At 64.9% G+C, this 230,686-nt stretch carries 211 protein-coding genes, 2 tRNA genes and 1 pseudogene (2 of these 214 only partly in view); 113 read left to right on the top strand and 101 right to left on the bottom strand.

The window, feature by feature from the left end; all coding sequences use genetic code 11:
- A protein-coding gene (locus tag NO366_RS17355; protein WP_256532045.1) for a hypothetical protein crosses the window boundary here: on the top strand, positions 1-618 show its 3' portion. It extends 204 nt beyond the left edge of the window; only the last 618 of its 822 coding nucleotides appear in the window; its start codon lies off the left edge, out of view; it ends in the stop codon at positions 616-618.
- A gap of 229 nt (positions 619-847) precedes the next feature.
- Here NO366_RS17355 and NO366_RS17360 read toward each other — a convergent pair whose 3' ends face one another.
- Positions 848-1,453: a hypothetical protein gene (locus NO366_RS17360; RefSeq protein ID WP_256532046.1), complete on the bottom strand. Its 606-nt coding sequence runs from the start codon at positions 1,451-1,453 to the stop codon at positions 848-850.
- 293 nt (positions 1,454-1,746) lie between these two features.
- On the opposite strand from NO366_RS17360, the gene NO366_RS17365 reads away from it, so the two are divergent.
- The 3 genes from NO366_RS17365 (at position 1,747) to NO366_RS17375 (ending at position 4,347) form a co-directional block, all read left to right on the top strand.
- Positions 1,747-2,289, top strand: coding sequence for a RidA family protein (locus tag NO366_RS17365; RefSeq protein WP_256532047.1), 543 nt, complete (start codon positions 1,747-1,749; stop codon positions 2,287-2,289).
- A 15-nt stretch (positions 2,290-2,304) separates the two neighbouring features.
- The gene (locus NO366_RS17370) at positions 2,305-2,856 is read left to right on the top strand and encodes a hypothetical protein (protein ID WP_256532048.1); all 552 of its coding nucleotides are present in this window, start codon (positions 2,305-2,307) and stop codon (positions 2,854-2,856) included.
- A 141-nt stretch (positions 2,857-2,997) separates the two neighbouring features.
- Positions 2,998-4,347, top strand: a complete 1,350-nt coding sequence (locus tag NO366_RS17375) for a sulfatase family protein (RefSeq protein WP_256532049.1) — start codon at positions 2,998-3,000, stop codon at positions 4,345-4,347.
- A 74-nt stretch (positions 4,348-4,421) separates the two neighbouring features.
- Here NO366_RS17375 and NO366_RS17380 read toward each other — a convergent pair whose 3' ends face one another.
- Complete coding sequence (locus NO366_RS17380) at positions 4,422-5,390, bottom strand: succinylglutamate desuccinylase/aspartoacylase family protein (protein WP_256532050.1); 969 nt, start codon at positions 5,388-5,390, stop codon at positions 4,422-4,424.
- Between the two features lie 144 nt (positions 5,391-5,534).
- On the opposite strand from NO366_RS17380, the gene NO366_RS17385 reads away from it, so the two are divergent.
- From NO366_RS17385 to NO366_RS17395, 3 genes are all read left to right on the top strand, one after another.
- Positions 5,535-5,999 carry a nucleoside deaminase gene (locus NO366_RS17385; RefSeq protein ID WP_256532051.1) on the top strand — a complete coding sequence of 155 codons (465 nt, stop codon included), beginning with the start codon at positions 5,535-5,537 and terminating at the stop codon, positions 5,997-5,999.
- A gap of 81 nt (positions 6,000-6,080) precedes the next feature.
- Complete coding sequence (locus NO366_RS17390; RefSeq protein ID WP_256532052.1) at positions 6,081-6,626, top strand: peptidylprolyl isomerase; 546 nt, start codon at positions 6,081-6,083, stop codon at positions 6,624-6,626.
- 678 nt (positions 6,627-7,304) lie between these two features.
- A tRNA-Leu gene (locus NO366_RS17395) sits at positions 7,305-7,389 on the top strand.
- Positions 7,390-7,723: 334 nt separating this feature from the next.
- On the opposite strand, the gene NO366_RS17400 is transcribed toward NO366_RS17395, so the two are convergent.
- Entirely contained in the window at positions 7,724-8,371 is a 648-nt protein-coding gene (locus NO366_RS17400) for a helix-turn-helix domain-containing protein (RefSeq protein ID WP_256532053.1), read from the bottom strand.
- An 85-nt stretch (positions 8,372-8,456) separates the two neighbouring features.
- Here NO366_RS17400 and hutU point away from each other — a divergent pair, with 85 nt between their 5' ends.
- Genes hutU through NO366_RS17425 form a run of 5 tightly spaced genes read left to right on the top strand, consistent with a single transcriptional unit; the run spans position 8,457 to position 14,720 of the window.
- Complete coding sequence (hutU, locus tag NO366_RS17405; RefSeq protein ID WP_256532054.1) at positions 8,457-10,193, top strand: urocanate hydratase; 1,737 nt, start codon at positions 8,457-8,459, stop codon at positions 10,191-10,193.
- Positions 10,193-11,185 (top strand): formimidoylglutamase, encoded by a 993-nt coding sequence (gene hutG / locus NO366_RS17410; RefSeq protein WP_256532055.1) that lies wholly within the window; start codon positions 10,193-10,195, stop codon positions 11,183-11,185. Before hutU ends, hutG begins: the two co-directional genes overlap by 1 nt.
- Positions 11,178-12,458, top strand: a complete 1,281-nt coding sequence (gene hutI, locus NO366_RS17415) for an imidazolonepropionase (RefSeq protein ID WP_256532056.1) — start codon at positions 11,178-11,180, stop codon at positions 12,456-12,458. Before hutG ends, hutI begins: the two co-directional genes overlap by 8 nt.
- Positions 12,451-14,136 (top strand): HAL/PAL/TAL family ammonia-lyase, encoded by a 1,686-nt coding sequence (locus NO366_RS17420; RefSeq protein WP_256532057.1) that lies wholly within the window; start codon positions 12,451-12,453, stop codon positions 14,134-14,136. Before hutI ends, NO366_RS17420 begins: the two co-directional genes overlap by 8 nt.
- 59 nt (positions 14,137-14,195) lie before the next feature.
- Complete coding sequence (locus tag NO366_RS17425; protein WP_256532058.1) at positions 14,196-14,720, top strand: DUF5813 family protein; 525 nt, start codon at positions 14,196-14,198, stop codon at positions 14,718-14,720.
- A 78-nt stretch (positions 14,721-14,798) separates the two neighbouring features.
- Here NO366_RS17425 and NO366_RS17430 read toward each other — a convergent pair whose 3' ends face one another.
- Together NO366_RS17430 and NO366_RS17435 are read right to left on the bottom strand one after the other, a co-directional pair.
- Complete coding sequence (locus tag NO366_RS17430; RefSeq protein WP_256532059.1) at positions 14,799-15,029, bottom strand: Lrp/AsnC family transcriptional regulator; 231 nt, start codon at positions 15,027-15,029, stop codon at positions 14,799-14,801.
- Positions 15,029-15,724, bottom strand: coding sequence for a potassium channel family protein (locus NO366_RS17435; RefSeq protein WP_256532060.1), 696 nt, complete (start codon positions 15,722-15,724; stop codon positions 15,029-15,031). Before NO366_RS17435 ends, NO366_RS17430 begins: the two co-directional genes overlap by 1 nt.
- A gap of 140 nt (positions 15,725-15,864) precedes the next feature.
- On the opposite strand from NO366_RS17435, the gene NO366_RS17440 reads away from it, so the two are divergent.
- Positions 15,865-16,095, top strand: a complete 231-nt coding sequence (locus tag NO366_RS17440) for an Lrp/AsnC ligand binding domain-containing protein (protein WP_256532061.1) — start codon at positions 15,865-15,867, stop codon at positions 16,093-16,095.
- A 218-nt stretch (positions 16,096-16,313) separates the two neighbouring features.
- On the opposite strand, the gene tmk is transcribed toward NO366_RS17440, so the two are convergent.
- Positions 16,314-16,925, bottom strand: a complete 612-nt coding sequence (tmk, locus tag NO366_RS17445) for a dTMP kinase (RefSeq protein ID WP_256532062.1) — start codon at positions 16,923-16,925, stop codon at positions 16,314-16,316.
- Positions 16,926-17,048: 123 nt separating this feature from the next.
- Here tmk and NO366_RS17450 point away from each other — a divergent pair, with 123 nt between their 5' ends.
- The 4 genes from NO366_RS17450 to cofG all read left to right on the top strand — a co-directional run bounded on the left by NO366_RS17450 (position 17,049) and on the right by cofG (position 21,715).
- A complete protein-coding gene (locus tag NO366_RS17450; protein WP_256532063.1) occupies positions 17,049-17,933 on the top strand; it encodes a complex I NDUFA9 subunit family protein in 885 nt (294 codons plus the stop codon).
- Between the two features lie 341 nt (positions 17,934-18,274).
- The gene (locus tag NO366_RS17455; RefSeq protein WP_256534043.1) at positions 18,275-19,459 is read left to right on the top strand and encodes a tubulin/FtsZ family protein; all 1,185 of its coding nucleotides are present in this window, start codon (positions 18,275-18,277) and stop codon (positions 19,457-19,459) included.
- A 171-nt stretch (positions 19,460-19,630) separates the two neighbouring features.
- Positions 19,631-20,314, top strand: a complete 684-nt coding sequence (cofC, locus tag NO366_RS17460; RefSeq protein WP_256532064.1) for a 2-phospho-L-lactate guanylyltransferase — start codon at positions 19,631-19,633, stop codon at positions 20,312-20,314.
- A gap of 246 nt (positions 20,315-20,560) precedes the next feature.
- Complete coding sequence (gene cofG, locus NO366_RS17465; protein ID WP_256532065.1) at positions 20,561-21,715, top strand: 7,8-didemethyl-8-hydroxy-5-deazariboflavin synthase subunit CofG; 1,155 nt, start codon at positions 20,561-20,563, stop codon at positions 21,713-21,715.
- A gap of 81 nt (positions 21,716-21,796) precedes the next feature.
- Here the strand turns inward: cofG and NO366_RS17470 are convergent, their stop codons facing one another.
- A complete protein-coding gene (locus tag NO366_RS17470; protein ID WP_256532066.1) occupies positions 21,797-23,119 on the bottom strand; it encodes a M48 family metallopeptidase in 1,323 nt (440 codons plus the stop codon).
- Positions 23,120-23,502: 383 nt separating this feature from the next.
- On the opposite strand from NO366_RS17470, the gene katG reads away from it, so the two are divergent.
- Positions 23,503-25,644, top strand: a complete 2,142-nt coding sequence (gene katG, locus NO366_RS17475; RefSeq protein ID WP_256532067.1) for a catalase/peroxidase HPI — start codon at positions 23,503-23,505, stop codon at positions 25,642-25,644.
- Positions 25,645-25,767: 123 nt separating this feature from the next.
- Here katG and NO366_RS18695 read toward each other — a convergent pair whose 3' ends face one another.
- The 4 genes from NO366_RS18695 to NO366_RS17490 all read right to left on the bottom strand — a co-directional run bounded on the left by NO366_RS18695 (position 25,768) and on the right by NO366_RS17490 (position 27,785).
- Positions 25,768-26,109: a PemK-like protein gene (locus NO366_RS18695; RefSeq protein WP_382273749.1), complete on the bottom strand. Its 342-nt coding sequence runs from the start codon at positions 26,107-26,109 to the stop codon at positions 25,768-25,770.
- Positions 26,106-26,465: a MarR family transcriptional regulator gene (locus NO366_RS17480; protein WP_256532068.1), complete on the bottom strand. Its 360-nt coding sequence runs from the start codon at positions 26,463-26,465 to the stop codon at positions 26,106-26,108. Before NO366_RS17480 ends, NO366_RS18695 begins: the two co-directional genes overlap by 4 nt.
- A gap of 140 nt (positions 26,466-26,605) precedes the next feature.
- On the bottom strand, positions 26,606-26,821 hold the full coding sequence (locus tag NO366_RS17485) for a DUF8028 family protein (RefSeq protein ID WP_256532069.1): 216 nt from the start codon (positions 26,819-26,821) through the stop codon (positions 26,606-26,608).
- A gap of 28 nt (positions 26,822-26,849) precedes the next feature.
- On the bottom strand, positions 26,850-27,785 hold the full coding sequence (locus NO366_RS17490; RefSeq protein WP_256532070.1) for a hypothetical protein: 936 nt from the start codon (positions 27,783-27,785) through the stop codon (positions 26,850-26,852).
- A gap of 412 nt (positions 27,786-28,197) precedes the next feature.
- On the opposite strand from NO366_RS17490, the gene NO366_RS17495 reads away from it, so the two are divergent.
- Both NO366_RS17495 and NO366_RS17500 read left to right on the top strand, forming a co-directional pair.
- On the top strand, positions 28,198-28,422 hold the full coding sequence (locus tag NO366_RS17495; RefSeq protein ID WP_256532071.1) for a DUF433 domain-containing protein: 225 nt from the start codon (positions 28,198-28,200) through the stop codon (positions 28,420-28,422).
- On the top strand, positions 28,419-28,742 hold the full coding sequence (locus tag NO366_RS17500; protein ID WP_256532072.1) for a DUF5615 family PIN-like protein: 324 nt from the start codon (positions 28,419-28,421) through the stop codon (positions 28,740-28,742). The genes NO366_RS17495 and NO366_RS17500 overlap by 4 nt, the downstream gene beginning before the upstream one ends.
- Positions 28,743-28,810: 68 nt before the next feature.
- Here the strand turns inward: NO366_RS17500 and twy1 are convergent, their stop codons facing one another.
- The 3 genes from twy1 to NO366_RS17515 all read right to left on the bottom strand — a co-directional run bounded on the left by twy1 (position 28,811) and on the right by NO366_RS17515 (position 31,149).
- Entirely contained in the window at positions 28,811-29,842 is a 1,032-nt protein-coding gene (gene twy1, locus NO366_RS17505; RefSeq protein WP_256532073.1) for a 4-demethylwyosine synthase TYW1, read from the bottom strand.
- A gap of 87 nt (positions 29,843-29,929) precedes the next feature.
- A complete protein-coding gene (locus tag NO366_RS17510) occupies positions 29,930-30,310 on the bottom strand; it encodes a hypothetical protein (protein ID WP_256532074.1) in 381 nt (126 codons plus the stop codon).
- 170 nt (positions 30,311-30,480) lie between these two features.
- On the bottom strand, positions 30,481-31,149 hold the full coding sequence (locus tag NO366_RS17515) for an HAD-IIB family hydrolase (protein ID WP_256532075.1): 669 nt from the start codon (positions 31,147-31,149) through the stop codon (positions 30,481-30,483).
- A gap of 165 nt (positions 31,150-31,314) precedes the next feature.
- Between NO366_RS17515 and NO366_RS17520 the strand changes: the two genes are divergently transcribed.
- A complete protein-coding gene (locus tag NO366_RS17520) occupies positions 31,315-33,462 on the top strand; it encodes a hypothetical protein (RefSeq protein WP_256532076.1) in 2,148 nt (715 codons plus the stop codon).
- A 149-nt stretch (positions 33,463-33,611) separates the two neighbouring features.
- Here NO366_RS17520 and NO366_RS17525 read toward each other — a convergent pair whose 3' ends face one another.
- The 6 genes from NO366_RS17525 to NO366_RS17550 all read right to left on the bottom strand — a co-directional run bounded on the left by NO366_RS17525 (position 33,612) and on the right by NO366_RS17550 (position 43,128).
- Complete coding sequence (locus NO366_RS17525; RefSeq protein WP_256532077.1) at positions 33,612-33,749, bottom strand: DUF7503 family protein; 138 nt, start codon at positions 33,747-33,749, stop codon at positions 33,612-33,614.
- A 181-nt stretch (positions 33,750-33,930) separates the two neighbouring features.
- On the bottom strand, positions 33,931-34,875 hold the full coding sequence (locus NO366_RS17530; protein ID WP_256532078.1) for a DUF368 domain-containing protein: 945 nt from the start codon (positions 34,873-34,875) through the stop codon (positions 33,931-33,933).
- Positions 34,876-35,234: 359 nt separating this feature from the next.
- Positions 35,235-35,795 carry a hypothetical protein gene (locus NO366_RS17535; RefSeq protein WP_256532079.1) on the bottom strand — a complete coding sequence of 187 codons (561 nt, stop codon included), beginning with the start codon at positions 35,793-35,795 and terminating at the stop codon, positions 35,235-35,237.
- 212 nt (positions 35,796-36,007) lie between these two features.
- Complete coding sequence (locus tag NO366_RS17540; RefSeq protein ID WP_256532080.1) at positions 36,008-36,862, bottom strand: hypothetical protein; 855 nt, start codon at positions 36,860-36,862, stop codon at positions 36,008-36,010.
- Positions 36,863-37,351: 489 nt separating this feature from the next.
- Positions 37,352-40,012, bottom strand: a complete 2,661-nt coding sequence (locus tag NO366_RS17545; protein WP_256532081.1) for an oligosaccharyl transferase, archaeosortase A system-associated — start codon at positions 40,010-40,012, stop codon at positions 37,352-37,354.
- Positions 40,013-41,787: 1,775 nt separating this feature from the next.
- Complete coding sequence (locus tag NO366_RS17550) at positions 41,788-43,128, bottom strand: sulfatase-like hydrolase/transferase (RefSeq protein WP_256532082.1); 1,341 nt, start codon at positions 43,126-43,128, stop codon at positions 41,788-41,790.
- A gap of 92 nt (positions 43,129-43,220) precedes the next feature.
- Between NO366_RS17550 and NO366_RS17555 the strand changes: the two genes are divergently transcribed.
- The 5 genes from NO366_RS17555 to NO366_RS17575 all read left to right on the top strand — a co-directional run bounded on the left by NO366_RS17555 (position 43,221) and on the right by NO366_RS17575 (position 49,438).
- Positions 43,221-44,150: a glycosyltransferase gene (locus NO366_RS17555; protein ID WP_256532083.1), complete on the top strand. Its 930-nt coding sequence runs from the start codon at positions 43,221-43,223 to the stop codon at positions 44,148-44,150.
- 581 nt (positions 44,151-44,731) lie between these two features.
- The gene (locus NO366_RS17560; protein WP_256532084.1) at positions 44,732-45,472 is read left to right on the top strand and encodes a glycosyltransferase; all 741 of its coding nucleotides are present in this window, start codon (positions 44,732-44,734) and stop codon (positions 45,470-45,472) included.
- Positions 45,473-45,553: 81 nt separating this feature from the next.
- Positions 45,554-46,528 carry an alkaline phosphatase family protein gene (locus NO366_RS17565; protein ID WP_256532085.1) on the top strand — a complete coding sequence of 325 codons (975 nt, stop codon included), beginning with the start codon at positions 45,554-45,556 and terminating at the stop codon, positions 46,526-46,528.
- Positions 46,529-46,586: 58 nt separating this feature from the next.
- The gene (locus tag NO366_RS17570) at positions 46,587-47,981 is read left to right on the top strand and encodes a sulfatase (protein WP_256532086.1); all 1,395 of its coding nucleotides are present in this window, start codon (positions 46,587-46,589) and stop codon (positions 47,979-47,981) included.
- A gap of 605 nt (positions 47,982-48,586) precedes the next feature.
- Complete coding sequence (locus NO366_RS17575; protein ID WP_256532087.1) at positions 48,587-49,438, top strand: glycosyltransferase family 4 protein; 852 nt, start codon at positions 48,587-48,589, stop codon at positions 49,436-49,438.
- A gap of 276 nt (positions 49,439-49,714) precedes the next feature.
- Here the strand turns inward: NO366_RS17575 and NO366_RS17580 are convergent, their stop codons facing one another.
- Positions 49,715-50,851, bottom strand: a complete 1,137-nt coding sequence (locus NO366_RS17580) for a glycosyltransferase family 4 protein (RefSeq protein ID WP_256532088.1) — start codon at positions 50,849-50,851, stop codon at positions 49,715-49,717.
- A 156-nt stretch (positions 50,852-51,007) separates the two neighbouring features.
- On the opposite strand from NO366_RS17580, the gene NO366_RS17585 reads away from it, so the two are divergent.
- Positions 51,008-51,907 (top strand): alkaline phosphatase family protein, encoded by a 900-nt coding sequence (locus NO366_RS17585; protein ID WP_256532089.1) that lies wholly within the window; start codon positions 51,008-51,010, stop codon positions 51,905-51,907.
- A 24-nt stretch (positions 51,908-51,931) separates the two neighbouring features.
- Here NO366_RS17585 and NO366_RS17590 read toward each other — a convergent pair whose 3' ends face one another.
- Both NO366_RS17590 and NO366_RS17595 read right to left on the bottom strand, forming a co-directional pair.
- Positions 51,932-53,359, bottom strand: coding sequence for an oligosaccharide flippase family protein (locus NO366_RS17590; protein ID WP_256532090.1), 1,428 nt, complete (start codon positions 53,357-53,359; stop codon positions 51,932-51,934).
- Positions 53,360-53,500: 141 nt separating this feature from the next.
- Positions 53,501-54,877 (bottom strand): sulfatase family protein, encoded by a 1,377-nt coding sequence (locus NO366_RS17595; RefSeq protein ID WP_256532091.1) that lies wholly within the window; start codon positions 54,875-54,877, stop codon positions 53,501-53,503.
- Positions 54,878-55,207: 330 nt separating this feature from the next.
- Here NO366_RS17595 and NO366_RS17600 point away from each other — a divergent pair.
- Positions 55,208-56,067 (top strand): annotated as a pseudogene (locus NO366_RS17600) (IS5 family transposase).
- Positions 56,068-56,201: 134 nt separating this feature from the next.
- On the top strand, positions 56,202-57,185 hold the full coding sequence (locus NO366_RS17605; RefSeq protein WP_256532092.1) for an SDR family oxidoreductase: 984 nt from the start codon (positions 56,202-56,204) through the stop codon (positions 57,183-57,185).
- Positions 57,186-57,227: 42 nt separating this feature from the next.
- Here NO366_RS17605 and NO366_RS17610 read toward each other — a convergent pair whose 3' ends face one another.
- From NO366_RS17610 to NO366_RS17625, 4 genes are all read right to left on the bottom strand, one after another.
- Positions 57,228-57,668: a type II toxin-antitoxin system VapC family toxin gene (locus NO366_RS17610; RefSeq protein WP_256532093.1), complete on the bottom strand. Its 441-nt coding sequence runs from the start codon at positions 57,666-57,668 to the stop codon at positions 57,228-57,230.
- Positions 57,665-57,940, bottom strand: a complete 276-nt coding sequence (locus NO366_RS17615) for a hypothetical protein (RefSeq protein WP_256532094.1) — start codon at positions 57,938-57,940, stop codon at positions 57,665-57,667. Before NO366_RS17615 ends, NO366_RS17610 begins: the two co-directional genes overlap by 4 nt.
- Before the next feature lie 175 nt (positions 57,941-58,115).
- Entirely contained in the window at positions 58,116-59,975 is a 1,860-nt protein-coding gene (gene glmS, locus NO366_RS17620) for a glutamine--fructose-6-phosphate transaminase (isomerizing) (RefSeq protein ID WP_256532095.1), read from the bottom strand.
- 2 nt (positions 59,976-59,977) lie between these two features.
- A complete protein-coding gene (locus NO366_RS17625; RefSeq protein ID WP_256532096.1) occupies positions 59,978-61,150 on the bottom strand; it encodes a sugar phosphate nucleotidyltransferase in 1,173 nt (390 codons plus the stop codon).
- Between the two features lie 536 nt (positions 61,151-61,686).
- Between NO366_RS17625 and glmU the strand changes: the two genes are divergently transcribed.
- From glmU to aglF, 3 genes are all read left to right on the top strand, one after another.
- Positions 61,687-62,907, top strand: coding sequence for a bifunctional sugar-1-phosphate nucleotidylyltransferase/acetyltransferase (gene glmU, locus NO366_RS17630; RefSeq protein WP_256532097.1), 1,221 nt, complete (start codon positions 61,687-61,689; stop codon positions 62,905-62,907).
- 134 nt (positions 62,908-63,041) lie between these two features.
- Positions 63,042-64,502 (top strand): phosphopentomutase/phosphoglucosamine mutase, encoded by a 1,461-nt coding sequence (locus NO366_RS17635; RefSeq protein WP_256532098.1) that lies wholly within the window; start codon positions 63,042-63,044, stop codon positions 64,500-64,502.
- A gap of 87 nt (positions 64,503-64,589) precedes the next feature.
- Positions 64,590-65,324, top strand: a complete 735-nt coding sequence (gene aglF / locus NO366_RS17640; protein ID WP_256532099.1) for a UTP--glucose-1-phosphate uridylyltransferase AglF — start codon at positions 64,590-64,592, stop codon at positions 65,322-65,324.
- A 9-nt stretch (positions 65,325-65,333) separates the two neighbouring features.
- Here the strand turns inward: aglF and NO366_RS17645 are convergent, their stop codons facing one another.
- The gene (locus NO366_RS17645) at positions 65,334-65,567 is read right to left on the bottom strand and encodes a DUF8150 family protein (RefSeq protein ID WP_256532100.1); all 234 of its coding nucleotides are present in this window, start codon (positions 65,565-65,567) and stop codon (positions 65,334-65,336) included.
- A gap of 80 nt (positions 65,568-65,647) precedes the next feature.
- Between NO366_RS17645 and NO366_RS17650 the strand changes: the two genes are divergently transcribed.
- Positions 65,648-67,054, top strand: coding sequence for a UDP-glucose dehydrogenase family protein (locus NO366_RS17650; protein WP_256532101.1), 1,407 nt, complete (start codon positions 65,648-65,650; stop codon positions 67,052-67,054).
- 25 nt (positions 67,055-67,079) lie between these two features.
- Positions 67,080-67,508 carry a methylated-DNA--[protein]-cysteine S-methyltransferase gene (locus NO366_RS17655; protein ID WP_256534044.1) on the top strand — a complete coding sequence of 143 codons (429 nt, stop codon included), beginning with the start codon at positions 67,080-67,082 and terminating at the stop codon, positions 67,506-67,508.
- A gap of 54 nt (positions 67,509-67,562) precedes the next feature.
- On the opposite strand, the gene NO366_RS17660 is transcribed toward NO366_RS17655, so the two are convergent.
- From NO366_RS17660 to NO366_RS17670, 3 genes are all read right to left on the bottom strand, one after another.
- Positions 67,563-68,615 carry a hypothetical protein gene (locus tag NO366_RS17660; protein WP_256532102.1) on the bottom strand — a complete coding sequence of 351 codons (1,053 nt, stop codon included), beginning with the start codon at positions 68,613-68,615 and terminating at the stop codon, positions 67,563-67,565.
- A gap of 186 nt (positions 68,616-68,801) precedes the next feature.
- Complete coding sequence (locus NO366_RS17665) at positions 68,802-69,845, bottom strand: hypothetical protein (protein WP_256532103.1); 1,044 nt, start codon at positions 69,843-69,845, stop codon at positions 68,802-68,804.
- Between the two features lie 89 nt (positions 69,846-69,934).
- Positions 69,935-71,368 (bottom strand): hypothetical protein, encoded by a 1,434-nt coding sequence (locus NO366_RS17670; RefSeq protein ID WP_256532104.1) that lies wholly within the window; start codon positions 71,366-71,368, stop codon positions 69,935-69,937.
- Between the two features lie 364 nt (positions 71,369-71,732).
- Between NO366_RS17670 and aroC the strand changes: the two genes are divergently transcribed.
- Positions 71,733-72,887, top strand: coding sequence for a chorismate synthase (gene aroC, locus NO366_RS17675; protein ID WP_256532105.1), 1,155 nt, complete (start codon positions 71,733-71,735; stop codon positions 72,885-72,887).
- A gap of 190 nt (positions 72,888-73,077) precedes the next feature.
- Here the strand turns inward: aroC and NO366_RS17680 are convergent, their stop codons facing one another.
- A complete protein-coding gene (locus tag NO366_RS17680) occupies positions 73,078-74,772 on the bottom strand; it encodes a sensor histidine kinase (protein WP_256532106.1) in 1,695 nt (564 codons plus the stop codon).
- A 242-nt stretch (positions 74,773-75,014) separates the two neighbouring features.
- Between NO366_RS17680 and NO366_RS17685 the strand changes: the two genes are divergently transcribed.
- The 6 genes from NO366_RS17685 (at position 75,015) to NO366_RS17710 (ending at position 82,041) form a co-directional block, all read left to right on the top strand.
- On the top strand, positions 75,015-76,910 hold the full coding sequence (locus tag NO366_RS17685; protein WP_256532107.1) for a 2-oxoacid:acceptor oxidoreductase subunit alpha: 1,896 nt from the start codon (positions 75,015-75,017) through the stop codon (positions 76,908-76,910).
- A gap of 3 nt (positions 76,911-76,913) precedes the next feature.
- Positions 76,914-77,849 (top strand): thiamine pyrophosphate-dependent enzyme, encoded by a 936-nt coding sequence (locus NO366_RS17690; protein ID WP_256532108.1) that lies wholly within the window; start codon positions 76,914-76,916, stop codon positions 77,847-77,849.
- Positions 77,850-78,070: 221 nt separating this feature from the next.
- Entirely contained in the window at positions 78,071-78,499 is a 429-nt protein-coding gene (gene lrpA1, locus NO366_RS17695) for an HTH-type transcriptional regulator LrpA1 (RefSeq protein ID WP_256532109.1), read from the top strand.
- A complete protein-coding gene (locus NO366_RS17700; protein WP_256532110.1) occupies positions 78,496-79,152 on the top strand; it encodes a nitrous oxide reductase accessory protein NosL in 657 nt (218 codons plus the stop codon). The genes lrpA1 and NO366_RS17700 overlap by 4 nt, the downstream gene beginning before the upstream one ends.
- Before the next feature lie 39 nt (positions 79,153-79,191).
- A complete protein-coding gene (locus tag NO366_RS17705; RefSeq protein ID WP_256532111.1) occupies positions 79,192-81,291 on the top strand; it encodes a phospholipase D-like domain-containing protein in 2,100 nt (699 codons plus the stop codon).
- Positions 81,292-81,555: 264 nt separating this feature from the next.
- Positions 81,556-82,041, top strand: a complete 486-nt coding sequence (locus tag NO366_RS17710) for a hypothetical protein (RefSeq protein ID WP_256532112.1) — start codon at positions 81,556-81,558, stop codon at positions 82,039-82,041.
- 39 nt (positions 82,042-82,080) lie between these two features.
- Here NO366_RS17710 and NO366_RS17715 read toward each other — a convergent pair whose 3' ends face one another.
- The 4 genes from NO366_RS17715 to NO366_RS17730 form a co-directional block, all read right to left on the bottom strand.
- Positions 82,081-83,271, bottom strand: a complete 1,191-nt coding sequence (locus tag NO366_RS17715) for an NAD-binding protein (RefSeq protein ID WP_256532113.1) — start codon at positions 83,269-83,271, stop codon at positions 82,081-82,083.
- Between the two features lie 87 nt (positions 83,272-83,358).
- Positions 83,359-83,673, bottom strand: a complete 315-nt coding sequence (locus tag NO366_RS17720; protein ID WP_256532114.1) for a HalOD1 output domain-containing protein — start codon at positions 83,671-83,673, stop codon at positions 83,359-83,361.
- A 154-nt stretch (positions 83,674-83,827) separates the two neighbouring features.
- Complete coding sequence (locus NO366_RS17725; RefSeq protein ID WP_256532115.1) at positions 83,828-84,712, bottom strand: ATP-dependent ribose-1-phosphate kinase; 885 nt, start codon at positions 84,710-84,712, stop codon at positions 83,828-83,830.
- Positions 84,713-84,878: 166 nt separating this feature from the next.
- Entirely contained in the window at positions 84,879-85,709 is an 831-nt protein-coding gene (locus tag NO366_RS17730; protein WP_256532116.1) for a DUF63 family protein, read from the bottom strand.
- Between the two features lie 180 nt (positions 85,710-85,889).
- On the opposite strand from NO366_RS17730, the gene deoC reads away from it, so the two are divergent.
- Positions 85,890-86,531: a deoxyribose-phosphate aldolase gene (deoC, locus tag NO366_RS17735; RefSeq protein ID WP_256532117.1), complete on the top strand. Its 642-nt coding sequence runs from the start codon at positions 85,890-85,892 to the stop codon at positions 86,529-86,531.
- 65 nt (positions 86,532-86,596) lie between these two features.
- On the opposite strand, the gene ppc is transcribed toward deoC, so the two are convergent.
- The gene (ppc, locus tag NO366_RS17740; RefSeq protein ID WP_256532118.1) at positions 86,597-89,287 is read right to left on the bottom strand and encodes a phosphoenolpyruvate carboxylase; all 2,691 of its coding nucleotides are present in this window, start codon (positions 89,285-89,287) and stop codon (positions 86,597-86,599) included.
- Between the two features lie 167 nt (positions 89,288-89,454).
- Positions 89,455-91,353: a Hef-associated nuclease gene (gene han / locus NO366_RS17745; RefSeq protein ID WP_256532119.1), complete on the bottom strand. Its 1,899-nt coding sequence runs from the start codon at positions 91,351-91,353 to the stop codon at positions 89,455-89,457.
- Positions 91,354-91,607: 254 nt separating this feature from the next.
- Between han and NO366_RS17750 the strand changes: the two genes are divergently transcribed.
- The 3 genes from NO366_RS17750 (at position 91,608) to NO366_RS17760 (ending at position 94,354) form a co-directional block, all read left to right on the top strand.
- A complete protein-coding gene (locus tag NO366_RS17750) occupies positions 91,608-93,245 on the top strand; it encodes a sensor histidine kinase (RefSeq protein ID WP_256532120.1) in 1,638 nt (545 codons plus the stop codon).
- Positions 93,246-93,341: 96 nt separating this feature from the next.
- Positions 93,342-93,842 carry a Mov34/MPN/PAD-1 family protein gene (locus tag NO366_RS17755; protein WP_256532121.1) on the top strand — a complete coding sequence of 167 codons (501 nt, stop codon included), beginning with the start codon at positions 93,342-93,344 and terminating at the stop codon, positions 93,840-93,842.
- Positions 93,833-94,354, top strand: a complete 522-nt coding sequence (locus NO366_RS17760) for an FAD synthase family protein (protein WP_256532122.1) — start codon at positions 93,833-93,835, stop codon at positions 94,352-94,354. Before NO366_RS17755 ends, NO366_RS17760 begins: the two co-directional genes overlap by 10 nt.
- A gap of 33 nt (positions 94,355-94,387) precedes the next feature.
- Here NO366_RS17760 and NO366_RS17765 read toward each other — a convergent pair whose 3' ends face one another.
- The 8 genes from NO366_RS17765 to NO366_RS17800 all read right to left on the bottom strand — a co-directional run bounded on the left by NO366_RS17765 (position 94,388) and on the right by NO366_RS17800 (position 102,644).
- Entirely contained in the window at positions 94,388-94,534 is a 147-nt protein-coding gene (locus NO366_RS17765; RefSeq protein WP_256532123.1) for a hypothetical protein, read from the bottom strand.
- A gap of 125 nt (positions 94,535-94,659) precedes the next feature.
- Positions 94,660-95,802: a pyridoxal phosphate-dependent aminotransferase gene (locus NO366_RS17770; RefSeq protein WP_256532124.1), complete on the bottom strand. Its 1,143-nt coding sequence runs from the start codon at positions 95,800-95,802 to the stop codon at positions 94,660-94,662.
- A gap of 41 nt (positions 95,803-95,843) precedes the next feature.
- Positions 95,844-96,254, bottom strand: a complete 411-nt coding sequence (gene ribH / locus NO366_RS17775; RefSeq protein ID WP_256532125.1) for a 6,7-dimethyl-8-ribityllumazine synthase — start codon at positions 96,252-96,254, stop codon at positions 95,844-95,846.
- A 130-nt stretch (positions 96,255-96,384) separates the two neighbouring features.
- A complete protein-coding gene (locus NO366_RS17780; RefSeq protein ID WP_382273728.1) occupies positions 96,385-97,806 on the bottom strand; it encodes an ABC transporter ATP-binding protein in 1,422 nt (473 codons plus the stop codon).
- Positions 97,799-98,968, bottom strand: coding sequence for an ABC transporter ATP-binding protein (locus tag NO366_RS17785; RefSeq protein ID WP_382273727.1), 1,170 nt, complete (start codon positions 98,966-98,968; stop codon positions 97,799-97,801). The genes NO366_RS17780 and NO366_RS17785 overlap by 8 nt, the downstream gene beginning before the upstream one ends.
- Positions 98,968-99,987 carry an ABC transporter permease gene (locus NO366_RS17790; protein ID WP_256532126.1) on the bottom strand — a complete coding sequence of 340 codons (1,020 nt, stop codon included), beginning with the start codon at positions 99,985-99,987 and terminating at the stop codon, positions 98,968-98,970. Before NO366_RS17790 ends, NO366_RS17785 begins: the two co-directional genes overlap by 1 nt.
- Positions 99,987-101,021: an ABC transporter permease gene (locus NO366_RS17795; protein WP_256532127.1), complete on the bottom strand. Its 1,035-nt coding sequence runs from the start codon at positions 101,019-101,021 to the stop codon at positions 99,987-99,989. Before NO366_RS17795 ends, NO366_RS17790 begins: the two co-directional genes overlap by 1 nt.
- A 9-nt stretch (positions 101,022-101,030) precedes the next feature.
- A complete protein-coding gene (locus NO366_RS17800; protein WP_256532128.1) occupies positions 101,031-102,644 on the bottom strand; it encodes an ABC transporter substrate-binding protein in 1,614 nt (537 codons plus the stop codon).
- A 299-nt stretch (positions 102,645-102,943) separates the two neighbouring features.
- On the opposite strand from NO366_RS17800, the gene NO366_RS17805 reads away from it, so the two are divergent.
- The 17 genes from NO366_RS17805 (at position 102,944) to NO366_RS17885 (ending at position 118,770) form a co-directional block, all read left to right on the top strand.
- Positions 102,944-104,152: a 5-(carboxyamino)imidazole ribonucleotide synthase gene (locus NO366_RS17805; RefSeq protein ID WP_256532129.1), complete on the top strand. Its 1,209-nt coding sequence runs from the start codon at positions 102,944-102,946 to the stop codon at positions 104,150-104,152.
- 171 nt (positions 104,153-104,323) lie between these two features.
- Positions 104,324-104,557: a hypothetical protein gene (locus NO366_RS17810; protein WP_256532130.1), complete on the top strand. Its 234-nt coding sequence runs from the start codon at positions 104,324-104,326 to the stop codon at positions 104,555-104,557.
- Positions 104,558-104,689: 132 nt separating this feature from the next.
- Positions 104,690-105,334 carry an AIR carboxylase family protein gene (locus tag NO366_RS17815; RefSeq protein ID WP_256532131.1) on the top strand — a complete coding sequence of 215 codons (645 nt, stop codon included), beginning with the start codon at positions 104,690-104,692 and terminating at the stop codon, positions 105,332-105,334.
- A gap of 55 nt (positions 105,335-105,389) precedes the next feature.
- Entirely contained in the window at positions 105,390-105,527 is a 138-nt protein-coding gene (locus tag NO366_RS17820; protein WP_256532132.1) for a hypothetical protein, read from the top strand.
- A 46-nt stretch (positions 105,528-105,573) separates the two neighbouring features.
- Positions 105,574-105,987, top strand: a complete 414-nt coding sequence (locus NO366_RS17825; RefSeq protein ID WP_256532133.1) for an NADH-quinone oxidoreductase subunit A — start codon at positions 105,574-105,576, stop codon at positions 105,985-105,987.
- Positions 105,984-106,685 carry an NADH-quinone oxidoreductase subunit B gene (locus NO366_RS17830; RefSeq protein WP_256532134.1) on the top strand — a complete coding sequence of 234 codons (702 nt, stop codon included), beginning with the start codon at positions 105,984-105,986 and terminating at the stop codon, positions 106,683-106,685. Before NO366_RS17825 ends, NO366_RS17830 begins: the two co-directional genes overlap by 4 nt.
- Complete coding sequence (locus tag NO366_RS17835) at positions 106,682-108,346, top strand: NADH-quinone oxidoreductase subunit D (RefSeq protein ID WP_256532135.1); 1,665 nt, start codon at positions 106,682-106,684, stop codon at positions 108,344-108,346. The genes NO366_RS17830 and NO366_RS17835 overlap by 4 nt, the downstream gene beginning before the upstream one ends.
- The gene (locus NO366_RS17840; protein ID WP_256532136.1) at positions 108,346-109,425 is read left to right on the top strand and encodes a complex I subunit 1/NuoH family protein; all 1,080 of its coding nucleotides are present in this window, start codon (positions 108,346-108,348) and stop codon (positions 109,423-109,425) included. The genes NO366_RS17835 and NO366_RS17840 overlap by 1 nt, the downstream gene beginning before the upstream one ends.
- A complete protein-coding gene (locus tag NO366_RS17845) occupies positions 109,422-109,883 on the top strand; it encodes a NuoI/complex I 23 kDa subunit family protein (protein ID WP_256532137.1) in 462 nt (153 codons plus the stop codon). The genes NO366_RS17840 and NO366_RS17845 overlap by 4 nt, the downstream gene beginning before the upstream one ends.
- On the top strand, positions 109,883-110,167 hold the full coding sequence (locus tag NO366_RS17850) for an NADH-quinone oxidoreductase subunit J (RefSeq protein WP_256534046.1): 285 nt from the start codon (positions 109,883-109,885) through the stop codon (positions 110,165-110,167). Before NO366_RS17845 ends, NO366_RS17850 begins: the two co-directional genes overlap by 1 nt.
- Positions 110,164-110,691 carry a hypothetical protein gene (locus NO366_RS17855; protein ID WP_256532138.1) on the top strand — a complete coding sequence of 176 codons (528 nt, stop codon included), beginning with the start codon at positions 110,164-110,166 and terminating at the stop codon, positions 110,689-110,691. The genes NO366_RS17850 and NO366_RS17855 overlap by 4 nt, the downstream gene beginning before the upstream one ends.
- The gene (gene nuoK, locus NO366_RS17860; RefSeq protein ID WP_256532139.1) at positions 110,688-110,990 is read left to right on the top strand and encodes an NADH-quinone oxidoreductase subunit NuoK; all 303 of its coding nucleotides are present in this window, start codon (positions 110,688-110,690) and stop codon (positions 110,988-110,990) included. The genes NO366_RS17855 and nuoK overlap by 4 nt, the downstream gene beginning before the upstream one ends.
- A gap of 1 nt (position 110,991) precedes the next feature.
- Positions 110,992-113,004 (top strand): NADH-quinone oxidoreductase subunit L, encoded by a 2,013-nt coding sequence (gene nuoL / locus NO366_RS17865; RefSeq protein WP_256532140.1) that lies wholly within the window; start codon positions 110,992-110,994, stop codon positions 113,002-113,004.
- A complete protein-coding gene (locus NO366_RS17870) occupies positions 113,001-114,560 on the top strand; it encodes a complex I subunit 4 family protein (protein WP_256532141.1) in 1,560 nt (519 codons plus the stop codon). The genes nuoL and NO366_RS17870 overlap by 4 nt, the downstream gene beginning before the upstream one ends.
- Entirely contained in the window at positions 114,560-116,110 is a 1,551-nt protein-coding gene (locus NO366_RS17875) for an NADH-quinone oxidoreductase subunit N (protein ID WP_256534047.1), read from the top strand. The genes NO366_RS17870 and NO366_RS17875 overlap by 1 nt, the downstream gene beginning before the upstream one ends.
- Positions 116,111-116,170: 60 nt before the next feature.
- Positions 116,171-117,706 carry a DHH family phosphoesterase gene (locus NO366_RS17880; protein WP_256532142.1) on the top strand — a complete coding sequence of 512 codons (1,536 nt, stop codon included), beginning with the start codon at positions 116,171-116,173 and terminating at the stop codon, positions 117,704-117,706.
- 254 nt (positions 117,707-117,960) lie between these two features.
- Positions 117,961-118,770, top strand: a complete 810-nt coding sequence (locus tag NO366_RS17885; protein WP_256532143.1) for a CBS pair associated ParBc domain-containing protein — start codon at positions 117,961-117,963, stop codon at positions 118,768-118,770.
- Positions 118,771-118,807: 37 nt separating this feature from the next.
- On the opposite strand, the gene NO366_RS17890 is transcribed toward NO366_RS17885, so the two are convergent.
- A complete protein-coding gene (locus NO366_RS17890; protein WP_256532144.1) occupies positions 118,808-119,764 on the bottom strand; it encodes a DUF7351 domain-containing protein in 957 nt (318 codons plus the stop codon).
- Positions 119,765-119,880: 116 nt separating this feature from the next.
- Between NO366_RS17890 and NO366_RS17895 the strand changes: the two genes are divergently transcribed.
- From NO366_RS17895 to NO366_RS17905, 3 genes are all read left to right on the top strand, one after another.
- Positions 119,881-121,005 (top strand): ABC transporter ATP-binding protein, encoded by a 1,125-nt coding sequence (locus NO366_RS17895; protein ID WP_256532145.1) that lies wholly within the window; start codon positions 119,881-119,883, stop codon positions 121,003-121,005.
- A gap of 26 nt (positions 121,006-121,031) precedes the next feature.
- Positions 121,032-121,871, top strand: coding sequence for an ABC transporter permease (locus NO366_RS17900; protein WP_382273878.1), 840 nt, complete (start codon positions 121,032-121,034; stop codon positions 121,869-121,871).
- A gap of 78 nt (positions 121,872-121,949) precedes the next feature.
- Positions 121,950-123,653: an acyl-CoA mutase large subunit family protein gene (locus NO366_RS17905; RefSeq protein ID WP_256532147.1), complete on the top strand. Its 1,704-nt coding sequence runs from the start codon at positions 121,950-121,952 to the stop codon at positions 123,651-123,653.
- A 33-nt stretch (positions 123,654-123,686) separates the two neighbouring features.
- Here NO366_RS17905 and NO366_RS17910 read toward each other — a convergent pair whose 3' ends face one another.
- Together NO366_RS17910 and NO366_RS17915 are read right to left on the bottom strand one after the other, a co-directional pair.
- A complete protein-coding gene (locus NO366_RS17910; RefSeq protein WP_256532148.1) occupies positions 123,687-124,463 on the bottom strand; it encodes an MOSC domain-containing protein in 777 nt (258 codons plus the stop codon).
- A gap of 84 nt (positions 124,464-124,547) precedes the next feature.
- A complete protein-coding gene (locus NO366_RS17915; RefSeq protein ID WP_256532149.1) occupies positions 124,548-125,096 on the bottom strand; it encodes a class I SAM-dependent methyltransferase in 549 nt (182 codons plus the stop codon).
- Positions 125,097-125,417: 321 nt separating this feature from the next.
- Between NO366_RS17915 and acs the strand changes: the two genes are divergently transcribed.
- Positions 125,418-127,394, top strand: coding sequence for an acetate--CoA ligase (acs, locus tag NO366_RS17920; protein ID WP_256532150.1), 1,977 nt, complete (start codon positions 125,418-125,420; stop codon positions 127,392-127,394).
- A gap of 24 nt (positions 127,395-127,418) precedes the next feature.
- Here acs and NO366_RS17925 read toward each other — a convergent pair whose 3' ends face one another.
- The 4 genes from NO366_RS17925 to nth all read right to left on the bottom strand — a co-directional run bounded on the left by NO366_RS17925 (position 127,419) and on the right by nth (position 130,450).
- Entirely contained in the window at positions 127,419-127,712 is a 294-nt protein-coding gene (locus NO366_RS17925) for a hypothetical protein (RefSeq protein WP_256532151.1), read from the bottom strand.
- Positions 127,713-128,100: 388 nt separating this feature from the next.
- Positions 128,101-129,165, bottom strand: coding sequence for a polyprenyl synthetase family protein (locus NO366_RS17930; protein ID WP_256532152.1), 1,065 nt, complete (start codon positions 129,163-129,165; stop codon positions 128,101-128,103).
- 189 nt (positions 129,166-129,354) lie between these two features.
- A complete protein-coding gene (locus NO366_RS17935) occupies positions 129,355-129,591 on the bottom strand; it encodes a hypothetical protein (protein WP_256532153.1) in 237 nt (78 codons plus the stop codon).
- 172 nt (positions 129,592-129,763) lie between these two features.
- Positions 129,764-130,450 carry an endonuclease III gene (gene nth, locus NO366_RS17940; protein ID WP_256532154.1) on the bottom strand — a complete coding sequence of 229 codons (687 nt, stop codon included), beginning with the start codon at positions 130,448-130,450 and terminating at the stop codon, positions 129,764-129,766.
- 295 nt (positions 130,451-130,745) lie between these two features.
- Between nth and NO366_RS17945 the strand changes: the two genes are divergently transcribed.
- From NO366_RS17945 to NO366_RS17955, 3 genes are all read left to right on the top strand, one after another.
- On the top strand, positions 130,746-131,696 hold the full coding sequence (locus NO366_RS17945) for a coiled-coil domain-containing protein (RefSeq protein ID WP_256532155.1): 951 nt from the start codon (positions 130,746-130,748) through the stop codon (positions 131,694-131,696).
- Positions 131,697-131,833: 137 nt separating this feature from the next.
- Complete coding sequence (gene mvaD, locus NO366_RS17950) at positions 131,834-132,820, top strand: phosphomevalonate decarboxylase MvaD (RefSeq protein WP_256532156.1); 987 nt, start codon at positions 131,834-131,836, stop codon at positions 132,818-132,820.
- Positions 132,821-133,387: 567 nt separating this feature from the next.
- Positions 133,388-134,077, top strand: a complete 690-nt coding sequence (locus NO366_RS17955) for a ParB/RepB/Spo0J family partition protein (RefSeq protein WP_256532157.1) — start codon at positions 133,388-133,390, stop codon at positions 134,075-134,077.
- Positions 134,078-134,190: 113 nt separating this feature from the next.
- On the opposite strand, the gene NO366_RS17960 is transcribed toward NO366_RS17955, so the two are convergent.
- Positions 134,191-134,376 (bottom strand): hypothetical protein, encoded by a 186-nt coding sequence (locus NO366_RS17960; protein ID WP_256532158.1) that lies wholly within the window; start codon positions 134,374-134,376, stop codon positions 134,191-134,193.
- Between the two features lie 175 nt (positions 134,377-134,551).
- On the opposite strand from NO366_RS17960, the gene NO366_RS17965 reads away from it, so the two are divergent.
- Positions 134,552-135,751, top strand: coding sequence for an NAD(P)/FAD-dependent oxidoreductase (locus tag NO366_RS17965; RefSeq protein ID WP_256532159.1), 1,200 nt, complete (start codon positions 134,552-134,554; stop codon positions 135,749-135,751).
- 47 nt (positions 135,752-135,798) lie between these two features.
- Here the strand turns inward: NO366_RS17965 and NO366_RS17970 are convergent, their stop codons facing one another.
- Positions 135,799-136,437: an IucA/IucC family C-terminal-domain containing protein gene (locus NO366_RS17970; RefSeq protein WP_256532160.1), complete on the bottom strand. Its 639-nt coding sequence runs from the start codon at positions 136,435-136,437 to the stop codon at positions 135,799-135,801.
- Between the two features lie 204 nt (positions 136,438-136,641).
- Between NO366_RS17970 and NO366_RS17975 the strand changes: the two genes are divergently transcribed.
- The 3 genes from NO366_RS17975 to NO366_RS17985 are packed head-to-tail and all read left to right on the top strand — an operon-like array spanning position 136,642 to position 138,386.
- The gene (locus tag NO366_RS17975; RefSeq protein WP_256532161.1) at positions 136,642-136,785 is read left to right on the top strand and encodes a hypothetical protein; all 144 of its coding nucleotides are present in this window, start codon (positions 136,642-136,644) and stop codon (positions 136,783-136,785) included.
- Positions 136,786-136,797: 12 nt separating this feature from the next.
- The gene (locus NO366_RS17980) at positions 136,798-137,286 is read left to right on the top strand and encodes an MFS transporter (RefSeq protein WP_256534048.1); all 489 of its coding nucleotides are present in this window, start codon (positions 136,798-136,800) and stop codon (positions 137,284-137,286) included.
- A gap of 5 nt (positions 137,287-137,291) precedes the next feature.
- Positions 137,292-138,386 (top strand): ABC transporter substrate-binding protein, encoded by a 1,095-nt coding sequence (locus NO366_RS17985; RefSeq protein ID WP_256532162.1) that lies wholly within the window; start codon positions 137,292-137,294, stop codon positions 138,384-138,386.
- Positions 138,387-138,482: 96 nt separating this feature from the next.
- Here NO366_RS17985 and fen read toward each other — a convergent pair whose 3' ends face one another.
- Positions 138,483-139,466 carry a flap endonuclease-1 gene (fen, locus tag NO366_RS17990; RefSeq protein WP_256532163.1) on the bottom strand — a complete coding sequence of 328 codons (984 nt, stop codon included), beginning with the start codon at positions 139,464-139,466 and terminating at the stop codon, positions 138,483-138,485.
- A 139-nt stretch (positions 139,467-139,605) separates the two neighbouring features.
- Positions 139,606-140,139 carry a GNAT family N-acetyltransferase gene (locus tag NO366_RS17995; protein ID WP_256532164.1) on the bottom strand — a complete coding sequence of 178 codons (534 nt, stop codon included), beginning with the start codon at positions 140,137-140,139 and terminating at the stop codon, positions 139,606-139,608.
- A gap of 179 nt (positions 140,140-140,318) precedes the next feature.
- Here NO366_RS17995 and NO366_RS18000 point away from each other — a divergent pair, with 179 nt between their 5' ends.
- On the top strand, positions 140,319-140,519 hold the full coding sequence (locus NO366_RS18000; RefSeq protein WP_256532165.1) for a DUF7835 family putative zinc beta-ribbon protein: 201 nt from the start codon (positions 140,319-140,321) through the stop codon (positions 140,517-140,519).
- Between the two features lie 135 nt (positions 140,520-140,654).
- On the opposite strand, the gene NO366_RS18005 is transcribed toward NO366_RS18000, so the two are convergent.
- The 5 genes from NO366_RS18005 to NO366_RS18025 all read right to left on the bottom strand — a co-directional run bounded on the left by NO366_RS18005 (position 140,655) and on the right by NO366_RS18025 (position 147,897).
- A complete protein-coding gene (locus tag NO366_RS18005) occupies positions 140,655-142,169 on the bottom strand; it encodes an HTTM domain-containing protein (protein WP_256532166.1) in 1,515 nt (504 codons plus the stop codon).
- A 694-nt stretch (positions 142,170-142,863) separates the two neighbouring features.
- Positions 142,864-142,934: transfer RNA gene (locus NO366_RS18010), tRNA-Gly, on the bottom strand.
- Positions 142,935-143,116: 182 nt separating this feature from the next.
- A complete protein-coding gene (locus tag NO366_RS18015) occupies positions 143,117-143,785 on the bottom strand; it encodes a class I SAM-dependent methyltransferase (RefSeq protein ID WP_256532167.1) in 669 nt (222 codons plus the stop codon).
- A gap of 75 nt (positions 143,786-143,860) precedes the next feature.
- The gene (locus NO366_RS18020; RefSeq protein ID WP_256532168.1) at positions 143,861-145,990 is read right to left on the bottom strand and encodes a type II secretion system F family protein; all 2,130 of its coding nucleotides are present in this window, start codon (positions 145,988-145,990) and stop codon (positions 143,861-143,863) included.
- Positions 145,987-147,897 carry a type II/IV secretion system ATPase subunit gene (locus NO366_RS18025; protein ID WP_256532169.1) on the bottom strand — a complete coding sequence of 637 codons (1,911 nt, stop codon included), beginning with the start codon at positions 147,895-147,897 and terminating at the stop codon, positions 145,987-145,989. Before NO366_RS18025 ends, NO366_RS18020 begins: the two co-directional genes overlap by 4 nt.
- Positions 147,898-148,106: 209 nt before the next feature.
- Between NO366_RS18025 and NO366_RS18030 the strand changes: the two genes are divergently transcribed.
- From NO366_RS18030 to NO366_RS18050, 5 genes are all read left to right on the top strand, one after another.
- Positions 148,107-148,577 carry a DUF5793 family protein gene (locus tag NO366_RS18030; protein WP_256532170.1) on the top strand — a complete coding sequence of 157 codons (471 nt, stop codon included), beginning with the start codon at positions 148,107-148,109 and terminating at the stop codon, positions 148,575-148,577.
- Positions 148,578-148,660: 83 nt separating this feature from the next.
- Entirely contained in the window at positions 148,661-149,848 is a 1,188-nt protein-coding gene (locus NO366_RS18035) for an ABC transporter ATP-binding protein (protein WP_256532171.1), read from the top strand.
- A gap of 264 nt (positions 149,849-150,112) precedes the next feature.
- The gene (locus NO366_RS18040) at positions 150,113-150,751 is read left to right on the top strand and encodes a DUF998 domain-containing protein (RefSeq protein ID WP_256532172.1); all 639 of its coding nucleotides are present in this window, start codon (positions 150,113-150,115) and stop codon (positions 150,749-150,751) included.
- Positions 150,752-150,810: 59 nt separating this feature from the next.
- Positions 150,811-151,089, top strand: a complete 279-nt coding sequence (locus NO366_RS18045) for a UPF0058 family protein (RefSeq protein WP_256532173.1) — start codon at positions 150,811-150,813, stop codon at positions 151,087-151,089.
- A 202-nt stretch (positions 151,090-151,291) separates the two neighbouring features.
- Complete coding sequence (locus NO366_RS18050; RefSeq protein ID WP_256532174.1) at positions 151,292-153,697, top strand: DUF7527 domain-containing protein; 2,406 nt, start codon at positions 151,292-151,294, stop codon at positions 153,695-153,697.
- A 307-nt stretch (positions 153,698-154,004) separates the two neighbouring features.
- Here NO366_RS18050 and NO366_RS18055 read toward each other — a convergent pair whose 3' ends face one another.
- Positions 154,005-154,310, bottom strand: coding sequence for a hypothetical protein (locus tag NO366_RS18055; protein ID WP_256532175.1), 306 nt, complete (start codon positions 154,308-154,310; stop codon positions 154,005-154,007).
- Positions 154,311-154,679: 369 nt separating this feature from the next.
- Between NO366_RS18055 and NO366_RS18060 the strand changes: the two genes are divergently transcribed.
- Positions 154,680-156,056: an adenylosuccinate synthase gene (locus tag NO366_RS18060; RefSeq protein ID WP_256532176.1), complete on the top strand. Its 1,377-nt coding sequence runs from the start codon at positions 154,680-154,682 to the stop codon at positions 156,054-156,056.
- 24 nt (positions 156,057-156,080) lie between these two features.
- Here NO366_RS18060 and NO366_RS18065 read toward each other — a convergent pair whose 3' ends face one another.
- Both NO366_RS18065 and NO366_RS18070 read right to left on the bottom strand, forming a co-directional pair.
- Complete coding sequence (locus NO366_RS18065; RefSeq protein WP_256532177.1) at positions 156,081-158,156, bottom strand: hypothetical protein; 2,076 nt, start codon at positions 158,154-158,156, stop codon at positions 156,081-156,083.
- Positions 158,153-159,904, bottom strand: coding sequence for a GAF domain-containing sensor histidine kinase (locus tag NO366_RS18070; RefSeq protein WP_256532178.1), 1,752 nt, complete (start codon positions 159,902-159,904; stop codon positions 158,153-158,155). The genes NO366_RS18065 and NO366_RS18070 overlap by 4 nt, the downstream gene beginning before the upstream one ends.
- Before the next feature lie 157 nt (positions 159,905-160,061).
- Here NO366_RS18070 and NO366_RS18075 point away from each other — a divergent pair, with 157 nt between their 5' ends.
- The 4 genes from NO366_RS18075 to NO366_RS18090 all read left to right on the top strand — a co-directional run bounded on the left by NO366_RS18075 (position 160,062) and on the right by NO366_RS18090 (position 162,331).
- Positions 160,062-160,253, top strand: coding sequence for a methytransferase partner Trm112 (locus NO366_RS18075; RefSeq protein ID WP_256532179.1), 192 nt, complete (start codon positions 160,062-160,064; stop codon positions 160,251-160,253).
- Between the two features lie 12 nt (positions 160,254-160,265).
- A complete protein-coding gene (locus NO366_RS18080) occupies positions 160,266-160,871 on the top strand; it encodes a DUF7524 family protein (RefSeq protein ID WP_256532180.1) in 606 nt (201 codons plus the stop codon).
- A 178-nt stretch (positions 160,872-161,049) separates the two neighbouring features.
- Positions 161,050-161,175 carry a hypothetical protein gene (locus tag NO366_RS18085; protein WP_256532181.1) on the top strand — a complete coding sequence of 42 codons (126 nt, stop codon included), beginning with the start codon at positions 161,050-161,052 and terminating at the stop codon, positions 161,173-161,175.
- Positions 161,176-161,323: 148 nt separating this feature from the next.
- On the top strand, positions 161,324-162,331 hold the full coding sequence (locus NO366_RS18090) for a TIGR04024 family LLM class F420-dependent oxidoreductase (protein WP_256532182.1): 1,008 nt from the start codon (positions 161,324-161,326) through the stop codon (positions 162,329-162,331).
- Positions 162,332-162,544: 213 nt separating this feature from the next.
- Here NO366_RS18090 and NO366_RS18095 read toward each other — a convergent pair whose 3' ends face one another.
- Together NO366_RS18095 and NO366_RS18100 are read right to left on the bottom strand one after the other, a co-directional pair.
- Positions 162,545-163,168, bottom strand: coding sequence for a GNAT family N-acetyltransferase (locus NO366_RS18095; protein ID WP_256532183.1), 624 nt, complete (start codon positions 163,166-163,168; stop codon positions 162,545-162,547).
- A gap of 64 nt (positions 163,169-163,232) precedes the next feature.
- On the bottom strand, positions 163,233-163,841 hold the full coding sequence (locus NO366_RS18100) for a GNAT family N-acetyltransferase (protein ID WP_256532184.1): 609 nt from the start codon (positions 163,839-163,841) through the stop codon (positions 163,233-163,235).
- Between the two features lie 250 nt (positions 163,842-164,091).
- On the opposite strand from NO366_RS18100, the gene artA reads away from it, so the two are divergent.
- Together artA and NO366_RS18110 are read left to right on the top strand one after the other, a co-directional pair.
- Complete coding sequence (gene artA, locus NO366_RS18105) at positions 164,092-165,006, top strand: archaeosortase A (RefSeq protein ID WP_256534049.1); 915 nt, start codon at positions 164,092-164,094, stop codon at positions 165,004-165,006.
- Between the two features lie 9 nt (positions 165,007-165,015).
- A complete protein-coding gene (locus NO366_RS18110; protein WP_256532185.1) occupies positions 165,016-165,756 on the top strand; it encodes a metallophosphoesterase in 741 nt (246 codons plus the stop codon).
- A 34-nt stretch (positions 165,757-165,790) separates the two neighbouring features.
- Here the strand turns inward: NO366_RS18110 and NO366_RS18115 are convergent, their stop codons facing one another.
- Positions 165,791-166,231, bottom strand: coding sequence for a Zn-ribbon domain-containing OB-fold protein (locus tag NO366_RS18115; protein ID WP_256532186.1), 441 nt, complete (start codon positions 166,229-166,231; stop codon positions 165,791-165,793).
- A complete protein-coding gene (locus tag NO366_RS18120; protein WP_256532187.1) occupies positions 166,228-167,427 on the bottom strand; it encodes a thiolase family protein in 1,200 nt (399 codons plus the stop codon). The genes NO366_RS18115 and NO366_RS18120 overlap by 4 nt, the downstream gene beginning before the upstream one ends.
- A 174-nt stretch (positions 167,428-167,601) precedes the next feature.
- Between NO366_RS18120 and NO366_RS18125 the strand changes: the two genes are divergently transcribed.
- Positions 167,602-168,795: a threonine synthase gene (locus NO366_RS18125; RefSeq protein ID WP_256532188.1), complete on the top strand. Its 1,194-nt coding sequence runs from the start codon at positions 167,602-167,604 to the stop codon at positions 168,793-168,795.
- Positions 168,796-168,913: 118 nt separating this feature from the next.
- Here the strand turns inward: NO366_RS18125 and NO366_RS18130 are convergent, their stop codons facing one another.
- Positions 168,914-169,633: a hypothetical protein gene (locus tag NO366_RS18130; protein WP_256532189.1), complete on the bottom strand. Its 720-nt coding sequence runs from the start codon at positions 169,631-169,633 to the stop codon at positions 168,914-168,916.
- A gap of 311 nt (positions 169,634-169,944) precedes the next feature.
- On the opposite strand from NO366_RS18130, the gene NO366_RS18135 reads away from it, so the two are divergent.
- The 5 genes from NO366_RS18135 (at position 169,945) to NO366_RS18155 (ending at position 174,001) form a co-directional block, all read left to right on the top strand.
- Complete coding sequence (locus tag NO366_RS18135; RefSeq protein WP_256532190.1) at positions 169,945-170,340, top strand: DUF5802 family protein; 396 nt, start codon at positions 169,945-169,947, stop codon at positions 170,338-170,340.
- Positions 170,341-170,413: 73 nt separating this feature from the next.
- Entirely contained in the window at positions 170,414-171,334 is a 921-nt protein-coding gene (locus NO366_RS18140) for a Vms1/Ankzf1 family peptidyl-tRNA hydrolase (protein WP_256532191.1), read from the top strand.
- A gap of 132 nt (positions 171,335-171,466) precedes the next feature.
- Positions 171,467-172,483, top strand: a complete 1,017-nt coding sequence (locus tag NO366_RS18145; RefSeq protein WP_256532192.1) for an N-acetyltransferase DgcN family protein — start codon at positions 171,467-171,469, stop codon at positions 172,481-172,483.
- Entirely contained in the window at positions 172,480-173,520 is a 1,041-nt protein-coding gene (locus NO366_RS18150) for a dipeptide epimerase (protein WP_256532193.1), read from the top strand. Before NO366_RS18145 ends, NO366_RS18150 begins: the two co-directional genes overlap by 4 nt.
- Before the next feature lie 238 nt (positions 173,521-173,758).
- The gene (locus NO366_RS18155) at positions 173,759-174,001 is read left to right on the top strand and encodes a hypothetical protein (RefSeq protein ID WP_256532194.1); all 243 of its coding nucleotides are present in this window, start codon (positions 173,759-173,761) and stop codon (positions 173,999-174,001) included.
- A gap of 15 nt (positions 174,002-174,016) precedes the next feature.
- Here NO366_RS18155 and NO366_RS18160 read toward each other — a convergent pair whose 3' ends face one another.
- The 3 genes from NO366_RS18160 to NO366_RS18170 form a co-directional block, all read right to left on the bottom strand.
- A complete protein-coding gene (locus NO366_RS18160; protein WP_256532195.1) occupies positions 174,017-175,015 on the bottom strand; it encodes a DUF7972 family membrane protein in 999 nt (332 codons plus the stop codon).
- 143 nt (positions 175,016-175,158) lie between these two features.
- Positions 175,159-175,683, bottom strand: coding sequence for an HPP family protein (locus tag NO366_RS18165; protein WP_256532196.1), 525 nt, complete (start codon positions 175,681-175,683; stop codon positions 175,159-175,161).
- Between the two features lie 54 nt (positions 175,684-175,737).
- The gene (locus NO366_RS18170; protein ID WP_256532197.1) at positions 175,738-176,829 is read right to left on the bottom strand and encodes a DUF7972 family membrane protein; all 1,092 of its coding nucleotides are present in this window, start codon (positions 176,827-176,829) and stop codon (positions 175,738-175,740) included.
- Between the two features lie 134 nt (positions 176,830-176,963).
- Here NO366_RS18170 and NO366_RS18175 point away from each other — a divergent pair, with 134 nt between their 5' ends.
- A complete protein-coding gene (locus tag NO366_RS18175) occupies positions 176,964-177,503 on the top strand; it encodes an FxLYD domain-containing protein (protein WP_256532198.1) in 540 nt (179 codons plus the stop codon).
- A gap of 79 nt (positions 177,504-177,582) precedes the next feature.
- Here NO366_RS18175 and NO366_RS18180 read toward each other — a convergent pair whose 3' ends face one another.
- Together NO366_RS18180 and NO366_RS18185 are read right to left on the bottom strand one after the other, a co-directional pair.
- Positions 177,583-178,329 carry a PKD domain-containing protein gene (locus tag NO366_RS18180; RefSeq protein ID WP_256532199.1) on the bottom strand — a complete coding sequence of 249 codons (747 nt, stop codon included), beginning with the start codon at positions 178,327-178,329 and terminating at the stop codon, positions 177,583-177,585.
- A gap of 171 nt (positions 178,330-178,500) precedes the next feature.
- Positions 178,501-179,313 carry a PspA/IM30 family protein gene (locus tag NO366_RS18185; protein ID WP_256532200.1) on the bottom strand — a complete coding sequence of 271 codons (813 nt, stop codon included), beginning with the start codon at positions 179,311-179,313 and terminating at the stop codon, positions 178,501-178,503.
- A gap of 253 nt (positions 179,314-179,566) precedes the next feature.
- Between NO366_RS18185 and NO366_RS18190 the strand changes: the two genes are divergently transcribed.
- Positions 179,567-180,184 (top strand): alpha/beta hydrolase, encoded by a 618-nt coding sequence (locus tag NO366_RS18190; protein WP_256532201.1) that lies wholly within the window; start codon positions 179,567-179,569, stop codon positions 180,182-180,184.
- Positions 180,185-180,304: 120 nt separating this feature from the next.
- On the opposite strand, the gene NO366_RS18195 is transcribed toward NO366_RS18190, so the two are convergent.
- From NO366_RS18195 to NO366_RS18205, 3 genes are all read right to left on the bottom strand, one after another.
- A complete protein-coding gene (locus tag NO366_RS18195) occupies positions 180,305-181,342 on the bottom strand; it encodes a DUF5787 family protein (RefSeq protein WP_256532202.1) in 1,038 nt (345 codons plus the stop codon).
- Positions 181,343-181,443: 101 nt separating this feature from the next.
- Positions 181,444-182,229, bottom strand: a complete 786-nt coding sequence (locus NO366_RS18200; RefSeq protein ID WP_256532203.1) for a hypothetical protein — start codon at positions 182,227-182,229, stop codon at positions 181,444-181,446.
- A gap of 247 nt (positions 182,230-182,476) precedes the next feature.
- Positions 182,477-182,914: a bis(5'-nucleosyl)-tetraphosphatase gene (locus NO366_RS18205; RefSeq protein ID WP_256532204.1), complete on the bottom strand. Its 438-nt coding sequence runs from the start codon at positions 182,912-182,914 to the stop codon at positions 182,477-182,479.
- A gap of 240 nt (positions 182,915-183,154) precedes the next feature.
- On the opposite strand from NO366_RS18205, the gene NO366_RS18210 reads away from it, so the two are divergent.
- From NO366_RS18210 to NO366_RS18220, 3 genes are all read left to right on the top strand, one after another.
- The gene (locus tag NO366_RS18210) at positions 183,155-183,484 is read left to right on the top strand and encodes an uS10/mL48 family ribosomal protein (protein ID WP_256532205.1); all 330 of its coding nucleotides are present in this window, start codon (positions 183,155-183,157) and stop codon (positions 183,482-183,484) included.
- A 112-nt stretch (positions 183,485-183,596) separates the two neighbouring features.
- Positions 183,597-184,871, top strand: coding sequence for an amidohydrolase (locus NO366_RS18215; RefSeq protein WP_256532206.1), 1,275 nt, complete (start codon positions 183,597-183,599; stop codon positions 184,869-184,871).
- Between the two features lie 69 nt (positions 184,872-184,940).
- Entirely contained in the window at positions 184,941-185,645 is a 705-nt protein-coding gene (locus NO366_RS18220; RefSeq protein ID WP_256532207.1) for a class I SAM-dependent methyltransferase, read from the top strand.
- Between the two features lie 6 nt (positions 185,646-185,651).
- On the opposite strand, the gene NO366_RS18225 is transcribed toward NO366_RS18220, so the two are convergent.
- From NO366_RS18225 to NO366_RS18260, 8 genes are all read right to left on the bottom strand, one after another.
- On the bottom strand, positions 185,652-186,473 hold the full coding sequence (locus NO366_RS18225) for an AAC(3) family N-acetyltransferase (protein WP_256532209.1): 822 nt from the start codon (positions 186,471-186,473) through the stop codon (positions 185,652-185,654).
- A gap of 116 nt (positions 186,474-186,589) precedes the next feature.
- The gene (locus NO366_RS18230) at positions 186,590-186,760 is read right to left on the bottom strand and encodes a hypothetical protein (RefSeq protein WP_256532210.1); all 171 of its coding nucleotides are present in this window, start codon (positions 186,758-186,760) and stop codon (positions 186,590-186,592) included.
- Positions 186,757-187,311 carry an MFS transporter gene (locus NO366_RS18235; RefSeq protein WP_256532211.1) on the bottom strand — a complete coding sequence of 185 codons (555 nt, stop codon included), beginning with the start codon at positions 187,309-187,311 and terminating at the stop codon, positions 186,757-186,759. Before NO366_RS18235 ends, NO366_RS18230 begins: the two co-directional genes overlap by 4 nt.
- Positions 187,312-187,479: a hypothetical protein gene (locus tag NO366_RS18240; RefSeq protein WP_256532212.1), complete on the bottom strand. Its 168-nt coding sequence runs from the start codon at positions 187,477-187,479 to the stop codon at positions 187,312-187,314.
- Between the two features lie 106 nt (positions 187,480-187,585).
- Entirely contained in the window at positions 187,586-188,383 is a 798-nt protein-coding gene (locus NO366_RS18245) for a hypothetical protein (protein ID WP_256532213.1), read from the bottom strand.
- 6 nt (positions 188,384-188,389) lie between these two features.
- Complete coding sequence (locus tag NO366_RS18250) at positions 188,390-189,079, bottom strand: LemA family protein (protein WP_256532214.1); 690 nt, start codon at positions 189,077-189,079, stop codon at positions 188,390-188,392.
- A gap of 129 nt (positions 189,080-189,208) precedes the next feature.
- Positions 189,209-190,297 (bottom strand): hypothetical protein, encoded by a 1,089-nt coding sequence (locus tag NO366_RS18255; RefSeq protein WP_256532215.1) that lies wholly within the window; start codon positions 190,295-190,297, stop codon positions 189,209-189,211.
- Between the two features lie 11 nt (positions 190,298-190,308).
- The gene (locus NO366_RS18260; RefSeq protein WP_256532216.1) at positions 190,309-191,718 is read right to left on the bottom strand and encodes a geranylgeranyl reductase family protein; all 1,410 of its coding nucleotides are present in this window, start codon (positions 191,716-191,718) and stop codon (positions 190,309-190,311) included.
- 193 nt (positions 191,719-191,911) lie between these two features.
- Here NO366_RS18260 and NO366_RS18265 point away from each other — a divergent pair, with 193 nt between their 5' ends.
- The gene (locus tag NO366_RS18265; RefSeq protein ID WP_256532217.1) at positions 191,912-192,241 is read left to right on the top strand and encodes a 2Fe-2S iron-sulfur cluster-binding protein; all 330 of its coding nucleotides are present in this window, start codon (positions 191,912-191,914) and stop codon (positions 192,239-192,241) included.
- A gap of 221 nt (positions 192,242-192,462) precedes the next feature.
- Here NO366_RS18265 and NO366_RS18270 read toward each other — a convergent pair whose 3' ends face one another.
- Positions 192,463-202,422: an Ig-like domain-containing protein gene (locus NO366_RS18270; protein ID WP_256532218.1), complete on the bottom strand. Its 9,960-nt coding sequence runs from the start codon at positions 202,420-202,422 to the stop codon at positions 192,463-192,465.
- Between the two features lie 157 nt (positions 202,423-202,579).
- Between NO366_RS18270 and NO366_RS18275 the strand changes: the two genes are divergently transcribed.
- The gene (locus tag NO366_RS18275) at positions 202,580-203,356 is read left to right on the top strand and encodes a helix-turn-helix transcriptional regulator (protein ID WP_256532219.1); all 777 of its coding nucleotides are present in this window, start codon (positions 202,580-202,582) and stop codon (positions 203,354-203,356) included.
- A 117-nt stretch (positions 203,357-203,473) separates the two neighbouring features.
- Here the strand turns inward: NO366_RS18275 and NO366_RS18280 are convergent, their stop codons facing one another.
- The 3 genes from NO366_RS18280 to NO366_RS18290 all read right to left on the bottom strand — a co-directional run bounded on the left by NO366_RS18280 (position 203,474) and on the right by NO366_RS18290 (position 207,591).
- A complete protein-coding gene (locus NO366_RS18280) occupies positions 203,474-204,163 on the bottom strand; it encodes a hypothetical protein (RefSeq protein ID WP_256532220.1) in 690 nt (229 codons plus the stop codon).
- A gap of 562 nt (positions 204,164-204,725) precedes the next feature.
- On the bottom strand, positions 204,726-205,973 hold the full coding sequence (gene ftsZ, locus NO366_RS18285) for a cell division protein FtsZ (RefSeq protein WP_256532221.1): 1,248 nt from the start codon (positions 205,971-205,973) through the stop codon (positions 204,726-204,728).
- Positions 205,974-206,202: 229 nt separating this feature from the next.
- Complete coding sequence (locus NO366_RS18290; RefSeq protein ID WP_256532222.1) at positions 206,203-207,591, bottom strand: D-aminoacyl-tRNA deacylase; 1,389 nt, start codon at positions 207,589-207,591, stop codon at positions 206,203-206,205.
- Positions 207,592-207,734: 143 nt separating this feature from the next.
- Between NO366_RS18290 and NO366_RS18295 the strand changes: the two genes are divergently transcribed.
- The 5 genes from NO366_RS18295 to NO366_RS18315 all read left to right on the top strand — a co-directional run bounded on the left by NO366_RS18295 (position 207,735) and on the right by NO366_RS18315 (position 213,107).
- Positions 207,735-208,586: a shikimate dehydrogenase gene (locus tag NO366_RS18295; RefSeq protein WP_256532223.1), complete on the top strand. Its 852-nt coding sequence runs from the start codon at positions 207,735-207,737 to the stop codon at positions 208,584-208,586.
- 96 nt (positions 208,587-208,682) lie between these two features.
- Positions 208,683-209,540, top strand: a complete 858-nt coding sequence (locus NO366_RS18300) for a helix-hairpin-helix domain-containing protein (RefSeq protein WP_256532224.1) — start codon at positions 208,683-208,685, stop codon at positions 209,538-209,540.
- 269 nt (positions 209,541-209,809) lie between these two features.
- Positions 209,810-211,423: an anthranilate synthase component I family protein gene (locus NO366_RS18305; protein WP_256532225.1), complete on the top strand. Its 1,614-nt coding sequence runs from the start codon at positions 209,810-209,812 to the stop codon at positions 211,421-211,423.
- Positions 211,420-212,157: an anthranilate synthase component II gene (locus tag NO366_RS18310; RefSeq protein WP_256532226.1), complete on the top strand. Its 738-nt coding sequence runs from the start codon at positions 211,420-211,422 to the stop codon at positions 212,155-212,157. The genes NO366_RS18305 and NO366_RS18310 overlap by 4 nt, the downstream gene beginning before the upstream one ends.
- Positions 212,154-213,107 (top strand): aminotransferase class IV, encoded by a 954-nt coding sequence (locus NO366_RS18315; protein WP_256532227.1) that lies wholly within the window; start codon positions 212,154-212,156, stop codon positions 213,105-213,107. The genes NO366_RS18310 and NO366_RS18315 overlap by 4 nt, the downstream gene beginning before the upstream one ends.
- Before the next feature lie 43 nt (positions 213,108-213,150).
- Here the strand turns inward: NO366_RS18315 and NO366_RS18320 are convergent, their stop codons facing one another.
- Together NO366_RS18320 and NO366_RS18325 are read right to left on the bottom strand one after the other, a co-directional pair.
- Complete coding sequence (locus NO366_RS18320) at positions 213,151-213,525, bottom strand: DUF7344 domain-containing protein (protein ID WP_256532228.1); 375 nt, start codon at positions 213,523-213,525, stop codon at positions 213,151-213,153.
- Between the two features lie 201 nt (positions 213,526-213,726).
- Entirely contained in the window at positions 213,727-214,032 is a 306-nt protein-coding gene (locus tag NO366_RS18325) for a transcriptional regulator (protein ID WP_256532229.1), read from the bottom strand.
- A 189-nt stretch (positions 214,033-214,221) separates the two neighbouring features.
- Between NO366_RS18325 and NO366_RS18330 the strand changes: the two genes are divergently transcribed.
- Complete coding sequence (locus NO366_RS18330) at positions 214,222-214,890, top strand: ArsR/SmtB family transcription factor (RefSeq protein WP_256532230.1); 669 nt, start codon at positions 214,222-214,224, stop codon at positions 214,888-214,890.
- Between the two features lie 86 nt (positions 214,891-214,976).
- Here NO366_RS18330 and NO366_RS18335 read toward each other — a convergent pair whose 3' ends face one another.
- Positions 214,977-215,603, bottom strand: coding sequence for a hypothetical protein (locus tag NO366_RS18335; RefSeq protein WP_256532231.1), 627 nt, complete (start codon positions 215,601-215,603; stop codon positions 214,977-214,979).
- Between the two features lie 207 nt (positions 215,604-215,810).
- On the opposite strand from NO366_RS18335, the gene NO366_RS18340 reads away from it, so the two are divergent.
- The 3 genes from NO366_RS18340 to NO366_RS18350 all read left to right on the top strand — a co-directional run bounded on the left by NO366_RS18340 (position 215,811) and on the right by NO366_RS18350 (position 218,436).
- Positions 215,811-216,017 carry a hypothetical protein gene (locus NO366_RS18340; protein WP_256532232.1) on the top strand — a complete coding sequence of 69 codons (207 nt, stop codon included), beginning with the start codon at positions 215,811-215,813 and terminating at the stop codon, positions 216,015-216,017.
- A gap of 81 nt (positions 216,018-216,098) precedes the next feature.
- Positions 216,099-217,361, top strand: a complete 1,263-nt coding sequence (gene gatD, locus NO366_RS18345; protein WP_256532233.1) for a Glu-tRNA(Gln) amidotransferase subunit GatD — start codon at positions 216,099-216,101, stop codon at positions 217,359-217,361.
- Positions 217,362-217,515: 154 nt separating this feature from the next.
- A complete protein-coding gene (locus NO366_RS18350) occupies positions 217,516-218,436 on the top strand; it encodes a GNAT family N-acetyltransferase (RefSeq protein WP_256532234.1) in 921 nt (306 codons plus the stop codon).
- A 407-nt stretch (positions 218,437-218,843) separates the two neighbouring features.
- On the opposite strand, the gene NO366_RS18355 is transcribed toward NO366_RS18350, so the two are convergent.
- Positions 218,844-219,122 (bottom strand): ubiquitin-like small modifier protein 1, encoded by a 279-nt coding sequence (locus NO366_RS18355; RefSeq protein ID WP_256532235.1) that lies wholly within the window; start codon positions 219,120-219,122, stop codon positions 218,844-218,846.
- Between the two features lie 150 nt (positions 219,123-219,272).
- Between NO366_RS18355 and NO366_RS18360 the strand changes: the two genes are divergently transcribed.
- Entirely contained in the window at positions 219,273-219,998 is a 726-nt protein-coding gene (locus tag NO366_RS18360) for a nucleoside phosphorylase (protein WP_256532236.1), read from the top strand.
- Positions 219,999-220,106: 108 nt separating this feature from the next.
- On the opposite strand, the gene NO366_RS18365 is transcribed toward NO366_RS18360, so the two are convergent.
- The 3 genes from NO366_RS18365 to NO366_RS18375 form a co-directional block, all read right to left on the bottom strand.
- The gene (locus NO366_RS18365) at positions 220,107-220,490 is read right to left on the bottom strand and encodes a hypothetical protein (RefSeq protein WP_256532237.1); all 384 of its coding nucleotides are present in this window, start codon (positions 220,488-220,490) and stop codon (positions 220,107-220,109) included.
- A gap of 103 nt (positions 220,491-220,593) precedes the next feature.
- On the bottom strand, positions 220,594-220,941 hold the full coding sequence (locus NO366_RS18370; protein ID WP_256532238.1) for a DUF5658 family protein: 348 nt from the start codon (positions 220,939-220,941) through the stop codon (positions 220,594-220,596).
- 339 nt (positions 220,942-221,280) lie between these two features.
- Positions 221,281-223,035 carry an acyl-CoA carboxylase subunit beta gene (locus tag NO366_RS18375; RefSeq protein ID WP_256532239.1) on the bottom strand — a complete coding sequence of 585 codons (1,755 nt, stop codon included), beginning with the start codon at positions 223,033-223,035 and terminating at the stop codon, positions 221,281-221,283.
- 167 nt (positions 223,036-223,202) lie between these two features.
- Between NO366_RS18375 and NO366_RS18380 the strand changes: the two genes are divergently transcribed.
- Genes NO366_RS18380 through NO366_RS18390 form a run of 3 tightly spaced genes read left to right on the top strand, consistent with a single transcriptional unit; the run spans position 223,203 to position 225,197 of the window.
- Positions 223,203-224,471: a hypothetical protein gene (locus NO366_RS18380; protein ID WP_256532240.1), complete on the top strand. Its 1,269-nt coding sequence runs from the start codon at positions 223,203-223,205 to the stop codon at positions 224,469-224,471.
- Positions 224,472-224,475: 4 nt separating this feature from the next.
- Positions 224,476-224,694: a DUF4175 domain-containing protein gene (locus tag NO366_RS18385; protein ID WP_256532241.1), complete on the top strand. Its 219-nt coding sequence runs from the start codon at positions 224,476-224,478 to the stop codon at positions 224,692-224,694.
- 59 nt (positions 224,695-224,753) lie between these two features.
- Positions 224,754-225,197 carry a universal stress protein gene (locus NO366_RS18390; protein ID WP_256532242.1) on the top strand — a complete coding sequence of 148 codons (444 nt, stop codon included), beginning with the start codon at positions 224,754-224,756 and terminating at the stop codon, positions 225,195-225,197.
- 63 nt (positions 225,198-225,260) lie between these two features.
- Here the strand turns inward: NO366_RS18390 and NO366_RS18395 are convergent, their stop codons facing one another.
- Positions 225,261-226,649: an ADP-dependent glucokinase/phosphofructokinase gene (locus NO366_RS18395; RefSeq protein WP_256532243.1), complete on the bottom strand. Its 1,389-nt coding sequence runs from the start codon at positions 226,647-226,649 to the stop codon at positions 225,261-225,263.
- A 301-nt stretch (positions 226,650-226,950) separates the two neighbouring features.
- Between NO366_RS18395 and NO366_RS18400 the strand changes: the two genes are divergently transcribed.
- Positions 226,951-227,928, top strand: a complete 978-nt coding sequence (locus tag NO366_RS18400) for a nucleotidyltransferase family protein (protein ID WP_256534050.1) — start codon at positions 226,951-226,953, stop codon at positions 227,926-227,928.
- A 26-nt stretch (positions 227,929-227,954) separates the two neighbouring features.
- Here the strand turns inward: NO366_RS18400 and NO366_RS18405 are convergent, their stop codons facing one another.
- The 3 genes from NO366_RS18405 to NO366_RS18415 all read right to left on the bottom strand — a co-directional run.
- Positions 227,955-228,842, bottom strand: a complete 888-nt coding sequence (locus tag NO366_RS18405) for a universal stress protein (RefSeq protein WP_256532244.1) — start codon at positions 228,840-228,842, stop codon at positions 227,955-227,957.
- A gap of 97 nt (positions 228,843-228,939) precedes the next feature.
- Positions 228,940-230,184 (bottom strand): glycosyltransferase, encoded by a 1,245-nt coding sequence (locus NO366_RS18410; protein ID WP_256532245.1) that lies wholly within the window; start codon positions 230,182-230,184, stop codon positions 228,940-228,942.
- Positions 230,185-230,478: 294 nt separating this feature from the next.
- Positions 230,479-230,686: the 3' end of a class 1 fructose-bisphosphatase gene (locus tag NO366_RS18415; RefSeq protein ID WP_256532246.1), read on the bottom strand. The gene runs 764 nt beyond the window's last position; 208 of the gene's 972 nt are visible here — the last part of the coding sequence; the start codon falls outside the window, past its right edge; the stop codon is at positions 230,479-230,481.

A 230,686-nucleotide genomic window follows, 5' to 3' on the forward strand; every position in this document is an offset into this window, starting at 1 on the left:
GACCGGACCGCAGGGATACTCGACTTCCTCCGCGCCGTCACGAAGACGCAGGGCCGTGCCGTCGCCGACGTCGCGTCCCTCTCCACGGAGACGACGGGCGGAATCGACAGTGCGGGCGAACGGCGGACGTACCACGACCGTCGACAGGCGAGCGCCCTCCGTCTCGCAATCGTGGACCGACACCTCGTGGCGGCCGGCGTCGACGCTGCCGCGCTCGAACCGACGGACCCGTCGGCGCACGTAGCACCCGTCACAGTGGACACCCACGTGCTGTCGGACGAAACTGGCGTCGATGCGACCGTCGTGGCGACGTTCGAGACGGTCCTCTCGAAGGGGGTCGAGTTGCAGCGGCTCCTTCGGACGGCACTGGTACTCGCCGAGACGGCCGTGGCCGTCGATGGGGCCTGCCAGGTCTGCCTCGAACCCGTCACCAGCGAAGCGGCGTGTCCGGCCTGTGGAACGAGGATCCAAGCCGTCTCCGCCTGGCACGACGAGACGGGATCGCCCGACGTCGTGAGCCTGTACGGAACGATCACGGACCGACTGGAGACGGCGTCGGCGACGACGTCGCACCTGACCGAATCAGCGGGGTCGCTGGCCGACCTGCTCGTCGAGTGACCGTCACCCCGCGTGGCAGTCGAAGCACGCGACGAACGGTGCGCCCATCAAGTGATCACAGGTGAACTGACGCGTCCTCGAACGAAGGTCGAAGGAGCGCCAGCGTCGTATGGGTCGGGATTGCCGATCGGCGCAGCCGACCGAACTCACCGTCAATACCACCCGTGCAGTGTCGACTCGTCGTCACCGTCGCGTCGACGGGATCACGGCCCCGGCAGACGCCGTCGGTCTACCGTGGATCGTCCCGGCACAGGAATCGTCTGAGGAAGTCGAGTAGATCCCCGTCGAGTGGAATCGACGGGTAGACCCTGACGGGGTCGACCCCGGAGAGACCGTGATTGCCGGAATCGTCGCGCTCCCAGTAGAGCCAGACGGCTTCCTCACCGCCTTCGAGCCCGGTTCCGTCGACAGGGAACTCTAGCATGAGGGCGTCTCGCTCCTCGCCGTCGTCGGTCTCGACGGTGACCGATTCGCCGTCGTCGACCGGCCGTGTACCGCCGCCGTCTGCAAGCTCGAAGCGCGAGCCGAAGCGATAGCGGACGGGTTCGGCGGTCGGATCGAACTGGGTTCGCTCACCGTCTCCATCCAGGTACTCGACGGGGTAGACCGCGACAGGGACGGTTTCGTCCTCGTCGACGTCGATGACGTCGTCTTCGTTGTCCGGCTGGACGTCGAAATCGAGTTGTGTCGGGAAGTGGGCGGCCGCGACGCCGCTCAGTAGACCGACCCCTGTCAGTGCCGCGCTTGCGCCGACCGTTCCGGTCAGCAGTCGCCGTCGTGTCGTCGAGCTGTGCGTCGATTCGTCAGTCGTCGTATCGGACGGACTTGTAGGCATATGCCACCCGATGTGGCGACACCATCTCGAATAAATTTACCGTAACATAAAATAGAATTTTGTACGACGGCGAATGGCTTCGTCCCCTCCGTCCCGTTTGGTCTCACGCAGTCGACGGAAACAGTCGAAACCATTATAACCCCACGAACCAAATTGTTACATGAGAGTAAACCTCGGAAGCAAATCGGTGCGCTTTTTTATCACTTCACCGTAGCCGTTGCTCCGGCGTTCGTCTCGGCCGCGAAACGGTCTTCGACGGAGCGAACTCGGTTCGCGGGCGACCGCGAAGCGGTGTGAGAGACGACGCGGGATCCGTGATCCACATGCAAAAGACAGTCATCGCCCCCGCCCAGGGCCACGTCGAAGCTGGCGAACTTGACGGACCACAGTGTTCGCTGGCCGTCGCGACGCACCACCCGGATTGCACGCGCGTCGAGATCAACGGTCTCGTCTATCCCGACGGGACCGCCCGCGTACAGACACGCGAACTGCTCGGACTGATCGAGAAGATCCTCGGTGATCTCGACGGATCGATGGCCGATATCGTCAGACTCCGCTGGTACGTCGACGACACCGTCCTCGACTCGGCCACTCGCGGCGCGATCCACGAAGTCCGTGCTGAGTTCTTCGACTACCCGCAGTTCCCGGCGAGTTGCATGATCGCCGTCCCGTCCGGCGAGTCGGCCGCGACCGATAGCGAACCGACGGGTAGCGCGTCGACCGGTGGCAACGATCCGTCGGGCGGCGAGATCGAACTCGAGGCGACCGCGATCGTCCCGGCCGACGGCAGCTGGACCGTTCGAACGATCACGGGCGACGAAACGACCGATGCGTGAGAGACACCGTACACGATGAGTGATGAATACCCACGACACGACGAAGCGGAATCGAACGGAACCCGATCGATCGACCCCGACTCGCTTCGCGAACGGGCCGACGTCGAATTCGAGGAAACGACGACCGTCCACGAGGATCGCGACCACTTCGAATCCCACGGCCACGATGTCGCCGTCGTCGGCGTAACGAACGGCGCGGGAGACGTTTGCCTGTTCGTGAACGAAGACGCCGCGTTCGCGGGCCTCCCGTGGGCCGCCGTGGCGGACGGCGACTGGATCACCGGCGCCCACAGTTCGATAGAGGACTGGTGTACCGGCGAAGGCGTCGACATCGTCGTCGAGGAACCGATCCTCGTCCGCCGCGTCGAACACGAGGTGGCGGGCGAGGACGGCGTGAAAGCGACCACGCACACGATCCTGTTTCGCGCCGCACCCGTCGAGTCCGACCCGGACCTGTCGAACGTGACCGGCGCCGAGGACTGGACGGCAGGCTGGTTCGACGGCGTTCCGAACGACGCCGACCAGACGCCACCGGACGTCGCGGCGGACGTTCGACGGTTCGTGTAAGATAGTCCATCGGTGGCTGGGAGCGTGTCCGTCCGATGGGGTTCGTGATCGGTCCGTCTGTTCGTGACGGATCGAGGGTCGACTATCTCGCACGCCGAGAGCCCGGCCAAACGTTTTGTCGGCTGTCGGTGTCACGTCCCTATGTCCGCGTCGAAGCCGAACGTCCTCCTGATACACTGTCACGACCTCGGTCGGTACCTGGGCTGTTACGGCGCCGACGTCGAGACACCGAATATCGACGCGCTGGCCGACGACGGGATCTGCTTCGAGCGCCACTTCGGGACGGCTCCGCAGTGTTCGCCGAGCCGCGGGAGCCTGATGACCGGCCGGTACCCCCACGTGAACGGGTTGATGGGACTCGCGCACGGACACTGGGAGCTCCACGACGACGAACAGATCCTCCCGCAGTACCTGGCGGCGGACGGCTACGAGACGCACCTCTTCGGCTTGCAGCACATCACGCAGGATACGGACCGCCTCGGGTACGAGTACGTCCACTCCGAGGGGAACCTGTATCCGGGGGTCTCCCCCAGCGTCCACCAGGTCAACCGGGCGAAGAACGTCACCGACGTCGTCACCACGTTCCTCGAGAAGGGGGCGTTCGACGCGCCGTTTTTCGCCTCCGTTGGGTTCTTCGAGGTACACCGCGTCGAGGAGGCGAACGGGCGGTACGGGTTCCAACACGATCTGTACGAGGCTGACGAACCGGACGACGTCACGCCCCTCCCGTATCTCCCTGACCGCCGCGGCATCAGACAGGACCTCGCGGAGATGCACGGGATGGTGTACGCGATCGACGACGCGATCGGCCGCATTCGGGCCTGTCTCACCGAGACCGGCCTCGTCGACGAGACGCTCGTCGTCTTCACCACCGAACACGGAATCGCGTTCCCGCGCGCGAAAGGGACCTGTTACAACCCGGGCATCGAGGCCGCCCTGATCGTTTCACATCCCGACCGTGCCAGCGGGGGCCGGCGGGTCGAGGAACTCGTAAGCAACGTCGACGTGCTCCCGACGCTGCTCGACGTCCTCGACGTCCCGGTTCCGGCCGATCTGAACGGGCGAAGTTTCGCGCCGCTCCTCGCCGGCGATCCGTACGAGGCGCGCGAGGAGATCCACGCCGAGATGACCTGGCACGACATGTACAATCCGATCCGCGCCATCCGGACCGAGCGCTTCAAGTACATTCGAAATTTCTGGTACCTGCACCACGTCTACCTCCCGCGGGACGTCTTCGCGAGCGAAGCCGGCCGCGAAGTCCGTGAAGCGGAGGCCGTCCCGCTTCGTCCGTTCGAAGAACTCTACGACCTCCGGGAGGGACCGACGGAGATGGACAACGTGGCGGACGAACCGCGATACGACGACCGGCGTCGTGAACTCGCCGCCCGCCTACACGACTGGATGGTCGAGACCGACGATCCCCTGCTCGACGGGCCCATCCCGCCGGGCGGATTCTCGTCCATCATGGCCTGGCCGGACGAGGCCACGTGATCGGTTCCGGACCGTAGGGTCACTCCCTGCCCACGGACCCGGCCTCGGGTCACTCACCGCCCACGAACCAGGCCTCATTCGTCTCGCACGATAGCGACGCTCGCGAGTTTGTCCCCCGCGTTGACGGTCGCGTCCCGGGTGAGTGCGTACAGGATACCCGCCCGGTCGGTCGTGACGTTCTGGAGCGTCTCGTAGGTCGTGGGATCGTAAACCGTGCCAAGCGCCGTACCGGCGGGCATCACGCTCCCGAGTTCGAGAGCGGGCTTCGGTCGGAAGAGTCCCGACGCCGATGCAGTCACCTGCCCAAGATGGTTGCGCGCGACTGTCTGCTCACGATCGGTGACGGTGCCCTCCAGCATTCCCAGGGTGCGACAGACAGCGAAGAGTCCCTCGACACCCAGCTCGATCGGGTCCTCCTGGAGTTGCCGGCTGTGGGCGAGTTCGGGGGTGATGGCGGGGATCCCCTCGCGATCGGCAACGACACGAAGTTTCCCCGCGAATCCGCGGCGGTGCCACTCGTCGGGGGCGTCCTCGCCGGCCGTTTCGGCCAGCAACAGATCGGTGCCGAACGCCTCTGCGAGTGCACGCGATTCGTGGCTCCCCTCGAGATAGACCACGTGCGGGTACATGTCGGGACTGCCGGTGTGGAGGTCGACGATGGCGTCCGCCGTCTCGACGTGCTCCCAGAGCGTGGCCGCCATGCGCTGGTGAAGCGAGCCGTTCTCGTCCCCGGGCCACACCCGGTTCATGTTCGGGTTGACGCTGTCGATGACCTCGGGGGTCGTGTACGACACCCGATCGAACGTGAGCGGATCGGCCACGGGAACGGCGACGATTCGACCGGCGAGTTCACCGGAGAGCCTGTCGTGAAACCGTTTGAGGACGGCCGTGCCGTTCACCTCTCTACCGTGCTGGGCCGCCTGAACGTACAGGGTGGGCCCGGCCGTCCCGCCGTCGTACGTGTGGATCGTCGTCGCGACGTCGACCCCCGAGGGGAGCGTCGCCAGCGTCCGTCGGTCCGCAGCGTGAAACTCTGCGACCATGGGTGGAGTTCCACGGTCGGCCGTATGTACGTAGTGGAACGCGTCACTGCGAGAACACGCCTGCCCGCGCGCGTTCGACGTCAGCCGTCGGACAGCGACCTGGACGGTGCCTACTTCCGTGCGTCCCGCCAACGTCCGCTACACGTGAGTGGATCATCGTTCGAGTCGTTCGACCACGAATCGCACATGCGACGCACGTTCGATCTCGCCCGCGAGGCGGCGGCCCGGGGCGACGAGCCGTTCGGAAGCGTCCTCGTCCGCGACGACGAGGTCGTGCTGACCGATTCGAATCGTGTCGTTTCCGAGGACGACATCCGCCGCCACCCGGAACTGCACCTCGCCCACCTCGCAGCGCGCGAGATGACTCCCGAGGAACGCGCGGAGACGGTCATGTACACCAGCACGGAACCGTGTCCGATGTGTGCCGGCGGGATGGCCACTACAGGGTTCGCCCGCGTCGTCTACAGCGTCGGCGCCGACGACCTCGCCGGCCTCACCGGGGGGACGCCCTCCGTCCGTGCGGCGGACGTCCTGGGTGATCGAACCGACGTCGTCGGTCCCGTTCTGCTCGAGGAGGGGCTCGCCGTCCACGAGTCGTACGGCTGGTGACCACGTTCGACGCCGCGGGTGGGCGACTCGCGGATTCGTCGAATCACCACCGTTTTCACCGCCCGTCCCGTCGGCGCGGACATGGGAAACCCAACGGCAACCCTGCACACGAGTGAGGGCGACATCGAGATCGAGCTGTACGAAGAGCGGGCCCCACGAACCGTGGAGAACTTTCTGAACCTGGCCGAACACGATCCGGCGGCGGACGACGATCCCGCTCCGGATACCACGACCTGGGCCGATCCCGAATCCGGCGAAACCCGCGGCGACTCGCTGTACGCCGGTGTCCCCTTCCACCGTGTCATCGAGGGGTTCATGATCCAGGGTGGTGACCCGACTGGCACCGGCCGCGGCGGACCCGGCTACCAGTTCGACGACGAGTTCCACGACGACCTCCGCCACGACGGTCCCGGAAAACTCTCGATGGCCAACTCCGGGCCCAACACGAACGGTTCGCAGTTCTTCATCACGCTCGACGCCCAACCGCACCTGGACGACCGCCACGCCGTCTTCGGCGAGGTCACCGACGGCATGGACGTCGTTCGCGATATCGGTTCGGTCGACGTCGACGCCAACGACCAGCCGGTCGAGGACGTCGAGATCGAATCCGTCACCCTCGATCGGTAACTCGCCGTCCACTCCGACGATTCGTTCTCGACGGGCCACGCCCCAGCACGGACGCGAGCACCGCCGAAACTCCATCGTACCGATAGTACTCGCGAGGCGCCATCGGCCGTACTCACACCCATGGTCGGCCGGGACGGATTCCGCACACGTCTGAAGGCGTGGACTTCCTCCATGCAGTTCTGTGGAACCGGAACGCCACTTACCTGTAAGAGTTCTAATGGGAATGGAAATATTAATAACCTCGTAGTCCATAGACGGAGGTACCTGACGAGAGTCAGGGATGGGGGGTCGGTGAAGCTGATGGGGGTCCGCTTCACCGACGTTTTCTCTTTCACCGTTCGACAACGAGTCACATCGCTGGCACCGGTAACTGCGCTCCGCTCGCTCCGCTGGCAAATTCTCCACCAAAAGACCGCCCGCAGCAACGCACCCGCTCTGCCGAACACCGAAACGCACATCCACTCCCCCCAGCAATCATCAGTTGCATTCGTGCGAGGGTAGCCAAGCCAGGCCAACGGCGGTGGGCTTACCACGCCGGGACCTTTTGCTGCGCTTCACTCGCATCCGCTCGCTCCGCTCGCAAAATCTCCACCAAAAGACCGCCCGCAGCAACGCACCCGCTCTGTCGAACACCGAAACGCACATCCACTCCCCCCAGCAATCATCAGTTGCATTCGTGCGAGGGTAGCCAAGCCAGGCCAACGGCGGTGGGCTTAAGACCCGCTCCCGTAGGGGTCCTTGGGTTCGAATCCCAACCCTCGCATACCGCCTCGAACGTTAGTGAGAGGCGTGTCTGCGTGACGCGGGATTCGAATCATGCCAGTCGCAGCGCGAACGAAGTGAGCGAACGTCTGGAGGTGGTTCGAATCCCAACCCTCGCATGCGAGAGACGAACGGTAGTGAGTCTCTCGGTTTTGCGAACGGCGAGCGAGGCGAGCCGTGAGCGTCTCGAACGTTAGTGAGAGGCGTGTATGCGTGACGCGTGATTCGAGAGAGAGAGAGAGAGAGAGAAGTCGAAACCCTCCAGAGAACAGCAGGGACGTCCGTAGCGGTGCGTAGATACCCCGTGCGTCACGCGGTCCAGAACGACACTGTGACTACCAGGGTGTATCGTCGACGTACGCGTCGATCACCTTCGTTTCGGCGCGTCGGAGGTGTTCCGCGGCTGTGCGACGAGTGACGCCAAGTTCGTCCCCAACGACCTGGACAGTAACTTCCCGTGGACGCTCGTAGTAGCCGCGGTCGTGGGCGATCGTGATCGCCTCCCGCTGTCGCGGTGACAACGACGGCCTCGCTTCGAACGGCGACTGTCCCCGGTCTCCACCTGTATCCGGCTCGTCGAACGAGTGCTTCGATTCGACGGTAACCGAACTCTCGTCGACCAGATCGCGGTAGAGTGCCGTGAGGTCGTCCGGGTCGAGTGCGAGCACTTGGACGAGCTTGGTGCCGCGTTCGTATCGTAGCGGAGGAACGAGGAGACAGCCGTGACGTCGGAGGGAGCGATCCACGGTGCCGCCCTCCTCGCCGAGGCAGTCCGCGGTGACGGCCAGGGTTCGATCGCCACGGTCGATTCGGTCGCTGACGCCGACCCGCTCGTCCACCGCAGCGAGAACGGCCGCCGGGTCGCCCCGAATCGACACGAGGTCCGCGTGATCGTTACACCAGAGTGAGACGGTGGTGTCGGTCCCGGCGGTCGGTTCCCCGTACGGACCAGCAGGTTCGAGACGAAACGTGGCTTCGTGCATGTGGACGGCTCGTCCCGGGGGTACTTGAACCCACCTCCGTGTGGCGGGGTGAGACGTTTCGTGGTACGCGGAAACAGTGTCGCCTATGCAGCACTCTAGCGAGTCGTTCGATCGCGGCGAACCGAGTGACACCTGGCGGGCGTACCAGGGTGCGTCGACTGGCACCAAGATCGAGTGTGAGGGATGGCGTCAGGAGGCCGCCCTCCGAATGCTCAACAACAACCTCGACCCCGAGGTGGCCGAGAAACCCGAGGAACTCGTCGTCTACGGCGGGACCGGGAGCGCGGCCCGAAGCTGGGACGCGTACGACGCCATCGTCGAGGAGTTGCGGGAGCTACCGGACGACGAGACGTTGCTCGTTCAGAGCGGCAAGCCCGTCGGACGATTTCGGACCCACGAACGCGCGCCGCGGGTGCTGATCGCCAACTCGAACCTCGTGGGCAAGTGGGACGACTGGGAGCACTTCCACGAACTCGAGGCCGAGGGCAAGATCATGTACGGCCAGATGACCGCGGGCTCGTGGGCGTACATCGGCACCCAGGGGATCATCCAGGGAACGTACGAGACGCTCGCCGCGCTCGCACGCGCAGAGTACGACGAGACCGATCTCGAGGGCCGCATCGTCGTCACCGGTGGGCTCGGCGGGATGGGCGGCGCCCAGCCGCTGGCCGTCACGATGAACGGCGGCGTCTGCATCGCGGCGGAGGTCGACGAAGAGCGCATCGACCGCCGGATCGAGACGGGCTACTGTCAGGAGAAGACCGACGACCTCGACGAAGCGATCGAGCGCGCCGAGGAAGCCGCTGCAGCGGGCGAATCCTACAGCGTCGGCGTGCACGTGAACGCCGCGGACATGCTCGAAGCGATGCTCGAACGTGAGTTCGTGCCCGACATCGTCACGGATCAGACGAGCGCGCACGACGCCCTCGAGGGCTACTACCCGTCGGGGTACACCGTCGCCGAGGCCGATGCGCTCCGCGACGAGGACCCAGATCGCTACGTCGCGGAGAGCCTCGACACGATGGAACGCCACGTCCAGGCCATCCTCGACCTGCAGGATCGCGGCGCGGTCGCGTTCGAGTACGGGAACAACATCCGCGGCCAGGTCGAGGACGAGCGCGGGCTGGAAACGGCGTTCGACTTCCCCGGCTTCGTCCCGGCGTACATCCGCCCGCAGTTCTGCGAGGGTCGTGGCCCCTTCCGCTGGGCCGCACTCTCCGGCGATCCCGAGGACATCTACCGCACGGACGAGGCCGTCCTCGACCTGTTCCCTGAGAAGGACTCCCTGCGACGCTGGATCGACCTCGCCCAGGACCAGGTGCAGTTCCAGGGCCTGCCCTCGCGAGTATGCTGGCTGGGGTACTCCACCGACGACGATGGCCTGACCGAACGCGCCCGCTTCGCCCTGCGGATCAACGACCTCGTCCGCGAGGGCGAGATCACGGCCCCGATCGTCGTCACCCGTGACCACCTGGACGCCGGTTCGGTCGCGAGCCCCAACCGGGAGACCGAGGCCATGCGCGACGGCACCGACGCCGTGGCCGACTGGCCGATCTTGAACGCCCTGCTCAACTGCGCGGCGGGCGCGGACATCGTCTCGGTCCACGACGGCGGCGGCGTCGGCATCGGCAACGCCCTGCACACGAACAACCACGTCGTCCTCGACGGGACCGAGCAGGCCGCCGAGACCGCAAAGCGCGTGTTCACGACGGACCCTGGGATGGGCGTGATTCGCCACGCCGACGCGGGCTACGAGGAGGCCCTCGACACCGCTCGCGAGTCGAACGTCGCGATCCCCATGCGCGATCGAGGTGGAGACTGATGGCCGAAGCCACGATTTCGGCGCCACCGAGCTGGGAGTCGCCGGCGAGCGATCCGAACGACGAGACGTTCGGCGACGTGATCGAGTCCGCGACCCTGGATGCGAAGGGCACGCCGGCGGACGCGGCGGCCGCAGGCGAGTTCGACGCCGTCCTCCTCGGCGAACCCTACGACGGCGCCGTCATCGGCCGGCGCGGCGCTCGTGAGGGACCCGGTGCGATCCGCGAGGCGCTGGCCGGCGTCAAGACGCATCACGTCGACGCGGGTCCCGTCGGGCGCGTGGGGGACCTGGGCGACGTGGCGTGGCCGACGGACGCCGTGGATCTCGACGAACAGGCCGACGTCGGCGACGTCCAGGCGCTCGCCGAGTCGGTGACCGCCGACCTCCACGCGACTGACGCCCTGCCGGTCTTCCTCGGTGGCGACAACTCCCTCACCGTCCCGAACGTCGCGCCCCTCCTCGAGTCGGGGTCGGTCGGCGTGCTCAACTTCGACGCTCACCTCGACGTGCGCGAGCCCGCGGACGGGCCGTCTTCCGGGACGCCCTACCGGCAGTTGCACGACCGCGGCCTCGACGCCTACGCCGTCGTCGGTGCGCGCCACTTCGAGACGTCGACGACGTACGTCGAGTGGCTCCAGGGTGAAGGCGGCGCGGTGGTGACCGCAGAGGCGATCGGTTCGGATCGCGACGCGGCGCTCGACCGGGCGTTGCGGACGGTCTCCGGCGTCGACCACCTCTACGTCAGCGTCGACCTGGACGTCCTCGACGCGCCGGCGGCGCCGGGGGTCAGCGCGCCGACACCCGGTGGCCTCACCGCACGAGAACTCTTCGCGTGCGTGCGAGAAGCCTGTGCCGACGACCGTCTTGCCGGGTTCGAGGTCGTCGAGTGCGCGCCCGGCCTGGACGATGGTACTCGGACGGCGCGGGTGGCCGCTCGGACGGTCGCGCACGCCCTCGCCGGCTCCGGTTCCGGGGGTGAGGCCCGTGTCTGACCTCGACGCGGTCGTCCACGACGCCGCGGAGGTCGTCGTCGGTCCGGACTCGGACGCTACCGGCACGGACGTGACCATCGAACGCCACGAGGACGCAGCCGTCGCGATCGTCGACGGGTCGGTGGCCGCCGTCGGGCCCACGGACGAGGTGACGCGCGAGTATCCGCCGGCGACCGCCGAAACGACTATCGACGCCTCCGGGCAGAGCGTGATTCCCGGCTTTGTCGACTCCCACACCCACAGCGTCTTCGCGGGCGATCGCTCGGACGAGTTCGCCGCCCGACTTCGGGGGGCGGACTACCAGGTGATCCTCGCCGAGGGTGGCGGGATCCTCCGGACCGTTCGCGCCGTTCGCGAGGCGAGCGACGACGAACTCGTCGCGAACCTGACGGCCCAGCTCGATGCGGCTCTCGAACACGGGACGACGACGGTCGAGGTCAAATCAGGCTACGGCCTCGACCGCGAGACGGAGCTTCGCCTGCTCGCGGCCATCCACCGGGCGGGCGAGTCGCATCCGGTCGACGTGGTTCCGACGTTCATGGGGGCTCACGCGGTTCCCGAAGACGAGGACGCCGAATCGTACACTGACCGGGTGATCGACGAGCAACTCCCGGCCGTCGCCGATCAGGGCATCGCGACCTTCTGCGACGTCTTCTGCGAGGAGGACGTCTTTACACCCGAGCAGAGCCGCCGGATCCTGGAAGCGGGGATGGATCATGGACTCGCGCCGAAGATTCATGCGGAGGAGTTCGCCCAAACCGGCGGGGCGCAGGTCGCGGCCGACGTCGGGGCCGTCAGCGCCGATCACCTCCTGCGTGCGACGGACGAGGACGCCGCAGCGCTCGCCGAGGCCGACGTGGTGGCGACCCTGCTTCCCGCGGCCGCGTTCTCACTCGACACGGAGTACGCCGATCCGACGCAGTTCACCGAGGCGGGTTCGACCGTCGCGCTGGCCTCCGACTTCAATCCTAACTGCCACGCACAGTCGATGGGGTTTACCGTCGCGCTGGCCTGTGCGAAGATGAAGATGACCCCCGAAGCCGCGCTTACGGCGGCCACCCGCGGTGGTGCGCGAGCCCTCGACGCCGGCGATGTCGGGGCGGGCGGCGGTTCCGGAGCGGCCGTCCGGTCCGAAGACGCCGGAACGATCCGGCCCGGCGCTCCCGGCGATCTACTCGTCCTCGACGCGCCGAGCTACGTCCACGTTCCCTACAGCTTCGGCGTGAATCGCGTCGCCACCGTCCTCAAGGGAGGCGAGCGCGTCCATGGGTGAGCCAGACGGCAACGCCCCGCGGGAAGCGGCGGCGGGCGACGAGTTCGAACCGGTACGCGTCGACGGTGAGACACTCACGCCAGCCGACGTCGAACGCGTCGCACGACGCGGTGCGCCGGTCGAACTGACGGACGAGGCGATGGCGAACGTCGAGACCGCGCGGGAGCGAATCGAGGACGTCGTGGCCTCGGGCGAGCCAGTCTACGGCGTCAACACCGGGTTCGGCGAACTCGTCGACGAGCGGATCGAACCCGACGAACTCGAACGACTGCAGCACAACTTGCTGCGGAGTCACGCCTCTGGCGCCGGCGCCGAACTCGGTCGCGAGGCCGTGCGAGCGATGCTGGTCACCCGGTTGAACGCGCTCGCGAAGGGCCACTCCGGCGTCCGCCCAATCGTCGTCGACCACCTCGCGACGATGCTGAACGAGGGGATTCACCCGGTCGTCCGGTCCCGGGGAAGCCTCGGCGCCAGCGGCGATCTCGCGCCGCTTTCGCACATGGCGCTCGTGCTCATCGGCGAGGGCGAGGCGATCGTCGACCGGGGCGATGGGGCGACCGATGGCCGCGATTCGGGTGCGGCCACGGACCGAGCCGACGTACCGGCGACAGACAGTCGACGGCTCCCGGGTGAGGAGGCGCTCGCGACCGCGGGGCTCGACCCGTTATCGCTCGCCCCGAAGGAGGGGCTGGCGCTGATCAACGGCACGCAACTCACCGTCGGCCTGGCGGCGCTGCTCGTCGTCGACGCCGAACGCGTCGTCGAGGCGGCCGACGCGGCTGGCGCGCTCACGACCGAGGTGACGATGGGATCGACGGTTCCCTCCCACCCTGTACTGTCCGAGGTTCGCCCACACTCGGGCCACTGTGAGAGCGCCGAGCGAATCCGTTCGTTGACGACCGACTCGGAGATCGTCGAGTCCCACCGGAACTGCGATCGGGTACAGGACGCCTACTCACTGCGGTGTCTCCCGCAAGTCCACGGCGCGGTCCGCGAGGCCGTGGCCCACCTCCGCGAGGCCGTCGCGATCGAACTCAACAGCGCGACGGACAACCCGCTCGTCTTCGACGCGGACGACGCCGACCCGCGGGCGAGCGGGACGGATCGAGCGGCGGTCCTCTCCGGCGGTAACTTCCACGGCGAACCGCTCGCTCTCCGACTCGACTACGTCACGGCGGCGTTGACCGAACTCGCCGCCATCAGCGAGCGACGGGTCGATCGCCTCCTGAACCCGAACCTCCAGGAAGACCACCTCCCACCGTTCCTGGCGACCGAGAGCGGCGTCGAGTCGGGCTACATGATCGCCCAGTACACCGCCGCGTCGCTGGTCAACGAGAACCGATCACTGGGTCGCGCCGCGACGGATAACACACCCGTCTCCGGCGGGCAGGAGGACCACGTCAGCATGAGCGCACAGGCTGCCGATCACGCTCGGACCGCACTCGCGAACGCGCGACACGTCGTCGCGACGGAGCTCTGCGCGGCCGCCGAGGCCGCCGAGTACGTCGACGACGACCTGACCCACGGCGTCGGCACCGGCGTCGTCTACGACCTGGTGCGTGAGCGCGTCCCGCCGCTCGACGGCGACCGTCCACTCACCGACGACGTCGAGGCGGTGGCAGCGCTGGTGGCCGAGGGAACGTTCAGGCGTGAACTCGAATCGGTCGTGGAGTCGTAGTCGAGCGACTTCGGACCGACTGCGCAACGCACTTTTCCCGTCGTCCCGTCTCCCCACCAATGACAGACGAGACGCTTCCGAAACCGGTCGACGTCGCGCTCGCGGCCCACGACGCGTTCGAACCGACCGACGACGGCTACGTCCTGACGACGACGGTCTTCGACGCGCGAGTGACCGCGTCCGCGGCCGAGGGCGAACGTGACGGTGAGTTTCGCGTCGTCGCCACGGTCCCGACGCTCTCGGCGGCGACCGTCGACGAGGTCGCCCGCGTGGTCGAAGACGACTGGTTCGAGACGTTCGATCGCCGCCTCGCGGACGTCTTCGACATTGCGACCACCAGCACGCACGACGAGCCGATTGTCGAGCGTGACGTTCCGGCCGGCGAGGTGACCGTGACGCTCACGTACGTCGCGTGGGACGCCGCCGAGGGCGTCGCGGACGCGAAAGCGATGGTCGAGTTCGTCGAGGGGACCTACGCCCAGGGACTCATCCCCGGCTACGAGTATCGCGGCGAGGCGGCGACGCTCCGGGTGAACGCACAGCAACGCGGACAGAAGGCGGTCGACGACGGCGGGTCGCCGTAATACGGACGCGTCGGTAGATCGGGTCGAGCGTGACCGGCGAGTCCCTCACCGTCTGTGCGAGTTACGCGGCGGGTAGAATCAGTCCATCGCGATGTAGGTCTGCGTGCCTTCGACGCCGTCGATCCCCTGTATCTCTGACGCCGCGACGTCTTTGATGGCGGCCGGAGAGTCGACGGTCGCCTTCGCGATGAGGTCGACGTCGCCGGCGACGATGTGGACGTCTGTGACACCGGCGATCGCGTCGATTTCTCGGCGGAGACGATCGGCCTCGCCGGTGTTTGCCTTGATCATCACGTACGCGGTCACCATCACCGGGCACCTCCGGGTTCGACCGTTTGCTCGCCGTCCGCCTCGCCGACGACGATCTGGCGAACGTCGCTCAGCACGTCGAAGTCGGCGAGGACGACGAGGCGGTCGCCCGCCGCCAGCGAGCCGTCGACGTCCGGGACGTGAAACGGTTCGTCTCCCGTCGCGTGAGCGAGTACTCGCGCGTCAGCGGGCAGTTCGAGTTCGCTGACGAGGTAGCCCGCCACCGGCGACTCGGACGTGACCGTGAGTTCGACGATCTGGAGGTTCTGGGCGATATCGGCGATGGCGCGGATCGTCCCACCGAGGAGGGCGTTCTTCGCGCCGATCGCGCCGAGGCGTTCCGGGTAGACCACCTCGTCTACCTCGTCCGCGTACCGCCGGTAGATCTCCTCGCGATAGTCGTCGTCGATCCGCATCACGGTTCGACAGCCGGCGTGGGACGCGATCAGGCAGGCGGCGAAGTTTGCGTTTAAATCCCGGGTGAGTGCCCCGACGGCGTCGGCGTCCTCGATACCGGCCTCTTTCAGGATCTCCTCTCGAGCGCCGTCACCGATGACGACGTCGAGTCCGGCGTCTTTCGCGCGCCTGACTGCCGACTCGTCTCGTTCGATGACCGTGACGTCGTGGCCCTCGTCGCGAAGGACTCTGGCCGTTCGCGCGCCGACCCGCCCGGCACCAACGATAACAAACCGCATGGATACGGGGTACGCGAGCCCCCGTGAATAATGTTACCCCGATCACCAGCGACCAGGCCCGACCACCGATAGTAACACTGACGTTTCAGCGACTGAGCCGAGGTAAACGCTTTAGTCGTGCCATGAAGTACCACACCCCGATGGTCCACGCATACGTCCTGGTGAAGACGTCGGCGGGTAAGTCGTCGGGGGTGCTCGAGTCGATTGGCGCGGTCGAACCGGTGACGACTGCCCACGTCGTTGCCGGTAACTACGACGTCATCGCCGAGGTCGACGCGCCGGAGGTGTACGACGTGCTCCGGGCCGTCTCGTCCGACCTGCAATCCCTCGACGGCGTGCTCGATACGAAGACGTACCTCGCCATGGACTGAGGACCGTCCGACACCGATATCGATCGGACACGGCGGTGCGAGCGAGACGAGCCGCGTTCGCCAGAGTGGACGCTTCCGACCGGGACGACATCGGACGAGAGACGTCGCCAGCCGCAACCGACGGCGAGGTCGACCCTCATACGATCGCGTCAGTGGGACGAGCCACGACACTGGCCACCACGACGAAGGGGCGATCGGTATCGGGTTCTGTCGAGTCCTCAGTTCCCACCGGACTCGTCAGCGGCATCGGTCTCGATCCGATCTTTCAGCGCGTCGATCGCGCTCTCGATGACGTCCTCGGGCGGACGGGTCGCGTCGAGCCTGACGAACCGGTACGGCGCCATGTCGAGGAGGCGTTCGTAGTTCGACCGGACGTCTCCGAGCAGTCTGGCGCGCTCGAACTTGTTGGTCGCGCCGGCTCGACTGGCGCCGGTCTCCGGGTCGAGGTCGAAGTACAGGGTGAGATCTGGCTCGACGGTGAATGGCGCGTGGACGCCGCGAACGTACTCCATCGGCCGCTCGATCACGCCTTCGAGGGTCGCTCCCTGGTAGGCGTATCTCGAATCCGCGTAGCGATCCGAGATGACGAGGTCGCCGCGTTCGAGTGCGGGCTCGACGACGCGGGAGAGGTGATCGGCGTGGTCGGCAGTGTACAGAAAGAGTTCGGCGAGCGGATCCGCATCGTCGTCCCCGATCGAGCGGTAGACGGCGTCGCCGTACCAGGAGTCGGTCGGCTCGCGGGTGAACGTCGCGTCGGGGAACTCCGCCTGTAGCGCCTCCCAGACGGTGGTCTTCCCGCTTCCGTCGATACCCTCGAGCGTGACCAGCATACTGGCGAGTCGCGGCGGCGGCTACATGATTCTGTCGAGAGAGTCCGGAACTCGCACACGAAACGGACCGCGGCCCAGACGTCACGTGGCCAGGTATTTTACGGTGGCCGACAACCGCTCCGTATGAACATCCTCGTCGCGGGCGGTACGGGGTTCATCGGAAGCGCACTCTGTAAAGAACTGGCCGACCGCGGTCACGACGTGACGGCGATGGCACGCCACCCCGACGACGAGACCCTCCCCACCGGCGTCGAGGCGGTCGCGGGCGACGCGACGGATCCGGAATCGGCGCGCACCGCCGTCGACGATCACGACGTGGTCGTCAATCTCGTCGCGCTTTCACCACTCTTTCAGACGTCGAAGGGCGTATCGCAGGCATCGGTCCACGTCGGCGCGACGACCGCCCTCGTCGAGGCGGCCGAAAACGAGGCCGTCGATCGATTCGTCCAGTTGAGTGCGATCGAAGCCGATACCGACGCGCCGACGTCGCACCTGCGGGCGAAAGGCCGGGGCGAAGCGATCGTGCGGGAATCGGCGGTCGAATCGATCGTCGTTCGCCCCTCCGTCGTTTTCGGCGCGGGAGACGAGTTCACGTCGTTCATCGGGGCGACGACCGTCCCCTATCTGACGCCGCTGCCGGCCGGCGGACGGACGCGTTTCCAGCCACTCTGGATCGGGGACCTGGCACCGCTGCTCGCCGAGTGCGTTCTCGAGGCCCGAGGCGACGAAACCTACGAACTGGCCGGTCCGGAGGTACTCACCCTGGCCGACGTGACGCGCCAGTACTACGCGGCACGAAACAGGTGGGTCAGAATCGTCCCCGTGCCGATGGTGCTCTCGAAACTCGGGCTCTCTCTCGCGGGGCCGATTCCGTTCGTCCCGTTCGGTATCGAACAGGCCCGCGGCCTCACTGTCGACAACACCACGTCCCGCAACGCCGTCGACGAGTTCGGCGTGGAACCCGCCTCCCTTCGGACATTCCGGGAGTACCTCGACGCCGAATCGTAATTCGCGTATAACGAGCCTCGTGTCGGTCCAGCGAGATGGTAATTCGCGTACAACGGGCCTCGTGTCAATGCAGCGAGAACGAGGTGGTAGTGGTTTTTCTCTGTCATCTGCGACCGCTTGACTGCCCGACCCCGTTTTCAAGTCTGCACAGATCGCCCGGTACCTATTATAACGGGTATCGTACCACCCGATACATTCTCAATTATAGACGTAATTTTAATCTTTTACCCCCCTCACGTGCTGCGATTTTCCGGTACACGCCAGCGAACGTGAAAGTCATCCAGACACAAGGTTTATATCCTTCATCCTACTGTTCAATGGCAACGGAGCCCCCAGAATCAATGAAACTGGCGATGATCGGGTTCGGACAGGCCGGAGGGAAGGTCGTCGATCGATTCCTCGATTACGACGATCGGACGAACAGCGGCATCGTTCGTTCCGCGATCGCCGTGAACACGGCGAAAGCGGACCTCATGGGCCTGAACCGAATCCCACAGGAAAACCGCGTCCTGATCGGCCAGGCGCGGGTGAAAGGTCACGGCGTAGGTGCAGACAACGAACTCGGCGCGGAAGTCGCCGAAGAGGACATCGACGAGGTCCAGAACGCGATCGATTCGATCCCGACTCACGAGGTCGACGCATTCCTCGTGGTCGCCGGAATGGGCGGCGGAACCGGTTCGGGTGGTGCACCGGTGCTCGCGAAGCACTTGAAACGCATCTACACGATCCCCGTCTACGGACTCGGCATCCTGCCCGGGACCGACGAAGGCGGAATCTACACGCTCAACGCAGCCCGGTCGTTCCAAACGTTCGTCCGGGAGGTCGACAACCTGCTCGTCTTCGACAACGACTCCTGGCGATCCGCCGGCGAGTCGGTCGAAGGCGGGTATTCACAGATCAACGAGGAGATCGTCCGCCGATTCGGGGTGCTCTTCGGTGCCGGCGAGGTGCAACCGGGCAACGAGGTCGCAGAGAGCGTCGTCGACTCCTCCGAGATCATCAACACGCTCTCGGGCGGCGGCGTCTCGACCGTCGGGTTCGCCTCGGAGGAGGTCGACCTGAGTGCGACGTCCGGCGGGCTCCTCTCGAAGTTCACGGGTGGTGGCGGCAGTGTCGACGACGGCCTCGACGCCGCGAACACGACCAACCGCATAACCAGCCTCGTGCGCAAGGCGGCACTCGGTCGACTCACGCTCCCGTGTGAGATCGACGGGGCCGAGCGCGCACTGTTGGTCCTCTCCGGACCGTCCGAGCACCTGAATCGAAAGGGCATCGAGCGCGGTCGGAAGTGGCTCGAAGAAGAGACCGGCAGCATGGAAGTCCGCGGCGGCGACTACCCACGAGACATTCCAGAGGTGTCCGCGTCGATCCTCCTCTCCGGCGTCACGAACGTCCCGCGAATCAAGCGCCTCCAGCAGGTCGCAATCGAGGCCCAGGACAACATGGAGGACATCCAGCAAGAGAGTGAGGACAACTTAGAAGAACTCGTCGAAGACGACGCCGACGACCTCGAACCGCTGTTCTGATCCGCTCGTCTCGAATTGGTGGCCGGTTCTACACTCGGAGTAGCCGAGAGGCTCGTTTTTGCGTCAAGGGGTCGGTGAACCGAACGAACTGCAGTGCGTCTCGATCACCCGACGGGACCCGCGAGCGTGTGCCGACGTCCTTTTGACGGACGGTCGCCGACGACGTCGTGAATGGAGATACTCGTCCCGTTCGCGACCGACGCACCCAAGACGCGGCTGTCGCCGATCCTCTCTGCGGCCGAGCGACAGGTCTTCGCCCGGGCGATGCTGCGGGACGTCGTCGACGCTATACGCGCGGCAGGACACGAACCGCGAGTGCTCGCGACGGGATCACTCTCGATCGACGCGTCGGTGACCGTGGACGAGCGGCCACTCGACGCGGCCGTCAACGACGCACTGGAGGGACACTTCACCGAGGGCGAGACAGCTCCCGTCGACGAGGCCGTCGCGATCGTCATGGCCGATCTGGCGCTGGCGACGCCGCCAGCACTGGAGCGACTGTTCACCGCGGACGGCGACGTCGTCTTCGCACCGGGTCGGGGCGGCGGAACGAACGCGTTCGTCAGTCGCCATCCCGACTTCCGGGTCGATTACCACGGGACGTCGTACCTCGACCACCGCGATATCGCCGCGTCGATCGGCGCGAACGTCGACGTCGTCGACTCGTTCCGTCTCGCGACCGACGTGGACGAGCCGACAGACCTCGTCGAAGTGCTCTGTCACGGCGCTGGTCGATCACGGAGCGTCCTCGAAGAGGCCGGGTTCGAACTCGAGACCGCCGACGGTCGAGTGACGGTGACTCGACCGGATCGGGTGAGCGAGGCCGGTCCGGATGAGCGGGACCAGTCCGGGTGAGCGAGGCCGGTCCGGATGAGCGGGACCAGTCCGGATTCGAGTCGTGCGATCGGGGCCGCACGACGGCGACTACAACACGAACGTGTCGGTCGGCAGCCAGTGTCAGACCCCGCGGTCGTCGTCCAACACAGAGAGGACCGCATCTAGAGCGTCGGTCGGCGGGCGATAGTCGGGCGATCGCGAGACACACGCCACGATCGGCCGGAACGATACCACTTATCCCTCCGGCCTGCCACCCTTCGAGCGATGATCCCGGGGGCGGCCGAGTACGACGTCGACGTGGTGATCGACGAAGACGAGATCGAGCGACTGCTCGACGTGATGCCCGAAGACGTGACTGGACCCACGGAACTCACCTACGCCCGGAACGTGTTCGTACCGCTGACGACCGCCTGCCGGTACACGTGCACCTACTGCACCTACTTCGACCCGCCGGGGGAGGCGTCGCTGCTCTCGCTCTCCGAGGTCCGCGACATCTGCCGCCGCGGCGCCGATGCCGGCTGTACGGAAGCGCTGTTCACCTTCGGCGACGATCCGGACGACCGCTACACGGAGATCCACGCCCGGCTCGAGGAGTGGGGGTACGAGTCGATCCACTCGTACCTCCGGGCGGCCTGCGAGGTCGCGTTGGAGGAGGGACTACTCCCGCACGCGAACCCAGGGGACCAGACCCGCGACCAGATGGCGACCGTCGCGGACGTGAACGCGAGCATGGGCGTGATGCTGGAGACGACGGCCGACGTGGACGCACACGCGGGGCCGCGCCGGAAAGTTCCCGGCCAGCGCCTCGATACCATCCGCACGGCAGGCGAACTCGCCGTCCCGTTCACGACGGGGATCCTCGTCGGCATCGGCGAGGACTGGCGCACCCGCGCGGAGAGTCTGCTCGCCATCCGCGACCTCCACGAACGGTACGGCCACGTCCAGGAGGTGATCGTCCAGCCGGTGCGGGACAACGAGCGCTGGCGGGGCGGCACGCCCGACCTCGCGACGATGCGACGCGTGACGGCGATGGCGCGCGCTGCACTGCCCGAAGCGGTCTCCGTCCAGGTGCCGCCGAACCTGACCCCAGTCCGGGAGCTCGTCGACTGCGGCGTCGACGATCTGGGCGGCGTCTCGCCCGTGACGGACGACCACGTCAATCCCGACTACGCCTGGCCAGCGCTCCGCGAACTGGAGTCCATCGCCGACGACGTTGGCCTCCCCCTGGCCGAACGACTGGCGGTCTACGAACGGTTCCTGCCGGCGGACGGACGCGCCAGCGTGACGCAGTCGGAGGCGACGGGTGAGCGAGACTGGCTCTCACCGCGGATCCGCGAGGCGATCGAGGCGGACGACGAATCGGGCGAACGCTACCGGTCGGTGCTCGAATCCGGGACGAATCCGGTTCCAGGCCGCTAGCCGGCCGGCGCTGTCGGAAGCGGGTCGCTCGTGTTCACAGAGACGGTAGACCCGAATCGAAACGGGGACGTCCGAACCCGGTCACTCGCCAGTACCGGCGGTCGGGACGTCGTCGGTCGGGCCGTCGCGTTCGTCGCCACCGAGTCCCCGAATGTACCGGATGCGATCCGGAATCGGGGGATGGTCGTAGTGGAACGTGGCGTACAGCGGGTGCGGGAACGGGTTCTGTAAGTTCTCGCCGGTGAGTCGGGTGAGCGCCCCGACGAGTGGCGTTCCGTCGCCCATCACGTCGACCGCAAAGGCGTCGGCCTCGCGCTCGTGGGCCAGCGAGAGGCGGTTCTCGAGCGGGGTCGTGAGGTCCAGAAGTGGCGAGACCCAGAGCGCGCCGATGGCGAGGCCGGCGTAGGCCGTCTCGGGAACGTCGAACATCCCGTAGAGCCACGTCGTCTCCAATACGGCCCAGAGGACGCCGAGCGCGACGCCGATCCGGACGAGACTCGCGGCAAACTGTTTCCAGATGTGTGCGCGCTTCCAGTGGGCGAGTTCGTGTGCGAGCACGCTCTCGAGTTCGGGCAGATCCATCTGCGCTACGAGCGTGTCGAAGAGGACGACGCGCTTGGTCCGTCCGAAGCCGACGAAGTAGGCGTTCGAGTGTCCCGAGCGTCTGCTCGCGTCCATGACGTAGACGTCGTCACAGGTGAAGCCGGCGCGGTCGAAGACGCGTTCGACGCCGTCGCGGAGATCGCCCGCTTCGACGGGTTCGAAGTCGTTGAACAGCGGGGCGATCACGCGCGGATAGACGACCAGCATCGCCAGGGAGAACGTAGCGAAGATGGCGAGTGCGGCGACCGGCCACAGCGTCGGCAGCGTCTCGACGGTCCAGAGCACCGTCGCCGAAAGTGCCGCGACGATGACGACCGTGATCACCAGGCCGATCAGGAGATCCCGGACGAACAGTGCCGGCGTCTGGTTGTTGAAGCCGAAGCGCTCCTCGACGACGAAGGTGTCGTAGAGGTCGACGGGAATCGAGAGGGCCTGCATCCCCACAACCGTGACGACGAATACCGCTGTTCCGCTGACCACGGGACCGAAGCCGAGTCCCTCGACCCACTCGACGGCCGTCCCGACCGCCCCGCTGTAGAGTGCGATCAACACGACGACGAGCGTGATCCACGACTGGAACTGCCCGATCGTCGTCTTCGCCCGGTGGTACGCGCTCACCCGCTCGGGATCGTCGACGTCGAGGGTGTCCGCGACCCACTCGCGCTCACGCAAGAGAGTCTCACGGCCGTACCGGACGTTCACCAAGGCGAGCACGCCGAAGAACGCGGACGAGCCGACCACCAGCAGGAGAAAGATCGCGTGAGCGAGCGGATAGTCGCCGATCGGTACCGGATCGAACATGCCGGACCATCGTCGTCGACGGGAGTAACGGTTTCGCAATCGTTCGGTCGAACACGTGTCCGATGGGGGCACGAGTGCGAGTGCGAGATGGGTGGTACGCGTGTCCGAGAGAGGAGAGAAAAAAAACTAGAGCGGGAAGATTCGTCCTCGTGTCCGTCCGCGACGAGCGCCAGTCGATCACCCACCAGTCGATGAACGGTTGTGAATCGACGGGAGGATCGGACGACCGGCGACCGGGAGCGGTGAATGGGCGTGGACGTGGCCGTCGTCGGTCCGAATCGTCTACGGAGGATTCGCATTTGGGGAACAATTGTTTTCGTCAGACGAAAGCTACCTTTCCGAAGTAGACACTCTTATTATGCGAAAGTGGCAAGAGACGGGTGATGCCAAACGCAGACCGAGACTGGTGGCCAGACGCGCTCGATCTGACCATCCTCGATCAAAACGCCCAGCGGACCGATCCGATGGGCGAGAACTTCGACTACGCCGAGGCGTTCGAGTCGCTCGACTACGAGGCCGTCAAGGCCGACCTGGAGGAACTGATGACGGACTCGCAGGACTGGTGGCCCGCGGATTACGGCCACTACGGACCACTCTTCATCCGGATGGCCTGGCACAGTGCCGGCACGTACCGGACGCACGACGGTCGGGGCGGTGCCTCCGGCGGTCGCCAGCGCCTGGCTCCCCTCAACAGCTGGCCGGACAACGCGAACCTCGACAAAGCCCGGCGACTGCTCTGGCCGATCAAACAGAAGTACGGCCAGCAGCTCTCGTGGGCGGACCTCATCGTGCTCGCGGGGAACGTCGCGCTCGAATCGATGGGATTCGAGACGTACGGGTTCGCGGGTGGCCGCGAGGACGACTACGCGCCCGACGACGCCGTCGACTGGGGCCCGGAAGACGAGATGGAAGGTGCCTCCCCCGAGCGCTTCGACGAGGACGGCGCGCTTCGCGACCCGCTCGGCAACACCGTCATGGGTCTCATCTACGTCAACCCTGAGGGCCCGAACGGCGAGCCCGACCCCGAGGCGTCCGCGACGAACATCCGCCAGACGTTCAGCCACATGGCGATGGACGACGAGGAGACGGCCGCGCTCATCGCCGGCGGACACACCTTCGGGAAGGTCCACGGTGCCGACGAGGCAGATCCAAACGTCGGCCCCGAGCCCGAAGCAGCGCCGATCGAACAGCAGGGCCTCGGCTGGAAGAGCGAGCACGGTTCCGGAATGGGGGCGGACACGATCACGAGCGGCATCGAGGGTCCGTGGAACACCACGCCGACGCAGTGGGACATGGGCTACGTCGACTCGTTGCTCGATAACAAGTGGTGGCCCGAGAAGGGCCCCGGCGGCGCCTGGCAGTGGACCACGCAGAACGGGGAACTCGACGCGTCCGCTCCCGGTGTCGAAGATCCTGCGGAGAAAGAGGACGTGATGATGCTCACGACGGACATCGCGCTCAAGCGCGATCCGGACTTCCGTGCGGCCCTGGAGCGCTTCCAGGAGGATCCCGCGCACTTCCAGGAGACCTTCGCGAAGGCGTGGTACAAACTGATCCACCGCGACATGGGACCCTCTTCGCGCTTCCTCGGTCCCGAGGTCCCCGACGAGGAACTGCTCTGGCAGGATCCGCTCCCGGACGTCGATCACGACCTGATCGACGAAACTGATGCCGAGGACCTCAAAGAGCGCGTCCTCGCCTCCGATCTCACCGGGACGCAACTCGTCAAGACCGCCTGGGCGGCGGCCTCGACCTACCGCGACAGCGACAAACGCGGCGGCGCGAACGGCGCGCGCATCCGGCTCGAACCCCAGCGTAGCTGGGACGTCAACGAACCCGCGGAACTCGAGACGGTCCTCTCGACGCTCGAGGGAATCCAGGCCGAGTTCAACGAAACGCGTTCTGACGACGTGCGCGTCTCGCTGGCCGACCTGGTCGTCCTCGCCGGGAACGCGGCCGTCGAGCAGGCCGCGAGCGAGGCGGGCTACGACGTCGAGGTGCCGTTCGAGCCCGGCCGCACCGATGCCACCCAGGCCCAGACCGACGTGGAGTCCTTCGAGGCCCTGGAGCCGGCAGCAGACGGGTTCCGCAACTACTACAGCGACGAGGCACGCCTCTCCGCAGAGGACGAACTGGTCGACAAAGCGGACCTGCTCGGCCTGACACCCGACGAGATGACCGCGCTGGTCGGCGGCCTGCGCGCGCTGGGCGCCACCTACACCGACCACGGCGTCTTCACCGACGAGCCGGGGACGCTGACCAACGACTTCTTCGAGACCGTCTGCTCCATGGACTACGAGTGGGAACCGGTCTCGGATGACCGCGAGGAATTCGAACTGCGCGACCGCGAGACCGGCGAAGTCGCGTGGACGGGAACGCGCGTCGACCTCGTCTTCGGCTCGAACTCCCGCCTGCGCGCCATCGCGGAGGTCTACGGCGCCGAAGACGGCGAGCACAAGTTAGTCGAGGACTTCGTCGACGCCTGGCACAGCGTGATGGCGGCCGACCGGTTCGACCTCGAGTGAAGACCGGCTAACCGGCCGTCTGCCGATCGGCTTTTTTGATTCGTTCGATAGCTCACCGGCAGTATCGATGGGAGGTGTGCGACTGTGGGTGGTACTCGTGACCGACTATCAGGAAACCGACAGTTAGGGAGTAAGGTAGCCGATCAACTGTGATAGGACGTCCTCGGTGCGCGAATCGACTAGAGAAGTGAGGCGGTATTCTACTTCCACTGCGTTGTTGCGGGTCGCAAGTGACCACGGAAGGACGTAGCTTTGGGTTCCAAGTGGGTCGCCCTCGTAGTCACCATCTCGGAGTGTCAGTGATTCTTCGTGGTAGGTCTTCGTCGGTAGTAGGGCGGTGATAAGTTGGACACCGTGGGTGGGGAACTGTGGTGTCCCGAGTACGAGTAGCGGACGCCCTTTCTCTGAGAGCGGATCGGTCCCCCAGACGATGTCTCCGCGCGCTAGTTCCTCGAACGAGGTCACTGTACGTGCTCCATTTCGTCGGTTTGGAGTGCTTCGAGCCGTTCCTCCCCGTACTGCTCATCAGCGGTCTCGTAGTGTCGATGAAGCCGATAGGCTGATCTGAGCCGTTCCTGGTCGTCTGTGATCGCCCAGTAGGGGCGCTTGTGTCTCACGAGCCCTCGCTCTTTCAGTCGGGAGAGGATCGCACTCACTGCGTCCGTCTGTAGTTCGAGTTGTGCTGCAATCGCGGCTGCCTTCCACGCCCGGTCGTCGTTATCGTCGAGGAACCGAACGATCCGTTCGGTGTCGTTTCTTCCCTCGAATTCGCCGTCGTCGGCGTTTTCGAACTCGTCGATATCGATGGCGCCGCTCGACATACAGGGTTGTTGGTGCCGGTGAGCCTTAGCCATTTGGTGCGATTGGTTTGTTTTGGAGGGGTGGTACCATCGTGAGATGATCGGTCGAGATCCGGGGAGTGAAGTTTGCCGAGGGCGATTGTGTGTAGCTACGCATCCCGCTACGGCGTCGACGGTCGAGATCCATCAGTTCGGGATCGGGGGCGGTACTCGTGTCCGATCACCAGACAGCCGGCGTGGACGACGATCACACCGAGAAGGACCGTCGTCGGCGCTACACCCAGCAGTGGCGGTACGTAGGCGACCGGAAGGGCCACGGCGAACCAGAAGGCGACCGCGCGCAGCGTGGACGTGGCGTAGTGGAGGGGACGAGTCATGGATGGAGGGCAGCGACGGATATGGTCGTCAGGCGTCGTTCGGGTGGCAGGCCAGATCCGTCGAGATCGTCGACGTGTCGAGCACCCCGCCTTCGGTGAGTTCGAACGTCGTTCGTGCGGCGGTACAGCCGAGCCCGGCCTCCTCGAGGTCGACCGTCGCGCTCGCGTCGGTTTCGAGGACGCGTGCCTCGATCCGGTCAGAGCCGTTCCGATCGAAGTGGACGTCGGCCGTCGCATCCGGCTCCACCGAGAAGAGCCCGTCGAACAGTGTACGCTCGCCGTCGCCGAGCAGGAGGCGTGCGGTCAGAGGTCGAGCGGTTGGATTCTCGACGCTGACGGTATGGTGCCCGTCCAGTTCGTCGGACTGCTCGATCGTCCCGACGGTGTGTTCGACGCGCTCGCCCGACGCGACGCGGTCGGTGACGACGTTCCCACAGGCCATCAGCGTCGACAACGTCGACGACGAGAGGCTACTGTCAGCCTGAAGTTCAAGCTGTACGCTCGTGGCGTTACAGTCGAACTGGGCGCGCTCGACGGTCGCCGTCTCGGTCTCGCCCGATCCCTCCACGGTCGCCTCGACGGTGTACGCGGCGAGGCGTCGAATCTCGACCGCCACGGTCCCTTCCGGTTCGACGGCGAACGCCTCGTCGAGTAGTGTCTTCCCTCCCTGCACGATTACGAGCGCGACCGTTCGCCCGGTATTCGTGGGGTTCGTCAGGAAGACGGCGTGCGGAGAGCGTCGCCCGCCGATCCCGGACGTGTCGTCACCTGGGGCGCGTTCGACGGTCCCACCGGACGGAACCCGCGTCGAACGAGCAGCGTCCGACGGCGGAGTATCACCGTCCGGTGTGGATCCACGCGGCTGCGTGTCGGCGGGCGTCGTAGCGTCCAGTCGCTGGAGGCAGCCCGCGGTGGCCGCGGTCGCTCCCAGTCCAGCTGCGGCGAGTACGTGGCGGCGCTTCATACATCGACATTCGTCCCAGGTGATAAACCTCTCCCCCTGGGTCAAATCCGTCTTTCAGGTATGGCGAGGCCACCACCAGTCTGGGCACGCTGCTGTGTCGACCGCTTATTCCCCGACGACCGAATCACGCGCCCAGAACTCGCTTCCCTTCCGTACCTTCGGGACTCAGGTGGCGTCCTCGCGGGCGAGTAGTGCAGCAAATTCCTCGGTAATATGGCGCTTTTCGAACCCCCGGCTCCCGGTTCTTTGGGTGAAGAGGAGGCACAGTCTTGCCACCGACTGCCGGATTGGCGGGGTTCGATACCGCAAAGAGCGACGCTACTCTCGTAAAGGGAGCCGTCAACCGCCCACGCCCGTCGATCGATTCACACCGACCGCGACTTTAAATGTGATACCGTCCATATAATTGACCATGAGCATCGTTCAGGATCCCGCCCACAGTGATGGTTCTCCCACGGTAGAGGGGACGGGCATTCGCGTGAAGGATATCGCAAGCGCATACGAACATAGCGGATACGAACCGGACGAAATAACCCAGCTTTATCCAGACCTATCGCTGGGCGACGTTCATCGAGCGCTCGCATATTATTACGATCACATCGACGAGTTTCGATCTGCGGAGTCCGCCGCCGCATGAGGCCGCTGTACTGTGATGAGGGGATATGGATCCCCGTCGCAGATGGGCTCAGCAGGCGCGGGTGGACCGTCCACACCGTCCGTGGGGAAGGAAAGTTAGGTGAACCGGATCGTGACCACCTCTCCTACGCGAGACAAAACGATTGGATACTCGTTACGTTCGACGACGACTTCCTCTCCCTGGTAGAAACGAACGAACTCGCACACGCGGGTATCATCTACGTCCAGCAGGCTGGACGCGACATTGGGAGTGTCGTCAAATCAATTGACGGACGTCTCGAGACACTCTCGCCTGACGACCGTGGAATCCACTACTGCTGAGAGCCGCCGGTGGCGGGCCAGTTTCAACGACTCGGCGAACCGTCCGTGAGTCCGACCGCCCGTGACTGTCACTCCCCGACGACCGAATCACGCGCCCAGAACTCGCTTCCCTTCCGTAACTTCGGGACCCAGGTGTCCTGGTCACGAGCCAGGAGCGCCACACGAGAGGCTGGCACCTCCTTCAAAACCGGGTGCTCTGGCATGTGTTCGCCGACGGCTTCGGCGAACGCGACGACGTCTTCGTGGTCAGGCATGGTCGAACGGTCGAGTCGGTCCTGTGAGTGGCCGACGTGCATGTACGCTTTGAGCTCGACGAAGTCCGGATCTGCTCGCTGGAAGAGGCCGGCGTACCAGTCGGGGCTGTGCATGTTCTCGCCCTGGAGGAGCGTGGTTCGCAGAACGGTGCGAGTGTCGTCTTTCTCCGCCAGGACGTCCAGCGTCTCGACGAGGGTCTCCCAGGCGTCGTCTTCCATCGCACGGACGACCTGGTCGAACGTGTGGCGCTCCGGCGCGTCGACGCTGACGTAGAGTTGCGTCGGATCGCACTCGGCGAGTACCTTCGGGCGCGTCCCGTTCGAGACGAGAAACGTGGTGATGTCGCGGTCGTGGAAGGCGTCGATCAGTTCCGGCAGGTACGGGTAGAGGCTCGGCTCGCCGTCGAGCGAGATGGCGACGTGACGGGGCTCCATGGCCTCGTCGAAGGCTTCGCGAGGGACCTCGTCGTTGCCGCCGAAGCCCGAAAGGAGCTTTCGCTGGAGGGAGAGGGAGGCGTCGACGACTGCCTCGGGGTCGTCCCACTCCACGTCGTCGAGTTCGTAGGCGTGGCCCTGGTGATCGCGCCAGCAGAAGACACAGCGTTCGTTACACCGGACGACGGGCGTCATCTGAATGCAGCGGTGTGACTCGATCCCGTAGAAGATGTTCTTGTAACACTTTCCCTCGCCGCGGAGGGCGTTGGCCGTCCAGCCGCAGGTCTGGGCGGCCGTGTGGTTGACGCTGTGGTAGTCAGGACTCGACACCTGTTTGGGGCCGTCGTCCCTCGCCGCTGCGTCCCCATCGGTACCCGACCCGGCCCCGGTGGCGTCCGCGACGTCGCTCATGCCCCCGGGTTGGACGCCGCCGTCTAAAAGGTGTACGGTGTCGCTAGCGTCGGCGAAGACTCGACGACAACCGTCGACGGTCGTCACTCAGCGCTGGTCGCCCACGTCGTCCCGATCGCGCGTCGGGTGCCCGTCAGCGGAGGATCCGTGGTCGGAATCGGTCGGTGCTTCGGTCTGCGGTTCGAACGGGAGGCGACCGGGCCTGGCCGGCTGGTCGTCACGACGGGTGAGTTCGCGCTCGAATCCGTAGAGGACGGCTCCGGTGTTCGCGGTCATGATCACGCCCGGCAAGGGCGCCGACGTAAAGAGGTAGAGGAAGACGCCGACTGCGAGCGTTCCCGACGTCGCGAGTGCCCACAGGAGCGGACGGGAGACACCGACGCGCTCTGCGTCCCGACGAGTGACGGCGAACGCGCCGATCGAGGCGAGCCCGCCCGCGAGTCCGATCGCACCCGGTACCGATACCATGGAGTCCGTTCGGGGAGCCACGGATACGTATCTTGCGACCGGCCGAGCATCGCGCGCGACCGGACGAGGCGGGACGATCTCGGTTTCGACCACTCATCGCGTACGGCCTGACGGGGTGGTACGGTTTCGTGACCGGCCGATCATCGCGTGCGGTGGACCATCGGCGGTGGTCACGCGAACCGCGAGAGAACGGACAGCGTCCCGTCTGCGTGTGGCTCGTCTAGCACCTCGTCCGCTGCGGCTTTGGCCGCGTCGTCTGCGTTCGCCACGGCGAAGCTCCGGCCGACGCGCTCGAACGTCGAGACGTCGTTCTCAGAGTCGCCGATGGCCAGGCAGTCGTCGAGTTCTATATCGAGGTCCGGCGCCACGGACGCGAGTGCTCGCCCCTTCGATCGGTCGGTATCGGTGACGTGGTAGGCGTATCCGGTGTCGACGACCGTGAGATCGTGGTCGGCCGCGATCGCCGCCAGTGGATCGACCGGCCGATCGGTGGAGACCGCGAGTTCCGTTTCACGCCACCGATTGATGGTGTCGACGCCCTCCCAGCCGAGATCGAACCCGGCCGCCTCGTACTCTCGGGCCACGGCGTCGGCGCCCGCTCGATCGCCGACGACCACCAGTCGATCTTCGGTTACCGTGACGCCGCCGTTTTCGGCGACGACCAGTTCGGGGATGCCGATGAAGTGACAGAGTGCCACGGGATACGGAGCCGCTTTTCCCGTCGCCAGCACGACCGGTTCCTCCCACTCGCGGAGCGGGTCGAATACCCTTGGGTCTAGGCCTCGGCCGAACGGTCGGGTGAGCGTCCCATCGATGTCGACGACCAGTGGCGGACTCACAGGTGAGAGTTCGATGCCGAACGCAAAAGCGTACCGAGTCGGCTACAGACGACCGTTCGGTCACTCGGGTGACCGATGATACTCTGCTGATTTGTCACGGTAATTTTTGTCGGCGTGAATCGACTGGTTTTTTGCGTATCCGTCCCGATGTGGGCGTACCGACGAATGGCGATCGAGATCTCTACCCACACGGATCCCCACGGGCTGCGGCTGTTCGACTCGAACGAACAACGCCGCCTATCCCTGCGTACCGACCGCGAGGTCGAACCCCAGCAGGTGTCGTCCGACCTCTTCTGTTTCCCCGTCGATACTGCCTGTCGAATCGAGACGACGTCACTCGTGCTCGATCAACGGTATCTGGCGAACGTCCACGACCGGACGGGACAGGCGATCACGATGCTCGAAGACGACGGCAGCTACGATCTGACGGACGCCCTGCAGTTCGTGGGTCTCGACGGTCCGATGAAGGTGTACTGTCGCATCGACGCCCCCGGGACCGTCGAAATCGGGATCAACTCCATCCGATTTTCGTTCGACGAACCGACGTCGGTCGAGATCGGTGCTCGATCGCTGCACAAACGACCGACCGGTCGGATCACGACGCCGCCGGAACCGACCGAGCTGATGCGAGCCGTCTCGCAACTGACCTCGGCGCTGAAGACGGAGAGCCCGGAGCGGTCGTGGCCGACCCTCCGAGGACACCCACCGCTGATCGAACTCGGAACGGAGTTCGAGGTACAAACGGAGAACGAGCCGCTCGATACGGGCGTTCGAATCGAGGTTCCCGCCGACTTCGAACACCCGTTCGTCGTCGCACCCCTCTCGTTTTACCTCGGCGCCGTCGTCACGGAGGGATCGACGCCAGCAATACACACGGACAGTCGGACGATTCACCTCGGAACGGACCAGCCATTCGAAGACGACGTTGCCAGAACGTTGAAGCACGTATTCTTCCTCGATTGCCTGGTCAGGACGGAGGGCGTCTATCGATACGACCTTCACGAACGCGACCAGCTGGAGTCGACGCTGCCCTGGGATCTCGCCGACCTGTACGATCGGTCGCTGTCGGAGCGACTGGACGCGTACCTCTCGGTTCCGTACGAGACGATCGAGCCACAGGTTCCACGGTGGCCGCTCACCGCTCACGTTCCGTCGACGCCGGAGAGCGTCGAACTGCTTCCGTTCGTGGTCAACGAACTCGGAATCGTTCGACCGACGGGCGGGACCCGCGATTCGATCGAGACGTCGATACCGGACGCGACCGCAGCCCGGTCCGCTCCGACGGTCAGTCGGTCGGCGATCGAGGCGACTCCGGCGTCGGCCGGACCGGATCCACTCGTCCGATCTGCATCCCGTTCGCGACGGTCTCCCTCCGAAGCGCCGTCGACGTTCCCCGTCGTCGAACCGGACGTCACCGACGAGTCGATCGAACACGCCTGGTTCGGCGACCTCGCCCCCAAACACGGCTCGAAGGCCACGATAGAGGGCTATCAGAACCAACTCGAACGGAAGTCGCGAACGCAGCACATCGACATCCTGGTCGTCTGTAACGACGCCCGGATGCTGGACGAGCACGACATCTTAGACGAGACGTACGGGACTCGCGATCTGCTTCCGTTCGACGTGACGTCGAAGTTCGGCGTCTCGACCGACGAGCTGTCGGCGTTACTCGCCGACGGGGGCTACGACTTCTTACACTACATCGGTCACGCGACCGAGGCGGGTCTCGAATGTACGGATGGTCATCTCGACGTACGAACGCTCGAATCGGTCGATATCGGCGTGTTCTTTCTGAACGCGTGTCACTCATACGAGCAGGGACTGGCCCTCTCGCGTCGCGGTGCGTTCGGTGGCGTGGCGACGCTGGGCGACATCATCAACGAGCACGCCGTCGAATCGGGTGCGTCGCTGGCACGGCTCTTGAACCTGGGGTTCCCCCTCCGCGGCGCGCTCGAAATCGTCACCGAGTGGACCGTCCTCGGTGACCAGTACCTGATCGTCGGCGACGGATCGACCGACATCGCCCAGTCAGACGGCGGTCCGCCTGCGGTCGTCTCCATCGACCGATCTGGAACGGAAGCCGTTCTCCACTTTCGGAGCTATCCCGCGAAAGATTTTCAGATCGGCTCCGTCACGTCTCCAAGCCTCTCGTCGGTCGAACAACTCTATCTGCTCCCCAGACAGGACATCACCGCCCGCGTCGACGACGACTCCCTCGAGAACTACCTGACGTGGACGGAGACACCGGTGGTCATCGATGGAACGCTCCAGTGGAACGTCGACCTGGGCCTCCCGGCGTTTCTAACCGAGTGAGAGACACCTGTCGGGAGACCACGATACAGGTAGAAACGGCCACCAGACGGTACGGAACCGACTCCGCCAGTTACCACGTTCGATCGCGGAGTGCTTCGGTCGGCGACGGGATTCTTCCTTCGACGACGGATACGCGCCCAACTGCCGTGTTACGGACCGACGCCACCGACCATCGCCCCGGCAGCGACCGAACCGGTCTGGCTCAGCAGGACCATGGCGGCGAACAGGAATCCGAGTAGTCGCGGGTGTGCTTCGACGAGTTCTGCGAGGGTGTCGGTTGTGGACATTGCACTCGTCGAGACGTAACCATTGGTAATAATTCTTTCGTAATGTTTCAAATATTAATTGAAGGAATATTAGTTCCGGGCCGATCGACAGTCTCAGTTGTGAGCGAAACGGGATGTAGACGTAGCAACCGGTTCGGGGGTCGTTCGACGAGTGCGACGTGATTCGGCAACCGCCAACGTCTCACGTCGGGGTCGACGCGTCCGTGGACACTGCGGCGTACCGATCCGCGAACAGGACGAACGCAGCGCCGACGACGAGCGCGAGCAGCGCCGCACTCGGCCCAGCCGCGGGTGACGGTCCGAGGTCCGCGGCGATACGTTCGAGCGGTAATCGGAGCGCACCGACCATGAGACTGACCAGGAACGTCATCGTCGCCGCGCGATAGGAGGCGAGCGCCCGTTCGATCAGGTGGGCCATCGTGAAGAGCCCGATGACCGCCCCGGCCCCAAACGTCGCGACGACCGCGGCAGGGTCGGCCAGCGTCGCCGGAGACTGTCCGCCGAAGACGACCGCCCCGACACCATCAGTCGCCCGGCTCAACGTCCCAGTCAAGAACTCGTACTGGCCGAGCAGGAGCAAGAAGAACGATCCGGAGACCCCTGGTAAGACCATCGCACAGATGGAGATGGCACCGGTGACGAAGACGACCGGTAGCGCGTGTGAGACGCCCGCGGACGAGAGTCCCGACACCCCGGCCGCGACGATGATCCCGAGACTGGCGACGCCGATCCTGCGGACCGTCGTCACGTCGACTTCGCTGTAGAGGACGAGCGCGCTCGCGGCGATCAACCCGGTGAAGAAGCCGTACGTGGGCACCGGGTAGACGTCCGTGAGGTAGTGCATCGCGTTCGCGAGGAGGAGGACGGCGAGGATCGCACCCGACCCGAGCGTGAGGAGAAAGGGCAGATCCATCGCGAACAGTTCCACCCGCAATTTGTGGCGTGTCTTCGACGAGTGAATCGTCCGCAGTCGACGGAGGACGCACGGATCGACCGCCGTGATCGCCGCGATCAGTCGGTCGTAGACCCCCGCGATCAAAGCGATCGTCCCGCCGGAGACGCCGGGAACGGCGTCGGCCATCCCCATCGCGAATCCAGTGATGAACGTCCGCATACGCGCGCGCATTGGCTTGTTGCTACCGTCGGAACCCGGAAAAGAGTTCTGTGTGAATTCTGCCGTGATTTCGGTTAGAAATGAATACTGTGAGTCTGTGGATCAGGGTGTTATTTTGGATTGTGCTAGCCCCCTTCCATCTGGAACGTTCGCTTGGTTATATTCGTGAAATGCAGGGCGACACCGTTTGAGGCGGTGCGGTTCGGTCGCAGGTACACTTCAGATCGCCACTGACCCGAAAAACGGCAGCATCGTAGATAATTCTCCCGAGCTGGACAACACTGACGCTCTTTCCTCGATCGGACTGCCACAGTTCCAAAACGCATAGCATCGGTGAGAATATGTGTGAGAAACGATCCAGGATTTAGCTATCACCACCAGCCACAGTCTTCGACACACTCGCAATGCCAAGTGAGTTTCTTCCTATCGTCACCCCCACACCCAGGGCAGGTTCCCTTCGTACACATAATACATTGGTACTCACACTCTTCGTTATCGTCACACTCACGACCAGGACAAGTATTCTTTTTATATAAATCAACGATCTCCTCGCTTCCGTGGGTATCTATAACAGCAAATGCGCTGTCGAGTTCCGGTTTAACGCTGATGATAAACGTACCCTCGGGGACTTCCCATGATACCAGAAGGTCGGCCGTCACTCCATCCTCAATGGAGTGTGGATCAACGGTAACGGTAGCACCCCCGTCAGTTTCGGGTTCGCCGAGTGATTCGATTCCAAGCGCGTCAACCGTTGCCGACTCGATGTATCCTTCAGCGGCCACCGTTCGAAGGAGTTCGGTCTCAGCAGCTATTGTGTCCCGCAAAACCTCTACGTCTTCATATTTTCGTGTCGCCTGTTTCGCCTCCTCGGCCGTAAAGTCGGGTGTGCTGGTCGCAGTGGCGAATCCGCTCATACCGGCCGTCGCGCTCATAGCACTGACTGACTGAAGTACGCGACGACGCTTAATTGATGAATTCGCTGCGTCACTGGATTGGGTGTCATCCATAGTGATCGATTAGTATTATATTATCACCCCGTTAGTACTTTTCGATAAACATATTAAATTGTAGTTGTCCTTATTTCATTTGTTTGTATTTCAACCCAAGAATCTCTAACAATCCTAGGTAGCAGATGTCCACTACACTAGTGTAGCGATGCCTGGTACGTTTCAACGTCGGTTGCGACGAGGGGTTCTATAAGTGATCGACGTGCAGGAGGTATCTGCGCAATGCTGTTTTGGAAGGCTTTACGTTGCTCCGTAGCGAGTGTTTGTGCCTCATATTCCCCTAGAAGATTCCAAGCGTTCCAAGGACTTGGCTCATCTCGTTCGTACTGACGGTAGTCACGCAACAATTGCTCGTAGCAAAAATATGTACGGCCGATTTTCGACGCGCGCTGTACGGTTTCGTCCTCACGCCCGGTACTCACGGCACAGACACCGGTCATTGAACCGAATAGGGTGGATTGCCGTTCCAGCAGTTCACGGTAGGCCGATTCAGAGGGTTCGGATGATAGTTCCAGCACGAATGATCCGACTGTCTCGATCGTCCGGTCCGACCAATACGTGGCCGCACCTGGACCGAGTTTGCCGATATATTTGACGATCAGTGGAACGAGAAGTTCAATGGTTACTACGATTTCGAGTTCGCTACCCTGCTTGATATCTGAATCGATGAGATCATCGACTATATCATAATACTCGTGGACGAGAATGGAGGCTTTGAGCAGAGTATCTAATGTATCCTCTTTATCGTCGTAGCTTAGATAAAGTTGTTCGATAAGTAATTGGAATTTTCCAACCGGTCTTCGATATCGCCGCTTCGTGAGCGCATCGTTCGGTTCAAAAACGACGTACTGAATCTGATCCCGGAGCGTTTGATCTTCAATTTCGGATAGGATTTCAGCCACAAGCGTCTCCAACTTGTCTGCAAGAGTCTTTGTGTGAAGCCGGAAAGCGTCTTCCTGGTCCTGGGATACGTCAAGTGGTCGGTCAATCATCTGTTCCACAATTGGATTTTCGTCAGGTAAATTTTATTGATCGGATAGTGTATGGATTTTGGCTGATGCCAGCGGTCACATGTTGAGACCGTGTTAGCCCGACAGTGACCTGTACTCGGTTTCAGTCACTGACAGCACTCGGATCAACGGATCGGCCCTGTCGGAAGTGGCGATAGTACTACGCTGAAGGGTGAAGATGTGACATTTGACTCAGTGAGGCATCGTGTCGGGGTTTCATGGTTTACAATCAACGTCGCTCTCCCAGAATCTAACAACGCGCCGATCACCATCACACAACGTGACGGCCCGTGTACACGTGCATTGTCGTGGAGAGCTAATCGGTGCTCAGAACAGGAGTCGCCTCGGTTCCGATTACGATACGCGAATGGGCCGTACAAGACGTTCGACAACTGTATTTGGATACAGTGTACGCGTCCTGTATCCGACTTCGATCTGGCATCTGGGAGCCCACAGGCGACCGGTTTGTTCTTACGGCGTCGTGACTCGAGCGCCTCCGAGTCCGATCCGTTCCGTCGAATCGTCGCTACTCGTCGTGTTCCCGTCGTTCGACGATCCACCATCGGTCGCGGCGTCGGTTGTCGACTCGTTGGTCCCGTTGACGCCGAGGATATCCTCCAGAGTCGTCTCCTCGAACCCGTCGACCTGGATCGACTCACCGTCGTAGACGGCCGGTTCGTCGACGGTCGCGTTCGCCCGGTAGTACGTCTCGTTCGAGCCGACGATTACCTCGTACGAGCCGTTGGCCGTCACCGCGGTGTCGGTGTACCCCTCGTCCGGCCCGAGACTATTGTCGGTCGCGTACGGGACGGTGATCTCGAAGCTCCCGTCGCTCGCAACGTCGGCTCCCTGTGAGTAGGTAAACGTCCGGCCGGTGTTCGTCTCGACGGGGAGTCTGACGGTGGCCGTCGCGTTGCTGGCGTCGACCTCGTCGACGGTGCCCGAAAGCGTCGCCCCCTCGACCCGCTCGAAGCTCTTGACTTCCGAGAACGACTGGCCGGCCTGGGTGGAGACGGTGTCCTGCGATTCGTGGATGAGCCGGTAGTGTTCCATCCCCTGCGTGTCCTGGAGATATAGTTTGAACAGCTGGGTGTTCAGCATCTGTTCTTGCGAGGTGTATTCGGGGCCGGTCCACTGGGAGATAGCGCCGAACTTGGTGAACGCCATCTGGTAGTCGATCATCACGTACGGCATCCGGTTATCGACGTCCTCGGGCGCGTCGACCGTCACGTTGCCGTTCGCGTCGAGGCGCGGACTCATGCCCGCGTTGATGGCGTCCATGATCTCGTTCGCCGTCTCCTCGCTCGGCGCCTGGAAGTACGCCGAGGCGCTCCTGGCGTGTTGCTGGAACGGGTTCGCGTGCGGGATGCGTTCACCCTGGGTCGTTATCAGGTGACCGAAGTCCCACCACGACATCACGCCGTACGCGCCGTCCGGATAGTCGTAGTCGTGGTCGGCCGGATCGTACGTACCGTAGTAGTCGAGCTCGCTGGCGTTCCCCGCACCGTACAGGTTTCCGGGTTCCGGCGTGTTCGCTTGCATGTACGCGTTCGAACCCTCCCAGTTGTTTGCAATGGGGTTGACGTCGGCGCCTTCTCCGACACCGACCGCCGTCGCCGGGGCGATCTGGGGTGCGAACGGGACGAAGAGGACGAGGAGGACGAGGACGATCGTCAGGACCTGATAGGCTTCGACGTCGCGGACCGTCTCGGGGGGATGTACGTCGATCATCCCGATGACCTGGACGACCGTGTACCCGGAGAGGATCGCGACGGGGAGGATGAAGTAGTACCAGAACCGAACCTGGGTGGCGGCCATGCTCGTCAGGAACAGCCCCCAGACGATCATGAGGGTGTGTTCGGCGCGGTAGCGTTTCCCGACGAACGGTCTGAGCGCCAGGAGGACGAGCCCCCCGACGAAGAGGTACAGGCCCATGCCGAACTCCCGTCGTGCCTGCTCGACGAAGTCCCCCGGCGGTCGGGCCTCCTGAACGGTCCCGGCGGTCACGGAGGGATCGATCGGCGTGAGACGCGAGGTGACGTTCGAGACGATCGTCGAGTACAGATCGGGGAGGACGACTGCGAGGACGACGAGGCCTGCGACGGCGAGACCGACGATCGCGGCCGGATAGTAGGTACGTTCGATCCCTCTGGCGTCCCACTCGCGGGCGAGCCAGGCCATGAAGACACAGCCGACGGCGACGAGTGCGGCGAGGATCGGCTGGAGGAGACCGTAGTTGGCGACTTTCAACGTATACACGTCGGCGAAGACAAAACCGATAATGGCCGGAATACCGAGGCCGATGGCGCCGACGAACGCGACGTGGTCGGGGGAGACCCCGCGCACGAAGTCGATCGCGAGGTGAACGGCGAAGAAGACGCCGAGAATCCCCACGAAGACGACGCCCGGTGGCCACACCATGAGGTAGAGGCTGATCGCGAGGCCCGCGAGGGTGGCGTACAGGGCGGTCGCTCTGAGCGGTTCGAACTCCCTCGAACGGACGAGTTCCCAGACGGGTCTGTCGCGTTCGGCCGACCGCAGTGCGAGGGCCGTGGTGAAGACGGCGAGTGCCATGAACAGTACCTCCGCCGCGGTGTGGTCGAACGCGCCCGTCATCGTACGCGCCAGGAACGACCCCGGTGAGAGCGCGAGGATGAACACGGCGACGAGGCCGGCGAACCGGTTGCCGTCGCTCACTCGCGTCGCGATAGCGTAGACGGGGAGCGCGACGAGTACGGCCAGCACCGGCGGGACGATCAGGGCGGCGAGTTGCACGTCGGCCTGCGTCGGGTTCCCGAGGCCGATGAGCAGGGCGACGAACGCGGTTATCTGGTCGTAGACGGTGCCGAACTGGCCCGTGTAGTTCCCCACGGGGAACCCGGTGTAGACGTCGAACGGCATCGTCCACGGGAAGTTCTCGACGGTCCAGTCTGTCGTCCGCCAGTGATAGTACGAGTCGATGCCGGAGAACGCGGGCGCGTCGGCGTTTCTGAACCGATCGAGGTTGATCAGGCGCGTCCACAGCATGAAGCCCATCAGGACGCCGAGGACGGCCAGGTGACCGTATCGCTCCGCGAAGGCGACGACGTCCTCGGCCTGGAGGGCGCGGGCGTCTGCAGTCTCGCTACTCATTGCCCTACAGATTCGGTATCGGATCAATAAGCCTTCTCATCCGGAACCGTTGGTCCTTCTCTCGAAAGCCACGAAACTCACTCTATCTATATATTTCAATGCAAAATTAGTAAGTCGTACCACAATCTATTCGGTTTTAATATCGAATAACCAACGAGATTCCGGTTTTTGTCGTCCCCCAATCAGTCGATAGTCCCGACAAACATACCGTGCCGTATTCGCGAGGAGGCGTTCCAGTTCCCTCAGACGATGCTAGGAACGGCGACTCTCGTCGCCGCTGAATCGGGTGCTCGCGTTTGCGGTTCCGAATGCTTAAGCAGACCGGTTATCACGCTGCGGACGCCGTCATCGCCTACACGCACGGAATGGCGCGGGAACTAAGACATGAGCGATACCGCGACAAAGTGTACAAACTGTCCCCAAACCGTTGACACCTACCGGCTCCGTCCGACGACTCCAACCGACAAACGGGATAGGACCAACGGCGTCGTCGGCCGACTCGATAAGGAGAAGGGATTCACACGCCGATCGTGATTGCGAGGCGACTCCCCAACGACGTGGTGTTCCGATTCGTCGCGACGGAGCACTGCACAATCACGTCGAGACACCATTGGCCGACGAGATCGAACCCGGTTCGGTCCTCATCAGAGGCTATATTGACCACAACGATGTTTCCCGCTAACTAACCGCCCTCCACCTACTCGTGAAGCCGTCGAAACCAACTGAAGGTTTACAGACGACGATCCTGGAATCACTCGCGTACGGAACGCCGGTGTACGCTTTACCGATTCCGACGACAGAGACGACAAGACTGGACTTCGCATAACCGAGTACGGGAGTGACGTCGGTGTGGAGACGAACGCCAATGCTTTAGACGGCCACCGTATCCAACAGATTAACTAACAAGTTCGGTCATTGATCCGGCGAGTATACGATTCCAACACAGCAGACAATCAGTTATATATAGGTCCTCCGTTCCCTCGACGAGGGAACTGCGGAGAGGCCTTTCGAAGGAGACGAGTCGTTCCTCGTCGATCGGCACTGACGCTAGGACACACGAGCCACTCACGTAGGTGGGAATCGGCCCGGGAGCGGAACCAATGTGACTGCTTTCCGCCTGACCCCGGAGACAGCCCGACGAGGAGCGCGGCGTACGTGACGGCACCAACGACGAGTCCGACCGTGGCACGCAACTGGGCGAGTTTCTCTACATCGAGGCCGGGGCAGACGGCGGAACGCGCCACCGGCCGAAAATCCCGCTGGTATCGCTCGTACAGCGCCTGGTGGCTGAGACAACAAAGAAACACGGGGCGATCGAGGCCGCGATCCAGCGCGAATACGACCTTTTCTTCTGCTGCTGGAATTTCTGAATCCAATCGGCCACCTCGCCCCAACCGTCGACGAGAGCAGCTATTAGCACCGATGGTGTCGCCAGGCTGCCCGGTGGACGGGTGAAATTCGTGCACAGCTTGGTCGGACGACGTGCTAGTCTGCGTCTCCGATCACGGCCTCCGCGAGGGCGGACACACGCTCGACGCATTTCTAGGTGCGACCGATGAACGGGTGCTAGCGGGGACCGTATTTGTACTAGACGTTGCCGACACCATCGATCACATCACGCCGCGACAGGCGCCAGTGGAGTCACCACCGCTGGCTGTCGGTGGCGAGTCGAAGGTGATGGGGCGGGGAAATCCGCCGCGGCGATCCGGGATCACCTGGAGGACCTGGGTACCTCTGAACGCTCGAAACCGCGTTTCTAACCGATTCTTCTGACATCACTTGTATCCAAGCTTAGCGAGTCGATCCTCGACGACTCCGGAGACGTCAGTCGCGTCGTCGGACCCCCCAGGCCACGGCGGAAGTATCTCGCGCATCGACGCAAGTCGGTCGGAAGGTACCTCAGCCACGGCGTCGCCGGGGTTTGTGAGCGTGACATCGACATCATCCCCGTGGGACACGAGTAGCTTGTACTCGCCGTCGAAGACGGCCTTTTTCTCGTAGCCATTGAGACTGCTCTCGAAGAGCAGTTGCCGCTCCGGCGGCACTGATTTTCGAAGGGAGATGCCCGACGTCTCGATCGTGTCCAGATCCACGGCATCGAGGATGGTCGGCGCGACGTCGATCAGTGAGACCGGTCCGTCGAGCGGCCAAGATCGGTTGGTCACGAGCGGAACGCGTGCGAGTTCATCGTAGGCCGCGCCGCCGTGGTCGACGCAGCCGGTTCCGTCGAAGTGTTCGACGTCGAAGTCGACGTGCTCCCACATCGCCTCGCCGTGGTCGGCTGTGACGACGAGGAGCGGCCTTTCATCCAGGACTTCGTCAAGCTGGTCGACGTAGCGAGCGATCGCGTCGTCAACGTACTCGATCGATGCGCGATAGAGTCTGCGGCGGTGATCGCGGTAGCGTTCGCACGCTTCGTCACAGTCCGTCTCGCTGTTGTATCGCCAATTTTTGATCTCCTCAATCGTTTCGTCGACGTCGTGGCGGTCCCAGTACTCGGCCGGTGGATCGACCGGGATGTGGGGATCGGCGAGATGGAGCAGGGAGAACGTCCGTTCGCGACCGTTGATCCACCTAGCGTGATCACCGAGGACGTCGTCTGCGTTCGCGGTCACCGAGTGGTAGAGTTCATGAGTGGCAAACCTACCCGAGAGTGCGACGAACGGCGTATCGTGGCCGAATCCGCCGTAGGTCTCGTATCCCGCGCCTGCCAGAGCCTCCGTGACCGTCGTTCGGTCATCCGGGAGCGTCGGAGGTAGTGTCAAACCCTCTTCTGGTTCGTCAATTTGCTTCATCGCGCCGTGCTCGTTCGGGTACATGCCCGTTACGAACGAGGACATCGCCGGAAACGTCCAGGAGGCCGGTGTGATCGCGTCGGTCCGGTTGTAATCGGTGAGAAAGGGAGTCAGTTCGGGCGTGATGTGGTCGGCCCGGAGCGCATCGACGACGACGCAGACAATGTGGCGTGGCGCATCGGGAGACGTGTTGGTCCGTGGAAGCCGTTTGGTGGCGAAGATTTTGTTGGCTTCCCTGGTCTGATGCCAGTCGTACGGGACGGCGAGAAGCCGTTTCGCTCCCGGCGGGAGCCGGTCGATCAGCGTCCGCTTGACGTTCATTGGCGGTGAATAGGATGGGACCGACTTGGAAGTGTCGCACTGATCGGACACGAATACGAACGCTTTTCCACGCCCTACGGAATGTGTCCATAATGAAGGTCTCCGTCGTTATCTGCACCTATTCACCGGATCTGTACGACGATTTTTGCGAGGCCGTCGAGAGTGTCCTTGAACAGGACTACGACACGGTCGAAGTCGTCGCTGTGATCGACGGGTCCGATTCCGTGGGTGAACGTGTACGACGTGACTGGGACGACCACGACAGCGTGGCTATCGTCGAAAACGACGAGACTATCGGACTCTCGGCGAGTCGGAATCGTGGGAGCGAAGAGGCGACTGGTGACGTGATCGCGTTTATGGACGACGATGCGGTCGCCGCCGAAGGATGGGTTCAGGAATTAGTACGGACGTACACTGAGACTGACGTCGAAGCGGTCGGCGGGAAGATGCTCCCGCTGTGGGTCGCCGAAGAACCGTGGTTCCTGCCCGCAGAATTTTACTGGCTAGTCGGCGTGACGCACCGTGGTTTTCCCGCCGAAGGTCCGGTTCGTAACACGTTCGGCTCGAATATCTCGTTTCGCGCTACAGTCCTCGAGGAACTCGATGGGTTCGACGAAACGCTCGGCCGAAAAGGGAGCGGCCAAGTCCAGGGGGAAGAAACTGAACTTGCATCGCGTGTGAGACAGGAACTCGACGGCACGCTCTATTACACGCCGGACGCTGCCGTCTACCACAAGGTGTTTTCGTATCGGACACAGCCGCTGTGGTTAGGAAAACGGGCGTTTTGGCAAGGCTATTCGAAGAGCGTAATGGAACAGCGACTCTCGGAACCGTCTCCGACAGAATCTGCCTTTCTACGCCAACTGCTCTTCTCGTTCGTCCCGTCACGACTTCGTGGCCTCGTTTCGGACCCGTCTCGCTCGTCGCTAGCCCAATTACTGATGCTTTTCGTGCTGACTGGTCTCGTCGGGTTCGGGTATCTTTACGGAACTGCTCGTCGCTTTTTACAGAGTGAAGCGTAGTTTTGCGTTTAGGACGAAGGTTCTAGGCTGTTAGGGATGAATCGACACGATCTCGATACTAGCGGATACATCGCACTCTCTCCGACCAACTCGCAGGTGAGAGGACCAAATTAACACGCCGAGCCAGGCTAGTAGATTTCGACAGCGGCACGTATTTCACATCCACGGCACAATCTCGCGGCATGTCGACGCCTGACGACGTTTGTGTCGTCACTCATCCAATCGGGTCATCTGCAGACAGCCACGCCGAAACGTTAACTCGGATTATCGGTTCCATCACATCCGTCTCCCTCGTGGCCGTCTGGATTTCCGACGAAGCCTCGTTGATTGATGAGTACGACATCACCCGTGTTAGCGCGACTGCTATGAACGGCAACGTGGTTCAGAATGCGGTTCAGTTCATTTTAAACCAGTTCCGGATGGCGCTGATTCTCCGACGTCGAGACGAGTCGACGGTTCTCTTCTTTGGCACCACTGCGTATCTACTCCCAATTCTCGTAGCCAGAACGAGCGGAAAACGTGTCATTCTCGAGCCCCGTGGAGACGTCCCGTTGACCCTTCGCTTACAGTGGGAACGCCGAATGCCGGATCCATTGGCAGGCGTGCTCGCCGGACTGGTTCGATTACTCGAACGCGCCGGCTACCTGCTCGCCAATGACGTGATCACGTACACGCCATCGATGGCGCGCGAACTGGATCTGGATCCAACATCGGAATCGGTACACCCAAACGGGGCCAGGTACGTCGATCTGGATCGTTTCTACCCGCGAACGCCGTTCGAAGATCGGGATCGGGTCGTTGGGTATCTCGGTCGACTCGACGAGGAAAAAGGGATCCGAACGCTCGCCGCCGTCGCGAAGCACCTGCCCGAGGACATCAGGTTTCGGTTCATCGGCGATGGCGACCTCCGAAATTGGCTCGAGACCGAGCTCGAGTCGGAACGGGCTGCTGGCCAAGTGGAAGTGACCGGTTGGGTCGACCACGAAGACGTGCCGTCGGAACTGAGTTCCTTGCAGTTGTTGGTGATGGCGTCGGAACCAACCGAGGGCTTACCGACGACGATCCTTGAGGCGATGGCCTGCGGGACGCCGGCCTACGCGACGTCGGTCTCGGGCGTGCCGGACGTCGTGAAGGAAGGGGAGACGGGATATCTCATGGCAGAGATGGATCCAGAGTCTGTTGCGGCGGAGATCGCATCCCTCCTCGATAGTGATGAACTCTCGTCGACGAGCGCGAACGCCCGGGCGCTGATTACGTCATCGTACGACTTCGACGCGGCCAGGGACCGATACGAGGAGATCTTTTCCACCCTGGCGGCGTGATGCACGTCGAGAGACCGCCGTAGCAGGCTGTTTGATCTCGGTGACGAAACCTATAACCCTGGACCGTTAAAATGCGGTAGTATGACGCTGGTGGTACTGGGAATTGACGCACTGGATCCGGATCTCGTTGATCCCGAGCACCACCAAGCACTCACACTCGACCGGTACGAGTCCATCGAGACCATTCCGAGCATGACGGGGGAACCGAGTACGCACGAACTCTGGCCAACGATCATAACCGGCTGCAGTCCCGACGAACACGGTCTAAAACTCGAGGACGGCGTTGCGTGGGAGCATCCACTCCTCCGAATGGCACGTACCGTCGCGACGTATACGGTGCCGGATACGATCCAGACGAGAGTTGGCGCGTGGTTGCTCAACAACACGTCGGAAGATGCCTTCCGTGTCCCAGCGACGTACTACGTCGAACACGGTCTGTCGACGGTTTTCGATTCAGTCTCTGCGAAGGCGATCGGCATCCCGAACTACGTCACTAACCCAGACCGGGAGGATCGGGAACACCGTATTCGCCGGGAGATGGGGTCGCTGTTCGAACGCAATCCCGACACCCAAGGCGGTCACACCTCCTCCGACGTGACTGAATTCTACGAGCGGTGTATGGAGATGATTATGATTCGGACAGCTCGCATCCGACGGGCAGTTCGCAGTCGCCAATTCGAACTCGTCTTTGGATACACGAGTGGACTCGATCTTATCGGACACGTCTCTCACGATCGACCGGAGATGCAAGAACAGGCGTACGCTGAAGCGAACGACTTCGTCGTGGAACTCCTGGACGACCTCGATGAAACGGACGATCTGTTGCTCGTCAGCGATCATGGTCTGCAGGATGGATTGCACACAGACGAAGCGATGGTTGCCAGCACGGATCCCGAACTCATTGACGGAATCGGGAGTGTGACGGACGTTCGATCGGCCATCGAAGGAGAGCTCAACCGCGTTGATCACCAACCCGAGCCCCCCTGGACGGAGCAGGGATCGGTTGAACCGTCCGAACGAGTATCACAGCAACTCGAAGATCTCGGGTATATGTGACTTGCAGGATGAGGTACGACACGAAAGCGCATTCACCGTTTCATCTTCCCATCACCCAATGATAGCAAAACCCAACATCATCTGGCTTACGCTAGATAGCCTGCGTCAAGACCACACGACGATGGGCAGCTACGATCGAGAGACGACCCCCAATATCCAATCGATAGCGGATGGTTCAGATGGGATCGCCTTCTCGTCATGTTTCTCCCACTCTCGGGCATCCGCAACGTCGATCCCGTCGATACTCAGCGGCACGTACCCGTCGAGACACGGTACGTACTACGCGGATCGGTCGGGATTTCCGGACGAACTACCACTCGTCGCAGAACTACTACAGGATGTAGGCTATCATACCGCTGCCGTTTCCAATAACGCGTATGCGAGTGAATTAACCGGTCTCGAGCGTGGATTCGACGATTTCACGCTTCTCGGGACGACGCCTTTCGATCTCCTGAAAAGTGCCGGCGTTCGATCGGTGGCAAAATACATCGCAAATATCCGTCGTCATTCGGTGGGATTCGAGACAGATCTGCACGCTCACTCCGCCGCGTACTTGGTCAACGAAGTCACCGAACGGCGCATTCGTTCTGCGTCGGAGCCGGTTTTTCTGTACGTTCACTACAACGAAACCCACCGAGGATTCTATCCGCCGCTTCCGTACCTCGATCGGTTCACCGACGGGCTAGATATTTCACCCAGAGAGGCAGCCTCGATTGCGATGGACATCCACCACAACCTCGTAGAAATCGTCGCGAACGGATGCGAACTGAGTGAGACAGAGCTAGCTGCACTCGAAGCAATGTACGACGGTGAAATCGCGTATACGGACGATCGCGTCGGTGCCCTCTACGAAACGATTCAAACTTTGCTAGGCGAGACGATCATCGTCATCACCGCCGATCACGGTGAGCTATTTGGCGAGGAAAGTATGCTCGCGCATAAGTACAGTATGCACAACGCCGTACTGAACGTCCCGATGGTCGTCCAGGGTATCGAGGGCCTCACCGATGAGGGTCCGATTCAGCATTCGGACGTTATTCGAACATTGTTGGAAGTGGCTGGCGCCAGGACGGAAACCATTCAAGGGGTCGATCTCCGAGAGGAACAGCGTGAGTTCGCGATCAGTCAGTCGCCGCCGGGGACTCTGGACCCCTTACTCGAACACAACGCGTCATACGACAAAACGAAGTTCCCGACGGAGCCTTACTCGGTGTGTCAGAACGGGCAGTTCAAATACATCGATCGGTCGGACGGACCGCATCTGTATCGCCTTCCCGACGAAACGACGAACGTAGCAAGCGAACACCCAGATGCCGTCGAACAGATAGGTGATTTCTTATCATATTGGCTAGAAACTGAGGGCGAACGGATCGGGTCTGGTCAGGAGATCACCCTGGACGGTAAGACACAATCACGATTGGCTGATCTGGGATACTTAGACCATGAGATGTGATATGGTCATCATAATACTTTGTTTGGACGGCAGGGAAATTGACAAACAATCATAGACGGCTGATTGCACTAGTCTGTTTTACATTCAAGACACTGGATCTGTCTCTCAAAGATTGCTAACCACGTCTGACTCACCACGATGCCATCGTTGGTGCCACAACTACGATTATGGGCAATGTTTATACTCCGAAGATACATATCTATTTACTGCTAAAGCAATCCAATCCAAGCTGTAGCATCCGACATGAGTCTAAACGACACTATAGTAGAAAGGATAGACTGTCAGTTCCAGCTATGTGAAATAACCCCTGTTGGTTTAAAGTGAACATTCTAATTTCGACTCCATCAATGAGCGGGTTCGGTGTAGATTACACCTCTACAGTCGCAGCAACCCTGGATGATTGGGGACATAATGTGGAGGTTCTACAATTCGCAGCCCATGACCAGTTAGATAGGGTAACTGTCACTACTGCCTCCGTTTCCCGAACTATAGATCAAAAGTACGATACTAGTGTGACTCATTACGGTCGATGGGCACACAATTGGGTACTGTACAAACGATGGTACCAAATCGTTACAAGTCATTTGAAAGACAATTATTATGATGTGGTATTAACGGACAGAATATGTACCACCCCTACCGTACGTGCCGCAAGTACTGTTGGGGTATCATCAGTTATTCTTACCACGGGCCCTGCTGCAGTACGTTATGATTCTAGTGACGATAGTGTCGATAAAACTCCATCTTTTCCCTCCCTACCCGTATCGAAGAAAATTCAGTACCCGTTTATAAAATCAATACACAGACAGAATGAGGATGCGTTTACAACTGCAGACGAGGTAATCGCTCTCAGTGAATTCGACGCTAGCATTACAAATGAGACATTTGGGCGAACCCCTCGATGTATCTATCTTCCGGTTAAACTCGATGAATATACGGTGGATATTTGGGAACCAACGGCAGTTACGATGGCCAATCCAAGGAATGAACGGAAAGGACTAGATATCTTCCTTTCTGTCGCCAGGAACTTTCCAGACGTTGAATTCCAAGTAGTTGGAAAATTGCATGAAGGAGTTGATAGATCAGTGTTTGCCAAACAAGACAACGTCCGGTATCTAGGATGGGTCGATAACATGAAAGAAGTGTACAAAAATACGAAAGTGCTCATGATACCCTCAAAATATCAGGAAGGTGGACCTCGTTTGGTTCCAGAGGCGTTCGCAAATAGTATTCCAGTTATTGGCAGCGACCTTGGGGGGACGCCTGATTATATTGGTAATGGTGGTGAAATCGTATCAGATGTTCACTCAATTCAGGAGTGGGTGTCGACATTAGAAAAGTTATTGACAGACGATGAATATTACCAGATGAAGTCGAGCTTTGCTAGAGAGAGAAGTAGTTTGTTTGCCCTCAACTCCCAGGTAGGGAAACTGGAATCGATTTTACAAAGCGTATGAACTGCACCTTCGTTAAAAATGGATCTTGTTTAGACGTCGTATTTCGAGGCTTTCAGAGGTTCTACCGGGATCGGAAAGAGAATACTGCAATGGGCATCGGGGTATGCCACGCCAGATAGCTGGTTCACGCCCCGATGAGCCCGGCTCGTGAGTGATCTTCCATCGTTGCTCGCATCGTTTTGCTGCTCGACCGAGTCTGCGATCGGCAGAGACACCCTCAATCGACCGTTTTCGAGCGTCAAAACAGGGCCTAAAAATATAAACATGGGGTAGGGGCTATTCGATTATCCTTTCATAGATGGTTTTTAACTGTGATAGTGTATCGACTGCAAGGAACTTGCCCCTATATTTTTTAGCTTTTCTCTGATTATTCTCGGACAAGGATCTATCGATTGCTCGTGCAAGTGCATCAGGTGTTCTAGGGGAAAAATAGTCAGACACATCTTTCGGAGAAAATTCATTTATTCCTTCAGTGTCCGTAGCAACCACGGGGGTCCCGCTTGCAAGGGCCTCGATGATAGTGTTTGGTCCCATTTCATCTATTGATGGCATTACAAAAAGGTCGGCCTCCCAGTAGTAACGTGGGAGGTCTTTTCTCTCAATGAATCCAAGGTGGGTAATACACTTCTCAATACCAAGCGAATGGATTAATTTCCGTCGCGGAGTTCCTGTACCTGCGATAAAGGCGTGAAAGTCACTTTCAGACTTCGCAATTGCTCGTAGAAATAGATCATACCCCTTATGCTCCGATAAATCACCCACATATAATACAGTGGGAGAGTTCTTTTTTGATTCGTTTCCGAAATCCCAACTATTAGAAAATATTTCACTAACCCCTGGTTTCAAAACCCTTATTTTAGAGTTATCTACCCCATACTCAAGTAGTATTTTCCGATGATACTTGGTAAAACTTAATGCAATATCGTACGTTGCTATTTTAGTGAGTAATTGACGATATCGATATCCCACCTGTTGTTTAATACCAGATATATTACCATCATGATCCCATTGCCCTCCTTCCCGAATCGGTGACCACCCGCCTATGTTCGGGCCGATTACAACTGCTGTTTGGGCGTCTATTGCACTAAGTACTGTTGGGAAGATAAGACCATCTAGTCGCAATACATGGACGACGTCGTAATCACCTGTTCTCAATTCTCGGTGAATTCGAGGTAAGTTTAGAGCGATCTCGGCCTTATTCAGTTTTGATGCCCAGAGTTCGTTCGCCGATCCGAGGCAGGAATTACTTTGCGACGATAAAGTTGAATCCGGATTATCCACCATTAATGCAATGACCTCAAATTCGAAGGGTGGGTCATCCATATCACGGGCAGTATGTATCCAGTCATGGAACCGTCCAAACCTCCCCTCGCAATTTCCATTATAAAAAGGAGTTACATACGCTACCTTCATAGGGCCGATTTCCCGGAGATTGACCATGTAGGTTTCGATAATAAGAACACGCCCAGCGTCCAAATTCGATAGCCGTTAGATGAGACGTACAATCGGTTTGAGATGGAAGTCCAGGGTGCGGTATGAATAAATAGCCAGAATACCGTGTACACCATTATGACTGATCCAATTTGTGTCCTGGCCCTCGATGCCGCTGATTATGAACTCGTGAAACATTTTAATTGTGAAAATATACTCCAAACAAATCACAGATCGATTGAGGTTTTCTCTCATGAATACGATGTTCCGCAAACAACCGAAATCTGGCCAACAGTTGCTACCGGTGTCGGGCCAGCGGATCACGGACTGTCGACTGACGTTAGGGAGTGGGATAGCCAAACACTTCGGTACCTATCTATTTTCACATCATATCTCCCGATGGGTGTCCGAAAAGCGCTTGGACGCATTATTGAAGGAAGGGGTGCAAACCGAACGATCCAACGTGTTGCAGATGATGATCACATATTCGATGAGGCCTATGGGTGGCCAGGACTTACCGACGCAGACCACCTTCGCAAAGCTTGGAAGTGGTGTACTGAGGCAGAGGCTGGAAATCTGACTACAAAGACGCTTGATCGGCGACTTCGAGCTCACACTGGCCAAGAATTTGGGTGGTTAGTTTCGATGAGCAGGACCGATACAGCCATTATTGGTGTTCACTCTCATGTGCTTGATGTCGCTGGCCATTTATATGCAAACCAGCCGGACCTACTGCAAGAGGTTTATAGATGGGTGGACGATTTGGTTGGATTACTTCGGGCAAATCTTGACAAGCTCGTTATATTATCCGATCATGGTATCCAGAACGTGATCTGTGATGATAGTGATTTAGGGAATCACTCGTGGCGGGCAATGATTAGCGTTGATGGTGTTTCAGGGGCACTCCCGAAATCCGTGTATGATGTTCGCAAGTGGCTAGAGGCAGAATCAACACCGGTAGCATCACCCGATGAACAGCATATCGATGTAGGGCCAGCCCGTAAGCACCTCTCCGAGCTGGGATATCTTGACGAGTAACAGTCGAAGCCCGACCAAACTCCATCAAATATTGGTAGCGATTTCAAGCGTTTTTGATCTAATCTCATCCAACAGTATAAATAGGATACTAAAGTAAACTAACGCACCGAGTCCGATCAGTAGAAGCGTGTTGATGACGTTCGTAGATGGAAAAATTACCTCAAACAAGATAACAACGGCACCCATAATTATTGCTGCTGTGATCTGTTTGGCCACCCCGTATATTGGAAACGAACTGCTGACAAGTGAACTGGCCATTTGCCAACTAACCAATACACTAAGACATGTTGATAAAACGGTTGCCATCGCTGCTCCGAGGCTACCGTATGTTGGAATTAGAATGACATTCAATACAATATTAGTAATTAAGAAAATTATATTTATTCTGAATGTTAGGTCTGGCCTGTCAAATCCGTCAATTACAGCATGTACTTGCCCATCGTATGCTCGAAGAAGTGCAACAATAACTAATAGAACGAGTATAAATTGGCCTTCGGTGAACTTTGGCCCATAAATCGTCAATACTGAATCACCTAAAAGGAGTGCCCCGACAATTCCTGGAATAGGAAGCAAACCGGCGTAAAGCATGCTCTCGGAGAGTAGTTCCCTCACACGATCGGTTTCGTCACTGATAATTAAACTCGACACCTCTGGGAATAGATTTTTCTGAATTGAATTCGCTAACAGGACGAACGTCATAGCGAGAGTCCAAGACACATTATATATACCTATTACAGAATTTGAAACAAAAACACCCATAATTGCAATATCCATCCAGGTAAATGCCTGTGATTTCATCACCCCGAGGACGGAATATTTGGCGAACGAAACAATATCTACAAAGTTTTGCTTTCTCGGAATCGTAGGATTTAGGTCAGTACGACTGAGCAGATAGATGGCCCCGACTATTGTCATCAGGGCAAGGCTAGTAATCATCCCAATCATTAGTCCAGTTATGCGGAAGCCGACGAAGACGAGACCAACTTGGAAGGCAACGCGCATCGTTCGCTCTAATGCATACAGTCCGTTCGAAATGTCGACACGTTGATAGCCGCGAAGGATTTGACTAACCGTACCACTTGCAAGATAGTTCATTCCGAATAGGACCGCAATGTACACTACATACGGTCCACCAATGTAGGAGTTGACTGTCCCTCTAAAAAGGAAGAGCATTCCAATTGCGAATACAGTAATCGTGGTTTGAAGTACAAACGTTGCAGTAATTACTTCACCATCATTCTCACCTTCACTGATGCGCTTGATCGCAGCCTGTGTAATGCCGATATCACATATTAGCAACCATTTAATAACCGAAATAACGAGCGCAAATACGCCTAGCGGAGCTGGTCCAAGTGTACGGGCAAGATAAATCGTTCCAAGGAAGCCAGCAATAGTCGTAATAATATCAGCGGACCACGAGAAGAATATGCGTTGTGTGAGACTCTTATTCATCTGGGTTACACCATAGTCCAGACGGATCGAGTAGAAGAGGTAACTTCTTTTTACCCAGACTCCCAAATTTCAAATGTGTAGAAGGGGAAGCGTTTTTACTTTTTTGTGTTTTATTGTATTTCAAAACAATTATTGAGTTCATTACTTCAAGTACCCTAGTTCTTTCAATCTGGAATTTAACTCGTCACTGATCTGATTACTCCCGTGATCCGATTTGATATCTAGTCGTTGTTCGAACGCGTCCATTTTTTCCGCTAGTTCCGCTGGCCCGGTAGAAGTAGTGACCGTATCACTGTCGCCACGAAGGTCGTACCACGTGTCAGTCACCTCTGCGCCGATACCCCGACGCACAAGTTTCCACGGAAATGCTCGAACCCGAAGTCGTCTGCAACTTGGGTCTAGATCCGCCACGTGAGTCCCTCGATGAGCAGAACACGCACATACCGGTTCTGTAGACTGTTCCTTACCTAACACTTTCCCCCGGAATTTTTCCACTAGATCTTCTTCGTTGTCAGAAACAGCAAGTAACGAAGGTGCAAGGTTAATCAACGATACCTCTGTGGATATCTGGTCCGGTTCGACACCATTTCCTAAAAATAGCAATGGAACATGTAGTAGTTCTTCGAGCATCTCGGGTCCGTGCGTGAACGTATCGTTGTATTCCCCAAATAATTCACCGTGGTCCGAAATTATCGCGACAGTCGTCGAATCCAGATCGATTCCTTGAATCAGTTTCTGTAAATTAGTATCCAACCTATGTATCTCCTCGTCATACAGGTCAACTAGCGTTTGGACCTCCTGTTCTTTCAGCGACCCAGATTTTGTTACTAGTTTATCGTGAAGTGAGGCCATTTCCTCAGGTGCTATACGAGTGTCAGAAAATAGTCCATGATAATCGTCCGGGGGATAGTAGGGAGTGTGTGGTCCCATTAGGTGCACCCAGACGAAGGTTGATTTCTCTCGATTTATGGCGGTCTGAGCTTGCTGTACCGCGGTAGCATCGCGGTCTGGTGGACGGTTAAGTTGTGTCTTGCCAGACTCGCCACCGGATTCTGGTTTTAGTTTGTCATCTACCCATTTTAACGTTCGAAACGTGTGTGAGGAGTGCGGAAGTCGGTCGCTAATCAACCGGCGAATCCTGTCTGATATCGAAGAGGAGTGGTACAGGTCAATATATTCATCAAATCCCCTATCAAAATTGTACTCTGAAGTAAGCCAGCCATTTTCGTGAATTCCAATTGTTTGGCGGCCCGTTCGTTGATATGCTTCGGGGAGCGATGGTCTATCAGGGGACAATGGGCCATAGCCACCATATTCGAGCGGATAAGTAGATGTCAAAAAAGAAGTTACTGATCCGAGAGTGAATCCAGCGGTGGAAAATGCGCGTTCGAAGGTCATTCCTTGTTTAATAAGTCCGTCCAAAAATGGAGTTGTCTCACGCTCATATCCCATCGCAGAAATGTGATCTGCACGTAAAGAATCGATCGAGATTAAGAGTACATCGTTCTCTGGAGCCATCCGTATAGGAGAATTCGGGTTGGGACTATAATCATTTTCGGCTTCAATTCGTTCAGTTGCAGAGCACAGCGGTATTACGAGTTATCAGCTAACGAGATTGAGTCAGTATTTTGATAGTTTCAAAATGACGTTGTTCAAATGAGAATGAAATAACAGCATTTGATATTGTTTGGATGGTCATCATCGGTATGGAGTGCGCTTCAGGGGTACGTATTAGGCCTTGTTTAGATGCTAGACCTCGTTTAGATGGTCGTTATCAGCACAGAGCGTACTTCACTAGTAAGTTCTAGAGTGCTAGCAAACGCTGTTACTTGTCGAGCGTACTAGGAAATGAAGCGGGAAGCATCGGTTGTGCCCTCGAAGATTGCCTGCTTCACGCATTGTGTTGTGACGCTCTCTCATTAAGCCGTCACTGGAGCGCCAAGATCGGCGTTTCAACCGGGTGAGGGAGGCTACGCCGACTGGGTGATTGGGACAATTCACGGCCTCAAAACCTATCTCGATTTGCTGTATCGACGGCTGCTCGACGGGCTCTCAGAAATGCCTCGAATCGGTCGAATTCTCGATGTAGAACTGGCTGGATTACCCGATTTCACCACCGTCTGTACACACATGCAGCCGCTGAAAATGGGGATCTGGCGTGACTTCCTCCGACTATCGGCGCAGTTGCACGATACCGGCGACATTCAAGCAATCAACGCAACCGGAATGGATCGCATCGCGGCGATACAGCACAACGCGAAACGGACGAATTACACGTTTAGAGCGGTGAAAACGACGGCGTTGATCGACTGCGAAGCTGGTGTAATTCTCGACATTCATTGATCGATGAAACAACCACACGACTCTCAGATCCCGTGGCAACTGCTCACGCGGAACCTAAAGAAACTGACTATACCGACCTCGGACAAAGGCTACGGTTCGGAACTACTTCGTTATAAATTGCGATGTGAGGGCGTTACACCGATGATCAAGTACCGAGAATTCGTCTGGCACGGCGTCGCGAACAATATCTGCTCGATGATACGACGTGCCATCAACGATCGAATATCGAAGCGACGCTTTTCGCGCTCCGGCGAAAATACGGTGAGATCGTGCGAGCTCGAACCTGGTTCGGCCAGTCCCGCGAACTCGTCCTAAAATGTGCCGTGAGAAACGTCGAACTAGCGCTCGACGCTGCTATCGGCTGATTCCAACCGTCTAAACAAGGCCAAGTTTGGTGAATTCGGTATAGTCACAAACCGACGTCGTCTCACCCCTCTCCAGAACAGTGCCGTCTGCCGAACCACAAAACACAACCCCCGTCACAACACTATAGTATGTAATGAACGTCCTCGTCACAGGCGGTGCAGGCTTTATTGGTTCGCACATTACCAACGCACTTCTCGAAAACGGCCACGAGGTGATTGTTGTCGATCCTCTCGATCCCTACTACGATGTCGGGATCAAAGACCGAAATATCAAACTGTGTCGAAAGAGTTCCCCGGAGCGCTATACCTACGTAGACGGATCGATCACCGACGAGGACACCGTTGACCGGCTCTTCGACGAGTACAACGTCGAATTCGTCTTCCACGAAGCCGCCCAGGCGGGCGTCAGAACGAGCGTCGAGAACCCGCACAAGCCCCACGAGATCAACACTACGGGCCTCCTGAACCTCCTGGAGGCCGCCGTCGACCACGACGTCCGTCGGTTCGTCAACGCCTCCTCGTCGTCGGTGTACGGCCACGACGAGTACTTGCCCTACGACGAGGACCACCCCACCACGCCGCGAAGCCCCTACGGCGTCACCAAGCGCACCGCCGAGCACTACTGCCGAGTCTACACCGAAATCCACGATCTCCCCACGGTCTCCCTGCGCTACTTCACCGTCTACGGCCCACGCATGCGCCCCAACATGGCGATCACGAACTTCACCTCCAGATGCCTCGCCGGCGAGCCGCCGGTCATCTACGGCGACGGTCAACAGACGCGTGACTTCACGTACATCGACGACGTCGTCCGCGCGAACCTCGCGCTCCTCGAGACGGACGCGGCCGACGGCGAAGCCATGAACATCGGCTCGACCGGCAACATCACCATCGAAGCCCTCGCCGATCACGTCATCGCCGAGACGGGCGCCGACGTCGAACCCGTCTACGACGACGCGAAGGAAGCCGACGCCCGCCACACCCACGCGGACGTCTCGAAAGCCCGCGAGCTGATCGACTACGACCCGACCACGGACATCCGAGACGGCGTCTCCCGGTTCGTCGACTGGTACGAGGACAACCGTGAGTGGTACGCACCGCTCGTCCGGGCGTCGTGAACACTTCGTGTTCCATCCCGTGGCGAAGTTCTCCGACGTATCCTAGCGTGTAGCGACGGTTTTCGGGTCGAATCGCTCGACCAGTCCGTCGAAGTCGGTATCGAACGAGAGGACGCCGTCGAGACTCCGTCGCCTGACCTGCGCGACGATTGTCGCGTCCGTGAAACTGAGGCCCTGATCCGTATACTGTTCGAACGCAGTAACCGCATCGTCGAACTCTGCGTCGGTGACAGGGCACAGTTCGAACGCCGACGGGTACGACCCTGCCCCACGAAGTCGCTTTCCGAGCGCGATCGCAGCCGCCGGTCGGGAGGATAGAGCATCGGTGAGCGTCACCGCTTCGCCGTAGATATACGTCGAAACGACCGGCTGGCCGAGTGCACCGTCGTACACGCGGTCGAGTGCATCGCTGGCGACGTCGTGTCGAGTAGCGTCTCGATCGTGGTCAGCATAGATAACGCCGGTATCGACGATGATGCTCATCCGTACAGAATTTCGTCGATGTCTTCCTCGTCGGTTTCGACCCCAGAACTGAATCGTCCCTCGCGCATGGCCGCTTTCTCGTCATCGGTGAGGGGAACAGTCGTGGTTCGGAACGAATCGATGACGTCCTCACGAGACGAGTACGCGTCGTCGATAAGCCGTGAGAGCAGCTCCTGTTGCGTGACGTTGGTTCCGGTCTCCAGGCGTATCTCCGCTTGCAACTCTTCGAGCCGCGATTTCGAATCGTCGTCGACCTTCACGGCCGTGGTCATACGAATAGTAGCGGGTGGAACCTGGTAAACGTTTCCACCAATCTTCGGCTGCCGACGTGACTATCACGTTGCCGAGAACCTTTCACTGCACCGACGAGACAACCCCGACAATTCAGACGAGGAAATATGAGCCGTCCTGTTCACCCTGACGAAGCTGTTTCGTCCCTGAAAGCCCTCACTCCACGGTCACGCTCTTCGCTAAGTTCCGCGGCTTGTCGATCGACCGTCCTTTGGCGTTGGCGATGTGGTAGGCGAAGAGCTGGAAGTAGACGTTGGCCACGAGTGGTTCGAAGATACCGGCGTCCGGCACCTCGAACGCTTCGTCGAGCGTCCCGCCCTCCAGCGTACCGGACGTCACGCCGATCGCGGGCGCACCGCGTGCCTGCACCTCGGCGACGTTGTTCAGCGTCTCTTGCGGGTGAGCGCCGTCAGTCAGCACGGCCAAGACGGGCGTCTCCGGCGTCACGAGCGCGAGCGGACCGTGTTTCAGTTCGCCCGAGGCGAATCCCTCGGCGTGATCGTAGGAGATCTCCTTCAATTTGAGCGCGCCCTCGAGGGCGACCGGGTACCCGTACTCACGACCGACGAAGAAGAACGCGTCCGAGTCCGCGAGTTCGTGGGCCGTCTCCCGGATGCGATCTTCCTCGTCGAGTACCTGCTGAATCGCTCCAGGCAACCCGGTCAGGTCCTCCAGATGTTCGCGAGCCGCCGCGGCCGAGAGCGCACCGCGCTCGCGACCGACGGCGATGGCGAGGAGGGCGAGCGTACTCACCTGCGAGGCGAACGTCTTCGTCGCTGCGACACCGATCTCCGGGCCCGCCCTGATGAACAGCGCGTCGTCCGCCTCGCGTGTGACCGAACTGCCGAGTGTATTGGTGACCCCCATGGTCCGGGCCCCCGCAGCGCTCGCCTCCCGCAACGCACCGAGCGTATCGGCCGTCTCACCGCTCTGGGTCACCGCGATCGACAGCGTCCGCCACGGGTCGCGACCGCCGGTGTAGCTGTACTCGCTGGCCATGATCGGCGTCGCCCGAACGTCGGCGAGGGACTCGAACAGCGTGGCAGCGTAGCGGCCGGCGTAGTAGGACGTGCCCATGGCGAGCAGCTGGATCTCCTGGATCGACTCCAGGTACCCCTGCGGGAAGTCGACGTCGAGGCTCGCCGTCCCGGCGTTGACGTCGACGCGGCTGCCGAGTGCCTGCCTGAGCGCCGACGGCTGTTCGTGTATCTCCTTTCGCATGTAGTGGTCGTAGCCACCCTTCTGGGCCGCCTCGGCGTCCCAGTCGATGGTCGAGATCTCCGGCTCGATCACCGTGCCGTCGCGGTAGACGGTCACGGTCCCAGCCTGTAAGACGGCTACGTCCCCATCTTCGAGGTAGGTGACGTCACGTGTGTGTTCGACGAGTGCCGGGACGTCGCTCGCGAGGTAGGATGCGTCGTCGCCGTGGCCGACGACGAGCGGACTCTCCTGGCGCGTCGCGACGATACAGTCCGACCCAGCGTGGACTGCAGCGACCGCGTAACTTCCGTCGAGACGATCCGTTACCGACTCGACTCCCCGGCGGAGTGCCACAGGAACGTCGGTCGTGCCCGCGGCCTGAGACCCGCCATCGGATCGAAGGCCGTCCGATTCGAGCGTCTCTTCTAACAGGTGCGGAATCACCTCCGTGTCGGTCTCACTGGTGAACTCGTGGTCGGGGAGGTCGGCCGCCAGCTGCTCGTGGTTCTCGACGATGCCGTTGTGGACGACCGCGACGCTGTTCGCACAGTCCGTGTGCGGGTGGGCGTTCGCGTCCGTCGGCGGCCCGTGCGTCGACCAGCGCGTGTGGCCGATGGCGCAGGTAGACGACGGTCCCTCCGGAACGGACAGTTCGTCGACTTCGCCCGCGCGTTTCGCGATCGTGAGCGCCTCCGTCCCGTCTTCGCGAAGCGCCAGTCCCGCGGAGTCGTAGCCACGATATTCGAGCGTTTCGAGACCCCGGTAGACGATCGGACCGGCCGATTCGTCGCCGACGTAGCCGAAGATACCACACATAGTTATCCCCTCCTGACGACCGCGTTCGTTTCGAAGCGTCCGCTGACGCTGGTCCCGTCGGCGATGTCGACCCCGTCGCCGACGATGGTCCCCGGTTCGACGGTTACGCCGCCGCCGACGTGGGCCGTGTCACCGATCACGCCCCCGAACTCGACGTTCTCGTGAACCTCGTTCTCGACGACGACCGAGGCGGATCCGCCCGCTATCGTCACGTTGGCGCCGACGTGTGCGTTCTCTCCGACGATGGCGTCCCGGACGACGGCGCCGGGTTCGATCACCGCATCGGGGAAGACGACGGCGTTAGAAACGACGGCGTTCGATCCGACCGTCGCGTTGGCACCGAGCGCGGTCGCGCCGCCGACCGTCGCGTTGGGACCAACACGGACGTTCTCGCCGACGACCACGTCGTCGGCCATCGCCGCGGATTCGTGTGCACCCGCCGCGGACCCCCGCTGACCGCCGTCGATCGTCGCAGCCGTGACGTACAGCAGATCCCAGAGGTGCGAGACGTCGAGCCAGGTCCCGCGGTACCTGACCGCCGAGATCGACTCCGTCTCCGCCGCCGACGCGAGCGTCGTCGTGATGCCGAGTTCGCCCGCTTCCTGCGGCGTCTCCCTGATCGCGTCGAAGATGTCGGGATCGAACCCGTAGACGCCAGCGTTGATGAGCGACGACGGGTCAGCGGCGTGGGGTTTCTCCTGGATCGAAACGACGGTATCTCCGTCGAGTTCGACGACGCCGTACTCGCTCGGACGCTTCGAGGGGGTCACACTGACGACCGGACTCCCCGCTTCGAGCAACCGCTCTCGCGTCCGTCGAATCAGATCCGCGTCGACGATTCGGTCCCCGTTGAGGACGAGGAACGGCCCGTCAACGACTGATTCGACCTGTGCGACGGCGTGGGCGGTTCCGAGTCGGGTCGACTGCTCGACGTACTCGATCGAACAGTTCCAGTCGTCGCCGTCGCCGAAGTACGTTCGAATCCGCTCCTGTCTGTGGCCGACGACGAGGACGATCCGGTCGACGCCGGCCTCGGCGATGGCCGAGACGACGTACTCGAGGAGGGGTCGGTTCGCCACGGGAAGCATTGGTTTTGGACGCCTGTGGGTCAAGGGGGTCAGCCGTCGCCCTTCGCCGGCAGCGAGGACGACCGCAGGGACCGACGCTTCGTGCATGTCTCTCGTTTTACCGGTGAGACACTTGAATACATCGGGCGACGGAACGGGGGCCGACCGGTCGGCCGTCGGTCGGCTCCCGAGGTAGAGTCAATCAGTTGATGAGATCGTGGTGTCAGTCGGTGACCGGACTGTTCGCACCGGGGGCGACGTCGACCCCACGACAGGTACGAGCCTGAATTCAATACGTGCCCGAAATCTATACGTGCTCGATCAATAGTACGTGCTCAGTCAATACGTACCGTACTCGACTGTCGGTGCGTGGCTGCTCGTCCGTCTAACCGCGTCCACCTGCAGAACGGCAGACCCTGCGGCGACGGACGTATCGAGAGTGTGCAGTATCGATGGTCGGCATCGACTCCAGAACGGGTCCCGATCGTCACGCGGGTGGCCTGTGCGCAGTTCGTCTGGCGAACGACGGCGACCGCGACGCGTCGCCGCCAGTCGCGAGAATCTCGCGCCTACGAATCGGCCGCCACCCTCGTTTTTCGAAGTGGGTCGCAACGACTATTTGCATCCCGGCTTCAGGTCGCACTATGCAAACCGTCGTCCTCGCTGCCGGCAAGGGAACCCGGATGCGGCCGCTGACCGACCGGCGGCCGAAACCGATGGTGCCGGTGGCCGATCGCCCGCTCGTCGCACACACCGTGGACGCCGCAGTCGAGGCGGGAGCCTCTCGGATCGTCCTCGTGGTCGGCTACGAAGCCGAGCCGATACGCGAGTACTTCGGCGAGACGCACGCGGGCGTCCCCATCACCTACGTCCGGCAGGAGCGCCGACTCGGGACGGCCGACGCCGTCCGCGTCGCGGCCGCCGAGCTCGACGACGCGCCGTTCGTCGTGCTAAACGGGGACGCCCTGTTCGACCAGGCGAGCCTGGATTCGCTCTTTCAGGGCGGGCCGGCCGTCGCGAGCGTCCGCGTCGACGACCCGACGCAGTACGGTGTACTCGACGTCGCCGACGACGTGATCACCGGCATCGTCGAAAAACCCGCCGAGCCGCCGTCGGACCTGATCAACGCCGGGGCGTACCTCTTTCCCGCTGGCGCACGAGAGTGGCTCGACGTCCCCGAGAGTGAGCGCGGCGAACACGAGCTCACGGACGTCCTCGAACGCGCGATCGACCGGGTCGACGTCCGACCCGTTCCCCTGGAACGCTGGCTCGACGTCGGTCGGCCGTGGGAACTGCTCGAAGCGAACGAGTGGAAGGTAGCCGAACTCGTAGACGAAGCGGACGCTGACGGCGAGCCGGGGGCAGTATCGGCCAGGCGAGGAACCGTCAGCGACGATGCGACGCTCCGTGGCCCCGTGGTCGTCGAAGCAGGAGCGACCGTCCGCGAAGGTGTGACGATCGAGGGACCGGCGCTCGTCCGCTCCGGCGCGACCGTCGGACCGAACGCGTACGTCCGCGGGACGACGCTGATCGGTCCGGACGCGAGCGTCGGACACGCGGTTGAGATCAAAAACTCCGTCCTCATGGCCGACGCGGCGGTCAACCACCTCTCGTACGTCGGCGACTCGATCCTCGGCCGCGACGTCAACTTCGGCGCGGGAACCGTCGTCGCCAACCTCCGCCACGACGACCGACCGGTCGAACTCACCGTGAAGGGCGAGCGGGTTTCGACCGGTCGCCGGAAGTTCGGCGTCGTCCTCGGCGACGAGGCCAAGACCGGCATCGACACGAACATGAACGCCGGCGTGACGCTCTCGACGGGCGCGACGACGAAACCGGGCGAATCGGTCACCCGGGATCGGTAATCGGCGACGGAGTGGATACCTGCGGTCCGGTGACCCGCGACCTGGGTCCAGCGGGGCATACGACCTGTCTGGGGACCTCTCACAGACTGGCAGACATCCCAACGTTTTCGATGGGGCCTCGCGGAGACTCGGGCATGGCACTGTTCGGAACGAGTGGCGTCCGCGGCCCCGTCGGGGACGCCGTCACCGCTGAGCTTGCACTGTCCGTCGGGCGGGCTGTCGGCGTCGACGCCGACCGCGTCGTGGTCGGTCGAGACGTGCGCGAAACCGGCGACCTGCTCGTCGACGCTGTCGCCGCTGGCTTGCGCGAGTCGGGAACGGACGTCGTCGACGTGGGGGTCGCGACGACGCCGACGATCGCCCGGAGCGTCGGCTGGCGCCATGCCGACCGCGGGATCGCCGTCACGGCGTCGCACAACCCCCCGGCTGACAACGGACTCAAGCTCTGGGACGAGACGGGAAAGGCGCTCGATCGCGACTCCCTGGCGACGATCGAGCGCCGAATCGAGCACGACGAAACGGCCCTCGTGGCGTGGGACGACGTCGGCGACCGCGTGACGTGGTCCGAGGCGATCGACCAGCACGTCGAGGCCATCGTCGACGCTGTCGACCGGTCGGCCGAGGTGTCCGCTTCCGACGCGGCGTCGATTGCGGACCCCTTATCGGTCGTCGTCGACGTTGGCTCCGGGACGGGATCGATCACAGCCACCGCCCTCCGCGAACTGGGCTATCACGTCGACACACTGAACGCGCTCCCGGACGGTCGATTTCCGGCCCGCCCGAGCGAACCAACCGCGGAGACCTGCGCCACGCTGGCGCGGGTCGTCGAGACGACGGACGCCGACCTGGGGGTCGCCCACGACGGGGACGCCGACCGACTGCTCGCCGTCGCCGACGACGGGACGGTCGTAGACGGCGACGTCCTCCTCGCGCTCTTCGGGAGGGACGCCGTCGAACGCGCCGGGGAGGATGACCCCGACCTAGACGCGGGTCCGGCCGACGCGGGCGCTGTCGCAGCGTCTGGCGACGGCCACCCGCTCGTCGCCGCGCCGGTCAACACCAGCCTGGCCGTCGACGACGCGCTCTCCGAGGTCGGCGCCGGACTCACAAGAACCCGGGTCGGAGACGGGTACGTCGCCGAGCGGGCGGCCGACCCGGCGGTCGTCTTCGGCGGCGAACCGTCCGGCGCGTGGATCTGGCCGGACGAAACTCCCTGCCCCGACGGCCCGCTCGCCGCGTGTCGGCTGGCCGCGCTCGTCACCCGCGACGGACCGCTCTCCGAACTCGCAGCCGACGTTCCGTCGTATCCGATCCACCGGGCGTCGGTGGAGACCGAGGAGAAGGGAGGCGTCGTGGAGTCGCTCGCCGCGTCGATTGCGGACGGCGCCGGCCCCGAACCGATCGAATCGACGGACGACCGGGACGGCCTCCGGGTCGACCTCGGCGACGCCTGGTACCTCTTGCGCGCGAGCGGAACGCAACCGCTGGTCCGCATCACAGCCCAGGCCAGAGACGACGACAGGGCGAAGGACGTGTTCGAATCCGCACGAGAGCTGGTTACCGACGCCGTCGAGAACAATTTTGACGGCTCGTAAGCCGGTCGCGTTCTCGCGTCGGTGGCGGTTCCACTGTACCGCTCGACCCCCGAAAGAATATGGTAGTCGGCAGGCGAGTTTGTGCGTATGCAAGCAGTCGTACTCGCAGCCGGGAAGGGTATCCGGCTCGAGCCGCTCACCGAGGACACCCCCAAGGCGCTCGTGGAAGTCGACGGAACCCCGCTCGTCGAAGACGTCTTCGACAACCTGATCGAGATCGGCGCGACTGAACTCATCGTCGTCGTCGGACACCTGAAAGAACAGATCATCGAACGCTACGACGATGAGTACCGTGGCGTCCCAATCACCTACGCCCACCAGCGCGAACAGGCCGGGCTCGCCCACGCGATCTTGCAGGCCGAACCGCACATCGACGACGACTTCATGTTGATGCTCGGCGACAACATCTTCCGCGGTAATCTCGGCGACGTCGTCAATCGCCAGCAGGAAGACCGTGCCGACGCAGCCTTCCTCGTCGAGGAAGTGCCCTGGGAGGAAGCCTCCCGATACGGCGTGCTCGATACGAACGAGTACGGCGAAGTCGTCGAGGTCATGGAGAAGCCCGACGACCCGCCGTCGAACCTCGTGATGACCGGCTTCTACACGTTCACGCCAGCGATCTTCCACGCCTGCCACCTCGTTCAGCCCTCCGACCGCGGCGAGTTCGAACTTCCGGACGCGATCGACCTCCTCATACAATCCGGCCGCACTATCGACGCCATACGGATGGACGGCTGGCGCGTCGACGTCGGCTACCCCGAGGATCGCGACCGCGCCGAGGAGCTCGTCCAGGAGGCTCAGGCGCCGGAAGTGACGGAGTGAGGACGGCAATCACTGCGACCGATCACGACCAGCCTCCGCGACCCGTCGGCGGTGTTCGACGTCGATGTCGGATTCTCGTGCGGACTCGAGCTGTGAATCAATCAGCTTGCTTCGCTGCTCACCCCAAACGTCTGGATCGTGCGTTTCGATGTACTCGACCCAGCGTTTGATGGCGGTGAGGCGCTGCTGTCGATTCCGCTTGCGTTTTTCCTCTGGCGATTCACGTTCTCTCGCGTCGTCCATACTCGTCAGTCCCTTTCCATCTCCAAATTTCTTCGCCCAAACCCACAACTCACTAAGCCCCACGCGACATCCCCACGCGTATGCACGTCTCCATCGTCGGCAGCGGCTACGTCGGGACGACCGTCGCGGCCTGTCTCGCCGATATGGGTCACGAGGTCGTCAACGTCGATATCGACGAAGACATCGTCGACGCGATCAACGCCGGCGAGTCGCCGATCCACGAGCCCGGACTGGCGCCCTTGATCGACGAGCACGCCGGCGGTCGTCTGCGTGCGACGACGGACTACGACGAGATCGTCGACACCGACCTCACGATGCTCTGCCTACCGACACCCCAACACGAGGACGGCAGTCTCGACCTCGGACCAATGCGCGCGGCGAGTGAGTCCCTCGGCGAGGCCCTGGCCGACGCCGGTGAAGGGGCAACCGGGCCACTCGACGATGCGGGGTCCGACTCCCATCTCGTCGTCGTCAAGAGCACGGTCCTCCCCGGGACCACCGAGGACGTCGTCGGGCCGATCGTCGCCGAGGCTGTCGGGCTGACGGTCGGCGAAGACCTCGACCTCGCGATGAATCCGGAGTTCCTCCGGATGGGGACCGCCGTCTCGGACTTCCAGGAACCCGACAAGGTCGTCGTCGGCGCGACGAGCGAAGACGCGGCCGCGACCCTCCGTGACCTCTACGCCCCGATCCTCGAACGGGATGGGACCGACTCCGTCGAAACGGACGTCCGCTCGGCCGAGCTCATCAAGTACGCGAACAACGCCTTCCTCGCGTCGAAGGTGTCGCTGGTCAACGAACTCGGGAATATCGCGAAGGCCTACGGCGCGGACGCCTACGAGGTGCTCGACGCGGTCGGGCTCGACGACCGCATTTCGGAGCGGTTCATGCGCTCCGGGCTCGGCTGGGGCGGCTCGTGCTTCCCGAAGGACATCAACGCGCTACGAGCCGGAGCCCGCGACCAGGGCTACGAGCCGGGCCTGCTCGATGCGGTCGTCTCCGTCAACGACGGCCAGCCCGACCGCCTCGTCTCGCTGCTCGCCGACCACGTCGCCCTCGGCGGCGCGCGGATCGCCGTCCTCGGGCTCTCGTTCAAGCCCCACACCGACGACGTCCGCGAGTCACGGTCGCTCCCGGTGATCGACCGACTTCGCGAGCGCGGCGCCGACGTGGTCGCCCACGACCCGGTCGCGATCGAGAACGTCCGAGAGTACTACGGGGAGCGAGACGGCGATTTCGAGGCAGCCGATCGTCCCGTATCCAGCCACGGTCCCGAGTCCAGCGACGGTCCCGAGTACGGGTCGCTGGCGTTCGCCAACTCGCTCACGGATGCTCTCGACGGCGTCGACGGCGCGGTCCTCGCAACCGACTGGCCCGAGTACGACGAGCTCCCGGTCGAGGCTATGGACCAGCGAATTCTCGTCGACGGTCGCCGGATCGATACCGATCGAGATCGCCTGGACGCCTACGAAGGATTGACGTGGTGACCGGGTGAACACCGGTGCATCAGTCATGCGCGTCCCCCTCTTCGGCGAGTCCATCGAGATCGACGACGGCCTGGTCGACGCCTCGCCGGCGGAGATCCGCGCCCAGGTCGCGGCGTACGAGCGTGGAGACAGGACGCGTTTCGACCTGATGGTCAGGTACCCCGACGGCTTCCTCGGCGAGGTGATGCGGGCGATGGCCGAGATTCCGCCCGGAGAGACGCGGACGTACGGAGACCTGGCGGCCACGCTCGACACGGCGCCCGTCGCCGTCGGCCAGGCCTGCGGCCGGAATCCCGTCCCGCTGCTCGTTCCGTGTCATCGCGTCGTCGGCTCAGACGGCGGCCTGGGCGGGTACTCGGCATCAGGTGGCGTGGAAACGAAGCGACGCCTGCTGGATCACGAAGCTCGGGTCGAAACGGGGTCGCGGCAGAGTCGGCTGCCGCTCGACGAGTAAGCGCCAGACGGAGTCCGCATTTCCGACAGCCGGCGGTTCCGACGGGGCGACGGCCTACCCCTCCCGGGGCTCGGGGTCGACGAAGAGCGTGAATTCGTACCAGCGATTCCGATACTCGGCGAGGGCGTTCCGAAACACGACCAGCCGGTCGTACGAGTCGTACGGTTCGAGGGAGTCGGCGATCCCGAGGTGAGCGAGGACCGTGCCGAGGCCGTCCGACAGCGGCGGTTCCTCCTCGTGTGCCAGTCCCTCGTCGGTGCTGATAGCCGATTCGAGAACCTCCGTGGCCTCCTCGGAGAGATCGACGTCCGAGAAGTGCGCGTCGGGAAACGTCTCCTCGGCGTACTCCCGGTATCCATCACGTGATTTCGCGACGCGTTCGGCGGAGAAGGTCCGCTCCGGACGCGTGACCGGAACGTGGTGGGCTACGGCGCGGACGTACTCGCCGTCGCGGTCCAGGTAGTCGAACGGGGGTTGGGGCACGAGATCGCTGTCGTCGGGATCGAGTTCGTCGTGAAAGACGACGGATCGGCTGATCCGCGGCGGTTCGTACGTCACCTCCCGCTCGCCCTCCGGAGGAATCTGCGCACTGGCGGCCTCCACGATCCGCTGGTCCGTTGGAGAGAGCCCGGTATCCGACGGCGTGACGACCGTCGCGTCGGTCGGCGGGTCCCCATCGGTCCAGTCGAAGCCGAACACCCACCGCTCGCGTTCGACGTGATCGCTCGATTCGACGTGGACGCGGTAGTAGGCACCGTCGTGTTCGAAACAGGTCCGCGCGTCCCGTTCCGTCGGTCCCCAGTCCGTTCGATAGGAGAGGGCCCACCCGCGGGTGTCGAGGCTGCCGGTGTCGACGAGTTCCTCGATCGCGTTCTGTGTGTAGGTATCGGACAACGCGACGCTGTACGAGGCGTCGACGTCGAGCGGGTCGATCAGATAGGGACGGTACGTCGGCCCGAGCGCCACGTCGTCGATTCCGTACGACGTGAGCCGAAAGGCGTCTCGCTCCGTTTCGTTGATGTCGATATCGATGCACCCGGCGGCGACCGTTCCCGCAGTCGTCGCAGCGACGGAGAGGTATTTTCTTCGATCTACCTGTTGGTCCATATATCTCGTGAGTTCGTATATTATAAGTGTCTTCTAGATCATCGCTCTCCGGTTCGGTCCCGTCGAGTGCAAATCGGTCCACTGTCTTCGTTACCCTGTATAAATCGCGAGTCAGAACTCGTTCCACCGATCGCGGAACTCGGCGAGTGCGTTCCGATACCACATCATTCACTCGGGAACGAACCGCTAGTGTTCGTGATCCTCCGGATACAGAATGAGTTCGAACTCGTACCACTCGTCCCGGAACTCGGCGAGAGCGTCTCTGAACCATATCACTTCGTCGTATGAATTGAGCGGTTCGAGATGCTCAGTGATGGAGAGGGGTTCGAGAACTTCTTCGAGCGCGTCTGAGAGTGGCGGTTCTTCCTCGTAGGAGTACAGCGATCCTTCGAGCGTCGTCGCCGATTCGAGGATCTCGATGGCCTCCTCGGAGAGATCGACGTCCGAAAACCGTGCATCGGGGAACGTCTCTTTGGCGTACTCGCGATAGCCCTCGTAGGAATCGGCCACTCGTTCGACGGTGAACGTCTGTTCCGGATGCTCGATCGGCCCACGTTCGGTCACCGCGCGGAAGTACTCGTCGTCGGTTTCGAGGTAATCGAACGGCGGATCGGGAACGAGATCGCTCTCACCCGGGTCGAGTTCATCGTGAAAGATGACTGCATGGCTGAATCGGGGGCGCTCGTAACTCACGTCTCGGTCGTCTTTCTCAGGGATGAGTTCCCGGGCAGCTTCGACGATCCGCTGGTCGTCCCCCGCTAGTGAGTTATCCCCCAGTGTAATGATCGTCGAATCATCGGCAGGGTTCGTGTCGTTCCAGTCGAAGCGAAACACCCACCGTTCCCTCTCGACTTCCTCTCGCGATTCGACCCAGACCCGGTAGTAAGCGCCGTCGTGTTCGAGACAGGTTCGACGGTCACGTTTGCCTGTCCCCCAATCCGTTCGAAAAGATAGTTCCCAGGCTCGGGTGTCGACGGCACCCGTTTCGACGAGTTGGTCGACTTTGTCCTGCTTGTACGCATCGGAGAGTTCGATACTGTACTTCGATTCGATCTCGAGTGGGTCGACCAGATACGGTCGATATCCCGACCCGCGAATCGGATCGTCGACGTGCCTTGTTTTCAGTCGGTACTTGTTCTCGCTACCAGGTCCGATACTTACGCAGCCTGTTGTTACTACGGCAAATGATGTAAAAACCGCCGAGAGGTATTGTCTTCTGGAGGAGCCCATATACAGATTATGCTTTTAGTTGGATATAAGCTTGGTTATACAGAATATAAAATATAGGATATTTTTGTATATCTATATATTAGAATTGGTTACAACTCTCCATAACCATGGTCGACGAGAAGTTGCCGGTTGTACTTCCCACAAAGTTCTAAGCATGGTTTTATATCACCATCCAACATATCCTTTGTATCGTCATCCCAACTGTCTGGAGTGTCATCTCCTGGCGTCTCATAATCCATTATCTGGTGAAAGATGTCGTCAGCGTACCCGGAACTCTCGTCTGCCACACTCTTTATCGCGAATTGAGGAGTGATAATTGGGGCGCCATCGTCACCCCTGAAGGCGTCCGCGAATTCCGCCTCATAGTTGTTCTGCACATATTTCTCAACGCCTTTATGCAACCAGTGTTTGGGATCGATAGAGTGGTCAAAATCAACCAAAAATCGACTAGGATCCCAATTCCACTCGAAATCGATATCGATGCCGATCTGCTCGTATCCCATTCCGGTGTGGAGTGGGTTGGCGACATCGTGTAGATAATGGGACGCCCAAGCGGTGTACACTCGCCCGTGTGGGGCCATGCCCCGGTCGTAAAATTCCTTGAATGCTACCGGTGCCCCTCCGATATCTTTAATTCCGATGTCCTGTAGGTGGGGGACCGAAATGGAAGACACATCCGGATCGTAGTATTGCATATAATTGCTCATATATACATCGAGGACCGCAGACCACATATCAATGAGTTTATCTTCCAGCCAGCCAACCCCAGGCATGGCACTCGGATAATACACCATATCGAGTGCTGCGTCGGCTTTCTCTAAGAACCCGTTCGCCCAATCGTCGAAGAGATCGGGCTCGCCCGCCCAATCGGAAAAGTACGTCGACGAGCCGACGTCTGCTTTGGCGTCTTCGAGTAACTTGACGTGGTGATTAATCCTCCACTGCGGAGAGCTTCCCTCATCCGCATCGCCTGACGAGGGACCGGCGAAGACGCTCAATGTGGTCCGAAACGCGTCCTGATCGAGATCGCTCTGTTTCGCGGGAATTCCTCCCTCTGAAGGGGATGGACGAGTCTGGTTCTCGCTCGCTCCGGTGAGCAGCGGTTCGCCACTTCGGCGTTCGTTGGTCAAATTGGCCCGCGCTTCTTCGCCGAGCTGGAAACGCTTCTCCTCGTCCGTGACGACGGTTTCGACTGGGTACCGCGCGCGGAGGTTCTCGACGTACCGTCGCGCGGACTCGAACTCCCGTCCCTTGATCGAGGATACACCGAAGTGGCGGTCGATCGCGGCGTCGGACAGCGTGAGGATGTAGGGATGCGCGGTGATCTCGTACAGCGAATCGTCGTACTTGACGATCGGTCGATCCGGTCTGTCGAGGTCCATCCGTTCCGGCGTCGCGGTCGAATCAGATCGAGCGCTCACCTGACTGCTACTCAGACTCACACCAAGCGCCCCTGCGGAGAGGTATTTCAGCGTCGTTCGCCGGCCGATCGCCGATCTAGTTCCGGGGTGGTCGCCCGTCATTGTAACTCGACGTTCGTGGAGGAATAATATAGCTATTACTAATTTCTAGTGCTTAAATAACGGTTTAGATCCTGAGACGAAGGCCGGCACTCACGGAGAATTATGTGTACTAATAGCGCGGTAAATTGTGGCAAGGAAAGGACGAATTCAATCCAGTTTTATTATCATTTCCGATAGTTTCGGGACTATCCGACCACGTCGGTCACGAATCCAGCAACCCCGGCCCAACGGGCCTGGACCCATCGTCACCGACCCCAACGACTCCCGACCCAGTCCCCGATCACACCTGCGCCGATCGCATCGTCACCGACCACACTCGCCCGAAACCCCATCGCTAAGTGTCGCGGCCGCGGAGGCGACGCCAATGAACGGCAATCGCTTCGGCCGGCTCTTCCAGGTGACGACCTACGGGGAGAGTCACGGGCCGTCGATGGGCTGTACCGTCTCGGGCTGTCCCGCCGGCCTCGAACTCTCGGAAGACGACATCCAGCGCGAACTCGACCGGCGAAAGCCGGGCCAATCGCAGATCACGACGAGTCGCGGGGAGCCGGACGCGGTCTCCATCGAGTCGGGGATCCAGGACGGCTACACGACGGGGACGCCGATCGGGCTCACGATCGAGAACAAGGACGCCCGCTCGGGCAAGTACGAGCCGTTCATCACGGCGCCGCGGCCCTCCCACGGGGACTTCACCTACTCCGCGAAGTTCGGCACGCGCAACTGGGGCGGCGGCGGGCGTTCGTCGGCCCGCGAGACGGTCAACTGGGTCGCCGCGGGCGCCATCGCGAAGACGCTCCTTTCGCGCGAGGGCATCGAGATCGCGGCCCACGTCTGCCAGATCGGCGACGTCGAGGCGTCCGAGGTCTCGTTCGACGAGATCCGCGAGCGCGTCGACGAGACCGACGTCCGCTGTGCGGATCTCGACGCCGCCGAGCGGATGCAAGAGCTGGTCGAGGAGTACCAGCGCGAGGGCGACTCGATCGGCGGCGGCATCTACTTCGAGGCCCGTGGTGTTCCGGTGGGGCTCGGTGCGCCTCGATTCGACTCGCTGTCGGCCCGCCTCGGGCAGGCGATGATGGCCGTCCCGGCGGCGACGGCATTCGAGTTCGGTCTCGGTCGCGAAGCCAGGGAGTACGCGGGGACGGAGCGCAACGATGAGTGGGAATTCAGTGAAGACGGGGCGCCCGCTCCCACCGAGAACGACCACGGCGGGATCCAGGGGGGCATCTCCTCGGGCGAGCCGATCTACGGCGAGGTGACGCTCCACGCGCCGACGTCGATTCCCGCCGAACAGCAGACGGTCGATTGGGAGACGGGCGAGGTGATCGAGGATGCCCAGGTGATCGGCCGTCACGATCCTGTCTTGCCGCCACGGGGCGTCCCGGTCGTCGAAGCGATGCTCGCGCTCACACTGGCGGACTTCATGCTCCTCTCTGGACGCATCACGCCCGACCGTGTCGACGGTCGGCCCGGAGAGTACGACACCGACTACCATCCGGAAAATCCGCGAAACGAGTAGTCAGCGTCGGCCGATGGGTCGTAGACGGGCATCAAACGAGCGACCCTGAAACGTCCAACGGGGACTCACAGGGGTCGATTCGGCTACGATCTGACGGAGAAACCGATTCGGTTACGATCCGACGGGACGGACGGTGTGAACCTCGCTGCCTACCGACTCGACCGCCAGCCTGCCCTGCGGAGCGGGGTTGCTACGCCGATACGGATTCCTGTTCGGTCGATCGGTCTCGTGCTGTCACACCGGATACCTCGAACCGGGCACCGCCGGCCTCGCTCTCGGTCACCTCGATCGACCACCCGTGAGCGGCCACGATCTCCGAGACGATCGCCAACCCGAATCCGGTTCCGTCGGGATCCGTCGACACGCCCTCCTCGAAGACCTCGTCTCGGTCGGCCGGCGGGATCCCGGGGCCGTCGTCCGCGACGAAGAATCCCGACCCGTCGGCGAGGGCACCGACGCGGATCGACACGTCGTCACCCGCGTGATCGACTGCGTTCCGGAACAGGTTCTCGAAGAGGCGCTTGAGTCGGTCGGGATCCGCGGCGAACACGCCGTCGGACTCGACGGAGAGGTCGGCGTTCGGACCGTCGACCATGTCCCAGCACTCGAGTGCCATCGTAGACAGCGTCACCGTGGTTCGCGATTCGACCGGGGTTCCCTCTCTCGCGAGCGCGAGAACGTCGTCGATCAACGAATCCATTCGATCGAGCGCGGCCGCAACCTCTGAAAGCGTCTCATCGTCCGGATCTGTCTCACCCGCGTCCGATTTCGTCTCCAGGGCGATGTCCAGCCGCCCCTTCGCGACGTTCAGTGGGTTCCGAAGGTCGTGGCTCACCATACCGGCGAACCTGTCGAGTCGCTCGTTCTGGCGTTCCAGTTCGCGTCGGTACTCCTCGCGCTCGGTCACGTCGGTGAATACCAGTGTCCCGCCGAGGTCGGCCCTGTCGCTTCCGATGGGACTCTCGGTCACTCTGTAAAAGCGGCGGGAGGTAGCGGTCTGAACCGCCACGATCGGCTCGTCACTCTGGAGGCGGTCCGCCACTGTCGGGAGGACCTCTCCGATCGATCGCCCCCGAGCGCCCATCAGTTCGGGGAAGAGATCCCTGGCCGCGAGGTTCGTCTCGCGGATCGTCCCGTCGCTCCCCAGCGAGACGAGCGGCGTCTCGCGTTCGCCGGCGACCCTGATCGCCTCGAACCGATCGAGATAGACGAACGCGACGCCGACCGCGAACGCGGCCACGCCGAGCGGTTCGTAGGTCATGTCCACGAGGTGGGGAGTCGTGTATCCGGCGACGTCGGCGGCGACGGGGAGGCCGGTCAGCCCGACCAGGACCAGGAGGGGTCGCGAGTCGTGGTCGACCGCGGTAAAGAGTTCGAAGAGCATGAAGAAGCCGACGAAGGTAACCGCGTAGGCGAGACCCATCGCGGTCCAGTGGAGCGGCCCCGTCTGGATGGCGAGGTGCGGAAACGGGGTCGTCGCTTCGACGGTCGAGAAGTAGCCCTGGTGGATCGGATTCGTGACCTTCAGACCGACGACGGCCACGATGACGCCGGCTCCAAGGCGGCGATACGTCGGGTTGCGGTGGTAACTGCGTCCGGTGTAGGCCGAACAGAAGTACAACCAGGCGCCGACCGCGCTGAATCCGAGGACGAGTCCGCCGACGTAACTCACGAGTGTGAGGCGAGCGGTGGGTGCGACGAGATACCCGACCTGCGAGGCAGCCCAGCCACCGCTTGTCGCCAAGAGCGCAACGAGACCGCGTCGGGTGTCGGTATCGTCGATGGTCCTGAACTGACCCAGACTCACGAAGCAAGCGATCGCGGCGAGCGAAAACGCGGCCACGTACAGCCAGAAGACCGGGTCACCCGACAGAATACTGCTCACGGTAAACCTCTCGTGGGAGTCTGATCATATTACTCTTGTAGCCGATTCCCGACACGTACCCCGTTCCGATGCGCGCCGGGTAGAGGCGCGGTTCTTTCCCTCCCGTCGTCGCGAGGGTGAAAGTTCGTCGTAATCCTACATTCTTCACGATAAATGTATGGCAATCTATAGCAAAGGCTTTAGGCCGTCTGTGGCAAAATTCGCGTACGGACCAGCGGGGCACCGGTCCCAGTTTCATACACATGACTACCGACGAACTCATCTGGCGAATCGCGGGCGGTTCCGGCGACGGGATCGACTCGACGAGCCAGAACTTCGCGACGGCCCTGATGCGCTCGGGCCTCGACGTCTTCACCCACCGCCACTATCCCTCGCGGATTCGCGGCGGTCACACGTACGTCGAGATTCGGGCGGCGGGCCACGAGGTACAGTCACGGGGCGACGGGTACAACTTCCTGCTCGCGCTTGGCGACTCGTTCGCGCGAAACCCACAGGACGACGCCTACTACGGCAACGAGGAGTTGAAGCCGCTGTCGGAGAATCTCGACGAGCTCAACGAAGGCGGCGTCATCGTCTACGACGAGGGGCTGCTGGACGACGAGGACGTCGCCGAAATCGACCTGGAGGAGCGTGCCGAGGAGAACGGCTGGCACGTCTACCCCGTCGACCTTCGCGGCCTGGCGAAAGAGCACGGTCGAGAGGTCATGCGCAACACCGCCGGCGTCGGGATCACGGCCGGCCTCATCGACATGGACATCGAGCACATCGAGGACCTGATGGAGGATGCCATGTCGGGCGACGTACTGGAGGCCAACCTGGAGATCCTCCGCGAGGCCTACGGGATGGTCGACGAGTTCGACACCACACACGAACTCACCGTCCCCACAGGAGCGCACGACACCGGGCAGGCGCTGCTGTCGGGCTCGAACGCCATCGCGTACGGCGCCATCGACGCCGGCTGTCGCTTCATCTCCGGCTACCCGATGACGCCCTGGACGGACGTCTTCACCATCCTCAGCCAGAACTTCCCCGATATGGGCGGCGTCGCCGAACAGGTCGAAGACGAGATCGCCGCGGCAGCACTCGCCGTGGGCGCCAGTCACGCGGGCGCGAAAGCCATGTCCGGCTCCTCGGGGGGCGGCTTCGCCCTCATGAGCGAGCCGCTCGGCCTCGCCGAGATGACCGAGACGCCGATCGTCCTGCTCGAATCCATGCGCGCCGGCCCGTCGACAGGGATGCCGACGAAACCCGAACAGGGCGACCTAGAGCACGTCCTCTATACGAGCCAGGGCGACTCCTCGCGGGTCGTCTTCGCACCCGGCAACGTCGAGGAAGCGTACGAACAGACCCGCCTCGCCTTCGAGATCGCCTACGACTACCAGATCCCGACGATCCTGATCTACGACCAGAAGCTCTCGGGCGAGAACACCAACGTCGACGTCGAGTTCTTCGACCGCGAACCCGCGCCGGACCTCGGCTCGACGCTCACCGAAGACGAGCTCAAAGAAGCGGCACACGACGCCTCGGGCAAGTTCGAACGGTTCAGCTACGACGGCGAAGACGGCGTCAGTCCGCGATCGATCCCCGGCCAGAAGGGCGGGCGCTTCCTCGCGACGGGCAACGAGCACACCCCGAGCGGTCACATCAGCGAGGACGCGGACAATCGCGTCCTGCAGATGAACCGCCGACTCGAGAAACTAGACGTCATCCGCGAGGAGTTAGACGAGGGCGAAACCAACCAGACCTACGTCGGACCAGACGACGCCGACTACGGTCTCATCACCTGGGGCTCCAGTCAGGGTGCCGTCTTCGAGGCCGTCGATCGCATGAACGACGCTGGTCACTCGATCAAGGCGGTAAGCGTCTCCGACATGATGCCGCTGGCCGAGAGCGAACTCGTCGCGTTCATCGAGAGCGTCGACGAGGCGATGGTGATCGAGATGAACGCCACCGCACAGTTCCGCGGGTTGATCCAGAAGGAGCTCGGCCGCTACGGCGAGAAGCTCACCAGCCTGCTGAAGTACAACGGTAACCCGTTCGAACCCGCCGAGATCGTCGAGTCGTGCGAGATTCGGCTCGACGGTGGCGCGGGCGAACCCTCCGCACAGGTCCGGATCGAACCGGCCGCAGGTGATTGATCCATGAGCGCGTTCAACGCAATCGGCGACGACCGCGAGATCGACCGCGACGAGTACACCCCCGAAGTCGAACCACAGCCGACCTGGTGTCCGGGCTGTGGCGACTTCAGCGTCCTCAAAGCGCTGAAACAGGCGCTCCCCGAAGTCGGACGCACTCCCGACGAGACCCTGCTGGTGACGGGGATCGGCTGTTCGGGCAAGCTGAGTAGCTACCTCGACTCCTACGGCTTTCACTCCATCCACGGCCGCTCACTGCCGGTCGCCCGCGCCGCGAAGCTGGCCAACCCCGAGCTGCAGGTCATCGCCGCCGGCGGCGACGGTGACGGCTACGGCATCGGCGGCAACCACTTCATCCACTCGGCGCGCGAGAACCACGACATCACGTACATCGTGTTCAACAACGAGGTGTTCGGACTGACGAAGGGCCAGACATCGCCAACGAGCCCGAAGGGACACAAGTCGAAGACCCAGCCATCCGGAAGCGCGAAAGACCCGCTCCGACCGCTCTCGCTGGGGCTCAACGCCGGTGCGAGCTACGTCGCCCGCACGGCCGCCGTCAACCCGAACCAGGCCAAGGAGATCCTCGTCGAAGCCATGGAGCACGACGGGTTCTCCCACGTGGACTTCCTGACCCAGTGTCCCACCTGGAACAAAGACGCCCGTCAGTACGTCCCCTACGTCGACGTCCAGGAGTCCGACGACTACGACTTCGACGTCACCGACCGGCGCGAAGCCGCCGACATGATGTACGAGACCGAGAGCGCCCTCTACGAGGGGACCGTCCTCACCGGTCGGTACTACGTCGACGAGGAGCGTCCGTCCTACCAGGAGGAAAAACGCGCCGTCGGCGAACTGCCCGACGAACCCGTCGCGGAGCGCTACTTCGACGAGGACGCCGAGTGGGAGCGCAGCTACGACCTGCTCGAACGCCACACGTAGGCACGGAGTCGACGACCCCCGGCCGCCCCCAGTTCGTCGTGTTCCGGGTACGAAGGTTCACACCGGACCTGTATCTGACGAACCGGTTCTGTGTCGAACGATCGAGTGAGCCGGCCACGGCAGCGAGACGGAAGTCGATCTGATCGGTCGAACCCTGGCACTGGAGGAGTGACGCTTTACGATACAAAAGATATTTTTCCGCTGGCGCAAATTTTCCTCCTATGAGTACCCAGTCGACCCGGGACCGTATCCTCGCAGTCCTGGAGTCGGACGCGCAAGCATCCTACGCGGACATCGCCGAGCGGGCGGACGTCTCGAAGCCGACGGTTCGAAAGTACATCGACGAGCTCGAATCGGAGGGCGTCATCGTCGGCTACTCCGCCGATCTCGACCCGAAAAAACTCTCGAACCAGCTGATCTCGCTGGTCGGAATGGACGTCGCCAGCGAATCGTACATCGAGGCGACGCAGGCGCTAAAAGAACTGGAGGTCGTCGAAACGCTGTACAGCTGTACCGGCGACCACATGCTCCTGGCCGAAGTTCGCGCCCCCGACGGGGACGAGCTCGGGACGATCATCAACGAGACCATCCTCGAAGTGGACGGCATCACGGCGGCCCACCCGTGTTTTCTCCAGGAGCGGCTGAAATGACTCGACGGGCGAGCACACCGACACGGCGTCGTCGGCCCGGGGACCGAGTCGACGGACCGCCGACGCGGCGTCATGTCCTCGCGGCGGTTGGCGTCGCTGGCGGCAGTGCGCTCGCCGGCTGTCTGTCTGATCCGGAACCCGAGGCGTCGGCGACCGAGGATCGGATCCCCTACAGCGCGGCGGCGGTTGCCATCGACGACCACCCGCTCTCGGAACCGCTCAGGTTCTCCGGAGAGAATAGCTGTCCGGTCTGTACCATGACGCCGGCAGACTACCTCCCGTGGAGCTGTCAACTCGCCCACGCCGACGGCACCGGTCTGTTCTTCGAGTCGCCGGGGTGTCTGCTCGCCTACCGCGCCGTCACCCGGGCACACCCCACGGACGCGCCGATCGAACGTATCTGGTTCATCGATCAGGACACCCGTGAGATGTTCGACGCCGCGGACGGCTTCCTGGTGAAAGAAACCGCACTGGAGTCGCAGGCCTCACCGATGAGCGGGAGTCCGGTCCCGTTCGCGACCGAAGAACGCGCGATGGCCTACGTCGACGACGCCGACCATCTAGACGCCGACGACGTACTCACGATCGACGACGTCGACCGCGAGCTCGCGGCGTTCTATCGAGGAGGCCGGATGCCCGACTCGGACGATTGACCCGGTCGTTTAAGTGGGAAGGGGCGCCCAGCCAGGGCCGTGTCCCGGTTGACCGTCCACGAATGCACCACCCGATCGGACCCGCCAGCCCGCGCGTTCGTCAGACTGGGGCTCGTCCTGCTCGTCTGTCTCGCACCCTGTGCCACTGCGTCGCTCGCCATCGCGGATGTCTCCGAACCCGGGCCGGCGACGTTCGTCGATCGATCCGACGGGGATTCCATCGAACCCGAGCCGGAGCCGTCGATCGAACGATCCGACGCGGCAACCGGACACGAGTCGTCCGCCGACCGATCGATACCGGTTCGGTGGTCCGAATTCGAGGATCCGACTCGCGACAGTGCATCCACGTCTGACGAGAAACCCTGCGCGAACGACGGCAGCGGCCCTGCCGGCCACCCGTCGACGCCGCGGATCGTCGAACTCTATCCGAATCCGCCGACGCACGGCAACGTCGGCGAGTACCTGGTGGTCGAGAGTCCGCCGAACGGGACGTCGGAATTGACCGTCTCCGACGGCTACGCCACGGCGACGATCCCGGCCGATCGTCCCCCCGGTCGGGTCGCGGTCAGTCTGGATCCGAACGCGACCCGAGCGCTCACCGAACACCCCGTCGTGGCGTTCGACGGCCACCTCAGACTGGCCGCGGACGGCGAGAGACTCACCTTGTCGACGCCCACCGGACCGGTCGACACCGTCACCTACGAGCGTGCCCCCGAGGGCGAACGCTGGTATCGATCGATCGACGGGAACGTGACTGCCCGTTCGCCACCGGCCTCCGCCCGGGGGTCGTGGTGGCCGCACGGGCGGACCTGCCTGCCGGTCGCGACGTTCGACGGAGACGAGGCAACCGCGTTCGTCCTCCCGGACTCGCCCACCGCCGTAACCGACGTCCTCGCGAGCGCCGACGATCGAATTCGACTGGCCGGGTACACGATCACCGACGAATCCGTCGGGCGAACCCTCCTGTCCGCGCTGGACCGCGGCGTCGCGGTCGAGGTGCTCGTCGAGGCGAGTCCGGTCGGAGGGCTCCCCGCGGCGACGCGACCGCTCCTCGATGACCTCGACGCGGCGGGGGCCACCGTCCGGATCATCGGCGGGCCGGGCGATCGATACGCCTTCCACCACCCGAAGTACGCAGTGGTCGACGACCAGGTCCTCGTGACGACCGAAAACTGGAAGGCGGCTGGCGTCGGTGGCGAATCGAGTCGTGGCTGGGGCGTCGTCGTGACGGACGCCGAACTCGCCGCGAGGCTCGGTGACGTGTTCGACGCCGACGCGTCCGGTCGGGACGTGGAAACCTGGTCCACTCGTCTCCCGACGCTCGATTTCGTCACTGACGGAGACGCCGGTTTCGACGACTCCGGCGCAGGTCCCGGTCGCTTCCCGGAGACGCACGCACCGGCCACCGTCGACGTGAATTCGATCGAGCTCCTGCTCGCCCCCGACAACGCCGGCGATCGACTGATCGAACTCATCGAGACCGCCGACGAGTCCATCCGGATCGTACAGGTGCAGGTCGGCGGGCCGAACTTCGACTTGCTCCGGGCGGCCCTCGACGCCGCGCGCGACGGCGTCGCGGTCGACCTGCTGCTCGACGGGTCGTGGTACGTCGCCGAAGAGAACCGAGACCTGGCCGAGCGACTCGAAGCCGCCGACGCGAACGAGGGGGTATCACTCGACGTACGGATCACCGACGGCGGCGAGCGATTCGAAAAGATCCACGCGAAGGGCCTCATCATCGACGACGAGATCACCGTCCTCGGCAGTCTCAACTGGAACGACAACGCCCTGACGGAGAATCGCGAGGTCGTCCTCGTCCTCCATGGGCGAGACGCCGCACACTACTACGGAGCGGTCTTCGACGGCGACTGGCGCGAGTCCCGTGACTGGTCGGTGCCCGTCTCTATCGCGCTGATCGTGCTGGCGGGGCTGGCCGGGTCGATACTCCTCGGCAAGCGGTACCTCCGATTCGAGCGACGTCCGAGCGTGGCGCTGACGTCGAAGCGGGACGGTCGCCCGACGACGAGACCGGTGACGATCGACCGTGGTACACCGGCTTCGACTGAACGAAACGGCGCGGGGGATCGAAGCGGTGACGACGGTCGCACTCGCGGGCACGACGATGAACTGATCGGTTAACGCGGAGACGACACGAGTACAGAGCGGACCGGAGCGAGCGCGGATCGCGACGCCATCGACGGTACCGACGAGACCTGTGGGGGGCAACACCGATCCGAACCGGCCGCACGTGCAGACGTGCGTCGAGGACGACGAGGCAGAGTACACCGATGGTTCGGGGGCACCGGAGCGACGGCGCCAGGTTCCCGGCGGCGTCCGGACGAGTACGTAACTGCCGAACAACGACAGGGAGCAGCCTACGTTCGGTCCCCACGACGTGGACCCATGGGTACGGACCAATCGACAGGCGAGTGGGACGGTTCCGTTCCGCGTTCGGTCGACGTTCGCGTGCTCGGACTCGCGATCGGTCTCTCCGCGGTTGCGGCGTCGGTGAACGTCCCGTTTGGCGGCGGTGCTCTCGCGATCGTCGCCTTCGGGATCCTCTCGGGCGGAGCGATCCTCGCACACCTCCATGGACAGTGCCGTCTCCGTCGAATCACGGCCGGGCTCGCGACACGGTGGGACGACGGTGGCCGCGTCGCAACCGTCGAACACGCGTCTGGCTGGACGCGGACGACCTGGGTGGTCCACACGGCTGCGGGCCCCGTGACGATCTCCGGGCTCGCCCTCACACCGTTCTCGAAGGTCTCGATCGAGTGGGATGGGACGAGCGACGTGCTCGGCGCAACCACCGCGGAGCAGCGACTCGACGCGCTCGCGACCGAGTGGTTCCAGGAGGTCGCCGACGGGCCTGCGCGCCCGACGGCCTGACCAGGGCGCCACGACGGGCCTGCGCGCGACGGGGTCGCGCTACTCCTCGCGAAGGATGCGGTCCACGATCGCCGAGGAGTCGCCGTCGAGCGCCGAGCGGACGAGGAGGTGCCCCCCGAGCTGTGACGGGCTGATGACCGCGTCGGCGCCGGCGCGATGCAACTTCCGGGTACTCTCTCGGTCGGTCGCCGAGGCGACGATCCGGACGTCAGGACGAAGTTCGCGTGCGGTCAGGATCGCCAGTGCGTCGGTGGCGTCGTCGTTCGTCGCGACGACGACGGCACGCGCCCGGTCGATTCGTGCGCGGCGCAACGGCTCCTCGTCGCTCGGATCCGCTGCGACGACGGGAACGTCGGCGGCGACGAACGGCTCTGTCGCTTCCTCGTCTCGGGTGACGACGGCGAACGTGAGTCCCGCTTCGACGAGTTCTTCGATGATCGGTTCCGTCAGGTCCCCGTAGCCGAGGACGAGCACGTGGTCGTCTAGGGTCTGGAGCTGTGAGTCTGACATCTTTCCGAGTGTTTTCGAGATTCGCGCCTGAATCGCCGGCCCGACGAGGGCGCCGACGGCGATACCGAAGCTGGCGACACCGAGGACGAGCACCGACATGGTGAACAGGACCGCGGCCTCGGAGGACTGGTTCGGTGTGATGTCGCCGTAACCGACGGTACTCGACGTGATCAGGGTGAAGTAAAACGCGTCGAGGATCGTGTCGATACCGTCGAACTGCTCGCGGAGATGGTAGCCACCGATCGTCCCGTAGAGCTGGACGCCGGCGAGGGCCGCGCCGGCTGCGAGCTGTGTCGTCGTCAACGAGAGCTGGGCGTCGAACCGGTGGCGAGAGAGGATCAACACCGGAACAGAGACCAGCGAGAGGACGACCAGCGGCATCGAGTAGGGACTCGCCTGTAACAGCCCCTGCACAGCCGAAAGCGGCATGAGCAGGAGCGTCGCCCACCAGCCGGCGCGTAACCCGCGACGGAGTGCGAAGGCGCTCGCGACGGTCGCGAACCCGGTGAGAGCGCCCGTAAAGCCGGCTGCTTCCGTAACGACGGTCGGTACGGCGGACGCGAGCGGGCCGTACGGATCGCTGGGTCCGGTGAAGATCGCGACGACGGCCGTCGCTACCGACAGGAGCGCGACGGTCATTGCGAGTCCGACGGTCCCGCGGGTCGTCAGGAGGTATCGCCAGTCGGTCGCGCTGTCGGGCCGACCGGCAGCCTCGCTCATAGCACCCTGTCGAACTGGTACGGTGATAAATCCAGCCGATAACGGGTGGCGTTGGCGCGTGCAGTCACCCGTCTGATGGACGCCTCCTCAACGCGTCACCCGTTCGAAGACGCGGACCGTCTCGTTTCCGACGACTACCGTCGCGGTGTCCGTGACGAAACGAACCTCTCCCTGGGCGCGCGCGGTTTCGTCGGGTCTGGACGCGAACAGGGCGTCGAGTGCTTCAGGATCGATATACTCGTAGAGGGGCGTCTCCATCGCCGTCGGCGCCGTCCCTTCGAACTGGGCGAGCGCGTTCACCACGGCGACACTCGCCGGTTCGCCGGTCGATCGACTGTACTCCACCCACCCACGGCGCATCCCCAGATCTGGGCCGCAGTCAGTAGCGTTGGCCTCTGTCATGTCTCTCTGCCGTCTGGCTGACGGACTAGGTGCACCACCAACGGGTGCCCCCTTATCGGTTCCGTCAGACACCGGGCGGTGAGAACTGCGTGCGTGACAGTCACGGGCACGCTGTGAAACACGCACAGGACGCCCGAATGCGCCCGGTCAGGGGTTACGGCAGGTGTTCGGAGCACACAGACCGAACGCGCGACCAGGTGAGGGAGGGCTGGGCACCGAGCTGGCTCGCAGCGATCGCGCCACACGCGTTCCCGACGCGGAGCGCGCGATCACAGTCCTCGTCTCGATGCCACGCGGTGAGAAAGCCCGCCGCGAACGCGTCGCCGGCGCCCGTGGTGTCGGTCGTCGGGACGGTGTATCCGGCGTGATGGCGCGTCGCATCGGGTGCGTGGACGACGGCACCGTCGGAGCCAGCCGTAACGACGACCGTTCGTTCCCCGAACGACAGTTCACCCGACTCCGTCCCCCGGATCGTCTCGGCCTCGCGGCCGGACAGAAAGAGCACGTCGACGTGTGGGAGGGTCGCCTCGATCGACCGATCGGCGATTCGGCGGCCGGGATCGAAGCTGACCGGAACGTCCGCGGAGGTCGCCACCGACGCGGCATGCGCCGTCGTCTCCGACCGATTGCTCGTGAGGTGGACGTGGTCCGCCCGCCTGATCGGACTCGGATCGACAGCCGCCGGTTCGAGCGCTTCGTTGGCGCCGTCGGCACCGACCACTGCGACCGCACCCGCGTCGTCGACCAGGATGTACTTTCGCGTCGTCTCGCGACCGGGTATCCGCCGTACCCCCGAGCAGTCGACACCGGACTCCTCGAGGGACTGGACGACGCTGTCGCCGCAGTCGCCACTCCCGACGCTGCCGACGAGCGAAACGTCGACGTCTAGCGCCGCCAGCGCCGACGCGACGTTCGCGGCGCTCCCGCCACAGCCACAGCGGCGCTCTCTGATCGTCGCCTCACCGTCGACACTGGGGAGCGAATCGACGCGGAGAGTGACGTCCCAGTTGACGTGACCGGCGACCACGCAGCGATCCATTCGTCGACGGTGATGCTGGCTCCACCCTTAGGTGTCTCGGCGTTTCACATCGCGTGGGAGGCTCCGGCACGACGCGGCGGCGATCCGTACACGCCGTGCGAACGGGAATCGTCCACGGCGAACCGACGATGATCGTCGTTCCTCCCTTCGAGCAGGCCATATGGCGTCAGCCCGTGATCGTGAACAAAAGCAGGTTGTGAAAGCCAGGACCGAGACCGACGGCGGCGACCAGACCGAGGGCCACCCGACCCGCACGCGGGCGGTCACGAATCAGGTCGGCGAACAGGCCGACGACGGCCATCGCGAGCAGCAGTTTGACGAGGACGAACAGCCAACCCGCACCGATGTACTCGGCGGTCGGAAGCCCCGCCGCGACGTCGAGGATCGCGAGTGAGAGTGGGACGTCTTCGCCCGCACCGAGGACGTCGTACCCGATCGCCGTCGAGACACCGTCCAGGACCTGTGCGAAGCAGACGAACGCGCCCGTCAGGCCGGTGATAGCGGCGACGTCGGTAAACCACAGGCTCAGCGCGAGCCAGGCGATGGCCGTAACGATGCCGGTGACGACGACGGCGATCACCGGCCAGAACGGCGCGAACGACTCGGCGTTCAGGCCCACCATCAGCGCCGCCGTCGTGAAGACGGAGAGAAACGCTGTCCCAGTGATACCGACGAATCGCGGGATCGACCGGTAGAGGCCGCCGGCGTGTAAGAAGTTCGCGATAACCCAGACGAGCCCGGCCGCGATCGCGGTCGTCGCGTACACGCTCGGCATCTCGAACAGCGGTGCGATCGCGTCCGGAAACGCCGTAATCGGCTCGCGTCCGAGTACGTACAGCGTCGACCCGAACATCATCCACGGCGCGAAGGCGACGACCGTCCGGTCCGTCACCGGCGGGTCGATCGCCCAGAGTATCGCTCCGACGCCGGCCAGGCCCAGCACCAGCACCACGAGGAAGTACCAGGGCGGTATCGCAAATCCTTCCGGCAGTACCATGCACTATCACGCTCACAGCAGGGTCAAACAAGTTGCGATTGGAATCCCTCGATAGTCGTGACCGACACGGTACCCCGCCCGCCGGGGCAGGGGCCGCGCCAGAGTCCACCCGAACGCGTCGCCAACGGCTCGTTCGACCGAACCCAATCGGCTTTTGTCCTCGCCGCGAGAGCGACACGTATGAACCGAGACGCGCTCGCGTCGCGCATCGATCACACCGTCCTCGGCCCGGGGACGACGCCAGCCGACGTCCGCGAGTGCTGCACGGCTGCGGCCGATTACGGCATGAACGCCTGCGTTCCTCCGTGTTACGTCGACGACGTTCGCGAGGAGGTCCCCGAGCTCACGATCGCGACGGTCGTGGGCTTCCCGCACGGTCAGCACGAGCCGGACGTGAAGGTCGAAGAGGCCGTCACCGCCTGGCGTTCGGGCGCGGACGAACTCGACGTCGTCTGCAACGTCGGCCGACTGCGCGCCGGTGACGGGGACGCGGTCGCCGCGGAACTCGCCGAGCTCGTCGCCGCCGTTCCGATTCCCGTGAAGGTGATCGTCGAAGCCCCGCTGCTCACCCCGGATCAGCTCGACGCCGCCTGCGCGGCCGCCGTCGAAGCCGACGCCGCGATGGTGAAGACGGCGACCGGTTTCGGTGGGGGCGGCGCCATCGTCGAGGACGTCCGCCGGATGGCCGAGTTCTTGCCGGTGAAGGCCAGCGGCGGTATCGGCAGTTACGACGAAGCGATGGCCATGCTCGACGCCGGCGCGGACCGGATCGGTGCCTCTACCGGGGTGGGCATCCTGGAGGAGGCGCCGACGTCTCCCTGATCGAGCGGGCGAACGACGACGGACCACGACGTGATGAGACCCCTGCTACGGCGGACGACGACAGATCACCCCGTGTTCTTCATTCCGGCCGCGATTCCGGTGATGGTCAGCCGCAACGTGCGCTCTTCGACCGCGTTCCGATCCGACTGAGAGAGCAACGCGACCTGGAGGAGGTTGAGCGGATCGACGTACGGATTTCGTCGCCGCGTCGACTCGGCGAGCCACTCGCGAGTGTGGAGGTCGTCCCGCCGGGCGATCGTCGTGACGAGGTCGACCGCGCGGTCGTACTCGTCCGAGAGTCGGGGGAAGAACGCCTCGCGAAGCTCCTCGTCCGCGAGCGCGGCGTACTCGGCGGCGACCTCGAGGTCGGTTCTGGCGAGCGAGAGCGCGGCGTTGTCGAGCGTCGTCCGGAAGAACGGCCACTCGTCGTACATCGTCCGGAGGACAGAGACGTCCCCACCGGCCTCGAGGTACGCGTCGATCCCCGTCGCCAGGCCGTACCAGCCGGGCAAGATGCACCGCGACTGGGTCCACGAGAAGACCCAGGGAATCGCCCGCAGGTCCTCGACCGAACGCTCGTCGCTGCGGGAGGCCGGGCGCGAACCGAGGTGTAAGTCTTCGATGACCGAAATCGGCGTGACTTGCTCGAAGTACCGGACGAATCCCTCTCGTTCGAGCAGGTCGCGGTAGGCCGCCCGCGCCCCGTCCGCCATCACCTCCATCGCGTCGAGCCAGTCGTCGTCGATGGACTCGCGCGACGTCTCGATCGCCCGCTTTCGGGCGCGCAGTTGGGCGTTCACCATCTGTTCGACGTTGCGCGCCGCGATGTCCGGGTGACCGTACTTCTCCGCGATCGCCTCACCCTGTTCGGTGAACTTGACCTGGCCGGTGACGGTCGGATTGGGCAGCGCGAGCAACGCTTCGTTCATCGGTCCGCCCCCGCGGGAGATAGAGCCGCCACGACCGTGAAAGAGCCGCAGGGTCACGTCGTGGTCTTCGCAGATGCGTGCGAGGCGACGCTGGGTCCGGTACAAGGACCAGTTTGCGGCGAGAAAGCCGTTTTCCTTGTTCGAGTCGGAGTAGCCGAGCATGATCTCCTGCGTCCCGTCGCGGGCGGCGAGCGCCTGCGCGTACGCCTCGTTCTCGAACAGCGTCCCCATGATACGACGTGCCCCCGAGAGTGCGGATTCCGTCTCGAGAAGCGGCACGACGTCGAGCCCGCAGTGATCTGGCAGCGAGACGACGTCGGCCTGATCGGCGAGGAAGAGCACCTCCAGGACGTGACTCGGTTCCTCCGTCATCGAGATGCAGTAGGTGTCGATCGCGTCGACGCCGTACTCGCGCTGCCAGTCGGCGAGGCGGTCGAAGAGGTCGAGAACCCGCGCCGTCGACTCCGAGAGCCCGTCCGCGTCGCCGACGTCGATAACTGCCTCGTCCTGCGTGATCGCGTCGGTCAACAGGGAGACGCGTTCGTCCTCGCTCAGATCGCGGTAGGCGATTCCCTCCCGTTCGAGGACCTCGGCGATGGCGTCGGTGTGCTTCTCTCGGTGATCGCGGAGGTCGAGACTGGCCAGCGAAAAGCCGAACGTCTCGACCTGTCTGCGGAGCGGATCGACGTGGACCGACGCGACCGACGACGCGTCGTTGGCCCGTAGACTGTCGGCGATGACCGTCAGGTCGTCGTGTAGTTCGTCGGCGTCGGCGTATCCGCCCGGACGGACGTCCGTCACCCGATCGAGACGCTCGCGCACGAGCGCGACCTTCTGTCTGTACGGCTCGTCGGGGTAGCGCTCCTCGTACCGCCGCACGCACCGGGGCAAGCGGTCGCGATCGGCCGCGATCGACGCTTCGAACGCGCTCCCGACCGAGAGGCGCCGTCCCTCCTGACTCAGTGCGCTGAGAAGGCGGTCCAGAGACGAGCGGTAGCGCCCGAGGATCGCCTCGCGCTGGCGTTCGAGGGTGTTCGCGGTCACGTCGGGCGTGACGTACGGGTTGCCGTCGCGGTCGCTCCCCGCCCACGATCGAAACTCGAAGACCGTCGGGACGTCGACGGTGCCGTCGGTCGCCTCGTCGACGACTCGCTCCAGTTCGTCGTACACGTCGCCGACGACGTCGAACAGGGAGTTTTCGACGTACCACTGGACGTTCCGTGCCTCGTCCGCTACCTCCGGCTGTCGCCGTCTGACCTGGGGCGTCCCCCAGAGACTCGTCACTTCGGCGTCGATGGCCCGCCAGATGCGATCGGCCTCGGCGTCGGTCAGCAGGCGTTCGTCGAGCGTCTCGAGAGACGTCGCGATGGTCCGAAGTTTCGCCTTGACCGTCTTCCGGCGGGCCTCCGTCGGGTGTGCGGTGAACGTGGGTTCGATCGAGACGTCGTCGAGGATGCGCGCGACGGTTTCGTCATCGAGCGCCGCGAGGTCGTCACCCGCCGCGGCCAGACTGTCCGCGAGCTGGCCCTCCTGACCGCGCCGGCGAACCGACCGGATCCGCTCGCGTTCCTCGGCGAGGTTGACGAGTTCGAAGTACGTCGCGAACGCGCGGGCGACCGTTCGCTGACGCGACGGCGACAGTGCTTCCAGTTCGTCCTGGATCGGATCGCGGCTGTCGCGGTCGCCAGATCGATACTCGATCGCCGCCGTCCGCACGGATTCGACGCTCTCGAAGGCTTCATCGGACGTCTGGCGTTGCAAGACGTCGCCCAGGACCGTCCCGAGTTCGCGGACGTCCGCGGACAGGTCCCTGTTGAACAGTTGCATACTACGGTCCACTGCAGAGGGCGTCAAAAAACGACCCCGTCGCGCAGGTATTGCCTGATCGGTCACGCACGAGTGTGGCCCGGCTAGTCGGCACTCGCTGGAACCAGTCTGTCCTCGCTGGAACCGGTCAGTCGTCGCTGGAACCGGTCAGTCGTCGCTGGAACCGGTCAGTCGTCGAGTGGAGCGGTGCTCGACAGTTCCTCGTCGATCGGCGCGTCGGCCATCTTCTCGACGAGGGCGTCGATCACGTCTTCGCGCTTGCCGCGGACGAACTTGATCGAACCGACGACGAGGTGACCGCCGCCGGAGATCCCCGCACCGGGGACCTCGTCTTTGAGTTCCGCCACCATCTCGGGGATGTCGAGGCGGACGCCGTCGCTCCGGAGGACAGCGAAGTCTGGACCGTAGCCGACCGTGATGACTGGATCGCCGGTCTCCGTGACCTGCTCGTCGTGGATCTCGCCGGTGGTCTTGCCCGGCGCAGGGTAAGTAAATCGGTGCGTGTGGTTCTCGACGTCGATTCGGTAGAGATGGGCGCCGTTGTCGAGCGACTCGTGTTCTAAGTGTGGCGACGCGTCGTCGAGTTGCGTCTGGATCGCCTCGCTGGCGCTTGATTCGAACATCGAGACGACGGCCTCGTGGTGGGCGGGGTCGCACTCGACACCGAGGACGTCCGTGATAAGGGGCGTCCCGGCACTGTATCGCAGCCAGTGGGCCGCGTAATCGAGCGCCTCGCTGACGTCGCGAAGGTGGGCCTCGTCGTAGCCCGCGTCGGCGGCGAGGTCGATGTAGTCGGCCATGGCATCGGCCTTCGACCGGTCCGCAAGACCCGCGACTGCGGGCAGGTGACTGATCTCGTCGGCCAGGTCGGGGTAGATCATCCGGGCGAGTTCGACGCAGAGCATCCCGGTGGTGATGCGGTAGTCTTCGTCGTGGAGGTACGGGTTGACGTGGGCGTCCAGCAGGTCCCCGACTGCGTCGGGGTCGGGGTGGTGGTGGTCGATCGCGAGGATCGGAATGTCGTAGTGAGCGAGCGTCTCGTAGGACGGAACGTCCTCGGCGGTCGAGCCGTTGTCGAGCATCACCAGCATGGGGAGTTGCTGGCCGTGCTTCGCGCGATCCTCGAGCGCGAACGTGAGGTCGCGCGTCGAGTCCTCCAGTTCGTAGTACGGGGCCTTGCTCGGCAGACGCTTGAAGAGGTGACGCGGCGCCTCGGGTGATTCGTGCACGTCGGCGATGAATCGCTCCAGCGCCAGTTGCAGTGGGACCGCAGCGCACATCCCGTCACCGTCTGCGTGGTGACGGACCCGGATCGGGCGGCCCTCGAGGACGGTGCGCCGGAGGGTTCGGGCGACCTCGGCCAGTTCCTCGCGGAGCGGTTCGAGCGCCGGCCAGTCGATGAGCGAGGAGACGTCGTGCGGTTCGGCGCGCTCGTCGCGGGCGGTCGCAAGTCGCTCGCGCGCGGCCGTCGCGTCGTCGCCGTCCAGTGCGCTCAGCCCGTCGACTTCCAGCTGAATCGCGTCGTTGCGCCGTTCGACCGTCGCGTTGAGGCGGACGACGTCGCCGACGTCGATCGAGGGGAAGGCGCGCACGCCGGCTTCTTCGAACGCGGCGGCCGGGACGACCCCGTACTCGTCGGCGACGTGGAAGATGGTCGGGCCGCCGGTCTGTTTGATCTGGACGATCTCCCCTTCGACGTGAACTTGCTCGCCGAGGTTCGCCTCGAGTCGATCCGTTCCGGTCAGTGAAACCTCGTGTTCGACGGAGACGAGGTCGTACTCCTCGACGTCGGCCGGTGTGAACGAGAGGTCACCGTCCTCGCGAACGGCCTCCAGTTCGACGACGAGTTCGTCGCCGACGCGATAGGTGCCTTCGAGAACGGACTCGTGGACGAGTCCGGAAACGTTGTCGGAGAGATCGACGAAGATACCGTAATCGACAATACCGTTGATCTCCGCGAGATAGGGCGTCTCCGGCTCGACCTCGTCGGGAGGACACGACGGGTCGAGGTCGTAGACGACCGTCTCGCGTGTCTCACCGATGTCGCCGGCGGTCTCACGTGTCATCGTTGCCGGTGGTTTGCGACCGGCGCGTATAACCCTTATCAAGCCGACCGACACGTATAGCCCGTATCAAGCCGACCGGTGCGTGTACCCCGTATCGAACCGACCGGGGCTCGGTACCGTGATCGAAGTCACTTCGATACCCGTGTCGGGATCGCCCTCTCGGGGCTCGGCGTGGGACTTCGTCGCGCCGAACGGGGAGAGAGGGTTGCACAACCGCCACTACACTTTTACCTGGAAGCGACGAACCTCGGGTCATGCGCCGTCGTTCCGGGGAAGACCCAGTGTCGGACCGGGACGGGGGAGACCATCGGCCGATTCGGGTTTGCGTCTACGGCGTCGGATCGGTCGACGGCGAGGAGTTTGCCGCCGCGCTCGCCCGCAAGCGAGACCGATTTCTCGTCGACGTCGTCGACCGACCCGACAGGAAACGGACCGTCGAGTCGGCCGATTGCGGCCTTCTCGTGGCCGACGGAGCGGACGACGCGGTGGACGCTGAATCGCTCGAGATGGCCGCCGCAGCGTTCCGTACTGACCCACCTCGTGCGACGACGAGTGCGGCGGCATCCGAACGTACCCCACCGAACGACGAACTGACAGCTCGTTCGGAATCGACGGCTGTAGCGCCCGGCGACCCGTCGGCGGTTCCGGTCGTCCTCGTCGGGCACGGGATCCGGAGCGACCTCGCGGTGCGGGCGTACGAATCGGGAATCGACGACGTCCATCGTCTCGCGAACCGTGATGGGGTCGCAGACGGTCATCCGCCGACGGAATCTCCAGACGGGGGCCGGGAGACGCTCTCAACCGTAGCGACGGAACTCGCTCACGAAATCGAACGCCTCGTGAGCGAACGACGGCGCACAGCCGCACTGTGCGAAGAACGCGACCGGCTCGAGACGATCGTCGATCGGTTTCCCGGCGTCGTCTACCGGTGTCTGGCGGTCCCCGACTGGCCGATGGAGTACGTCACCGGAGCGGTCGAAGCGCTCACCGGCTACACGGCCGCCGACCTAGAGCGAAACCGATACAGTTGGGGGCGAGACGTCGTCCATCCAGCGGATCGCGAGCGCGTCGCGGACCTCGTGTTCGACGGGCTCGAATCGGCCGGTTCGTTCGAACTCACGTATCGAATCCAGCCCAGAGACGGGACGACGAAGTGGGTCTGGGAGCGAGGCACTCGGGTCGAACCGACACCCGACGGGACGCCGCGAATCGAGGGCTACGTCGCCGACGTAACTGACCGGCGCGAGCGGGCCGAGCAGTTGCAAGTTATCAGCCACCTGCTCCGGCACAACGTCCGCAACGATATGACGGTCGTCCGCGGGTACACGAGCCTGCTCGCCGAGGAAACGGATGAATTCGACGACGAGACGACCGTCATGCTCGATCGCATCGACGACCTGTTGACGACGGTCGACAAGACGCAGCCGATCGTCGACGTGTTGACCACCCCGCACGAACGCGGCACCGTCGCTGTCGACGAGGCGATCGAACGAGCCGTCGAGACCGTCGAGACGCGCCACGAGGTGGCGCCGAGTCGCGTGTCGGTCGTCTCGAAACGGGTCCGCGCGATCCCGGAACTCGAACGCGCGTTCGTCGAGGTCGTAGAAAACGCCGTCGTCCACAGCGATGGCGACGAGCCCGAGATCGAAATTCGGGCGGCGACCGACGACGAGACGGTCGCCGTCTCCGTCGTCGACGACGGCCCGGTGATCCCAGACATGGAGCGAGACATCCTGACTGGTGATCGAACGCCCGAGCCGCTGTTTCACGGCACCGGCCTCGGCCTCTGGCTCGTCGAGTGGATCGTCAGGCGCTCCGGCGGGTCGCTCTCGTTCGACGAGACCGACGAGGGTGGGAACGTCGTGACGCTTACCCTCCCACGCCTCGAGTGACGAGGCCGCGCGGACGATCGAACGGACCGAACACGGATGGTCGACCGCGACGCCGCTTCCGCAACGTTTAGCAACGGCAAGCACGGAGTTCCTGACATGGGCCTGCTCTCCGGGCTATTTCGCTCGAGCGAGATTCTCGGCATCGCCGAGGAGACGCTCGAGTTCGTCCTCGAGTCCGCCGAGGCGACGCACCCGAACGAGTACATGGGCTTTCTCAGGGGGACCGAGGCCAGCCGGCTCGGACTCGACCGCGAGGGACTCGTCATCACCGACGTACTGGTGATGCCCGGAACGACCCAGAACAGCGTCAGCGCGACCGTCAAGACCCACACGATCCCGAACGATACGAAGGCGCTCGGGAGCGTACACTCCCACCCCAACGGCGTCATCCGGCCCAGCCAGGCCGACCTCGAGACGTTCACCCGCGGGTCGGTCCACGTCATCATCGGCGCGCCGTACGGACGCCACGACTGGCAGGCGTTCGACTCCGGTGGCGAGCCGACGACCCTGCACGTTATCGACGTCGAACTGCCGGACGAGGAGGACTTCTTTCACTTCACGCAGCAGGACATCGACGAGGAGCTACAATGGAACTGAGCGACGGCGACGAGACGGACGACGGGACGTCGACGCACGACCGGGACGACTCCCGGACTACTGACAAGCACGACGACGGGCCAAACGGGACGCTCGTCGTCGCTCAGGGAACGTTCGACATCCTCCACCCCGGGCACGTCCACTACCTGCGGGAGGCGGCGTCGATGGGCGACGAACTCGTCGTCATCGTCGCGCGTCGATCGAACGTCGATCACAAGGCCCAGCCGATCTGTCCGGCCTCACAGCGACGGGACGTCGTCGACGCACTGAAGCCGGTCGATCGGGCCATCCTCGGCCACGAGTCCGACATCTTCGTGCCCATCGAGGAACTCGATCCCGACGTGATCGCACTCGGCCACGACCAGCACCACGACGAGGACGCCCTCGCCGACGAACTCGAACGTCGCGGCCTCGGGTGCGAGGTCCGCCGGGCGAGCGGGGTCGAGCCGGCCGACGACGAACGCTACTCCAGTCGGCGGATCGTCGAACGGATCGTAGAGCGTCGGGGCTGAGCGTCGTCGACCACCGTCGGGAGACCGGGACCGTCACGTTCGGCGTACGACCAGCACGACGACACCGACGAGGAGCAACCCGATACCCCACCACAGCGAGTCGCCTGGGAGGCCGATCAGTGCGAGGGTGACGAGTCCCGAGGAGACGAGGGACCAGCCGATAGTCGTTCGGTAGGTCATTGTGCGCTCTTCACCGTCGAGCAAGGTAGAAGGCAGGGGGAGTTCGCAGGTACTGAGTCGGCATCGACGGAAGACGGCGGTGAACGGAACCCGACTCGATTTTGCGTGTGAAAACGGCTGGGGCTTCAGAGGTAACCGGCGTCGACGAGTCGCTCGACGCCCTCGCGGAGGCGCTCCTCGCTGGCGGCGTAGGAGAGACGGGCGTAGCCGGGGGCGCCGAAGGCGCTGCCGGGGACGGTCGCGACGTGGGCGTCTTCGAGTGCGCCCTCACACCACTCGGTATCCGGTGACTCGACCGGTAGCATCATGTAGAACGCGCCGTCGGGCGTGGGCACGTCGACGCCCGCGTCGGCGAACAGGTCGAGCAGAAGATCGCGGCGATCTTCGAACGCGTCGACCATCTGGTCGACGGCGTCGTCGGTGTGTTCGAGCGCCTCGACGCCGGCGTGCTGGACGAAGTTGGTCGCACAGGAGACGGAGTGACTGTGGAGTTTTCCCGCCTGGTCGATCAGGTCCTCGGGCCCGGCGAAGTAGCCGAGCCGCCAGCCGGTCATCGAGTAGGCCTTCGAGAACCCGTTGACCGTGATCGTCCGATCGGCCATCCCGTCGAGTGAGCCGAGGCTGGTCGGGTCGGTGTCGTAGGTGATCTCGCCGTAGATCTCGTCGGCGACGACGGTGACGTCGTGATCGACGGCGAGGTCGCGAACGCCCTCCAGCGCGGCGTCGGAGTAGACCGCGCCCGTCGGGTTCGACGGCGAGTTGACGATCAGCAGGTCCGTCGAGTCCGAGATCACGTTCTCGAGATCGGTGAGGGCGGGTTCGAGCCGGAAGTCGTACGGCGAGAGGTCGACGCGGACGAGCGACCCGCCGGCGAGTTTCACCATCGCTTCGTAGGAGACCCACGCCGGGTCGAGCAGGACGACCTCGTCGCCCTCGTCGACGAGCGTCTGGGTGACCTCGTACAGCGACTGCTTTGCGCCGGGCGTGACGATCACGTTCTCCGGACCGTGGTCGAGACCGTCGGCCCGTAGCTTCGCGGCGATCGCCTCGCGGAGTTTCTGAATCCCGTTCGAGGTGGTGTAGCCGGTGTGACCGGCGTCCATGGCGGCCTTGCCGGCCTCGACGACGTTCTCCGGCGTCGGGAAGTCGGGTTCACCGACGCTCAGGTCGACGACGTCGGCGCCCTCGGCCTCGAGTTCGGAGGCGAGCGCCGAGATGGCGAGCGTGGCGGACGGTTCGACTCTCGTAACGCGGTCTGCGTAGTGCATGCTGAATGTATCTCGTGGTGTGATTGTGCGTGACGCTCCGCTCAGGCCGCCGGCAGCGCGTCGAGCAGGTCGAGCGCGCCGTCGACGGCCTTCTGGGCGTTCTCGACGCGCTCGCGCGCTTCGGCCGCGGACATCCCGGGCCCGGTCACGCCGAACGTGACCGGCGTGTCCCGGTCGAGGCTCACGTCGGACAGCCGCTGGGCGGTCGCGTCGCTGATCACCTGGTCGTGGTCCGTGTCGCCGGTGATGACGCTCCCGACGACCACCACGGCGTCGATTTCGTCGCGGCGGGCGAGGCGATCGGCCGCCAGCGGCGCGTCGTAGACGCCGGGGATCGGCACGACGGCGCCGATTTCGGCGCCCGCGTCGGCCGCCGCCTCGCGGGCCGCCACCTCCATCTCCTCGGTGATCGGCCGGTTGAACTGCGCGACCACCAGTCCGAGCGTGGGCATACGCGAGGCGTCGCGTGGACGCCTAAAAGAGGTACCGTTCCTGGCGAGATCGGGCGCGGTCGAAACGACGGCGGAAGCCGAGAAACGCACGCGTGAACCGGTTCGGACGCCGCCGACGCACGACCTCGACTCACTCGCCGGAATCGCCGGCGGACGGGTGCTCGTCCGCGGGCACCTGCTGGAGGTGGCAGGCCGCCCGCTCGCCGTCCGGGTGGCGGCGCTCGCAGACGCTCTCGTAGCGCTCCCGGAGCGTCGCCGCGGCGGCCTCCCACTCGCCGTCGACGAGCTCGGAGAGGGCCGCGTCGACGCGCTCGGCCTCGGCCGGCGGCAGGGCCTCCTCGAACAGTCGGTCGCGGAGACCGGCGACCGACACGCCCTCGTCTCCGTCGCCCTCGACCGGTTCGAGGCTCACCTCGTGATCCTCGATACGCGCCCGGACGTCCATCACTGCGCGGTACTGGTTCTGCGAGAGCGGGAGGTCGTCCGGCGGGATGACCTTCGGACACCGCGTCCGGAACCGACAGCCAGAGGGCGGGTTTCGCGGCGACGGCACGTCACCCGAAAGCGTCTCCAGTTCGCGGTCGGCCTCGGCAGTCGAAGCGCGCGGGACACTCTCTAGGAGCGCCTCGGTGTAGGGATGTTGCGGGTTCTCGAAGAGTTCGTCCGCGGGGGCGATCTCGACGATCTCGCCCAGGTACATGACCGCAATCCGGTCGCAGATGTGGCGGATGACCCCCAGGTCGTGGCTGATGAACAGGTACGTGAGGTCGAACTCGTCCTGGAGTTCCTCCAGCAGGTTCAGGACCTGGGCCTGCACCGAGACGTCGAGCGCGCTGGTCGGTTCGTCCAGCACTAGGAAGTCCGGGTCAAGCGCGAGCGCCCGTGCGATACCGACGCGCTGGCGCTGGCCGCCCGAGAACTCGTGTGGGTACCGATCGAACTGGTCGGCGGAGAGCCCGACCCGCTCTAACAGCTCCGCGACGCGCTCTCGGCGCTCGTCGGGCGTACCCACGCCGTGAACGTCGAGCGCCTGACGCACGCTCGCGCCGATCGTCATCCGCGGGTCCAGGCTCGAGAACGGGTCCTGGAAGATCACCTGGGCGCGACGACGGAACGGCGTGAGGTCGTCGAGGTTCTCGAGGTCCTGCCCGTCGAACTCGACGGTGCCGCCGGTCGGCTCCTGCAACCGCAGCAGCGTCTCGCCGGTGGTGGACTTCCCGCAACCGGACTCGCCGACCAGGCCGAGCGTTTCGCCCTCGCGGACGTCGAAGCTGACGCCGTCGACGGCTCGGATCGCCGTCGGCTCCTGCCCGAGCAGTCGATCGTACAGCGTGTCGTCCTCGTAGAAGTACTTCTGCAGGTTCCGAACGCGAACGAGCGGGCTCTCGCCAGGTTCGTCCGCCGTCGCGGGCGTCGGCCCCGTCGGCGCCGGTTCGTCGTCGGGTACCTCGCCGACGGGAACGCCACCATAGCGCTCGTCGCCCGGGTGCTCGGTACCCCCACGATCGTCACCCGTTCGTTCGTCCCCGCGGATCGGTCGTTCGCTACTCATCGAAGTATCCCTCCGGGAGCGCTCGGGTCGGATCGTAGTCGTGGTCGGCGAGGTAACACTTCGCGGCGTGGTCCTCGCTCCCCTCGGCGTCGAAGGATGGCGGCTTCTCGAGACACTCCTCCATGGCTTTCGGGCAGCGATCCGCGAAGTAACACCGGTCCTCCATCTCGTCGTCGAGCAGGCTCGGCACGTTGCCAGGGATGGGGTCGAGTTGCTTCCCGGGGTCGTCCACGTCGGGACTCGACCCGATGAGTCCGCGAGTGTACGGATGGACAGGGTCGTCGAACACGTCGGCGAGCGAGCCGCGCTCGACGAGTTCGCCGGCGTACATCACGAGGACGCGATCACTCATTCGGGCGATAACGCCGAGGTTGTGCGTGATCAGGACGATCGTCATTCCCGTCTCCGCCTGGAGTTCGTCCAGCAGTTCCAGAATTTGGGCCTGGATCGTGACGTCGAGGGCGGTCGTGGGCTCGTCGGCGATCAGCACGTCCGGCTCGCCGGCCAGCGCCTGGGCGACCATCGCCCGCTGGAGCATCCCGCCGGAGAACTGGTGAGGGTACTCCTCGGCTCGTTCGGCGGGATCCGGAATGCCCACGAGTTCCAGCAGTTCGATCGCCCGCGCCCGGCTCTCCTCGGTGAGGTACCCTTTCCCCGGCATCGCCCCGCCGATCAGGAACTTGCCGAGGCCGTAGCCCTGGGTCCGCGAGCGGGTCGAGCGCGGGTCCGCGGTCGCGCGACGCTGGACTTCGACCGCTTCTGCGATCTGCTCGCCGACCGGCAGCGACGGATTCAGACTGCTCGCGGGATCCTGGAAGATCGTCGCGAAGCTCTGGCCGCGAAGCGCCCGCCGGTGTCGTGCGGAGAGCCGGCGGACGTCGACGAAGTCGCCGTCGACGGCCGCCGGAACGTCGGACGCCGTCTCCTCGGCGAGGTCGGCGTTGCGGTACCAGATCTCCCCGTCGACGATCCGGCCGGGATCGTCGACCAGGTCGATCAGCGAGAGTGCGGTGACGCTCTTGCCCGACCCGGACTCCCCGACGATTCCGAGGACCTCACCCGCCTCGACGTCGAATGAGATGCCCTCGACGGCGTTTACCTGGCCCTCCTCGGTGAAGAAGCGCGTCGTCAGGTCGCGGACGCGAAGGAGATCGCGCGCCATCAGACACCACCCTCCCCCTGGTCGATACCGGGGTCGAGTGCGTCCCGGAGCCAGTCGCCGATGAGGTTGACACCGACGACCGCGACGACGATACCGACGCCGGGGACGGTCGCGACCCACCACGCCGACGAGAGGTAGTTCCGGCCCTGGGCGATGTCGATCCCCCAGGAGAGGTTGGCCCCCGAGAACCCGAGGAAGGAGAGGGCGCTCTCTAAGAGGATGATCGCGGCGACCTGAATCGTCGCGAGGACCAGGATCGGCGTCACGCTGTTGGGGAGCACGTGCTTGAGGAGGATCGTCCTGTCCGTGGCCCCCAGACTCCGGGCGGCTTTGACGTACTCCTCGTTGCGAACCGACAGTGCCTCGCCGCGGGCCACGCGGGCGAACCACACCCAGTTGACCAGCGCGACGACGACGATCACAGTCCCCGGTAACACGGTATCTGCCGGCATCTCGGGTGTGATTCCGAGCCAGTGGAACGGGTCGGGGATCGGGACGGCCTGCTGGCCCCAGAGCCCGATCAGCGCGATCGCCAGCACGAGCGACGGGAACGCCAGCATGACGTCCGCGGCCCGCATCAGGCCGTCGTCGAGGCGCCCGCCGTAGTAGCCAGCGACTAACCCAACGGTGACGCCGAACCCGACCGCCAGGGCCGTGCCGAACAGGCCCACCAGCAGGGAGGTCCGCGCCCCGAACAAGACCCTGCTGAGGACGTCCCGGCCGACGGGATCCGTCCCGAGTGGATGGGATACGGTGGCGTCGATCTGGACGCGCTCTTGGACGATCTCGATGTCGCCGTCGTCGGTCATCTGGTTCGTCGTCTGGTTCTCGGTGGTGCTGAACCCAAGCGGTGGCAAGTTCGCGTCACCGGGGTTCGTGTCCGTCGGATCGTGCGGTGCCAGGATCGGTGCGAAGGTGGCCGCGAGCAGGACGAACGCGACCAGAGCGATGCCGAGCTTCGCGAGGAAGCTCCGGCGTAATTCCGAGGAGAGACTCCGTCGTAATCGGTCAGAGATCATTATTCGTATCCCACCTGTGGATTGAGATAGGCGTACAGCGCGTCGACTGCCGTGTTCAGAACGACGAAACTCGTACCGATGACGATCAGCGACCCCTGGATGATCGGCCAGTCGCGGACGTTGATCGACTCGATCAACAGCGTTCCCAGGCCCGGCCAAGCGAACACCGCTTCAGTGATGACGGCCCCGCCGATGAGCGTCCCGAGCTGGAGGCCGAGCACCGTGATGATCGGAATGAGGGTGTTTCGCAGCGCGTGACGGTACCGGACCAACGTCTCCGGCAAACCCTTGGCCCGCGCGGCGTCGACGTACTCTTTACCGAGTTCGTCGAGCATGCCGCTACGGGTCAACCGGGTTATCAGCGCCGTGAAGTACGTTCCGAGCGTCGTCGCGGGCAATGCGATGTACCAGAGCCACGTCCGGAGGGTCTCGACGAACGCGCCGACGTCGAGCGGCGCACCGACCGAGAGGCCACCCTCGAACCGCACCCACACGAGCTGGCCGAACGCGTCGGCGAACCCGACCGGCCGGGTACTCGTCGGAAAGAGGTCGAACTGGACGGAAAGTACCAGGATGAGCATGATCCCCAGCCAGAAGTTCGGGGTCGAGATGCCCAGCAGGGAAAAGAGCGTGGCACCGTAGTCTGCGGGCTCGTGACGGCGCGTGGCGGCGACGACACCGAGCGGAATCGACAGTACCATCGCGACCAGGCTCGAGGCGACGGCGAGTTCCACGGTCGCCGGGACGCGTCCGAAGACGATCTCGCTGGCCGGGAGTCCGCGTCGATACGAGTAGCCCATGTCTCCCTGGACCAGGCCCGCGAGGTACTCCCCGTACTGGACGTACAGCGGCTGGTCGAGACCCAGATCAGACGCGATGCGCCGCTTGAGCTCCGGACTCGCGTCCAGTGGAGCGATGAACGTGACCGGGTCGCCGGGAGAGATGACGCGGAGTACGAACACGACGGTTATGACTCCCCAGACGACCAGGACGCCCTGTAGCGTTCGTTTGACGAGGAACCGTCCCAGGGACATTGAACGGCGTTACTGGGACCCCGGCAGGCTCTGTGCCTCCTCGAGCAACTGGTCGAACGCTTCGTTCTTGTAGGAGGTCAGTGCGCCGTCACTGGTCAACAGGGGGATAATCGTCTGGGTCGCGTCGAACACTTCGTTGCCCCACCCGATCAGGTACCAGTCCGGGGCGGTCGTGATGTCACCATCGGTGAGTTCACCGGCGAGCGAGCCGAAGTCCCGTTGCTGGACGGACGCGGAGACGTTGTCGAGGTCGTCGATGTACCCGGCGGTGGCCTGGGCGATCTCGAGATCCTTCAGGTACCGGCCGACCGGCGTGTGGAGGGTGAGCTCCGCTCCCGAGTAACCGGACTCCTCGATAAGCTCTTCCGCCCGGTCCGGATCGTAGGGATACGGATCGATGTCCTCGTTGTAGCCGACGAATCCCTCGAGGGTTGGCTGCCCCGTCTGGTCGGCGAAGCCCTGTAACGTGTCCTCGACGATCGTCTCGAGGTCGATCGCGTAGTTCATCGCGCGACGGAACTCGACGCTATCGAACGGTTCGACGTCGTAGCGCATCCCGTTGTAGATGATCCGCGTACTCGGGACGGCCGCCATCTCCGTCGCCCCTTCGTCCTGGACACGAGAGACTTCCTGCGGAGGAACGTTGACGATGACGTCGGTCTCGCCCTGGATGAGCTGGTTGACGCGCGTGCTGTCCTCTGACGCCGCGCGGAACGTCAACGTGTCGACGTCGGGAGCGCCGTTCCAGTGATCCTGGTACGGTTCGAAGACGACCTCGACGTCGGGTTCGTACGATGCGAGCTGGAATGGGCCGGTTCCGTTCATATCGCGGTTGAGCTCGCCACTCTCGCGAGACTCGATCCAGTCGCGCTGGACGATGTCACAGTACGACGCGAACAGCGAGAAGACGATCGGATTCAGCCCGTCCGAGAAGACGTCGACCGCGTTCTCGCCGTCGACGACTTCCGCGCCCGTGACCCCCGCCAGCTGGTCGTTCTGCGGACTCTCGAGACCGCCAACGTCGGGGTCGACGATCCGGTTGACGCTGAACGCGACGTCTTCGGGCTGGAGCTCGTCCCCGTTGTGGAAGGTGACGCCGTCGCGAAGGTGGAATCGGACCTGCCCGTCCTCGATTCGTTCCCAGTCCTCCGCGAGACCGGCTTGTACCTCACCGTCCGATGTGCGGTCTAGCAGTCGGTCGTACGCCTGGAGCGCGATGTTGGTCGTCGGCGTTTCACGGTGGTCGTGCGGGTCGAGGCCGCTGTCCATGTTCCCCTGGGTGACCACGACCTCGCTCAGACCCGACATCTCGGCGCCCTTGATCAGTTCGTCGTTGCGCGCCGCCCAGTCAAGATCCGCGGACTTTCCGTAGTTGCTGTACTGCCGGTTGAGGAATATCCAGGGCGCCTCTTGGTGGGCTGCGAGGTTCGCCCGCTGAAGATACTCCTCTCTGGTCTCTGGCTCCGGAAGGTCCTCCCACGGTTCCATGTCCGCGACGTAGTCGCCATCGCCACCGTCGCCGTTCTCGTCATCATCGCTATCGTCGCCGCCCAGGCAGCCGGCCAGAGCGAGTACAGCTGCGGCGGAACTCGTCTGGAGCAGTCGACGCCGGTCTATAGTCATATCCTCACAAAAGCAAGTACTCTTATTTATACTTCATGGTGGGATTCATCGGTCGCCGTAATACATCAACTTACCACCGGCAGCCACAAGCATAAATCACAAATTGTACGGTCGAAAATGGTTTCTTCCGGCCGAAGGTCCCAGACGGCTCACCGTCGGCCGCAAAAACGGCCCGCGGATCGACAGGGAGACGGTACGGTGAGCCACCAAGCCGACCAGCGGATCGATCGACGAGCGGACGAGCACCCGGACCGGGCGAGTGAGAATTCTTAAGCGCCGACCCTGGCAACCACGGGATGATGACGACGCTACGATCGCCAGGCCCGACACTCGGAGTCGTCGGCGGGGGACAGATCGGCCGAATGCTCGGCGAGGCGGCGGCTCCGCTCGGGGTCGAACTCGCCGTACTGGATCCGACGCCGGACTGTCCGGCCGCACCCGTCGCTCGTGAACAGCTCGTCGCCGACTTCGACGACGAGGATGCCATCCGTCGACTCGCGGAGCGCTCGGATTTCCTCACGTTCGAGATCGAACTGGCCGACCAGGACGCGATGGAACGCGTGAGCGAGGCGACCGGAGTTTCGATCCACCCGAAGCCGTCCACGTTGCGGACGATCCACGACAAGCTGGTTCAGAAGCGCGAACTGGAAGGCGCAGGGATCCCCGTCCCGCCGTTCCGCGCCGTCGAAGACGCCGCGGACATACGCGACGCCATCGACGACTACGGTGCCCCGGTCATGCTGAAGGCCCGCACCGGCGGCTACGACGGCCGCGGCAACGTCCCCGTCGAGTCGAAAGCCGACGCCGAGGACGCTCTGGACGCCGTCGCCGGTCCCGCGATGGTCGAGTCATTCGTCGACTATGCGCGCGAAGTGAGCGTCATCGCCGTGAAAGGCGCGACCGACGGGGCGGCCGGTGTAACCGACGAAGGCGCGAGCGGATCCGGGGAAACCGACGTCGCGACCTTCCCCGTCGGCGAGAACGTCCACCGCGACGAGATCCTTCGGGAAACGATCGTGCCGACGCGTTCGAGCGACGCTGCACGGGAACGCGCCAGAGAGGTCGCGCTGGACGTGCTCGACGTGATGGACGGCCGTGGCGTCTACGGGATCGAGTGCTTCGAAACGCACGACGAAGAGATACTCCTGAACGAGATCGCCCCGCGCCCGCACAACTCCGGCCACTGGACCATCGAGGGGGCCGAGACCTCGCAGTTCGAACAGCACGTTCGAGCCGTGCTGGGCTGGCCGCTCGGGTCGACAAGACTCCGATCCCCCACTGTCATGGCAAATCTCCTCGCCGATGTCGAGGAGGCGAAACCCGCCGCGCTCGCGAACGTCGACCGGATCCACGAGACCGCCGGCGCCCACCTCCACTGGTACGGCAAAGCCGAAGCCCGGCCGCTTCGAAAGATGGGCCACGTCACGATGACTGACACCGAAGGCGACGACGTCGAGACGCTGCTGTCGCGGGCGACCGGGCTCCGAGACGCCGTGACGTTCGAGTAGCGCTCTCCTGGAGAGAGGGTTGCTGAATGCCGTCGACTCGGCCCACGTCCTCACCAACCGTCCGGATTCGTACAGCGATCGTCGCTCTCAGTCGGGGGCGGCCGGTACGATCGAACCGATAGCAGGACGTGGCAGAGAAGATATTTATGACAGACTGACGAAGGAGTTATCATGTCCACCGCTACGAAACGCACGCGCTCACTGCCCCTCGTGACGGTACTCTACTTCGGGGCAGCCCTCCTCGTCGGCCTACCCGTCATGTACGTCGCGTACTCACTGCTGACGAGCCTGTTCTTCCCGGTCCCCTTCCCGGTCGACTTCGTCCTGCTGGCCGCGAGTTTCCTGATCGGGATGTGGGTCGCCGAACGCGTGAGTTCCGCCCTCCTCGAACGAATCGACCGCTAGGTCGGCGACGGTCGCTCTCTCGTCGGATCCACCGGCCGGCTCGCCGCCGAACCGACGCAGAACGATGTCTCACCCGAAGCGACCGGACTCGAACCCGCTCCTTTCATTGCATCCCGTCGTCAACCCGGTCACATGAGCGAGTCCGCCGTTTCAACGCTGATCGATCGTCTCCACGACGAGGCCGCGCAGGATCGCCCGGCCGCCGAGACGCCCGACGTCGGGATCGTCATGGGGAGCGACTCCGACCTCGAGACGATGCTTTCGGGCGGCCGTCGCCGCGGCGCCTACGACGCGTTCGTCGACGAACTCGGCTTCGCCGAGCAGACCAGTTTCGAGAACTCACCTGCCGAGCGCTTCACCTTCGAGACGTACGTCACGTCGGCCCATCGCACTCCCGATCTGATGGCGGCCTACGCCGAGACGGCCGAGGATCGGGGGATCGAGGTCATCATCGCAGGCGCGGGTGGCAAGTCGGCCGACCTGCCCAACATGACTGCCTCGATCGCCTACCCGCTGCCGGTGATCGGCGTCCCCGTCCAGGAGAAGTCCGTCGATTCGGTCATCGGGATGCCGACGGGTGCGCCGCTGGTCGCCGTCGACGCCGGCAAGTCGTTCAACGCGGCGCTCTCTGCGGCACAGATTCTCGCCCGTCAGCACGACGCGGTCCGCGAGCGACTGGTAGCGTACCACGACGACCTCCGCGAAGCCGTCGGTGGCGTCTCGCGCGACCTCCACGACCTGGGGACCGAGGCGTTCGCGGCAGCTCGTGACGAGTGAGCGGCGATACTGCGAGACGAAAACCGGGCCAGTTCTCGGAACGGGAGCGGACGTGATGACGAGACGAGCGTCGACGGGGCCGATTTCGAACCCGTCACCGACTGGTAGCAGAACCTGGGTGTTCGTCATCAGTTCCACTGCGTTCGAGGAGATCCACCAGCAGGTCGGCGCATTCGGCCGCACGGCCGTCTGAGGCTTTGAGAATTCTTAAATAGGGTTATACCCAAGCCAAACGCGAGATGAGTACCGCGTGGATAGCGATTAGTGCGATGGCCATAGTCGGGGTCCTCATGCCGATAAGCCTGCTCACCCTCTCGAGCCTGCTCCGGCCGAGCGTCCCCGAGGACGGCAAGCGCCAGACCTACGAGAGCGGGGAGATCCCGACCGGCGGGACTCGGTTTCGATTCAACGTTCAGTACTACATGGTCGCGCTCTTGTTCGTCATCTTCGACGTCGAGACCGCGTTGATCTTCCCCTGGGTCGTCGTCTACCGCGACGCCCTCGACGCGGGCGTATCGGCAGCCGCCGTCCTGGCCCCGATGCTCTCGTTCCTCGGAATTCTCGTCGTCGGACTGGCCTGGGCCTGGCGCAACGGCGCCGTGAGCTGGGCGCGTAGTGGGACAACCGACTGGCGTTCGACACTAGACCAATGAGTTCACACGACACCTACGATACGACAGGGCCGAGAGACGTCGCCTCGAAGACGCAGGAGGCCCGGATGGGGGACGTCGACGAGCGCTTTAACTCCCGACTGCGAGAGCTGTTCGGGTCGACCCCGTTCATCCTCACCAAGTTCGACGCCTTCCTGAACTGGGCACGAAGCTCCTCTATGTTCGTCCTGCAGTTCGGGATCGCCTGTTGTTCCATCGAGATGATGGGGACGTACATGCCGGGTCACGACCTGGACCGCTTCGGGACGGGCGTCCCGCGCGCCTCGCCCCGGCAAGCCGACCTGCTGATCGTCCCCGGGACGATCGTCTCGAAGTTCGGCCCGCGGATGAAGCGCCTCTACGACCAGATGCCGGAGCCGAAGTTCGTCGTCGGGATGGGCTCGTGTACGATCTCCGGCGGCCCGTTCCAGGAAGGGTACAACGTGGTGAAGGGCGCCGAGGAGATCATCCCGGTCGACATCCACGTCCCCGGCTGCCCGCCACGACCCGAAGCGTTGATCTACGGCATCCGAAAGCTCCAGGATCGCGTCCAGCACGGCGAATCCGCCCCCGTCACCGTCAAGCCGTACGAACTGGAACAGTTCGGGGACGTAGAACGAGACGAGGTCGTCCGTGAGCTGGCGAACGAGATCGACGAGGAGACGCTGGTCATGCGCTACAACTGGGGTGACTCGCCGTGAGTCTGGAGCCGCCCCGCCCCGAGGAAACGCTCGAACACACCGACGATCGGGAGACGCTCGAGGAAATCCTCGGCGACCACGCCATCGGCTGGGAGGACCACGTCAACGCCCAGGGCGTCGTGATCCGCCCGGACGAAGTCCAGTCCGCGCTGCGGGCGCTGCGAGACGAGGGCGGATTCGATCACCTCACGTGTCTCACCGCCCAGCAGTACGCGGATCGGTACGAGAGTATCTATCACCTGACCAAGTACGACGACCGGAGTCAGGAAGTGAGCGTCGTCGTCCCGACGAGTACGGACGAGCCCGTCAGCCAGAGCGCGGACGCCGTCTACCGGACCGCGGACTGGCACGAGCGCGAAGCCTACGACCTCGTCGGCATCGAGTACGAGGATCACCCCGACCTCCGGCGCATCCTCCTCCCGGAGACCTGGCAGGGCCACCCACTGGGCCTCGACTACGATCAGGACAAGCCCCAGCTCGTCAGCCTGTCTGAGCACGCGAACCCGATCGCCGAGCACCACCACGACGAGGAGCGAGACACGATGTTCCTGAACATCGGTCCGCACCACCCGGCTACCCACGGCGTCCTGCACCTGAAGACCGTTCTCGACGGCGAGACGGTCGCCGACGTGGAACCCGACATCGGCTACTTACACCGCTGTGAGGAGCAGATGTGCCAGTCGGGAACCTACCGACACCAGATCATGCCCTACCCGGACCGCTGGGACTACGTCTCGGCGGGCCTCCTGAACGAGTGGTCCTACGCGCGGGCGATCGAAGACATGGCCGATATCGAGGTTCCCGAGTACGCCCAGGTGATCCGGACGATGGGGTCGGAACTCTGTCGGATCGCCGCCCACCTGATCTCGATCGGCGCCTTCGCGCTTGACGTCGTCGGCGACTTCACGGTGAGTTTCCAGTACGCCTGGCAGGACCGCGAGGACGTCCTCAACATCTTAGAGGACCTCACCGGTCAGCGGATGATGTTCAACTACTTCCGGCTGGGCGGGGTCGTCTGGGATCTTCCGGAACCGCGCGAGGACTTCTTCGAGTCCATCCGGACGTTCCTCGACAGCTTCGAGGGGTCGGTCGACGAGTACCACGACCTGCTGACGAACAACGAGATCTTCCAGCAGCGGTGTATCGACACCGGGCACCTCGATCCGGAGACCGCGAAGAGCTACGGCGTCACCGGCCCCGTCGCCCGGGGCTCCGGTATCGACTACGACGTCAGGCGCGACGACCCCTACGGCTACTACGAGGAACTCGACTGGGACGTCGCCGTCTACGACGGCTGTGACAACTACGCGCGCGTCCTCGTCCGCATGCAGGAACTCGAGGAATCGGCGAAGATCGTCGAGCAGTGCGTCGACATCTTAGAAGACTGGCCGGAAGACGAGCGAGAGATCCAGTCGAACGTGCCGCGGACGCTCAAACCGGACGCCGACACGGAGGTCTACCGATCCGTCGAAGGCGCGAAGGGCGAACTCGGCATCTACATCCGCTCCGACGGCTCCGACAAGCCGGCTCGCTTCAAGATCCGAAGTCCGTGCTTCAGTAACTTGCAAGCGCTCGGTGAGGCGGCCAACGGCGAGTACGTCGCCGACCTCATCGCCACACTGGGCAGTATCGACGTCATCCTCGGGGAGGTGGATCGGTGATGGCGCCCCCGACGGTGGCGACGGCCATGCCACTCCCCGACGCGATCGCGGACCTCCTCGGAATCGGCGACCTCGGCTTCGCCGGACAGGCGGCCACCGCGTTCGTCGCCGCGTTCCTCATCGCCAACCTGCTGCTGGTGATGTCGGCGTTCGCCGGCCCGTGGGGGAAACGAAAGATCTTCGCGGACTTTTCCGATCGGTACTCGATCACCGAGCACGGTCCCTGGGGACTGTTCATCATCCCCGCGGCCGCGATCCAGCTCATGGCGAAAGAGTTGATCGTTCCGAAGGGGGTCGATCGACCGGCGTGGGATATCGCGCCGATCATCATGGTGTTCTCCGCGATCTTCGGCTTCGCCGTCATCCCGATGGGGAGTGGGATCCACCTCGCCGACCCCGAGGTCGGCCTGCTCTTTGCCTTCGCGATCGCCTCGCTGTCGACGCTCGGGATGATGACCGCGGGCTACGCCTCGGACAACAAGTACGCCCTTATGGGCGGCCTGCGCGCGACCGCGCAGAACATCGCCTACGAGATCCCGCTGATCCTCACCGGCGCGTCGGTCATCCTCTACACCGGTTCGCTGCAGATGAGCGAGATCGTCGCGGTGCAAGCGGAGACCCTGGTACAACTCGGCCCCGTTTCGATCCCCGGCTGGTTCGCGTTCGTCAATCCGTTCGCGTTCGTGCTGTTTCTGGCGGCGGGGATGGCCGAGGTCGCACGGAACCCGTTCGACACGCCGGAAGCCCCGACCGAGATCGTGGCGGGCTACCAGACGGAGTACTCGAGCGTCTACTTCGTACTCGTCTACCTCTCGGAGTTCCTCCACATCTTCCTGGCCGGCGGGATCATGGCCACGCTGTTCCTCGGTGGACCGGCCGGACCCGGTCCGGCCGCGCTCGGCATCGTCTGGTTCGTCCTCAAAGTCACGGCCTTCTTCCTGCTAACACAGTGGTTCCGGACCGCGATGCCCCGGGTCCGGATCGACCAGCTGATCGAGATCGGCTGGAAGGGACTGCTGGTGCTGTCGTTCGCGAACCTGCTGTTGACCGCGGGTATCGTGGGGGTGTTCTTCGTATGATCGGATTGCTCAAATCGCTGGCGACGACGATGAAACACGCACTGGACGGCGAAGTGTACACCGTGGCGTACCCCGACGAGGTGCCGAAGGTGTCGCCGCGCTTTCGCGGCGTGCACAAGTTCAGCCAGGAGCGGTGCATCTGGTGTCGCCAGTGCGAGAAAGTCTGCCCGAACGACACCATCCAGATCGTGATGGACGACCAGCGCAACGGCGAGCAGTACAACCTCCACGTCGGACAGTGCGTCTACTGCCGACTCTGCGAGGAGGTCTGTCCCACCGACGCCATCCTGCTGACGCAGAACTTCGAGTTCACCGGCGACACCAAGTCCGAACTGGTCTACAACAAAGAACAGCTCAAGGCTGTCCCCTGGTACAAGGACATCGACCCGCTCGAGGTGCGCGAACCCGACCGCGGCGGCTGGGTCGGCGAGGGCGACGGGGAGGTGGACTACCAATGATGGAGACCGTCGGCTTCGCTCTGTTCGCCGCCGTCACGCTCACCAGTGCGGCGGGCGTCGTCCTGCTGCGCGATCGCTGGCACTCGGCGCTGATGCTCGGCGTCTCGCTGCTCTCGGTGGCCGCCCACTACGTCATGCTCGCCGCCGAGTTCCTCGCGGTGATCCAGGTCCTCGTCTACGTCGGCGGCGTGCTCGTGCTGATCTCGTTCGCCGTCATGCTCACACAGGCCGGCGAACGTCGGCCGGGCGAGCCGACCGACGACGCGGAGGTGGCGGCCCGATGAGCCGCCCGCGGCTCGTTCCCCTGAGTACGCGATTCGTCCCCGGCCTACTCGCCGTGGGGCTGTTCGGAATCTTCGCAGCCGTCGTCTTCGGGACGGACTTTGCCGGCTCCGTCGGGTATCCCGACGGCGTCTCGATAACGGCGGCGATCGGCTACTCGCTGTTCGATTTCGCGGGGTTGCAGGAGAGCCAGGGCGTCCCCGGTACGGAATCGTTCCTGGTTTCGTTCCTCTTGATCGCGGTCGTCTTAGACGCGGCGTTAGACGCCTCGCTCGTCCTCGCGACGCGCGAGGGCCCGGACGAGTCGGTCCGGCCGAGCGCGTTCGACGGCCCCTCGACCGGCACGGCCGACCGCTCGGCCGAATCGGCCGGTGCGGACGCGACCGACGGCGGCCGGACGACGACCGACCAGGGCGAGACCCCAGACTCTGAAAGTGTCGTCGAGGACACGGCTCCGTCCGACGTCGATACCGAGGACACCAGCGACGGTCCCGTCGACGATGACGACGGAGGTGACGGTCGATGATCGCCATCGAGTGGTACGTCCTGCTGTCGGCCGGCCTGTTCTGCATCGGGCTGTTCGGTATCCTGACCCGACGGAACGCGCTCATGTTCCTGATGGCGATCGAGCTGATGGTGAACGCGGCGGCGATCAACCTGGTCGCCTTCGCGCTGTACCACGGCACGCTGTCCGGGCAGGTGTTCAGTCTGTTCGTCCTGGGGCTGGCCGCGGCCGAGGTCGCGGTCGGACTCGGCATCATCCTGGTCCTGTATCGAAACTTCGGGACGATCGACGTCTCGATACCGACGACGATGAGGTGGTAACATGGAAGGATTGTTTACATTCGCGCCCGCGATCGTGCTGTTCCCGCTGGTGGCGTTCGCGATCACGCTGCTCGTCGGCCGCCACCTGCCACTTTCGGGAGCGATCCCGGGCATCGCGGCCACTGGTGGATCGCTCGCCCTCTCGATCGTGATGGCGCTCACGCTCGTGGGGAACGACCCGGTGAACGAACTGGTGTACACGTGGTTCGAGACGCCCGAGATCACGTTCCACTTCGGCCTGCTGATCGATCCGCTGTCGGCGGCCATGCTGGTCGTGGTCTCGCTGATCGCATTCCTCGTCCACGTCTTCAGCCTGAGCTATATGAACGCCGAGGGCGAGACCGGCCTGCCGCGGTACTACGCCGGGCTCGGCCTCTTTACGTTCAGCATGCTCGCGTTCGTCGTCGCGGACAACCTGCTGATGTCGTTCGTCTTCTTCGAACTGGTGGGACTGTGCTCGTTCCTCCTCATCGGCTTCTGGTACGAGACGAAATCGGCTCCCTCGGCAGCGAAGAAGGCGTTCCTCGTCACGCGCTTCGGGGACTTCTTCTTCCTCGTCGGCGTCGTCGCCATCGCGGCGACCTACGGCACGCTCTCGTTCGCGGGCGACGCCTCGTTCGTCACCGCGGCGGAGGCGGCGATCGACTCGGAGACCTTCTTCGGCTTCGACGCCGAGACCTGGGTGACGATCACCGGGCTCCTCGTGCTGGGCGGCGTGATCGGCAAGTCCGCCCAGTTCCCGCTTCACACGTGGTTGCCCGACGCGATGGAGGGTCCGACGCCGGTGTCGGCGCTCATCCACGCGGCGACGATGGTCGCCGCCGGCGTCTATCTCGTCGCCCGGATGTTCGGCTACTACGCGCTCTCGCCCACGGCGCTCGCGATCATCGCGTTCGTCGGTGGCTTCACCGCACTGTTCGCGGCGACGATGGGCTGTGTCAAAGACGACGTGAAACAGGTGCTCGCGTACTCCACCATCAGCCAGTACGGCTACATGATGCTCGCGCTGGGCGTCGGCGGCTACGTCGCCGGCGTCTTCCACCTGCTCAACCACGCCGTCTTCAAGGCGCTGCTCTTCCTCGGCGCCGGCGCGGTCATCATCGCCATGCATCACGAACAGGACATGTGGGAGATGGGCGGGCTCAAAGACCGGATGCCCGTCACCTACTACTCGTTCCTCGCGGGCTCGCTCGCGCTCGCGGGAATCATCCCGTTCAGCGGCTTCTGGTCGAAAGACGAGGTGCTCTACGACGCGCTCGTCGTCGGCCTTGACCAACCGCTCATCCTCGCCGCGTACGCGATGGCGCTGCTCGCCGTGTTCTTCACCGGGTTCTACACGATCCGGATGGTTCGGTTGACCTTCCACGGTGAACCGCGCTCGGAGGCGGCCGAATCGCCGCATTCGATCGGCCTGCCGGCGAAGATTCCGCTGGCCGTACTCGGTGTCCTGGCACTCGTCGGCGGCGCGATGAACCTGAAACCGATCGAGGAGCTCGCCGGCCTCGACGTCGCGTTCCTCGAACGGTGGCTCGACGGCCAGGGCGTCGGCTCTGTCGACGGGGTCACGTACCACGCCTACAGCGAGACCGTCCAGTACGGTCACGAGTACGTCGGCGGCCCCGAGGGAACGGTGGTGCTGTCCGCCGTCCTCTCGCTCGGGCTGGCCCTCGGCGGCGCCGCGCTGGCCTGGACGCTGTATGGCGGCGCGGAACCGCGACGGCACACCGAGCGCCTCGGCTCGCTTCGCGACCTCGCCGACGCCAACTACTACCAGGACGAGTACCAGGTCTGGCTGGCGCGCGGCCTGACGCTACCCCTTGCGCGGGCGACCGATCGGTTCGACCAGACGGCCATCGACGGCGTCGTCGACAGTGTCAGTAGCGTCAGCCGCTACGGCGGCGATCGACTCCGGCGGCTACAGACGGGGCAGGTGACCGACTACGCGGCGCTCGTGATACTCGGCGTGCTCGTGTTACTGGTCGTCCTCGGTATCAACGGAGGGTGGTTCCTGTGATGATCGAGCTGTTACTCGCGGTCGCGTTCATCGGCGCGGCCGTCACGTTCCTCGCACCGAATCGGATCGCCGGCAGGCTGGCGTTCGCGATCAGCTTGCTTCCCGCCGGCGTCTCGCTGTGGCTACTCTCGGCGTTCGACGGTAGCGGCAACGCACTGCTGGGCGGCGACCTCGCGTTCGAGACGCACGCGGAGTGGTTCCAGCTCGGAACGGGCGAATCGGCGTACACGGTGAGCTGGTTCGTCGGTCTCGACGGCATCAGCCTCCCGCTGGTCGTCCTGACGACCGTCCTCACCTCGCTCGCGATCCTCTCGTCGTGGACGCCGATCGACGACCGGGAGTCGCAGTTCTACGGCCTCGTGCTGTTCATCGAGGCCAACTTGCTCGGCGTCTTCGTCGCGCTCGACTTCCTGCTGTGGTTCATCTTCTGGGAGGCCGTCCTCATTCCGATGTACTTCCTTATCGGGATCTGGGGCGGTCCTCGCAGGAAGTACGCGGCGATCAAGTTCTTCGTCTACACGAACGTCGCCTCGCTCGTCATGTTCGGCTCGTTCGTCGCCCTGGTCTTCGGGCTCGGAGACGCCGTGTCGAGCTTCGCGCTCCCGGAGATCGCACAGGCGATGCGCGCCGGCGAACTCGGGTCGATGTTCGGTCTCGGGTCGTCCACGCTAGCCGCCGCGATCTTTGTCGGCCTGTTCCTCGGGTTCGCGGTGAAGGTGCCGGTCGTGCCGTTTCACACCTGGCTCCCGGACGCCCACGTCGAAGCGCCGACGCCCGCGTCGGTACTGCTGGCCGGCGTCCTGCTGAAGATGGGGACCTACGCCCTGCTGCGATTCAACTTCACCATGTTCCCGAACCAGGTCGCGGATTTCGCGATCCCGATCGCCGCGATCGCCGTCGTGAGCGTCATCTACGGCGCGATGCTCGCGCTGGCCCAGACGGACCTGAAACGGATCGTCGCGTACTCCTCCGTCTCGTCGATGGGCTACGTCATCCTGGGTCTCGTCGCCTACACGCAGTTCGGCATCGGCGGCGCGACCTTCCAGATGGTGAGCCACGGACTGATCTCCGGGCTCATGTTCATGGCCGTCGGCGTGGTCTACAACGCGACGCACACCCGGATGGTGACGGACATGTCCGGGATCACGGCGAAGATGCCGATCGCGAGCTGGATCTTCGTCGCCGGCGCGTTCGGCTACATGGGTCTGCCACTGATGAGCGGCTTCTACGCCGAGTTCACCATCTTCTACGGGGCGTTCGACTCGGGGATCCCCCACGCGCCGGTCTTCACCGGCGTGGCGATGTTCGGCATCGTCATCGTCGCGGGCTACCTGCTGTTCGCGATGCAGCGGACGTTCTTCGGACCGTTCTCGCTCGAGACCGACTACGAGCTAGAGCGGGCGCCAGTTCACGACCTCGCGCCGATGCTCGTGTTACTCGCGCTGATCGTGCTTCTGGGGGTCGCCCCGGAGACGATCTTCGGCATGATCACCGACGCGACCGAGCCGATCATCGCCGGCGACGCCGTCGCACTCAGCGGGGGTGAGCTGGCGTGATCGAACCGATCCAGCTGCCGGACGCGGCCGCCCTGGGTCCGGCGCTCGTGCTCGCGGCGACCGCGCTCGTCGTCTTCGGGCTCGACAGTCTCCGACCGCACGAGCCTGATCGCGGCCTGCTCGCGGGGACGACCGCAGGCGGCGCACTCGCCGCCCTGGGCGTCGGCGTCTGGTTCATGATCGCCGGCGTCGGCGTCCCCGAACCCGACGGCCTCGGTGCGATCGGGCTCTTCGACGACCAGCTCGTCGTCGATCAGCTCGCACTGTTCTTCATGCTCGTGACGGCGATCGTCACGGCGCTGGTCGCGGTCGCGAGTTACGACTACATGGACGGCCACGCCCACCAGGGCGAGTACTACTCGCTCGTCCTGCTGGCGGCGACCGGCATGGCGACGATGGCGGCGGCCAACAGCCTCGTGACCGTCTTCCTCGCGCTCGAACTGGCCAGCCTGCCCTCGTACGCCCTCGTCGCGATCCTGAAGGACAACCGGGGGAGCGTCGAGGCCGGTCTGAAGTACTTCCTGCTGGGCGCGCTCGCCTCCGCCATCTTCGTCTACGGCATCAGCCTGATCTACGGCGCGACGGGCGTCCTCCAACTCGATCTGGTCGCCGACGCGATCGCAGGCGAGACCGGTCAGAATCCGCTCACTGGCGCCGACCACGACGTGTCCGGTCACGACGGGTTGCTGGGCGTCGGCATCGTCCTCCTGATCGCCGGGATCGCGTTCAAGACCGCGAGCGTTCCGCTTCACTTCTGGGCGCCCGAGGCCTACGAGGGCGCGCCCGCTCCGATCGCGGCCTTCCTCTCGTCGGCCTCGAAGGCGGCCGGATTCGTGGTCGCGTTCCGCGTCTTCGTAACCGCGTTCCCCGTCGAAGCGACGGCGGGCATCGTCGGCTTCGACTGGTCGCTCGCGTTCGCCGTCCTCGCGGTCCTGACGATGACGATCGGCAACTTCGCCGCGGCCGTCCAGGAGAACGTAAAGCGGATGCTCGCGTACTCCTCGATCGGCCACGCGGGCTACGCGCTCATCGGCCTGGCGGGCGTCGGGACGAGCGCCGAGTCGCTCGTCCTCGGCGCGGCGTTCATGCACCTCTTCGTCTACGCGTTCATGAATACGGGCGCGTTCACGTTCGTCGCGCTCGCGGAGTACTGGGGCGTCGGCCGGACGTTCGCCGACTACAACGGGCTCGGCCGACGTGCACCGATCGCCTCCGTCGCGCTGACGGCGTTCATGTTCAGCCTCGCAGGGGTACCACCGCTCGGCGGATTCTTCAGCAAGTACTTCCTCTTCACGGGGGCGATCGACGCCGGCTTGCTCGTCGTCGCCGGCGCGCTGGTGATAAACAGCGCGCTCTCGCTGTACTACTACTCGCGGCTGGTCAAGGCCGTCTGGTTCGAAGAGCCGATGACTGACCGCGGCTCGCTCGCCCAGCCCGTCGGACTCTACGCGGCGATCCTCGCGGCGGCCGTGATGACAGTCGCCGTCCTTCCCGGTTTCGGCCCGATCGCCGAATCGGCGATCGACGCGGCCAGTGCGATTTTGGCCTGATCGGCGGGATCGACCGACGTAACCCGGGTATCTTTTACTTCCAAAGCCCGAACGGTGTCCATGGGTCGTCGACTCGTGCTCGGCTGTGGCGACGTCGGGGAGCGTCTCGTCGAGACGTTGCGGGCCGGGTCGGCGTCGATTCACTGTCTCACCGGCAATCGACGAACCGCAGAGCGCCTCAGGGACCGCGGCGTGCCGGCGACGGTGGCCGATCCGACGGATCCGGACGCGCTCGCGGGCCTGGACGTACCGACGTCGGTCGTCGTCGCCGGTGACCGCGGAGACGAAAACCTGACGGCGACCGTGCTCGCTCGCGAACGCTTTCCGAACGCGCGTCTCGTCGCATACACCGGACCGGCGCCCACGAGGGAGGCGATCGACCGGTTTCGCGACGTCGCCGACGACGTGATCGAACCGACGGAGGCGATCGCAGACCGCGTCCTCGCGGCGGGTGCGAATCCCGAAGTGGCGCTCGCCAGGCGGCTACGCCGGACACTCACGGCGATCGACGGTCGCCTCGCCGTCGTGACGCACGACAATCCGGATCCGGACGCCATCGCGAGTGCGGTCGCCCTCGTCGACCTGGCGGCGTCGGTCGACGTCGAGGCCGACGCCTGTTACTACGGCGAGATCTCCCACCAGGAGAACCGGGCGATGATCAACGTTCTGGATCTCGATCTGACGCTGTGTGAGCGCCCCGAGGCGATCGAAAACTACGACGCGGTCGCGCTGGTCGATCACTCCCGACCCGGAATCAACGACGGGCTCCCCGTCGATATGGACGTAGACATCGTCATCGACCACCACCCGCCACGCGGCCCGATCGCGGGTGCGTTCGTCGACATTCGTCACGAGGCGGGGGCGACGAGTACGGTCCTGACCGAGTACGTCGATCGGTTCGGTGTGCCGTTCGATCGGACGACCGCGACGGCGCTCCTGTTCGGCATCAGAATAGATACGAACGACTTCACGCGGGAGACCTCGGCCCTCGACTTTCGCGCGGCGGCGACGCTCAATCCACACGTCGACCGATCCCTGCTCGATCGAATCGAGCAGCCGACGGTCGACGGTGAGACGCTCGATACGGTCGCCCGCACGATCAAGAACCGCCACACGTACGGCGACGTCGTCGTCTCGAGTGCGGGGCAGATCGCGAGTCGTGACTCCTTACCCCAGGCCGCGGATCGGCTGCTCTCGATGGAGGGCATCGAGACGACGCTCGTCTACGGATTCATGGACGAGATGGTCTTCCTCTCGGCGCGCTCCCGGGACGACGAGCTTGACCTCGGCGAGGTCGTCAGGGACGCATTCGAACCCATCGGTAACGCCGGCGGGCACGCAGACATGGCCGGTGCGCAACTCGAGATCGGCGTCCTCGGAAGCGGCGATCCCGACGACGAAGACGATGGCGCACCGGATCACACGGCCGTCATCCTCTCGGCCGTCGAGGACGTCGTCGAGAACCGATTCATCGAGGCGATCGATTCGCTCCCGGACGCACCGACGGGCGGCTACACGCGCGAGAGTGAGTTGTTGTTCGACCCGGCCCGTACCGGCGTCGTGGCGGGACCCGACGAGGGTGAGGGGTCGACCTGAGAGCGGGATCGTCCGACGATCGAGCGTCTGGGACGTGTCAGTCGGGGGACGACATTGGCACCTCGTCGGGCGGCAGACGGAGGAGACACCGTCTCGACACCCCGTCGGGCGGCAAACGGAGGAGACACCGTCTCGACACCCCGTCGGGCGGCCACGCGACGACGGATACACGGGAACCCGTCGTCGGCATGGGATCTCGAGCGACGTCCGGGAGAGGAGCAGACTTTTGCGCACGCGACGCGAACGGGCGCCACATGGAGGAGGCGTGGCGAGGGACCAAGCCCCAGGTCGGCGATTACATGACGCAGGACGTCGCGACGGTTCCCCCGGACGCGACGGTGGAGACGGTCGCCGTCCGCATCGCGGAGAGCGACAATCACAGCGGGTATCCGGTCTGCGATCGCCGTCGCGTCGAGGGGTTCGTCAGCGCGCGCGATCTGTTACTGGCGGATGACGACGAACCCATCTGGAAGGTGATGTCGACCGACCTCATCGTCGCCCACCCCGAGATGAAGGTGACCGACGCGGCCCGCGTCATCCTTCGATCGGGCATCCAGAAGCTGCCGGTGGTCGACGACGCGGGTACTCTCGTCGGCATCATCTCGAACGCCGACGTCATTCGCAGTCAGATCGAACGGGCGACGCCAGAGAAGGTGGGCAAACTCGTCAGAACACTCGAGAACATCCACGGTGTCGACTTCGAACGAACGCGACGGACGGTCTCGCTCGACGAACTCGTCCCTACGCAGGGGCGCGTCTACGCTGACGAACTAGAGGGGCGTCGCTACGAGCTGGAACACGGGCTGGCGGAACCACTCGTCGTCATCGACAACGCCGGCGCCACGCTGCTCGCCGACGGTCACCACCGCGTCCTGGCTGCGGATCGACAGGGTATCGACGAGATGGACGCCTACGTCATCGAGACCGGCGAGCCGCTCGACCTCGGCATGGCCAGAACCGCCCAGAAGGAGGACCTCACCTCGATCGACGACATCGAAGTCGTGGACTACGCCCGCCACCCGCTCGTCGAGACGACGAAGCGGCTGCAGTCCGAGAGCGAGTGAGTGCGAAAACACCCGCCTCGTCGAACAAGACTTCTGATTACGACTCCAGGTGGGTGTCGAGGACGGACGCATCAGCTCGTAACCAGAGTCGCAGGGAGTCGTCCTCGGCGACCAGCTCGACGACCGCCCCTGCCCCCTCAGGCGGGTCGACCGCCGGTACGCCCGGACCGATCTCGGCAGCTGATGGCGACGGTGAATCCAGCGAACCGTCGGAGACGGGTATCCGCCAGCTGGTGACGCGCTCCAGTGACGTCCCGAGGTACGGCAGTCCGGACTGATCGTCACCGAGTTCGTGTCGGAACGCCACTGTTGCAGGATGATCGACGACGTAGACGGTCGCGGGCCAGGCGAAGTGAAACCCACAGTCGGTACAGTCGACGCCGACGAACGCCTCACTGCGTTCGAGATCGTCGAGGTCGCGGTTCGGGTACGACGGCGGCTCGTCCAGGAGTGACGACACGGTCCGGCCGCGACAGTGCGGACAGAGTCCGGCTTTCGCGTCGTGGAGTTGCGACCGAACGGATCGACCGGCTACCTCGACGACCTCGTCGATCGGGCGGTCACGAACGGGCCGTTTCGACAGGATCGTCCCGACGAGGTCGTCGTGCGTCGGACACCTGAGTCGGACGTACCCGTGTTCGTATATCGCGACGAGGGTCTCCTCACACCGCGGACAGACGTGCGACGTACTCTCTCTCCGCGTCACGGTGGCCGGGTCGTAGGCGCCCGAGAGAACGCGTCCAACGAGGGACAGTCCTTCGTTGGTGAGTACGTACTCGTCGTCGATCTTGTGGACGAACCGGTCGGTGAGCTTCGACAGGTGGTAGTTGAATAGACCAGCATCCCGTACGCCGATTGCCTTGCGAAGGTCCGCGAACCCGAGGCCGACCGGCCGCCAGGTGTCGCGACGGTGTTTCGCGAGTTCAGAGACGATCTGCCACCGGGTGGGATCGGCGAGCACGTCGAACGCGTCGACCCCATCAGGCGACTCCATAGGACACATTTCAGAGAGGGGCCCATGACGGTTTCGACCGGGCCCACCTGTCACATAGATAACCGAACGGCCGTTCAGGGAAGGGTTATCTGTCAACCGGGGGTAGGGTGGATCGAATGACCGAATCAGTGAAATTCGGGGGTGACACGGACCCGCCCACGGGCGGTCCACGCGACGCGCCGTCGGCGGAGCCGAGCGACGAGCAGTCCGACGAACGGCGCGGTCCGATCGATGACGAAGTAAACTCGGCGACCGACGCTGAGACCGAACACGAATCAGCGCAGGCGAACACCATCGTCGAGGCCCGGAACCTCACCAAGACGTACGGGAGCGGCGCGGACGCGGTGACGGCAGTCGACGGGGTCGACCTCGACGTCGAGCCCGGGACCGCCGTCGGGGTGCTCGGACCGAACGGCGCGGGCAAGACCACGACGATCAAACTCCTACTGGGACTGGTCCTGCCGGACTCTGGTGAGGCACTGATCGACGGCGTGAACGTCCTCGACTCCCCCAGGAGAGGGTATCGCGCTGTCGCGGCAATGCTCGAGGGTGCGAGGAACGTCTACTGGCGACTCACGGTGCGAGAGAACGTCCGGTACTTCGCTCGGCTCGGCGACCGGCCGGCCGACACGGACCGCATCGACGCGCTAATCGAGCAGGTCGGCCTGTCCGATAAGGCCGACACGACGGTCAACGAGCTCTCTCGCGGGATGAAGCAGAAGGCGTCGCTGGCCTGCACGCTCGTCCGCGACACCCCGGTCGTCTTTCTCGACGAGCCCACCCTCGGCCTGGACGTCGAGAGTTCGCTCGAACTGCGCCGGGAGCTTCGGACGCTCGTCGACGAGGAAGAGCGGACGGTGATCCTCTCGAGTCACGACATGGACGTCATCGAGGCCGTCTGCGATCGGGTCGTGATCATGAACGACGGACGGGTCGTGGCCGACGATCCGATCGACGAGCTCCTCTCGGTGTTTCGCACACAAGCGTACCGGGTCCGCCTCGACGGGACGCTCTCGGTCGAGACGAAAACCGCGCTCGAATCCGACGTCGGCGCGACCGACTGGGTCGAAGGAGGCGCAACGACGCGATTCGACGCACGTACCGTTCGCGGCGAGCAATTCCACGACTTGCTCGCGACGATTCGTGACTCGCGGGCGACGTTTCGGTCGGTCGATCTGTTAGAACCCGATCTCGAGGAGATCTTTCTCGAAATTACCGATGGCGGTGGTGAGGATCGATGAGTGATGAGCCGATGAGTAGTGAGCCGATGCGAGGAGCGTCGACCGGTGAGAGGAGCCGACCCGTCCGCGGGACGAACGGCCGTTCGCGTGTCCGCTCCCTCCGGCGTCTCCTCGCGGCCGTCGTCGAGAAACAGGTGGCCCTCCTCACACGCTACTGGATCAACACCGTGACGATGCTCGTCACCACGTACGTCTTCTTCGCGCTCATCTTCTACGGCGGGCAGGCCGTGGCCGGACCGGCGATCGAGGACTCGCTCGACGGCATCGTCGTCGGCTTCTTCCTCTTTACGGCGACGCTCGCGGCGTTCTTCGGAACGGCCCAGAACGTCCAGCGCGAGGCACAGTGGGGGACGCTCGAACAACTGTTCATGTCCCCACACGGCATCGGACGCGTGATGGCGGTCAAGTCCGTCTGGAACGTGGGCTTCAGCATCGTCGTGGCGCTCGCGCTGCTGGTCGTCATGCTGGTGACGACCGGGCGAGACCTGACAGTGGACGTCGTGACCGTCTCGGTCGTGACGACGCTGGCCGTCAGCTCGGTCCTCGGTATCGGCTTCGTCTTCGCCGGCCTCTCACTGCTCTACAAGCGCATCGAGAACGTCCAGCAGCTGATGCAATTCGCCTTCATCGGCCTCATCGCCGCCCCGGTCGCCGACCTGCCGTGGGTGGTCGGTCTCCTTCCCCTCTCGACGGGGAGCGGGATGTTGCAGACGGCCATGGGCGACGGCCGGACCCTGCTGGCGTTCTCGACCGGTGACCTCGCGATGCTCGTCGGTACGGGGATCGCGTACCCGCTCCTGGGCTACCTCGTCTTCCGGTTGTGCGTGCGCCGAGCGCGTCGACTCGGCGTGATGGGCCACTACTGATCGTAGTTTCCGGCCGAACCCGGCGGATACCAACGCCGTTCCCGAAGGCTAATGATCACTCCTGTGCAACCTCGACGCATGTACGACGAGGAGGAGCTCTCGGAGATACGGGAGGCCGAGTCCCGGTGGGAATCCGAGACGCTAGAGCCCGTGCTCGATCGATTTGGCGAGCGAAAGGATCGCTTCGCGTCGGTCTCGAACCTCGAGGTCGATCGGCTCTACACGCCCGACGACGTGGCCGATATCGACTTCGACGACGACCTCGGCTTTCCCGGCGAGGAGCCCTACACGCGCGGACCGTACCCGACGATGTACCGCGGGCGCACGTGGACGATGCGCCAGTTCGCCGGTTTCGGTACCGCAGAGGAGACCAACGAGCGCTTTCACTACCTGATCGAGCAAGGCCAGACCGGCCTCTCGACGGCGTTCGACATGCCGTCGCTGATGGGGATCGACTCCGACCACCGGATGAGCCAGGGCGAGGTCGGCAAGGAGGGCGTCGCGGTCGACACCCTGCGTGACATGGAGATCCTCTTCGACGGGATCGACCTGGACGAGGTCTCCACGAGCTTTACGATCAACCCCTCCGCACCGGTCATCTACGCGATGTACGTCGCGCTGGCGGACCAGCAGGGCGTCCCGCGCGAGGAGATCCGTGGCACCCTCCAGAACGACATGTTCAAGGAGTTCATCGCCCAGAAGGAGTGGAAGATCCCCCCGGAACCCTCGCTCTCTCTCGTCACCGACGTCGTCGAGTTCAGCGCCCAGGAGACGCCGAAGTTCCACCCGATCTCCGTCTCGGGCTATCACATCCGCGAGGCCGGCTCGACGGCGGTGCAGGAACTGGCCTTCACGTTGGCAGACGGCTTCGGATACGTCGAGGACGCGATGGATCGCGGGCTCGACGTCGACGACTTCGCGCCGCGACTCTCCTTCTTCTTCAACTGTCACAACTCCTTCTTCGAGGAGGTCGCGAAGTTCCGGGCCGCCCGGCGCATCTACGCCCGCGTGATGGACGAGTGGTACGATGCCGAGAAAGCGGAGTCGAAGCGCCTGAAGTTCCACACCCAGACCGCGGGCCAGTCGCTGACCGCCCAGCAGCCGCTCAACAACGTCGTCCGCGTGACGATCCAGGCCCTGGCCGGCGTCATGGGCGGCACGCAGAGCCTTCACACCAACAGCTTCGACGAGGCGCTGGCCCTGCCGAGCGAGGACGCCGTCCGCGTCGCGCTGCGCACCCAGCAGATCATCGCCGAGGAGTCCGGCGTCGCCGACATCGTCGACCCGCTCGGCGGCTCCTTCGCCGTCGAGAGCCTCACGAACGAGGTCGAGGAAGACGCGATGGCCTACATCGAGGAGATCAAAGACCTCGGCGACGGGTCGGTTCGCGACGGCATCCTTCGGGGCATCGACGACGGCTACTTCCTCCGAGAGATCCAGGAATCCTCATACGAGTACCAGGAACGCGTCGAACGCGGCGAGGAGGTCGTGGTCGGTGTCAACGAGTACACCCTCGAAGAGGACACCAGTCCCGATCTCCTCCACGTCGACGAAGCGGCCACCTCGGAGCGCCAGCTCGGCCGCCTCGCCGAGGTCAAAGACGAACGCGACGACGACGCCGTCGAGGAGACGCTCGACGAACTTTGCGACGCCGTCGACCGCGGCGAGAACACGCTGCCGTACATCGTCGACGCCGTGAAAGCCTACGCGACGATGGGCGAGATCATGCAGATCTTCGAGGACGTCCACGGCTCCTACACCGAACAGATCGGCCTGGCCTGAACGCTCGTTGGACGGCCACGAAACCGAACGCGCCTACTCGACGATCACGACCTCGTCGCCGACGTGGAGTGGCTCACCACGGTCCGACTCGGGAACGCGCGTGATCGTCATCAGCGAATAGAAGTGGTCGAACGCGGTCTCGTCGACCCAGTCGGGGACCGTCTCCCGGCGCTTTCGGACGAATCGCTCGCGAAAGTCCGGCGTCTCCTCACCGGTGTCCGGATCGCGCTGTGGAACGACGCACCGGCCACAGGGTTCGACGCCCTCGAACGTGACGCCGCCGATTTCGAACGTCGGTGCGTCGTCGCCGACGAATCGATCCTCCCAGAAGGGTTCGACGCCAGCGATCTCGATATTGGCACGCATTCGTCGCCGGACGCTCTCGACGGTGAGTTCGTCGAACCAGTCGGCGACAGTCTCGATCGTGGCCGTCGCGAGGACGGACGGACCGCTCGAGCGTCGGTCGACGTAGCCGGTCTCGGCGTCCCGTTCTATCGAGATCTCGCGGTCGAAGTACGCGCCGAACCACGCCGCGGCGTCGCGACGACCGACCGCGTCGTCGAGGTCGACCGTCTCTCCCCGTCCGTCCGGACACTCGACCGTGAGTTCGTACGTGTCGGGGTCGAAGGCCGTCCGGAGGTCGTGGACGGCGGGCGTCCGTTTCCCGTTTACGACCGCGCCATCGGTATCGTACAACGCGAACTCCCGGTCCGCCTCGAGTGTCCCGCCGGGAGTCACTCGTGACGACTCGACGTCGATCCCGTCCAGGGCTTTCACCGGGTAGACGCGGACGCGTTCGAGGCGAGCCATTACGGGACCATATTCGTGGGAGCGGGTAAATCGTTCGCGTTCGGACGAGAGGATCGGTCACGCGGGTAGCGGCGTCCAGACGAATCACTCCGAGGGGACGTGTGCGATCAGTTCGACGCGCCGATCGGCGAGATCCTCGTCGTAGTGGTCGACGACCAGGTCGTCCACCGCCGTGCGCAACTCCCCGGGTTGGAAGCGATACCGAGCCCCCGGACCAGCCCTCGCGTCACGCGTGACCAGGTGGTGCTCGTAACAGAGAACCCCGCCGGGAGCGAGCGCATTCCGGATCGCCTCCAGTCGCTGACGGGTGTCGAAGAAACTGATCGTCACCAGGTCGTACGCCGACGGTCGAAAACAGTAGTCGTCGACGTCGGCGAGGATCCAGTTAACCGAGACGCCGCGGTCGTCCGCACGACGCCGGGCGGGATCCAGCATGGCCCGGGAGATGTCGATCGCGTCGACCGTCCAGCCCCGCCTGGCGAGGAAGATCGCGTTGCGACCTCGACCTGTCGCGACGTCGAGCGCACGTCCCGGCGACCGCCTCCGAGCGGCGTCTCTGAGGATGGGAGTCGGATCCCGCCACCCGTACTCCTCGGTGCGGCCAGTCCGGGATTCGTTCACGTCGTACGTCACGGTGATCCTTCGATCGGTAGGACCCTATAGCCAGTGTCGAGCGCAGATACCTCCGGGGATACGCCGATCGGCTGAACCGACAGGACGCCGTCGAACGACGAGCCGATCAGGACACTTCCACCAGGTAAACAGACGGCACCACTTCGAGCGACTGAACCGTCCAGGACCACATCGGCTGGCGAGTCGGGCAGACGGTCCTGCAGAGAGCTACGATGGGCCATCGGCGTGCCAACAGACACCGACGTGGCGACATCGACGCGGACCGGAATTCGATCGGAGGGAGAATGTTTATCCGGTCCGTTGGTGACGTGTTACGTGACCATGAGTGACCAAGCGGAGGTCGAACTCGAGGCCAGACTCGAGGAACAGGAGTCCTTCGAGCCCCCGGCATCGTTCGTCGAGCAGGCCAACGTCCACGACGAGGGGATCCGCGAACGCTTCGACGAGGAGTGGCCGGAGTGCTGGACGGAGGCGGCGGACCTCCTGACCTGGGACGAGCCCTACGAGGACGTACTCGACGAGAGTGACGCGCCCTTCTACGAGTGGTTCACCGGCGGACGACTCAACGCGTCGGCGAACTGCCTCGATCGCCACGTCGAAGACGGCCGGAAGAACCAGGCGGCGATCAAGTGGGAGGGCGAACTCGGCGAGACGCGTACGTACACCTACGGCGACCTCCTGAACGAGGTCGAGGCGTTCGCCGCGAGCCTCCGGGAGCTGGGCGTCGAGGAAGACGACGTCGTCACGCTCTATCTGCCGATGATCCCCGAGTTGCCGATCGCCATGCTGGCGTGTGCGCGCATCGGTGCGCCCCACTCGGTCGTCTTCGCGGGCTTCTCCGCGGACGCGCTGGCGACGCGGATGACCGCTGCCGAGAGCGAGTACCTCGTCACCTGCGACGGCTACTACCGCCGCGGCGACGCACTGAACCACAAAGAGAAGGCCGACAAGGGCCTCCGCGGCGTCGAGGGCGACGTCGAGACGGTCGTCGTCGACCGACTCGGCGACGAACTCAACCACTTCCTCGGTCAGCACGCCCACGACTACGGCGACCTCGTCGACGAACACGAGGGCACCACCGTCGAACCGGTCTCGCGCGACGCCGAGGACATGCTCTTCCTGATGTACACCTCGGGCACCACCGGAGAACCCAAGGGCGTCAAGCACACGACAGGGGGCTACCTGGCCTACACCGCCTGGACGAGTCGGGCCGTTCTCGACGTCGAGCCCGAGGACACCTACTGGTGCGCCGCGGACATCGGCTGGATCACCGGCCACTCCTACATCGTCTACGGCCCACTCGCCCTGGGAACGACCACGATGATGTACGAGGGGACGCCCGACTACCCCGAGCGCGACCGGCTGTGGGAACTGATCGAGAAAAATCGCGTCGACATCTTCTACACCGCCCCGACCGCAATCCGCTCGTTCATGAAGTGGGGAACCGAGTATCCCGAGCGCTACGACCTCTCCTCGCTCCGGCTGCTCGGCACCGTCGGCGAGCCGATCAACCCGCGCGCCTGGAAGTGGTACTACAAACACATCGGCGGAGAGTCCTGCCCAATCGTCGACACGTGGTGGCAGACCGAAACCGGCGGCATGATGGTCACGACGCTCCCCGGCGTCGACACCATGAAACCCGGCTCGGCTGGACCGCCACTTCCAGGCGTCGACGCGACTGTCGTCGACACCGGGGGCGAACCGGTCGAGGCCGGCGAAGCGGGCTACCTCACCGTCCAGAAACCCTGGCCGGGCATGCTCCGAACGCTCTACCGGAACGACGAGCGGTTCCTCGACGAGTACTGGCGCGAATACTCCGATCCCGACGCTGACGAGTGGGTCTACTTCCCCGAAGACGGCGCCAAACTCGACGAGGACGGCTACATCACGGTCCTCGGCCGGGTCGACGACGTGATCAACGTCTCCGGCCACCGGCTGGGTACGATGGAGATCGAGAGCGCCATCGTCGGCGTGAGCGGCGTCGCCGAGGCCGCCGTCGTCGGCGGGACGCACGACGTGAAGGGCGAGGCCGTCTACACCTACGTCATCCTCGAAGACGGACAGGACCCGACCGAGTCGATGCGCGAGCGCGTGATCGAGGGCGTCGAGGACGCCATCGGCCCGATCGCCAGGCCCGAGGAAGTGATCTTCACGCCCGAACTCCCCAAGACCCGCTCTGGAAAGATCATGCGTCGACTCTTAGAAGACATCGCCTCCGGCGCGGAACTCGGCGACACCTCGACCCTGCGCAATCCCGAGGTCGTCGAAGACATCCAGGCGCAGGTGACCGAGGACTAGTCTACAGCACCGTCAGCGACGTATTCACCGGCGCACAGTTCCTGCGTTCGGCCGCCGTGGCAAGACGTCGAACGCCGCCGCAACCAGTACGCCGCCGACGAGGACGGCGACGAGGCCTCCGAGGGCATTCGGGACCGCGTTCGTGGCGTCGAACCCGACGGCGAGAAACGCCCGGGCCCCCGCGCCGAGGAAGACGAACCCTATCGCGAGCAGCAACACGTCGTATATCGCGTCCGTGATCGCGTCTTTCGTCGCCGCGTAGACGACGGTGTACAGGTCGGCGGTCTCGTCACTCACGTCGAGGTCGTCGACACTCATTGCGAGTGTTGACGGTGTTGAAATATTTCAACGTCCCGATCGGAGAGACGGAACGCCGATCGCGTCGGCACCGATCGCAGTCGTGCACAGAACGAGACCGTCCGTCCACAGTCGATCGAGGGACCAGTATCCGAGCGCGAGCGATACCGTCCCGACCCCACCATCCCACACGCTGTAGGTTCTATCGTTCGGAGCGTGTCCTTCTGAAGGGGTGTACCACGAATCGTATTCGTAGTACCCGACGAAAAGAGAGTGGGACAGGACAGTCGAGAATCGCACCAGCGAACGCGAGAGGGTCCAACGGTGAACTCCGATCGAGTTCCGGCGAATCGGCAATCCATTCACTCGTCACGGGGTAGCAGGTCACACGACGAACGTCATAGATTTCTCATACGTCCCGATCGACGACGAACTCCGCGAAGGAGCGCAACTGCTCGGCCGCGTGCGAATCGATGTCCAGCGCATCGACGTGAGCGAGTGCTTCGTCTGACAGTTCTCGCGCCCGTTCCCTCGCGTACTCGATGCCACCCGATTCCTCGATGATCCGCAGCGCGTCGGCGATCTCGTCGTCGGTGTTCTCCTCGGCGGCGACGATGTCGGCGAGTCGCTCTGCGTCCGCAGGATCGCTCTCCTCGATCGCGTGGAGGACGAGGAGCGTCTTCTTTCCCTCCCGGATATCGTTCCCGAAGGCCTTGCCGAAGTCGCCGGCGCGACCCAGCGAGTTTTCGACGTCCAGGACGTCGTCGCCGATCTGGAAGGCGACGGCGACCGTCTCCGCGTAGGCGGCGGCGTGGCGCTCGACGGTTTCCGATTGACCCGTGACGATGGCCGCCAGGCGGGCGACGATGCGGCCGAGACAGCCCGTCTTGCACGCGCACATCTCCAGGTACTGCTCCCGGGTAGCCCGAACCTCGCGCTCGTTGTGCCAGCAGATGTCCATCCCCTGGCCGAGGTGCGTGCGGTTGAGCTCGTACATGAGCATCTCGTAGGCCGACAGCCGGCGGTCCGGCGGAAGGTCGGCGGGGTTGTTGGTGATGATCTTCAACGGGATGAAGTACATCGCGTTCCCCGCGTTGAGCGCGACGTCCTGCCCGAAGCGGTGGTGCAATGCCGGCTCGCTCCGACGCGTCTCCGCTTCGTCCTCGACGTCGTCGACGATGATCGTCCCGTTGTGGAGGATCTCGGGGATCGTCGCGTACGGGAGGTAGTCCTCGGGATCCTCGCCGAAGGCTTCGACGAACACCAGAAAGAGGACGGCTCGCCACCGTTTTCCCCCGCGGTCGAGGAGGTCCCAGATCGGATCGGCGAGCGCGCGCTGGATCCCCTCGGGATCGTACTCGAACGTCGGCTCGCCGAAGAACGACTCGAGGTAGGCCGAATCGACCCGCCGCGGTAAGATTTCCGCGATAGCGTCGTCGATAGCCGGGCGCCACTCGGCAAGCGTCTCCTGCATACCCCTCCGGTCACAGACCGGCGTGAAAAAGCTTCAGTTCCCGCCACGAGCGTGTCGATTCGGTGACGAACGGTCGAATCGGATCGACGGCCGACGGCGCTGCCGGTCCAGAACACACGCTCGACGGAGCGTCCACTGACTACGGCCGAGGTGAAACGAAACCGGGCACTCGCGCTGGAAGGGCGCCGCTCATCCGTTCTCGGGCGCCTCGTCCCGATGGTACTCGGTGTTCCCCCGTTCGAGCGCGTCGGTCTCTCGGTCCTTCGGCGCGTTCTCGACGTTCTGCCGGCATCGTTCGTCGCACCGGCGCTCCCTCGCTTCCGACTGTTCGGCCCGTAGTTCGTCGTTCTCGTCAGGGATATCCTCGTCCGAATCAGCTTCGACCGGGGGCTCGTCGAGACCGTGTTCGTACGTCTCGTCGACCATGTGACTCACCGGCGCGGGCTACTGCCGTCGCGTGAAACGGACGTGGGCCTGGGCGTGCGGGGCCATCGGCGAGAGCGGGCGAAGCGCCGTTTTGCGTAGGGTACTCGAAGCGACCGACAGTGAGTGCTTTTGACACACTTCCCGATCGTACCCCCCCGGACGGCCGACCGGGTCAGTCCCACCGATCACCCGACGCGAGGTCGATCTCGCCGTCGCCCTTCTCCGACGGGCAAACGTCGGCCAGCACGCACGCGCTGCAGTCCGGGTTGCGCGCCGTACACACAGCGCGCCCGTGATCGATGAGCAAGTGTGTGAACTGTACCCAGTAGCCTTCGGGGACGATGTCGAGCAGGTCCTGTTCGATCGCCTCCGGACGCTCTTCTGTCGTGATCCCCAGTCTGCGGGTCAACCGCTGGACGTGCGTGTCGACGACGATTCCCTCCACGACGTCGTGGCCGTGCTGGAGGACGACGTTCGCCGTCTTGCGCCCGACGCCCGGCAAGTCGGTCAGGTCGTCCATCGTGTCGGGCACCTCGCCGTCGTGTTCCTCGACGATGATCTCGCAGGCCTCACGGATGTACGACGCCTTGTTGTTGTAGAAGTTGATCGAAGAGAGGGCCTCGGCGAGTTCCTCCTGCGGGGCGTTCGCGTAGTCGTGAGCCGACCGGTAGGTCTCGAAGAGGTGCTCCGTCTCGGCGTTGACGCGCGCGTCCGTACACTGCGCCGAGAGGATCACCGCGATCAGCAACTCGAGCCTGTTCGAGTACCGAAGCGAGATCGTCGAATCGGGATACTCCGTCTCCAGGCGCTCGATCACCGTCTCCGCCTGTTCGGCCGGATCCGTGTGCGGGTCACCCATCGACGCACCCTTTCGACAGCAGCCATTTGAGGAATTCGGTTGCCCAGACCGCACTCGGTTTCGCCAGACGGCGTGTTCGATACCGATACCGGAGTATTGTACAATCAAAATCTAAATAAATTGTTCGAACTGACACACACGCTTATTGTATTCGAGTACACTGTGCCAGCAACGACACAGTGGGGCCGTCCGCACCGACGCGACGACCGGTCGTCCGCGTCGAGCGAGAGACGGGCGGATACAGGCGATCGCACGCAACCGCGATCGTCACGACACCGACAGTGGTGAGAACGCAATGACAGTGACAAACGGACGGCAGGATCGCCGTGACGACGGATCCGATGGCACCGCAGATCTCCTCGACGAGCTGCTCGAATCACTCAGGGCGGATCAGGGCGGCGCCCGAACCCAGGCGCTCACCCGCGCGCTCGGTCAGGATCCGGCCGCGAGCGACGGCACCTCCCAGGGCGCACCAGCGGACGTAACTCGGCGCGTCGAGTCCCTCGAGTCGTCGGTCGAACGGCTCGAGCGGGCTCTCGACCAGGCCGACGTCGAGCACGGGGAGACGCCGAGCGATCTGCGACGCGATCTCGAGTCCGTGGCCGACGACCTCCGGACCCTCGAAGCGACAGTGTCCGAACTCGAAACCACTGCGGAAGGGATCGGATCGGACGGTGATGGCGATACCGTCGAGGTGAGCGACGAGCGCGTGGCCACGCTCGAGCGACGGCAGGAAACCGTGGAGGAGTCGATCGACCAACTCCGCGCCGACCTGGGGACGGTTCGAGAGCGAAGCGGCGCCGGGGAGACCACGGAGGCGGCCGACGAACCCGCCGAGTCGGCGACCAGTTCCGACCTGGCGGGTCGGATCGATCACGTAGAGCGGATACTCGATACGCGCACTTCGGCGCTCGCGTCGAAAGTCGCACGGATCGAGCGGCTCGAATCCCGCGTCGACGACCTCGAGACCGGGATCGACGACCGAGCCGCGGCTCTCGAGACCGAGATCGACGACGTCGCGGAGACGCTCGAGGAGGCGGCCACGATCCTCCAGTCCGAAACGCGGGACGAACTCGAACGCGTCGAGTCGACACTCGAGTCGCGCCTCGACGCGCTCGAAGCGGAGTTCCAGGCGGCAGTCGAGGCGCTGGAAGACGACATCGACACCCTCGAGTGGCACGCCGTGGACATGATCCAGTGGCGCAAGTCCTACGAGGACGAACGCCAACCGACCGACGCCTCGTAGTCCGCGACGGGACCCTCGCCGCGCAGACTCACACCGACGAGGGTTCAGTCGCAACCGGATCGCACAGTGACAGCGCCGGTCCCAGACGTGTGGGTCGAGCCGTGACCTTTATGCGACCGTCACCCTCCTGTCACGGTATGAAAGCGACGGCAATGGCGCATCCCATCCAGGGACTCGTCAAGTATCACGGGCTCCGAGACGACCTGGAGCGCTATCCCTACCACGACAGCATCAGCGTCTGTACCGCGCCGAGCCACACGCGCACGACCGTCGAGTTCTCGATGGACTACGACGACGACACCTACGTCGTCGACGGCGAGGAACTCGAAGGCGCCGGCTTCGACCGTCTCGAACGAGTAGTCGAGAAGGCCCGCGGCATGTCCGACGCCGCCCACACGGTCTATCCCTGTCGGATCGAGTCCGAGAACAGCTTTCCCTCGAACGTCGGCCTCGGCTCCTCGTCCTCGGGCTTCGCCGCCGCCGCGATGGCGCTCGCCGAGGCGGCCGAACTCGACGCCTCCCGCGCCGAAATTTCGACCATCGCCCGCGTCGGCTCCTCCTCGGCCGCCCGCTCGGTCACCGGCGCCTTCTCCATCCTCACACAGGGACTCACCGACGAGGACTGCTACGCTCGCCGGCTCCAGACCTCCTTGCACGAGGACCTTCGCACCGTCGTCGCACTCGTCCCGTACCACAAGGACACCGACGACGCCCACAAAGAGGCAGCCGACAGTCACATGTTCGACGCGCGCCGCGCCCACGTCCAGGACCAGCTCGCCGAGATGAAGGCCGCCCTCCGCGAGGACGACTTCGAGCGCACGTTCGAACTCGCCGAGAAGGACTCGCTTAGCCTCGCCGCCACCACCATGACCGGTCCCGAGGGCTGGGTCTACTGGCAACCCGCCACCCTCGCCGTCTTCAACAAAGTCCGCGAACTCCGCACCGAGGAGGACATCCCCGTCTACTTCTCGACCGACACCGGCGCGAGTGTCTACGTCAACACCACCGAGGAACACGTCGATCGCGTCGAAGAGGCCGTCTCAGACACCGGCGTCTCGACGACCACCTGGAGCGTCGGCGGCCCCGCCACGCTCTTAGAAGACGAAGACGACCACCTGTTCTAGAACCGAACTTTTGCGCTGTCGTTCGAGAGAGCGAAGCTCTCTCGTGACTGAGCGAATCGGAGATTCGCGAGGTCCGCGAGACCTTCGGTCTCGCTTGATGACGAAAGGCGCGAAGCGCCTTTCGAACCACGGGCCGACTGCGTCGGCCCTCGGCAAAATCTTCAAAAGAGCGCGAGCGCTCTTTTGGACATCGTGAGATCTTCGATCCCGCTCAGCTTCGATGAAAAGAACTCCTCCCTCCCCGCCAGCCGCGCTTCGCGCGGCTTCTCGGTCGGTCGTCGGCCCGCTCGCTCCCTTCAGTCGCTCGCGGTACAATTCCAATTGACACCAGCCGTTCCCCGTTGGCGCGCGGATCGCTCCGCGACCGCGCGCCAGGCCACCGCCTCCGGAACGGAAGCACCGATGGCCGTTCGTGAATCCTGTCGTGATTCCATCCCTCGAGTGATGTCCGTCGGTTGGGCTCCCCGGCAGCCGCCTCCGTCGAACCAATCAGCCCGTTGTCGGTATCGGCAGCCATAAGATCCAGTACCACGAACGATGATTCACAGAACGTCCCCGCTAATACCAATGAACCCCTTCAACAATACGCTCGACTGGAGTTTTCGCGGGAAGTACGTCCGCGTCCACGGGACGAACCGCGTCTACGAGGGGTGGGTCGATCGGATCCACCACAAGCGATCGAGCGTGGTACTCCACGACGCGACCGACGTCACCGGCGAGGAGGCTCGTGCGATCGGGTCGGTCTACATCCGCGTCGTGGAGACGATCGAGGTTCTCTCGCCGTCGAAGGTCATCGAACTCGTCCCGGTCGAAGAGATCGAAGCGTCCCCCGATCACGACTTCGACTTCGAGGCGTCGGACCGGGACATGCGAGCCGCCTATCGTGACCGGTTCACCGGCGGATATCCCGTCGTTCGTCCGATCGACGACCCCGATCGAGCGTCCTACGAGTTGCTAAACGGGCACAAGCGGATCGAAGCGTGTCGCCGCGTCGGACTCGATTCGCACCCGGTCGAGATCGTCGAGGTGACCGACGAGGAGGCCAGAGAGCTGTTCGAACTCGCCCATCGCGAACAGACGGCCTGCGAGGACACCGAGTCGTCTGTCCGGACCGATCCCGGGGCATCCGACGAGTGCGACCTCGCCAACGAGACCGGCGCGAACGACGACTCCACCGGAGACCCGGACACGGACGACGAAACGAACGACGGCCGAGACGACGGACGGACGACCCTCGAACACACCGACGGGGGCTGATCGGAACACACCGACAGGCACCGAGACCGGACGGAACGGCGTCGAGACCGATCGGCGACAGGTACGAGCACCGCCGTGTCCCCCGGTTCCGAACCAGCATCACCCCGTCGCACTCACCGCCACTGAGCGTTCGCGAGGCAGTAGAGAATCGCGATCCACCCGACCACGAGGCCGGCAATCACGACGAGGAAGTCGGCCAGGCACGTCTCGAAGACCACGCAGTAGCCGATCCCGATCGTCAGTAAGACGAGCGAGACCAGGATCAACAGGTGACACCGTCGCTCGGCCGCGGGTTCCATGGACCGGTCCACCACGATCGAGCGCTTATATCCTCGTGTCGGATCGGATGACCGACATCGGTTCGTACGGTTTCGGTGGCGCCGCGGACGCCCGCGGGAACCACCTCGAACTGATGGACGCCCCCGCAGCGTGAACGCGGCTAACGCTATTGTCGTGGGGACCGTCCGTCGACGTATGCACGTCGCGGTCCTCGGTGCGGGATACGCCGGCCTCGCGGTCGCCAGACGGCTCGAACACCTCCTGCCGACTGCGTGTGAGGTGACGATCGTCGCGGACTCGCCCGACCATATCGTCCGACACGAGCTCCACCGGGTGATCCGCCGACCCACGGTCGCGAACGACATCGCGGTGTCGCTGCCATCGGTGTTGGATCGAGCGCGGGTTCGCGTCTCGACGGTCGAACGGGTCGACCGCGAGCAACGGGTCGTCCACCTCTCGAGGGGGTCGCTCGAGTACGACTACTGCGTGATCTGTCTGGGGACGGAGACGGCGTTTCACGGCCTCGACGACGTCCGCGAACGGGCGACGCCGCTGAAACGATTCTCCCACGCGTTCGTCATCCGGCGGGACGTTCTCGAGACGATCGATTCGACGACGGGAGCCGTCCGCGTCGTCGTCTGCGGTGCCGGACTGTCCGGAGTTCAGGTCGCCGGTGAACTCACAGCCCTCGCGGCGGAACGGGGTGTGGACGATCGGGTGGCCGTCACCCTCCTCGAACAGCGCGATCGCGTCGCTCCGGGGTTCCCCGAACCCTTCGGAGACGCCATCGAACGCGCCCTCACCGACGCCGGCGTCGACGTCGTGACGGGAACGAGGGTGACGGGAGCCGACGAGGCGTCGCTTCGGGTCTCAGGAACTGACGAGGCGTCGGTGACGGTCTCGGGAGACGACGCCGTTCGGTTCGATCAACTCGTCTGGACGGGCGGTATCCGCGGCCCCGACGCACTCGACGGCGACCGCACACCCGTCGGTCCCGACTTGCGACTCGACGCACACGCCTTCGGGTGTGGCGACGCCGTGACCGTGACGGACGCGAACGGAGCGACCGTCCCCGCGAGCGCGCAGTCGGCCCGCCGCGAGGCACGGGTCGCTGCAGCGAACGTTGCAACCCTCGTGGAACGAGACCTGATGGGGCGGGCGGCCGCAGAACCCGCACTACGGAGATTTCGATTCGCCTCGCCGGGCTGGGTCGTCAGCGTCGGCGACGACGCGGTCGCGTGGATCGGATCGCAGGTGCTAACCGGAACCTCAGCGAGAGCGGCGAAGGCGACGGTCGGAGCGACGTACCTGGCGAAACTCGGCGAACGACGACGGGCACTCTCGCTCCTCCGGACGGAACTGGGAGCGGACGTCGGTGGTTCGAACGACACGTGACTGTCGATATCCCGAGCCGATCGTACCGACCGTTGTGATGGACTGCGTTATCGCTCCGGTGGACACAACGGATTCGGAACGGACTCCAAGGCATAGTGGTGGGACCGGTCGGTGAGTCGCATCGTCGTCAGGCACTTGTAGTTCCACGTGGCGTCGTACAGGACGGTTTCGGCGTCGGCGACCCACTCGTCGGGGATCCCGTCCTGTCGCAACTCCGCCAATGTGTCGGCGACGATCTCGGAGAGAAGTGCCCAGCACCGGGATTCGTCGATCGACCGGTAGCGAACGAGAACCCGAACGAGCTCCGCGAGATGGTTCTGAAACAGTGCGTACGTCAGCTTGTCGTACGCCGGCTCCACCCCCTCGTCGACCGTGACCGAGCCAGGGTACGGTTCGAACTCGCATCCGTGTTCGGCGAGACGGTCCGTACACAGGCGGAGCCCGCCGTAATCGCGGACGAGTACTCGCTTCGGTTTCCACTCGTCGAAGACGACGACGCAGTTTTGCAGGTGGGCCTCGAGCCCGACGCCATACGCGACGAGTAGCCGAAGTGCGTCGGGAACGATCGCCTCGGCGTATCGCCGAAGGAACGCTGCCGCTGCGTCCGCACCGCCCTCGGGGACCAGTGAATCGAGCAGTGGCCGATCGGTGAGCGGTCCGTGAGCAAGCAGGGCCGCCGCTCTCATCGGTAGTTCGCCGTCGTCGACGAAGTCGAGAGGGTTCCAGCGGAGCAATGCAGCGAGATGTTTCGCGCGAACGTGACCGCGCCCGTCGGTGTGCGTCCGTCTGGATCGTGAAAGCAGGCACCCGCTGCCTCCGGGAGCCTCGGGAGCGCGTGGGTACTACGCGGTACCGACCTCGGTATCGACGGGCTCGATGCCGGTGACGGGATGAACGGGTACCGACAGCTCGTCGAGCAGCCCGCAATGCGCGGCCTTGCAGCATACCGGGTCGGGACCGGGTTCGCAAAAAGCGCCGTCAGAGTCTACCTCCCGATCTACGCCTATCTGGCCGTCTCGTTGTCGGGCCCCTAGGTCGGTGTCGTACTGACGGCCCCTCGGATCGTCCGGGCGCTCTGCCAGGGGTATACCGGGACGCTCGCAGACACCGTCGGGCGCCGACCGCTACTCGGTGTCGCCGCGCTCTTGTACGTCGCTGCAGCGGCGATCGTTCCGTTAACGACGTCGTTCTACCCACTGATCGCCTGTGCGCTCGTATTCGGTGTCGCCGACGCGTGTCGCGTCCCGGCAAGCGTCGCGCTCTTCACCGAGATTGGAACAGCGTCCCGAGCCCTCACCTCGCTGTCGCTTCGGAGTTTGCTCTGGAAACCTGGCGCCGTCCTCGCGCCGTTACTTGCCGGCCTCATCCACGATTACGCCACGATCGGGCTCGTCTTCTACGCGACCGCGGCAGTCGTGCTCGTGAGCGTGACTGTCGCCGCCTGGCTCGACGCGTCCCAATCGATGGTTCGCTCCGCCTCTCCCTCAGTGATCGGCGGCCGTTCAACAGAGTATTATAGGTTTAGGTTGACCTAAATATCATGCGCCGAAGAACGTTCATTGCAGGGGCGACGGGTGTCGCATCAGGAATCGTCAGCGGCTGTCTCACCAAAGCCGGCGACGAGCCGGACGAAACGACCGGCTCCTACACCGTCTCGATGGAACCGATGGGGACGGTATCGTTCGACGAACCGCCGGAAGACTGGGTCGCGCTATTGCCGAGCTACGCGGACATGGGAATAGCACTCGACGTGGGCCAAACGCTCGGAATCCAGTTACCGTACCGCTACGCGTCGCACGTCTACGAGGAGTTGCCAGGCGTAGAGTACGATCCGGACGACGTGCGAACCCTCTATCAGAACGGCGTCGACAAGGAGCTCTTCTACGCGATGCAGGCCGACGTTCACTTCATGGAGCCAAAGCAGATGATTCAGTGGTACGGCTGGTCCAGAGCGGACGTTGCCGACATCGAGACCAACGTCGGTCCGTTCTTTGGGAACTTCATTCGACGGCGTAGCGACGACTGGCACGAGTACCGCTACTACTCCCTCTACGAAGCGTTCGAGAAGATAGCCAGCGTGTTCCAGCGCGAGGATCGCTTTCGGCAGTTCAAATCGTTCCACGACGACTTCCTCGCCGACATTCAGGACCGACTGCCGAAGGATACACCCGAAGCTGCGCTCGTCTATCCGGCCGACGAACCACCCGAGCGGTTCTACCCATACGGGCTCAACGACGGGGGCGTCGGCAAGAAACAGTGGCGGGACCTGAACCTTCGGGACGCCTTCGAGGGAACCGACATCGGCCACTACGCGGGAGATACGACCCTCGAAGTCGGCTTCGAAGCGCTCCTCGATACCGATCCGGACGTACTCCTCGTGCGCGGCCAAGAGACGAAAGACCGCGCAGCCTTCGAGAAAACCATCGTCGAACATCTCGAAGACCACGCGGTTGCCAGCAAACTCACGGCCGTCCGAAACGGGGACGTCTATCAGGGCGGCTACCTCGACCAGGGGCCGATCATCAATCTCTTCCAGACCGAACAGGCAGCCAAACGGATCTTCGCCGACGAGTTCACCGAGGATGAACTCTTCGACCGACAGCAACTCGCAGACATCATCCTCGGCACCGCCTGAGACGACGCCGCACGGAGCGGGCGTTCCGATCGGTTCTGGATACCGCATCACCGCCATTCGTTCGACCTCGGGCAATACGGCTCTCGAATTCGGGTGTTACGACGTCCAACGGTCGAGCCCCGACTGCACAAGCGAGTCTTCGATCCGTTCGAACCCACGGGCGACCTCGTCGGCGTCGACGTCCCACTCCCCACAGACGTAGTCGCGGGCCGCCTCGACGTCCGGATCGAGGTCGGTCGTGAACTCGTAGGCGTCGGTCACGTTCGGATCGCGAAACAGCTGGCGTACTCGGTCGCCGTACTCGACGTGATCACCGCGGGCCTCCAGGGCGCTCCAGAGGTCACCGTATTCACCGATCAACGAGAGCGCCGTCTTCGGACCGATCCCGTCGACGCCACCGTTGAAGTCCGTCCCGATCATGATCGCGACGTCGATCAGCTGTTCGAGCGTGAGGTCGTGATCGTCGAGGGTCGCCTGGAGGTCCATCAGTTCCGGGTCACCGTTGCTGGTGAGCTGGCGTAGCGTTCGAGGCGAGCCAAAGAGCAACGCGTCGTAGTCTTCCGATCCGACGTAGTCGGCATCGCCGTTCCGGACGATATTCGCCGCCTGCGCTTCGCCTTCGGCCGGCGCCTCGACCACCGGAACGTCGAGCAACCTGAGGAGTTCGCGGCTCGTCTCCTGGATCGTCGGAGTGAGTCGCTGCGTGTAGGACTCGAGCTGTGCGATGGCGACCTGGTCGCCTTCCTCGCGAGCGATTTCGAGCTGTTCCTCGTAGGACTCGCGTTGTTCGCGGCGAGATTCGATCTCGTCAGTTTTGAGTTCGGAGGGACCGCCGTCGAATACCATCACCGGAACGATGTCGTGTTCGAAGAACTTCGGGAGCCCCTGGACCATGCCCACGAGGTTCGCGACCTCCGTCCCGTCCGCCGTCGTGTAGACGTCCGAGTTCGTCCACTTCACCGTCGTCGTCAGGTACCGGTAGAGCCAGTTGTGCGCGTCGACCGCGACGACCGATCCCCCGAGTTCGTCGAACGCGATCGGCTCGATCGACGCGATGTCTCGAAGTGCTGCGTTTCCCATTGGCCGTCCCTTCGAACGGCCGGGATTTGAGCGTTGGCCTCCCGGACGACGCCCGCACGGACGATACAACGAGGCGACCCACCGAACGAGGGCGATGGGAGGGCACGAGCCGATCGTCCAGCACCCCGAATCGGCCAGGTTACGAGCGTTCGGCGACCGACGGTTCGGGACGGCCGCGCTCGAGGCGGGTAGCAACGAACGACCGCTCTTCCTCGGTGAGATCGCGCGCTCGAAACAGCTCGAGACCGTCACGGTACCGCTCGTCCGGCGTGGCTGGTAGCGGATGCGTGAGAACGAGCTCTGCGATCCCCGTCTCTTCGCCGGTAAAGCCGAAACCGGCCCGATGGAGGGCCTCGTAGGCGTAGGGGTTGTTCACGGCGATCTTGAGCCGGTCGAACTCGCGTTCGAGGGCCCGGTCCCGGACGTACGCACAGAGTCGCGGACCGATCCCCGAAGCCCGGCTATCCCGTCTGACGGTGACGTAACGGAGCCAGCAGACGGCCGCGTCGGTTCGATCGGCGTTGAACGCGACAGCCGCGACCACCTCACCGTCGTCCCGTACGACCGCCTTTCCCGTCGACGACATGACGAACTTCCCGGCGTACGCGAAGCGTTCGTGATCGAGTCTGAGGGTCGGACCGTCGGCCGGCCACCCGAGCAGTTCGAACTCCACGGCCCGACGGACGGTACACGGAGGGAAAACGTCACCCATCGGTCGCTGGCGACGGATGCCAGTGTGAGAATCGTGGATCCGTGCCCACATTTGTATTGATAATTTCCACAAATGTCTTCTTCCCGCGCAGAATTTCTCCAATAGAAAGGTATAACACGGTTAGCTTCCAAAGATTCATCATGGCAACCACCGACGACGCCTTCGACGGGCTCACCGAGTACTGTCAGGAGTGCGACCTCGACACCCTTCACGAGGTCTCCGTCCAGCTGCGCACCGAGAGCACGAAGACCGAAAACGCGGCGTTCTCCCGTGAGCCCTACCGCGTGACCGAGTGTCAGCGCTGTGGCCACCGTGCCAGCCAGCGCATGAACAACGCCTGACTGGGGTCACAACCGACGCCGATCGCGGTGCCCGTCACGTTCCCGCTCGCGTCGTCGAGTATTTTTTACCGAACTCGCTCCTCGATACCGCGTGGTCCAGACGATCTCGACAGCGGACTATCTCTAGGGACCACCTCACCGGCAGGACCGGGTAGCGAGTTCGTGGGGTATCGGCGCTCCAACGGGGCCGTTCGCATCGACGGATTGATCGACGCGATAGAGCGTCACCGACTCGACGTCTGACGGCGCTCGATCGCAGGCGTACGCTACCGCCGCGCCCGCGACCGCGTCTCCGGCTCCCCTGGCTTTCGAGCCGTACCGCCGCCAGAGCGTGGACGGGTACCGGTCCATGGCGTCGGCCGGTCGATCGAACGTGGCCGGATCGCCGGTCACGAGATCGACGGTCGCCCCTGACGACGTCGTCGCGGAGGCGACGTACCAGTGTGAGGTCGACTGCGGGTTCGGTGCGAAGAACGCCCAGCTCGCACTGGCGAGTGGCCCCTCGTCGTCGACCGCCGGCGTCTCGACGACGTCCGCCGCGACGAGTTGCCAGCCGCCGACGACGACGAGCGAACTGACGAGCGCGGCGGCCGTCGCCACCCTGGCACCCGTGTGAACGGCGGGTGGGAGGTCGGGACTCGGTACTCGCCGCGATCGGGGGGTCCCTCCCTCCCGGTCGGTGATCGTCCCGAGTCCGGTGTTTTGGATTCGATCACTGACGAACCGATCGACGGGGTCCCAGACGCCAGACGGCAGATACGGACACACCGCGACGATCATCACGAACGGGAAGGCCCCGAGTTGCATGGTCAGCGCCATGCCGAGGTGGGCACCGACGTACGCGCCGACGATCGCGATTCGGAGGCGTCCAGTGAAGACGATCAGCCCCACCGACGCCGTAAGCGTCCCGATCCAGAGCCAGTTGATCACCGTGAGTACACCGGGGGACGCCGCGAGGGCTGGCCCGAGCAGGTAGACCAGCTCCGCCAGTCCGAAGATCTGGCGGACGGCGACGCCGCGCATCCAGGCGTCGCTCTGGAATTTGAGTGCGGCGTTGATCGCGTAGATCACGACGACGTGGACCAGCAACACGGCCGTCGCCGTCGAGACGTATCGGTTCGAACCAGCCGAGAACCGATCGGTCGGTCGCGGGCCGCGAGGACGCACGGCCCATCGACCGTCGAGCGGGAGGAACGCGGCGAGCGCCAGCAGCGAGATCAACACGGTGTCGCCGCCGTTGACCAGGTACGGGTTCCGCGCGTACATCGAGATCAGGAGTGAAGCCAGGAGGACCGACGCGATCCGCGAGCGGTATCCGACGAGGACACAGCCGGCCACGAGCACCGTGATACCCATCAACACCGCCTGGACCCACGCAGCGCCGCTCACCGCGTGGAGTGACCAGCGGACGAGCGCCGGTGACACCTCGGCGAGGGTCGACCGCGGGAGCACACCCCGATCCGTGTAGAAGGTCCCGATCCCCGGAACGCGAAAGACGAGCAGGTCGAACAGCGCGACCAGCCCGAGACCGATGCGATAGGCCGCGATAGCCCGGATGTCGATCCCGAGCCGAGCGGTCACTGCAGAGGGGACGCGCGATCGGACACTCGCCCCGACGTCGAACCACCCATCGGACTGAATGCCCGCCATGGTGACGTGTGATCGAGGAGACGGTTTGCAGGCAGCCTATATGTGTTTTCCCGTTCCCGGCCGAAGATTGTCGACATCGCGGACCGGGATTTGAACCCGACTGTGAGATGGTCGCTCACTGCGTTCGCGCTGCGACTCGCGTGCTTCAAATCCCGTTATCGAGCACGTTCTCCTCCCTACGCTCTCGAAAAGTGCGCGGACCGGGATTTGAACCACGTCCAGACGTTCCGGGTCGTTCGCTCCGCTCACGTCCCGGGCTGCGACTGGTCTGATTCGAATCCCGTTGTCGAGTACTTTCTCCTCGCCTTCGCTCGTCGAAAAGTACGCGGACCGGGATTTGAACCGAAATCAGACGTTCGTGCTCGCTTCGCTGCGCGCGCTGCGACTGATAGGGCACAAATCCCTCCGTCACCCATTCGCTCCTCACGTCCGTTCGTCGCAGAATGCGCGGACCGGGATTTGAACCACGTCCAGACGTTCCGGGTCGTTCGCTCCGCTCACGTCCCGGGCTGCGACTGGTCTGATTCAAATCCCGTTGTCGAGCACGTTCTCCTCCCTACGCTCTCGAAAAGTGCGCGGACCGGGATTTGAACCGAAATCAGACGTTCGTGCTCGCTTCGCTGCGCGCGCTGCGACTGATAGGGCACAAATCCCTCCGTCACCCATTCGCTCCGCACGTCCGTTCGTCGCCGAATGCGCGGACCGGGATTTGAACCCGGGCCATGAGCTTGGAAGGCTCAGGTCCTGCCACTAGACCATCCGCGCTCCACCAGCGGGTTGTCGGTACTCGGTTAAGAGACTTCTCTTTTCTGGGAGCGGGCGGGCGTCGGTACGCCGGCGCCGCTTCGACTCTCGGTCCCTCCCGAACGGCCGGCGGCCGACCGACGGGAGCGATGACCGTCACGGTGTCGCACACTGGACGGGACGCCGTCGGCCCCGAGGCCGGTTCACGGAGCGCCCGCGACTCGGGCATAGCAGTTGCCGCTCGACACCTCCCACTCGCGGAGCTGGAGGTCGCTCTCCGCGAGGTCCGATTCGAACGCTGCGGGCGCGTAGACGTGGTAGAACCGATCGACGGTCTCGCCGCCAGGAAGCGTCCACTCGATCGATGTATCGAAGCCGCTCTCGTCGGACGCCGACGCGTCCTCGAACCGGTCGTGGGCGGTGCTCCAGGCGCTCACCAGGGCGCGGCCGTCCGACGTGAGAACGCGTGCGAGTTCGTCGAGACTGCGACGGCGGAGGGTTCGCGTCGGCAGGTGATGCAGCGTCGCGACGTAGACGGCCAGATCGACCGCGTCGGTCCGGAGCGCCAGCGACGCAGCGTCGCCCTGGACGGGTGACAGAGTATCCAGAAAGTCGTTGGTCCGCGCGCGTTCACGACCGGCGTCTAGCAACGCGCGACTCGCGTCGACCCCGACGACACGGTCGACGTGACCGGCGAGTACCTCGGCGTGGCGGCAGTTGCCACACCCGAGATCGAGACCGCGATCGAACGTCCGTTCGCGCGTCACGTCCGCGACGAAGTCGTCGACCTCGGGCCAGGCGTACTCGCGCGTCGTCGCGAAGTGGCTCCCGATGCGTTCGTACGTGTCGCGGACGTCGCGCCGGTGTGGCATGCGATTGCTCTCTCCGCGTGCATTCGGGGAAAATCGTTCGATCCGTCGATGGCGAGCCGGACTCGAGGCTGTGAGTCAGAGGAAGAGCGTAAAGAGCACGAAGCCGACGAGCGTCATCACCGTGGCGTGCTTCGCCCCAGATCGGAGGTCTCCCGAGGCGAGTTGACCGGCGACGAACCCGGACGTGGCGCCCTGGATTACCGTCGCGTGGTAGAAGAGCGTCATGTAGACGTCGGTGTCCGTGCTCCCGAGCGCGGAGAGCGGCCCGTCCACCTGCTGGCCCGTCGCCGACGACACGGACTCCGTGGGAAGGCTCGGGAGGAGGTACGCGGAGAGGACGGCGATGATGAACACGAACACGAGAAACGAGACGTAGACGACGACCATGTACTCGGTCATCACCTGCTTGCGCTCGCGGTCGAGCCGAAGGTCCGCTTGTGCCTGTCGCGAGGCGATGCGCAACACCGTCGCGAGGTCGCCGCTCGCGTTCATCGCCTCGGTCAGCAACGTCACCATTCGCGAGACGGCACGCGTCCGCACACGGCGCTCGAAGCGCCAGAGCGCCGTCTGGAGATCGGCGCCCCAGCGGACGTCCGCCCACAGGCGATCGAGTTCGTCGTCCAGGACGCCGAGGTCTGACTGTCGAACCCGTCGTATCGAGGCGATCACCGACATTCCGGCTTCGTTCACGCTTGAGAGTCGATCCAGCAGGTCCGGTACGGACCGCTCGATCGCGTCGATTCGGTACCGGTGGCGCTCGTAGACGATCGCGTACGTCCCCATCACGAACAGGGCGGCCAGCACGGCCACGTCCTCGATCGCGGTGACGCCCGCCGCCAGCCCACGGGGCACCTGGGAAGCAACGACGAGCGCGGCGATCGGAATCGTGATCCAGAGCAGTCGATCCGGGCGTTCGACGAGCGTCCGAAGGGGGCTCACGAGCCACGTCCTGAATCGCCGGATCCGACGATAGAGCGACAGCCGGTGTCGGATCGGCGATCGGTCGGGGCCAATCGCCGTCGGTTCGACGGATTCGCCGTGGACGCCCTCGTCGAGAGTGTCCTCGGCCGTCGCGACGGTCCCACCGTCCGTCATCCCGGATCCCGACGAACGGCCGGCACTGGCTGGACCGTCGACCGACGGCTCCGTCGACGAGCCGGGATTGATCGAATCCGTCACGGTGCTCAGGTAGACCACAAACGCGAGGTTGCCGAACGGCAGAACGACGTAGATGAGCGCGCGGAGTGAGTCGGCCGTATCGCCCACCGAGAAGCCGATCACGACGAGGATCGTGATGAGAAAGAGCGGGCCAGCGACCAGCACCGTGACGTAGGCTTCCGCCAGCGTCGCGAGGAGACTCAGGATGCTCTCTTGCTGTGATTCGGCTTCCTCCTGGAACTCGTGGTACTGCCGTTCGAGAAAGGACGAGAGGCTGTGCCCGCTCTGGAGGACGCTGACCAGGTTCTCCGTGAACTCGCGGAACTGGGGGCTCGCGGTGCGCCGACCCATCAGCTGCAACGAGGCGGTGACGTCCGCGCCGAAGGCGTCCATGTTCCTGACTGCGACGTCGAACTCGGCGGCCGCCTGGCCGTAGGCGTCGCCGTTGCGGGCGACGATGCGGATCACCTCTGTGAACTCCATTCCGCTGCGCGAGAGGGCGAAACAAAACGCCACGGTCGACGGGAGGGACGCTTCGATCGCCCGTGCGCGACGCGAGGCGACGTAGCCCGGGTACCACCAGCGAAGCCAGTACGTCAGTCCGCCGACGATGACGCCGAGCGTGATCGAGGCGAGGGCGAAGAGGGCGAGAAGCGTCGCCGGCGACGCGTCGGGAACCGTCGCGAGGGCCGAGACCGGTTCGAGGAGCGTCGGTACCGAGGCCCGGAGCGTGGCCTCGTCGATTCCGAGTACCACGAGGACGCCCCACAGGAGGTAAACCCCGGAGACGCTCCCGACGACCCCCGCGACGATCGCGTATACGAACGACATGGCGCCGTACTCCCGGTAGGTGGCCGTCGCGTGGGCGGCTCGCAACCCGGCCTGTCGGCGGGGATGCTCGCTCCGGAACTCGTCGACGTACTGGCCGAACGCGACCATCGACAATCGCGTCAGGACCCGATCGGCCGGCTCGGACACCTGGGCCAGCACGAACGGAAGGACCCCCAGCGCTACCGCGGCGAGCGGGAGGAACGGAGCGATCGTCATCGATCCGACTCCGGTCGATCCGTGAGCGAATCACCGCGTGTCGGACTGGAGGACGGTTCGTCGCGTGCGTCGTCGGCCGGTGCATCGCCAGTCGACCACGAGACGCCGCCGTCGGTCAGTCCATCACCCGACAGCGCCGGACCGTCGGGCGGTTCGTCGAGTTCGTCGGCGTCACGATCGGTCTCGTTGGCCCGACCGGGTTCGTCGGTCTCGTCGCCGCTCCGTTCGGTACGGCCGGCCGGGCTCTCGTCGACGGCGTCACCACGACCGATGCGATCGAGAACGGCGGCTTTGTCCGCGTAGTACTCGTTGACGAGGGCGGTGAACCGACGATAATCGGAGAGACCACGTTCGTGGACGTACTCGAGGAACGCCTCTCGGTTGCGCCGTTCGACGCGCAGTTCGCGCTCGCTCCAGCCGCGTTGCGTTCGAATCTCCTCTAGGACGGAGCTCCCCGCCTCGGCGAAGGTGTCCGTATCGCCGTCCCAGGTGTAGGCCGTCGAGTAGTCGAGTTCGCCGGTTCGCTGGTCGATGCCCTCGATCTCGGCGATGACCTCGTTCCGCCTGACGCGTTCGCCGTCCTGGAGCCGCGTGAGCGTCTGGACGGCGAGGATATCGAGGCTCTGGACCATCGAGCGGGGGACGTTGATCGGCTCGTTCTCGAGGCGATTGATGACCGTCTGGACGGAATCCGCGTGCATCGTCGAGTACGTCGTGTGCCCGGTGTTCATCGCCTGGAAGAGGGTGATAGCCTCCTCGCCGCGGACCTCGCCGACGGCGATGTACTCGGGACGGTGGCGAAGTGCCGAACGCAGGAGGTCGTACATGGTCACGTCGGTCCCCTCGTGGATGCGTTCCCGGGTGACAGACGAGAGCCAGTTGTCGTGGTACAGTTGCAGTTCCTGGGTGTCCTCGATCGTGAGGATCTTCGAGCGTGGTGGGATGAACATGGAGACGGCGTTCATGCTCGTCGTCTTCCCGGAGGCCGTCCCGCCGGCGAAGATCAGGCTCTTGTTGTGCTCGATCCCCAGCCAGAGGTACGCGAGTTGGGCGACGTCGAACGTGCCATACTCGATGAGGTCGACGGGCGTGAACGGTTCGTCGGCGTACTTTCGGATAGTGAACGCGGAGCCCCGTGGTGTCACTTCCTGGCCAAGTGCGAGTTCACCCCGCGATCCATCGGGAAGCGTCGTCTCGACCATCGGGTCCCCGATCGAAATGTGGCGACCTGATCGCTGGGCCAGTCGGACGACGAACTGGTCGAGCGACGCCTGGCCGAACGAGACGGTCGTCTCGACGTCGGTGTAGGCATCGTGGTAGACGAAGATCGGCAGGTCGTACCCGTCACAGGAGATATCCTCGACGTGGGGATCGTGCATGATCGGGTCGAGCTTCCCGTAGCCGAGGAAATCGCGGTGTGCGTAGTAGAACAGTCGGTAGAACGATTCGACCGAGACATCGACGCCGTATCGTTCGAGCAGTTCACAGAGCGCGTCCCGGAGGCGAGTTTCGGGATCGACATCGTCGTGATCTCGGTAGATGAGTGGATCACGAATATCCTCGAGGACGGTGTCGAGGAGCGCGCGTTCGTCCGTCGAGAGCGACGGCTCCACCGCGTGATACCGGGTTTCGTTGCGATCTGGATCGTCCAGAATCGCGACGAAGGAAAACGGCGCGTTCACCCAGTACCGTTCGCGCTCGACGGTTCCCTCGACGCCGTCGAACGCCACGAGTGGTTCGTGACGCGTCGGATCGTACGGGTCGATGTCGAGGCTGGTACCCCGGAGTACGTCGCCGAACGCCGAAAGCGACCGTCGGACGGCGGCCAGACGATCCCCCAGCACGCCGCGGGCCGCAGCGGCTCCCTGCTCGTCGTCTGCGTCCTGGTGGGGGTCGGATGTCGTCATCGGTTGCTAGGGGCCGTCTCGGGTGACTGTCCACGATATGGGAGCGGGGTCGGCTTAAATCGGATGGCCGGTCCCGGCGTCGGGCGGTGCCGGACGGTCACGTTCGGTGACCGGTCGCATGGTGTGACCGATCAGCAGGTAGTCGGATTCGTTTCGGGGTCCGTGGGCGTTACGTTCATACCGTCGGGGCACCAACATCGTGATATCGAATGAGGCGCGAACACCTCACGCTTTCCGTCGACGACGTCGACTGGGTCGACACGGACGGTGAACCCCGCAGACCGTCGGTCACCATCGACTGTTCGGAAGACGGCCCCGATTTGCGTGACCGCCTCACGGGTCCGGACGGCGAGTTGCTCGCGGCCGACGAGACGGACGTAGCGCTACGCCTGCAGGGGCCCGTCGACGCCGACACCGACGGCGTCGTCAGCGTAACCGACCGCCTGACCGGAGACTTCGTCCTCGAACTCAACGTCGACGCCGACGACGTACTCACGTTCATCACGGCCGCCCGCCACTACGGCGAGCGGACGAGCGAGGAGGACGGACGCTACGAGGTCACCATCCGGATCGACGGCGACCACCTGATCACCTACGAGAAGCAAACCTTCCTCGTCTACGACGACGAAGGGAGCCTCCTCCGCCAGCGCAGTCTCATTCCCGGCGGCGTTGAACTCTAACCCAGCCGAACCGCAACCGGCAGCTATAAGTGGTTTAGGGCCGCCTAAATAGACGAATGCCGGTACCAGGTGGCCGGGATACCGTGGCCCGGGAAACGGTCAGTCCCGAACACGTAGAGAGCCTCGGCGAAAGCGTCCAGACTCACGAGCGAGCGCCGGACACGACGACCGACACGGTACACGACGAACCCGTTCTGGCACTCGACGGAGTCGAGCACCGGTACGGCTCCGAGTGCGTCGTCGAGGACTACACGCTCGACGTCTACGACGGCGAGATTCTCACGCTTCTCGGACCCTCGGGCTGCGGTAAGACGACGACGCTCCGCCTCATCGCCGGCCTGGAGACGCCCGAAACCGGAGAGATCCGGCTTCACGGTGACGTCGTGGCCGACGACGATCGGTTCGTCCCACCCGAAGACCGTGGCGTCGGCGTCGTGTTCCAGGACTTCGCGCTCTTCCCCCACATGACGGCCGCCGAGAACGTCGCGTTCGGCCTGACCGACTGGTCCGCCGACGAGCGCGACGAGCGCGTCGCGACGTTGCTCGAACTCGTGGGGCTCGACGACCAGGCCGACGCCTATCCCGGCGAACTCTCGGGCGGCCAACAACAGCGGATCGCCCTCGCCCGATCGATCGCACCGGAGCCGGACCTCCTCTTGCTCGACGAACCCTTCTCGAACCTGGACGTCGATCTCAGAGTCGAGATGCGCGAGGAGGTCCGCCGGATCATCAAGGAGACCGGTGTGACCGCCATCTCGGTGACGCACGACCAGGAGGAAGCGCTCTCGATATCGGACCGCGTCGCCGTCATGTACGACGGTCAGCTAGAGCAGATCGGCGTCCCGGAGGAGGTCTTCCAGGAACCGACGTCGCGCTTCGTCGCCGGCTTTCTCGGCCACGCGAGTTTCCTCTCGGGGACGGTCACGGGCGATCACGTCGAGACGGCTCTGGGTCGCGTCCTCCGGGCGGACGTCGGCGGACTCACGGCGGCCTACGACGGCACCGAGATCGACCTCCTCGTCCGTCCAGACGACGTGACCGCCTACCCGGCCACCGGCGAGGAGACCGACGGTGAGGTGATCTACCGGCGCTATCTCGGGCCGACCGTCCTCTACCGGGTCGAGCTCGACGGCGGCGAGACGATCGAGTGCATGCACAACCACGCCGATCGACTCCAGCTCGGCGATCGCGTCAGGGTCCGCGTCACGGCCGACCACGAACTGGCCTGGTTCCCGGCGAGCCACCGGACGGCTGCCGAAACGGCCGAGTGATCCGTGTGCTGGCACCCGGTCGATCCATCGCTATCTGTTTCGACCCGGCCCTCGATCGATTCTGACTCGACTCATCGACGTGGTTCGATCACACCCATCGGTCGGTGACGTTGACCCGAGCCGCTCTGGGGCGTCCACGGGATTCCATCACGACCGATCGCACCGCTTCGAGCGGTGTGTCGGTCGCCCACGGATCCGTCTGGTGACTGACGAGAGGGGCGAAACGGCCCGTCAGTTCAAGGAGGGGCGGCCGAAGTGGTTCGTATGGTCGATCGACGACGGATCGCGACGAACTGTGGACTCGTGGCACCGGCCGTCGCGGTAGGTGCGATCGTCCTCGCGACGGTCGTGGCACCTCCGGAGACGTTCACCTGGCGCGGGCGAGCGCTCTCAGACATGGGTCGGCCGGGGACGACGACGTTCGCGCTCTTCAACGGCGGACTGATCGCCGCCGGAGCACTCGGCGGCCCCTTCGTCTGGCGGGTCTGGATCGAGACGCGAAACGGACTCCAGCGCGCCGGCGCCGTCGCCCTCGGCGCGTCGCTCGTCGGCATGATCGGTGTCGGCGTCTTCTTTCTCGAGCATACCGAGTACTACCTCTCGACGTCGCTGCACGCACCGGCCGCGCTGCTCACGTTCGGTGCGGGCCCGATCGCCGCGCTCCTGTACGGCCTCGGTGCGCTACGGGCTGGCGAGAATCGGCTGGCCGCCAGTTCGATACTCTCGGCGGCGATTCCCGTCGGCACCTGGATCGGCTGGGTCGCGTTTCTTCGAACGCTCGCCGCCGAGCCAGGGGTCTGGTTCGCCGTCCCCGAATTCGTCGCAGCATCGTGTCTCGGTGGGTGGGTCGTCGTGCTCGCGATCGCGTATCGAACGCGAGAGACTGTCGTCAGTCGGCCCTGAGACGCTGTCCGCCTCCCTCGGCGCACAACGCTTAACAGGAGACCGTTCGTAGCGACCGTATGCACAAGGACGAGCTCCTCGAACTGCACGCGGAACTGGTCGTCATCATGGAGTACTTCTCCGAGCGGGAGGAGGTCAAAGACGATCTCTTCGACGCCTACCACCAGATCGACGTCGATCCGGACGACGCACACAAATCGAAGAGCGAGCACAAGCACGCCGTCTTCGTCCTCGGAAACTCCCTGGCCAACGCGATGAGCGAAGACGAGTTCTCGAGTGCCGGCCGTATCGGCAAACGCATGCAGGAACTCGCCGAAGACGCCGAGTCGAAGATTTAGGCCCGTCGACGGCTGGAACCCACCGAGGTGGTGGACTCGACGCGTCGGCGCAGCGCCGGTCGGGACGAGTATCGCCCTCGACCGCCGCTCGATCGCCGGAGCACCGGCGTGGTACCTATCGAAACACGGGACGCGTACCCATCGAAACGCGTGACACTACGCTAGGCGAAACGGTTATAGTCGGGTTTCCGTTTGTGTGGGTATGGACCCGCGCACGAAAGAGCGCGTCGAGCGATGGGAGTCGCGGCCGTTCTCGGGCGGAGAGGACGCGCTCGCGACGCTCGCCGACGATGCGTTCTCCGGAGCCGTCACCGCCGCCGGCGTCTGGGTGTTCATGCTCAACGGTCGCATCGTCGGCGTCGTCGACGGCTCGATCGACGCCGTCGCTGGCACCTCCGGAACCATCTACGAGGCCCCCGCCGCCGTGCTTCCCCTGCTCTCGGCCATGCTCGAACAGGGCGGCGACCCACGAGGACGCTACTACACCAACGATACGCCCCTCGCAGCGGTCGATCGGAAACTCCAGCAAGGATCGTTCACCGGCTACGTGGAACTGAGCGAGCAGGTGTTGAGCGGCGACTATTACCTCGTCTACTACGGGGGCCGTCGCATGTCGGCCGCCTACATCGGCAACGCCGAGCGCCTCGAGACCGGGGAGGTGGCGTTCGAACGCGCCGACGACGAGATCGGCATCTACGAAGTCGTCGACGTCGACGTCGACGTGTCTGACGTTCCCGGCCGCGAGACCGCCGACGAGAGCCAGGCGGACGAACCCGCGACCGGCTCGACGCTTGGGTCACAGGGAGCAGACGATACACCCGACGGCCCGTCGTCGGCCGCGGGTTCGTCGACTACCGAATCCTCGACCGGCGGACCCGATCCGGCGGGCTCGGCCGATGCCGCTGGCCCGGCGGGCAGCGACGGCCGTCCAGGCTCGACTCCGGCGGGCGATACGGCCGCGGCCCACTCGGCGGGACCGGACGGTTCGTCCACCGCCCAGAACAGCTCCCGCGCTACCGATAGCGAGACGGACGGAGATCGCCACGGTGATTCGACGGCTCAGTCCGGTCCGCCGACCGCCGATCGGACCGACTCAGAGACGGAAGTGAACTACAGGGAGGATTCGAACGGTTCGGCCGAGTCGTCGCAGACTCCCGACGACGGAGTACCGTCGTCGGCGGACACCGCGCAGTCGTCGAGCGGCGCGACGGACGAACACGACAGCATCACGACGTCGGGCGAAACCCACGAACCCCAGTCCGACGGGATCACCACTTCAGGGACCGACGCGTCCACCGCCGATCGGTCGGATCTGACGACAACAGCGTCCGATGCCGGCACGTCCGGCGCGAACGCACGCCAGGACGAGTCGGCCGAATCCGACGCGCCCGACGAACGGTTCAAAGAAGAAGAGCGCTGGCGAGAGACGCGACAGATCCCGTCGATCGACCCCGAGTCCTCGGGGGAGCAGTCGTCCGCCGGCCACGGATCCGCGGACGGCGGGTCTCGGTCGAAGACCGAACGGTCGACGGCGAGAGACCGGCCGAGCCCCGCAGACGTCGCCTCGACCGAACAGGCGCTTCGGTCCGACATGCTCGAACGCGAAGACAAGATCGACCACCTCACGCAGCGTGTGACCGAACTCGAGGAGAAACGCAAACAACTCGTTCGGGAACGCGACGAACTGGCGAGCGAGAACGACGACCTCACGGAGCGAGTCTCTCGATTACAGTCACGCATCGAGGAGCTCGAACGCGACCTCGAACGGGCCCAGTCCGCGTCGGAACCGGACGCAACTGGCGGGAAGTCTGGTGGCGCGACCGACGCGGCACGGACTGGCGGCCGAGAGGCACAGTCGGTCGGCAGAACGGACCAGGGCGGGACGACCATCTCGCCCACACGAGCGCTCCAGGAGACGAACGTGTTCGTCCGGTACGCGTCGAAGAGCCAGCCGACGCTCGAATCGGCCCACGAGGGTGAGGGATCGCGGGGCGACCTGGAACGAAACCTGCGGCTCGAGCGTCACACGCAATTCGACGCCGAGACCGCCGTCGTCGACGGCGAACCCTACGACGCATTCGTTGAGGGCTCGATGCAGTATCGATTCGTCGAGTGGCTCGTCGGCACCTGCCTCTTCGAGATCAGGGAGACTGGCAACGCGGCCGACCTCGCCGATCTCTACGACGCCATCCCGCGGATCGACCGCGTCGAACTCTCCGCGACAGTCTCCCTCGAGGACGACGACACGGAGAACGTTCCCGACCAGGTAACCTTCGACGTCGGCGCGTTCGACAAACGGGGGACGCCCCTGGTCGTCGCGAACTGCAACGACTCGCGCGACCCCGCGACGCAGGGCATGCTCGAGGAACTCGAAGCCGACGCGTCCTCGGTCTGTGCGAACTACCCCGATCTGGCTGCCGCCGTCGTCGTCACGTCGAGTTTCTTCGATCCCGGCGCGCTCGAACTCGCCGAGGAGATCACGACGAGCGGCTTCCTCAGCCGGAGTTCGAAGGTGAGCTACGTCAACCTCAGTCGGAAACAGGGCTATCACTGCTGCCTCGTCGAATCGCGAAGCGGCGGCTTTCACCTGACCGTTCCGGAACTGTAACAGACCGAGAGACAGTCGCACGAACCGGTCCGTGTGGCGCTGGGTCCGCGGCCGGAAACGGTTCGGCGATCGCGGTTCGCTGCACACGCCTCCGTTCGCACGAGGCAGTTCCTCCTGTCGAGATAAACGCGTCTCGTCTCGCCGAGTTGCGATCGGCACCAACGGTGCTCGCCGGCCAGCACGGTTCTACTCGCAAACAAGCGCGGCCCTACACACCGGCCAACACGGCCCTACAGCCACGGCGTGCAAAAAGAGATCACGACGATCGAATCGCTCGGGCCCTCGGTCGGCGAAACCGGAGACGACCTTAGCTCTCCGCTTCGGCGGCGCCCTCGATCTTCATCCGCTCTAGGGTCTCCGAGATCGTATCGATCTTCCCGTCGAGATCGGCGACGAATTCCTCGGTCTCTTCGGTCTTGATCGCCCCCTGGCTGGACGGTTCGATGAGATTCTCCTCTTCGAGAACGCGAAGCGAGTATCGCACTTTGTGGTGTGGGTAGCCGGTCTCGTTCGACATCTTCACGATCCCGATCGGTTCGTTCTCCAGAACCATTTTCAGGACCTGCAAATGTCGTTCCAGCATGTCTACTTCCTTCTCCAGTCGGTCTATCATGGCATTTGTTAACTTGTCTTTGCTCCTTTTAAAACTTTTCCTCGATCGCACCGACTGCCGGCAGTTCCATCTCGAACGTGCCAGGGGTTAACACTTCTGGTCGCTGGGTGCGAACCGATCGACGTCGGTCGGAACGATCCGACGGCCACGGCGACTGCCGGCATCGTTCGAACGGCCACGGCGACTGCCGGCATCGTTCGAACGGCTGCGGCGACTGCCGACATCGTTCGAACGGCCCCGACGACCGTCGACGTCGTTTCAGCGACGGTGGGCCGTCCGATGGCGCAGTCCCGTCGATGGGTGCAGTTCGAGGCCACAGACTGCGGGATCGTAATCGGTTTATCGACCGGGAAAGAAGCCGTCGCTGTCATGACCGTTACAATCGTCGGGTCACAGCTCGGCGACGAAGGGAAGGGCGGCGTCGTCGACATCTACGGCGACGGAGCGGACGTCGTCGTCCGGTATCAGGGTGGAGACAACGCGGGTCACACCGTCGTCTCCGACGGCGAAACGTACAAGCTCTCGCTCGTTCCCTCCGGTGCCGTTCGCGGCAAGATCGGCGTCCTCGGGAACGGGTGCGTCGTCAACCCCGAGACGCTGTTCGACGAACTCGACGAACTCCGAGATCGCGGTCTCGATCCGGACGTCCGCGTCGCCGCCCGCGCGCACGTCATCATGCCCTACCACCGCGTCCTCGACGGAATCGAAGAAACGGAGAAGGACGACCTCGCCGCGGGAACCACCAAGCGAGGAATCGGCCCGACGTACGAGGACAAGGCGGGTCGACGGGGCGTTCGCATCGGCGACCTGCTCGACCCCGAGACGCTCCGGTCGCGTCTCGAGTACGTCGTGCCACAGAAACGGGCCCTCGCCGGCGACGTCTACGGCGCCGAACTCGACGAGGCGTTCGACATCGACGCGCTGTACGAACGGGCGCTCGAGTACGGCGACCGACTCGCGGACGAGGAGATGGTCGTAGACTGCGGCGCATTCCTCGCGGACCGGCTCGACGCCGGCGACGAGGTGATGTTCGAGGGCGCCCAGGGGACGGCGCTGGACATCGACTACGGCGTCTACCCCTACGTCACTTCCTCGAACCCGACCGCCGGCGGCGTCGCCGTCGGTGCCGGCGTCCCGCCCTCGGTCGTCGGCGATGGCGAAGTGATCGGTATCGTCAAGGCCTACCTCTCGCGCGTCGGAACGGGACCGCTCCCGACCGAGCTCGGCGGCGTCGAGGGGCAGACGCCCGACTACGAGCCGGGGAGCGTCCCCGACGACGAGGCGGAACTCGCCACCTGGATCCGCGATCAGGGCGGCGAGTACGGAACCGTCACCGGCCGACCGCGCCGCGTCGGCTGGCTCGACATGCCCATGCTCCGTCACGCCGCCCGCACGAGCGGCTTCACCGGAATCGTCGTCAACCACGTCGACACGCTCGCCGGACTCGACGAGGTCAAGGTGGGCCACGCGTACACGATGACCACGCTCGACGGCGACACCGTCGAGCGCGACGTCGTGCCCCCGACGACCGAACAGTGGGGTCGATGCGACGCACGGCTGAAGACGTTCGATGGCTGGCCCGACGTCGACTGGAAGGCCGTCGCCGACGACGGCTGGGACGCACTCCCCGAAGCTGCACGGACGTATCTCGCGTACATAGCGGACGAGCTCGACGTCCCCGTGTACGCCGTCGGTGTCGGTCCCGGACGCGACGAAACCGTCGTCCGTGTCGACCCCTTCGCCTGACCGTCGTCGAGCGAGTCGGCCGCGTCAGGCGATCGGGTAGAGGAGCCGGTGCTGTTCGTCCGGGAGGTAGACGCCGTCGTCGGTGAGGAGGACCTGCGTGTTGTGCAGGAAGTGTTCGTCGAACTGCGGCGGATCGATGGAGTAGGCGTACGACGACGGCATGAGGTGTATCCCCGTGTCGTAGTCGGGTCGCCAGTGCGCGCCGACCGGGTCGACCGAGAACGGGACGGTCGTGATCGAGAGCGAGCCGTCGTCGCGCGGCGTGACCGTCTGGATCGGCGTCGGTTTCCACGTCGCGACGAATCGGTGAGATCCATCGCCGGTGACGGTGACCGACGGATCCGACGTCACCAGCCGACGGCAGCGAACGGCGGTCGCGACACTCTGCCCGTAGAGCACCAGCGTTCCCACGATCGGATCGGGATCGCCCGGCCCGTCACGGGAGACGACTGCGACCGCACCCGCGGAGACGAACGCGTCGACGAGCGTCCGTGCGTCGGTCCCGTCTAGCTGTACGATCGACGCGTCCAGTTCGTCCACCGTTCCCGGGTGGACACGTCCGTCGCGACAGGCGAGGCCGTCGGAACAGGAACCGACGTAGTGAAGGTAGTCGACACCGGTCGATAGCGTCCGGCGCACCGACTCACACGTGGGTTCGACGAGCGTTTCGACGATCGTCGAGACGGTCTCGTCCCGATCGGTGTAGGCGGCAGCGAGTTCCTCGGCCAGTGCAGGATCGATGGCGGGACCGGTGGCGACGACGACCGACGTCGTCTCACAGTCCCGTTCGATCGACTGGAGTCGGTTCTCGTACGACTCCAGGCGGGCCTCGAAGTCCGCCGATCGGTCGACCGAGCCGAGCGAACCGTGCAGTTCCATCGCACCCCGCAGGCGCTCGGTTGCGGATCGCTCGGTGCCTGCCCGAGCATGGCTCGCCGCTCCGGGCCCGGAGGCGGTCTCCGGGCTGTCGATCGCCGCCAGATCTTCGAGGAGGTGTGGAATCGCGGACACCGAGGACGGCGTCGACTCGATCGTCATGCGGTAGGGCCAGTCTGGGAGGACGTCGTCGACGGGATCGGACGGGAACTCGAGATAGGTCCCGACCCGCTCTGCGAGCGGTCGGTCGCGACAGCCGTCGAGGTCGATCCCCGCGGATCGGAGACTGGTGTGTGCTTCGACGGTCGGAGCGTCGGGTTCGATCCAGTCGACGAGGAGTTCGAGGAAGAACGTTCGCCGGAGGATCGACAGGATCCCGTCTGCGAACGACCGGTCGGTCCGTATCTCGTAGGTCGCGTCGGGATCGTGCGTGACGAGTCGGGGAGTTCGTCCGTTCGTGGGGACGAGCCGTGCGCCGAGGAAGTACGCAACTGGTGCGGCCGTGTAGACTGCTCCGAGCGCCTTCGGGACGACGAGTTCGATACCCGTCTCCGGACGCGACGCTCGAATCGAGTCCGGTATCGTGGTCTCGGAGCCGAGTTCGATTCGCGGCGGATACCCCCGGTAGTTCCGGTGGACGCGAGACGTCCCGGTAGTCCGAAGGGATGCCGACAGGTGACTGATCCCCCTCGCGACGGCGGAAACGGACGGTTCGACCGTCAACCGGGCTTGCGGGATCTCGACGGGAGACTTCCCGGCGATGGTCAGGGGTGTCGGGTGCGGGAACGTGATCGAGAACCGACCGTGCGATCGGTTGCGCACGGTCGCCTCGCCGTCGAATCGAATGCGGGTGAACAGATCGCAATCACACAGGCAAAAGTACTCGCCGGCCGGCAGGTGATACGTCGCGTCGTCGTCGAAACCGACGGCGAGATGGCCCTCAGACACCGGGCGTTCGTCGCCGGCGAGACACAGGTCGCCGTCGAGGCGTTCGATAGCAACGGCGTTACGGAGATCGTAGTGCATCTCCGAGACGCGACCGGTCACAACGGCGTCCATCGGTTCTTCGATCTCGTGAGACCAGGAGAGCGGATTCCAGCCGGTGAGATCGAACGTCATCGCGTTCCCGGCGACGTCCGTCATCCGGAGTGTCGTCCCGTGATGTGAGACGTCGATCACTCCGGCGTCGGACGTGCACTCGGGATCGGTGTGGGTGTCGGTCATGTCGATTCGGATGGGGAGGACTCGACCAGATCGAACGCCGGTTCCCCGGTGACGAACTCGAATCGGGCGCCACCCGTCGCGCTCGTTCCGACTGACGCCGTCCAACCGTGAGCCTCCCGAATCTGGTCGACGATCGCGAGTCCGAGGCCCGTGTTGTCGGGCCCGGTCGTGTATCCAGACTCGAAGATCCGCTCTCGATCGGCCGGCGGGATCCCCGGACCGTCGTCTTCGACGACGAATCCCTCGTCGGTCGCGCGGACGCACACCGAGACGCCAGATTCATGGTCTGACCCTGCAGGATCCGCGTGGTGGTCCGGCGGCGTGTGGTGATCGGGTCCGGGTGCGTCCGGCCAGGGTTCCGACGGTGTGTCGGCGTCGAGTCCGGACGCATCCGAACTGCGTTCCGACGGTGTGTCGGCGTCGATCTCGGGGAGATCGGGTCCCGGACGGCGATCGGCCTCGGACCACCGGTCCCCGTGAGAGTCTGCCGTCCCGTGTTCGACACAGTTCCTGAACAGGTTCTCGAACAACTGGAGCAACTGGCCGGGATCGGCTTCGACGATCGCATCCCCGTCGACGTCGAGTGTCGCGTCAGGAGTCGAGACGTTGCCCCAGGCCTCCCGCACGATCGTTCCGAGGTGGACGGGCTGGACCGCCTCGACGGTGTCACCCGCTCTGGCCAGCGAGAGGAGGTCGTCGATGAGACGCTCCATGCGGCCGTGTGCGCGGCCGATCTCCCGGAGTTCGACGCAGTCGGTTCGTTCCCTGGCCAGGTCCAGGTACCCCGCTGCGACGTTGAGCGGGTTCCGGAGGTCGTGGCTCACCATGCTGGCGAACTGATCGAGTCGTTCGTTTTTCCGTTCCAGTTCGCGCTCGCGGGCTTTCAGCGCGTGCAGATCGGTGTAGATCAGGTAGCCCCGGATCGAGTCGTCGTCCGACCGCATCGGAACGTTTCGAAGGAGGAAGGGGCGAGGCCCGTCAGGGGTCCGTCTGGTCACCTCGACGTCCGTCCATCGACTGATTTCGTCCATCGACAGCCGATCCGGTTCGGTTGCGGACGGTGGTGGTCGAACCACCGCCGAGACGGGTGAGCCAACGACGTCCGCCCCGTGTTCGCCGAACGTACCGACGAACGACGAGTTGACTGACGTCACGATCGGCGTTCCGTCCTCCACACGATACGACAGCGCGGCGTCTGGAACGTTCTCGAAGAGGGCGGCGAACTGATCTCGCTCACGGTTGCGTGCGCGCTCTTGTTCGACACGACCGAGCGCGTTGGTCACCGTCGAGACGAGGAGTTCCCCGATCTCGAGATCGAGTGGCGAGAACGCGTCGGGTCCGCTGGCGTGAAACTGCACGACGCCGTCGTCGGCGAGCGGGAGAGAGACGACAGATCGGTAGTGACCGGTCGGCGCGGCGTCGTCGACACTCCGGACGTCCGAAACGAGTATCGGTTCGCCTGCCTCGACGGTTCGGCCCGCGATGCCGTCGCCGGCCGGAAGTGGATCAGCCGGCCGCAGCGTTTCTGCGTACGCCGCCTTCGGAACGAACACTCCGTCCGAAACGGTACAGACGATCGCTGCGTCGAAGTCGAGGACGTGACCGTCCGGCGACACCGTCCGCTGATAGATCTCGTCGGCCGACTCGCAGGTCTCGAGGGTGGCGGCCACCTCGCCGAGGAGTGTAACGCGCTCAGACAACTGCTCCCTGGAGAGCCCGTCGAGATCAGAGTCTGTGCCATCCGCCATCTGGAAGTCCTTATCGGACGGGAGTCATAAATATAACCGATAGACAATCGCATCGAGTCGGTCGATCGGCGCCGGCCCACGGCGTGTCGGTGGTACGAACGGGCGGGACAATCGTCGTTCCCGAAACCTTTTGGCCTCTGCCATCAGGTGTTGAGGCATGAAGGAGTCACTCCTCGACATTCTCTGCTGTCCGCTGGACAAACACGACCTCGATCTCGAAGACGCGTCCGGCGAAGACGAGATCGAGTCCGGGACGCTCGTCTGCACCGAGTGCGGCGAGCGCTATCCCATCGAGGACGGCATCCCGAACCTGCTTCCGCCGGACATGCGCGAAGAGACCCCAGCCTGAGGTGTCGACGCCGTGCCCGAGTCGATCACCGTCCACGTCAATCGGTCCGAACGCGGTGCGATCGAGGTGGACCGACCGTCGATCGAAACCGACCGGGCCTTCGAGGTGCGCGTGAAGAATCACGGCGAACCGCTCCACCTCTTCGTTCGAGCGAGCGACGAAATCGCCGAGGCGCTCACCGTCGAAGAGACGAATCCATACGTGGCAGCCGGGGACTCGACCGTCGTACCGGTGACCGTCCACGCTCACTCGGGTCCGTCGACTGGGGCCGTCCGCCTCGAGACGGGATTCGGCGCCAACGCGACCGACGTCGCCGTCACACTCACCGGCGGCGTCGGCGACGACCATCGCGTCGACGTGGACGAACGACTCGCGACGCCCGCGACCGACGAAGACATGGACGGGTCCACGGTCGACGCCCTGTTCTCCGGAGTCGGCGTCGACGGCCTGGCGGTCGGTGGGCTCGTCGCCCTCGCGCTCCTCGTCGGCACCGCCACGGCGGCGACGATCCGTGGACCGGTCGGAGCCCTCAGTCTCGTACTCGTCCTCGGCGGCATCGCGGTCGGGCTCGCGTTGCTTCTCCGCGACCGGGTCGACACTGAGAATCAGAGCGAGTGACTGCCAGTCGGCCACCCGCTAACCGTTCGCGACCGTGACCGCTTCGCCGACGCCGATCGACAGCTCGATAGCGGTCGGTAGACCGCGCCACACGGGCGGGAACGACGCGGTGTCGTCGGTTCCCATCGTGTGAGAATCACCGAAACCACGAGGCATCGTCGACGCCAACCCGTCCGCGATGGCACTCGCCGAATTTCTGGATGGAGAATCGTTGACCGGGAAACAGGCGGCCGCGATCTTCTTCGGCTGGCTCGGACTCGTCGTACTCGCGGGCCTGGCGCTCGTCCTGAGCCTACCCGTCTGATCGAAACGGTTCTCACGTCGCCCGACACGGCCCCTGCTCGATGGAGCGCACGCTCTGGTCGACACGCCTCACCCGTTGACACGAGACGTGACCGGCGAGGCACTCGGATCACCCACCGTTATTGTCCTCGCCGTCCCGCTCGAAATCGATGACAGAACTCGATTATTTCGCAGACGTCGCTCACTTCGATCGACCGCGATCGATCGCCGAACGCGCCGCTCGCGCGGAGGAACTGGGGTATCGGACGATAACGGTCGGCGAGACGACCGGCTGGAACGTCGTGACGCCACTCTCGTTGATCGCCGAGCGAACCGACGAGATTGCGCTCGGGACGGCGGTCCTCTCACCGTACGGACGGTCGCCGGCGCTGCTGGCCCAGACCGCGCTCACCCTCGCCGACGCCTCCGACGGGCGCTTTCGGCTCGGTCTCGGCCCGAGTTCGCCGGCGATCACCGAGCGGTGGCACGGTCGCTCGTTCGACCGACCGCTCAGACGGCTCCGCGAAACCGTAGAGGCCGTCCGAACGGTCACCACTGAGGGGACGTCCAAATACCACGGCGACGTGATCGACGCCGACGGACTCGGATACGAACGGGAGCGACCGGCGACGCCGCCACCGATCGACCTCGCCACGCTCGGCCCCACGGCGACGGAACTCGCCGGCCGGTTCGGCGACGGCTGGATACCCCAGCTGTTCACCCGCGACGGGCTCGAATCGAGACTCGGGGACCTTCGCCGCGGTGCCGAGCTCGGCGGCAGAACCGTCGACGACATCCGCGTCTCCCCGATGGTCAGGTGTGTCGTCGACGAGGATCGAGACCGGGCGCGCTCGCTCGCCCGATCCGCAGTCGCGTTCATGCTCGGCGCGTACGGGCCGTTCTACGGCGATTCAGTTGCGAAGCAGGGGTATCCGGACGTCGTGGCAGATATCAGGGACGCCTGGGCGGAACGCGACGCTGACGCGATGACGGCCGCGCTGCCAGACGTGCTGCTCGACGAACTCGCGGCCACGGGCAGCGCCGACGAGGTTCGCGAGTGGGTCGCCGACTACGCCGCGATCGACGGCGTCGACGCGGTGGCGGTCACGTTCGTGCGAGGGATGGACGACGAGGATCGCGACCGAACCATGACCGCGCTGGCCGAACTGATGGACTGAGAACCGACGGACCGCCGCGGCGTGTTGCGTCGACGCCGGCTCGCGACTCGGTGTCACGTTCGGCGACTCGGGTCCCTGTTCCACGGCTCGGTCGTCCGATTCCGCGGCTCGGTCGTCCGGTTCCACGGCTCTGTCGTCCGGTTCCACGGCTCGATCGTCCGATTCCACGGCTCGGTCGTCCGGTTCCACGGCTCGGTCGTCCGGTTCCGCGGGTCAGCCCTCGAACTCGGCGGCCGGTTCGGTCCGGTTTTCGGCCCACTCTTCGCTGGAGACGGTGTACCGGCGGACGTCGACCGGTTCGTCGCCGTAGGTGTCCCAGTTCCGGAGCATTCCCTCCTCGCGGCCGCCGTGGGCCTCGACGTACCGCTGGATCGCCCGGTTCGACTTCTCGTTGTCGACGTGTGCGGTCACCGCGACGACGTCGAGGTCCAGCCGGTCGAACGCCAGTTGCATCATCGCCGCCGCGCGTTCGCCGGAGTACCGGCGCCCCCAGAACGGTTTGCGGAGCCAGGTACCGAGCGTCATCGTCCGGCGGTTCCAATGGACGGTCGCTCCGGCGACGCCGGCGAACTCGCCGGCGCTGTCTTCGCCGTCGCGCGGCCGAATCACGTACGTGGCACCGTCTCCCGATTCGTACTTCTCGCCGACGTGCGCGACGAAGTCGAACGTCTCCTTCGGCGTGTCGTGTGGGTCCCAGGTGAGGTAGCGGGTGACGTCTTCGATGTCGGGATCGTTCCCCGCGTGCTCGTAGAACTCGAAGAGATCGACGGTCTCTGGAGTGACGAGTTCCAACCGGAGCCTGTCCGTTCGAATCGTCTCGGGAAAGAGTGATGTCATCGTTCGAATACGTGGACGGATCGTTTCTCGAACGACGAAATAAACGTTGGGGACGCCCGGTGGGTCACTCGGCGTCGCCGGTCGCCGACCGGTACTCGGTCAGCGAGACCGAGAAGCGATGGAGGTCGACCGGTTCCCCGTCGATCGCGTGTGCGTGGCGGAATCGGCCGTCGTACCGACCGCCGTGTGCGTCGACGTACGTCTCGATTGCGCGTTTCGAACGGTCGTTCCCGGCGACGCAGGACACCTCGAAGTGAGACAGGTCGAGCCGATCGAACGCCAGGTCGAGCAGGGCGCCGGCCCGCTCGCCGGAGTACCCGCGGCCCCAGAAGGGTTTGCGGAGGAGGATCGACGAGGAGGCCGTCTCGCGGTCCCACTCGGCGAACAGCGTCGTCGTCCCGGCGAGCGTACCGGCCCCGTCCTCGCCGGCTTTCGGACGGAGTGCGTAGGTGATCGCTCGTCCCTCCGCTCGATTCGACCCGACGTGGTCGACGAACGAGCGCGAGTCGGCGGGCGTCGCGGGCGGCGAGAGCGGCACGTACTCGTAGACCGTCTCCGGGTCGGGGTCGTCGACGAACGCCTCGTAGTGTTCGAAGACGACGCTGTCGACCGGTTCGACCGCGGTTAACTCGAGGCGGTCGGTTTCGAGTGTGGCCGGGAACAGGTCGGTCACGGGCGCGATAACGGACGCAATCGGCAAAACCGTACCGGGACCGCGCAGTGGACGGTACCACACACCGTCGAACGAATCCGAGGGGGAATTCAGTGCGTCAAGTTGATAGGGCGACCACCCTACTGATCGATCAGCACCCGTGACTACTTCGGACGCGATCCACTCAGGAGCCCCGACGCTGACGCGAAACGGTCTCGACGCGCTGGATCCGGGGAGCGTCACCCTCGCCGCAGCGGACGCCTCCGCGACGATGGGCGCGTCCGACTACCTCGCGTGGCTCTCGATCGCGGCGTTCGTCCTGGCGATCGGCCTCGAGTGGCGCGACGAGGTCGACGCGGCGCGCTACGTGGCCGCCGGCGCGAGCGCGCTCTTTGGCATCTTCTGGCTCACGATGGTTCCACACTACTGGTACGAGATGCGGAGTCCGCTAGAGACGCTGCTCGCCCTGGCGGCGCTCCCGCTGTGTCTGTACGCGGCGTTCCTCCTCGTCCGGGGCCGGGAGTCGATGCTGATCCTCGTCCGGGCCGTCGCCGTCATGGGGATCATCTACCTGCCGGTGGAGACCATCCCGATAGCCCGGGAGTGGCTCATCGAGACGACGGCCTACCAGACGCACCTCGCGATGGATCTCGTCGCGGAGAGTCCCGGTCTAGAGACCGGCGACAACGGCTACCGCAGCCGGTTCGCGTTCGATCCGGACCAGACGGCGACCGGGTGGACGACCTACATCGTCCTCGCGTGCACCGGCATCGGGAGTATGGCCATCTTCGGCGGCCTGATCGCCTCGGTCCGCGCTCCGTTGCGTCGGAAAGCCGTCGGCTTCGTCGCCGCCGTGGGCGTCATCTGGTTCCTGAACCTCGTTCGCAACGTCATCATCTCGCTCGCGACGCCGCACGGCTGGTTCCAGCACGACGTCTTCGTCTACGTCGCGACCGAGTGGATGGGCGGCGTCGAACCCCAGACCTCGTTCCTCATCTCCCACAACGTCCTCTTCCAGCCCGGTTCCGTGATCGCACTGATCGGAATCGCCTACGTCGTCATCACCATCGTCCCCGAGGTGGTCGAACCCCTCGAAGAGGTCCTGTACGTCCTCACCGGCTCCGAGTACGACCTCTCGGCTGCCCTCGGGGCCGAACCCGAAACGGGGAAGGCCGCGGGCGACTGACGGACGGTGATGCCCCCACCGGCGATCCGCACGCTCTCGTTCGCCGAACGCGCCGTCTACGTCGAGTCCGCCGAGACGCTCGTCCTCGCCGACCCACACCTGGGCCGCGGAGTCGCGTCGGCGGTCGACGCACCGATCGACGCTGCAGACGAGACTGTCGGACGCGTCGCGACACTCCTCGATCGGTTCGATCCGCAAACGGTGGTCGTCGCCGGCGATCTGCTCCACTCGTTCTCGCACGTTCCGACCGACGTTCGCGAGACCGTCGAGACGCTCCGGCGGACGCTCGATCGCACCGGCGTTTCTCTCGTCTGTACACCGGGAAACCACGACACGATGCTCGCCGACATCTTCGACGGCGAGACGGCCGACGCGTACCGACTCGACGACGGGGAAACGCTCGTCTGTCACGGGCACGAGCGACCGATTCCCGGGCGTGAATCCGCCGACGGTGCACCCCCGGCGCTGTACGTGATCGGCCACGACCACCCCGCGCTCTCGGTGGACGGGCGAAAGCACCCCTGTTTTCTGTTCGTGCCGCCGGCTGGAGCCGCGGTCGACGCCGCGGTGCTCGTCCTCCCGGCGTTCTCGCGTCTCGCGCGCGGAACGACGATCAACACGCGCCGCGCGCGGGACTTTCAGTCGCCGCTGGTGACGGACGTCGACGGTGCGTCACCGGTCGTCAGAGACGTCGCTGGCGAGGAGACGCTCCGGTTCCCGCCACTCGGCGAGTGTCGCCACGCCCTCTGACCGCCAGGGCCCTCACCCCGAATCGAGAGCCGGGTTATCGCGGTTCGAACGTCGGGAGCGTCACCGTCTCGGACACCTGTTCGAACGCGACCGACACCGGCATCCCCCGCTCGACCGTGTCGGGCTCGCACCCGACGAGCCTCGTGAACAGTCGCGGTCCCTCCTCGAGTGTCACGTACGCGGTGACGTAGGGAACCGTCTCGCGGAACGCGGGGTTCGAAACCGGTCGGCGGATCACCGTGTGACTGAACACCGTTCCGAGCCCGGACGCTTCGATCCACTCGACCGACCCCCCGCACGTCCCACACCGCGGTCGCGGAAAGTACTGCATCCTGGCGCAGGTCTCACACCGCTGAACGACCAGTCGCCCCTCTGTCGCGGCGTCCCAGAACTCGCGCGCGTACGGTGTCTCTTCGAGCGACGGGAGCGGCCGCGACTCCGCGACGACTCTCCGCGACTCCGTCGGCTCACTCACGACCGATCACCCCGCTCTACCACGAGTACGGAACAGTGCCGAAGGGGTTTCCCGTAGGCCACGCCGCCCGCCCCGGTGACGACGCCACGGGTCGCCCCCGGAACCTGTCTGGTACCGGCCTCGCGCTGGAGCTGCCGGATCCCCTCGACGAGCTGGACGAAGCCGGCCGCCATCCCCGGCTGCCCGGCCGAGAGTTGCCCGCCGGACGTGTTCAGGGGAACGTCGCCGTCGTATCCGAGGTCCGTGCCGGCGACGAACGGCCCGCCGTCACCCTTTGGACAGAGCCCGAGGTCCTCTACCTGCATCGCGACGATGATCGGGTAATCGTCGTACAGTTGCCAGCAGTCGATCGCGTCGGGACCGATGCCTGCGCGACGGAACGCCTCCCGACCGGCGACGGCGACGCCCGTCGTCGTGACGGCCGGAGACCGCGAGTCTCCGTGGTTCGAACACTCGCCGAAACCGGCGATTTCGATGGGGTCGACGTCCAGCTCCGAGGCACGCTCGGCCGACGTGAGGAGCACGCCGAACCCCCCGTTGACCGGGATCACGCAGTCGAGCAGGCCGATCGGATCGGCGATCGGCGTGGCGTCCAGGTACGCGTCCAGGTCTATCGGGTCGTCGAACCACGCGCGTGAGTTCAGTGTCGCGTGGCGCCGCTGGGCGACGGCGACGTGGCCCAGTTGCTCGCGAGTCGTGCCGTACTCGTCGGCGTGAACGGCCTGGACGTGGGCGAGTCGGGAGTTCGGCCCCTGGGTACCCAACGGGTCCATGTAGTTTCTGACGTATCCCCTGGGGTCGCGCCCGAACAGTCCTGCCGATGGGTCCGTCGGATCGACGGGCGTGTCGGCACCGAGCCCGAGGAACGTCTCGACGATGCCGGCGTCGATCGCCAGCGCCCCCTGCAGCACCAGCGAGATCGCGTTCGCGCCGCCGACGTCAGCCGTCGTCGTCCACCGGACGGTCTCGAAGCCGAGCGTCTCGACGAGGTGGCCGACGAAGTTAGCCGGGGTATCGACCCCGGATCGAACGACGCCGACACCGTCGACCGCTGCGTGCGGGAGACCGGCGGACCGGAGCGTCGTCGCGGCCGCATCCGCGTACAGCCGTTCGAGACTTCGCAGTTCGGCTGGATCGTCCGGTCGACGAGTCGCCGTCTCGCCGACACCGACGATCGCCACGTCCTCGAACGGCATCGGTCACGGACAACGGGCCCTGCGATCGCGTTCCATCTGTTCTCGAGCGTGCAGTTCACCGGCCAGCGAGATAAAACGCTGGTGAGCGACCGGCCTGGAACCGTCGCCGACCGGTCGGACGCCAACGACGGTGGCGATGGATAGGAATTTGGCCGCGGAAGCGAACACCACGGTATGGAGACCACCGAGGCGTTCACCGGACTGGAGTGTCGGGCCTGCGATCGGTTCTACGACCCACAGACGGGGACCCATCGCTGTGTGGAGTGTGGCGGCATTCTCGATCCGACCTACGACTACGACGCGGTCGCGGTCGACCGGACGACGTTCGCCGACCGGCCGTTCGATTCGCTGTGGCGGTACGCCGAACTGCTCCCGTTCGAGCGCGACGTCGCGGTGACGATGGACGAGGGCGCGACGCCGACGGTCGAGTGCCCGACGTTGGCCGACGAACTCGGCGTTGGCGAGCTCGTCATAAAAGACGAGGGACGCAATCCGACGGGCACGTTCAAGGATCGCGGTGCGACGGTGGCGGTCACGGCGGCCGTCCAGCACGGCGCGAGCGACGTCGTCCTGCCGTCGGCGGGCAACGCCGGACAGGCCGCCGCGGCCTACGCCGGTCGCGCCGGGCTCGACTCGCACGTCTACCTCCCATCACGGTCGAGTTTCACGACGAAGGCGATGGTGAACGTCCACGGGGGCGACCTGACAGTCAGCGGCGGCCGCATCGGTGACGCCGGCGCCGCCGCGGCCGACGGCATGGAAGAACACGACGACTGGTACCCGCTGTCGTCGTTCGTCACACCGTACCGTCACGAAGGGAAGAAGACGATGCTGTACGAACTCGTAGAACAGCGCGAGTGGGACGTGCCGGACGCGGTCGTCTACCCGACCGGTGGCGGCGTCGGGCTCGTCGGCATGTACAAGGCCGCCCGCGAGTGGGAAGCGCTCGGGCTGATCGACGAGATACCCTCGTTCTACGCCGCCCAGGCCACCGGGTGTGCGCCGATCGTCGAGGCGTTCGAGGACGGGCGCGAAGAACACGAGCCGATCGAGCATCCGGACACCATCTGCGGCGGTATCGAGATTCCTGACCCCGGCGCGAGCCGGTGGATTCTCTCGGCGCTTCGCGAGAGCGGTGGCGGCGCCGTCGCGACCGACGACGACGAGATCTTAGACGCCGCCGTCGCTGTCGCCCAACACGAGGGGGTCGAGATGGCGCCGACCGCGGCCGCAGCGGCGAGCGGCGCCTGGGCGCTCACTGAGGCAGGAGAGTTCGGCGACGAGGACACCGTCGCCATCGTCAACACCGGCGCCGGCACCAAGAACGCGGACGTGCTGCGAAGTCACCTCATGGGGCAGGGGATCTGAGCTCGGCGGGTCGCAGACGGCCCAAACCGCGGGACGGCCCTCGGCGATGACGTCGACGGCGTAGGCTGAGGGGCCACATCCGTGGATCGAATACACTCGCAAGTCGTCTCGACAGTCGTCAGGCGTCGGCCACGTCTGCTCCGTCTTCACTATCGGGGGCTCCGCCGTCACCGGGTGGGCTCTCCTCACCAGGTGGTCCCCCGTCGTCCGGTGGGCCACCCGAACTACCGTTTCCCGGGCCACCACCGGACCCGCGACTTCCGTTGCCCTGGCCGCGGTCAGTCGGATCGTCACGCAGACCCGGCGGGTTCACACCCGCGAGCCCCCGTGCGATCTCTGCGATCTCCGGCCCGCTCAACTCGGATGCGTTCGTTCGCAGGCGGTCGAGCCGCTCGGTATCGACACCGACCGCACGCGCGTGGCGTTCCGTCTCTTCGATCGAGGTGTTGAACGAGTCGAGTCGAACCGCGAGGCGTGTGAGTTCGGCCCGGCGGGCCGGTTCCGAACTCGATTCGTTCGATTCGAGCGACGCGGAGCGGTTTCGAAGGGTGTCGTACTCGGCCTCCAGCTCGGCGATCCGATCCCTGAGGGCGGCCTCCTTGTCGGGTGCGTTTTCGAGCGATTCATCGAATAGACCGCGGTCGATGCTGTCGTCGGTTGCAACAGTACTCGTTTGCATGAAATCCCCGATCTGTGCACCCATCGTCGACTCGTTCGCTGCGGCGTCGACGGCGGGCTCGGTTGGGGACGTGTCCTCTATCGCGACGACTCCCATCGAGGCCACCACCAGGCCGACACCGATTACGACGGCGATACCCGTAATCCCGTACCCGTTCATCGAGCTACTCTAGCGGGGACGTCCATAAAAGGGTGAATCTTCGTTCGGAGCGTTCAGACCGTTCGACCGACCGTTTACGCCCGTCGAACCCGTTTCAGTCGAGCGGTATTCGATATCCATCGCGCCTCTCCATACCCATCCGCAACGATCGACGGTTTCGCTGTCACCAGTGCAATCGGCCCCGACGTCACCATCAGTCTCGGTGACGGGGGTCGTCACGCTGTCGTGGACCGACAGAGCGGTCTGAAAGCCCTCCACCTAAAGGTACCGACACAACTGTTATGAGTGATCGACCCTTGCTACCAAGTGGCATGTTCGAGCGGTTCTCGCAGAGCTATTACCTGGGTCGACTCTACGTGACCCCGACCGAGACCGATCAGGTCACGATGGAACGAGCACAACACGAGCGGGTGAACGAACAGCTGTACGCCACCGGCGACGGCGTCGAACGGCTGGACACACCGCTCGTAATGAAACTAGACGCCCAGCACTTCCCGGTCCACGGCAGCTCGTCGATCCCGGCGAACACGCTCGCCGTTCCGGCTGACGTCCTCGAGAACACGGACATCGAGAACCCGCCGACGGTGTCGTCGGTGTTCCTCGCCAGCCGCGAGCGGGCGCGGCAGTTACTCCAGTTCGCCGGCTGGAACCCCGACGAACCGCTATCGGGCACCGATGGCGAGATCGATCCCGCCGCAGGCATGTAACCGGTTCACTCGCGGTCTCTCCGTTCGGCACCCGTCGGAACCTAGAAGTGGCCACACCGCCCGGGTTCGATCGATGTCGAAGCTCGACGAGTGGCTGGGCCGGGCCTCGCTCAGAGATCGGATCGACGAGCTCGAAACCGAGTGTGACCGGCTCCGCGAGCGATACGAAGCCGAGTCCGAACGGCGTCGCGACGCCGTCAGCGCGCGCCAGGATGCCGAAGAACGGGTCAATCGTCTCGAAGATCGGATCGCTCAACTGGAGGGTGCGCTCGAACGACGTGACGACGCGAGCGACGACCTGCGGTATCGCCGTCGAGAGCGGCTTCGGGGGAACCGACTGGAAGAGGTCGTATCCCGCCTCCAGTCGCTCCGCGCGGGCCCGGAGTCCGTTTTGACGGCGTCGGTCGAAGCGAACGGTGCTCCGGAGGCGGTGGCGTCGGCCCTCGACGATCGAGCGCGACTCGCCGAGGAGGCCGCACCCTGTCTCGTCGTCGTCGACGACGCCGGCCTCGTCTCGATCGCACTCGACGGCCCGCTCGCCACCGACGTCGAGCCGACCTGGAGCGACCGCGTCGAACTCGATCCGGCACAGTTCCAGCCGACGGGCCCACACCTCCTGGCGCTCGCCAGAGCGGATCTCTTCGCGATCGGCCGATACGATGGGACCGATCGCGTCCAGTACGCCGGGTTCGAGAGCGACGTCAAGGGCGCACACTCGAAAGGCGGGTTCTCGCAGGCACGGTTCGAACGAATTCGGGCGGAACAGATCGACGACCACGTCGCCCAGGCGACGGCGGCGATCGAGGACGTCCGCGACGAGGCCGCCGACCTGCCCCTCTACCTCGTCGGCCAGCGCGACGTACTCGACGACCTCGCCGACGAACTGGACCAGCGGCCCGACGCGATCGCGACCGTCGACGCCACCGGCGACCCGGAGAGCGCCCTCGAAGACGCACACCGGGCGTTCTGGACGACCGAGTTGCTCGGATTGTAGTTACTTTCCCGGTACGAAGTGGACGACAGCACTGCTGCGAGCGAGGGCGCATGGAACGGCGCCTACGTCCTGTCGGGTGTCACAGCCCACCGCATCTCGAACGCCTAAGTACCGGGTCCACCATGTCCCAGTATGCGCGTTGCACTCCTCGCCCACGAGCAGTTTCCCGACCGGGCCAAGACCGCCCAGGGAATTCTCCGGTACGCGGACTACGACGTGGTGGCCGTCCTCGATCGCGCCAGCGCGGGCGACCGCGTCGCCGAGCACGTCACCGACGTCCAGGACGCCCCGATCGTCGCAGGGATGGACGACGTCGACGAGTCGATCGACGCCCTGGTGATCGGTATCGCCCCGATCGGCGGCGGCTTCGAGGAGTCCTGGCGGCCGGACGTCCGCGCCGCCCTCGAACGCGGCTGCGACGTCGTCTCCGGGCTCCACTACTTCCTCGCCGAAGACGAGGCGTTCGACGCCCTCGCCGACGAGCACGGCGGCGAGATCTGGGACGTCAGGCAGCCGCCCGAAAACCTCACGGTCAGCGAGGGGGTCGCCGCGGACGTCGACGCCAAGATCGTCTGTACGGTCGGCACCGACTGCTCGGTGGGGAAGATGACGGCCACCATGGAACTCGTCGAGGCCGCTCGCGAGGCGGGCCACGACGCGGCCGTCATCCCGACGGGTCAGACCGGTATCGTGGTCGAGGGCTGGGGCAATCCCGTCGATCGCGTGATCAGTGACTTCACCGCCGGCGCCGTCGAGCAGATGATCCTGGAGAAGGGCGACGACCACGACCTGCTCGTCGTCGAGGGCCAGGGAAGTATCGTCCACCCGGCCTACTCGGCTGTCACCTGCGGCATCCTCCACGGCGCGATGGCCGACCGGCTCGTCCTCTGTCACGAGGCCGGCCGCGAGCGGATCCACGGCTACGAGTCGTTCGCCCTCCAGCCGATCCCGACGTACGTGGACCTCTACGAGTCACTCGCTGCACCGGTGAACGAGGCCGAGGTGGTCGCGGGGATGCTCAACACGCGGAGCGTCGACGGCGACGACGCGGCCCGGGAGGCGATCGACGCCTTCGCAAACGAGCTGGGCGGGCCCGCAACCGACCCCATCCGCTTCGACGCGGCCGAGGTCCTGGAGGCGATCGTATGAGCCTCGAGACGAGTTTCGAACGGGTCTCGCTGCCCCTCGAGTTTCCCTTTACCATCACGCGAGGGACGCAGACGGCGGCCGAGAACGTGATCGTCCGGGTCGAGGACGACGAGGGGCGCGTCGGGATCGGCGGCGCCGCGCCGTCGTCACACTACGGCGAAACGGCGGCGACCGTCGAGGCCGTACTTCCCTCGCTGCTCGCGGTCGTCGAAGACGTTGGCGACCCCCACCAACTCGGCCGGATCGAGCGCCGGATGCGCGCGGAGATCGAAGACAACCCGGCTGCCCGGTGTTCGGTGAGTATCGCCCTGCACGACCTCGTCGGAAAGCGCCTCGACGTCCCGCTGTATCGCTACTGGGGACTCGATCCGACCGAGACCGTCACCTCATCCTACACCATCGGTATCGACGACACCGAGCGGATGCGCGAGAAGACAGAGATCGCGCTCGATCGCGGCCACGACACGCTGAAGGTCAAACTCGGGACCGACAGAGACGTCGAGATCGTCGAGACCATCCGCGACGTCGCGCCCGACGTCCGCCTCTACGTCGACGCGAACGAGGCCTGGACGCCGAAGGAGGCCGTCCGCACGATCGAACGGCTCGCCGCCTACGATCTGGCGTTCGTCGAACAACCCGTGCCTGCCGAGAACCCGGAGGGCCTTCGATACGTCTCCGAACACAGCCCACTCCCGATCGCGGCCGACGAGTCGCTCATCACGGCCGACGACGTCCCCCGGGTCGCCGATCGCTGCGACGTCGCGAACCTGAAGCTAATGAAGTGCGGCGGCCTCCGGGAGGCGAAGCGAATCGTCCACGCCGCCCGCGCCCACGGGCTCCAGGTGATGTGCGGGTGCATGACCGAGTCGAACGCCTCGATCGCCGCGGCCTGTCACTTCGCGCCGCTGCTCGACTACGCCGACCTGGACGGCTCGCTCCTGCTCGACGACGATCCCTACGACGGCGTCCCGCTGCCCGGTGGTCGGATCGACCTCGAAGCGATGGATCGACCGGGGACCGGCGTCGGGACGCAGTAGGCCAGTTTCGGCGTCGATCTTCCAACTGCGACCGCGCACTGGGACACCACACCGTGCCACCAAGTTCGACACGGCACGATGACACCGCAGAGCGACACCACACAGTACCACCACGTGCGACACCGCACCGTGCCACCACAGTACGACATCGTCGCGCGACACCGCACCGTGCCACCACAGTACGACATCGTCGCGCGACACCGCATTTTATGCCGACGCAGGCGGAACCTGGTCGCTGATGAGTGATCTCACAGCCGACCTGCGATCTGCCTACGAAGCCGCCGGCTACGACGTCAGCGAGGTAACCACGAACCGCGACCTCGTCAGGATCGTCCTCGCCGAGGACGCGGGCGCCGAGGCGGTTCGGTCGATCGTCACGAAGACACTCGACGAGGAACCACGGTTCGGCGTCGACGTCGCCACGGAGTCCGTCGACGGCCAGGACGGCGTGTCGACGGTCGTCTCGTTCCGGGACCGGTAGGGCGTCGTCCGCCGATCAGTTGGTCTGTTCCGACTCGCGAAGGATGAACGGCCCCATCGCGAGTGTTCGCTTGGCGACCGTGACGATGCGAACGATGAACGTGATGAAGATGACGAACGGCGAAACCCCGACCACGACGCCGGCGCTGACGACCCAGACCAGGTGGGAAATGCCAAGCGTCGATCCGACGAACGTGCCCGCGTCGACGTACATGATGAACATCGCCATCACCGCAAGCGCCGGAATCGAGGCGTACAACAGCGCGCGCGAGAGGTTGATCAACTCCCACTGGAAGTAAAGCGTCTTGAAGTGCTCGCGAGTCGGCCCGAAGAACGTCAACAGGTCGACGGCGGCATCGATTTCGGCGTCGACGTCGTCGGGCAGTTCGTGTTCGTCACGGAGCGACCGCCCCTGGTGGATCAGCCGCGAGTACTCGAAGTGCATCATCACCCAGATGACGTCGAACGTGCCGAACTGTGCGGAGTCTAACATTTCGTGTACCTGGTCGGCCACGTCGCGCAGCGTCGTCGCGTAGGCGTCGATGTCGTCACGGGCGTCCGCATCCGCGCTCGAACCAACCGCCTGAAGCGTCTCGGCCTGATCGCTGATCCCGGCGAGGAGTTCCCTGACGAAGACCGACGGCTCCGGTTCGGTGATGGCGATCCCGATCGCCTCCTCGACGTCCCGCTGAAACGTCATCGCCGCGTCCATCCGGTCGCGCTGATCGCCGACCGCGCCGAGTTCCTGCGAGAGGACCAGCTGATTGATCGTGACGACGATGGACGTGCCGGTGATGATCGCCCCGATAAACGCGGTGAAGAAGTAACCCATCCCACCCTGGGCCTCGTTGATCTGCCGGAGCGGCGTGACGCCGAGGCGACTCGTCAGCACGAGTGCCGCGTAGACGAGGAGGAGAATTACGGCCGAGAGGAGCCAGCGATTCATCCGAAGCAACAGGTACTCTCTGAGCGCGCGCAGGCGGCCGCCGTTCCGATCCTCAGCAGTCGAGACCATGGTCAGTACGAGGATACCGGCGTGCCGGCCGGTCCCCTCTGGATACGACGGCTACGATCAAAATACCCGGACCCGACGTGCGTGGCACCGTACTCACCGTCGTATGCGCCACTGGCCATATCACCAACAAAACATCCACACACCTACCGTGGATCCGTCGGTTCGACTCCGTAGCGCTCTTGCACTCGTTCGACGACAACCTCGTGGAAGGCGACGAGGATCGCGACCGAGACGACGATGACGACGACCGAGATCGGCGACGACATGAGCCCCAGGGCGACGATGAGCGTCGTCGCGCAGGCGGCCGGATGGTTGGTATTCGACCAGAGCATGCCGATCGTCGTCAGTACCATCGCGACGAGCCCCGAGAGGACCAGCCGCCCCACGGCTGGTGAGAACGGCGTCCCCGCTTCGAACGCGTCCACTGAGACGAGGCCATCGGCGATGACGACGTACGTGGCCAGGCCGGCGACCGCCGCGATGGCGTGACCCCCGACGACGTGATAGGCACCCTCCGCTCGCGGGTTCTCGCCCGTCGCGAGCAGGTAGGCCGACGGACCCAGACTCGGAAAGAGGATCGGCTGCCCGGTCACCCATGCCAGTCCGCCGAGCATCGTGAAGTGTAGCGCGACGTTGATTCCCGCGCTGACGTCGTCTCTGAGCCCCATCCGGCGCGTCGACGACACGCGACAGGAAAAGTAGGGAGTGGGTACGCACCGCACTCAGAGCCGATCACCGTCCGATACGGACACTCGGCCGTCCTCCGAATCGGTCACGTCGAAGGGGCCCTCCTCCGCCGCCTTCGTCGGCAGCATCGGCCCCGTCGAAGCGGTTCGGCGCGTGATCGTCGCCGTCCGCAGGATGTAGGCGGCCAGCAGCGCCACCGGCGCGATGGCGATCGTCACGATGACGCTCACGACCGCCGGCAGCGCGGTGTAAGAGAGGGTCGGCCCCGCCGCGTCGGCGTACGTGACGCCGAGAAACACGGCGGCGAGGATCGACGGGACACCGAAGCCGATCGTCAACTGGGAGAATCGCGTCAGTTCTCGCTGGAGGTACGTCGTCTTGAAGTGTTCCCTGGCGACGGCGAACAGTCGCAACGCCGAGCGCACGTCTTCGAGGGCGGCCGTCGCCCCTGGTTCGAGGGACTCCTCGTGTGCGTTCAGCAGGTGTTCCCCCGCGTACCGGTACCAGTCGTCGTCGAAGCGGGCGGCGAGCGACAGCGTGTCGAACGCGTCGAACGAGGTCGCGTCCAGCGCATCGTCGAGTCGGGCCGTGTCCCGCTGTACCTCCACAGCGTACCGCTGAACCGGTGTCTTCACCGACGCGTCGCCCGAGCCGACGGCGGATTCGAGCGCCACCGCCCGACGGTTCATCGTCTCGGCCAGGACCTCGAGGAGCGCCGCAGGCGCCGCCGGGGCCGCGGGGACGTCGGCGAGGTCGGCGATGTCGGTGCGGACGGACTCGACGCCCTCGAGCCGGTCTTCGGCTGTCCCTGCGGCGACGAACTCCCGCGAAAGGATCAACTGGTTGATCGAGACGACGACCGTCACGAGCGAGAACGTCCCGGCTATCAGCCCGCTCGCGACCCGCGTCATCGAACTCGGGCTGGTGAACGAAATGACCCCGGTCGTCTCGAGGACGAGCGTCGCCAGGAAGACGACGAGGACGAACACCGTCGCGACCACGAGGCGGTTTCCCTCTAGCACCACCCACTCCAGGGACCGATCGAACGGGTTCGCGCCGTCGGCGAGCGACGAATCGGCGCCGATCGTCCGGTCGGTCGACTCGCCATCGTCAGCGTCCGCTGCCATCGACGGACGCTTCGGTGGACGGCCGCAAAAGGGTCGGCGTTGCGATTCGCGCAGTCGCCGGCTATCGACCCGGACGCGGGTCGTCCGGCGGGGGCAGGCTATAGAGTGAAATGGAACCGCGACGTCGACGGCGTATGCCCAACGGGGAGTCGTCGATATCCGCGGGGGAGTCGCCGATGTCCACGGAGGAGTCGTGGCGACCCGGGAGACGTCGCTGGCTGTCCGCCGTCGGCGGAAGCGTCGTCGGGGCCGCACTCGCAGGGTGCCTCGGTACCGGCGGTCCCGCGTACGAATCCGGGTCGATTCCGGCCGTCAACGGGAGTACTCGAACCGCCCGCCAACAGGCCGCAGCGGCGACGGGCGCGATCACGAGCACCGCCGATGGCGTCTCGCCGCTCGAATCGCTCTCGCTCACCGACCACTCGTTCGTCTACGAGGGCGGCTATCAGGGAGCGACGGTACAGGGAACCGCCAGGAACGGTGGGGACAGACCGGTTCAACTCGTCGAGGTCCGCACCAGAGTGTACGACGACGCGGGCGCCCAGCTCGGGCAGTATATGGCCCGAACCGGCGATCTCGCCGGCGATACGTCCTGGTCGTTCACCGTCATCGTCCTGGAGCGTCCGTCGACGCTCGCTCGCTACGACATCACCGTCCTCGGGGTTCCCGGGTGATCGTCACCACCGTTTCTGGATGAGTCGGTAGCGGGCGGGAAATATCGCGAGAAGCTGACGCCGTCAGTTTGAGACGGCGTTACTCCGTAACGGTTACTTCGAGTGTGTCAGTGTGGATACTTGACTCGAGATCGTTGTGGAGGTCGTATGGCCCGTAGTCACTCGGAAGCGTTCCTCTGACACCTCCCTTTACCGCATAGGTGCCGGGTTCGTCGAACGACGTTTCAAACGTCGGTTCGAGCTCGCCCCACTGAGGGTCACCATCCACAAACCAGCTGTAGAAGGTGATATCACCGTATTCCATGGTAGACGAGTGAAGATCGAACGTTACGGATTCCCCCGACCGTACCCTCGTAGGCCCGGAAACGACCGGTTCCGGTAACGCTCCGATCGAACCATCATCGACGAAGAAGTTACGATACGCAGAGACCCCGGGACCAGTTTCGGGCATGGCCCACCCGCGCAGGCGATAGAACCCGGGTTCATCGTACGAACGATCCCACACGTAATCTTCCTTCCAAACGTTGACTCTCTCTGGATCGGTACACTCCCAGTCACTCACACCATCACACCGTTCGAGTTTGATCACCGCCTCGTCGTAATCGTCTCCCGATGCCGACAGTATAAAGTCAGTCTTCTCCCCCGAAGCGAGTAACGACGGCTCGGCAGCGAAATAGTCGATCTCGACATCCTTTTCACTCCCCTGACTAGCCGTGCGGCCTGCTGAACCGGACACACCGCCAGCGATCGCGCCGATAGATACGGCACCGGCGCCAACTCGTCTGAGCACGGTTCGTCTCGTCGATCGGTCGCTGTCGTGCGACATCAGCAGATCGTTCAAACGGATTGATAATAACTGTGGCCGCCACAATCAACGTAAGATAATAAAAGAAAACTATAATTAAATAGTTCAGTTAGCTGTGTCAGCAAGTGGTTGTATCGAACAAAATGGCAATCAGCGATAGCAGCGACAAAGTATCTAACCGACGGTCAGGTACTATCCATCCTCGTCCTGCATCTCTGAGAGCTCCGCCTCGACGTCGGGATCGACCGCTTCGGTCGATTCGGACTCAGTCGCCGATTCTGCGCTCGTCGACGTGGTGCCCGACGACTCGCCGTCCACTTCGGACTTCAGCGTCTCCAGTTCCGCTTCGACGCCGCTGTCGGTCGCCAGGTCGTCCAGCTCCTGGTCGATCTGGTCCTTGTCGGTGAGAACGTCCTCGAACGCACCCGTCTCGCGGAGTTCGTCCATCGCGGCCGAGCGCGCCTCCATGTCCTGCGTGCGCTCTTCGGCCCGTTCGATCGCGCGGCCGACGTCCTCGAACTCCTCGCCGGTCGCCGTCATAGCCTCGTTGACCGTCGTACTCGCCTCGGCGGCCGAGTATCGGGCCTTCATCGTCTCCTTCTTCGTGCGGAACTCCTCGATGCGCGTCTGGAGGGTGTCCTTCTGCTCCACCAGCTGGTCCTGCTGGTTCTGCAGGTTCGAGATCTGGCGGTCGAGTTCCTCGATCTGGTTCATCTTGGCCTTCTTCTTCTCTAAGGCCTTGCGCGCTAGATCCTCGCGGTCCTGCTTGACGGCGGTTCGCGCCTGTTCGTTGTGCTTCTCGACGTTCTCCTCGAGGCGACGTTTCTGCATCTCCAGGCGCTTTTTCTGCGTCGTCAGGTCCGCGATGCCGCGTTTGACCTGCTGGAGCTGATCGCGCATCTGCTCGTAGGAGTAATCGAGCGTCTCGGTCGGATCCTCGGCCCGATTGAGGATCGAGTTGAGCTTCGACTTTATGATGTAGGATGTCCGCGAGAGGATGCCCATACACGTACCTGTTGTTCCCGTTACTTAAAAACATCTCACACGCTACAGGCGCGCTGGCACTTCGAGCGGCGCCACGTTCCACCCGTGACGAGTACCCAGTACAATGGGTTCCGCCGGGACGACGAACGACCGGTGAGACCTGACGGTGACGCGGCGGTCAGCGGGCTCGCGAACCCGAGCCGTCGGTTCGCCGAGTAGCGGGGTGTCGAACACGAACGACCGGATTCAAGGCGACGAGTGACCGAGCGGGGGTATGAGCGATGCACCGTCGACGTCGACGACCGACGTACTGATTCCGGGCGCACGAGACGTTCGTGGAAGCCTCGACGGGCCGGACGACGGCGATCGGCTCGTCGTCGCCTGCCCGCCACACCCCCAGCACGGCGGGTCGCGCACCGATACGCGGCTGCGAGCGGCCTCGACAGCGCTGGCCGACCGCGGCGTCAGCTGTGTTCGCATCGATTACGGCCCGTGGGACGAGGGGTACGGCGAGCGCGAGGACGTGCGCAACGCGCTCCGATGGGCGCACGAACGGGCCGCGACCGTCGCCTGCTTCGGGTTCAGCTTCGGCGCCTCGGAGGCGATCCTGGCGAGTGCGTCCGTCGACGTGCCCGTCGATCGCGTCTCCGCGCTGGCTCCGGCCGCGAGACTCGCCCCCGATCTCGACGTGCCGGACGCGGTCACGTCGCTCGGCGACGTCCCGCTACAGGTCGTCTACGGCACCCGCGACGACACCGCCGACTGGGAACCCGTCCGCGACGCCGCGGCCGATAGGGGTGCAGCGGTGATCGAGTGGTCGGCCGACCACTTCTTCGTCGGGCAGGAGGAGGCGGTCGCCACCGAAGTCGCGGACTTCCTCACGGGTGTGTGACCGATCGGGTCGACCGAACCGGAATCGCGCCCGACGTCGATAGGCCCGTCTGCCCGACCCTGCTTCGGATCGGTCTCCCGTACTTCGACGCACGGATTCGAACCGGTCACCCCACCGTCGTCAGGGATCCGGCCGGCGCCGCGCTCGTCGGTCCGTGAGGACACGCGTGATCCGCTTGCCGGGACCGCCCTCGATCGGCCAGTCCCGCGACCGCCAGGCCGGCGGCTCTGGTTCGAAGTGCGGGCAATCGCCGGCACACTCCCGTGCCGTCTGCTGGCGATCCTTCGCCCGACAGTATGGCAGGAGCTGCCCGTCGGTACGGGGTTCGAAGTGCCTGCAGTCGGGACGCATCGTGTCGATCCACGACCGCCAGCCGCGCTCGTAGGCGCGTTCGGCGATCTCTAGCCGTCCGGCACGTTTCTCGTCCGCCTCCACGTAGGCGAATCTGGCGGCCGACGCATCGCGGTCGCCGCCGTCCGGACGCTCGACGATCTGCGTCCCCGGTCGATCGACGGCCAGTGCACGTGGGTACCACGCCACCTCGGCCGAGAGCGCGTCCGGATCGACCTCGAGGATCCCGACCTCCACCGGGACGTCCTCGAAGAGGGCCGCCGAAACGTGATCGTCGCCGCATTCGGTCGCGATCCAGACCTCGTCTGCAATCCCGAGGGCCACGTCCCGCTCTACCTGGTCCGATAGCGCACGAGCGGCGCTCGCGTCGAGATCGGGTTTGTTCTCGACGGCGACGAGTCGATCGACCCAGTCCGGATACGGCCACCGACGACGGATCTCGATTCGGTTTCCCGTCCGGCGCGTCTCGAGGATCCCTCTCTCGTCGGCCCGGTGGATGGACTCGCGAACGTAGCGCCACGGGTAGCCCGGATCCGGGAGCGCATCGCGGTAGTACGCCCACTCCGCGGGTGCGTACCTGAGTACGTCCAGCAAGTCGCCGTCTAGCCGTTCCGCGCCGAATCGGGCTCGCCGACGGAGTCCCACCGGATCACACTCCACGACGATGGTGTCCCAGCGACGGCCCGCGGTCCCGAGTTGCCGAGCCACGAGGATCGGACCCGCGGTCTCGCCGTCGGGCGGCCAGTGACGCTCCGCCCACCGGCACACCCGCAACTCGAACGCGAACTCGCTCGTCTCGTCGACCACGCCCACGCTTCGAACCCGACAGCGAAAGGCTTGCGGGTGTCACGAAACAGTGACTCCCGAGAGAGTGAGTAAGTGAGTGAGTAAGAGAGTGTGAGAGAACGTTAGAGCCAGGAGACGGTTCGGTCGTCGATCGACTCGACCACGGCCGGATCCAGCGCGCGGTCGACGGCGTAGGCGTAGCGTCGCGTCGCGACGACGGTCGCCAGGAAGACGACGGCCGGGACGAGGACGAGCCCGAACACCGTGACGAGCAGCATGAGCGTCGTCGCACCGGCCGTGAACGCGAAGAGGATCGCCTGCAGCGTCGCGACGACGTAGTCGCGGCTGGATGCGATCGTCGCCATGGCGCTCACGCGAGCGGACACTCGGTGACCGGGAGCCGACGACTGAGGCAACCGCCTCCGGGCGTCGGTGTGGTCTGTCGAGTCCGCGTCCACGCGCGGTCGTGATCGACCGCTTACAGCCAGCGTCGCCGGCGTCAGGTACAGGCCGGCCGCGAGCACGACTGCGGCGATCGTCGCCGCGATCAGTTCGGAGACGGCTGGCGAAAATGGACTCGCCTCCGCCCACAGGGCGGCGACGACGCTACCCCCAGGAATGACGACGAGCAACGTCACGACCGACGCGCCGACCGCAGCCGACTGGACCAGTGGGACCACGTCACCCGGTGATGGAAGGGAAGGCTCCCCGACAGAGGCCAGGAGGATACGGCGTCCGTAGCCGACGAGTAGTAGCACGCCGAGGACGCCGATGGGAACAGCCAGCGTCGGGTCGATGGCGACCCCAATCGCGATGGACGCGACGAACGGAAGCGCGAGAAACCACCCGACGGTGGTTCGGTGCTCCCAGTCCTCGTCGAGGGCGTCGAAGACGCTGGCCTCTAGCATTCACGTTCGAGAAGGACCAACGGAAGTAAAGTCCTTACGAGGTCGTCGGCGTGCCCGGTCGACGGCCCGATTCGAACGGTTTCGAGGATCGAGACTGCGGCGACGCGGCAGTCTCGTCACTCGACAAATCTCGCCACTCGACGCTCGTCGGGTCGAGGAGGCGAATCGGCCGATTCAGAATCGATAGCGGAGTCGATCGATCGACGCGTCGCTTCGGAGCCACGGTGGCGGGGCGGGCGCCGCGAGGTCAGTGTTCCTGTTCTTCTTCCAGTTGGTCGATGTGTTCGTGTGCTCGCTCCAGGATCTCGCGCGGGCCGTCTTGCGTGACGGTGTTGATCGCCTGCTCGTAATCGCGCCACTGGAGATCGCGGTGCTCGTTCGACAGCTCCGCGCTCGCTTCGAACGAACGCGCGATGAACAGGTGGACCGTCTTGTGGATGGTGTTCCCGTTCGCCTCGAAGACGTAACTGTAGTCCTCGCGAAAACCGTCGAGTAGTCTGAACTCCTCTATCCCTGCCTCTTCTTTGACTTCGCGGATCGCCGTCTGCTGTAGTTCTTCGTCTCCCTCGACGCCGCCCTTTGGAAACTCCCAGTCACCCGGGCGACTCTTGAGCAGAAGATACTCGCGCCGGCCCCGCGTGTCGCGGAAGAGGATCGCGCCTGCGCTCGTAGCTTCGACTGCCATTGTGGGCTGTACCGGCCGAGCCGTAATGAGAATATCGGACGAGCGATCGATTTCGAGCCCCACCGATCGAGCGGTCGGGTGAGAACACCTATCGGCCGAGGGATCGCTCCGAGACACTACCAGCCGAACGAACGCAGTCGGGTTCGATCGGTCATCCGGCCGACGCGTCCGGTCGGCGAGCCGCCCGCGATTCCATCTCGGGAGATATTTAGGCGCACCCGGCGGACTAGGCGAGTATCTATGACCTTCGTCACCTCTCTCACGCTACAAAGCGGTGATCGGGCCGCCCTCGACGGCGTGGTCGGCGACATCAAGCGCACCGCCGAACGGAAGGGCGTCGCACTGAAGGGGCCACACACGCACCCACCCGAACGATTCTCGATCCCGCAGTACCAGCGCCTCCACGCGGACGACGATCGCCGGCTGGAACCCTGGTCCTACACGGTATTCACCCGGGAACTCGAGATCCACGGCTACCAGGAATTCGCCCGTTCCGTCGCCGGACGCTCGCTCCCCGACTCGGTCCACGTCGAAATCGAGATCGAACAGATTCACGGCGCTGGACGGTAGCGTCGGGGCGCGACGGAGAGAGACTACCCGCACCCGCTGTCGACCGTCTCGATCTATCGATCCCTTCGCCGGAGTCGGCACGATTTTACGCGCCTCGCTCGTCGGTACCGGTATGACCACGATCGATCCAGTCAGCCTTCGCCGCGAACTCCACCGTCACCCGGAACCGGCCTGGCGCGAGTTCGAGACGACCGCCCGCATCGTCGACCGCCTCCAGGACGTCGATCTCGACGCGCTGTACGTCGGACCCGACGCGATCGACGGGGAGAGCCGCCTCGCCGTCCCCGACGACGCCGAACTCGATCGGTGGTTCGACCGCGCTCGCGACGCCGGCGCCGATCCCGACGTCCTCGATCAGCTCGAGGGAGGCTACACGGGCGCCGTCGCGGTGGTCGAACGTGGCGACGGGCCGACGGTCGGGCTCCGCGTCGACGTCGACGGGCTCCCGCGCGAGGAATCCGACGCCGACGATCACCTGCCCGCCGCCGAGGGCTTTCGCTCCGAAACTGGCGAGTCGATGCACGCCTGCGGCCACGACGCCCACGCCGCGATCGGCGTCGGCGTGGCCGAAGCGATCGCCGAGAGCGACGACTTCCGGGGCACGCTGAAGGTCTTCTTCCAGCCCGCCGAGGAGGTCATCGGCGGCGGGAAGTCGATGGCCAAGAGTGAGCACATTCGGGACGTCGACTACCTGCTCGCGACGCACGTCGGACTCGACCACCCCACCGGCACCGTCGTCGCCGGCGTCGAGGACTTCCTCGCCGTGCGCCACCTCGAGGCGACGTTCACCGGCGAGCCAGCCCACGCGGGTGCGGAACCGGAAGCGGGTCGCAACGCCATCCAGGCACTCGGCGCCGCGATTCAGAACGCCTACGCGATCCCGCGTCACTCCGACGGCCCGACGCGAGTCAACATCGGCGTCGTCGAGGGCGGGACCGCGGCCAACATCGTCGCCGAGGAGGTCAGACTCGTCGCCGAAGTGCGCGGCCAGACGACCGACCTCATGCACTACATGAGCGACAGCGTCGAGCGTGTCTTCCACTCGGCCGCCGACATGCACGACTGCGAGGTCGAGATCGAGGTCGGCGCCGAAGCCCCCAGCGCGGAGAGCGACGACGAACTCCGCGAGATCGTCGGGTCGGTCGCCGAGACGGTCGAGGGCGTCGACCGCGTCGTCGACGAGGCCGGTCTCGGCGGCAGCGAGGACGCCACCTTCCTCATGAAAGAGGTCCAGGAAAACGGCGGCCTCGCCGCCTACGTCGGCGTCGGTACCGACCACCCCGGCGGCCACCACACCGCGACCTTCGACGTGGACGAACCCACGATCGAACACGGGATCGACACGCTGGCTGGGGCGATCGAAGAGATCGCAACACGGAACGTCTGACTGTCACGGAATCCGTGGCTGGTGTGTGACTCGAAACCGCTTTTCACGCCGCGATGCTGAGCTGTGATGATGCCGATCGCCCGTCCCGCCTTCGACCGACTCGCCGCCGGGTACGACCGCATCGGCGACACGAAACCGTCCAACGCGTCTCTCGAACGCCCGGCGACCACCTCGATGCTTTCCGATGTCGACGACGAGTTCGTCCTCGACGCCGGGTGCGGAGTTGGACACCTCACCGAGGAGTTGATCGGGCGTGGCGCGCGCGTCATTGGCCTGGACGTAAGCGTCGAAATGCTCGAATACGCCAGAGATCGAGCGCCAGCAGCCGACTTCGTCGCGGCGGATCTGGGAACGACGCTCCCGTTCACGCCGAACTCCTTCGACGGCGTAGCGAGTTCGCTCGCGTTCCACTACGTCGAGGAGTGGGACCCGCTCTTTCGCGAACTGGCGCGGGTGCTCCGCCCGGACGGCTGGCTCGTGTTCTCGGTGCAGCACCCGCATGCAGACTTCGAGGAGTACGACGACGCGACGAATTATCACGAGGGAGAACGAGTCTCGGCGACGTGGGACTCATTTGGGACGACGGTCGACGTGCCGACGTACCGCCGTCCGCTTTCAGCAGTCCTTTCTCCCGCGCTTGGCGCCGGGTTCACCCTCGAGCAATCGCTCGAACCCACGCCGACGGAGGAGTACCGTCGGGCGAACCCCGAGCGATACGCCTACGAAGCGACACACCCGAACTTCCTGTGCCTCCGCTTTACAGCCCAGGAGTAATCCTGCTCACGAGTACGTCCGATTCGCCTCGAACCAGTCGACCGCGAAGTCGACCAGCGCTCGCTGGGAGAGTCGTTTCGCCTCGCCGACGCCGACGGTCCCGGTTTCGAACGCGTCCGGCCGTTTGCGCTCGAACGCCGCTCCACAGTCGGGGAAGTCCTCGTCGGTGACATCTCTGTCCGTCCACTCGACCCACTCGCGCTCGCCGTCCCGGAGAATCGCACTCTGTGACGTCGCGGTCCCGAGATCGAGATCGGCACGGTACTCCGCGAGGTGCAGTGACGTGTTCGTCGCGTGGGTCGTCCCGAGAAACAGGACGTCGCCGTCGAGCTCGTAGACCCGTGCCAGCGGGGAGTTCTCGCCGAGCGAGATCTCTAAGGCGTGATCGTCGGTTACGTATTCGGCCTCCGCGCCCCACGCGGCGAAGGAGTGTTGCGGGTGGTCGCTGCGCAGGACGTCGGGATAGTTTCGGAAGCACTCTGCAATCGCGCCCATCCCCTGCGTCGGTGTCGATTCGGGTCGGTACGGCGGCATCTGCTCGCGGATCGTCTCGTACCACGACTCGGGGACCGGCGGACTCCCCATGTTGGCCGGGTTCATGTTCCCCGGCGAGTGCGTCGGCATCACGATCGTGCCGTCCTCGCCAACGACGCGCTGGAGGGCGTCGACGACGGCCTGCGGGCCGCCACAGACCCAGCCGAGTTCCGAGAGGGAGCCGTGGACGAGTATCGTTTTGCCCACCTGGACACCCAGTTCCTGGAGGTCCGCCGCCATCGACTCGACGGTGATCGGCTCCGGGGAACGATCTTCGGGGAGCGTCTCGTTCATGTCGTCGGGTTGGTGATACCGGGCATAAACCTGGTGAATTCGGGGGATGGACAGGGTCGAACCCGATTGTCGTTGGACCCGTGAAACCGGCGAGCAGTACCGACGCCATTTCCCCGTCAGGTGTCGGCTCTCACCCGCCGGAGCACCAGAACTCCCAGCCGGAGTGCGAGCGTCGCGACCCCGGCCGCGATGAACAGACGCCGATATCCGGTCTGGGTGGCCAGTCCGGTGAACAGAATCGGCCCGGAGGCTCGCCCCAGGCCGGTCGCGCTGTTGCGCAGGCTCATCGCACTCGCGTCATGAGGGTCCCGAAGACGACCGTCTCCGCGAGGATCGTCGCCCCGTACAGTCCGGTCGTGCGCCGAACGGAGAGTTCTCCGATCGCACGTCGAATTGTCGCCGGTTCGGGCGATACGTCCCCACCCGCCGATTCCTCGAACGTCCGCGCGACGAACAGGGCGGTGCCGACGGCGAGCAGGTAACACGCGAACGGCACCTTCCACCCGTACAACGCGAGCGTCCCGCCGAGGACGGGATACAGGGTGCGTCCGGTCGAGAGGATCGCGACGTTGATTCCGAAGACGGTGTTACGCTGTGGGCCTTCGAAGGCGTCCGCGACGATCGTCACGGTCGTCACGAAGATGCCCGCGGCGGCCACACCCTGCCCGAGTCGCGCTCCCAGGACGAGCGTGAAGTCGCCGAGAAACGGGACGAGCGCACCGACGACCCCGAACGAGACGAGACTACCGAGGAGGACGGGACGACGTCCGACACGGTCCAGCAGGCGTCCGATCAGCGGCGAGAGGACGATCCCCGGGAGGAAGTAGATGCTGAGCACCTAACCAGCTCGCACGTCCGACACCGCGAACGCGTCCCGCACGAGCGGCAACAGCGAACTCACGAGCGCCACGCCCAGCGGAACGACGACGGTGCTCGCGAGCACCGTCCAGAACACCCGTGACCGCCACGGAACGCCGCTTCGCTCGCGACCGGCCGACGGGTCCATCTGTTGGGAGTACGCGAAGCTGGATCGTATAACCTGACACGGCGAGTCGTACCGGACGTTCCAACATTGCCCCAGTGCCCGCTCGCGCCGAGCACCCCGCTCGCCGTTACCCTGCGAGGAAGATCGGGGCGATGCCGGAGACGAAGAGGAAGACGGGAAGTGAGACGGCGGCGACGACGATACCTTTCGCGAGCGCTTTCACCAGGCCGTGCTTGCGCTCGGCGAGGATCGTTTCGGGCACCTTGTTCGAGAGGAACGGCTCCGGGGCGTCCGCTCCGGCTGCGACGCGCTTTCTGGCGTGATAGTCGGTCGGTCGGTTTCCCTCCGGCGTCGCCGCCGTCGTGTCGGGTTCGACGCGCCCGTATAGGTAGATCTCGTCCCCCGGTTCGATCCAGCTGAGTTCGTACGTCCGGTCGAACGTCATCCCGCGAGACGGCAGGTTCCGATCGCGTTCGAACCTCGCGACGGGAGCTGGCGACTCCTCGAAGCTCTTGACTTCCAGGTCCCGCTGGCGATCGACGGTGAGATCGACGTCCGCCTCGACCATGGCGTCTGCGGTCACACGAACTGTGTCTGACTCGTCCCGAAGTGCGAACGAGACGTGCCGTCGTTCTTCGCAGGGCGTTCGGGTCGAGCCGGCGCCCGCGTCGGAGACCGTCAGCTCGTACGCGACGCACGGCCGTTCGACGATCGGCACGACGAGCGGTCGACTGGTCGGCTCCACCGTACCGCTGACGGCCGCCGGGCCCGTCGCGACCGAGTCGAGTTTCGAGGCCGGCGTGTCTGCGATCAGGACCGCCTGCCGGTAGCGTTTGAACCCGTTCAGGACGACGACGATCCCGTAGAAGATGCCGAGGAACGAGAAGACGAGGATCGCCACGTAGACGAAGATGCCGAGAATCACGACCGGTCACCCTGAGTCGGGGTCGTCGGCGTTCGACGGTGATTCGTCCGAATCGACTGGCTGCCTGTCGGGGGTGGACTCGTCACCGTCACCTGCCGTCGCGCGTGGCTGGATCGACACGTCGAAGCGATCGCGGATGTCGACGCGCTCGTGTGCCCGGTCGGACGCGCGGAACGGTTCGCGCGGTTCGAGTCCGTGGCGCGACGCGGCGAAGCGTTCCGGAAACCGGGCGATCCGCACGTTGTAGGCGGCGACCGCCTCGTTGTAGTGCTCGCGGCGATTCTCGAGGCGGCGCTCGATCGAGGTGAGGCTGTCGCGAATCTCGTCGAATCGATCGGCCGACTGTAACGATGGGACCGCGTCGGCCGTCGAGAACAGTTCGGCGAGTGCCTCCCGGACCTCGATGCTCGCGTCGGCGGCTTCGGCGGGTTGCTGGGCCTCGAGGGCGCGTTCGCGCGCGTCGAGTACCTGCTGGAGCACGGCCTGTTCGTGTCCTGCGTGTTCGGCGGCGAGGTCAACCAGCGAGCCAACTTCGTCGGCGCGCCGTTCGAGGAGGACTTCGACGTTCGCCCACGCCCGCTCGCAGCGCTCGTCGGCTTCGAGAACGTGTTGCTCGACGTGGCCCGCGTACCTGACGCCGCTGTAGGCCACGATGAGTCCCACGAATCCACCGACAATCGTCGTCAATCCCACCATTACTTCCACTGGTTCAGCCGAACTAGTTAGTAATATCGAAATTCTTCCCGCCAGTAGTTTTAGAAATAACGATCTCCGACGGCCACCAGCAGACCGGTTCCGGAAGCCGACGACCGGACCGGGCGGACCCTACGACCGGGCCAGGACGCTGCGCCCGCGTCTCACCCACCGACGCGCCGTCCGCTGGCCGTAGTACCCGATTATGGCGGCGCCGACGAGCATCCCCCAGATGACGGCGGTCGACGGCTCTGACCCCACCAGACGAACGTATAGCTCCAGTTCGACCAGAAGGCCGAGGAGGGCGAAGCTGGCGAAACAGAGGATCAACGCCCAGACGCGGGCGTACCTGTAGATGCCGTGGACCGGACGGCGAAGGGCGTCCGGAAGTCGCGAATCGGGTGCCACCGACTGACCGGCGGACGATCGGCGTCGGTCGACGGTCGCGGACTGCCGGCGGTCGGGCGCCGAGGCACCGACCTCGGTACGGTCGTCTATCACGGCCGCCATCTCCTCGTCAGTCACGGGTGTAGCGGATTCGTCGACCTCGATCGCCGCAGATTCGTCAGTCGTCGGTGCCGTCCTCTCTTCGGTTTCGTTTGCGGAAACGGTGGGGGCGTCACCGCCCGCGATCTCGCGATACGCGTGGGTGTCCCTGACGAACCAGTCCGGCGACTTCGGGCTGGTCGCAGGGTTCGTGAGCCGATCGCGACACGACTCACAGAACGTCGGCGGCGTCTCGTCGAGACCGAAGACGGTCGACGTCTCCGCGAAGACGCACCCCTCGTGTGTAGCCTCGATGCCGAACAGGTGTCCGAGTTGCTTCGTCACCTGCTTTTCGACCCGGGAGTCGAAACGATCGTCGTCTCCGGTCAACGGATCGCTCGTAATCACCGACGCGGTGTCGCCGACGAGCGCGACCCCGAAGATCCCGGGCGTCCCGTCGAGGACGAGCGGCTCGGCCACGAGCCCGATCTCCCGATCGGCCTCGCTCGCGTCCGTCGTTGGGTCCAGAAGCGCCTCGACGGGAAAGTACGTCGGCTCGTCCCAGCAGACCACCGGTTCCGCGTAGTGGTCGACGGATTCTACCCGTCGCACGCCGGGATCGATGCCGAACCGATCGTTGAGCGTTCGGCGGGCGATCGGCACCATCTCGGCCGGTTCGTCGCCGAAGACGACGAGATCGACCGTCGGACGACGCGTCGGCGGGAAAATAGTCATTGGACGGGGCGTCAGTACTTGGGGTCCGCACCGGTCGTCTCGTAGACCGACTCCATGAGTCGGTCGCGTTCTCGTTGCCAGGCGTCGAACGCGGCCGGCGAGTCGGGGTACTCCTCGTAGTGGGCGAGGAGTTCGTCGGCGCGCTGTTTGGTCTTGTAGAGGTTCCAGACGGTGCCGTAGTGGCCGCGGGCTTTGAGGAGCGCCTTGATCTTTAAGCCCCAGCCGAGGTTCGCGCTGCCGGAGTAGAGCGCTTCGGCGATCTGCTCGCCGGGCATGGCCGCGAGCAGACCCATGAGTTCGTCGATGTCGACGGCGGTCGAGAGGATGTTGTAGACGTCGAGGGCGGCGTAGCGCGCGCCGAAGTGGTCCATGACGCGCTCGTTGTACCGCCAGAGGACGTCCTCGTCGACGGTTCCCTGCTCCATCGCCTCGATCGCCTGCTCGGCGGCGTACGTGCCGGCGTAGGCGGCGCCGGCGATGCCGCCGCCGGTCGTCGGGTTGACGTGGCCCGCGGCGTCGCCGACGGCGACGAAGCCGGGGTGGACGGCCGAGTCGTAGGGGCGGCGCGTCGGGAGGGCGGCGCCGAGTTTGTCCTCGACGCGAGCGCCCTCGAACTCGGCCCGATTGCGAAGGTCCCGTTTGAGGTCCTCGACCAGGTGCATCGGCTCCTCGGTCATCTGAAAGCCCAGTCCGGCGTTGATCTCGGTCTCGGTGCGCGGGAAGTACCAGAGGTAGCCCGCGGCGCGCTCGGTCGGTTTGAAGACGAGTGCGTCTGACCACTCGACGGGTTCGTCGACGTGGACGATCTCGCGGTACGCCGAACAGAACTGCGAGTAGGTGACGTTGGTGTCGAACGTCGAGTCGGCGAGGTCGGCCTTGTCCTGGAGGATCGAGAGCGAGCCGGCCCCGTCGACGACGATCTCGGCGTCGTAGGTCTGTGGATCACCCTTCCGGATCGCGTCGACGCCGATCACCGTGCCGTCGTCGCCCTGACGGACGTCCTGCACGACGGTGTCGTAGTGGAACGTCGCACCGGCGTTCGCCGCACCCTCGATCACCTTCCGGCCGTACTCCCAGCGATCGACGACCGCCAGCTCGCCGGGGACGGGGATCTCGAGCACGGTATCCTCCTGAGGAATCTCGAAGCGGCCGTGGTCGACGCCAGTGTTCGTAAACGCCGATTCGAGCTGCGATTTGGGGATCGCGTCGGGGAACGCGTTCGCGCCCTTCAACGCGTCGCCGCAGGCGATGTGACCCGCTTCCTCGGGCGATTTTCGCTCGAGGATGACCACGTCGTAGCCCGCGTTCGCGATCGTCGCCGCGGCGTAACAGCCGGCCGTGCCGGCACCCACGACCACCACGTCCCAGTCACCCCGGCCGAGTTCGGCCGCGCCGACCCCGGCGGCCTCCTGTGTACTCATACCGACTCGTCGTCAGCGCGGGTAGAAAACGTTTTTCGTGCGACTCGGCAGGGTGATCCGGCAGATCGAGGGGGACGGAGTATCGACCGGACGCCCGGGGTAGCGTCGATGCGGCCCCCGACCTGACGCTCGTACTCGAGGGACCGACCCCGACAAGCGAAGTATTTTGAGGGACTCATCCGTACGCGCCGGTATGACCGAGTACACCGTCGAGTTCGTGGGGACGGGTGAGACGATCACCTGTTCCGACAAAGAGACGATCTTGAGCCGCTGTCTCGAGGAGGGTATCGCCCAGGAGTACTCCTGTCGGGTAGGGATGTGCCTCGCCTGCTCCGCAGAGATCGTCGAGGGGGAGGTGACCCAGCCAGCCGCCCGCGCGTTTACCGAGGAAGAGGCGGAGAACTACGCGCTGACCTGCATGGCCCGACCGCAGTCGGATCTCAAACTCGAGCGCGGGACGTACCCGCCGAGCATCGAAGGCGATGCGACGACGACGGCCGGCGAGGCGTTCGCCGACGACTGATCGACTCGCACAACTGGATCGACGGGAACCGGACCGATCGAACGACGTGAACCGATCGACCCACGGGGATCGACCGATCGGACTCGATTTCGAGTGCGTGACAGGTCGACGTCGAGGGGACGAACGTGCGAGCCGCCAATTTTGGCTCGCACGCACTGGTTCGAATCCGACGGGATCGGGTGTCGGTCACGAACTGTTCACCAGCGGCTCCGGTCTACGCGTTAGCGATTCTGACGCCGCCACGCCGCGAGCGCTATCGCGAGGATGGCCGCGAGGAGCCCGAAGCCAGGGATACTGTCCGATCCGTCGGCCGCGGATTCGTCGCCGCCGGGTCCGGTGTTCTCGCCGTCGGTGCCGGAACCGGCAGTCGAATCGTCACCATCACCGCCCGGTTCGTCGTCCGGGTCGTCACCCCCCGACGCCTCCGGGAGGACCTCGACGACCGACTCGTAGGGTCCCGCAGCGACCGTGTAGGTCCCTGGTTCGTCGAACGCGTAGGGCGTGGTGAACGTCGCAGTCGCGCCAGCCTCGACGGTGATGGGCTCCGATACGATCTCGTCGTCGCCGATCGCCAGGTCGACGGTGTGGTCGCCGCTTCCCGCGCCCGTGTTTTCGAGGTGGACTGTGACTGTCACCGGCTCACCCGGTTCCACGGTCGACGGCTCGACCGAGAGATCGGACACCGATATGTCTGCGGACGGGGGTGGCGGCAGCGTCGGTGAGCCACCGCCAGTCTCCTCGCCTATCGAGAAGTCGATCGTCTCGGCGTGGACGTTCCCCGCGACGTCGGCGAGGACGACCTCGAAGGAGTGACTGGAGCCGTCCGTCAACCCGGTCGCTTCGTATTCGACGAACTCGCTCGTGATCGTCGCGGCGTCGTCGAACGTGACGAGCGTGTCGTCGAAGATGATCACGGTTTCGCTCGCATCCACGCCGCTTCCCGCGTCTTCGAACTCCATCCGGAGCGTCGCCGCAGACGTGCCGGCCGCAAACTCGTTCCCGGCAGTCGGGTTCGTCTCGGTGACGCCTGGCGGCGTCGCGTCCGTCGCGATCGCGCCGTACGTCGAGAAGTGCGTCACGTTCGCCACCCAGTAGTCGCCGATCGTTCCGTCGGGAAGCGTGACGTTCTCGACGGTGGTCGGGACGGCAGACCACGTGTTGGTGTCGTCGTCGAAGTGCCGGATGGTCACGTCGTCGGCGTCGGTCCCCGACCCGAGAACCGCCCGATCGACCGGGACGCCGACGACGGCGTGGCTGAGGTTGTCGGCGAGACGGTTTTCGAGCGCCGCGTTCAGGAAGTTCACGCCCAGCTGGTCGGAATCCAGCGGCTTGAGTGGTGTCGTGCTCTCCGTCATCGTGACGGACGTGTCGGTCACTGGCTGGTCCGTCGTGAACTCGACGAACAGCCCCGACGGCACCATCTTCAACAGTATAGTGTCGTTCCCGTCCGTCTCACCGGTCAGGAACCGGGCCGTGGCTTCGTCGGTCGCGCGATTCCCCGCGAGATCCAGCGCGGTCGCGGTGACGTTGTACTGGCCGTCTTCGGGCAGGGCGAAGGTCCCGGTCCAGGCATCGTTCGATCCGGTCACGGCGACCGTCTCGTTCGTTCCGTCGGGCCGTTCGAGCACGACAGACAGCGTGCCGTCCCGGAGCGGTTCGCTCGCGTCGACGGTGACGTTGCCGGTGGTCGCGTCCACGCGGTCGACGATCGCTGCGAGTTGAGGCGCGATCCGATCGACGACGACCTCGTCCGCCGCTGCGACCGTCACACGGTTGCCGCTGTCGTCGACCGCCTCGACCGAGACGTCGTACCGGCCGTCGGCGGCGATCGCGCCCGGGTCGAACGACGCGGTCCAGGTACCGCTGGTCGCGTCGAACAGCGCGGTCTCGGTCCGCCGGGCCGGCGAAGCCCGTGCGTCCAGTTCGACCCGGACGGACTGGACCGATCCGAGCGCGTCGGTGACGGTCACCGAGACGTCGACGTCGGTCGTGCCGTTCGCGTAGACCGTCGCCCCGTCGCGTGCGGAACTCGCGACGTCGATCGCGTCGACGGTCGGCGCGTCGTCGTCGGAGCCGGAGCCGGCGAGCGACACGTCGACTGTCGGCTCGTCAGGGTCGTCGGAGTGGACCGTCACGGTGGCGTTCGCCGTCCCGAGTGCGGTCGGCGTGTACGCGACCGTGAAACCCTCGGTTTCGCCGTAGCCGAGTTCGGCCGTCCCGTTTCCGGCCGTGATCGCGAAGGCGTCCGCCTCGGGTCCGGCGAGCGTCACGTCCGAGAGCGTCAGATTCCGGTCGCCCACGTTGGCGACCGTGATCGTCTTCGTCCGGGTGCTTCCCACCGGCGTCGTCCCGAAGTCGAGCGTCCCCGGCGTCACCGAGATCTCCGCACCGACGGTGATGTCGGCGTCGACGACGGTGACCGTCACCGTCGAGTAGTCGGAGTAGGTTCCGTGTTCGTCGCGGATGCGGTAGTCGAAACTGTCGACACCGACGAACCCGGGGTCGGGCGTGTAGGTGACGCTCCCGTCCACAACACCGCTGGTCGTTCCGTGGGCGGGACTCCCGGTGTTCGTCGTGATGAGATCGTCCCCGTCGAGATCGTAGTCGTTCGCGAGGCGACCGGGCGCGGCGACGTCGAGTGACTCACCCTGGAGCACTGCGAAGTGGTCCGGAACAGCGACCGGCGCCCGGTTGGGGTCCGGCGACACCTCGACAGTGACGGTCCCGTACGAGGAGTACGCACCGTGTTCGTCCCGCATCAGGTAGACGAAACTGTCCGTTCCCGCGAAGTCTGGATCGGGCGTGTAGGTGAAGCTCCCGTCCACCACGCCGCTGACCGTGCCGTTGTCGGGACTGCCGGTGTTCGTCGTGGTTATCACGTCCCCGTCCGGATCGCGGTCGTTGGCGAGCCGTCCCGGCGCGTCGACGGTGAGCGTCTCTCCCTGGACCATCGAGTAGTAGTCGTCGACGGCGACCGGCGCCCGGTTTCCGTCCACGACCTCGACGGTGACGGTCCCGTACGTGGAGTACGTCCCCTGATCGTCGCGGATGAGGTACCGGAAGCTGTCGGTGCCGACGAATCCTGGATCGGGCGTGTAAGTGAAGCTCCCGTCCACCACGCCGCTCACCGTCCCGTTGTCGGGGCTGCCGGTGTTCGTCGTGGTGATGTCGTCCCCGTCGGGATCGTGATCGTTCGCGAGCCGTCCCGGCGCGTCGACGGTGAGCGCCTGTCCCTCGATCGTCGTGTAGTGGTCGTCGACGGCGATCGGTGCCTGGTTCGGGTCGGGGAATACCTCGACGGTGACGGTCCCGTACGAGGAGTACGTCCCGTGTTCGTCTCGAATGATGTAGTCGAACGAGTCGGTTCCCGTGAACCCGGGGTCGGGCGTGTAGGTGAAGCTCCCGTCCACCACGCCAGAGACAGTGCCGTTGTCGGGACTGCCGGTGTTCGTCGTGGTGATGTCGTCTCCCTCGGGATCGTAGTCGTTGGCCAACCGCCCGGGGGCATCGACGGTGAGCGCCTGTCCCTCGATCGTCGTGAAGTGGTCGTCGACGGCGACCGGTGCCGTCCCGTTCGTGTCGAAGACCTCGACGGTGACGGTCCCGTACGAGGAGTACGTCTCGTGTTCGTCGCGGATGAGGTACCGGAAGCTATCGGTGCCGACGAATCCGGGGTCGGGTCTGTAGGTGAAGCTCCCGTCCACCACGCCGGAGACCGTCCCGTTGTCGGGACTGCCGGTGTTCGTCGTGGTGAGATCGTCCCCGTCTGGGTCGTAGTCGTTCGCAAGGCGACCGGGCGCGCTGACGGTCAGGTTCTCGCCTTTCGCGATCGAGTAGTAGTCGTCGACAGCGACCGGCGCCCGGTTTCCGTCGACGACTTCGACGATGACGGTCCCGTAGGAGGAGTACGCACCGTGTTCGTCCCGAATCAGGTATCGGAAGCTGTCCGTTCCCGCAAAGTCCGGGTCGGGTCTGTAGGTGAAGCTCCCGTCGACCACGCCACTGACCGTCCCGTTGTCGGGACTCCCGGTGTTCGTCGTGGTGATCGCATCACCGTCTGGGTCGTAGTCGTTCGCGAGGCGACCGGGCGCGCTGACGGTCAGATTCTCGCCTTTCGCGATCGAGTAGTGATCGTCGACCGCGATCGGTGCCTGGTTAGGGTCGGGGAGTACCTCGACGGTGACGGTCCCGTAGGAGGAATACGTCCCCTGATCGTCCCGAATGAGGTATCGGAAGCTGTCCGTTCCCGTGAACCCTGAATCGGGCGTGTAGGTGAAGCTCCCGTCCACCACGCCGCTGACCGTCCCGTTGTCGGGGCTCCCCGTGTTCGTCGTGGTGATCGCATCACCGTCGGGATCGTAGTCGTTTGCCAGTCGACCGGGGGCGCTCACGTGGAGTGTCTCCCCCTCGTAGACGGAGTAGCTGTCCTGAACGGCGACCGGCGCCCGGTTTCCGTCCACGACCTCGACGGTGACGGTCCCGTACGAGGAGTACGTCCCGTGTTCGTCGCGGATGAGGTACCGGAAGCTGTCGGTCCCGACGAATCCGGGATCGGGCGTGTAGGTGAAGCTCCCGTCGACCACGCTGGAAACCGTGCCGTTGTCGGGACTACCGGTGTTCGTCGTGGTTATCGCGTCCCCCTCGGGGTCGAGGTCGTTAGCGAGCCGCCCCGGCGCGTCGACGGTGAGCGTCTCTCCCACGCCCGTCGTGTAGTGATCGGCGACCGCGATCGGCGCGCGGTTCTGCGTCGTGATGGTCCCGTTCCCCGCCAGCGCGACGTCCACCGTCGGTTCGTCGGCGTCGTCGCTCGAGAGTGTAAGCGTCGCGTCAAGCTGACCGGTGGCCGCCGGCTCGAACTCGACGGTGACGTCGTGGGACCCTCCCGCCGCGATGCTCGTCGCCCCACCCCCGCTCGTGACGGTGTAGGCGCCCGCGTCGGCGCCGGTTAGCTGTGCGCCGTCGAAGGAGAGCGGTCCACCGCCGACGTTCGAGACGGCGATGGTGGTCGTCGCGTTCTCACCGACCTCGACGTCGCCGAAGTCGTGGTTCATCGGTGAGACGTCTATCTCCGGCGGTCCGACGACCTCGGCCGTCAACGAGACGTTGAAGCGGGGTTCGTCGGGATCGTCGCTCTGGACCTGCAGTGTCGCCGTCTTCGTACCGGCCGTCGTCGGTGCGGTGGAGACCCTGACGTAGCCCGAACCGCCCGGTGGGAGGTAGTCGTATTTGTTGGAATCGTCGGACGTGATGTCGAATTCGTCGGCATCAGGGCCGACCAGCACGGAGTCCGTCCAATCGAGGTCCGCGGTCCCGACGTTGGAGACCTCGAAATCGGTGTAGGTCCACTCGCCGACGTCGACAGTGCCGTAGTCCCAGCTTCCGGGTGCGACATCGACGTCTGGCTCGGGCCCGGTCACGGTCACGGCGGTCGACGGCAGATCCGCGATCGAGACGTCGTACGTTCCGGTCGCCGAGAACGTGTGGGTGAATGCCACCTCGGTCGTCGCACCCGACGATATCGTCCCGGTGTCGGTGTCCTCGACGACGCCGTCGATCACGAGGTCTGCCGTGTAGCCACACGCGGCGTCCCCGTTGTTCTTCGCGTTCGCGGTGATCGTCACGTCCTCACCCGTGGTGGGATCAGTCGGCGAGACGTCGAGTCCCCCGAAGTCGATCATGGACGTCGGCTCGGCGGTCGTGCCGCCCGAGAGTGCGACGAGCGAGTGAACGTACTCGGCGTTCTCCAGGCCCGTCGTGTAGAGTAGACCGTCGACGATGGCCGGCGTGAACGCGTACTCGTCGTATCCCTCGTAGCGCCACACCAGGTCGCCGGTGTCGGCGTCGTAGGTCCGGACGGTGCTATCGGCCATCGGGACGAAGACGTAGCCGTCGGCGTAGACCGGCGAGTGCCTGGCGGCCACACAGGTCGACGTGCTCCAGCGATCCGTACCGGTCGTCGCGTCCACCGCACGAAGCGACCCGTCCGCGGTGAAATATAACGTATCGTTCGCGAGTGCCGGCGAGGAGCCGGTGTACCCGTCCACGTTCGCCGGGGCGCTCCAGATGGTGTGCCCGTCGGACGGGTCCAGCGCGTAGACGTTCGCGTCGGTACTGCTGTAGGTCGTATCGTCCACGTAGACCACGCCGTCCGCCACGACGGGAGAGTGAAGCCGCGAACTCGCGCCTGCTATGGGGACGCTCCAGACCGTCTCGCCGGACGCGACGTCGATGGCGTACGTCGCCTGACTGTCGTGCGTGACGTACACCGTGCCGTTCTCGACGGCCGGCTTCGACAGTCCGTAGCCCGACGAGGACCTGGTGAACGTCCACAGGACCTCCCGGGTCGTCGCGTTCAGTGCGAAGACCGCATCGTCGGTCCCGCTCTCACCGGCGACGAAGACGACGTCGTCGACGACTGTGAGCCCACTATCGTCGCCCGCGTCGAACGTCCAGAGGCGCTCGCCGGTCGTCGCGTTCAGCTGGTAGAGTCGGTCGTCGGCGGCGAGTGCGTAGAGGTACCCGCCCGCGTACACCGGTGGCACCTCGACGCCGTTCGACGAGATCGTGGCGTGTTCCCACCTGAGCGAGCCATCGGTGGCGTTGACCGCGAGTACCGCCCGATCGCCACCGCTGTCGCGACCGCCGACGAAGATCGTGTCCCCGACGACGGTCGGTCCGCTGTCCCACGCAGTCGACTGATTTGCCAGCCAGGTCACGGTGTCGTCTCCGACCGCCGTCGGTGCGCCGGTCCCGGTGTAGTTTCCGGTGTTACCCGCGTCGAAGCTCTCCGTCGGCCAGGAGCCGGGACCGGATGCCAGATCGCGCGGCCCGCCGAGATCCACGACTGTACCGTCGCGATCGTCCCCCACGTGGACCGTGACGCTTCCGGCCCGGTCGATCTCGGAGTGGTCGAGGGCGTTGGTTTCAGCGCCGGGCTGGAGGAAGAACACGAAGTCGCCGCGCTCGTCGAGTCGGACCGACCAGGTGATCGTCTCGCTCTCACCGGGCGCGAGCGTCCCCTCCCGACTGCGGGAATTCCAGAAGTGGTGGTCCGAGTAGTCGTCCGGTGCGAGATCGAGGTTCAGCGCGTACGTCCTCGGGAGGGCGCCGACGTTTGTCGCCGTCGCGGTGACGGTGACGTTCTCGTGCTCGCCGACGGTGTGCGTATCGACCGAGAGGTTCGTAAACTCGACGACGCCGCCCTCGACGACGGCCTCCATTCGGTCGTCCTCCGGTTCGTAGGTGAGTACCGTCCCGTTCGCGACGGCGACCGAGATACGACCCTCGGAGTCCCCGTGTTTCTCGCCGGTCTCGGCGTCGTAGAGGCGGATGTGCCCGGTCGAAAATTCCGTCTCTCCGCCGTAGATGACGCCGTCGGCGACCTGGAGGTGCTGAAGGTAGTTCGTACTCCGGTTCCAGACGGCGTCTCCGGTCTCCGCGTCGATGCGGTGGATGCGCGAGTACGTACCGTCGGAGTAGGCACGCTGACGGACGAATAGCGACCCGTCGGAGACGGCCGGCTTCGTGAGCCGCCAGCCGTCGTCGTCGCCACCGTAGGAGTTCGGGATGTTCGACGGCGTGAAACGCCACTCCTCCGCACCGGTCGAGACGTTGATCGCGACGAGTTCCTCTCCCGGTTCGCCGGTGACGGAGTCCGACTCGTTGACGACGAAGACGAGGCCGTCAGCGACGACCGGCGTCTCCTGGTGGTCGACGACGAGGTTCAGCGCGGACGTGGTCCAGTCGAGCGACCCCGAGGCAGCGTCGTACGCGTAGAGTTCCTCCTCGTACTCCGAGGAGTACGCTTCGACCTGGTCTCGTGCCGTCACGAACAGGTGGCCCGCGTCCGCCGCGTACGTTCCGTAGCCCTCGTGTTCCCAGCGGTCGGCGAACCCGTTCGACCAGGCGACGCCGCCGGTCTCAGCGTCGAGAGCGACGACCGACGCGTTCTCGTAATTCTTGTTCGGCTCCCAGACGGTTCCGGCGACGTAGACGAGACCGTTCGCCACGACCGGGCCGTGTTCGTAGGATGTGTGACTCTCGTTGATCGTCGTCGCGGTGGTCCAGTCCACCGCCCCCGTGTTCGCGTCGAAGGCGTACACCGTGCCGCGCTCTATCGAGCCGCCGCCGTCGAAGAAGTGAAACGGCCTGGTGGCGACGTAGACGGTGTCGTTCACGACCGCCGGAGAGCCGGCAGGCCGTCGGTTATCGGCGGTGAAGTTGTACGCCCACCGCTGGTCGCCGGTCGTTTCGTCGCGGGCCGAGACGGCGTGAACGTCCGCGAGCCCGTCGTACCGGTTCTGGTGACGGACGTGGTAGACGGTACCGTCGTCGATGACCGGCGTGGTGTCCTCGTCGACACCACTTACGTTCCAGGCCTGCTGGAAGTACTGAGACGGCCCATCGGTGTTCGAATTGGCGTCGGTTCGGTGTGCGTCGGACCCGGCCATCGCCCACCGGTCGTCCGGTGTCGGGTGAACGACATCGACCGTCACCGGGTCGATCGCGGACTCGGTTTCGAGGAGCCGATGAACGGAGAGGTTCCACGAGGCGGCGCTGTCGAGTGCAGTCGTGAACGCCAGTGAGGTCGTCGCGCCCGATGCAATCGTCCCGTTCTTCCAGCCCAGAACCGGTTCTCCGTCCGGGTACGGCAGGTCCGCTCGAAGCGAGAGGTTGTAGTCCCGGGTCTCGTCGTCGACGTTCTCGACGGTCACGTCGACGGTGAACGCCTCGCCGGGCGCAACCGTCGTCTTCGAGGGCGAAAGACCGGAGAACTCGAACGGTGTCTCTTCCAGCGCGTAGACCCTGGTGTAGTCGGTATTCGTTTCGGTTCCGTCGGTCGTGTGGACGTATATCCGGTCGTCGGCGATCACCGGCGCCGTTGCAGATCCCTCGAATCGGTAGCGAGAGAGCTCGGTTCCGGTCGCGCCGTCGAGGGCCACCAGGTGACCGCGGTCGTTCGCCGCGTAGACGACGCCGTCGGCGACGGCGGGTGGGAGCGCGTCGATCCGGCCGTAGTGCAATCCGTAGGTGATGCTGCCGGGAAGGCGATGGCGCCACTGCAGTTCACCCGTCACCACGTCGAGCGCGCGGACGGTGTTCCCCGACGAGAGGTAGACGGAACCGTCCGCGACGGCTGCCCCGTTCGGCCGGGTGTTCGCGTCGAAGAGCCACTCGACGTGACCGTCGGTCGCGTTCAACCGGTAAAATTTCGGATCGTAGACGCCGTCGGTCTGGTCCCGCGGCTCGGAACCGGCCCCGACGTACACGGAACCGTCGACGACCACCGGGTGCATCGAGACCAGTCCGTCCATCTCGAAGCGCCAGCGTTCGCTCCCGTCGGTGGCGTTCAGCGCGAAGACGGCGGAGAACGCTGGATCGCTTGCCGAGACCAGTCCGGTCGCGTAGATCGTCTCGCCCGTCGCCGAGAGACCGTTCGAGATGTCCTCGTTGAGATCGTACGACCACAGTTCGGTGCCGGTCTGGAGGTCAAACGCGTGGAGGTACTCCCCGCGACTGACGTAGAACGTATCGTCCAGGATGACCGACGCACCAGCGTCGAAGGACGTCCGGTTCCACCGTTCGGCGCCGTCGACAGTGTCGTAGGCGTGGATCTCGCCACCGGATCCGCCCTCGGTGGTGACCACGACGCCGTTCGCCGCCGAGAGCTCGTCGTAATTGTCGCCGACACTGACGTTCCAGGCGACCTCGCCGGTGTCGGTGTCCACCGCCCGGAGCGTCTCGTACCCGGCCACGAACGCGAGGGCTCCCGAGGCGACCGCGGACACGTCCCAGTCGTCGTTCGCGAACTCGTAGATCCAGCGGGCGTCGGGATTCGTCTTCGGCCCGGAGGCGTTCGGGTTGTGTCCGGACCGCCCAGGATCACGTCCGGCGACGCCCCAGTCGCCAGCGTCCAGTTCCGGCCAGCCGGTCTGTGCGACGGACCCATCGACGCCCGGCGTTCCAGTCACGCCGTTTCGAGAGTCACCGGCCAGGTGCACCGGTTGGGCCGGATCAGCGGCCGGGGGCGCGGCCGCAGTCGACGATGGACCCGCCGGCCCCGCTCCCAGCGAGGCGCCGACGGGGCCAGCGATGACCGAGAAGACGACGAGCGCCGTGACGAAGACGGTGAACGCACGCTCACGACCGGTTCGCATCCGATGATTTTCAAATCCACCCATGATGGTCGGTATCTACTTAGACATCTAAAATATAGGTGCCGATAGAATTTGATTCATTAAGTGTAACCGGTTTCATATTCAGGAATGCGTTCCATAGAGCGGAACGATTATCGTCGTTGGCCCCAGTCGTCGGGTCGATGATAGCGGGGGGACTCCGATGACCGGCGTGACGACCGACGAGGCGGACGCCCGGCTCGCCGTCGAGGCGATCAAACGGGCCGACGCGCTGGCAGTGCTCGCCGACGGGGCTGTAACCAGAAGCGAACTGATGGACGCACTCGGCGTCTCCCGGACGACGGTCCACCGTCTCGTACGAGATCTGGAAGCGTCCGAGTTCGTGGTCGACGACGGGGGCACGTACGTCCTCACGGGCCTCGGTCGCACCGTCCAGCAGGCGACGGCCACCTACCGGGAGACGGTCGCGGCGTCGAGACACCTCGAACCGCTGCTCACAGCCCTCGAAGACTGCGACGTCGACCTCGACGTGACCGCGTTCGCGGACGCGCGAGTGACCGTCCCCCACAGCAGGGATCCGTACGCACCCGTCCACCGCTTCAGCGAGTTGCTCGGCGACACCGACTCGCTCCGCGGGTTCGACACCACGTCGATCGCCCCGACGTACGCAGACGCGCTCCGGGACCAGCTCGATGACGGGTTGTCGATCGAGTTGATCTACGAACCGGTCGTTCTCGAACTGCTGGTCGACCAGTACGCGGACCTCGCGGCGGTCGCGTTCGACCAGGAATCGATCGCCGTCCACGTCCACGAGGCGATTCCGTTCGGCCTCGCCCTCTTCGACGACCACGTCGGCGTCGGTGCCTACGACGAAGAAACCGGGCAACTGCTCGTGTTCGTCGACAGCGACGATCCCGACGCCATCGCGTGGGGAGAGACGCTCTTCGAGCAGTTCCGCGACGAAGCGATCGCGCGGTAGGACCACTCGCTGTAGCGCGGCGACTCGTCGATTTCGTCCGCACCGTCACCGGTCCCGACCGACGAACGCACCCGTCGAAACCGAACCGTCGCTCCGGCCGATCGATGCCGGTCGCACTCAGTTCGTCGAGAAGTCGACGAGTTCCATCGAGACGGTAGTCTCGCCCGCTTCGTAGTAGGCCACGTACGGCGCCAATCCGACCTCGGGCGAGATGCAACTCTCGTGGACGACCGCGCCGTCGACTTCGATCGATCCGGTGTAACACTCGACGCCAGCGTACGCGTCGATACCAGTCACCGCGGTCCGCATGGAGCCGTCCGGCGTCTGGACGGACCACTCGTTTCCGACCGCGAGCGTCTCGCCCTCGAAGTACCCGATCGTCGGCGAGAACAGCGAGACCATCAGGAACGCGCCCGCCGGCGAGAACGCGAGTTGACTCTGGATATCCGTCGTGGCGCCGGTCACCGTCGTCTCGTAGGAGGTCTCGCCGACGTCGTACGAGAGCGAGACGGTCGCCTCGTCGGCCGTCACGTCGGAGACGTCCCAGACGATCGTGCCATCCCCGTCTCCCTCCATGTATACGTCGTACGTGTAGGTGGCAGCCCGATCGTACTCAAACGCCTGCCACTCGGCTTCGGCGAGATCGTCCGCCGAGCCGCCGTTCGAACCCGGGTCGGTCGTGTCGCTTTCGTCGCCCCCGGGCGATGCGGCACCGTCGATCCCGGCGTTCGTACAGCCCGCCAGGAGAACCAGGCTGGCGAGACCGATCACGACGAGGAGTCGTCGCTTCGAGACGGAACGGTGCATACGATATCCCGGACCCCGGCGGCTAAATACGCACCTGCCGGAATTCGTTTCGCCACCCGAACGACGTTTCGGGATCCGAACGACGGGACACCCGACGGCTCCGCGTCATCCTCGCCGATCACCGGAGTGGTGAGCCACGTGGTCGTAGCCGACACGATACGGACGGTCACGCACAGGGATCTTCGCATACGTCACACTTCGTCTGCGGCCGACGGCGTAACCGCTCACGAGTGCACCGCCGATACCGAGACGACGTTCGATCCGATTGAGGCGAGATGTACGTCTCTCCAGAACGACGTTCACGGCGTGAACACGAATCGGCGTGCGTATCGGGAGCGACTGTATCGACAGCCGTGACCGCATCTGACAGCCATAGACGGGGATCCGCTCGTCGGCCAGGCCTCGTCGTGTGGGAACTGGTCCATGGAGTGGCGCCACTGGAGAGGGACGACACGTGAACCGGAGCGGGAATCAGAACTGGCACAGCGATGCCCAATAGACGCCACCGTCGATTGGAACCGAACCGCGAAGAATCGTCGTAGCGAAGTGTGACGAGCAGTACTCAGCCGACGAAGTCGATGTCGTCGTCATCCTCGACGTCGACATCGGAGTGTCCGCCTGCGTTCTGTCCACTGGGGGCACCCTGCCCACCCGCGGGCGGCTGACCGCCGGCCCCGCCGCCGACGCCCTGGGGCTGGACAGCCTCGCCGTCGGGCCGGCCGTAGATCTGCGGGGACGTGACGCCCGTGACGACGATCATGGTGCGCATGCTCCCTTCGAGCGTCTCGTCGATCGAGGTGCCCCAGATGATGCGCGCGTCGGGATCGATCCGATCGTAGATCTCCTCGACGACGCCCTCTGCCTCCTCGATGGACATGTCGTTGCCACCGGTGACGTTGACGAGCGCGGAGCTCGCACCGGAGATGTCCACGTCCAGCAGGGGCGAGCGGAGGGCCGTCTTGACGGAGTCCTCGGCCTTCGCTTCTGAGTCGGACTCACCGAGGCCGATCATCGCGACGCCACCTTTCTCCATGACGGTGCGGACGTCGGCGAAGTCCAGATTGACGAGGCCGGGTTTCGTGATGAGTTCCGTGATCCCCTTCACGGAGCGCATCAGGACCTCGTCGCTCACCTTGAACGCCTGGCGGACGGGGAGCTTGCCCACGGAGTCGAGCAGACGGTCGTTGGGGACGACGATGACGGTGTCGGAGACGTCGCGGAGGCGTTCGAGGCCGGCCTCGGCGTTCGTCCGGCGGACCTCGCCCTCGGCGGTGAAGGGCGTGGTGACGATGGAAATGGTCAGCGCGCCCGATTCACGAGCCGCCTTGGCGACCACGGGAGCCGAACCCGTCCCGGTGCCGCCGCCGAGGCCAGCGGTGACGAAGACCATATCCGAGCCCTCGATGGCGTCGTAGATGTCTTCCTGGCTCTCGAGAGCGGCCTCCTCGCCGACCTGCGGGAGCGACCCGGCGCCGCGGCCGGACGTCTTCTGTTCGCCCATGAGGATCTTGGTGTCCGCCTCGATTTCCACCAGGTGCTGGACGTCCGTGTTCGCGGCGACCAGTTTCGCCCCGTGGATGCCCTCCTCTTCCATCCGGTGGACCGTGTTCCCGCCGGCACCCCCGCAGCCGACGACCGTGATGTCCGTCTGGAGGTCCTGGAGGACGTCTTCGAGTTCTTCGTCCGTCATCGTACCCGACGTGTTCGCCCCGTCCGACACGGGTTCGGGGTCGTCCGAAACGGGGTCCCCCCGCGACTCGGGCGCCCCCGATTCGGCCTCGTCGATGGCATCTTCGACTATCGAATCCATTCTTGAAACGGTCTTACGAGCCAATCATTATCATCGTTTCCCCCAACGTCATGCACGCGTCTGACGCCAACCCGTACCGCCCACTGTCGTTCAATTATCGACACTGGCCTGTTAGCTCAGCCGTAGCCACCAGCAAACCGTATTCGTCGCGAGACCGTCGATGCACAGTCGGTGCAGCGCTCCCGTTCGAGGCGCGTACCACCGTCCGTTCGGTCACAGGACCGCTCGGTCACAGCCGAAACCGGCGGGTCGTCCGCTCGTGGACGGCCTCCGGTTCGATCTCCTCGCCGTCGACGGTCACCGATTCGCCGGCCGCCAGCCGTCCGTACAGCGGCCCCTCGGGGACGCCCAGATCGCGAGCGTGCGACGGATCGAACGTCACCGCCTCCACCTCGACGACGGCGTCGTCGACGGCGACGCGCTCGTACCCAGGGCGAAGGATAGCAGCGAGATCGTCGACGATATCCCGTGGCAACCCGCCCGGCGTTCGTCCCCCATCGATCCCGGTCGGGATCGCCGCACGGTCGCCGAGGCGGCTGCCGCCGTTGGATGTCTCGACCGCCACGACGTTGCCCGCGACGACGTCCCACGTCCGGTCGGGATCGATTCCCTCCGCCGTCGCGACGAGGTCCGTCGGCAAGGAAACGACGTCGAACGCGTCGGTCTCCCGGTCGCCGAATCGAACGCCGTCTGCGATCGGTCCCAGGTCGGCTTCGACGGCGTCGACCAGCGACAGCGGTCGGTCGCCGACCTCGCGCACCCAGGCCTCGCTGACGGCCCGGAATCCCAGGTCCTCGATCGTCTCCCGGAGATCGGGCTTCGTCCCCTCGACGACGGCGACCTCGGAGTCGGTGGCCGCGAACGCGTCGCGAACGACGGACTCCACCGCGCCCCCGTCGTCGATTTCGTCGAGCCCCCAGTCGGCCGCAATGTGGCCGACGGCCCACGGCGTCTCCCGGACGATGCGTTCGAATCGCGGGACGTAGTGGCCGCCGCCGAACCCGACGAGCTGACGCGGCCGCTCGGTCACCGGGTCCGTTCGGTGCGGGTCGACGCCCCGCAGATCGAGGATGGCGCGAGCCACCGCCTCGGCGCCGGCCGGGTCGTCCCACTGTTCGTCGTCGCTCCCCAGTTCGGCGAACACCGACGGACACCCGACGTCGGTCGGACCGTGGTGGGTACACTCCATTCCGACGTCGTACCCGGGCGGCGCGTGCCGGTCGTACGCGCCAATCAGCTCCGCGAGGGCGTTCGGTGCGGCGTCGGCGAACGCGTTCGGTTCGCCGCCGAACTCCGCGGGACCGACGTTACCAGTGAAGTGGGCCGTCAGGAGCGGTCCCGTCTCGCCGGAGTGGCGCGAGGCGAAGACGAGGAGGTCGGGCTCCTCGCTGAACGCCGCGGCCGGCTCGACGAGGTCGAGGTGGAGCGCCTCGAACGAGCGGAGTTCGAATCCGTCCGTTCGATAGTACGCCCCGCCGCCGTCGGCGTCGGGGCGCGTCTCGTCCTCGTGAGCGTCCCACGCAACGAGAGCTCGAAGCTGGTCACAGATGTGCACCGACGCCCGATCGGCGCGGCTCTCGACGATCGCGATCACGTGTGTACCTGTGAGTGGACTCACCGAATACTCGTCGGTTCGGCGACGATCGTCACACCTGTAGGGGCGCCCCCTCGGATCGTCCCCTTCCTGTCGTCCGGGATTTCTCCCCGATCCGAGAGTGTCGACACCGACCCTGTTAACTGCGACCCGTGCCCACTCGACGTATGGACGTCTACGGCCTTCTGGGAAACCCCGTCGGCCACTCGCTCTCGCCGCCGATGCACGAGGCGGCGTACGAGGCCCACGAGATGGACGCGACCTACGTCACGTTCGAACCCGATCAGGACGCGCTCGACGGCGCGATCCAGGGCGCCACTGCGCTCGGAATTGCTGGACTGAACGTCACGATTCCGTTCAAGGAAGAGGCGATCGACCACGTCGAGCCGGACGATCTGGCGACCCGTATCGGGGCTGTCAACACGATCGCGTTCCCCGAAGGCGACTCGGCGGGAGCCGACGACCGGGACGCGGTCGCCCGGCCGATCGGACACAACACCGACGCGACCGGTGCCGTCCGCGCCCTTCGCGAGCGAGGGTTCGCCGACCGCCAAGACTCACTCGACGGTGCCACAGCGGTCGTCGTCGGTGCGGGCGGCGCCGGCCGGGCGATCGCGTTCGGTCTCGCAGACGCCGGCGCGACCGTCCGCGTGGCCAACCGGACCGTCGAGCGGGCGACGACGCTCGCGAGCGAGGTGCCCGGGGCGTCCGGCCGCGGCCTCGACGATCTCTCGTCCATCGTCGACGATGCCTCGGTCCTGGTCAACGCGACCAGCGTCGGGATGGAGTCCGACGAGTCGATCGTCCCCCGATCGGCGTTGCACGACGAGCTGGTCGTGATGGACGCCGTCTATCGCCCGCTCGAGACTCGCCTCGTCCGGGACGCCGACGCGGTCGGCGCGACGACCGTCGACGGTAGCTGGATGCTCCTCTACCAGGGGGCAGCGGCGTTCGAACGCTGGACTGGACTGGCTGCCCCGGTCGACGCGATGCGACGCGCACTCCGGAGTGCGCTGTGACGTGATTCCCCCGGCAGGGATCGGGATGGGACGGCCTCGGACGGCTCGCTACCGTAATCGAACGATTTTAGCCGACCACCCGTGTACCGTCACGATATGGCACTCCTGGAGAAGCTGAAGTCCCTGTTTGGTGTGGGGGGCGGCGGGTCCGATCGACCCGATCGGGACGGTGGTCGATCCACCGGGTCCGGGTCGACGGCGTCAGACTCGACGCGACGCACCGGACGCGAGGCACCGCCACCGATGAGTAGCCGCGAGCGCGACGAGTCGACCGGCGACGAGTCGGCCGAACCGACCACCGACGACGGCGAGTCCGACGAGGAGGGTGGTGACGCCGCCGCGGCCAAGAGCGAGTCGACGGGCGTCGACAGCGACGCCGGAACGACCGACGAGGAGACGGATACCGACGACAGCGTCGGCGATGACGGCGATACGGGCGGGGACGCCGAGGACGGCGACGAAGACGATACGGGCAGCGGCGAAGACGACAGCGTCGGCGGCGAGGAGGCCGACGGTGAAGACGATACGGGCGACGGCGAGGGAGCCGTCACGGAGGCGATCGAAGAGGCCGAACCGGACGACCGGTCCGATGGCGCAGACGCCGCGGGTGTCGCCGCAGGAACCGACGCTAGCGGGTCGACCGGGACGATCTCGCGCGTTCCCGACGAGGACGAGGGTGCCGCCGAACCGGGTGAAGCCGTCAGCCCCGACGAAACCGACGCTGCGCCCACGACCGAGAAGACGACCGACGCCGAACCGGAGCCGATGGAAGTCGAGAGCGAGCCAGTGACCGAGATCAAGGGCATCGGTCCGGCGTACGGCGACCGCCTCGCCGACGCCGGCGTCGACTCGACGCTCGACCTGGCCGAGAGCGATGCCGACGAACTCGCCGCGGAGACGGACATCGCCGCCTCGCGCATCGAGGAGTGGATCGATCGCGCGAACGACCGGTAACGCGAAACGGTGCCTCGGTAGTGTACCGACCGGTACCGCGAAGACAATACCCGGTCGTGCGAACGACTCGTTCTCCGGTCGCTCGTCCCGAACGAGCGCCGCTTGCGCCCCTGTATTCGTCGCGGGTCCGCGGCCGACGACCGCGACGACGGCCGTTCGAGGCCTGAATCGGGCGTCACAGCGCAGACGGTCGGTGTCGGCGGAGCGGAGAGCTGTCCATCACGGCCGGTACCGTAAGAGGATTGACCCGGGTGTCCGTCTGTGCCCGTATGACTGAGCCGCGCGTGGTCACGACGCTCGAGGCGGTCAGAGCGGCCGCAGCGGCCGCGTCGCCTGGGACGCGAATCCCCGTGGAGGTACGCCTCACCGTCGACGACCCGTTCGACGCCTATCGTCGCGCCCGGGACGGCCCCGGTGGGGCGTTCCTCGAGACGACGGGCGGGCAGGCCGGCTGGGGATACTTCGGCGTCGAACCGGTCGAACGCCTGACCGTACGCGATCCGGCGGAGCCGATCGAGCCGTCGGCCGACTCACCGACACTGGCGGCGCTCGACGGCGTTCTCGGCGGTGAATCGCTGGCCCGGCCGCCGGAGGATGACTCCGTTCCCTACCCGTGCGGGGCGATCGGCTGGCTCTCCTACGACGTCGCGCTCGAACTCGAAGCGCTGCCGAACGACGCGGTCGACGACCGCGGCCTCCCGCGGCTCGAACTCGCCGTCTTCGATCGACTGGCCGCGTGGACGGCGCCGGTCGACGGCCCCGTCACGCTGCGCATCTCTGCCTGTCCGCGGCTCGAGCGGGAGGAACCGTCCGCCGGCGGAGCGGAGACGGCACCCGCGACGAGGGATACCGCCCCGGACGGAGATCCCGCGGCGACACTCTTCGAACGCGGGCGCGAGCGGGCGCTCGAACTCGCGACGGCCATCCGAGACGGGGATCCGGGTATCGAGCCGCCGCCGGTCGACGCGACCGACGCCACGTTCGAGAGCGAGTGCGGACGGAGCGCGTTCGCCGATCGGGTCCGTCGGATAAAGGCGTCCGTCCGCGACGGTGAGACGTTCCAGGCGAACGTCTCGCAACGCCTCACGGCCCCCGCTTCCGTCCACCCCGTCGCGGCGTACGACGCGGTCCGTCGCGTCAACCCGGCACCGTACTCGGGGTTACTCGAGTATCGATCGGCCGACCTCGTGAGCGCGAGCCCGGAACTCCTGCTAGAGCGCGACGGCGACCTCGTTCGAACCGAGCCGATCGCCGGCACTCGTCCGCGAGGCCGGACGACCGCCGAGGACGAGGCACTTTCGGCCGAGTTGCGGACAGACGAGAAAGAGCGCGCAGAACACGCCATGCTCGTCGATCTCGAGCGCAACGACCTCGGAAAGATCTGCGAGTACGGGTCCGTCGAGGTCGCCGAGTACCGTCGAATCGACCGCTACGCCGAGGTGATGCACCTCGTCTCCGACGTCCGCGGCCGCCTCCGCGCCGACGCGACGCTCGCAGACGCCATCGCGGCGACGTTTCCCGGCGGGACGATCACCGGCGCGCCCAAACCCCGGACGATGGCCATCGTCGACGAGGTGGAGGCGACGCGGCGCGGACCCTACACCGGTAGCGTCGGTCTGTTCGGGTTCGACGGCCGGGCGACGTGCAACATCGTCATCCGGACGCTCGTCCGGCAGGCCGATGCGTACCACCTCCGCGTCGGCGCCGGCATCGTCCACGACTCCGACCCGGAACGTGAGTACGACGAGACGCTCGACAAAGCACGCGCGCTCCTGACCGCGATGGACGAGGCGCTCGGCGAACGGGCTGCGGTGACCGTCGACGCCCGCGACCGGGGGTCGACCGATCGGACAGGACGGGCGGACGGAGGTGCGTCCGAGTGACTGGGGCCGCCGGTGCGTCCGGAGCTGACCGCCCGTCACCGGGTCGAATCCTGGTCGTCGACAACTACGACTCGTTCGTCTACAACCTGGTGCAGTACGTCGGGGAACTCGCCGACGACGTACTCGTCCGACGAAACGACGACCTCACACTCGCCGACGTAGCGCGGCTGGATCCGGACGGGATCGTCGTCTCCCCGGGGCCGGGAACGCCTGCGGACGCGGGGATCTCGATCCCGCTGTTCGCCGAGACCACCTACCCGATCCTCGGCGTCTGTCTCGGCCACCAGGCGCTGTGTGCGGCTCACGGAGGCGCGGTCGGCCACGCTCCCGACGTCGTCCACGGCAAACCATCAGTGGTCACCCACGACGGCGACGGCATCTTCGCCGGCCTCCCCGAACGCTTCCAGGTCGGACGCTACCACTCGCTGGCCGTCGATCGAGCCGACGTACCGGCGCCGTTGATCGAGACGGCGACGACGGACGAGGAGTGCGGTGTCGTGATGGCCGTCCGCCACCGCGACAGACCGCACGTCGGCGTGCAATTTCACCCGGAGAGTATCCTGACACGCAAGACGACCGGCGACGAGGGGCGCGGGGCCGTCGCGTCGCACGGCGAGACGGGGAGCGGCACCGAACCGGACGGGACCAGGGCGATTTCGCTGTCGATCGGTAGACGCCTCGTCGCCAACTTCTGTGCGATGGCCACCGCGAACCGGGCGGGGGAGCGACCGTGACCGGAACTTCGGGGTCCGACACGATCCTGTACCACGTCGACGGCGAGCTCGTCCCCGTCGACGAGGCGACGGTCAGCGTCGACGACCGGGGATTTCGCTACGGCGACGCGGCCTTCGAAACGCTGCGCGCCTACGGGGGCACGGTCTTCGAGTGGGACGCCCACGCCGACCGATTGGACCGAACCTGTGAGACGCTCGGTATCGACCACGGCCTGGATCGGGGCGACCTGCGGGCGCGCGTCGACGAGACGCTCGCGGCGAACGGCCTCGCGGACGCGTACGTTCGCCTCTCGATCACGCGCGGCGTCCAGCCAGGGAAACTGACGCCGCACCGAGCCGTCGACCCGACCGTCGTCATCTGGGTGAAACCGCTCCCGCGGGGCGGCGTCGGCGGTAGCGACGTCTGGGACGGCCCCGCGACCGTCCAGACGGTCGAGACCCGCCGGATTCCGAACGACGCGCTCCCGGCGGCCGCGAAGACCCACAATTACCTGAACGGCATCCTCGCCCGGCTGGAACTCCGGGGAACGGGCGCCGACGAGGCGCTGTTGCTCGACGGGGACGGCCACCTCACCGAGGGGGCGACGTCCAACCTCTTCTTCGTCGACGGTGGCGTACTCAAAACGCCCGCGACCGACGGCCCGGTGCTGCCGGGAATCACCCGTCGCGTCGTTCTCGACCTCGCCGGGGACCTGGGCGTTCCGACGGCCGTCGGCGCGTACGGACGGTCCGCCGTCGAAGCGGCGGACGAGGTGTTCCTGACCAACTCGACGTGGGAACTCAGGCCGGTCGCACGAGTCGACGGCACGCCCGTCGGCGAGGCGGACGGATGTGGTGGACCGGCACAGGACCCGACCGATCGCGTGGACCACGAGGTCGTCGACCCCGGGCCGGTGACCGGTCGACTCCAGTCCGCGTTCGATCGACTGGTCGAGGAGTGCTGTTACTGAGCGGAGTCGTGTGGGTCGGTCGGCGATCGACGGACGGGTCGGGTCACGGCTCGCCGGTGTCGGGAGACCCGTCGTCGAACGCGGGAACGACGAGATCGCGCTCCTGATCGTACACGAGGAGTCCGGCGTCGACGAGGCGCGGGAGGTGGTCGTGATAGATCGAGATGTAGATCTCGGTGACTCGCTCCGGACTGATCTCCGGGAGCGGTCGTCCGTGCTCCCGAACGGCCACCTCGTCGGCGACGTCGGGCAGCGTGATGGCTTCCCCCTGCTCACGGACGACGCGGAGGACGTGACGCCGGCGCTCGTTCGAGAGGATATCGAGGGTCTGCGAGGTGGGGGCTTCGGGAGCGCCGTCCGGAAGCGTATCGAGCAGGGCTCGCGTCAGATCGATCGTGTCGGGTACCTGAGTCGTCATAGCTCGTGGGGGTCCGACGAGGTCGTCACTCCGGGTCGATAGCGGCGCCGGTAACCTCCGCCGGGTTCGTGCGTGGAGACTCCGCGGCCACTGATATGAGTGTCGGTAACGATCCGTTCGAAGAACCGGACACTCGGTCTACAGCGACGGCGGGTTCCGAGTACTGCGATCGGATACGGGTCCGGCGACAGGATGTCCAGTCTACGCCGAGCCCACTCGGTCGACGACGATCGTCGGTTCGGAGACGCCCTCGTGTTTACACGATGGACACCGAGACGGTCGATTGAGGAGGTCGTCGAAGTCCTCGAACCCACACTCAGAACACGTCGGTGGTGCGACGAGCAGCCGTTCGTCGGTGTGTTCGAGACTTTTCGAGAGGTGCTCGGCGTGTGTGAGGACGGTCGACGGCGAGAGGGAGAATTCGCGACCGAGTTCGGTGGGCGTCCCCGGTTCCTCTCGAAGGCGGTCGGCGAGTCGACCACGCGTCGTCGCTTCGGTCTCGACCATGCGAGCCGAACGGAGCGGACGGGCTTACGCGTTTCCGTCGTCCGGCCAGGCGAGGCCGAAGCGATCGACCCCGGAGCAGACGCGCGTCCAACCCCCGGAGCAAACACGCGTCCGACACCACGGAGGAGACGCGCGTCCGACCCCCGGAGCAGACACGCTTTTCAGCGTCCGTCGCTTAGGCCGGATCAGATGGACTCCGCGGCCCTGCTCAACCTGCTCGGGAACGAGAACCGCCGGCGGATCCTTCGGCTTCTCTCGCGGAAACCGTGCTACGTGACCGAGATCTCCGAGTACCTGGGCGTGAGCCCCAAGGCTGTGATCGAACACCTCCGAAAGCTAGAGGAGGCGGGCCTCGTCGAGAGTCGAACCGACGACCAGCGGCGCAAGTACTTCCACATCGCCCGCAACGTTCGTCTCGAGGTCAATCTCTCGCCGTACGGCTTCGCAAGCAAGAGTGCGTATCCCGAGGGGACGAACGTCGACATCACGAGCTGTCGCCACCTCAGCCTCGACGTGGATCGCGAGGACGACGACGCGCTCTCCAGCCTGCTCGCCACGTTAGAGCGACTCGAGCGACTCGAGAACGAACTCTCACTGGCACAGCGGTGGGTGCAGGGCCAGCTCTGTGAGGTCCTCGACGAGATCTCCGAGGCGGTCGGCTCCAACGGAGATAGCCGAGTCTACGCGGATCTCCTCGCGAGTATCCGCCGCGAACCCAAGAGCGTCAGCGCGATCAGCGACGACCTGGACGCTCCGAGAGACGTCGTCGCCGAACTCCTGGAAGCCATGGCCGACCAGGGCCTCGTGCGGCGGACCAAACGGGGCTGGGAACTGACACAGCAATCGACCATCGCGTGACCGGGTATCCCGACGACGAGTGAACGATCCCGTCATCGGGCGAACGGACCGGAAAACCACTTCTGTCGATCCGCACGACTCACGGCTCACACCTCTCGCGAGAGACCGTCGCGAAGGTCGCGCCCGAAGTAGTACCCGATCAGACAGGCGAGCACGCTGGCCCCGACGCCGACCAGCACGATTCGATCGCCGACACCGCCCAGAACGAGCGGGAGGTAACTCGCCAGTGCCGTCAGCGCGCCGACCGCGCTGCCCGCGGCCGTCATCTCCGTGTACCGTCGTTTCGACGTCGCGACGCCGATGACGAAGGCGACGACGAACAGGCCGAGCAGTGACCCACCGAACGGGATCGGCACCATCCCGCCGCCGACGTACCCGACGCCGAGGGCGACGAGGAGGCCGACGAACGCGCGTGGCGAAAAGTACGAAGAGAGACCGACGGTCGGAACCGACGGCCGGAGACGAGAGAGCCACGACCGATCGGTCGTGGCCGCTCCGGTCGACGGCGAGGCGTCAGCCGATCGACCCGCGTCGGGATCGGTCGACGTCCGTCCGTCGCCGGTGTCGCGGGACCGACCCGCATGGGAGTCGGCCCTACCGCTCGCCCCGGCTCCGGACGCTCCGCCCGTCTCGGAGAGCAGATCCTCCGTCTCCGCGAGGAGTTCCTCCGTCGATCGCGACTCCGAGATCGTCTCCTCGGACTCTCCGGCCATGCCGGTACGTTCGTCCCCGGACGGGATGTTTGTTTCTCTTCACGCGACCGTCCGATCCGCTCGCAGCGTCGGGTCGGGTTGTGCCGGACCGGAACGGTCCACGTACCGCCACAATGTGTCGATTGGGGCCCACCGCTACACCGTCGAGTGCTGTCCACCGGTAGATCGATCGGTGAGTATAGGGGCGCGTGCGCCGGTGGTGGAGACATGGAGTGGGTGTTCGCTGTCGTGATCGGCCTCGTCGGCTACGCGAGTGCCGTGGTCGCGGGCGGACTCGCCCTGACCATGGAGCGCGGGCCCGAAACCGACGGGGCGCTGTTCGGCGCGGTTCGGCTCGTCGGCCTCGTGATCGCGCTCCTCGGAGCCGTGTTCGGGACGGTTCTTCTCGGCTACGGACTCCTCGCGCCTCTCTGAGTCTCGGTCGCTGTCTGCCACCCGCCGGTGGCGGCCAGTCGAAGAGGTGGGTTCAAGTCCGCGCGTCGACAAGCGACGGGTATGAATCCAGGCGACCGAATCCGCGTCGAAGGATCGGATCGCACCGTCGAGGGCGTCTGTCTCCCCTCGAGTACGCCCGAGCACCTCGTCGTCAAACTCGACGGTGGGTACAACGTCGGCATCGAGCGCGAGTCGGCACGCGTCGAGGTGCTCGACACCGACGTCCACGCCGTGGGACGCACCGAGAGCGACGACGTCGACGACGGAGACGAACCGGCCTCCGAGGTCGCGTTCGACGACTCGCTCCCGACGATCGCACTGCTCTCGACCGGCGGCACCATCGCCTCGACCGTCGACTACCGGACCGGCGCCGTGACGGCCCAGTTCGACGCCGAGGACGTACTTCGCGCCGTGCCCGAACTCGCCGGGCGGGCGAACTACCGCGGGCGTGTCGTCTCGAACATCCTCTCAGAGAACATGGAGCCGTCGATCTGGCAGGACCTCGCTCGGGCCGTCCACGAGGAGATCGACGCCGGCGCCGACGGCGTCGTCGTGATGCACGGCACCGACACCATGCAGTACACCGCCGCCGCGCTCTCGTTCATGCTCGAGACGCCGGTTCCGATCGTCTTCACGGGTTCGCAGCGCTCGGCCGACCGCCCCTCCTCTGACAACGTCATGAACGCCGTCTGCGCGGTCGAAGCGGCCAAGTCCGACTGTGCCGAGGTCCTCGTCTGCATGCACGCGACCGAGTCCGACGACGGCTGCGCGCTCCACCGCGGCACGCGCGTTCGAAAGAATCACACCTCACGCCGGGACGCCTTCGAGACCGTCGGAGCCGACCCCCTCGGCACCGTCGACTACGAGACGGGCGAGGTCTCGCTCGACGGCGAGTACCGGGCGCGAGACGCCATCGAGCCGGAACTCGCCGAGGGACTCGACGCCGAGGTCGACCTGCTGAAATTCGCCCCGGGGATGGATCCGGCGTTCCTCGACGTCGCCGAGGGGAACGCGGGACTCGTCCTCGAAGGCACCGGCCTCGGACACGTCCACACGGACCTCGTCCCCCGCATCGAGGCGCTCGTAGACGACGGAACGACCGTCGTCATGACCAGCCAGTGCCTCGACGGGCGCGTCTGCGACCGCGTCTACGACACCGGCCGCGACCTGCTAGACGCCGGTGTGGTCGAAGCCGGCGACACCCTGCCGGAGACCGCACTCGTCAAACTCATGTGGGCGCTCGAAAACGCCGACGACGTCGCCGAGTGCATGCGCGACTCCGTCGCCGGGGAACTCCAGGAGCGGTCGGTCCCCTGGACCTGAGCGCCCGCGGTCTGCCGTCCGCGTTCCCAACGCGCCATGGCGGTCCCACCCGATCGGTACGCGGGCGCGAACGGTATCGACCGACTCGCCACCACACTCGACTCACCGGCGTTCCACACACACACACACATATCCGAAGGACGGACGTCCCACCATGACCCGAACCACCGACATCGAAATCCGACGCGCAACGCACGACGACTACGAGGGCGTCGCCGCCGTCACCCGCGACCTCTGGGACGACCGCGGCGGCGACTACCTCCACCACGTCTACCACGACTGGCTGGAAGACGAGGGTGACGACACCAAGCGAACGTTCCTCGCGACCGTCGGCGACGACGTCGCAGGGATCGTCCAGGCGGTCATGCTCTCGCCGGACGAAGCCTGGTTCCAGGGCATGCGGGTCAACCCCGCGTACCGCCGACAGGGCGTCAGCCGCCGGCTCAACGAGGCCAGCTTCGACTGGGCGGTCGAACGGGGCGCGACCGTCGGGCGACTGATGACGTTCTCCTGGAACGTCGCCGCCCTCGGCGCCGCCCGTGCCGGCGGGTTCGCCCCCGAAACGGAGTTCCGCTTCGCCCAGCCAGCTCCGGATCCCGACGCCGACGGCCCGCACGTCGTCTCGACGGATCCGGACGCAGCCTGGCGCTTCTGGACGACGAGCGACGCCCGGACCCACCTTCGCGGACTCGCCCTCGATACCGACGAATCCTGGGCAATGTGCGAACTCACCCACGACGACCTCGTCACCCTCGCCGACGACACTGCCGTCTTCGCCGTCGACGGCGACACCGGCGTCTCGGGAATGGCCTACCGCAGCCGCGACTACGAGCGCGAGACCGACGACGGCGAGACGATCCGCTGGGCGGAGTACGGCGTCGGCGCCTGGGCCGACGTGCCCGCCGCGAAGTCGCTCTTCGCCGCCATCGCCCGCGACGCCGCCTCGATCGGCGCCGACAGGACGCGCGTCCTGATCCCCGAGACCGTCACCGCCGTCAGCGACGCCTCCTACGCCGGCGCCGACCTCTCCGACGAACCAGACTTCGTCCTCGGCATCGACCTCACGGGCCGCTAACCGACCTTTCCCACTGCGACCTTTTACCCTGTCGTTCGGAAGACGTGGAGCATCTTCCGTGATGACGAGAGTCGCGAAGCGCCTCTCGAACCACGTTCGTACCCCGCCGGGAGCGCGACAGCGCTCCACGGCGGGTTGACACCCGGTAAAAGGTCGATCAAAAGCACTCCTCCTTCCTCGCCGCTCGCTTCGCTCGTGTCTCACGGTTTCACCGTTCGACTTCTCGCGGCGCATTCGCGCCGCGCTTTCTGAGTCAGTCGTCGGCCCGCTCGCTCACTGCGTTCGCTCGCGGAACGGATGACTATACCGCACACAGAAACTAGGCGCGTCGCGAATTCGCAGCCATTCGAGACTCAGCATCCAGCGGATCACGGCTCAACCGATTCAGAACCCGTCCGCCGAACGAACTACCCGCCGCTGACCGGCGGAAACATCGCGAGTTCGTCGCCGTCTTCGAGCGTCGTCTCCAGCCCGTCCTCCCGGGTGTGGATTTCGGCGCCGTTGCGGAGGACATTTATCCCGTCACCGAGCTGGCCATCCTCGTCGAGGACGCGCTCGCGAAGGTCGTCACGACCGTCGAGGAGTGCGTCTAGCGCGTCCTCGACTGACTCCCCGGGTTCGACGTCGACGGCCACGTGTCTGTCGCCGGCGCGTTCGGCCAGGTCGGCGAACAGCTTCCACTCCATACCGCGCCTTCCGTCCGGGAAGAAAAGTACTTACCGTTCTCGTGTGGCGATTGTTCGCTCGATCGGTCACCGAACGGAGCCACATTCGACCACGACGCGACGGCGACGCGAGACGGCCGCCTTTTTGTGGTGGACGACGAATCCGCGGCTATGACACAGCCACACCTGCTGGTCGACGAGGGAGACGTCCACGATCTCGCGCTCGTACCCGGCGATCCAGGACGGGTCGACCGCATCGCGAGTCACTGTGACGAGGCCGAGACGATCGCCGAGAACCGCGAGTACCGGGTCGTCAACGCGACCTACGAGGGTCGCGACCTCACCATCTGTTCGACGGGGATCGGCTCGCCGTCGGCCGCGATCGCGATCGAAGAACTCGCCGCCGTCGGTGTCGAGACGGTCGTCCGGGTCGGAACGACGGGCGCCCTCCAGGCGGACCTCGAGATCGGCGATATGATCGTCGCGAACGGCGCGGCGAAGGACGAGGGCACGACCAAGCGCTACGAGGACGAGACGATCCCGGCCGTTCCCGACTACGAGGTCCTCTCAGCGGTCGTCGACGCCGCCGAGGCCGAATCGGAGGACGTTCAGGTCGGTCCCGTCGCCACGGACGACGCGTTCTACGCCGAGACGGACGCGTACGTCACCGCCTGGGAAGAGGCGGGTATGCTCGCCGTCGAGATGGAAGCGGCGGCCATCTTCACGCTCGCCCGCCGGAAGGGCCTGCGCGCCGGGGCCATCTGCACCGTCGACGGCAACCTCGTCGAGGGAACGCAGAAGGGCTCCGACACCGAAGACGAAGAGCTCCCGGAAAAGGCGAAGAACAACGTCGCCCGCGCCATCGACATCAGTCTGGACGCGGCGACGCGGTTGTAGCGTCCCGGGTCGACCCCACAGATCGACGTCGAGTCGCTCGCGCTCGACGTGACGACGAGGTCGCCAACGGAATCCGGGCGGCGGTAGCGAGCTGTGACCGCGGCCCCGCTACGTTCGCGACGCCAGATATCCGGCTCTGCTCTCCGTCACCAGGTAGCCGAGCGCTGTGAGTGCGATCACGCCGAGGGCGATCGTCCTGACGGAGAGCGGACCGACGGCCGAACCACCGACGAGGGCGATAGCGGTCGCCGACAGCAGGACGACGGTGAGTGCTCCGACGTAGCGCCACCGGGATTGGACGGGAACGAGACCGTCGTCGTGACGAACGGCGAGATAGAGGTGGGCCCCGCCGAGCGCGACGCCGTACACGGCGACGGCGAAGACGATCCCGTTTTCATCGTCCAGCGGGACGTCCGCGTACCCGGCGGTCAGGAGCGCACCGATGGCGAGCACGACTGCCGCGAACTGAACGCGCGTATCGCGAGAGACCATACGTCACCGTTCAGCCCACAGCCACTAATCATTACTGGTCATACACGAAAGTTCCGGAATTATGGGGCAGGACGAACTCGCGGCAGAAGACACGACTGGGATCCTACACGACCAGCGACAGCATGTAGAGGTTGACGATGGCCGCCGCGCCCCACGGGAGCGCGAGCGCGGCGGGCACGATCGATCGGTACGCCGGTGCGACGAGGCCCCGACAGGCGACGGCGATGGCGACTGCCCCGGCTTTCAACGCCAGCATGCCGACGACCCCCCAGCCGTCGATGGCCGATCTGGCGATGGGATTCGACTCGGAGAGCCCGAGGTGGAGGCCGACGATCGTCGTCACGACGTCGCCGACCAGGACGACGACGACCACGCCCCACAGGACGCGCTCCGTGTCGGACGCGGTCGGCATCGCCGGCCAGTCGAGAGCGTGCTGCGTACGACTGCTCATGGCAGACACCTCGTCGGACTCGAACCGATCGCCGGGTCCACGACGGCACGCTCGGGTCGCGGAGCCGAGCCGGGTCCACCGCTACCCCGAAGTGACTCGTCCGAGCGGGCCACACCTCGTCGGATAGTTATCCCAGTGATACGGCCGCAACGGCGGCGCTAGTCGGTGCGTACGAGATGAGCGTCGAGCCGCGGGACTCGGTAGGAGGGAGTTACCCGTTGTGCAACCGGGAGCGGAGTCACCCCTACGGAGGTAGCTCCAGAAAGACGTGGAAAACGGTGTCGCGTGGACGGATCGGGACGGGACAGTGAGTTGGGTCGGACGGAGTGTGGGTGCCGGCTACAGGACCGTCCCGTGTTTCTTGCTCGGGAGTTCCTTCTCGACGTCTTCGTAGAAGGCGAATCGGTTGGCGAGTTCGATCCGCAGTTCGCTCGGCGGGACGATCTCGTCGATGACGACCTCGCTGGCCATCCGGTGGATGTCGATGTCCTCGCGGTACTCCTCGCGAAGTTCGGCCTCCATCTCGGCGCGCTCATCGGCGTCGTCGATCTCGGAGAGTTTTCGGGCGTAGACGGCGTTGATCGCGGCTTCGGGCCCCATGATCGCGATCTCGCCGGAGGGGAGGCCGATGACACTCTCGGGTTCGTAGGCCGGGCCGCCCATGGCGTAGATGCCGGCGCCGTAGGCCTTGCGCACGACGACCGTCTGCTGGGGCACCGTCGCCGAGGAGGTGGCGTAGATGAACTTCTTGCCCTTCTCCAAGATCGCGTCCTTCTCGACCTGCGAACCAGCCATGAATCCCGGCGTGTCACAGAGATAGAGGATCGGGACGTTGAACGCGTCCGACTTCCAGATGAACTCGGCGGCCTTCTCGGCGGCGTCGGGGAAGATCGCGCCCGCGCGGTGGTTCGGCTGGTTGGCCACGATGCCGACCGGCCGGCCGTCGATCCGGGCGTAGGCCGTGATGATCTCCTTGCCGTAGTCCGGGCTGAGTTCGAAGTACGACCCCTGGTCGACGACGCGGTCGATCAGGTCGACCATGTCGTAGCCGCGATTCGGTTCCTGCGGGACGATCGAGTCGATCCCCGCCGGCGACGCGGCCGGCCCTCGACCGGGCGTCTTTGGTGGTTGCTCGTCGGCGTTGTCCGGCAGGTAGGTGATCAGCTGGGAGACGAGTTCGCGGGCGTGTTCTTCGTCGCGGGCCACGAGGTCGGCGCTGCCCGACTGGCGGGCGTGCACCGACGCGCCGCCCAGTTCCTGCATGCTGATCTCCTCGCCGGTGACCATCTGGACCATCCGCGGCGAGGCGATTGCCATCGCGGACATCCCCTCGACCATGATCGTGAAGTCGGCGAAGACCGGCGTGTACGCGGCGCCGGCGATACACGGGCCGTAGAGCACGCAGATCTGCGGGACGCGCCCCGAGAGCATCGAGTGGTTGTAGTAGTACTTGCCGATACCCTCCCGATTGGCGAAAAAGCCCGTCTGCTGGTCGATCCGGCCGCCCGAGGAGTCCATCAGGTACAGCACCGGCTGGCCGGTCTTCAGCGCGCGCTGTTGCATCCGGAGGAACTTCTCGACGCCCTTGGCGGCCATCGACCCGCGCTTGACCGTGTAGTCGTTGGCCATGAAGTGGACGTCCCGGTCCTCGAACGTCGCTGCGCCGGTGATGAGGCCGTCCGCGGGCAGTTTGTCGTCGGCATCGAACTCGGCGAACCGGCCGTCCTCGAAGAGGAAGTCGTTGCCGTCGCCGGTGAACCAGAGGTCGATCCGATCGCGGACGAACAGTTTGTCCTCCTCGGGCAGTTGCTCCTTGTACTTCTCCGGGCCGCCCGCGAGGATCTCGGCGATCTCTTCGCGAAGGGTCTCTTCGCGGTCCGTCGGCCCCAGATCGTCCGCCGGCGGGGTGACCGTACCGGTCGTCCCGCCTGTCCCAGGTGGCGAGTCGGTGTCACCAGCGGCGTCCTCGACCGCGGCCGGCTCGGCGTCGTCACCGACGTAGACCGAGACCTCACCGCCGACGTGCTCGGCCATCGCCGACGCGATTGCTTCGGCCTCGTCGGCCGACGCGTCCGCCCCGATGCGTACTTTCATGTCGCCATCTGCGGGGGTCGACGCCAAACCGTTTTCCATTCGTGCTGGTCACGGCTGGAGGGATTTCACCGCCCGCGCTGTAGCCCGGTGGCCCGCACCTCGCAAGCACAACTGCCACCGAGTCGGCCATCCTCTCCCCGCCGACCCGATAGCCCGGGCTGGAACCGATGACCGACCGAGAGCCACCCGACGAACGGGACCGCCAGTCACCCGACGAACCGACCACCGCGACCGATCGCGACGGCGATCCGTCGAGTGAGTCGACGGCACGTGCCGCAGGTCGGTTCGCCTCCCGGCGCTCGGTCCTCGCGTCCGTGGGGAGCGTCGCCGGTGCACTCGGCCTGACGCGAGTCCTCGGCGTGGACCGAGTCCTCGATCCGCCGGAGGGGACCGTCTCGGTCGAGACCGCTCTCGTCCACCCTGGGTCTGGCGACGGCAGGATCGATCCATCGGCGATCCAGTACCGGACCCGGACGGTGCCCGCCGACTGGCGAGCGCGCGTCGAGGTAGCCTTCGACCTCCACGACCGGCTGCTCGCGACGCGCCTTCCGGGCTATCTGAACAGCGCCGTCGTCCCCGGTCCCTACGAGGACGGAACCGCCCGGATCTCGATCCACGCCAACCCCGGCGAGCTCGGCGCGATTCCGCGGACGATCGGTGAACTGGTGTCGACGCTCGACATCGAGTGGCACGGGCTCTTCGAGGGAATCGGCGTGCGAGTCGAGCGGACCGAGGTGATCGACGACATTCGAGACGCCGACGTCGAACGCGAGGCTCACCTCGCGCTCGCTCGGTCGATCGACCCGGTTCCCGGCGGCGTTCGCTGCCAGACCGGGGACCACGCGGCGACGCTCACGCCAGCACTGTACGATGCGGACGGACACCCGACCTTCGGGACAGCCTTCCACGCCTTTCGAGACGAGGAGCGATTTCACGGGACGGCGATCACGGTGCCGATCGACGGGCCCTCGGAGCCGGAGACCGTCGGCCACGCGTCGGCGGCGCTCGCAGACAGCGACGTCGCGATCGGGACACCAACGAACGGCCACACGCCGGGAAGCGTGCTGGGCAATCGAGGCCAACTGACGATCCGCGGTCAGCTCACGCGCTGGGGACTAGCAGACCGCGTCGCCCGTTGCGTCACCCTCGCGAAAGTCGGCGGTTCGACCGGCTACACGAGCGGCCCGATTCACGGCATCGACGCCGCCACCTGTGTGACGGCCGACGGTTGCCGACTGGGACAGGTGACCTGGGGGACCGAATCCACCCTCGGAAATGGCGACAGCGGCTCCGTCACCGTCGATCCGGATCCGGCCGGTGTCGACGGCGCACTCGTCGCCTCGGTCAACAGCGCCCGAACCTGGTGGCCGGGACAGAACCACTGCTGGGGGATCGCGGCCCACGCACTCACCAGCGCCCACGGTTATCACTTCTGAGACAATGTCCGACGCCCTGTCGCTCCGGCGGATCGGCGTCGCGCTCTGGCGACTCGCGTGGCTCGCACTGACGGTGACCGGCTGGGTGGTCGGGCTCACCCTGCTGTTCGTCTCGACCGGTTGGCCCCGCTGGGCGTTCTACGTCGCGGTGATCGGCGGGACCATCGCCTTCGCGAGCCTCGGGGCGGCGACGGGGAGTGTCACCGGACCCGCGGACAGCTGACCGACCCGGATTTCGAGGGCGGGTAGCGCTTTATCGGCACAGGCGGTGTATCGTGTGCTATGAGGTACCTCGTGGCTGTCGACGACTCCAATCCCGCCGACCGCGCCCTGTCGTACGCCGCCGAGATTAGCGCAGCGATGGACGCCTCACTCACCGTCGTCCACGCGGTCGATCCGGCCGTCTACGACGTCGGCGGTAGCGAACCGATCGCGGCCCTCTCGGACGCCGACCAGCGACTGATCGTCGAGAACATCGCGGACACGGAGACCAGAGGACAGGCCATCCTCGACTCGGCACTCGAAACGATAGACGGGGTCGACGCCGAAGGAGAACTCCTCTACGGCGATCCCGACGTGGTCATCACCGACTTCGCCGACGAACAGGGGTTCGACACTATCTTCGTCGGCCACCAGGGACGGTCACGTCGCGCCGAGGCCATGCTCGGCAGCGTCGCGAAGGCGGTCGTCGAACGGGCGACCGTTCCGGTGACCGTCGTCCGCTGACCGGTCCGTGAGGGGACGGGCCGTCGACGGATGGCTATGGCGACGTGTCGTCACGTTTGCGAGCTACGGTGAGGTGTCGTCGCGCGCGCTGGCGACGGCCTGCTCCAGCGCGAAGCTGGACGAGGAGACGATGTCACCGATGCCGACCGTGCCGGCCGGGTCCGTGACGACGCGGTTCGGACACGCAACGACGGTCGGCGAGCAGAGCGCACCGTCGTCGGTCGGTTCGCCGACGTGCGCGGCGAGTCGGTCGATCGCCTCGCGGCCCGCCGCCGATCGCTCGTAGGTGAGCCCGGTCTCGAGATCACTGGACGAATCGATGTGACCTCGCGCTGCCTTGCTCGCCGCGTTGACCGCGGCGAACGCGAGTCCGCGGCGGACGGCGTCTGGCGACAGATAGTCGTCCATCACGGCGAGGTGGTACTGCATCGCGTGGAGGCGCAGGCAGGCGACGTCGAGTTCGTCGAGCAAGGCCGAGCACATGCGGTAGTGGGCGACGATCTCGGTCGCCTCGAACGGTGGCCCCTCGCTTGGGCGGTCGTCGACCACGTCGAGTCCGGCGTCGTCGGCGAGCATCGACAGTTCGTGCGCGTCGACGCCGACGACGTCCGCTTCGGGAAGGATCCACTCGTAGATGCCCGCTCTGAGAGCGTCGTCGTGGGTCACCGCGTACTCGACGTGGACGGAGACGTCGCCGCCGGTACGGAGTCGGCGGATCACGTCCCGGGCGTGGCGCAGCGTCTCGTCGTAGCCGGCCTCGACGTGGTCGGGCGTGAGGTTGTGGTACCCGGCGAGCAGCGCCCCCTCGACGGCGGCGCCGACCTGATCGATCGCATCGTCCAGATCGCCCGTTACGAGATCGAACTCCGGCGGTCGCGAGGCGGCGATGAAGCGCGTGCCCTCGGTCGCACGCACCCCGAAGAGTTCGTCCCCGGCCCCGAACTCGAACACCCAGTTGATCTTCGTTCGGTCCGCGTCGACGGCCTCGGACAACGGAATCAGGCGAACGCGGTCGTCCTCTACGCGGGGGTACCGGACCCTCTCGGGGTGGTCGAACTGAGACAGCTGTCGCTCCGAGAGCAGGTAGGTGTACGTGACCGGCGCCGCGCCCAGCGCGGTGAGCAGGTTCGTCATGATCCCGGTCTGGCCGCCCATCTGCTGGGAATCGGGGGCCAGTTCGGCTTCGAGCGTCGCGGCGAGGGAGTCGGTCATGGCGACCTCGTCCCCCGTCCCCGTCGCCATCGTGTGCGTGATCGCGGTCGCGAGGTCGCGCGTCGACGCGAGCGGGCTCGGCGGGGCCTCGGTTCCCAGGTCGGCCGGGCGCGGCAAGAACGACGCCAGAGACTCGCCGACGCGAACGATCGCGTCGACGTTGGCGTTGTACGCCACGAACACCGGCACGTTCTCGAGCGCATCGATGTCGGCGTTCAGCTGGGCACGGGCGTCGGCCATCTCGGATTCGACGTCATCGCCTAGCAGGATAACGATGTGCGTCGGTCTCTTCAGCGAGCGACTGATGGATGTCGATCTCTCCAGCGAGGAGACGGCGGGTGTCGGTCCCCCAGCAAGGGGCGGTGTGCGGTAGTCGCGCCGCCAGGGCAACCCGTTGGGACGGGTGAAAGGTTTACCACCGGCGTCGTGGGAGTCGAACGACCGAGAGATCAATGCGACCGGACAACGTCGTCGCGTGGATCCGACCGGAGCGGACGAGTCACGCCTCCGCCACATCGAGCGCCCCGCGGAGGACGGAGCGATGAACGTGATCGTGCTCGCCGGCGGGTACGCCTCGCGGTTGTGGCCGATCACGAGACATCGGCCGAAGATGTTCCTGCCGCTCGGGAAGACGACGGTGATCGACCGGCTCTACGCCGAACTCGAACGGTGCGATCGAATCGAGACGGTGTACGTCAGTACGAACGAGCGATTCGCCGGCGACTTCGAGGCCCACTTGGCCGAGACGGCCTACGACAAACCCCGCCTGTCGATCGAAGCGACGCGAGCGGAAGCCGAGAAGCACGGCGTCGTCGGCGGCCTCGCACGACTCGTCGAGCGCGAATCGATCGACGACGACGTGCTCGTTGTGGCTGCGGACAACGTCTTCGACTTCACGGTCGATGCCTTCATCGAGTTCTTCGACCGCCGGCGAGCGCCGACCGTCGCCGCCTACGACGTCGGCTCGACGGATCGAGCCACCGACTACGGCGTCCTCGCGGTCGACGACGAGCGCGTGGTCGAGTTCGTGGAGAAACCCGACGAGCCCCCGGGGACGCTCGTCTCCGTCGGGTGTTACGCCTTCCCCCGGGAGACGTTGGCGACACTGCGGACGTACCTCGACAGCGGGAACGATCCGGACGAGCCCGGCTGGTTCGTCGAGTGGCTCCACCCCCGCGAACCGACGTACGCGTTCTCGTTCTCGGGAACCTGGTTCGACGTCGGGACGCGGGGGAGCTACCTCGACGCCGTCGACTGGCACCTGGACGGCGGTTCACTGGTCGCCGACTCGGCGTCCGTCGAGAACTCGTCGATCGGCCGCGGCGTTCACGTCATGTCGAACGCGACCCTCGTCGACGCCGACGTCGAACGGGCGGTGGTCTTCCCGGACGCGACGCTCTCCGGGACGACCGTCCGGCGGTCGATCGTCGACGAAGGGGCGTCGCTCGGCGACCTCGACGTCGTCGACGCGATGGTCGGAGCGTACACGCAGCTTCCGGGCGAGAACACGGAAGCGTGACGAGGTGACCGACCCAATTCGATCGGCTATGGCGACGAGGCAGTGACCGGGACGCAAAGTACCGGGACGTCGGCTCCTCTCACGACGTTCTCGGTGATGCTGCCGAGAAACCACTGGCCGACGCCCGTCCGTCCGTGTGTCCCCATGACGATCAGGTCGGCCTCGTGGTCGCTCGCGTACGCGAGGATCGCGTTCGCGGGTGAACCCGTCTCGATCGATTCGGTCACCGCCACGTCGACGGCGTCGGCCCGCTCGCTCGTCGCTTCGATCGCCGCGTCCGCCCGCCGTTCCAGTGCCTCGATCACCGCGTCCGGTTCGTGGTGCGGCGGGGCCGGATCGACCGCGTACAGCGAGTGTACGTCGGACCCGAGGTGATCGGCGAGGGCGACCCCCCACTCGGCGGCGATCTCGGCCCCCTCACTGCCGTCGGTCGGCAGGAGCAGCCGATCGAACGTCACGTCCGCGATCCCGGGTTCGTCGGCGTCCGGCGGGACCGCAAGTACGGGCACCCTGGCCGTTCGGAGGACGTTCTCGGTGACGCTGCCCAGCAAGAATCTGTCGAGTCCCGTCCGGCCCTTCGTGCCCATCGCGATGACGTCGATTTCGTGTCGGTGGGCATACTCCCTGACCGCCTGGAACGGCGTCCCTCGTTCGACCGCGGTGGTGACGTCGATCCCCTCGTCGTAGTCTCTCGCCATGTTCGCGACCGTCTCGACCGCATCCTCCGCTCGCGATTCGAGCGACGCGATCGCGGCGTCGTCGAGATCTGCCCGGCCATCCGGCACCGAAACAACCGAGAAAACGAACACCCGAGCGTCAGTCCGCGAGGCGAGGGCGATCCCACGTCTCGCCCCCGAGAGTGCTCCCTCGCTGTCGTCGGTCGGGATCAGGACTCGCTCGATGAACCGGGTCATGCGTGGGTACTCACCGCCTCACCGGATAATGGTGCAGGGGGCTCGATTCGCATCGGACGGTCACTCCCTTCGGGATGGTGACTCCGGGTGACGACGCTCAGCTGTCGCGATCCAGCACCTCGACGTAGATCGCGAGCTGGTCGGCGAGCTGGCGGGGCAACAGGAACCGCTCACGAACGCGTTCCCGGGCATTCGTCCCGAACGACGTCCGGCGATCCTCGTCCTGCAGGAGCTCGACGACGTGGTCCCCCGCGCCCGCGACGTCGTCCGGTTCGACGAGGTATCCGGTGTTCCCGTCCTCGATCTGGAGGGGAATACCGCCGACGTTCGAGCCGACGACCGGGGTGCGCTTCCAGAGCGCCTCCGAGACCACCAGTCCGAAGCCCTCGCGGATGGACTTCTGGACGACGACGTCGGATCGACGCTGCAAGACGTTCACCGTCTCGTCCGGGAGGTCGGTCAACACGTGGACGTCCGGCTCGGTGACGGCCTCCCTGGCGACCTGTTCGTAGATCTCGAGCCCGTCCGGGTCGTCGCCCGCCATGCTTCCAACCAGCACGAGCTGGAGGGACGGAACCTGCTCCCGGGCGCGACGGAAAATCTCCAGGGTACCGAACTGGTCCTTCCACGGGTCGAAGCGCGATATCTGGGTCACGACCGGCGTGTCGAAAGAGAGAGGGTCGAGTCGATCGCACGCCGCGGCGACGGCGTCGTCGTCCAGAGCGCGGTTCTTCGCCGCGAGCGGGTCGATCGAGGGGTAGACGACGCTCGACGGCGGCGTCTCGATCGGCGCCCCGTACGCTTCCCGGCTGAAGATCGCGTGGTCGACCCGGGTCGTGTACGCAGAGACGAACGAGAGGTGCGCAGGCGACGGGTCTGTCAGGTCGATGTGACACCGCCAGACGATCGGCGCATCCGGCAGCCGGTCACGGAGTCGATCGATCGTCCCGAGCGGCTGCGGGTCGTGGATCACGACGAGGTCGTACTCGCTCTCGATTTCGACCGCATTCCGCTCGTTCACCGCACGGTACGTCGCCTTCATCTCCTCGGTCAGCGGGGAGTCGTCTCCCTGGAGCCCGTTGTGCATCGCCTTGGTCACCGCGAAGAACTCGTCGTCGGCGTCCATGACCAGCCAGTCAGTGTCGACACCGAGGTCGGTACTCACCGGGACGATCGACCGGAGCAGTTCCGCGACGCCGCCGCCGACCGCCGTCGAGTTGACGTGGAGGACCCGAACGTCCGACAGCGCCCCAGCCAGCGACCGAAGCCGATCGAGTCGCTCCCGATCGGTCACGGCGGCGTAAGCGTCGATCGACCGCGCCGGGAGCGTTGGCTGATGCATCGGTGACGTCGTACCACGACGACGCTGGTATCAGTTGTGGGGAGACGGTACGGCGTCGTGACAGAGTGAGGTGAGGCGGTACCGTCGGCCCACACCGGCTCCGGCGCGGGGTCGCCGGTTTGCTGGGTTCCGGTATCGGCGTCACCTGCCGTCGCCGTCGAGACGGCCCGACGGCCATAGTGAGGGACTCTAACCGTCACGGCGATCCACATTTCCGGCAGTCACCACGAGCCAATTGCGGCGGTCACCGCGAGACGATTCTGGATCGCAGAACGAGCGGCGCGTTCCGACCCGCTACTCGAGGGTGGCCTCGAGGCGGTCGATCAACTCGGCGGTGCCCACGTGGAGCGGGACCCGATCGTGCAGCTCGTCCGGTTCGACCGAAAGCAGTGATCGGGAGCCGGCCGACGAACGGCCGCCGGCCGTCTCGATCAGGTGCCCGATCGGATTGCCCTCGAACTGGAGGCGAAGTTTCCCGCGAGGGTTGCCCTCGAGCGCCGGG

Origin of the sequence: Halovivax cerinus (assembly GCF_024498195.1) — an archaeon.
GTDB lineage: Archaea > Halobacteriota > Halobacteria > Halobacteriales > Natrialbaceae > Halovivax > Halovivax cerinus.

Coding starts and splice junctions, on each gene's coding strand:
- NO366_RS18380 (WP_256532240.1), top strand. CDS start 223,203: ATGACCGACCGAGAGCCACCCGACGAACGGGACCGCCAGTCACCCGAC.
- cofC (WP_256532064.1), top strand. CDS start 19,631: ATGGAGATACTCGTCCCGTTCGCGACCGACGCACCCAAGACGCGGCTG.
- NO366_RS18090 (WP_256532182.1), top strand. CDS start 161,324: ATGACAGAACTCGATTATTTCGCAGACGTCGCTCACTTCGATCGACCG.
- NO366_RS17805 (WP_256532129.1), top strand. CDS start 102,944: ATGACGACGCTACGATCGCCAGGCCCGACACTCGGAGTCGTCGGCGGG.
- NO366_RS18265 (WP_256532217.1), top strand. CDS start 191,912: ATGACCGAGTACACCGTCGAGTTCGTGGGGACGGGTGAGACGATCACC.
- NO366_RS17660 (WP_256532102.1), bottom strand. CDS start 68,615: ATGGACCAACAGGTAGATCGAAGAAAATACCTCTCCGTCGCTGCGACG.
- NO366_RS17380 (WP_256532050.1), bottom strand. CDS start 5,390: ATGGTCGCAGAGTTTCACGCTGCGGACCGACGGACGCTGGCGACGCTC.
- NO366_RS17520 (WP_256532076.1), top strand. CDS start 31,315: ATGGCGATCGAGATCTCTACCCACACGGATCCCCACGGGCTGCGGCTG.
- NO366_RS17625 (WP_256532096.1), bottom strand. CDS start 61,150: ATGCACGAAGCGTCGGTCCCTGCGGTCGTCCTCGCTGCCGGCGAAGGG.
- NO366_RS17885 (WP_256532143.1), top strand. CDS start 117,961: ATGGAGGAGGCGTGGCGAGGGACCAAGCCCCAGGTCGGCGATTACATG.
- NO366_RS18255 (WP_256532215.1), bottom strand. CDS start 190,297: ATGACTATTTTCCCGCCGACGCGTCGTCCGACGGTCGATCTCGTCGTC.
- NO366_RS18030 (WP_256532170.1), top strand. CDS start 148,107: ATGAGGCGCGAACACCTCACGCTTTCCGTCGACGACGTCGACTGGGTC.
- NO366_RS17750 (WP_256532120.1), top strand. CDS start 91,608: ATGCGCCGTCGTTCCGGGGAAGACCCAGTGTCGGACCGGGACGGGGGA.
- NO366_RS18375 (WP_256532239.1), bottom strand. CDS start 223,035: ATGAAAGTACGCATCGGGGCGGACGCGTCGGCCGACGAGGCCGAAGCA.
- NO366_RS18150 (WP_256532193.1), top strand. CDS start 172,480: ATGAGCCTCGAGACGAGTTTCGAACGGGTCTCGCTGCCCCTCGAGTTT.
- NO366_RS17710 (WP_256532112.1), top strand. CDS start 81,556: ATGGGTACGGACCAATCGACAGGCGAGTGGGACGGTTCCGTTCCGCGT.
- NO366_RS17375 (WP_256532049.1), top strand. CDS start 2,998: ATGTCCGCGTCGAAGCCGAACGTCCTCCTGATACACTGTCACGACCTC.
- artA (WP_256534049.1), top strand. CDS start 164,092: ATGGGCGCGTCCGACTACCTCGCGTGGCTCTCGATCGCGGCGTTCGTC.
- fen (WP_256532163.1), bottom strand. CDS start 139,466: ATGGGAAACGCAGCACTTCGAGACATCGCGTCGATCGAGCCGATCGCG.
- NO366_RS18160 (WP_256532195.1), bottom strand. CDS start 175,015: ATGGTCTCGACTGCTGAGGATCGGAACGGCGGCCGCCTGCGCGCGCTC.
- han (WP_256532119.1), bottom strand. CDS start 91,353: ATGACACGTGAGACCGCCGGCGACATCGGTGAGACACGCGAGACGGTC.
- NO366_RS17925 (WP_256532151.1), bottom strand. CDS start 127,712: ATGAGTGTCGACGACCTCGACGTGAGTGACGAGACCGCCGACCTGTAC.
- NO366_RS17435 (WP_256532060.1), bottom strand. CDS start 15,724: ATGCGGTTTGTTATCGTTGGTGCCGGGCGGGTCGGCGCGCGAACGGCC.
- NO366_RS17535 (WP_256532079.1), bottom strand. CDS start 35,795: ATGAGCGCGACGGCCGGTATGAGCGGATTCGCCACTGCGACCAGCACA.
- NO366_RS18155 (WP_256532194.1), top strand. CDS start 173,759: ATGAGTGATCTCACAGCCGACCTGCGATCTGCCTACGAAGCCGCCGGC.
- gatD (WP_256532233.1), top strand. CDS start 216,099: ATGAATCCAGGCGACCGAATCCGCGTCGAAGGATCGGATCGCACCGTC.
- NO366_RS18175 (WP_256532198.1), top strand. CDS start 176,964: ATGCCCAACGGGGAGTCGTCGATATCCGCGGGGGAGTCGCCGATGTCC.
- NO366_RS17685 (WP_256532107.1), top strand. CDS start 75,015: ATGACTACCGACGAACTCATCTGGCGAATCGCGGGCGGTTCCGGCGAC.
- NO366_RS18140 (WP_256532191.1), top strand. CDS start 170,414: ATGTCGAAGCTCGACGAGTGGCTGGGCCGGGCCTCGCTCAGAGATCGG.
- NO366_RS17665 (WP_256532103.1), bottom strand. CDS start 69,845: ATGGGCTCCTCCAGAAGACAATACCTCTCGGCGGTTTTTACATCATTT.
- NO366_RS18000 (WP_256532165.1), top strand. CDS start 140,319: ATGGCAACCACCGACGACGCCTTCGACGGGCTCACCGAGTACTGTCAG.
- NO366_RS17370 (WP_256532048.1), top strand. CDS start 2,305: ATGAGTGATGAATACCCACGACACGACGAAGCGGAATCGAACGGAACC.
- NO366_RS17985 (WP_256532162.1), top strand. CDS start 137,292: ATGCGCCGAAGAACGTTCATTGCAGGGGCGACGGGTGTCGCATCAGGA.
- NO366_RS18370 (WP_256532238.1), bottom strand. CDS start 220,941: ATGAGCAGTCGTACGCAGCACGCTCTCGACTGGCCGGCGATGCCGACC.
- NO366_RS17470 (WP_256532066.1), bottom strand. CDS start 23,119: ATGTTCGATCCGGTACCGATCGGCGACTATCCGCTCGCTCACGCGATC.
- NO366_RS17760 (WP_256532122.1), top strand. CDS start 93,833: ATGGAACTGAGCGACGGCGACGAGACGGACGACGGGACGTCGACGCAC.
- NO366_RS18120 (WP_256532187.1), bottom strand. CDS start 167,427: ATGCCGTTCGAGGACGTGGCGATCGTCGGTGTCGGCGAGACGGCGACT.
- NO366_RS18130 (WP_256532189.1), bottom strand. CDS start 169,633: ATGAACGGGTACGGGATTACGGGTATCGCCGTCGTAATCGGTGTCGGC.
- NO366_RS17670 (WP_256532104.1), bottom strand. CDS start 71,368: ATGACGGGCGACCACCCCGGAACTAGATCGGCGATCGGCCGGCGAACG.
- NO366_RS17550 (WP_256532082.1), bottom strand. CDS start 43,128: ATGAACGTCAAGCGGACGCTGATCGACCGGCTCCCGCCGGGAGCGAAA.
- NO366_RS17895 (WP_256532145.1), top strand. CDS start 119,881: ATGACCGAATCAGTGAAATTCGGGGGTGACACGGACCCGCCCACGGGC.
- NO366_RS17975 (WP_256532161.1), top strand. CDS start 136,642: ATGAACGGGTACCGACAGCTCGTCGAGCAGCCCGCAATGCGCGGCCTT.
- NO366_RS18015 (WP_256532167.1), bottom strand. CDS start 143,785: ATGCCACACCGGCGCGACGTCCGCGACACGTACGAACGCATCGGGAGC.
- NO366_RS18075 (WP_256532179.1), top strand. CDS start 160,062: ATGAAGGAGTCACTCCTCGACATTCTCTGCTGTCCGCTGGACAAACAC.
- NO366_RS17480 (WP_256532068.1), bottom strand. CDS start 26,465: ATGTCGAGCGGCGCCATCGATATCGACGAGTTCGAAAACGCCGACGAC.
- cofG (WP_256532065.1), top strand. CDS start 20,561: ATGATCCCGGGGGCGGCCGAGTACGACGTCGACGTGGTGATCGACGAA.
- NO366_RS17400 (WP_256532053.1), bottom strand. CDS start 8,371: ATGCACGAAGCCACGTTTCGTCTCGAACCTGCTGGTCCGTACGGGGAA.
- NO366_RS18040 (WP_256532172.1), top strand. CDS start 150,113: ATGGTCGATCGACGACGGATCGCGACGAACTGTGGACTCGTGGCACCG.
- katG (WP_256532067.1), top strand. CDS start 23,503: ATGCCAAACGCAGACCGAGACTGGTGGCCAGACGCGCTCGATCTGACC.
- NO366_RS17965 (WP_256532159.1), top strand. CDS start 134,552: ATGCACGTCGCGGTCCTCGGTGCGGGATACGCCGGCCTCGCGGTCGCC.
- NO366_RS18390 (WP_256532242.1), top strand. CDS start 224,754: ATGAGGTACCTCGTGGCTGTCGACGACTCCAATCCCGCCGACCGCGCC.
- NO366_RS18180 (WP_256532199.1), bottom strand. CDS start 178,329: ATGTCGCACGACAGCGACCGATCGACGAGACGAACCGTGCTCAGACGA.
- NO366_RS18260 (WP_256532216.1), bottom strand. CDS start 191,718: ATGAGTACACAGGAGGCCGCCGGGGTCGGCGCGGCCGAACTCGGCCGG.
- hutG (WP_256532055.1), top strand. CDS start 10,193: ATGGCCGAAGCCACGATTTCGGCGCCACCGAGCTGGGAGTCGCCGGCG.
- NO366_RS17785 (WP_382273727.1), bottom strand. CDS start 98,968: ATGGCGCGCGATCTCCTTCGCGTCCGCGACCTGACGACGCGCTTCTTC.
- NO366_RS18215 (WP_256532206.1), top strand. CDS start 183,597: ATGACCACGATCGATCCAGTCAGCCTTCGCCGCGAACTCCACCGTCAC.
- NO366_RS18270 (WP_256532218.1), bottom strand. CDS start 202,422: ATGGGTGGATTTGAAAATCATCGGATGCGAACCGGTCGTGAGCGTGCG.
- NO366_RS18350 (WP_256532234.1), top strand. CDS start 217,516: ATGACCCGAACCACCGACATCGAAATCCGACGCGCAACGCACGACGAC.
- NO366_RS17585 (WP_256532089.1), top strand. CDS start 51,008: ATGACTGATCCAATTTGTGTCCTGGCCCTCGATGCCGCTGATTATGAA.
- NO366_RS17730 (WP_256532116.1), bottom strand. CDS start 85,709: ATGGTACTGCCGGAAGGATTTGCGATACCGCCCTGGTACTTCCTCGTG.
- NO366_RS17855 (WP_256532138.1), top strand. CDS start 110,164: ATGAGCCGCCCGCGGCTCGTTCCCCTGAGTACGCGATTCGTCCCCGGC.
- NO366_RS17880 (WP_256532142.1), top strand. CDS start 116,171: ATGGGTCGTCGACTCGTGCTCGGCTGTGGCGACGTCGGGGAGCGTCTC.
- NO366_RS18360 (WP_256532236.1), top strand. CDS start 219,273: ATGACACAGCCACACCTGCTGGTCGACGAGGGAGACGTCCACGATCTC.
- NO366_RS17755 (WP_256532121.1), top strand. CDS start 93,342: ATGGGCCTGCTCTCCGGGCTATTTCGCTCGAGCGAGATTCTCGGCATC.
- NO366_RS17690 (WP_256532108.1), top strand. CDS start 76,914: ATGAGCGCGTTCAACGCAATCGGCGACGACCGCGAGATCGACCGCGAC.
- ribH (WP_256532125.1), bottom strand. CDS start 96,254: ATGCCCACGCTCGGACTGGTGGTCGCGCAGTTCAACCGGCCGATCACC.
- NO366_RS17490 (WP_256532070.1), bottom strand. CDS start 27,785: ATGAAGCGCCGCCACGTACTCGCCGCAGCTGGACTGGGAGCGACCGCG.
- NO366_RS18410 (WP_256532245.1), bottom strand. CDS start 230,184: ATGCATCAGCCAACGCTCCCGGCGCGGTCGATCGACGCTTACGCCGCC.
- NO366_RS17645 (WP_256532100.1), bottom strand. CDS start 65,567: ATGGACGACGCGAGAGAACGTGAATCGCCAGAGGAAAAACGCAAGCGG.
- deoC (WP_256532117.1), top strand. CDS start 85,890: ATGAACCGAGACGCGCTCGCGTCGCGCATCGATCACACCGTCCTCGGC.
- NO366_RS17615 (WP_256532094.1), bottom strand. CDS start 57,940: ATGACCACGGCCGTGAAGGTCGACGACGATTCGAAATCGCGGCTCGAA.
- NO366_RS18280 (WP_256532220.1), bottom strand. CDS start 204,163: ATGCACCGTTCCGTCTCGAAGCGACGACTCCTCGTCGTGATCGGTCTC.
- NO366_RS17500 (WP_256532072.1), top strand. CDS start 28,419: ATGAGGCCGCTGTACTGTGATGAGGGGATATGGATCCCCGTCGCAGAT.
- NO366_RS17810 (WP_256532130.1), top strand. CDS start 104,324: ATGTCCACCGCTACGAAACGCACGCGCTCACTGCCCCTCGTGACGGTA.
- NO366_RS17360 (WP_256532046.1), bottom strand. CDS start 1,453: ATGCCTACAAGTCCGTCCGATACGACGACTGACGAATCGACGCACAGC.
- NO366_RS18165 (WP_256532196.1), bottom strand. CDS start 175,683: ATGGGGCTCAGAGACGACGTCAGCGCGGGAATCAACGTCGCGCTACAC.
- NO366_RS18395 (WP_256532243.1), bottom strand. CDS start 226,649: ATGGCCGACGCCCGTGCCCAGCTGAACGCCGACATCGATGCGCTCGAG.
- NO366_RS17970 (WP_256532160.1), bottom strand. CDS start 136,437: ATGAGAGCGGCGGCCCTGCTTGCTCACGGACCGCTCACCGATCGGCCA.
- NO366_RS17850 (WP_256534046.1), top strand. CDS start 109,883: ATGGAGACCGTCGGCTTCGCTCTGTTCGCCGCCGTCACGCTCACCAGT.
- NO366_RS18210 (WP_256532205.1), top strand. CDS start 183,155: ATGACCTTCGTCACCTCTCTCACGCTACAAAGCGGTGATCGGGCCGCC.
- NO366_RS17780 (WP_382273728.1), bottom strand. CDS start 97,806: ATGAGTAGCGAACGACCGATCCGCGGGGACGAACGAACGGGTGACGAT.
- NO366_RS17590 (WP_256532090.1), bottom strand. CDS start 53,359: ATGAATAAGAGTCTCACACAACGCATATTCTTCTCGTGGTCCGCTGAT.
- NO366_RS17725 (WP_256532115.1), bottom strand. CDS start 84,712: ATGGATCGCTGCGTGGTCGCCGGTCACGTCAACTGGGACGTCACTCTC.
- NO366_RS17765 (WP_256532123.1), bottom strand. CDS start 94,534: ATGACCTACCGAACGACTATCGGCTGGTCCCTCGTCTCCTCGGGACTC.
- NO366_RS18070 (WP_256532178.1), bottom strand. CDS start 159,904: ATGGCGGATGGCACAGACTCTGATCTCGACGGGCTCTCCAGGGAGCAG.
- NO366_RS17560 (WP_256532084.1), top strand. CDS start 44,732: ATGCCGGATCCATTGGCAGGCGTGCTCGCCGGACTGGTTCGATTACTC.
- NO366_RS18365 (WP_256532237.1), bottom strand. CDS start 220,490: ATGGTCTCTCGCGATACGCGCGTTCAGTTCGCGGCAGTCGTGCTCGCC.
- NO366_RS17795 (WP_256532127.1), bottom strand. CDS start 101,021: ATGTCCCTGGGACGGTTCCTCGTCAAACGAACGCTACAGGGCGTCCTG.
- NO366_RS18055 (WP_256532175.1), bottom strand. CDS start 154,310: ATGATAGACCGACTGGAGAAGGAAGTAGACATGCTGGAACGACATTTG.
- NO366_RS18125 (WP_256532188.1), top strand. CDS start 167,602: ATGGAGACCACCGAGGCGTTCACCGGACTGGAGTGTCGGGCCTGCGAT.
- NO366_RS17555 (WP_256532083.1), top strand. CDS start 43,221: ATGAAGGTCTCCGTCGTTATCTGCACCTATTCACCGGATCTGTACGAC.
- NO366_RS17420 (WP_256532057.1), top strand. CDS start 12,451: ATGGGTGAGCCAGACGGCAACGCCCCGCGGGAAGCGGCGGCGGGCGAC.
- NO366_RS17545 (WP_256532081.1), bottom strand. CDS start 40,012: ATGAGTAGCGAGACTGCAGACGCCCGCGCCCTCCAGGCCGAGGACGTC.
- NO366_RS17945 (WP_256532155.1), top strand. CDS start 130,746: ATGACAGTGACAAACGGACGGCAGGATCGCCGTGACGACGGATCCGAT.
- NO366_RS18305 (WP_256532225.1), top strand. CDS start 209,810: ATGACTGAGCCGCGCGTGGTCACGACGCTCGAGGCGGTCAGAGCGGCC.
- NO366_RS17635 (WP_256532098.1), top strand. CDS start 63,042: ATGGCACTGTTCGGAACGAGTGGCGTCCGCGGCCCCGTCGGGGACGCC.
- aglF (WP_256532099.1), top strand. CDS start 64,590: ATGCAAGCAGTCGTACTCGCAGCCGGGAAGGGTATCCGGCTCGAGCCG.
- NO366_RS18205 (WP_256532204.1), bottom strand. CDS start 182,914: ATGGCAGTCGAAGCTACGAGCGCAGGCGCGATCCTCTTCCGCGACACG.
- NO366_RS17610 (WP_256532093.1), bottom strand. CDS start 57,668: ATGAGCATCATCGTCGATACCGGCGTTATCTATGCTGACCACGATCGA.
- NO366_RS17840 (WP_256532136.1), top strand. CDS start 108,346: ATGGCGCCCCCGACGGTGGCGACGGCCATGCCACTCCCCGACGCGATC.
- NO366_RS17495 (WP_256532071.1), top strand. CDS start 28,198: ATGAGCATCGTTCAGGATCCCGCCCACAGTGATGGTTCTCCCACGGTA.
- NO366_RS17605 (WP_256532092.1), top strand. CDS start 56,202: ATGAACGTCCTCGTCACAGGCGGTGCAGGCTTTATTGGTTCGCACATT.
- NO366_RS17960 (WP_256532158.1), bottom strand. CDS start 134,376: ATGGAACCCGCGGCCGAGCGACGGTGTCACCTGTTGATCCTGGTCTCG.
- NO366_RS17820 (WP_256532132.1), top strand. CDS start 105,390: ATGACGAGACGAGCGTCGACGGGGCCGATTTCGAACCCGTCACCGACT.
- nuoL (WP_256532140.1), top strand. CDS start 110,992: ATGGAAGGATTGTTTACATTCGCGCCCGCGATCGTGCTGTTCCCGCTG.
- NO366_RS17540 (WP_256532080.1), bottom strand. CDS start 36,862: ATGATTGACCGACCACTTGACGTATCCCAGGACCAGGAAGACGCTTTC.
- NO366_RS18220 (WP_256532207.1), top strand. CDS start 184,941: ATGCCGATCGCCCGTCCCGCCTTCGACCGACTCGCCGCCGGGTACGAC.
- NO366_RS17450 (WP_256532063.1), top strand. CDS start 17,049: ATGAACATCCTCGTCGCGGGCGGTACGGGGTTCATCGGAAGCGCACTC.
- NO366_RS17715 (WP_256532113.1), bottom strand. CDS start 83,271: ATGAGCGAGGCTGCCGGTCGGCCCGACAGCGCGACCGACTGGCGATAC.
- NO366_RS17700 (WP_256532110.1), top strand. CDS start 78,496: ATGACTCGACGGGCGAGCACACCGACACGGCGTCGTCGGCCCGGGGAC.
- NO366_RS17790 (WP_256532126.1), bottom strand. CDS start 99,987: ATGATCTCTGACCGATTACGACGGAGTCTCTCCTCGGAATTACGCCGG.
- NO366_RS18225 (WP_256532209.1), bottom strand. CDS start 186,473: ATGAACGAGACGCTCCCCGAAGATCGTTCCCCGGAGCCGATCACCGTC.
- NO366_RS18320 (WP_256532228.1), bottom strand. CDS start 213,525: ATGACGACTCAGGTACCCGACACGATCGATCTGACGCGAGCCCTGCTC.
- NO366_RS17825 (WP_256532133.1), top strand. CDS start 105,574: ATGAGTACCGCGTGGATAGCGATTAGTGCGATGGCCATAGTCGGGGTC.
- NO366_RS18295 (WP_256532223.1), top strand. CDS start 207,735: ATGGACGTCTACGGCCTTCTGGGAAACCCCGTCGGCCACTCGCTCTCG.
- NO366_RS18385 (WP_256532241.1), top strand. CDS start 224,476: ATGTCCGACGCCCTGTCGCTCCGGCGGATCGGCGTCGCGCTCTGGCGA.
- NO366_RS17425 (WP_256532058.1), top strand. CDS start 14,196: ATGACAGACGAGACGCTTCCGAAACCGGTCGACGTCGCGCTCGCGGCC.
- NO366_RS18190 (WP_256532201.1), top strand. CDS start 179,567: ATGAGCGATGCACCGTCGACGTCGACGACCGACGTACTGATTCCGGGC.
- lrpA1 (WP_256532109.1), top strand. CDS start 78,071: ATGAGTACCCAGTCGACCCGGGACCGTATCCTCGCAGTCCTGGAGTCG.
- NO366_RS17455 (WP_256534043.1), top strand. CDS start 18,275: ATGAAACTGGCGATGATCGGGTTCGGACAGGCCGGAGGGAAGGTCGTC.
- NO366_RS18275 (WP_256532219.1), top strand. CDS start 202,580: ATGACCGGCGTGACGACCGACGAGGCGGACGCCCGGCTCGCCGTCGAG.
- NO366_RS17910 (WP_256532148.1), bottom strand. CDS start 124,463: ATGGCTCGCCTCGAACGCGTCCGCGTCTACCCGGTGAAAGCCCTGGAC.
- NO366_RS18300 (WP_256532224.1), top strand. CDS start 208,683: ATGGCACTCCTGGAGAAGCTGAAGTCCCTGTTTGGTGTGGGGGGCGGC.
- NO366_RS17580 (WP_256532088.1), bottom strand. CDS start 50,851: ATGAAGGTAGCGTATGTAACTCCTTTTTATAATGGAAATTGCGAGGGG.
- NO366_RS18025 (WP_256532169.1), bottom strand. CDS start 147,897: ATGACGACATCCGACCCCCACCAGGACGCAGACGACGAGCAGGGAGCC.
- NO366_RS18065 (WP_256532177.1), bottom strand. CDS start 158,156: ATGACCGACACCCACACCGATCCCGAGTGCACGTCCGACGCCGGAGTG.
- NO366_RS17930 (WP_256532152.1), bottom strand. CDS start 129,165: ATGCAGGAGACGCTTGCCGAGTGGCGCCCGGCTATCGACGACGCTATC.
- NO366_RS18325 (WP_256532229.1), bottom strand. CDS start 214,032: ATGGTCGAGACCGAAGCGACGACGCGTGGTCGACTCGCCGACCGCCTT.
- glmS (WP_256532095.1), bottom strand. CDS start 59,975: ATGTGTGGTATCTTCGGCTACGTCGGCGACGAATCGGCCGGTCCGATC.
- NO366_RS18230 (WP_256532210.1), bottom strand. CDS start 186,760: ATGAGCCTGCGCAACAGCGCGACCGGCCTGGGGCGAGCCTCCGGGCCG.
- NO366_RS17815 (WP_256532131.1), top strand. CDS start 104,690: ATGAGCGAGTCCGCCGTTTCAACGCTGATCGATCGTCTCCACGACGAG.
- NO366_RS17430 (WP_256532059.1), bottom strand. CDS start 15,029: ATGGTGACCGCGTACGTGATGATCAAGGCAAACACCGGCGAGGCCGAT.
- NO366_RS18400 (WP_256534050.1), top strand. CDS start 226,951: ATGAACGTGATCGTGCTCGCCGGCGGGTACGCCTCGCGGTTGTGGCCG.
- NO366_RS17510 (WP_256532074.1), bottom strand. CDS start 30,310: ATGGTATCGGTACCGGGTGCGATCGGACTCGCGGGCGGGCTCGCCTCG.
- acs (WP_256532150.1), top strand. CDS start 125,418: ATGAGTGACCAAGCGGAGGTCGAACTCGAGGCCAGACTCGAGGAACAG.
- NO366_RS17595 (WP_256532091.1), bottom strand. CDS start 54,877: ATGGCTCCAGAGAACGATGTACTCTTAATCTCGATCGATTCTTTACGT.
- NO366_RS17525 (WP_256532077.1), bottom strand. CDS start 33,749: ATGTCCACAACCGACACCCTCGCAGAACTCGTCGAAGCACACCCGCGA.
- NO366_RS17900 (WP_382273878.1), top strand. CDS start 121,032: ATGCGAGGAGCGTCGACCGGTGAGAGGAGCCGACCCGTCCGCGGGACG.
- NO366_RS18045 (WP_256532173.1), top strand. CDS start 150,811: ATGCACAAGGACGAGCTCCTCGAACTGCACGCGGAACTGGTCGTCATC.
- NO366_RS18050 (WP_256532174.1), top strand. CDS start 151,292: ATGGACCCGCGCACGAAAGAGCGCGTCGAGCGATGGGAGTCGCGGCCG.
- NO366_RS18355 (WP_256532235.1), bottom strand. CDS start 219,122: ATGGAGTGGAAGCTGTTCGCCGACCTGGCCGAACGCGCCGGCGACAGA.
- NO366_RS18005 (WP_256532166.1), bottom strand. CDS start 142,169: ATGGCGGGCATTCAGTCCGATGGGTGGTTCGACGTCGGGGCGAGTGTC.
- NO366_RS17570 (WP_256532086.1), top strand. CDS start 46,587: ATGATAGCAAAACCCAACATCATCTGGCTTACGCTAGATAGCCTGCGT.
- NO366_RS17650 (WP_256532101.1), top strand. CDS start 65,648: ATGCACGTCTCCATCGTCGGCAGCGGCTACGTCGGGACGACCGTCGCG.
- NO366_RS17655 (WP_256534044.1), top strand. CDS start 67,080: ATGCGCGTCCCCCTCTTCGGCGAGTCCATCGAGATCGACGACGGCCTG.
- ftsZ (WP_256532221.1), bottom strand. CDS start 205,973: ATGGATTCGATAGTCGAAGATGCCATCGACGAGGCCGAATCGGGGGCG.
- NO366_RS18200 (WP_256532203.1), bottom strand. CDS start 182,229: ATGCTAGAGGCCAGCGTCTTCGACGCCCTCGACGAGGACTGGGAGCAC.
- hutU (WP_256532054.1), top strand. CDS start 8,457: ATGCAGCACTCTAGCGAGTCGTTCGATCGCGGCGAACCGAGTGACACC.
- twy1 (WP_256532073.1), bottom strand. CDS start 29,842: ATGAGCGACGTCGCGGACGCCACCGGGGCCGGGTCGGGTACCGATGGG.
- NO366_RS17720 (WP_256532114.1), bottom strand. CDS start 83,673: ATGACAGAGGCCAACGCTACTGACTGCGGCCCAGATCTGGGGATGCGC.
- NO366_RS18020 (WP_256532168.1), bottom strand. CDS start 145,990: ATGACGATCGCTCCGTTCCTCCCGCTCGCCGCGGTAGCGCTGGGGGTC.
- NO366_RS18335 (WP_256532231.1), bottom strand. CDS start 215,603: ATGGCCGGAGAGTCCGAGGAGACGATCTCGGAGTCGCGATCGACGGAG.
- ppc (WP_256532118.1), bottom strand. CDS start 89,287: ATGCAACTGTTCAACAGGGACCTGTCCGCGGACGTCCGCGAACTCGGG.
- NO366_RS18060 (WP_256532176.1), top strand. CDS start 154,680: ATGACCGTTACAATCGTCGGGTCACAGCTCGGCGACGAAGGGAAGGGC.
- nuoK (WP_256532139.1), top strand. CDS start 110,688: ATGATCGCCATCGAGTGGTACGTCCTGCTGTCGGCCGGCCTGTTCTGC.
- NO366_RS17440 (WP_256532061.1), top strand. CDS start 15,865: ATGGTCCACGCATACGTCCTGGTGAAGACGTCGGCGGGTAAGTCGTCG.
- NO366_RS17770 (WP_256532124.1), bottom strand. CDS start 95,802: ATGCACTACGCAGACCGCGTTACGAGAGTCGAACCGTCCGCCACGCTC.
- NO366_RS18330 (WP_256532230.1), top strand. CDS start 214,222: ATGGACTCCGCGGCCCTGCTCAACCTGCTCGGGAACGAGAACCGCCGG.
- mvaD (WP_256532156.1), top strand. CDS start 131,834: ATGAAAGCGACGGCAATGGCGCATCCCATCCAGGGACTCGTCAAGTAT.
- NO366_RS17800 (WP_256532128.1), bottom strand. CDS start 102,644: ATGACTATAGACCGGCGTCGACTGCTCCAGACGAGTTCCGCCGCAGCT.
- NO366_RS18240 (WP_256532212.1), bottom strand. CDS start 187,479: ATGGACCCGTCGGCCGGTCGCGAGCGAAGCGGCGTTCCGTGGCGGTCA.
- NO366_RS18405 (WP_256532244.1), bottom strand. CDS start 228,842: ATGACCCGGTTCATCGAGCGAGTCCTGATCCCGACCGACGACAGCGAG.
- NO366_RS18135 (WP_256532190.1), top strand. CDS start 169,945: ATGTTCGAGCGGTTCTCGCAGAGCTATTACCTGGGTCGACTCTACGTG.
- NO366_RS17485 (WP_256532069.1), bottom strand. CDS start 26,821: ATGACTCGTCCCCTCCACTACGCCACGTCCACGCTGCGCGCGGTCGCC.
- NO366_RS17890 (WP_256532144.1), bottom strand. CDS start 119,764: ATGGAGTCGCCTGATGGGGTCGACGCGTTCGACGTGCTCGCCGATCCC.
- nth (WP_256532154.1), bottom strand. CDS start 130,450: ATGGGTGACCCGCACACGGATCCGGCCGAACAGGCGGAGACGGTGATC.
- NO366_RS18145 (WP_256532192.1), top strand. CDS start 171,467: ATGCGCGTTGCACTCCTCGCCCACGAGCAGTTTCCCGACCGGGCCAAG.
- aroC (WP_256532105.1), top strand. CDS start 71,733: ATGAACGGCAATCGCTTCGGCCGGCTCTTCCAGGTGACGACCTACGGG.
- NO366_RS18095 (WP_256532183.1), bottom strand. CDS start 163,168: ATGACATCACTCTTTCCCGAGACGATTCGAACGGACAGGCTCCGGTTG.
- NO366_RS18185 (WP_256532200.1), bottom strand. CDS start 179,313: ATGGGCATCCTCTCGCGGACATCCTACATCATAAAGTCGAAGCTCAAC.
- NO366_RS18170 (WP_256532197.1), bottom strand. CDS start 176,829: ATGGCAGCGGACGCTGACGATGGCGAGTCGACCGACCGGACGATCGGC.
- NO366_RS17390 (WP_256532052.1), top strand. CDS start 6,081: ATGGGAAACCCAACGGCAACCCTGCACACGAGTGAGGGCGACATCGAG.
- NO366_RS17905 (WP_256532147.1), top strand. CDS start 121,950: ATGTACGACGAGGAGGAGCTCTCGGAGATACGGGAGGCCGAGTCCCGG.
- NO366_RS17565 (WP_256532085.1), top strand. CDS start 45,554: ATGACGCTGGTGGTACTGGGAATTGACGCACTGGATCCGGATCTCGTT.
- NO366_RS17845 (WP_256532137.1), top strand. CDS start 109,422: ATGATCGGATTGCTCAAATCGCTGGCGACGACGATGAAACACGCACTG.
- NO366_RS17530 (WP_256532078.1), bottom strand. CDS start 34,875: ATGCGCGCGCGTATGCGGACGTTCATCACTGGATTCGCGATGGGGATG.
- NO366_RS17955 (WP_256532157.1), top strand. CDS start 133,388: ATGAACCCCTTCAACAATACGCTCGACTGGAGTTTTCGCGGGAAGTAC.
- NO366_RS18340 (WP_256532232.1), top strand. CDS start 215,811: ATGGAGTGGGTGTTCGCTGTCGTGATCGGCCTCGTCGGCTACGCGAGT.
- tmk (WP_256532062.1), bottom strand. CDS start 16,925: ATGCTGGTCACGCTCGAGGGTATCGACGGAAGCGGGAAGACCACCGTC.
- NO366_RS18085 (WP_256532181.1), top strand. CDS start 161,050: ATGGCACTCGCCGAATTTCTGGATGGAGAATCGTTGACCGGGAAACAG.
- NO366_RS18250 (WP_256532214.1), bottom strand. CDS start 189,079: ATGGTGGGATTGACGACGATTGTCGGTGGATTCGTGGGACTCATCGTG.
- NO366_RS17830 (WP_256532134.1), top strand. CDS start 105,984: ATGAGTTCACACGACACCTACGATACGACAGGGCCGAGAGACGTCGCC.
- NO366_RS18110 (WP_256532185.1), top strand. CDS start 165,016: ATGCCCCCACCGGCGATCCGCACGCTCTCGTTCGCCGAACGCGCCGTC.
- glmU (WP_256532097.1), top strand. CDS start 61,687: ATGCAAACCGTCGTCCTCGCTGCCGGCAAGGGAACCCGGATGCGGCCG.
- NO366_RS17935 (WP_256532153.1), bottom strand. CDS start 129,591: ATGGTCGACGAGACGTACGAACACGGTCTCGACGAGCCCCCGGTCGAA.